This window comes from Lactonifactor longoviformis DSM 17459, assembly GCF_900129135.1.
In the GTDB taxonomy this organism is placed as follows: Bacteria; Bacillota; Clostridia; order Lachnospirales; family Lachnospiraceae; genus Lactonifactor; species Lactonifactor longoviformis.
Genome location: NZ_FQVI01000002.1, coordinates 1 through 230,686, shown reverse-complemented (window position 1 = coordinate 230,686; position 230,686 = coordinate 1). Strand labels below are relative to the sequence as shown.

At 45.2% G+C, this 230,686-nt stretch carries 204 protein-coding genes (1 of these 204 cut by a window edge); 167 read left to right on the top strand and 37 right to left on the bottom strand.

The window, feature by feature from the left end:
* The 3 genes in view from BUA56_RS03580 to BUA56_RS03570 are tightly spaced (at most 52 nt apart) and all read left to right on the top strand, a layout consistent with a single transcriptional unit that may run on beyond the window.
* On the top strand, positions 1-187 hold the final stretch of the coding sequence (locus BUA56_RS03580; RefSeq protein ID WP_072849059.1) for a PolC-type DNA polymerase III. 4,346 nt of this gene lie to the left of the window's left edge; only the last 187 of its 4,533 coding nucleotides appear in the window; the start codon falls outside the window, past its left edge; it ends in the stop codon at positions 185-187.
* A 52-nt stretch (positions 188-239) separates the two neighbouring features.
* Complete coding sequence (locus BUA56_RS03575) at positions 240-476, top strand: hypothetical protein (RefSeq protein WP_072849057.1); 237 nt, start codon at positions 240-242, stop codon at positions 474-476.
* 28 nt (positions 477-504) lie between these two features.
* On the top strand, positions 505-819 hold the full coding sequence (locus BUA56_RS03570) for a YbjQ family protein (RefSeq protein ID WP_072849055.1): 315 nt from the start codon (positions 505-507) through the stop codon (positions 817-819).
* A 65-nt stretch (positions 820-884) separates the two neighbouring features.
* On the opposite strand, the gene BUA56_RS03565 is transcribed toward BUA56_RS03570, so the two are convergent.
* Positions 885-1,985, bottom strand: a complete 1,101-nt coding sequence (locus BUA56_RS03565; RefSeq protein WP_072849053.1) for a pyridoxal phosphate-dependent aminotransferase — start codon at positions 1,983-1,985, stop codon at positions 885-887.
* A 157-nt stretch (positions 1,986-2,142) separates the two neighbouring features.
* On the opposite strand from BUA56_RS03565, the gene BUA56_RS03560 reads away from it, so the two are divergent.
* The 10 genes from BUA56_RS03560 to BUA56_RS03515 all read left to right on the top strand — a co-directional run bounded on the left by BUA56_RS03560 (position 2,143) and on the right by BUA56_RS03515 (position 15,499).
* Entirely contained in the window at positions 2,143-5,685 is a 3,543-nt protein-coding gene (locus tag BUA56_RS03560) for a DUF5717 family protein (RefSeq protein ID WP_242946719.1), read from the top strand.
* A gap of 16 nt (positions 5,686-5,701) precedes the next feature.
* Entirely contained in the window at positions 5,702-6,949 is a 1,248-nt protein-coding gene (locus BUA56_RS03555) for a DUF5716 family protein (protein ID WP_072849052.1), read from the top strand.
* Positions 6,950-6,961: 12 nt separating this feature from the next.
* Positions 6,962-7,744 carry a hypothetical protein gene (locus BUA56_RS03550; RefSeq protein WP_072849050.1) on the top strand — a complete coding sequence of 261 codons (783 nt, stop codon included), beginning with the start codon at positions 6,962-6,964 and terminating at the stop codon, positions 7,742-7,744.
* A gap of 123 nt (positions 7,745-7,867) precedes the next feature.
* Entirely contained in the window at positions 7,868-8,740 is an 873-nt protein-coding gene (locus tag BUA56_RS03545) for an amino acid ABC transporter substrate-binding protein (protein WP_072849048.1), read from the top strand.
* Between the two features lie 99 nt (positions 8,741-8,839).
* Positions 8,840-9,490 (top strand): amino acid ABC transporter permease, encoded by a 651-nt coding sequence (locus BUA56_RS03540; RefSeq protein ID WP_072849046.1) that lies wholly within the window; start codon positions 8,840-8,842, stop codon positions 9,488-9,490.
* Between the two features lie 11 nt (positions 9,491-9,501).
* On the top strand, positions 9,502-10,263 hold the full coding sequence (locus BUA56_RS03535; RefSeq protein ID WP_072849044.1) for an amino acid ABC transporter ATP-binding protein: 762 nt from the start codon (positions 9,502-9,504) through the stop codon (positions 10,261-10,263).
* A 231-nt stretch (positions 10,264-10,494) separates the two neighbouring features.
* Positions 10,495-11,199 (top strand): phosphoribosylaminoimidazolesuccinocarboxamide synthase, encoded by a 705-nt coding sequence (purC, locus tag BUA56_RS03530; RefSeq protein WP_072849042.1) that lies wholly within the window; start codon positions 10,495-10,497, stop codon positions 11,197-11,199.
* A 37-nt stretch (positions 11,200-11,236) separates the two neighbouring features.
* Entirely contained in the window at positions 11,237-12,673 is a 1,437-nt protein-coding gene (purF, locus tag BUA56_RS03525) for an amidophosphoribosyltransferase (RefSeq protein WP_242946718.1), read from the top strand.
* A 12-nt stretch (positions 12,674-12,685) separates the two neighbouring features.
* Positions 12,686-14,119, top strand: coding sequence for an adenylosuccinate lyase (gene purB / locus BUA56_RS03520; protein WP_072849038.1), 1,434 nt, complete (start codon positions 12,686-12,688; stop codon positions 14,117-14,119).
* Positions 14,120-14,218: 99 nt separating this feature from the next.
* Complete coding sequence (locus BUA56_RS03515; RefSeq protein WP_072849035.1) at positions 14,219-15,499, top strand: Na+/H+ antiporter NhaC family protein; 1,281 nt, start codon at positions 14,219-14,221, stop codon at positions 15,497-15,499.
* Here BUA56_RS03515 and BUA56_RS03510 read toward each other — a convergent pair.
* On the bottom strand, positions 15,477-16,370 hold the full coding sequence (locus BUA56_RS03510) for a LysR family transcriptional regulator (RefSeq protein WP_072849033.1): 894 nt from the start codon (positions 16,368-16,370) through the stop codon (positions 15,477-15,479). The genes BUA56_RS03515 and BUA56_RS03510 overlap by 23 nt on opposite strands.
* A 153-nt stretch (positions 16,371-16,523) precedes the next feature.
* Between BUA56_RS03510 and BUA56_RS03505 the strand changes: the two genes are divergently transcribed.
* Positions 16,524-17,798, top strand: coding sequence for an adenylosuccinate synthase (locus BUA56_RS03505; RefSeq protein WP_072849031.1), 1,275 nt, complete (start codon positions 16,524-16,526; stop codon positions 17,796-17,798).
* Positions 17,799-17,990: 192 nt separating this feature from the next.
* Positions 17,991-18,323: a CGGC domain-containing protein gene (locus BUA56_RS03500; RefSeq protein ID WP_072849028.1), complete on the top strand. Its 333-nt coding sequence runs from the start codon at positions 17,991-17,993 to the stop codon at positions 18,321-18,323.
* 60 nt (positions 18,324-18,383) lie between these two features.
* On the opposite strand, the gene BUA56_RS03495 is transcribed toward BUA56_RS03500, so the two are convergent.
* The gene (locus tag BUA56_RS03495) at positions 18,384-19,232 is read right to left on the bottom strand and encodes an HAD family hydrolase (RefSeq protein ID WP_072849026.1); all 849 of its coding nucleotides are present in this window, start codon (positions 19,230-19,232) and stop codon (positions 18,384-18,386) included.
* A 736-nt stretch (positions 19,233-19,968) separates the two neighbouring features.
* Here BUA56_RS03495 and BUA56_RS03485 point away from each other — a divergent pair.
* From BUA56_RS03485 to deoD, 13 genes are all read left to right on the top strand, one after another.
* A complete protein-coding gene (locus BUA56_RS03485) occupies positions 19,969-20,988 on the top strand; it encodes a LacI family DNA-binding transcriptional regulator (protein ID WP_072849023.1) in 1,020 nt (339 codons plus the stop codon).
* 491 nt (positions 20,989-21,479) lie between these two features.
* Complete coding sequence (locus tag BUA56_RS03480; protein WP_072849021.1) at positions 21,480-22,928, top strand: ABC transporter substrate-binding protein; 1,449 nt, start codon at positions 21,480-21,482, stop codon at positions 22,926-22,928.
* Between the two features lie 184 nt (positions 22,929-23,112).
* The gene (locus tag BUA56_RS03475) at positions 23,113-23,982 is read left to right on the top strand and encodes a carbohydrate ABC transporter permease (protein ID WP_072849019.1); all 870 of its coding nucleotides are present in this window, start codon (positions 23,113-23,115) and stop codon (positions 23,980-23,982) included.
* A 10-nt stretch (positions 23,983-23,992) separates the two neighbouring features.
* Complete coding sequence (locus BUA56_RS03470) at positions 23,993-24,835, top strand: carbohydrate ABC transporter permease (protein WP_072849017.1); 843 nt, start codon at positions 23,993-23,995, stop codon at positions 24,833-24,835.
* 31 nt (positions 24,836-24,866) lie between these two features.
* On the top strand, positions 24,867-26,999 hold the full coding sequence (locus BUA56_RS03465) for an ADP-ribosylglycohydrolase family protein (protein ID WP_072849015.1): 2,133 nt from the start codon (positions 24,867-24,869) through the stop codon (positions 26,997-26,999).
* A gap of 2 nt (positions 27,000-27,001) precedes the next feature.
* Entirely contained in the window at positions 27,002-29,098 is a 2,097-nt protein-coding gene (locus tag BUA56_RS03460) for an ADP-ribosylglycohydrolase family protein (protein WP_072849013.1), read from the top strand.
* 11 nt (positions 29,099-29,109) lie between these two features.
* Positions 29,110-30,018 carry a carbohydrate kinase family protein gene (locus BUA56_RS03455; protein WP_072849011.1) on the top strand — a complete coding sequence of 303 codons (909 nt, stop codon included), beginning with the start codon at positions 29,110-29,112 and terminating at the stop codon, positions 30,016-30,018.
* On the top strand, positions 30,012-30,926 hold the full coding sequence (locus BUA56_RS03450) for a phosphorylase family protein (RefSeq protein WP_072849009.1): 915 nt from the start codon (positions 30,012-30,014) through the stop codon (positions 30,924-30,926). Before BUA56_RS03455 ends, BUA56_RS03450 begins: the two co-directional genes overlap by 7 nt.
* A 48-nt stretch (positions 30,927-30,974) precedes the next feature.
* Positions 30,975-32,114, top strand: coding sequence for an SIS domain-containing protein (locus BUA56_RS03445; RefSeq protein ID WP_103710969.1), 1,140 nt, complete (start codon positions 30,975-30,977; stop codon positions 32,112-32,114).
* A gap of 11 nt (positions 32,115-32,125) precedes the next feature.
* Positions 32,126-32,533: a secondary thiamine-phosphate synthase enzyme YjbQ gene (locus BUA56_RS03440; protein WP_072849004.1), complete on the top strand. Its 408-nt coding sequence runs from the start codon at positions 32,126-32,128 to the stop codon at positions 32,531-32,533.
* 73 nt (positions 32,534-32,606) lie between these two features.
* Entirely contained in the window at positions 32,607-33,554 is a 948-nt protein-coding gene (locus BUA56_RS03435; protein WP_072849003.1) for a nucleoside hydrolase, read from the top strand.
* Between the two features lie 9 nt (positions 33,555-33,563).
* Positions 33,564-34,685, top strand: a complete 1,122-nt coding sequence (locus BUA56_RS03430) for a nucleoside 2-deoxyribosyltransferase (protein ID WP_242946717.1) — start codon at positions 33,564-33,566, stop codon at positions 34,683-34,685.
* Positions 34,682-35,386: a purine-nucleoside phosphorylase gene (gene deoD, locus BUA56_RS03425; RefSeq protein WP_072849001.1), complete on the top strand. Its 705-nt coding sequence runs from the start codon at positions 34,682-34,684 to the stop codon at positions 35,384-35,386. The genes BUA56_RS03430 and deoD overlap by 4 nt, the downstream gene beginning before the upstream one ends.
* Here deoD and BUA56_RS03420 read toward each other — a convergent pair.
* A complete protein-coding gene (locus BUA56_RS03420; RefSeq protein ID WP_072848999.1) occupies positions 35,379-36,482 on the bottom strand; it encodes a J domain-containing protein in 1,104 nt (367 codons plus the stop codon). The two genes, deoD and BUA56_RS03420, sit on opposite strands and share 8 nt — an antisense overlap.
* Positions 36,479-38,236 (bottom strand): Hsp70 family protein, encoded by a 1,758-nt coding sequence (locus BUA56_RS03415; protein ID WP_072848997.1) that lies wholly within the window; start codon positions 38,234-38,236, stop codon positions 36,479-36,481. The genes BUA56_RS03420 and BUA56_RS03415 overlap by 4 nt, the downstream gene beginning before the upstream one ends.
* Positions 38,237-38,394: 158 nt before the next feature.
* On the opposite strand from BUA56_RS03415, the gene BUA56_RS03410 reads away from it, so the two are divergent.
* From BUA56_RS03410 to idi, 3 genes are all read left to right on the top strand, one after another.
* Positions 38,395-39,429, top strand: coding sequence for a threonine aldolase family protein (locus tag BUA56_RS03410; RefSeq protein WP_072849353.1), 1,035 nt, complete (start codon positions 38,395-38,397; stop codon positions 39,427-39,429).
* Between the two features lie 70 nt (positions 39,430-39,499).
* A complete protein-coding gene (locus BUA56_RS03405; RefSeq protein WP_072848995.1) occupies positions 39,500-40,792 on the top strand; it encodes an FAD-dependent oxidoreductase in 1,293 nt (430 codons plus the stop codon).
* 45 nt (positions 40,793-40,837) lie between these two features.
* Entirely contained in the window at positions 40,838-41,347 is a 510-nt protein-coding gene (idi, locus tag BUA56_RS03400) for an isopentenyl-diphosphate Delta-isomerase (RefSeq protein ID WP_072848993.1), read from the top strand.
* A gap of 88 nt (positions 41,348-41,435) precedes the next feature.
* Here the strand turns inward: idi and BUA56_RS03395 are convergent, their stop codons facing one another.
* Entirely contained in the window at positions 41,436-42,383 is a 948-nt protein-coding gene (locus BUA56_RS03395; RefSeq protein ID WP_072848991.1) for a LysR family transcriptional regulator, read from the bottom strand.
* Between the two features lie 248 nt (positions 42,384-42,631).
* On the opposite strand from BUA56_RS03395, the gene BUA56_RS03390 reads away from it, so the two are divergent.
* The 12 genes from BUA56_RS03390 (at position 42,632) to BUA56_RS03335 (ending at position 55,634) form a co-directional block, all read left to right on the top strand.
* Positions 42,632-44,059, top strand: a complete 1,428-nt coding sequence (locus BUA56_RS03390) for a non-oxidative hydroxyarylic acid decarboxylases subunit C (protein ID WP_072848989.1) — start codon at positions 42,632-42,634, stop codon at positions 44,057-44,059.
* A 17-nt stretch (positions 44,060-44,076) separates the two neighbouring features.
* A complete protein-coding gene (locus tag BUA56_RS03385) occupies positions 44,077-44,283 on the top strand; it encodes a non-oxidative hydroxyarylic acid decarboxylases subunit D (RefSeq protein WP_072848987.1) in 207 nt (68 codons plus the stop codon).
* Positions 44,284-44,369: 86 nt separating this feature from the next.
* Positions 44,370-45,746 (top strand): SLC13 family permease, encoded by a 1,377-nt coding sequence (locus BUA56_RS03380; RefSeq protein ID WP_072848986.1) that lies wholly within the window; start codon positions 44,370-44,372, stop codon positions 45,744-45,746.
* A gap of 91 nt (positions 45,747-45,837) precedes the next feature.
* Positions 45,838-46,404, top strand: a complete 567-nt coding sequence (locus BUA56_RS03375; protein ID WP_072848985.1) for a UbiX family flavin prenyltransferase — start codon at positions 45,838-45,840, stop codon at positions 46,402-46,404.
* A complete protein-coding gene (lpdD, locus tag BUA56_RS03370) occupies positions 46,404-46,793 on the top strand; it encodes a prenylated flavin chaperone LpdD (protein WP_084067615.1) in 390 nt (129 codons plus the stop codon). The genes BUA56_RS03375 and lpdD overlap by 1 nt, the downstream gene beginning before the upstream one ends.
* Positions 46,794-46,806: 13 nt before the next feature.
* Complete coding sequence (locus BUA56_RS03365; protein ID WP_072848984.1) at positions 46,807-48,282, top strand: UbiD family decarboxylase; 1,476 nt, start codon at positions 46,807-46,809, stop codon at positions 48,280-48,282.
* A gap of 140 nt (positions 48,283-48,422) precedes the next feature.
* Entirely contained in the window at positions 48,423-50,255 is a 1,833-nt protein-coding gene (locus tag BUA56_RS03360) for a coiled-coil domain-containing protein (RefSeq protein ID WP_072848983.1), read from the top strand.
* A gap of 79 nt (positions 50,256-50,334) precedes the next feature.
* Complete coding sequence (locus BUA56_RS03355; protein ID WP_072848982.1) at positions 50,335-51,177, top strand: DUF2238 domain-containing protein; 843 nt, start codon at positions 50,335-50,337, stop codon at positions 51,175-51,177.
* Positions 51,178-51,343: 166 nt separating this feature from the next.
* Positions 51,344-52,891 (top strand): efflux RND transporter periplasmic adaptor subunit, encoded by a 1,548-nt coding sequence (locus BUA56_RS03350; protein WP_072848981.1) that lies wholly within the window; start codon positions 51,344-51,346, stop codon positions 52,889-52,891.
* The gene (locus BUA56_RS03345) at positions 52,888-54,267 is read left to right on the top strand and encodes an ABC transporter permease (protein WP_072848980.1); all 1,380 of its coding nucleotides are present in this window, start codon (positions 52,888-52,890) and stop codon (positions 54,265-54,267) included. The genes BUA56_RS03350 and BUA56_RS03345 overlap by 4 nt, the downstream gene beginning before the upstream one ends.
* A 4-nt stretch (positions 54,268-54,271) precedes the next feature.
* Positions 54,272-54,895, top strand: coding sequence for a hypothetical protein (locus tag BUA56_RS03340; protein ID WP_072848979.1), 624 nt, complete (start codon positions 54,272-54,274; stop codon positions 54,893-54,895).
* A 4-nt stretch (positions 54,896-54,899) separates the two neighbouring features.
* Positions 54,900-55,634: an ABC transporter ATP-binding protein gene (locus tag BUA56_RS03335; protein ID WP_341443344.1), complete on the top strand. Its 735-nt coding sequence runs from the start codon at positions 54,900-54,902 to the stop codon at positions 55,632-55,634.
* A 70-nt stretch (positions 55,635-55,704) separates the two neighbouring features.
* Here the strand turns inward: BUA56_RS03335 and BUA56_RS03330 are convergent, their stop codons facing one another.
* Complete coding sequence (locus tag BUA56_RS03330) at positions 55,705-57,147, bottom strand: trimethylamine methyltransferase family protein (protein WP_072848978.1); 1,443 nt, start codon at positions 57,145-57,147, stop codon at positions 55,705-55,707.
* An 18-nt stretch (positions 57,148-57,165) separates the two neighbouring features.
* A complete protein-coding gene (locus tag BUA56_RS03325) occupies positions 57,166-58,410 on the bottom strand; it encodes an MFS transporter (protein WP_084067614.1) in 1,245 nt (414 codons plus the stop codon).
* Between the two features lie 277 nt (positions 58,411-58,687).
* Between BUA56_RS03325 and BUA56_RS03320 the strand changes: the two genes are divergently transcribed.
* On the top strand, positions 58,688-59,071 hold the full coding sequence (locus tag BUA56_RS03320) for a GntR family transcriptional regulator (RefSeq protein ID WP_207650898.1): 384 nt from the start codon (positions 58,688-58,690) through the stop codon (positions 59,069-59,071).
* Between the two features lies 1 nt (position 59,072).
* Complete coding sequence (locus BUA56_RS03315; RefSeq protein ID WP_072848976.1) at positions 59,073-59,726, top strand: GntR family transcriptional regulator; 654 nt, start codon at positions 59,073-59,075, stop codon at positions 59,724-59,726.
* 47 nt (positions 59,727-59,773) lie between these two features.
* Here BUA56_RS03315 and BUA56_RS03310 read toward each other — a convergent pair whose 3' ends face one another.
* Complete coding sequence (locus BUA56_RS03310; RefSeq protein WP_072848975.1) at positions 59,774-60,958, bottom strand: metal-dependent hydrolase family protein; 1,185 nt, start codon at positions 60,956-60,958, stop codon at positions 59,774-59,776.
* Positions 60,959-61,080: 122 nt separating this feature from the next.
* Positions 61,081-62,196 carry an alanine dehydrogenase gene (ald, locus tag BUA56_RS03305; protein ID WP_072848974.1) on the bottom strand — a complete coding sequence of 372 codons (1,116 nt, stop codon included), beginning with the start codon at positions 62,194-62,196 and terminating at the stop codon, positions 61,081-61,083.
* A 371-nt stretch (positions 62,197-62,567) separates the two neighbouring features.
* On the opposite strand from ald, the gene BUA56_RS03300 reads away from it, so the two are divergent.
* Entirely contained in the window at positions 62,568-63,425 is an 858-nt protein-coding gene (locus BUA56_RS03300) for a MurR/RpiR family transcriptional regulator (RefSeq protein ID WP_072849345.1), read from the top strand.
* Between the two features lie 28 nt (positions 63,426-63,453).
* On the opposite strand, the gene BUA56_RS03295 is transcribed toward BUA56_RS03300, so the two are convergent.
* The 4 genes from BUA56_RS03295 to BUA56_RS03280 all read right to left on the bottom strand — a co-directional run bounded on the left by BUA56_RS03295 (position 63,454) and on the right by BUA56_RS03280 (position 67,659).
* Positions 63,454-64,110: a GTP pyrophosphokinase gene (locus BUA56_RS03295; RefSeq protein WP_158640971.1), complete on the bottom strand. Its 657-nt coding sequence runs from the start codon at positions 64,108-64,110 to the stop codon at positions 63,454-63,456.
* Between the two features lie 546 nt (positions 64,111-64,656).
* The gene (locus BUA56_RS03290) at positions 64,657-65,010 is read right to left on the bottom strand and encodes a rhodanese-like domain-containing protein (RefSeq protein ID WP_084067609.1); all 354 of its coding nucleotides are present in this window, start codon (positions 65,008-65,010) and stop codon (positions 64,657-64,659) included.
* A gap of 236 nt (positions 65,011-65,246) precedes the next feature.
* Entirely contained in the window at positions 65,247-66,515 is a 1,269-nt protein-coding gene (locus BUA56_RS03285) for an amidohydrolase family protein (RefSeq protein WP_072848972.1), read from the bottom strand.
* A 232-nt stretch (positions 66,516-66,747) separates the two neighbouring features.
* The gene (locus BUA56_RS03280) at positions 66,748-67,659 is read right to left on the bottom strand and encodes a putative ABC transporter permease (protein ID WP_072848971.1); all 912 of its coding nucleotides are present in this window, start codon (positions 67,657-67,659) and stop codon (positions 66,748-66,750) included.
* Between the two features lie 160 nt (positions 67,660-67,819).
* Between BUA56_RS03280 and BUA56_RS03275 the strand changes: the two genes are divergently transcribed.
* From BUA56_RS03275 to BUA56_RS03260, 4 genes are all read left to right on the top strand, one after another.
* Complete coding sequence (locus BUA56_RS03275; protein WP_072848969.1) at positions 67,820-68,320, top strand: SEC-C metal-binding domain-containing protein; 501 nt, start codon at positions 67,820-67,822, stop codon at positions 68,318-68,320.
* A 73-nt stretch (positions 68,321-68,393) separates the two neighbouring features.
* Positions 68,394-69,152 carry a YdcF family protein gene (locus BUA56_RS03270; protein ID WP_072849341.1) on the top strand — a complete coding sequence of 253 codons (759 nt, stop codon included), beginning with the start codon at positions 68,394-68,396 and terminating at the stop codon, positions 69,150-69,152.
* A 376-nt stretch (positions 69,153-69,528) separates the two neighbouring features.
* Positions 69,529-71,481: a threonine--tRNA ligase gene (thrS, locus tag BUA56_RS03265; protein WP_072848967.1), complete on the top strand. Its 1,953-nt coding sequence runs from the start codon at positions 69,529-69,531 to the stop codon at positions 71,479-71,481.
* A gap of 69 nt (positions 71,482-71,550) precedes the next feature.
* Positions 71,551-71,865: a DUF1540 domain-containing protein gene (locus BUA56_RS03260; RefSeq protein ID WP_072848966.1), complete on the top strand. Its 315-nt coding sequence runs from the start codon at positions 71,551-71,553 to the stop codon at positions 71,863-71,865.
* A gap of 44 nt (positions 71,866-71,909) precedes the next feature.
* Here BUA56_RS03260 and BUA56_RS03255 read toward each other — a convergent pair whose 3' ends face one another.
* A complete protein-coding gene (locus BUA56_RS03255; protein WP_072848964.1) occupies positions 71,910-73,265 on the bottom strand; it encodes a sodium-dependent transporter in 1,356 nt (451 codons plus the stop codon).
* A 383-nt stretch (positions 73,266-73,648) separates the two neighbouring features.
* Between BUA56_RS03255 and infC the strand changes: the two genes are divergently transcribed.
* From infC to BUA56_RS03225, 6 genes are all read left to right on the top strand, one after another.
* Positions 73,649-74,143 (top strand): translation initiation factor IF-3, encoded by a 495-nt coding sequence (infC, locus tag BUA56_RS03250; protein ID WP_072848962.1) that lies wholly within the window; start codon positions 73,649-73,651, stop codon positions 74,141-74,143.
* Between the two features lie 36 nt (positions 74,144-74,179).
* Complete coding sequence (gene rpmI / locus BUA56_RS03245; RefSeq protein ID WP_072848961.1) at positions 74,180-74,377, top strand: 50S ribosomal protein L35; 198 nt, start codon at positions 74,180-74,182, stop codon at positions 74,375-74,377.
* A 35-nt stretch (positions 74,378-74,412) separates the two neighbouring features.
* Positions 74,413-74,769, top strand: a complete 357-nt coding sequence (gene rplT, locus BUA56_RS03240) for a 50S ribosomal protein L20 (RefSeq protein WP_072848959.1) — start codon at positions 74,413-74,415, stop codon at positions 74,767-74,769.
* A gap of 112 nt (positions 74,770-74,881) precedes the next feature.
* Positions 74,882-75,568 (top strand): polysaccharide deacetylase family protein, encoded by a 687-nt coding sequence (locus tag BUA56_RS03235; RefSeq protein WP_242946716.1) that lies wholly within the window; start codon positions 74,882-74,884, stop codon positions 75,566-75,568.
* Between the two features lie 25 nt (positions 75,569-75,593).
* Positions 75,594-76,535, top strand: coding sequence for an AEC family transporter (locus tag BUA56_RS03230; protein ID WP_072848957.1), 942 nt, complete (start codon positions 75,594-75,596; stop codon positions 76,533-76,535).
* Between the two features lie 59 nt (positions 76,536-76,594).
* The gene (locus BUA56_RS03225) at positions 76,595-77,905 is read left to right on the top strand and encodes a replication-associated recombination protein A (protein WP_072849337.1); all 1,311 of its coding nucleotides are present in this window, start codon (positions 76,595-76,597) and stop codon (positions 77,903-77,905) included.
* Positions 77,906-78,002: 97 nt separating this feature from the next.
* Here BUA56_RS03225 and BUA56_RS03220 read toward each other — a convergent pair whose 3' ends face one another.
* From BUA56_RS03220 to BUA56_RS03210, 3 genes are read right to left on the bottom strand one after another with little or no spacing between them, the layout of a single operon-like run.
* Positions 78,003-78,515: a DUF4364 family protein gene (locus BUA56_RS03220; protein WP_072848955.1), complete on the bottom strand. Its 513-nt coding sequence runs from the start codon at positions 78,513-78,515 to the stop codon at positions 78,003-78,005.
* Between the two features lie 4 nt (positions 78,516-78,519).
* Positions 78,520-79,452: a tRNA modification radical SAM protein MnmL/YtqA gene (mnmL, locus tag BUA56_RS03215; RefSeq protein WP_072848954.1), complete on the bottom strand. Its 933-nt coding sequence runs from the start codon at positions 79,450-79,452 to the stop codon at positions 78,520-78,522.
* A 1-nt stretch (position 79,453) separates the two neighbouring features.
* Positions 79,454-80,602 carry an NAD(P)-dependent malic enzyme gene (locus tag BUA56_RS03210; protein ID WP_072848952.1) on the bottom strand — a complete coding sequence of 383 codons (1,149 nt, stop codon included), beginning with the start codon at positions 80,600-80,602 and terminating at the stop codon, positions 79,454-79,456.
* A gap of 732 nt (positions 80,603-81,334) precedes the next feature.
* On the opposite strand from BUA56_RS03210, the gene BUA56_RS03205 reads away from it, so the two are divergent.
* The 7 genes from BUA56_RS03205 (at position 81,335) to BUA56_RS03175 (ending at position 88,204) form a co-directional block, all read left to right on the top strand.
* A complete protein-coding gene (locus tag BUA56_RS03205) occupies positions 81,335-82,195 on the top strand; it encodes a tyrosine-type recombinase/integrase (protein ID WP_242946715.1) in 861 nt (286 codons plus the stop codon).
* A 308-nt stretch (positions 82,196-82,503) separates the two neighbouring features.
* The gene (locus tag BUA56_RS03200; protein WP_072848950.1) at positions 82,504-82,746 is read left to right on the top strand and encodes a hypothetical protein; all 243 of its coding nucleotides are present in this window, start codon (positions 82,504-82,506) and stop codon (positions 82,744-82,746) included.
* 68 nt (positions 82,747-82,814) lie between these two features.
* On the top strand, positions 82,815-83,372 hold the full coding sequence (locus BUA56_RS03195; RefSeq protein ID WP_072848948.1) for a transporter substrate-binding domain-containing protein: 558 nt from the start codon (positions 82,815-82,817) through the stop codon (positions 83,370-83,372).
* A gap of 243 nt (positions 83,373-83,615) precedes the next feature.
* The gene (locus tag BUA56_RS03190) at positions 83,616-84,233 is read left to right on the top strand and encodes a DUF4867 family protein (protein WP_072848946.1); all 618 of its coding nucleotides are present in this window, start codon (positions 83,616-83,618) and stop codon (positions 84,231-84,233) included.
* Between the two features lie 41 nt (positions 84,234-84,274).
* Positions 84,275-85,759: an L-fucose/L-arabinose isomerase family protein gene (locus BUA56_RS03185; RefSeq protein ID WP_072848944.1), complete on the top strand. Its 1,485-nt coding sequence runs from the start codon at positions 84,275-84,277 to the stop codon at positions 85,757-85,759.
* Between the two features lie 102 nt (positions 85,760-85,861).
* Positions 85,862-87,331: a xylulokinase gene (gene xylB, locus BUA56_RS03180; protein ID WP_072848942.1), complete on the top strand. Its 1,470-nt coding sequence runs from the start codon at positions 85,862-85,864 to the stop codon at positions 87,329-87,331.
* 144 nt (positions 87,332-87,475) lie between these two features.
* Positions 87,476-88,204 (top strand): phosphatase, encoded by a 729-nt coding sequence (locus BUA56_RS03175; RefSeq protein ID WP_072848940.1) that lies wholly within the window; start codon positions 87,476-87,478, stop codon positions 88,202-88,204.
* 94 nt (positions 88,205-88,298) lie between these two features.
* Here the strand turns inward: BUA56_RS03175 and BUA56_RS03170 are convergent, their stop codons facing one another.
* Positions 88,299-89,192, bottom strand: a complete 894-nt coding sequence (locus BUA56_RS03170; protein ID WP_072848938.1) for a LysR family transcriptional regulator — start codon at positions 89,190-89,192, stop codon at positions 88,299-88,301.
* Positions 89,193-89,606: 414 nt separating this feature from the next.
* Here BUA56_RS03170 and BUA56_RS03165 point away from each other — a divergent pair, with 414 nt between their 5' ends.
* From BUA56_RS03165 to BUA56_RS03145, 5 genes are all read left to right on the top strand, one after another.
* Entirely contained in the window at positions 89,607-90,869 is a 1,263-nt protein-coding gene (locus tag BUA56_RS03165) for a hypothetical protein (RefSeq protein WP_072848936.1), read from the top strand.
* Between the two features lie 37 nt (positions 90,870-90,906).
* On the top strand, positions 90,907-91,926 hold the full coding sequence (locus tag BUA56_RS03160; RefSeq protein WP_072848934.1) for a TAXI family TRAP transporter solute-binding subunit: 1,020 nt from the start codon (positions 90,907-90,909) through the stop codon (positions 91,924-91,926).
* A gap of 14 nt (positions 91,927-91,940) precedes the next feature.
* On the top strand, positions 91,941-93,827 hold the full coding sequence (locus BUA56_RS03155; RefSeq protein WP_072848933.1) for a TRAP transporter permease: 1,887 nt from the start codon (positions 91,941-91,943) through the stop codon (positions 93,825-93,827).
* Positions 93,828-93,848: 21 nt separating this feature from the next.
* Positions 93,849-95,096: a nickel-dependent malate racemase, LarAH6 family gene (gene larAH6, locus BUA56_RS03150; RefSeq protein WP_072848931.1), complete on the top strand. Its 1,248-nt coding sequence runs from the start codon at positions 93,849-93,851 to the stop codon at positions 95,094-95,096.
* A gap of 138 nt (positions 95,097-95,234) precedes the next feature.
* Positions 95,235-95,540 (top strand): YerC/YecD family TrpR-related protein, encoded by a 306-nt coding sequence (locus BUA56_RS03145; RefSeq protein ID WP_072848930.1) that lies wholly within the window; start codon positions 95,235-95,237, stop codon positions 95,538-95,540.
* A gap of 84 nt (positions 95,541-95,624) precedes the next feature.
* On the opposite strand, the gene BUA56_RS03140 is transcribed toward BUA56_RS03145, so the two are convergent.
* Genes BUA56_RS03140 through BUA56_RS03125 form a run of 4 tightly spaced genes read right to left on the bottom strand, consistent with a single transcriptional unit; the run spans position 95,625 to position 100,639 of the window.
* Complete coding sequence (locus BUA56_RS03140) at positions 95,625-96,893, bottom strand: nickel-dependent putative hexonate epimerase (protein ID WP_072848929.1); 1,269 nt, start codon at positions 96,891-96,893, stop codon at positions 95,625-95,627.
* A 10-nt stretch (positions 96,894-96,903) separates the two neighbouring features.
* Positions 96,904-98,517, bottom strand: coding sequence for a mannitol dehydrogenase family protein (locus BUA56_RS03135; RefSeq protein WP_072848927.1), 1,614 nt, complete (start codon positions 98,515-98,517; stop codon positions 96,904-96,906).
* A gap of 17 nt (positions 98,518-98,534) precedes the next feature.
* Positions 98,535-99,578 carry a mannonate dehydratase gene (uxuA, locus tag BUA56_RS03130; RefSeq protein WP_072848926.1) on the bottom strand — a complete coding sequence of 348 codons (1,044 nt, stop codon included), beginning with the start codon at positions 99,576-99,578 and terminating at the stop codon, positions 98,535-98,537.
* A 38-nt stretch (positions 99,579-99,616) separates the two neighbouring features.
* Positions 99,617-100,639, bottom strand: a complete 1,023-nt coding sequence (locus BUA56_RS03125; RefSeq protein ID WP_072848925.1) for a zinc-binding alcohol dehydrogenase family protein — start codon at positions 100,637-100,639, stop codon at positions 99,617-99,619.
* 430 nt (positions 100,640-101,069) lie between these two features.
* Here BUA56_RS03125 and BUA56_RS03120 point away from each other — a divergent pair, with 430 nt between their 5' ends.
* From BUA56_RS03120 to BUA56_RS03095, 6 genes are all read left to right on the top strand, one after another.
* Positions 101,070-101,768: a GntR family transcriptional regulator gene (locus BUA56_RS03120; RefSeq protein WP_072848923.1), complete on the top strand. Its 699-nt coding sequence runs from the start codon at positions 101,070-101,072 to the stop codon at positions 101,766-101,768.
* A 199-nt stretch (positions 101,769-101,967) separates the two neighbouring features.
* Entirely contained in the window at positions 101,968-103,356 is a 1,389-nt protein-coding gene (locus BUA56_RS03115) for a GntP family permease (RefSeq protein ID WP_084067601.1), read from the top strand.
* A 94-nt stretch (positions 103,357-103,450) separates the two neighbouring features.
* The gene (ilvD, locus tag BUA56_RS03110) at positions 103,451-105,175 is read left to right on the top strand and encodes a dihydroxy-acid dehydratase (protein ID WP_072848922.1); all 1,725 of its coding nucleotides are present in this window, start codon (positions 103,451-103,453) and stop codon (positions 105,173-105,175) included.
* Between the two features lie 173 nt (positions 105,176-105,348).
* Positions 105,349-106,041, top strand: a complete 693-nt coding sequence (locus BUA56_RS03105; RefSeq protein WP_072848920.1) for a FadR/GntR family transcriptional regulator — start codon at positions 105,349-105,351, stop codon at positions 106,039-106,041.
* 274 nt (positions 106,042-106,315) lie between these two features.
* Positions 106,316-108,031: a dihydroxy-acid dehydratase gene (gene ilvD / locus BUA56_RS03100; protein ID WP_341443362.1), complete on the top strand. Its 1,716-nt coding sequence runs from the start codon at positions 106,316-106,318 to the stop codon at positions 108,029-108,031.
* Between the two features lie 5 nt (positions 108,032-108,036).
* Positions 108,037-108,798 (top strand): SDR family oxidoreductase, encoded by a 762-nt coding sequence (locus BUA56_RS03095; protein WP_072848918.1) that lies wholly within the window; start codon positions 108,037-108,039, stop codon positions 108,796-108,798.
* A gap of 101 nt (positions 108,799-108,899) precedes the next feature.
* Here BUA56_RS03095 and BUA56_RS03090 read toward each other — a convergent pair whose 3' ends face one another.
* From BUA56_RS03090 to BUA56_RS03080, 3 genes are all read right to left on the bottom strand, one after another.
* On the bottom strand, positions 108,900-109,523 hold the full coding sequence (locus BUA56_RS03090; RefSeq protein WP_072848916.1) for a DUF47 domain-containing protein: 624 nt from the start codon (positions 109,521-109,523) through the stop codon (positions 108,900-108,902).
* A gap of 13 nt (positions 109,524-109,536) precedes the next feature.
* Entirely contained in the window at positions 109,537-110,589 is a 1,053-nt protein-coding gene (locus BUA56_RS03085; RefSeq protein WP_072848915.1) for an inorganic phosphate transporter, read from the bottom strand.
* 184 nt (positions 110,590-110,773) lie between these two features.
* Positions 110,774-111,733 (bottom strand): bifunctional 4-hydroxy-2-oxoglutarate aldolase/2-dehydro-3-deoxy-phosphogluconate aldolase, encoded by a 960-nt coding sequence (locus tag BUA56_RS03080; protein ID WP_072848913.1) that lies wholly within the window; start codon positions 111,731-111,733, stop codon positions 110,774-110,776.
* A gap of 199 nt (positions 111,734-111,932) precedes the next feature.
* Between BUA56_RS03080 and BUA56_RS03075 the strand changes: the two genes are divergently transcribed.
* From BUA56_RS03075 to BUA56_RS03065, 3 genes are read left to right on the top strand one after another with little or no spacing between them, the layout of a single operon-like run.
* Complete coding sequence (locus BUA56_RS03075) at positions 111,933-112,694, top strand: IclR family transcriptional regulator (RefSeq protein ID WP_072848912.1); 762 nt, start codon at positions 111,933-111,935, stop codon at positions 112,692-112,694.
* Positions 112,695-112,711: 17 nt separating this feature from the next.
* On the top strand, positions 112,712-113,290 hold the full coding sequence (locus tag BUA56_RS03070) for a CDP-alcohol phosphatidyltransferase family protein (protein ID WP_072848911.1): 579 nt from the start codon (positions 112,712-112,714) through the stop codon (positions 113,288-113,290).
* A complete protein-coding gene (locus tag BUA56_RS03065; protein WP_072848909.1) occupies positions 113,287-114,714 on the top strand; it encodes a phospholipase D-like domain-containing protein in 1,428 nt (475 codons plus the stop codon). The genes BUA56_RS03070 and BUA56_RS03065 overlap by 4 nt, the downstream gene beginning before the upstream one ends.
* Before the next feature lie 93 nt (positions 114,715-114,807).
* On the opposite strand, the gene BUA56_RS03060 is transcribed toward BUA56_RS03065, so the two are convergent.
* Both BUA56_RS03060 and BUA56_RS03055 read right to left on the bottom strand, forming a co-directional pair.
* Positions 114,808-116,064, bottom strand: coding sequence for a uroporphyrinogen decarboxylase family protein (locus tag BUA56_RS03060; RefSeq protein WP_072848908.1), 1,257 nt, complete (start codon positions 116,062-116,064; stop codon positions 114,808-114,810).
* Between the two features lie 279 nt (positions 116,065-116,343).
* Entirely contained in the window at positions 116,344-116,967 is a 624-nt protein-coding gene (locus BUA56_RS03055; protein ID WP_072848907.1) for a DUF1836 domain-containing protein, read from the bottom strand.
* Positions 116,968-117,076: 109 nt separating this feature from the next.
* Between BUA56_RS03055 and BUA56_RS03050 the strand changes: the two genes are divergently transcribed.
* From BUA56_RS03050 to BUA56_RS02945, 23 genes are all read left to right on the top strand, one after another.
* Positions 117,077-118,153 carry an aldose 1-epimerase family protein gene (locus BUA56_RS03050; RefSeq protein WP_242946714.1) on the top strand — a complete coding sequence of 359 codons (1,077 nt, stop codon included), beginning with the start codon at positions 117,077-117,079 and terminating at the stop codon, positions 118,151-118,153.
* Between the two features lie 187 nt (positions 118,154-118,340).
* Positions 118,341-119,471: a multiple monosaccharide ABC transporter substrate-binding protein gene (gene chvE, locus BUA56_RS03045; protein ID WP_072848903.1), complete on the top strand. Its 1,131-nt coding sequence runs from the start codon at positions 118,341-118,343 to the stop codon at positions 119,469-119,471.
* 65 nt (positions 119,472-119,536) lie between these two features.
* Positions 119,537-121,075: a multiple monosaccharide ABC transporter ATP-binding protein gene (mmsA, locus tag BUA56_RS03040; protein ID WP_072848902.1), complete on the top strand. Its 1,539-nt coding sequence runs from the start codon at positions 119,537-119,539 to the stop codon at positions 121,073-121,075.
* Position 121,076: 1 nt separating this feature from the next.
* On the top strand, positions 121,077-122,240 hold the full coding sequence (gene mmsB, locus BUA56_RS03035; RefSeq protein ID WP_072848900.1) for a multiple monosaccharide ABC transporter permease: 1,164 nt from the start codon (positions 121,077-121,079) through the stop codon (positions 122,238-122,240).
* Positions 122,241-122,407: 167 nt separating this feature from the next.
* Positions 122,408-124,606, top strand: coding sequence for an extracellular solute-binding protein (locus BUA56_RS03030; RefSeq protein WP_072848899.1), 2,199 nt, complete (start codon positions 122,408-122,410; stop codon positions 124,604-124,606).
* 166 nt (positions 124,607-124,772) lie between these two features.
* Positions 124,773-126,983, top strand: a complete 2,211-nt coding sequence (gene pcrA / locus BUA56_RS03025) for a DNA helicase PcrA (RefSeq protein ID WP_072848898.1) — start codon at positions 124,773-124,775, stop codon at positions 126,981-126,983.
* A gap of 76 nt (positions 126,984-127,059) precedes the next feature.
* Positions 127,060-127,287 (top strand): hypothetical protein, encoded by a 228-nt coding sequence (locus BUA56_RS03020; RefSeq protein ID WP_072848896.1) that lies wholly within the window; start codon positions 127,060-127,062, stop codon positions 127,285-127,287.
* Positions 127,288-127,378: 91 nt separating this feature from the next.
* Complete coding sequence (rlmD, locus tag BUA56_RS03015) at positions 127,379-128,773, top strand: 23S rRNA (uracil(1939)-C(5))-methyltransferase RlmD (RefSeq protein WP_072848895.1); 1,395 nt, start codon at positions 127,379-127,381, stop codon at positions 128,771-128,773.
* A gap of 70 nt (positions 128,774-128,843) precedes the next feature.
* The gene (locus tag BUA56_RS23270; protein ID WP_072848894.1) at positions 128,844-129,101 is read left to right on the top strand and encodes a hypothetical protein; all 258 of its coding nucleotides are present in this window, start codon (positions 128,844-128,846) and stop codon (positions 129,099-129,101) included.
* A 67-nt stretch (positions 129,102-129,168) separates the two neighbouring features.
* Positions 129,169-129,438 (top strand): recombinase family protein, encoded by a 270-nt coding sequence (locus tag BUA56_RS23565; protein ID WP_242946713.1) that lies wholly within the window; start codon positions 129,169-129,171, stop codon positions 129,436-129,438.
* A gap of 134 nt (positions 129,439-129,572) precedes the next feature.
* Positions 129,573-129,746: a hypothetical protein gene (locus BUA56_RS23560; protein WP_242946712.1), complete on the top strand. Its 174-nt coding sequence runs from the start codon at positions 129,573-129,575 to the stop codon at positions 129,744-129,746.
* A gap of 99 nt (positions 129,747-129,845) precedes the next feature.
* Entirely contained in the window at positions 129,846-130,091 is a 246-nt protein-coding gene (locus BUA56_RS23265; RefSeq protein ID WP_072848892.1) for a hypothetical protein, read from the top strand.
* A 278-nt stretch (positions 130,092-130,369) separates the two neighbouring features.
* Positions 130,370-131,242, top strand: coding sequence for a restriction endonuclease (locus BUA56_RS02995; RefSeq protein WP_072848891.1), 873 nt, complete (start codon positions 130,370-130,372; stop codon positions 131,240-131,242).
* Positions 131,243-132,029: 787 nt separating this feature from the next.
* Positions 132,030-132,938: a CRISPR system precrRNA processing endoribonuclease RAMP protein Cas6 gene (gene cas6 / locus BUA56_RS02990; RefSeq protein WP_072848890.1), complete on the top strand. Its 909-nt coding sequence runs from the start codon at positions 132,030-132,032 to the stop codon at positions 132,936-132,938.
* 26 nt (positions 132,939-132,964) lie between these two features.
* Entirely contained in the window at positions 132,965-133,912 is a 948-nt protein-coding gene (locus tag BUA56_RS02985; RefSeq protein ID WP_072848889.1) for a DUF6602 domain-containing protein, read from the top strand.
* A complete protein-coding gene (locus tag BUA56_RS02980) occupies positions 133,902-135,461 on the top strand; it encodes a Cas10/Cmr2 second palm domain-containing protein (RefSeq protein ID WP_072848888.1) in 1,560 nt (519 codons plus the stop codon). The genes BUA56_RS02985 and BUA56_RS02980 overlap by 11 nt, the downstream gene beginning before the upstream one ends.
* 9 nt (positions 135,462-135,470) lie before the next feature.
* On the top strand, positions 135,471-137,597 hold the full coding sequence (locus tag BUA56_RS02975) for an RAMP superfamily CRISPR-associated protein (RefSeq protein ID WP_072848887.1): 2,127 nt from the start codon (positions 135,471-135,473) through the stop codon (positions 137,595-137,597).
* Complete coding sequence (locus BUA56_RS02970) at positions 137,590-139,059, top strand: RAMP superfamily CRISPR-associated protein (RefSeq protein WP_072848886.1); 1,470 nt, start codon at positions 137,590-137,592, stop codon at positions 139,057-139,059. Before BUA56_RS02975 ends, BUA56_RS02970 begins: the two co-directional genes overlap by 8 nt.
* A gap of 7 nt (positions 139,060-139,066) precedes the next feature.
* Positions 139,067-139,636 (top strand): type III-D CRISPR-associated protein Csx19, encoded by a 570-nt coding sequence (csx19, locus tag BUA56_RS02965; RefSeq protein ID WP_072848885.1) that lies wholly within the window; start codon positions 139,067-139,069, stop codon positions 139,634-139,636.
* Between the two features lies 1 nt (position 139,637).
* Positions 139,638-141,122 (top strand): RAMP superfamily CRISPR-associated protein, encoded by a 1,485-nt coding sequence (locus tag BUA56_RS02960; RefSeq protein WP_072848884.1) that lies wholly within the window; start codon positions 139,638-139,640, stop codon positions 141,120-141,122.
* A gap of 98 nt (positions 141,123-141,220) precedes the next feature.
* A complete protein-coding gene (locus BUA56_RS02955; protein ID WP_072848883.1) occupies positions 141,221-142,612 on the top strand; it encodes an SAVED domain-containing protein in 1,392 nt (463 codons plus the stop codon).
* 569 nt (positions 142,613-143,181) lie between these two features.
* Positions 143,182-144,315: a hypothetical protein gene (locus tag BUA56_RS02950; protein WP_004844113.1), complete on the top strand. Its 1,134-nt coding sequence runs from the start codon at positions 143,182-143,184 to the stop codon at positions 144,313-144,315.
* Entirely contained in the window at positions 144,308-144,676 is a 369-nt protein-coding gene (locus BUA56_RS02945; protein ID WP_004844112.1) for a hypothetical protein, read from the top strand. Before BUA56_RS02950 ends, BUA56_RS02945 begins: the two co-directional genes overlap by 8 nt.
* A gap of 170 nt (positions 144,677-144,846) precedes the next feature.
* Here BUA56_RS02945 and BUA56_RS02940 read toward each other — a convergent pair whose 3' ends face one another.
* Positions 144,847-145,686, bottom strand: a complete 840-nt coding sequence (locus BUA56_RS02940) for a helix-turn-helix domain-containing protein (protein WP_004844111.1) — start codon at positions 145,684-145,686, stop codon at positions 144,847-144,849.
* A 282-nt stretch (positions 145,687-145,968) separates the two neighbouring features.
* On the opposite strand from BUA56_RS02940, the gene BUA56_RS02935 reads away from it, so the two are divergent.
* The 12 genes from BUA56_RS02935 (at position 145,969) to BUA56_RS23545 (ending at position 153,879) form a co-directional block, all read left to right on the top strand.
* Positions 145,969-146,301, top strand: coding sequence for a hypothetical protein (locus BUA56_RS02935; RefSeq protein ID WP_009244196.1), 333 nt, complete (start codon positions 145,969-145,971; stop codon positions 146,299-146,301).
* A 131-nt stretch (positions 146,302-146,432) separates the two neighbouring features.
* Positions 146,433-147,551 (top strand): replication initiation factor domain-containing protein, encoded by a 1,119-nt coding sequence (locus BUA56_RS02930; protein ID WP_242853877.1) that lies wholly within the window; start codon positions 146,433-146,435, stop codon positions 147,549-147,551.
* Positions 147,496-147,729 carry a helix-turn-helix domain-containing protein gene (locus BUA56_RS02925; protein ID WP_009244192.1) on the top strand — a complete coding sequence of 78 codons (234 nt, stop codon included), beginning with the start codon at positions 147,496-147,498 and terminating at the stop codon, positions 147,727-147,729. Before BUA56_RS02930 ends, BUA56_RS02925 begins: the two co-directional genes overlap by 56 nt.
* A 205-nt stretch (positions 147,730-147,934) precedes the next feature.
* A complete protein-coding gene (locus BUA56_RS02920; protein ID WP_242946711.1) occupies positions 147,935-149,002 on the top strand; it encodes a tyrosine-type recombinase/integrase in 1,068 nt (355 codons plus the stop codon).
* 195 nt (positions 149,003-149,197) lie between these two features.
* Positions 149,198-149,488 carry a topoisomerase DNA-binding C4 zinc finger domain-containing protein gene (locus tag BUA56_RS24055; RefSeq protein ID WP_072848882.1) on the top strand — a complete coding sequence of 97 codons (291 nt, stop codon included), beginning with the start codon at positions 149,198-149,200 and terminating at the stop codon, positions 149,486-149,488.
* Positions 149,489-149,648: 160 nt separating this feature from the next.
* Positions 149,649-149,780, top strand: coding sequence for a hypothetical protein (locus tag BUA56_RS23830; protein WP_278320841.1), 132 nt, complete (start codon positions 149,649-149,651; stop codon positions 149,778-149,780).
* A gap of 18 nt (positions 149,781-149,798) precedes the next feature.
* Positions 149,799-150,566, top strand: a complete 768-nt coding sequence (locus BUA56_RS22550; RefSeq protein ID WP_084067599.1) for a hypothetical protein — start codon at positions 149,799-149,801, stop codon at positions 150,564-150,566.
* Positions 150,559-150,972: a hypothetical protein gene (locus BUA56_RS22545; RefSeq protein ID WP_084067598.1), complete on the top strand. Its 414-nt coding sequence runs from the start codon at positions 150,559-150,561 to the stop codon at positions 150,970-150,972. The genes BUA56_RS22550 and BUA56_RS22545 overlap by 8 nt, the downstream gene beginning before the upstream one ends.
* A 375-nt stretch (positions 150,973-151,347) precedes the next feature.
* Positions 151,348-152,118, top strand: a complete 771-nt coding sequence (locus BUA56_RS02905) for an SRA domain-containing endonuclease (protein ID WP_072848881.1) — start codon at positions 151,348-151,350, stop codon at positions 152,116-152,118.
* Position 152,119: 1 nt separating this feature from the next.
* Complete coding sequence (locus BUA56_RS02900) at positions 152,120-152,527, top strand: (deoxy)nucleoside triphosphate pyrophosphohydrolase (RefSeq protein WP_423241191.1); 408 nt, start codon at positions 152,120-152,122, stop codon at positions 152,525-152,527.
* Between the two features lie 222 nt (positions 152,528-152,749).
* Complete coding sequence (locus BUA56_RS23550; protein WP_242946710.1) at positions 152,750-153,379, top strand: hypothetical protein; 630 nt, start codon at positions 152,750-152,752, stop codon at positions 153,377-153,379.
* The gene (locus BUA56_RS23545) at positions 153,322-153,879 is read left to right on the top strand and encodes a collagen-like protein (protein ID WP_242946709.1); all 558 of its coding nucleotides are present in this window, start codon (positions 153,322-153,324) and stop codon (positions 153,877-153,879) included. The genes BUA56_RS23550 and BUA56_RS23545 overlap by 58 nt, the downstream gene beginning before the upstream one ends.
* Before the next feature lie 454 nt (positions 153,880-154,333).
* Here the strand turns inward: BUA56_RS23545 and BUA56_RS02885 are convergent, their stop codons facing one another.
* Positions 154,334-154,903, bottom strand: coding sequence for a DUF5067 domain-containing protein (locus BUA56_RS02885; protein ID WP_072848880.1), 570 nt, complete (start codon positions 154,901-154,903; stop codon positions 154,334-154,336).
* Positions 154,904-155,062: 159 nt separating this feature from the next.
* Positions 155,063-155,374, bottom strand: a complete 312-nt coding sequence (locus BUA56_RS02880; protein WP_072848879.1) for a helix-turn-helix domain-containing protein — start codon at positions 155,372-155,374, stop codon at positions 155,063-155,065.
* Positions 155,375-155,682: 308 nt separating this feature from the next.
* Between BUA56_RS02880 and BUA56_RS02870 the strand changes: the two genes are divergently transcribed.
* The 7 genes from BUA56_RS02870 (at position 155,683) to mcrC (ending at position 162,902) form a co-directional block, all read left to right on the top strand.
* Positions 155,683-156,327 (top strand): DUF3786 domain-containing protein, encoded by a 645-nt coding sequence (locus tag BUA56_RS02870; RefSeq protein ID WP_072848877.1) that lies wholly within the window; start codon positions 155,683-155,685, stop codon positions 156,325-156,327.
* Positions 156,328-156,533: 206 nt separating this feature from the next.
* Positions 156,534-157,139, top strand: a complete 606-nt coding sequence (locus tag BUA56_RS02865; protein WP_072848876.1) for a class I SAM-dependent methyltransferase — start codon at positions 156,534-156,536, stop codon at positions 157,137-157,139.
* Between the two features lie 120 nt (positions 157,140-157,259).
* Positions 157,260-157,556 carry a DUF3795 domain-containing protein gene (locus BUA56_RS02860; RefSeq protein ID WP_072848875.1) on the top strand — a complete coding sequence of 99 codons (297 nt, stop codon included), beginning with the start codon at positions 157,260-157,262 and terminating at the stop codon, positions 157,554-157,556.
* 58 nt (positions 157,557-157,614) lie between these two features.
* Positions 157,615-158,091 (top strand): GNAT family N-acetyltransferase, encoded by a 477-nt coding sequence (locus BUA56_RS02855; protein ID WP_242946708.1) that lies wholly within the window; start codon positions 157,615-157,617, stop codon positions 158,089-158,091.
* A 91-nt stretch (positions 158,092-158,182) separates the two neighbouring features.
* On the top strand, positions 158,183-158,956 hold the full coding sequence (locus BUA56_RS02850; protein WP_072848874.1) for an NERD domain-containing protein: 774 nt from the start codon (positions 158,183-158,185) through the stop codon (positions 158,954-158,956).
* 41 nt (positions 158,957-158,997) lie between these two features.
* Positions 158,998-161,835 (top strand): AAA family ATPase, encoded by a 2,838-nt coding sequence (locus tag BUA56_RS02845; RefSeq protein WP_072848873.1) that lies wholly within the window; start codon positions 158,998-159,000, stop codon positions 161,833-161,835.
* Complete coding sequence (gene mcrC / locus BUA56_RS02840) at positions 161,832-162,902, top strand: 5-methylcytosine-specific restriction endonuclease system specificity protein McrC (RefSeq protein WP_072848871.1); 1,071 nt, start codon at positions 161,832-161,834, stop codon at positions 162,900-162,902. The genes BUA56_RS02845 and mcrC overlap by 4 nt, the downstream gene beginning before the upstream one ends.
* 125 nt (positions 162,903-163,027) lie before the next feature.
* On the opposite strand, the gene BUA56_RS02835 is transcribed toward mcrC, so the two are convergent.
* Positions 163,028-164,155 (bottom strand): zinc-dependent alcohol dehydrogenase, encoded by a 1,128-nt coding sequence (locus tag BUA56_RS02835; RefSeq protein ID WP_072848868.1) that lies wholly within the window; start codon positions 164,153-164,155, stop codon positions 163,028-163,030.
* Between the two features lie 278 nt (positions 164,156-164,433).
* On the opposite strand from BUA56_RS02835, the gene BUA56_RS02830 reads away from it, so the two are divergent.
* The 8 genes from BUA56_RS02830 to BUA56_RS02795 all read left to right on the top strand — a co-directional run bounded on the left by BUA56_RS02830 (position 164,434) and on the right by BUA56_RS02795 (position 171,374).
* Complete coding sequence (locus BUA56_RS02830) at positions 164,434-165,198, top strand: MerR family transcriptional regulator (protein WP_072849327.1); 765 nt, start codon at positions 164,434-164,436, stop codon at positions 165,196-165,198.
* Positions 165,199-165,259: 61 nt separating this feature from the next.
* Complete coding sequence (locus BUA56_RS02825; RefSeq protein WP_072848866.1) at positions 165,260-165,988, top strand: ABC transporter ATP-binding protein; 729 nt, start codon at positions 165,260-165,262, stop codon at positions 165,986-165,988.
* Positions 165,981-166,724: an ABC transporter permease gene (locus BUA56_RS02820; RefSeq protein ID WP_072848864.1), complete on the top strand. Its 744-nt coding sequence runs from the start codon at positions 165,981-165,983 to the stop codon at positions 166,722-166,724. Before BUA56_RS02825 ends, BUA56_RS02820 begins: the two co-directional genes overlap by 8 nt.
* A gap of 85 nt (positions 166,725-166,809) precedes the next feature.
* Positions 166,810-167,484: a response regulator transcription factor gene (locus tag BUA56_RS02815; protein ID WP_072848862.1), complete on the top strand. Its 675-nt coding sequence runs from the start codon at positions 166,810-166,812 to the stop codon at positions 167,482-167,484.
* Complete coding sequence (locus tag BUA56_RS02810; RefSeq protein WP_072848860.1) at positions 167,472-168,653, top strand: HAMP domain-containing sensor histidine kinase; 1,182 nt, start codon at positions 167,472-167,474, stop codon at positions 168,651-168,653. Before BUA56_RS02815 ends, BUA56_RS02810 begins: the two co-directional genes overlap by 13 nt.
* A 105-nt stretch (positions 168,654-168,758) precedes the next feature.
* Positions 168,759-169,841 carry an ABC transporter permease subunit gene (locus BUA56_RS02805; protein ID WP_072848858.1) on the top strand — a complete coding sequence of 361 codons (1,083 nt, stop codon included), beginning with the start codon at positions 168,759-168,761 and terminating at the stop codon, positions 169,839-169,841.
* The gene (locus tag BUA56_RS02800; RefSeq protein WP_072848856.1) at positions 169,838-170,491 is read left to right on the top strand and encodes a hypothetical protein; all 654 of its coding nucleotides are present in this window, start codon (positions 169,838-169,840) and stop codon (positions 170,489-170,491) included. Before BUA56_RS02805 ends, BUA56_RS02800 begins: the two co-directional genes overlap by 4 nt.
* 16 nt (positions 170,492-170,507) lie before the next feature.
* A complete protein-coding gene (locus BUA56_RS02795; RefSeq protein ID WP_479724294.1) occupies positions 170,508-171,374 on the top strand; it encodes an ABC transporter ATP-binding protein in 867 nt (288 codons plus the stop codon).
* A 103-nt stretch (positions 171,375-171,477) separates the two neighbouring features.
* On the opposite strand, the gene BUA56_RS02790 is transcribed toward BUA56_RS02795, so the two are convergent.
* Positions 171,478-172,479: a uroporphyrinogen decarboxylase family protein gene (locus tag BUA56_RS02790; RefSeq protein WP_072848852.1), complete on the bottom strand. Its 1,002-nt coding sequence runs from the start codon at positions 172,477-172,479 to the stop codon at positions 171,478-171,480.
* Between the two features lie 154 nt (positions 172,480-172,633).
* Here BUA56_RS02790 and BUA56_RS02785 point away from each other — a divergent pair, with 154 nt between their 5' ends.
* The 13 genes from BUA56_RS02785 (at position 172,634) to BUA56_RS02725 (ending at position 185,654) form a co-directional block, all read left to right on the top strand.
* Positions 172,634-174,166, top strand: coding sequence for a PucR family transcriptional regulator (locus BUA56_RS02785; protein ID WP_072848850.1), 1,533 nt, complete (start codon positions 172,634-172,636; stop codon positions 174,164-174,166).
* 81 nt (positions 174,167-174,247) lie between these two features.
* Positions 174,248-174,679: a chemotaxis protein CheW gene (locus BUA56_RS02780; protein WP_072848848.1), complete on the top strand. Its 432-nt coding sequence runs from the start codon at positions 174,248-174,250 to the stop codon at positions 174,677-174,679.
* Between the two features lie 13 nt (positions 174,680-174,692).
* Positions 174,693-175,010 (top strand): hypothetical protein, encoded by a 318-nt coding sequence (locus BUA56_RS02775; protein ID WP_072848846.1) that lies wholly within the window; start codon positions 174,693-174,695, stop codon positions 175,008-175,010.
* Positions 175,003-175,845: a CheR family methyltransferase gene (locus BUA56_RS02770; RefSeq protein ID WP_072848844.1), complete on the top strand. Its 843-nt coding sequence runs from the start codon at positions 175,003-175,005 to the stop codon at positions 175,843-175,845. Before BUA56_RS02775 ends, BUA56_RS02770 begins: the two co-directional genes overlap by 8 nt.
* Positions 175,820-176,185, top strand: coding sequence for a response regulator (locus BUA56_RS02765; RefSeq protein ID WP_072848842.1), 366 nt, complete (start codon positions 175,820-175,822; stop codon positions 176,183-176,185). The genes BUA56_RS02770 and BUA56_RS02765 overlap by 26 nt, the downstream gene beginning before the upstream one ends.
* Before the next feature lie 23 nt (positions 176,186-176,208).
* Positions 176,209-177,885: a methyl-accepting chemotaxis protein gene (locus BUA56_RS02760; RefSeq protein WP_072848840.1), complete on the top strand. Its 1,677-nt coding sequence runs from the start codon at positions 176,209-176,211 to the stop codon at positions 177,883-177,885.
* A gap of 16 nt (positions 177,886-177,901) precedes the next feature.
* Positions 177,902-178,513, top strand: a complete 612-nt coding sequence (locus tag BUA56_RS02755; protein WP_072848838.1) for a chemotaxis protein CheC — start codon at positions 177,902-177,904, stop codon at positions 178,511-178,513.
* 4 nt (positions 178,514-178,517) lie between these two features.
* Positions 178,518-178,994, top strand: coding sequence for a chemotaxis protein CheD (locus BUA56_RS02750; RefSeq protein ID WP_072848836.1), 477 nt, complete (start codon positions 178,518-178,520; stop codon positions 178,992-178,994).
* Positions 178,995-179,014: 20 nt separating this feature from the next.
* Positions 179,015-179,956, top strand: coding sequence for a diguanylate cyclase (locus BUA56_RS02745; protein WP_072848834.1), 942 nt, complete (start codon positions 179,015-179,017; stop codon positions 179,954-179,956).
* Between the two features lie 11 nt (positions 179,957-179,967).
* Positions 179,968-181,986, top strand: a complete 2,019-nt coding sequence (locus BUA56_RS02740) for a chemotaxis protein CheA (protein WP_072848832.1) — start codon at positions 179,968-179,970, stop codon at positions 181,984-181,986.
* Positions 181,987-182,009: 23 nt separating this feature from the next.
* On the top strand, positions 182,010-182,450 hold the full coding sequence (locus BUA56_RS02735) for a CheW domain-containing protein (protein WP_072848830.1): 441 nt from the start codon (positions 182,010-182,012) through the stop codon (positions 182,448-182,450).
* A gap of 26 nt (positions 182,451-182,476) precedes the next feature.
* Entirely contained in the window at positions 182,477-184,738 is a 2,262-nt protein-coding gene (locus tag BUA56_RS02730; protein ID WP_072848828.1) for a bifunctional diguanylate cyclase/phosphodiesterase, read from the top strand.
* A 61-nt stretch (positions 184,739-184,799) separates the two neighbouring features.
* Entirely contained in the window at positions 184,800-185,654 is an 855-nt protein-coding gene (locus tag BUA56_RS02725) for an AraC family transcriptional regulator (RefSeq protein WP_072848826.1), read from the top strand.
* Positions 185,655-185,699: 45 nt separating this feature from the next.
* Here BUA56_RS02725 and BUA56_RS02720 read toward each other — a convergent pair whose 3' ends face one another.
* Both BUA56_RS02720 and BUA56_RS02715 read right to left on the bottom strand, forming a co-directional pair.
* Positions 185,700-186,056, bottom strand: coding sequence for a PqqD family protein (locus tag BUA56_RS02720; protein ID WP_072848824.1), 357 nt, complete (start codon positions 186,054-186,056; stop codon positions 185,700-185,702).
* A 3-nt stretch (positions 186,057-186,059) separates the two neighbouring features.
* Positions 186,060-187,976 (bottom strand): OPT family oligopeptide transporter, encoded by a 1,917-nt coding sequence (locus BUA56_RS02715; protein WP_072848822.1) that lies wholly within the window; start codon positions 187,974-187,976, stop codon positions 186,060-186,062.
* 161 nt (positions 187,977-188,137) lie between these two features.
* On the opposite strand from BUA56_RS02715, the gene BUA56_RS02710 reads away from it, so the two are divergent.
* From BUA56_RS02710 to BUA56_RS02625, 18 genes are all read left to right on the top strand, one after another.
* The gene (locus tag BUA56_RS02710) at positions 188,138-188,557 is read left to right on the top strand and encodes a sigma factor-like helix-turn-helix DNA-binding protein (RefSeq protein WP_072848820.1); all 420 of its coding nucleotides are present in this window, start codon (positions 188,138-188,140) and stop codon (positions 188,555-188,557) included.
* A 550-nt stretch (positions 188,558-189,107) separates the two neighbouring features.
* Complete coding sequence (locus BUA56_RS02705; protein WP_072848818.1) at positions 189,108-189,503, top strand: hypothetical protein; 396 nt, start codon at positions 189,108-189,110, stop codon at positions 189,501-189,503.
* Between the two features lie 27 nt (positions 189,504-189,530).
* Positions 189,531-189,998: a phage tail tube protein gene (locus BUA56_RS02700; protein ID WP_072848816.1), complete on the top strand. Its 468-nt coding sequence runs from the start codon at positions 189,531-189,533 to the stop codon at positions 189,996-189,998.
* A gap of 137 nt (positions 189,999-190,135) precedes the next feature.
* On the top strand, positions 190,136-190,588 hold the full coding sequence (locus BUA56_RS02695) for a hypothetical protein (protein ID WP_072848815.1): 453 nt from the start codon (positions 190,136-190,138) through the stop codon (positions 190,586-190,588).
* On the top strand, positions 190,588-191,193 hold the full coding sequence (locus BUA56_RS02690; protein ID WP_072848813.1) for a Gp15 family bacteriophage protein: 606 nt from the start codon (positions 190,588-190,590) through the stop codon (positions 191,191-191,193). The genes BUA56_RS02695 and BUA56_RS02690 overlap by 1 nt, the downstream gene beginning before the upstream one ends.
* A 200-nt stretch (positions 191,194-191,393) precedes the next feature.
* A complete protein-coding gene (locus BUA56_RS02685) occupies positions 191,394-192,968 on the top strand; it encodes a hypothetical protein (protein ID WP_072848811.1) in 1,575 nt (524 codons plus the stop codon).
* Positions 192,968-193,678 carry a phage tail family protein gene (locus BUA56_RS02680; protein ID WP_072848809.1) on the top strand — a complete coding sequence of 237 codons (711 nt, stop codon included), beginning with the start codon at positions 192,968-192,970 and terminating at the stop codon, positions 193,676-193,678. Before BUA56_RS02685 ends, BUA56_RS02680 begins: the two co-directional genes overlap by 1 nt.
* Positions 193,678-196,713, top strand: coding sequence for a phage tail spike protein (locus BUA56_RS02675; RefSeq protein WP_072848807.1), 3,036 nt, complete (start codon positions 193,678-193,680; stop codon positions 196,711-196,713). The genes BUA56_RS02680 and BUA56_RS02675 overlap by 1 nt, the downstream gene beginning before the upstream one ends.
* Positions 196,706-196,942, top strand: a complete 237-nt coding sequence (locus tag BUA56_RS02670) for a hypothetical protein (protein WP_072848805.1) — start codon at positions 196,706-196,708, stop codon at positions 196,940-196,942. Before BUA56_RS02675 ends, BUA56_RS02670 begins: the two co-directional genes overlap by 8 nt.
* 52 nt (positions 196,943-196,994) lie before the next feature.
* Positions 196,995-198,272 carry a collagen-like protein gene (locus BUA56_RS23260; RefSeq protein ID WP_072848803.1) on the top strand — a complete coding sequence of 426 codons (1,278 nt, stop codon included), beginning with the start codon at positions 196,995-196,997 and terminating at the stop codon, positions 198,270-198,272.
* A 106-nt stretch (positions 198,273-198,378) separates the two neighbouring features.
* Positions 198,379-199,734: an MATE family efflux transporter gene (locus tag BUA56_RS02660; RefSeq protein WP_084067594.1), complete on the top strand. Its 1,356-nt coding sequence runs from the start codon at positions 198,379-198,381 to the stop codon at positions 199,732-199,734.
* Positions 199,735-199,839: 105 nt separating this feature from the next.
* The gene (locus BUA56_RS02655; protein ID WP_072848800.1) at positions 199,840-201,426 is read left to right on the top strand and encodes an N-acetylmuramoyl-L-alanine amidase family protein; all 1,587 of its coding nucleotides are present in this window, start codon (positions 199,840-199,842) and stop codon (positions 201,424-201,426) included.
* 247 nt (positions 201,427-201,673) lie between these two features.
* The gene (locus tag BUA56_RS02650; protein ID WP_072848799.1) at positions 201,674-202,273 is read left to right on the top strand and encodes a hypothetical protein; all 600 of its coding nucleotides are present in this window, start codon (positions 201,674-201,676) and stop codon (positions 202,271-202,273) included.
* 29 nt (positions 202,274-202,302) lie between these two features.
* Complete coding sequence (locus BUA56_RS02645; RefSeq protein ID WP_072848798.1) at positions 202,303-204,213, top strand: site-specific DNA-methyltransferase; 1,911 nt, start codon at positions 202,303-202,305, stop codon at positions 204,211-204,213.
* A 13-nt stretch (positions 204,214-204,226) separates the two neighbouring features.
* Positions 204,227-207,319: a restriction endonuclease gene (locus BUA56_RS02640; RefSeq protein WP_072848797.1), complete on the top strand. Its 3,093-nt coding sequence runs from the start codon at positions 204,227-204,229 to the stop codon at positions 207,317-207,319.
* A gap of 101 nt (positions 207,320-207,420) precedes the next feature.
* Positions 207,421-208,056, top strand: coding sequence for a winged helix-turn-helix domain-containing protein (locus tag BUA56_RS02635; protein ID WP_072848796.1), 636 nt, complete (start codon positions 207,421-207,423; stop codon positions 208,054-208,056).
* Between the two features lie 257 nt (positions 208,057-208,313).
* Complete coding sequence (locus BUA56_RS02630; protein WP_072848795.1) at positions 208,314-208,805, top strand: low molecular weight protein-tyrosine-phosphatase; 492 nt, start codon at positions 208,314-208,316, stop codon at positions 208,803-208,805.
* A gap of 80 nt (positions 208,806-208,885) precedes the next feature.
* Entirely contained in the window at positions 208,886-209,248 is a 363-nt protein-coding gene (locus BUA56_RS02625) for a molecular chaperone Hsp90 (RefSeq protein ID WP_072848794.1), read from the top strand.
* A 33-nt stretch (positions 209,249-209,281) separates the two neighbouring features.
* On the opposite strand, the gene BUA56_RS02620 is transcribed toward BUA56_RS02625, so the two are convergent.
* Positions 209,282-209,872 (bottom strand): TetR/AcrR family transcriptional regulator, encoded by a 591-nt coding sequence (locus tag BUA56_RS02620; RefSeq protein ID WP_072848793.1) that lies wholly within the window; start codon positions 209,870-209,872, stop codon positions 209,282-209,284.
* Positions 209,873-209,996: 124 nt separating this feature from the next.
* On the opposite strand from BUA56_RS02620, the gene BUA56_RS02615 reads away from it, so the two are divergent.
* Both BUA56_RS02615 and BUA56_RS02610 read left to right on the top strand, forming a co-directional pair.
* Positions 209,997-210,569, top strand: a complete 573-nt coding sequence (locus BUA56_RS02615; RefSeq protein WP_207650896.1) for a hypothetical protein — start codon at positions 209,997-209,999, stop codon at positions 210,567-210,569.
* Positions 210,570-210,624: 55 nt separating this feature from the next.
* Complete coding sequence (locus BUA56_RS02610) at positions 210,625-211,308, top strand: TIGR00266 family protein (protein ID WP_072848791.1); 684 nt, start codon at positions 210,625-210,627, stop codon at positions 211,306-211,308.
* 118 nt (positions 211,309-211,426) lie between these two features.
* On the opposite strand, the gene BUA56_RS02605 is transcribed toward BUA56_RS02610, so the two are convergent.
* Entirely contained in the window at positions 211,427-213,019 is a 1,593-nt protein-coding gene (locus tag BUA56_RS02605; RefSeq protein ID WP_072848790.1) for a spermidine synthase, read from the bottom strand.
* A 348-nt stretch (positions 213,020-213,367) separates the two neighbouring features.
* Between BUA56_RS02605 and BUA56_RS02600 the strand changes: the two genes are divergently transcribed.
* The 7 genes from BUA56_RS02600 to BUA56_RS02570 form a co-directional block, all read left to right on the top strand.
* Positions 213,368-214,465 carry a GntR family transcriptional regulator gene (locus BUA56_RS02600; RefSeq protein WP_072848789.1) on the top strand — a complete coding sequence of 366 codons (1,098 nt, stop codon included), beginning with the start codon at positions 213,368-213,370 and terminating at the stop codon, positions 214,463-214,465.
* A gap of 34 nt (positions 214,466-214,499) precedes the next feature.
* Positions 214,500-215,996 carry an L-arabinose isomerase gene (gene araA, locus BUA56_RS02595; protein ID WP_072848788.1) on the top strand — a complete coding sequence of 499 codons (1,497 nt, stop codon included), beginning with the start codon at positions 214,500-214,502 and terminating at the stop codon, positions 215,994-215,996.
* A gap of 41 nt (positions 215,997-216,037) precedes the next feature.
* Positions 216,038-217,639, top strand: a complete 1,602-nt coding sequence (locus BUA56_RS02590) for a xylulokinase (protein ID WP_072848787.1) — start codon at positions 216,038-216,040, stop codon at positions 217,637-217,639.
* Positions 217,640-217,753: 114 nt separating this feature from the next.
* Positions 217,754-218,446, top strand: a complete 693-nt coding sequence (gene araD / locus BUA56_RS02585; RefSeq protein ID WP_072848786.1) for an L-ribulose-5-phosphate 4-epimerase — start codon at positions 217,754-217,756, stop codon at positions 218,444-218,446.
* Between the two features lie 286 nt (positions 218,447-218,732).
* Positions 218,733-223,769 carry a family 43 glycosylhydrolase gene (locus BUA56_RS02580; protein ID WP_072848785.1) on the top strand — a complete coding sequence of 1,679 codons (5,037 nt, stop codon included), beginning with the start codon at positions 218,733-218,735 and terminating at the stop codon, positions 223,767-223,769.
* An 88-nt stretch (positions 223,770-223,857) separates the two neighbouring features.
* Positions 223,858-225,852, top strand: coding sequence for a DUF6805 domain-containing protein (locus BUA56_RS02575; RefSeq protein WP_072848783.1), 1,995 nt, complete (start codon positions 223,858-223,860; stop codon positions 225,850-225,852).
* 224 nt (positions 225,853-226,076) lie between these two features.
* Positions 226,077-230,686 (top strand): beta-L-arabinofuranosidase domain-containing protein (locus tag BUA56_RS02570; RefSeq protein ID WP_207650895.1); only part of this gene is annotated, 4,610 nt, incomplete at its 3' end.

Below are 230,686 nucleotides of genomic sequence, written 5' to 3'. Positions count from 1 at the left end.
CGAAGGACTTGGAGATCGTGCGGCTGATGCTGTGGTGGAGGCTGCCGCCTGCGGGGAATTTCTGTCAAAGGATGATTTCCGGATACGTACAAAGGTGAGTAAGACGGTCATTGACCTGATGAGCGATTTGAACCTGTTCGGGGATATTCCGGATTCCAACCAGATGTCTCTCTTTGATTTCCAGTAGAATTTTCACAGATGGTATAGTATAATAGATGTAAATGACGGGAGGCAGAAGGATGAAACGATTTCTGGAAAAAGGTGCACCAATACTGATCATTATTATCCTGTGTATCCTGGTCCTTGTTTGGGCTCTGGGAGGCTTTCTTGCAGGTACGTTTGCAGGGGGAAGCATTCTGATAGGAGGAGTCTTTTTTCTCATCGGTCTTGCCGTTATAGCTGCTCTGATTGTCACGCTGGTCAGGCGAATCAAAGAGATTGACGACGAGGATAAGGATGATTTGAGCAAATATTAACAGTACTCGCAGAGGGAGGTAATGAAATATGCTTATTATGACTGCGGATGCAATACCCGGCAGAAAATACGAAATGCTTGGGATTGCCAAGGGTTCTACTATCCAGACGGTTCACGCCGGCAAGGATATTATGAACAGTTTCAAAACACTGGTAGGAGGGGAATTGACCTCTTACAATGAGATGATGAATAAAGCGAGAGCGCTGGCCACCAAGAGACTGGAGGAGGACGCCCAGAGCATGGGAGCAGATGCCGTAGTGGCTATGAGGTATTCGTCCAGCTCAGTGATGCAGGGAGCATCTGAGATTATGGCCTATGGTACAGCAATACGCTTTACCGATTAGAGAAAAAGAGACTGTAATCAGCCGTGACACAGGCTTAGATTACAGTCTCTTTTTATGGTAATATATTACGGGCACAGCAGTTCCCGGAATGCATCCAGGAGCTTATCGTTTTGTTCATGGTTCATAATGCAGAACCGGACATAGCTCTCGTCTAAAAACGGGAATGTGGAGCAATTGCGAATCATAAGACCTTTTTTTATGCAGTGCTCAAAAAGCTCCTCTGCAGTTACCCCCTCTTTCTGTATCCTGACCAGTATAAAATTCCCTTTGGGCTCATAGATTTTAACACTGTCCCAGGTACGAAGCTCTCTGCAGATTCTGTCACGCTCAGAAAAGATGAGGTTTTTGGTCTCCTGTATATATTCTGTATCCCGGAACATAATCTGCCCTCCGATTTCAGCCAGGGAGTTGATGGTCCAGGGATTCTTTCTTGTATTGATCTGCTTCACCATATCCTGGTTGCCGGTGATGGCATACCCCAGGCGCAGGCCGGGTGCTGCAAAGAATTTTGAGATTCCGCGCAGGATGATTAGATTATTATAGTAATTCGTGAGGGGGACAGAAGTGATCTCCTGTTCCTGGGGAGCGAATTCTACGTAGGTTTCGTCCACCATAACAAAAATACCGTGCTCCAGGCAGGTATCCAGGATCTGACGCATCTGTGTACTGGTAATGGCTGTTGAGGTGGGGTTATTGGGGTTGCAGAGAACCAGAAGATCTACTCCCTCCGTGAGATGGGTGCAAAAATCATCGGTATCCATCTGAAAATCATTTTCTTCTTTCAGAGGATAATAAAGGGTGGTACCTCCGCCCAGAGTAATTTCCCTTTCGTATTCAGAATATGTGGGTCCCAGTATTAAGGCCTTTTTTGGGTGCTCTGTCTGAATAAACAGTGAAATCAATTCTGTGGATCCATTTCCTACAATGATATTCTCCAGCTGGGCACCTGTGTAGGCGGCGATACACTGGCGGAGCTTTTTATAATCCCGATCCGGATAACTGGTAACGGCATCAATATGATCTGACAATGTTTTCCTCAATTGGTAGGAAACTCCTAACGGGTTAACGTTAGCGCTGAAGCTTGTTATCTCTTCTTTCTTTATTCCGTAGATTTCCTCGATTTTTTCTAAATCACTGCCATGAAAATGGTCCTTGTGTTTTAACATGTGCTCTCCCTCTTTCTGGAATTAACCTGTGAATTAGCCCGGCGGAATACGGTGCGTGAGATTTTGGTTGGTTGCAACGTTGCCCCGGGTAGTGTATAATCCATTATAGCGAGATATGATAAATAGTTCAAGAGATAACGGGGTATAGGTGAATACTTTGAAGAGAAGAATAGAACAGCTAATTAACGGTAGATATGAATATGAAGTACCTAAGCTTTTGTTATCCCAGGATAGTATTGTACTGCAGACCAGGGCGGGGGAGAATTGCCGTGGAGAGCTGCATCTGGGAGCAGAAGATCAGAGAAAGATAAAAGGAATTGCAGCTTCTTCCCACAGAAGATTCCTCCTGGGAAAGGAGCGGTTTTCCGGAACCACGGCAGCTTTGCCCTATGTGGTAGACGTGAAGGGACTGAAGGCGGGGGATGTGTGTGAAGGGACACTAACCCTCAGCACAGATATAGGAGAGTATCAGGTTCCATTTACAGTAGCCGTACTGGGAAATCAGGTGCGCACTTCTGTGGGAGAGATCCGGACGCTTGATCAGTTTGTGACCCTGGCAAAGGCTGATTTCAGAGAAGCTTTTCATCTTTTTGTAGACGAGGCGTTTGCAGGGCTGCTCCGACATGAGGATGAGAAGCTTTGGCTGGCGTACCGGGGAATGTCTGTGAACCCAGTGACCTACCAGCATTTGGAAGAATTCCTCATCGGCATCGGAAAGAAAGAACCCATTAAACTTTCCCTGGGAAGAGAGTCGGTGGAGCTTTATGAGGTGGAAGGCTCTTTAAAGGATACGCTGATGCTCCACAGGAACGGCTGGGGCTATGTGAGGGCAGAAGTGTCAGTCCAGGGAGATTTTCTGGAGGTAGAAAAGAAAGTAATCACCACAGAGGATTTTATAGGCAGTGTCTATGGTCTGGAATATATAGTCCGCAGGGAGTACCTGGGCAGAGGGAAAAATTACGGCAGAATCATTGTAAAGACCGTGTATGAAACCCAGGTGTTTCAAGTAGTGGCTTCCAGGCATAATAAGATACAGGTGAATGTATCTGCCTATGAAAAGAAAAAGAAGTATGAGCTGGCCAGGCAGTATCTGGAGATGTCTGTGAACCGCATCCTCTTTAAGGAATGGTATGATAAAAGCCTTTCTCTTTTGGAGGAGCTGAAGGAAACTGGCTATGTGGATACCGGCTATGAGCTTCTGGAGGCGTATCTGTATTATCGCGCCGGACTCCTTGACAAGGCGGCCGAGGTGCTGGAAAAGCTGGAGAATTCAACGGCACTGGAGGAATTGCCGGAGATAGAAGGCTGCTATCTGTATCTGACTGCATGCACCGGGCGCCTGAATCTGGAGCGCAAAGAGTATCTGAAGCGTCTTCACACCTTATCTCAGATGCAGGAGGACAGCTTTATTCTGCTCTGGATTCTGCTGCAGGAGGACAGCGAGGCTTACCGCACTCCATCCAAAAAATTGTATGAACTGGAGACGCAGTACGAGATTGGGTGCCGCAGTCCCTTCCTGTATCTGGAAGCCCTTCGCCTGATAAAGGAGAATGTTCTGCTTTTCCGTAAAATCAATAGATTTTATATCCAGGTATTATTCTTCGCAAAGAAATACGGCCTGCTCACAGAGGAAATTGTTAGCAGAACGGCATACCTCTCAGGATACCTGAAATCTTTTCACCAGGTGATTTATGAACTTATGGCGGAGGCATATGAGCAGTACCCATCCAGAGAGCTTCTGGACGCAGTCTGCAAGCTTCTGATGAAGGGCAATCCGAGAAAAAAAGAGTATTTTCAGTGGTATGAACGGGCAGTGGAAGAGGAACTGCGCATTACACGTCTGTATGAATATTATATAGAAACCATGAGCCGCAATTACCAGGGGACGCTTCCCCAGGTGATCCGCATGTATTTTGCATACAATAACACACTCAGTGACAGCAAGAAGGCATTTGTGTACAGCAACGTTATCCGAAACAAAAGCACGGATAAGAATACCTATCTGAGTTATAAAAACGCTATGAAGGCATTTGCCTGGACCAAGCTTTCAGAAGGGCGGATGAATGAGGATTATGCGGTATTGTACCAGGAGTTCTGTATGCATCCGGGAGAAATAAAGGAAAGGGCTGCTCTGGCAAAGGTGCTTTTTATTCACCGGCTTTATCTGGAGGATGCAAAAATCCGAAAAGTAATCGTATGCCACGATGCTCTGAAAAAGGAAGAGGCGTACCCCTGTGTGGACGGCGTGGCGTATATCTCTGTATATACCCCGGATGCCAGGATCTTGTTCGAAGATGAAAAGCGCAGACGGTATATGGGGACAGTAGACTATAACCTCCAGAAGCTGCTGGATGAAAAAGAAGCAGTTTCTCTGCTTGCCGCTTCAGAAGTGAATCATTCCGGATTCCTGCTTCATGTGTGCGGGGAACTGGATCATTCCGAGAAGATTACCAAAGACAATGTGGGCTGTTTTCATAAAATTGTGGACGATCCCTCATTTCAAACAGAATACAGGCAGTGCATCCGTCAGCGCATCCTGGAATATTTCCAGGAGAATGTAGAGAATGACAATCTGAAGGATTATCTGCGGCAAATGGACTTTAAGGGATTTGCAAAAGTGAATAAGCCCCTTCTGGTTAAAATACTGGTGAATCAGGGCATGTATGTAGGCGCCTTTGATCTCCTCTGCGAATTTGGATATGAGGGTGTGGATACAGAGGTTCTGCTGAAACTCTGCAGCAGAATGATTCTGAATATGGAGTTTGAATACGAAGAGGAACTGGTTCTTCTGGGGTGGTATGTATACGGCCAGGGCAAATATGATGATATTATTCTGCATTACCTCTCTATGTTCTATGAGGGGCCTGCAGAGGAGATGGCACATTTGTGGCAGAGCACGCAGGGCTTCCAGATAGAAGCCTATGAGCTGGAGGAGAAGATACTCACCTACAGCATGTTTGCGAGAAGGTACCTTCCCCAGGGACCTAAAGTGCTGGAAAGCTACCTGAAGCAGGCCGGAAAAGAACAGGTGATACTGGCCTATCTGACCTTTGAAGCATTCGGCTATTTCCTGGGAGGAAAGGAAACAGATATCTTTATCTTCCAGTGCCTGGAGAAGATCACAGAAAAAGAGTGGGAATCTGACATGATCTGCAAGCTTGCCCTTTTGAAATGGCTCTCTGTGACACGGGACTGGAATCCGGAGGAAGAGAAGCTGGTGCGCAGGCTGCTCTGGGAATGCAGCAGAGCGGGGCTTCGGTTTGCCTTTTTCCAGGCGTTCCCGAAAGAATATCTCCGCTCCTACCAGCTGGAGGACAAGGTCTTTGCCGAGTACCGGGCAGGGCTTCACTCCAGGGTGACCCTCTACTACTGCCTGGAGGAAGAGGGAAAAGCAGGAGATTATAAAAGTGAGCCGCTTAAAGAGATGTACCAGGGGATCTACAGCAAAGAGTTTGTACTTTTCTACGGTGAAATGTTAACGTATTATTTCCAGGCGGAAAAAGACGGGGAGACTTATACCACGGAACCCAGAACCATTACTGTCACAGAGGTAGATGCCTCAGGTGATACAAAGTATCAGATGCTGAACCAGATGCTGGCAGTGAAAAAGCTTGGAAAAGAGGATGAGCTCAAAACTATATTAAAGAAATATCTGGAGAGAGAAGCGGTCATACAGCAATTATTCAGGATTACGGAATAGGGAGGCCTAAAAGAACATGAATGAGACAAAGAATATAATTGTGGGACTGGAACTAGGTTCTAAGACTTCCCAGCTTTGTTATTATGACAGAAAAGAGAAGGAACCCATCTCCCTGTCACCAAAGGTAGGGAGCAACCAGTATCCATTTCCCACCAGCCTCTCCAAAAAGCCGGGAGAAGATGTATGGCACCTGGGGCTGGAGGCCGAATATTTTGCCTCTCAGCAGGGGGAGATTATGATAGATGATTTCTTCGGGATACTGAATCAAGAGGAAGAGATTCTGGTGGACGGACAGCTGACGGAACCCTATAAGGTAGCAGGCGCATATCTGAAGGAGACAATGAAGCTCCTGGGAGTGTCAGATCTGGTGCGCCAGGTAAGCGCGCTGATGATAACCACGGAACATCTCACCCAGGCAATGGTGCATAATCTTCAGAGAGCCTGCGGGGAGATTGGATTTTCAAGGAAAAGGTGTTTTCTGCAGGATTTTGAGGAGAGCTTCTTCTGCTATGTACTGAATCAGAAGACCGAGTACTGGAGCAGAAAGGTAGCCTGGTTTACTTTTGACAGAGATCAGGTGTCTTTTGCGCAGCTGGTTATTGATCAGAAGACAAAGCCTATGATTGTGAGAATTTTGAGGGGGAAGACCATCCAACTGTCTGAGGATCCTGCGGAGCGGGACTTAGAATTCTATCAGCTGATACATGAGTCGTTCGGGACCGACAATTATTCCAGCATCTACATTGTGGGAGAAGGCTTTGACAAGGAATGGGCCGTCCGGTCAGTTCCCCTCCTCTGCAAAAACAGAAGACACGTGTTCTATGGAAATAACTTGTTTGTGAAGGGGGCCTGCTACGGCGCCAGGGAAAAGGTAGAGGAGAGAAATCTGAAAAACTACCTGTTCAGCGGCCAGGGACTCATAAAGAGCAATATAGGCATGGAGATGGCTGTGCAGGGCTCTCAGGCATATTATCCCATTATAGAGGCAGGGAATAACTGGTACGAATGTATCAGGGAATTTGAAATTATATTAGATAATACGGAGGAGCTTACCTTCCTTGTGAATCCCATGGAAGGGAAGATCCGTACCCGGTACAGCATGAAGCTTCCGGGGCTGCCTAAGCGGCCCAATAAAACCACAAGACTTCAGATCCGGGTAGAATATGAATCCGCATCTGTGTGTGTAATTACAGTAACGGACATGGGATTTGGGGAAATGTTCCCAGCCAGCGGTCAGGTATGGACCGAGAAGGTATCATGGTAGAGGAGGAAGCAGATGGGCGGTTACATATTATGCCAGGTAAGAAAGGCGCAGATGCCGTATTATATTGAGAGTATCAGCACAAATATTTATACCATAGAAGAATTATGTTATTATCTGTATCACAATATCTATTTGCTGGATGATACAATCATCAACGAGCAGCTGTGTGACTGGATACGGAAGGAATTGGGCTTGGAAAAGCTCTATCACAAGCTGTACCGGACACTGGAAAACAATGAGAGCATCGGGAACTTTATCCTCTCTGTCTTTAAGGAGATTAATTATCTGAACCATAGTGAATTCAAAGAGATGAACCAGCAGCTGGAAGTTCTGGAAGCACAGCCTCCGGCGATCCGGCAGAAGAAAAAAGGGGATTACCTGGTAGAGAACCATATGTATGTGAATGCTATCAAAGTGTATGAGGATGCCGTGACTCTGGTGGAGGATACCAATCTTGGGGAACAGTTTGTGGGTGAGATTCATCACAATATGGGATGCGCCTATCTGAACCTTTTTCAGCTGGAGGAAGCTGTACTCTGCTTTGCCAGGGCCTATGAAGAACTTCATACAAAGGCATCCCTGAAGCATTATCTAATCGCCTGCTATCTGTGCAGTTCACCCGGAGAGTGGGAGCAGGAATGCGCCAGGATGGGAGTGGACACCCAGACGAAAAAGGAATTGGTAAGAGAGATTGAAGAGGCTGCCAGCAGCATTGGACAGGCAGCTGCATCTAAGGATACAGACGGTATCTTGAAAAGTCTGACAAGGGACTATCATAGAAGCACCGGCTTTTGAGGAAACGGCGTATTTTCTTGACAAGAAGCAGTGCTTCGTGTTAGTATTTTCTTACGCTTTAGTATGGTAGAGTTGTCTCATGCTAAAAGAGTAATAGATAAAAATGTGGGAGGAAGTATTAAAATGAAAAAGAAATTACTTGGAACATTACTGGCTGCTGTTATGACTGCCGCTATGCTGGCAGGCTGCGGCAATACAGGGGACTCATCCGATTCCGCCGACGGGGAAAAAGATGCAAAAACAGAGGATACGGAAAAGAAGGCAGATGCCTCTGAGGATGCAAAAGACGAAGCCGCATCGGATGACAATACCTTTACCGTTGGATTCGACCAGGAATTCCCTCCGATGGGATTTGTGGATGAGAACGGAGAGTTCACAGGATTTGACCTGGAGCTTGCGGAGGAAGTGGCAAACCGTTTGGGAATGAAATTTGTTCCCCAGCCAATCTCCTGGGATGCCAAGGATATGGAGCTTGATTCCGGAACCATAGACTGTATCTGGAACGGCTTTACTATGACCGGAAGAGAAGATCAGTATACATGGTCAGAACCGTATCTTAAAAATGCACAGGTATTTGTTGTGGCAGATTCTTCTATTAAAACAAGAGAGGATCTTGCAGGGAAGATTGTAGAAGTTCAGGCAGATTCTTCTGCGGAGGCAGCTTTAAAGGAAGATCCGGATCTTACAGGCACCTTTGCACAGCTTCAGACGGTACCGGATTATAACACAGCTGTCATGGATCTGCAGCAGGGGGCAGTGGACGCCATAGCCATGGACAAGGTAGTCGCCGCTTACCAGATTGAGGGCAGAGGGGAAGAGCTTACCATTCTGGATGATGAACTGCAGGCTGAAGAATACGGAATTGGATTCAAATTAGGGAATACGGACTTGAGAGATAAGGTGCAGTCCACCCTGGAAGAGATGGCGTCAGACGGAAAACTGGCTGAAATTTCAACCAAATGGTTTGGAGAAGATATCACTACAGTGGGTAAATAAAGGTATAATAAAAGTGTGCGGCCTCTCACCAGCAGATGCCGCATACTGTATGTATCCGGCTGGATTGCAAACGATAAACAATTAGGAGGAAGCGCTGCTATGAATCTACTGGAGATTTTTGGTCAGCTGTCAGCGGGGATGCTGGCATCAATACAGATCTTTGTTCTTACTCTGATCTTTTCACTGCCCCTGGGGCTTTTGGTGGCATTCGGAAGAATGTCAAAGAATGTGATAGTCAGAACCGTCATCAAGGTTTATATATCTATAATGAGAGGAACACCGCTGATGCTCCAGTTGATGGTGCTGTACTTTGGACCGTATTTTCTGCTGGGAATAAGAGTTACAAATGAGTACCGGTTTTATGCGGTTATCATAGGGTTTGCACTGAATTATGCGGCATATTTTGCGGAAATATACCGGGGCGGCATTGAATCCATGGAACCGGGGCAGTACGAAGCCGCGCAGCTTCTGGGGTATAATAAAAGCCAGACGTTTTTTAAGATTATCATGCCCCAGGTTTTTAAGAGAATCCTTCCCTCTGTTACCAATGAGGTTATCACGCTTGTGAAGGATACTTCCCTGGCGTTTGCCATCGCTTATCTGGAGATGTTTACCATGGCAAAGGCGCTTGCATCTTCCCAGAAGAGCATGCTGCCTTTTGTGGCGGCAGCAATTTTCTACTATGTATTTAATCTGATTGTAGCATTGATAATGGAAAAACTGGAGAAGAAGATGGATTACTACCATTAGGAGGATGTGCGATGTATCTGTTGGAAATGAACCATATAGAAAAAGGTTTTGACGGGCTGGGCGTCTTAAAGGATATCTCCCTGTCTGTAAAGGAAGGAGAGATTCTTTCTATTATAGGTCCTTCCGGATCCGGTAAATCCACCCTGCTCCGCTGCGCCACGATGCTGGAAAAGATTGACGGAGGCGAGATCCTCTATCTGGGGGAACGGGCCGCATATATAGGGGAGAATCACAAGCCGGTATACAAGAAGGGGGAAGAGAGACGGAAGCTCCAGAGTTACTTTGGACTGGTATTCCAGAATTTCAACCTGTTTCCCCACTATTCTGTTATGAAAAATATTATAGACGCCCCCATACATATTCAAAAAAGGAACAGGGAAGAAGTATATCAGGAGGCCAGGAGCCTATTGAAAAAGATGGGGCTGGAGGAAAAAGAGAACGCATATCCCTGTCAGCTGTCGGGGGGGCAGTGCCAGCGGGTGGCCATTGCCAGAGCGCTTGCCCTGAATCCGAAGATTTTATTTTTCGATGAGCCGACATCGGCCCTGGATCCGGAGCTTACAGGGGAAGTGCTGAAAGTGATAAAATCTTTAGCAGATATGGATATCACTATGGTAATCGTTACCCATGAGATGAACTTTGCGAGAGATATCTCGGACAGAATTATCTTTATGGACCAGGGAGTCATAGCGGTAGAAGGAACGCCTGAGGAGGTGTTCTCTACGGAACATGCCAGAATGAAAGAGTTTCTTGGAAAGTTTCATCAGGCATAGCAGTATGAAGCAGCAGCGGACAAAGGAGGTCTTTTTGCCTCCCGGAACCCGGGCTGCTTTTCTCTTGGTAAAATTCTGGTAAAACAAAAATATATTTTTAAAGACGAAAAAATATTGGTGTCAGAAAGGCCCGGAAATTGCCGAAGTTAGGCTTGTTTTTTACATAGGTATGGTATATAATCCTTGTGTAAATTTAAACTATTATTATGGAAAAAGGATAGGTGTACGAAGGTGAAAAAATTAGAACAATTATATGAAGGCAAAGCTAAAAAAGTATTTGCAACAGAGGACAAAGATGTGGTAATTGTTGACTACAAGGATGACGCTACTGCATTTAACGGGGAGAAGAAGGGAACCATCGTGGGAAAGGGCGTTATCAACAACCGCATGTCCAACCGCGTGTTCCAATTGATTGAAAAAGCCGGAGTACCGACTCATTTTATAGAAGAATTAAGTGACAGGGAGACTGCTGTAAAGCATGTAGAGATTGTCCCCCTGGAGGTTATTGTGCGTAATGTGGCAGCGGGAAGTTTTTCCAAGAAGCTGGGCATTGAGGAAGGAAGAGAACTCCTCTGTCCTACCTTTGAGTTCAGTTACAAAAATGATGACCTTGGGGATCCCTTTATCAACGATTCCTATGCGCTTGCTCTGGGACTTGCCACACAGGAAGAAATTGACCAGATCAGAGAATACACAATGAAAATAAATGAAGTTTTAAAGGAGTATTTCTTACAGGCCGGTATTAAATTAATTGACTTTAAGATTGAATTCGGCCGTTATCACGGAGAGATTATTCTGGCAGACGAGATTTCCCCGGATACCTGCAGACTCTGGGATGTGAATACCAATGAGAAATTGGATAAGGACCGTTTCAGACGCGACATGGGTAATGTAGAGGAAGCGTACAACGAAGTATTCAGCCGTTTAGGACTTTAATTGACAGACTGGAAAGGTTGCGTCCATGAATAAAGATATGATACACGAACAAGGTGAAGTGACTGATAAATTAAGGGAAGAATGCGGTGTCTTTGGCATCTATGACCTGGATGGACAGGACGTGGCATCTACCATTTATTATGGACTGTTTGCCCTTCAGCACCGGGGACAGGAAAGCTGCGGTATAGCCGTAAGCGATACACATGGCCCCAAGGGGAAGGTCAGTTCCTTCAAGGGAATGGGGCTGGCCAATGAAGTATTTAATGAAAAAACACTGGAATCCCTTCATGGGGATATAGGAGTGGGACATGTCCGCTATTCAACCGCAGGGGCGAGTACAAGGGAAAATGCCCAGCCCTTAGTTCTGAATTATATTAAGGGTACTCTGGGACTTGCCCACAATGGGAATCTGATCAATGCCCTGGAGCTCAGAAAGGAGCTGGAGTACGGTGGAGCGATTTTTCAGACCACCATTGATTCCGAGGTAATTGCTTACCACATTGCCAGAGAGCGGGTAAAAACAAAATCTGTGGAGGAAGCGGTAAGGAATGCCATGAAGAAGATGGAGGGAGCTTATTCGCTGATTGTAATGTCCCCCAGAAAACTGATTGGGGCCAGAGATCCGTACGGATTTAAGCCTCTATGCATCGGCAGAAGAGACAATTCGTATATTCTGGCGTCTGAAACCTGCGCTTTGGATACCGTGGGTGCAGAATTTGTCAGGGATGTGGAACCCGGAGAGCTAGTGGTGATTACCAGAGAGGGCATAGTCTCTGATAAAAGTATGTGCCTGCCAAGAAAGAAACATGCGCGCTGTATCTTCGAGTATATTTATTTTGCCCGTCCGGACAGCCATATTGACGGTGTCAGTGTCTACGCGTCCAGAATCAAAGCGGGAAGAGCTCTGGCAAAGGATTCCCCGGTGGAAGCGGATCTGGTTGTGGGTGTACCCGAATCAGGAAATGCCGCAGCCCTGGGGTACTCTTTGGAATCGGGGATTCCCTATGGTACAGCCTTTGTGAAGAACAGCTATGTGGGCCGGACCTTTATCCGACCAAAACAGAGCAGCCGGATATCCAGTGTCCGTGTGAAATTAAATGCATTAAAAGAGGTAGTGGCCGGCAAGCGTATTATAATGATTGATGACTCGATTGTCCGGGGGACTACCAGCGGAAGAATTGTGAAGATGCTCAGGGATGCCGGAGCTGCAGAAGTGCATATGAGAGTCAGCTCTCCGCCGTTTTTATGGCCCTGTTACTTTGGAACAGATGTGCCTGCACGGGAGCAGCTGCTGGCCTATAACCGCACCGTAGAAGAAATATGTGAGAAAATCGGAGCTGACAGTCTGGGATATCTTGAGATTGACAGGCTGCAGGAACTCACAGACGGATTGGAAATCTGCAGGGGATGCTTTACGGGAACCTATCCCATGGAGCCCCCGAAGGAAGACATCCGCGGCGATTTTGAACTATAGAGGAGAGAATACATGAATACAGACAGATATCAAAGCCCTTTGTCACAGCGCTACGCCAGCAAAGAGATGCAGTATTTATTTTCCCCGGACAAGAAGTTCCGTACCTGGAGGAAGCTCTGGATCGCGCTGGCAGAGACGGAAAAGGAGCTGGGACTTAATATTACGCAGGAGCAGATCGATGAAATGAAAGCAAATGCGGAGGACATCAATTATTTTGTGGCCCAGGAGAGAGAAAAGCAGGTGCGCCACGATGTGATGTCACACGTGTATGCTTATGGGGTACAGTGCCCCAAGGCAAAGGGGATTATCCACCTGGGGGCAACCTCCTGCTATGTGGGTGACAATACAGATATCATTGTGATGACAGAAGCTTTAAAACTGGTAAAAAAGAAACTGGTTAATGTTATCGCGGAACTGGCAAAGTTCGCAGAGGAATACAGAGGGCTTCCCACCCTGGCATTCACACATTTTCAGCCTGCACAGCCTACAACGGTAGGAAAGAGGGCGACTCTGTGGATACAGGAGTTTACACTGGATCTGGAAGACGTGGACTATGTTTTAAGTAATATGAAGCTTCTGGGCTCTAAGGGAACTACAGGGACGCAGGCAAGCTTCCTGGAATTATTTGACGGGGATCAGGAAAAAATAGAGAAGATAGATCCTATGATAGCGGAAAAAATGGGATTTAAGGAGTGCTATCCGGTATCAGGACAGACCTATTCCCGTAAAATAGATACCAGAGTTTTAAATGTTCTGGCCGGGATCGCTGCCAGTGCACACAAATTCTCCAATGATATCCGACTGCTGCAGCACTTAAAAGAGGTAGAGGAACCCTTCGAAAAAAGTCAGATTGGATCCTCCGCTATGGCATATAAGAGGAATCCTATGAGAAGCGAGCGCATTGCTTCCCTTTCCAGATTTGTGATGGTAGACGCCATGAATCCGGCGATTACATCCGCAACCCAGTGGTTTGAGAGAACCCTGGACGACTCAGCTAACAAACGGCTGAGTGTACCGGAAGGTTTCCTGGCCATTGACGGGATTCTGGACCTGTGCCTGAACGTAGTAGACGGCCTGGTAGTGTATCCCAAGGTAATTGAAAAGCGCCTTATGGCGGAGCTGCCCTTTATGGCAACAGAAAACATCATGATGGATGCCGTCAAAGCCGGGGGTGACAGACAGGAGCTTCACGAACGCATTCGGGAGCTTTCCATGGAGGCCGGAAGGAATGTAAAAGCAGAGGGAAGAGATAATAATCTTTTGGAGCTTATTGCAGCAGACCCTGCCTTCAACCTTACACTGGAGGAACTCCAAAAGACAATGGATCCCTCTAAGTACACGGGACGGGCCAAAGAACAGGTAGATGCATTCCTGTCTAAGGTAATCCGTCCGATCCTGGAGGAGAATAAGGAATTATTGGGCATGACTGCCGAGATTACTGTATAGGACAGACAAAAAAGAGGGAAAAAGGGGACGTGTTCCTCCTGGAAGGAACACGTCCCCTTTTGCACCCCGGCCTGTCCCCGATTGAAAAGGAGAAGGAATATGAGTTGGAACAAAGAAAAAGGAAATCCGAGAGCACTTTTACCCATCGGTGTGTTTCTGGTTATCTTTCTGGGAGCAGGCTGCATTACTGGGGATTTTTACAGTATGCCTGCGATTGTAGGGTTTCTTATCGCACTTTTTGTGGCATTTATGCAAAATAAAGAACTGGACTTTTCTCAGAAAATCACTGCGATTTCTGCAGGGGTAGGGGAGGAGAATATTGTGACTATGAGCCTTATCTTTCTGTCTGCAGGTGCTTTTTCAGGTGCGGTGAAGGCAGCCGGCGGGGTAGAGAGTACGGTTAATCTGGGGCTTAGCATTATGCCCTCAAGCATTGCAGTGGTAGGCCTCTTTCTGATTGGATGCTTTATCTCTATCTCTATGGGAACTTCCATGGGTACCATTGCGGCTATGGCGCCTATCGGCGTGGGGATCAGCGAGAAGACAGGGGTTTCGCTTGCCATCTGTATCGGTGCTGTAGTCTGCGGCGCTATGTTTGGTGATAATCTGTCTATGATATCTGACACTACTATCGCTGCCGTTAGGACCCAGGGCTGCGAGATGAAAGACAAATTCAAAGAGAACTTTCTGATTGTACTGCCGGCAGCTGTTATCACAGCAGTGCTCTTTTTTGTTATCTCCGGAGCTGGTAAGGCTCAGAAGTTCACCAATCTGGATTATGATTTCATAAAAGTTGTCCCTTACCTGCTGGTTCTCATCGGCGCCCTGATTGGAATTAATGTCTTTTTAGTCCTCATAGGAGGTACTGTACTGTCCCTGATCGTGGGGGTAGCGGCAGGGACGATCCCTCTGGGACAGATTTTCCAGGTGGTGGGAGAGGGAATTACAGGAATGTATGACATTACGGTCATTTCTATTGTTGTAGCCTGCATTGTCTCTCTGGTAAAGGCTTACGGGGGCATACAGTATATTTTATACATTATTAAACGGAGAATCCGTGGGAAAAGAGGGGGAGAGCTTGGCATTGCCGTTTTAGCTCTTCTGGTGGATGCATGTACTGCCAATAATACGGTAGCCATCGTTATGGCCGGCCCCATTGCAAAAGAGATAAGCGGAGAATTCGAGATCGCTCCCCGAAGAAGCGCCTCCCTGCTGGATATTTTTGCCTCTGTGGGGCAGGGGCTCATTCCGTACGGAGCACAGCTGCTGTCCGCGGCATCTTTGAGCGGTCTGACGCCGTTTGGTATTATGCCGTATTTGTTTTATCCTATACTGATGGGAATCAGCGCCCTGCTCTTTATTGCGTTTCGGCGGCGGTGATCTCTAATAGCTTCTGTGCCGCTGTTGACAGCGGCGCTTTTTTTTCTGTTACAATACAGAAATGCCTTTTGGGCAGTTTTTCGTGAAAGGTCAGGGGAAAGAGTTCTCCGCTTGTTAATTGCGATTGGGCGAATTCTTTCATTACATAGCCGATGCCCAGATTACGGATGGCAAACTGTACGATCATATCACTGGTGGCCAGTTCGAACTCGGGCTGGAGTACTACGCTATGGGAGGCAAGTTCCTGATCAATAAAGGAACGTGTGCTTGTGCTTTTTTCCAGACAGATGATAGGCAGATCCTCCAATGCTTTAAAGTGAAGGGGGCGGCCTTTCAGATGGGAAAATCTTGGACCGGCCACAAAAAGGTCCTGAATTTCTTTGACGGCAGAGATTTGGATTTCTTTGGGAGCGGATAAAGGTGTGCTGACTACTCCGAAATCTATCTTGCCCTCACGGAGATAGCGAAGTGTCTCAGGGGTGGGAGCGTTTGTGACGCTTACCTTTATTTTGGGGAACCGTTCATGAAATTGTTCCAGATAGGGGAGAAGATAAAACTGCAGGGTCATATCACTGGCCCCAATGCGGATTTCTCCCATATTCATATTCAGCATCTGCCTTACTTTGTTTTCTCCGGCCAGGATAGATTCATATCCCCTGGAGACATAACTGTACAGAACCTCTCCTTCCGCGGTAAGCCGGACTCCTTTGGGAGTGCGGACAAAGAGACGTGTTCCTAAAATTGTCTCCAGCTGCCGGACTCCCTGACTCACAGCCGGCTGAGAGATGGACAGCTTCTGGGCGGCCAGAGTTATACTGCTGCATCGGGCAACATAGTAAAAGATCTTATAGTATTCCAAGCTGATATTCAAAGTCTCTGCTCTCCTTTCGGTAATGCAATCACATAATTTATAGTTATATAATCTATAATAAACATTGATTTTACTTATGTCAAATCTTATAGTATACTTGATTCGTAAAAAGGCAAAATAAGAGTACAATGGATTTTATCAGGAGGATCTGACATGGTAAAAGCAGTAGTGGGAGCAAACTGGGGAGACGAGGGAAAAGGAAAAATTACGGATATGCTGGCCAAGGAATCCGATATTATAGTAAGATTTCAGGGCGGGGCCAATGCAGGCCATACCATCGTTAATAATTATGGGAAATTTGCATTACACACACTGCCTTCCGGTGTATTTTACGATCATACAACAAGTGTAATCGGGAATGGGGTTGCGCTCAATATCCCCATTCTTTTTCATGAGATACAAGGGATTGTAGAACGGGGAGTGCCCGCTCCTAAAATTAAAGTTTCGGACCGTGCGCAGATGGTAATGTCTTACCACGTTAAGTTCGATGAGTATGAGGAGGAGCGTCTGGGGGGCAAGTCTTTTGGTTCTACAAAATCAGGAATTGCACCTTTCTACTCCGATAAATATGCAAAAATCGGGTTCCAGGTAAGCGAGCTGTTTGAGGAGTCTTCCCTGAGGGAAAAGGTATCCCGGGTTTGTGAGATGAAAAATGTTACTCTGGAACACCTTTATCATAAACCTCTGCTTAAGCCGGAAGAGGTATTCCAGGAACTAATGGAATATAAGAGTATGGTAGAACCCTATGTATGTGATGTTTCTCTGTATCTGTGGAATGCTATGAAAGAGGGCAAAGAAATTCTTCTGGAAGGCCAGCTGGGGTCGTTAAAGGATCCGGATCACGGGATTTATCCTATGGTAACCTCATCCTCTACTTTAGCAGCCTACGGTGCAATCGGTGCGGGACTTCCTCCTTACGAAATAAAGAAAATAATTACAGTGTGCAAAGCATACTCCAGCGCAGTGGGAGCCGGTGCGTTTGTGTCTGAGATTTTCGGGGAAGAGGCAGATGAACTCCGCAGACGGGGAGGCGACGGCGGCGAGTATGGTGCCACTACCGGACGTCCGAGACGTATGGGATGGTTCGATGTTGTTGCTTCCAAATATGGCTGCAGAATGCAGGGAACCACAGACGTGGCTTTTACAGTTTTGGATGTACTGGGATACCTGGAGGAAATACCTGTTTGTGTGGCATATGATATTGACGGCAGTATTACCACGGACTTTCCCACAACCTGTATGCTGGAAAAAGCCAAGCCTGTGATTGAGGTGCTGCCTGGGTGGAAGGCAGACATCCGTGGAATAAAAACATATGAAGAACTCCCGGAGAACTGCAGAAAGTATATTGAATTTGTGGAAGAGAAGATAGGTTTCCCCATCACCATGATATCCAATGGGCCGGGGCGTGATGATATTATTTACAGATAAACTCAGAAGCGCTGCATAGGAGAGAATTCTATGCAGCGCTTCATTTTAAATCCTCTTTGTGATATACTTTAACGAACAGTTGAAGCTGTGAACTTGCCAGATGACATGGAGAAAAGTGAACTGATTGTACTTTGGCCGTGAAGGGGCTTCCAGCCCCATGTGTCATGCGGAGCATAAAGGGAGGATTTGCTTATGAAAATTGGGATTATCAGATGTATGCAGACAGAGGACTACTGTCCTGGAACCGCAGATTTTCAGGTAGTGAGAGAGAGGGCGGGAGTATTTGAAGGGGTTACAGAGGAGATAGAAATTATCGGTTTTATTAACTGCGGCGGATGTCCTGCCAAAAAAGCAGTATTAAGAGCAAGGGAATTGATCAGGCGGGGCGCCGACACTATAGTTTTTGCCAGCTGTATTCAGAAAGGAACCCCTATTGGATATCCCTGTCCGTTTGCCAAAAGAATGAAAGAATTAATCGCAAAAGATGTGGGGGAAGGCATTAAATTTTTGGACTATACACATTGAGAAATTACATATTCATAGCCGCAGAGAGTTAATCTGCGGCTTTTACTATTAGATAAAACTTTATCGTACTCCAAATTCCCGAAGCTGAGCAACGGCTTCTCTTCTGGAGGTAAAATGAATGGCGTTAAGACCTTGGGCACGTGCTTCTGCAACATTTTCCAAAAGGTCGTCCAGAAATACCGCATGCTCAGGCACTATGCTAAAATCTTTTATAAGCCGCTGATAGATCGCAGGGTCTGGCTTCAGCAGCTTGATTTGATAAGACATATACCCCCCGTCGACCTTTGACAAAAAGGAAAGTTCATCTTTGGCTTGTTTATAAAGAGGCTCTGAAAAATTGGAAAGGATATAAACCCGGTAGCCCTTATTTTTTAAAGCGTCCAGCCATTTTTCCGTGTATGCGTAAGTATGTACTGTTTTTCCAAGGTTTTGAAAAGTTTCCCGGATTTGGGGCTCGTAGGCAGGATTGTTTTCAATAAAAGCCTGCAGCAGCTCCTCTTCACTTAAAACACCGCGATCCCCTTCTATCCAGTCCTCGTTCAGGAACACCGCCTGGGAAACCGCTTCTATGGTATCCTCGTCATATCCCAGATTCTGGAGAACATCCAGCCACCCGTAATTCACAAGTACTTTCCCAATGTCAAAGATAATGGTATCGATCTGGTATACTTCCTTATAAGATTCCTGGTTCTTCTTTTGGCAGGCAGTAGCCTCTTTGGGGTGCTGCCATTTGTATACCAGCATAAAAGCATATAATAGAACGGGAATAATGACAGTGGCATAGAGGGAGGCCATCAGCAACGAAGAAGCATCGGGACGGCCGGACAGGGCAAATAGCAGAGTCATGACATACATGCCGACCAGGAGAACTACTCCTGTAAGAGCGGCAATTCTTTTTATGTTTTTCACTTTTTTATCTCCTTATGTTAGCCTATGTTTGTATTATAAGGAGTTTGATGGTTACAGTCAACCAAATTCCCTTTTCGGGGAGGGGATTGTGATAATTGGAAATTGGCAGTGCAACTTGGACATCGGCTCAGGGGTATTCAAGACGGCGGGTGCAGATGGCGGGGGGACGGTGAGAGAAATCCTGCGGCGGCTGGCTTGGGCGGGAGGGAGGCCTGGGTCCGCGGACACCTTCGTTGCGAAGAGAGTCTAAGACAAAACCGGACCCCCCGCCGGAGCACCGTTCATATGGTCAAAGAATGCTTGATGTGCATTCTCTGCCCATGCTCACTTTTTTCGGCCTGGACTGCCGAAAAAATCTCCAGCGTGAATCCCGGTTTTGCCTAAGACTCTCTACTCACTCCTGCGGAATCGTCCGCGGATCCCAGGCCTCCCTCCCGCCCAAGCCAGCCAGCCGCCCCTGGCCTGGCCCTGTCTCCCCGGTGCTCCCTCCTATATCCGTCCGTCTGCGACACTCCGCTCGCCGACTATTTTACCCCTAACTTCATATACACAAAACTATCATATTCTGGTCTTTCTACTGATTTTCATCCGCCTGTTGGTAATCTGGTAAAAAAATATTGATAAAAATATTGACTATTTTATCAAAACCGTTATAATAATTCTAAAGAACTCTGTAATACTTCCGGCATGTATATGCATATCGGGAATAGGTACAGCAAGATTGTGGGAGAAGTTTATGAAAGTAACAGTAAAGGATGTTGCGAATAAGGCAGGGGTATCTGTGACCAGTGTATCTCTGGTTTTGAACAACAGGCCCTCAAGAATAACGCAGGAGACAAAAGAGAGAATTATAAAGGCAGCGGAGGAGTTGGGATACAGGCACACAGCCAAGGAGGCTGCCAATGAGCCGGCAACGAAGCTTTTAGGGGTGATTCATCCCAACTGCAGCAATCCATTCTTTAACCAGTGTGTCAAGGGGATTGAGAATCATGCTGCAGTGAACGGGTATAAGGTTATCCTGTGCAATATAGAGAATTCTATGGAGCGCTGCCTGGGGTATCTGGAAATGCTGGCTGATCTGCGGGTGGAAGGGATTATAGCAATGCCTCCCATAGATATGAATCTCAATGACAATAATATGAAAATGGGCAAGTTCTTTGAGCGCACTAAAATCAGGCTTCTGCTTCTGGATCGTGCCGTGGACCGTGTGTTCTGCGATTTCATAACAGGGGACAATAAGCAGGGGGCATATCTGGCAACTGAGCACTTGATTTTGTCAGGCCACAGAGATATTGGGATTGTCTCAGGGCCAAGAGAGGTCTATAACTGCAGAAAGCGGCTGGAAGGATACAAGGAAGCACTGGTGTACTACGGAATCTCCATTGCCAGGGAGAATATTTACTACGGGGATTTTTCCTCCCGCTCCGGGTATCGTGCGGCGGAATATTTTGAGGAACGGGATGTGACGGCGATTTTTGCCTGCAACGACCTGATGGCTCTCGGTGTTTACCAGTATGCGGCAGAGCACGGGCTTAAGATCGGGGAGGATCTTTCAGTGGTAGGATTTGACGATATCCCCTATTGTGATTTGCTGAATCCGCCTCTTACTACCATTCAGCAGCCGGCAGAGCTAATGGGGAAACGGGCTTGTGAGCTAATGATCAAAAGAATTTCCGGCGAGGAACAGGAGCCGGCCAGAGATACGTATTTTGCTCCGTCGCTGATTGAAAGAAAGTCTGTTAAGAATCTTTTGTGACAGAAGAATAGAAAGGGACCATGAGGGATACTATAAGGAAAGGCTGAAGAGTATTTGTGAAGCCTCTCCTTATGGTATTTTTCATGGCTTTTTTATATTGTTAGACTCTGGAGTATGGCTTTAAGCACATGTGAAAGTTTGCCGGTGGGGCAACGTTTGCCCGGGCAGTTTGGCGCTGAATATATGATTTGATAAAATGTCGGAAAAATGATAAATATTATGGTAAAAATAATTATTTTATCAATAGTTTATCAATGCAGCTGGGACGGTTTACCCAAAAGATATGGATATACCTCATTATAAATTAATAATTACCCATTATTACCCTTAAAATTTGTGAAATAATTACGAAAATAAAGGAAAATAAGATTCCATATTGACAAAAAGTGATAAACTGCTATAATGAAAATATAGTTAAATTTATCACTTTTTTACCAAACATTTACCAAAGTTTATGTTCCCCGCGGGAACGAAAAAAGGAGGAAGAAGTAATGAAGAGAAAAATGATTGCTATGTTACTGTCACTGGCAATGATTGGCAGCATGCTCACCGGATGCTCCGTATCCACAGGTTCATCTGACGATGACAAAAAGACAGAGGACGATGCAAAAGGAGAAGAGTCCGCTGACGCAGAAGACGGTACCGTAACAAAATCTGACCCGAATATGAAAGACAGAGAAGAAATTAACTTATGGTTCTGGGGCGCAGAGCCCTATGCACAGGAGGCAATGCAGAAGATTCTGGCTGATAAGTACAATGCTTCTCAGGACAAATACCAGCTGGTGATTGAGTTCAGGCCTTCTGTAGACACAGATATGTCCACAGCCCTTGCAGCAAATCAGGGGCCGGATATTGTATACGGCTCAGGCCCGTCCTTTGTCATGCCTTTGGTAGAAGCCGGCAAACTGGAAGCTATGGACGCTTACGCAGAGGAATACGGATGGAAAGACAGAATCCTTCAGCCATACTATGAATCAGGTACGGTGGACGGCAAGCTGTACAGCCTGGTAAACGGTGTCAGCACTATGGGTGTATTCTATAATAAGAAAGTATTGGAAGATAACGGATGGGAAGTACCTACCACCATCGAAGAGCTGGAAAGCGTTATGGATCAGGCTCTGGAAAAGGGGCTGTACGCATCTGTAACTGGAAACAAAGGCTGGAAGCCTGTTAACGAAAACTACGGTTCTCTGTTCCTGACACACATTGCGGGACCAGATACTGTTTACAAATGCTTAACAGGAGAGGAAAAGTGGAACAATCCTAATGTGCAGGCCGCTATTGAAAAATCAAAAGAATGGTGGGACAAAGGCTATCTGGCAGGAGAAGATTATGTAAACTTAAACTTCAGCGAATCCTTACAGTTATTAGCTGACGAAAAATCTCCGTTCTTCATTGGGCCATCTATCGCATTCCAGTGGGCAGCCTCTTTCTTTACAGATGACAAAGAAGAAAATATCGCATTCATTCCATTCCCGGCCACAGAGCAGGTTCCTGACGAGACATATACCTTAGGTGCCGCATGTACGCTGTCAATCAATGCAAATGTGAGCCAGGAACATAAAGATGAAGCTGCTAAAATTATTGATATGATGATGCAGCCGGAATTCATGCAGGAAATGACAGAAGCATGGCCAGGATACTGGGGAACTCCTCTGAAAGATTTAACAACTGTGGATACCAGCAACATGGGATACCTTTCCAAATCTTTCGTTGACGTAGTACAGAATATTTCCGGTGCCGTAAATGCAGGAAACTTTGGTTTCTACGACAACGTGTTCTTCCCAGCAGCAACTCAGCAGGCAATTGTCAATATCGAAGACGTATGGTATGACACAATATCAGTAACGGATTATCTTGACAACATGGATAAAGAGTTTGCAGCCGAATTCGAAAAAGGCCTGGTTCCCCCAATTCCGAAACCAGCAGGCATTCAGTAATTCCATCAGGAAACGATAACCGAGGCCGGTATGTTTGTGAACATACCGGCCCGATGTTTCTAAACGTTTCCAGGACAGCGCCCGGCGGACAGCCCAGGGTGTCCGGTGAGCGTTGTCCTGGAGAGAACAGGAAGGGCAGTACATAACTTTCAGAAGGAGCAAGAGAAAACAAGGAGGCTGAGTCATGAGCAGAAAAAAGTTTAACTGGAATTACTTATTAATAGCGCCTGCGCTGTTGATCAGTGTTTCCATTATCCTGGTGCCGGGTATTTTAACCATTATTTCTTCCTTTACGGATTGGAACGGCATCTCCCCTAATATCAATTTTATAGGATTTGAAAATTTTAAAGAGTTATTTCACGATAAAATCTTTTTCATATCCATCCGAAATAACGTTATATGGACCGTAATGTTTGTTACAATACCTGTCTGTATCGGTATGCTGGCTGCAATGCTGCTGCTGAGCCGCAAGAAAACCAGAAGTATTTATCAGGTAGCATTTCTGATTCCCTATGTGCTGGCGCCCGCGGTGAACGCAATGCTGTGGCTGAACATTATCTTCAGCCCTGTGGTTGGTCTGGTTGCCTATTTTAAAGGGCTTGGATTTGATATCAGTTCTCCTCTGGCCAGTATGAAATCAGCCATCTACGCCTGCGCCGGTGTAGACATCTGGCATTACTGGAGTTATCTCACGGTCATATATCTGGCAGCACTTCGCCAGACCCCCACGGATCAGGTGGAAGCCGCCAGGATCGACGGATGCAATGCCTGGCAGCTGTTCCGGTATATCTATATGCCGAATATTAAGGCAACCGTAAGCCTGATGTTTGTTATGATCGTGATCGGTTCCTTCCTGGCCTTTGACTATGTCAAGCTGTTAACCGGAGGAGGCCCGGCACATTCCACAGAAGTGTTGGGTACGTACGCATATTCCTATGCCTTCAGCTCTATGCAGGTAGGAAAGGCAGCAGCGGTAGGTTTGTTTATGAGCTTCTTCGGATTAATCGCATCAGGAATCTATGCCAGATTAAGCCGCAAGGAAGAAATGCAGTAGGAGGGATATTATGGCTGTTACATCTAAAAAGAAACGAGTTGCATCTAATTTTATCATACACGCAGTCCTGCTGATTCTCGTTTTTATCTGTCTGTTCCCTATCGCTCTGGTAGTGATCAACAGCTTTAAAGAGAATGCAGATATTGTAAGGAATCCCCTTGCCCTGTCCCAGGTCATCCACCTGGAGAACTATATACAGGCGTGGGAAACCGGAAAATTTGCCAAAGGTTTTATCAATAGTGTCAAGCTGTCCGGATGTACTATTTTAATCATCTTAGTGTGCTCTACACTGGCAGGTTATGTACTGTCAGGCAAGAGAATTAAAGGAAGCGGCGGAATTCTCATGTATTTTATGATGGCTATGACAGTGCCCATCCAGCTGTTCCTGTTTCCGCTGTACTATGTGTATGCAAGATTTAATTTAATAGGAAACATTCCGGCAACCAGTATGATACTTGCAGCAGTTTATATGCCGCTGTCCGTATTTCTGATGAGGACCTTCTTTCTGAATGTTCCAAGGGATCTGGAGGAGGCGGCCAGAATCGACGGGGCGAATACCGCCCAGGTAATCTGGCATGTAATGCGGCCTGTGGTATCCCCCGGACTGATCACAGTAGGGGTATTGGTAGGGCTGCAGTCCTGGAACGAGTATCTGATCTCTTCTACCTTCCTGCAGGGAGAGAAGAACTTTACAGCTACTCTGGGATTCCTGGCAATGAACGGAAGCTATGGTTCTAATATGTCCATTTTAATGGCGTCGGCGGTAATCTTAATCGCACCTATCGTTATCTTCTTCTTGTGTGCACAGAAGTACTTTGTAGACGGTATGGTAAGCGGAGCGGTAAAAGGATAATGATACTTACTTTATTGGGAGGAAAGACTATATGGAAATAAATAGAATCAAAGAGGACATCTACGCAGGTGTTTTGGGGAAGATGATCGGAGTCTATCTGGGACGTCCCGTGGAGGGATGGACTTATGAAAAGATCCAGAAGCACTTTGGGGAGATCTACTATTATAAGAATCATAAAACAGGAGCTCCCCTGATTGTTCCGGATGATGATATCTCAGGAACCTTTGCGTTCTTCAGAAGTCTGGAAGATAACGGCTATGATCCTGAGCTTACGGCGGAAGCCATCGGGGATACCTGGCTGAATTATATTATAGAGAACCAAACCATTCTCTGGTGGGGAGGGCTTGCCAGGAGTACGGAGCATACCGCATATCTCCGGCTGAAAAACGGAATAAAAGCTCCTAAAAGCGGTTCAGTGGAACTAAACGGGAGAAGTATGGCCGAACAGATCGGCTCAGAGATTTTTATTGACACCTGGGCTCTGGCCAATCCCGGAAATCCGGAGCGCACGGCAAGAATGGCTAAGGCCGCAGCCAGTGTAAGCCACGGGGGAGTTGCCATTGACGCAGCAGTTTATCTGGCAGTGATGGAGTCCATGGCGTTTGAGGAGAAGAACATAGATGCGCTGCTGGACGGCGCAATGGAGTATGTGGACAACCGGGAGTTCAAAGAGCTGGTACAGGAACTGCGCGCCCAGTGCGCCGGGACAGATGACTGGCATCAGGTGCGCCGGTGGATCGCAGAAAACCACGGATACGAAAAATATCCGGGGAATTGTCCCATGATTACCAATCATCTGGTTGTCTTAATGGCACTGCTTATGGGGGGTGATGACTTCCACAAATCCTGCATGATTGCCTGCAGCTCCGGATGGGATACGGACTGCAATTCCGGAAATGTAGGCTGTCTGAACGGGATCCGTCTGGGACTTAAGGGATTTCAGAAAGGTAACGATCTGAGAAAGGCAGTCGCAGATCGGATGTATATCGTAACCAGTGACGGCGGTTCCTGCATCTCCGATGCTGTTTTAGAAACACGTAAGATTGTAAAGGCAGCGGCTGCACTGAACGGAGAAGAGATTCGTCTGCCGAGGGAAAGAATGGCATTCGAATATCCGGGTTCCGTGCAGGGCATTATCCCTTATGACAAGGAAACGGAAGAACAGGTGCTCACCAGAATCGAGAACACCTTTGAGTCTGACGGAGAATACGGATGCAGACTCTCTTACGAGAGACTGGGTGCAGGGGTGCACGCCTCTGCCTGCGTGGATACTTTTGTGGATTTGAAACCAAAGGGGAAGGACGGCACCAGCTATTTTGATGTATTATGTTCCCCCACACTGTACAGCGGTCAGACTGTTTCGGCCTCTGTAAAGGCAGAGGATGCACAGAATCCTGACTTCCGGTTTTTTATAGAATATTTTAATGAAGAAGATGAACTGGAGGTGCTTAAGAGCGACGGGTTTGCACTGGAAAAGGGAGAGAATCTTCTGACCTGGGAAGTGCCGGATACAGAGGGACATGCCATCTACCGTCTGGGCATTACCCTGACCAGTCAGGAGTGTGTGAGCGGAAGCATTATCCTGAAAACTCTGGACTGGTCCAATGTTCCCGTACGCTATTGTATGGGGCGTTCTATGGAAATGACGCCGTCCCTGACGCCGTGGACAACCAAGACTTCCTGGCTGGCTACCTTTGTATCCTCTGCGGACTGCTATTGCCCGGATTACACAACCACCTTTTCTATCTCTCACAGCGGTCATAACGGAGTGGTCACCACGGGTACCCTGGACTGGGATAATTATTCTGTGAGCTCTGCACTGACTCTGGGCCAGCAGGATGCCGCAGGTCTTGTGGCAAGAGCAAAAGGCCACAGAAGATATTACGGTGCGGTGCTTACCAACGGACAGGCCGTAATCTATCGGCAGAAAGACGGGGAGAGGACTCCCGTTGCCAGTGAAAGCTTTGACTTTGAATCAGGCGTGGATCACATCTATAATATGAAGTTCACCGTGAATAACGATACCCTTACCCTGTATGTAGACGGGAAGGAGGCAGTGTCCGGGCGGGATAGTGCTTATACCTGCGGGGGCGCCGGATTTGTGGTGGATTACGGTGCGATTCTAGCAGACAGATTTGAGATAACAAGAGTAAAAGGAGAATAAAAATGGCTGTTACCCAATTCAGAAACCAGATCTACTCCGGTGTTCTGGGCAAGCTTATCGGTGTATACCTGGGGCGCCCGGTAGAAGGCTGGAGTTACGAAAAGATTCAGGATACCTTCGGGGATATCAAATATTATGTACACAAGGAAGTAGGCGTTCCCCTGATCGTAGCAGATGACGATATATCAGGAACCTTCGGATTTTTCCGGGCCCTGGAGGATAACGGATACGACAAGAATCTTCCGGCAAAGGCATTTGGAGATACCTGGCTGAACTATATTATTGAAAATAAAACCATTCTCTGGTGGGGAGGCCTTGGCCGCTCCACAGAGCATACGGCATATCTGAACCTGAAAAACGGCATGGAGGCTCCCCAGAGCGGTTCCATAGAGACAAACGGGAGAACGCTGGCAGAGCAGATCGGGGCACAAATATTTATTGATGCCATTGCTATGGCCTGCCCGGATAATCCGGATCTTGCGGTGGAACTGGTGAGAAAAGCCGCCAGTGTCAGCCATGACGGGATTGCGGTAGAGGCTGCCTGTCATCTGGCAGCTCTGGAAGCTATGGCATTTACGGAAAAGGATCTGAATGTTCTGCTGGATCGGGCAGAAACGTACCTGTCCAATGAACAGCTTATCGCAATCATCCGCGATGTGCGGGAGATCTGCAGCAGGGAATCCGACTGGAGAGCTGTGCGGGAGTATCTGAATCCCAAATATGGCTATGAGGTCTTCCCCGGCTGCTGCCATATGGTGCCTAATCATGCCATGGTGATTGCCTCTATCCTTCTGGGAGGAGACGATTTCCAGAAATCCATCAGCATTGCCTCCTCCGCGGCCTGGGATACCGACTGCAATGCGGGCAATGTAGGGGCATTTAACGGAATCCGTCTGGGTCTTGCCGGCATCAACGCGGGGGCTGATTTCAGAACACCGGTGGCTGATCTAATGTATGTAGTGACCTCCGACGGCGGCTCTGTGGTGACCGATGCAGTGATTGAAAGTAAGAGAATTCTGAAAGCAGCTGCTATGCTGGCAGGGGAGGAGGCTGAGATTTCTTCTGAGCGGTTTACCTTTGAATTCCCCGGATCCCTCCAGGGATTTGCACCCTGCACCTTTGCCCATGGGGCTATGGCACCGGTGGAGCTTTGCAATTACAATGAATTTTCTGAGGGCAGGAACGGACTGGTTATCGGCTGCAGACATGTGGCTGACGGGGTGACAGCGGATGTGTCCACCCAGACCTTTATTGACTTTTCAAAGCTGGCTGCCAACTTCTCTACGGTGGCCTCCCCCACCCTGTATTCCTCCCAGAAAGTGGTTACCTCTGTGAGCCTTATGGAAGAGGGTGAGGTAAGTCTCCGCCCTTATATATTATACTATGATATTGATAATGTGGAGCAGGTGATCTACGGGGATCCCGTAGTTGTCACAAAAGCAGTGAATACCTTCTCCTGGACAGTTCCTGATACCCAAGGGATGTCTATCTTTAAACTGGGATATGAGATTTCCAGCGAAAAGCGGTTTGACGGACATGTAATTCTTCACTCCATCGATTGGAAGGGCGCTCCGTCCAGGTTTGCCCAGCGGGGAATGCTTATGACTTCCATCTGGAATACGAATCCCCTGTGGCTGGCTGGGTTTGCAAGCTCTGCCGTACAGTTTGCCGCAGACTTTAAGTATACGTACTGTGTCTCAAACGTAGAGGACGACGGCCTGGTGACCATTGGAAGCCGGGAGTGGGAGGACTATACGGCAGCATCCACCCTCCATTTTGCCCTGCACCAGTCCGGCGGACTGGTAGTAAGAAGCGTTGGGCACCGCCGCTATTACGGGGCTGTGCTTCAGAACAAAAAGGAAGCGGTGATCTATATGCAGAAGGACGGCCAAAGAACGGTACTGGGCACCGCGCCCTATGCTTATGAAGAGGATCTGGGGTATGCGTTAAAATTCTCTGCTCATAAAAACCAGCTGTCTCTCAGTGTGAACAATGAGACGATCCTGACTGCTGAGGACGATACCTATACCTGCGGCGGGGCAGGCTTTGTGATATCCAGGGGAACCATGACCTGTGACAGCCTGATTATCTCAGAGTAGGGGGTGCAGACGTGGATTATATAGTTGCATCAACTGCAGTGACAGACGAGATTCGTTTTTCAGACGGAAAAACAGTGGAAAAGGTGGCCGGAGGTGCCGGAATCTATGCCCTGTGCGGCATGAAGCTGTGGAGTGACAGCGTTCTTCTGGCAACGGGGGTAGGCGCTGACTACCGGGAGATCTACGGAGAATGGTATGAAACAAACAAGATCTCCATGGAGGGGCTGCTTGTAAAAGATGAGAAAACCCCTCATACCGTCATTCAGTACTTTGAAGACGGAGAACGGACTGAGACTCCTCTGTACGGACCGGACCATTACAAAAAGATAGAAATTACACCGGAGGATTTGAAACCTTATTTTTCTGCCTCTAAAGGAATCTATATTTTTAAAAATGACAGCCCGGATTTCTGGGAGAAGATTTTGGTGATGAAGAAGGAATCTCCTGCGGCTGTAATGTGGGAAATCGCCAATGACGCCACCTGCCTGGAGAAAAAGGAGCATGTCAGGGAGATCGCATCCCGCCTGGATATTCTGTCAATTAATATGACAGAAGCCAGGGCGCTTCTCGGCCTGGAGAGGAAAGAAGATATAATACAGGAATTTCAGTCTTGGAATCTGAAGCTTGTATTTCTGCGCCAGGGAGCTAGGGGGGCTGTCATGATTACTCCAAAAGAGGCTGTGGAGGTACCTTCCTGCCAGGGGGTAAAGGTAATGGATCCTACAGGCGGAGGCAACAGCTCCTCGGGGGCTGTCTTATGTGGATACTGCCAGGGGTATTCCCCGGCAGAATGTGGAAGAATGGGCAGTATTTCTGCCGCTATGTGTATATCTCAGTACGGAGTGCCTAAAAGAATTCAAAAAGAGGAACAAGAGGAAGCACTCCGGCTATTAAAATCCATGGAGGAACTGACATGTTAAGTGACGATATTCGTAAAAAACCATCTATTCAGCGGATACATGAACAGTATGAGTACTATAAAAATGTACCGGAAAAGGGCCTGGTGATAAAGGGCCGTCCTGCGCTTACCCAGATTGATCATACAAAGGTAGGAGATTTCGTTTTAATTACCGTAAGGGATCCTCTGTGCGCCTATGACGAGGATCCGGCAAAGAAAATTGCAGACCGCCTGGAAAATGCGGAGCTAATCGGCAATTCCGGAATGTTTACTACATATTCCGGCACATACAAAGGCGCCCGTATAACTGTTGTAAGCGGCGGAAGCGGTTCTCCGGAGATGGAATTAATTCTCTATGATTTCATGGAATATACAGATGCCTCTACCTTTCTCAGAGTCGGAGGTTCCGGAGGCTTAGGAGACCAGGTACATCCCGGTGATGTGGTGATTGCCAGCGGTGTGGTGCGGGAAGAAGGTATGACTAAGGCATATATTCCCGCTGCATACCCGGCTGCCAGCCACTATGAGGTAATTAATGCCATGGCCGCTGCGGCGGAGGCGTTAAAAGCACCCTACCATGTGGGCGTAACCCTGTCTGTGGACAGTGATTTTGTGGGCGGCGGCCGTCCGGGTGTGGGAGGATACCTGCAGCCGTGGAATATAGAAACTGCGGGGATTTACAACCGTGCCGGGGTTCTGAACGGGGACAGAGAATCTGCTGCTATTGTTACCCTGTCGGCATTATTCGGCCGCAGAGGCGGTTCTGTTTGTTCCGTAGCAGATAACCTTTGTACGGGCGAAACCTTCTCTGAGGGAGCAGGGCACAATTATGCCATTGATATTGCTCTGGAAGGATGCGCAGTGCTCCGGCAGATGGATGAGAAAAAGAAAGCTGCCGGAAAGAAAAACTGGAATCCTACACTGTGGTAACAGGATACAAAGTAACTGACTGTTAGTGAAGAAATAAGGGAGAAATGTATGAGTAAATATGACAATCCAATGAGCCGTCAGGTATTCAGCCTGCCGGATCTGATTGAGACACAATATGACGATTTAGAAGAAAAAGCAAGGCTTGTTCTGAGCTTCCAGGAGATATTCAATATACAGAGAATTGTTCTTACAGGATGCGGGGACTCCTATGCAGCATCTCTGGCAGCAAAACCAATCTTTGAGATGCTCACAGGAATTCCCACAGAGGTGGTGACAGCCATTGATCTGAGCCGCTATTACTGTGAAAAGCATATGGGGGTTGACTGCAGAAATCCCCTGGTAATTGCGGTGAGCAATTCCGGAACAGGAGCCAGGGTGGCAGAGGCCGTACAGCGCGCCAGACTCCACGGCTGTTATGTTCTGGGTGTCACAGGAAATGAAGAATCCCCTCTGGGCATGCATTCCGACAAAATTTTAAAACTGAACATCCCGGAATTTGAGGGTGCGCCGGGAACCAGAAGCTATATGGTAAGTGTGATGTCACTTCTTCTTCTGGCCATCCGCTTTGGAGAGGTGAGGGGCAGGTATACTATGGATCAGGCTATGGACTACCGCTATGACATGAGGGCACAGGGGGAGGCTCTGAGAAAGCTGCTGCCTCAGATGGAAAGCACCTGTGAGAAGGCAGCTGAAGAGTGGAAGGACTTGCCCTATTATGATTTTGTGGGAGCCGGATTCGATTATGCAGCTGCGTGGTTTGGCTGGGCTAAGATGCTGGAAGCTACAGGAAAGGTGGCTATGCATATAAATTCTGAGGAATGGTTCCATCTCAATTTCTTTGCCAGGGATGCCAAGAATCTGGGAACCGTTGTAGTGGGCAATACGACGAATCCGGGACTCAGCAGAACCAAAGAGATGGTGCACTATGCCAATGTCCTGAAACGTCCGCTTCTTGTCGTTACGGATGGAACCAAGGAGGATTTCAACGGGGAAGAGGGAACTTATGTACAAGTGCCCGCCCCCAAATATCCCCTAAATATGCCTCTGACCCAGTTTGCGCCTGTCTGCCTGCTGGCCGGTTATATTTCAGAGATGATAGGCGAGAAGTACGGCCGGGGCTGCGAGGGAGACTGGTCCTTTGCAGAAGGAGGCGCAGGAGTGAAAAACAGCGAGATTATTGTGAGATAGGGGGATGGCATATGCTTAAGAATTATAAATTAGAGACAGTATACAACGGGGTTCATGATATTACAGAACAGTTAATTCAGGCGGTAGAAGAGAGCGGCGTGCAGGAGGGCACCTGTCTGGTATACAATCCTCATTCAACGGCAGGACTGGCTGTATTTTCTCCCTGGGATCCGGATGGCTTTGTGGATCTGGACGAGGAAATCCGCAGGCTGGTTCCCACCAGAATTGACTTTAAACACCAGCACGATACTCCTCAGGATGCTGCGGGACATATCAAGTCTGCTCTCTTGGGGGTATCCGACGGATTTATCATTCACGAAGGAAAACCGCTCATCGGCGGATCCCAGCATCTGTACTTTCTGGAATTCGACGGTCCCAGAAAGAGAGAGTTTTTTATAAAAATACAGCCAGATGTATAGAACTGGTTCAGGAAAGAGAAGATAACAGCCGCTTACGCGTCTGTAAAATGAATAAAAAAGAAAGAGGTGCGGTATGAAAAAGATTATATTAGACTGCGATCCAGGTATGGACGATTCCATGGCAATTGTAATGGCGGCAAAATCTCCGGATCTGCAGCTCATGGCGGTAACTACAGTTAACGGAAACTACCCGGTAGATGTCACCTGTGTCAATGCCAGAAAAACATTGGAACTGCTGGAGCGTACAGACATTCCTGTTGCAAGAGGACTGGCAAAGCCTATTATCAGAGACTGCCCGAAGGATCCTTTTACCCACGGAACTGACGGACAGGCGGAGAATCACCTCCCGGCGCCTGCCATGCCATTGAGTGAGCTTGATGCTGTGGATCTTATGATAAAGATCATAAAAGAGAATCCGAATGAAGTGTACATCATTTCCACTGCGCCTATGAGCAATATCGCCCTTGCTATGATAAAGGCTCCGGAAATCAAGGAGATGATACCGGCAATCTATGCAATCTCCGGCTCATTCGGACTGAACAAGTATGCATTCTTAAACGCTACGGGGGATACGCCCCAGAGCGAGTGGAATGTATACGTTGATCCCGAGGCCGCCGACCTGGTATATAATTCAGGCGTAAAATTAGTAGCCCTTGGACTGGATGTTGCTACCCATTTTGACGTGGACTTTAGCGATGATGACCTGAAAAAAATGGAAGAGAGTGATAAAAAAGAGGCAAAGTTCCTTCTCAATGCCATTCATTTTATCCGAAACAGAGGTTTTGACGCCTACTGTACAGTGATAGACTGTATGGCGGTTGCCTATGCGATTGATCCTACTCTCGTGGAAACCATGGAAGCGCATGTAGGAGTGGAGACAAAAGACGGGCTTACACTGGGAATGACGGTAATTGACAGACGCCACCATTTTGTATGGGAGCACCTGCCTTTGATCCAGGTAGGCTGTAAGGCAGACTGCGGAAGGTTCCTTAAGCTTTTGCTGGAACTGGTACTGAAATAGGAGGAGACCATGCATCAGTATGAAATGTTTAATGGGGAGGCAATCTACATTGCCGGACCTGAGTGCTTTTATGTAAATGGATACGATTCTCTTGGGGCGATGCGCAAGGAGTCTGAGTATTATGGATTTGAGGTTACCCTTCCCAACGATAATCCTTTGAATCTGGAACATGAGGACCTGAGAAAGAATGCAGACGAGATTTTTGAGAACTGCGCCAAAAGTATGAATGCGTCAACCGTGATAATAGCAGATCTGGAAACCTTTCGGGGGTGTGAACCGGACGGAGGCAGTATCTATGAGATCGGTATGGCCTATGCCAGAGGAATCCGCTGCTACGGATATACCAGAGATTTGAGAAATATGGTTCACAAATACCCCCTCGCGGTACTCAAAGACGGAGTGGTATATGACCACGACGGCAGAGTGCTCCCCTATCAGGATCTTCCCTTCTCCCCCTGTGTGATGGCTTCCTGCAGGGTGATTGAGGGCGATTACAGTGACTGCCTGAAGCAGCTGAGGCTGGATATACATGAGGAACAGAAGGACTCTGTGATCCGCGGCAGGAAAAAAGAGGCCTTTGTACCCGGCCCCACCTTGGAAAAGCAGGAAAAACCAGTGGTTTATCTTGCCGGACCGGAACGCTATGACAGTGATGCAGAGCTTCTGTACGAAAAAAGAAAAGCTCTCTGTGAGTCCTATGGATTGCAGGTGTTTACCCCTGCAGATGACGCTCCCGGCGTGGAGCGGATCATCAGCGGGGATCCTTATCTCCAGGCTTACAATGACTTTGACCGCTGGCAGCAGCATGTGCGCAACTGCGACATCATTCTGGCAAATCTGAATGATTTCCATGGCTGGGAACCTAACAGCGATACCTCTTTTGAGTGCGGTATGGCCTGGCAGCTGGGCAAGCGATGCTTCGGCTATATGGACAGTACAGAAATTATGAGAAAACGGATTCCTCACTATGGGGAAGATAAGAATAACAAAGATATCTATGGAAATGATGTAGAGAATTTTAACTATCCAATCAATCTGATGTTCTCCTCGTCCATGCCTATTCTGGAGGGAACTTTTGAACAGGCTTTGGAGCAGATGGCTGAGCAGCTGAAAAAGGAGGGAATCTTATGAGTACACCACATAACGCAGCCAACCCCGGAGATATTGCAGACAAGGTCCTTCTCCCGGGAGATCCTCTGAGAGCAAAATTTATTGCTGAGAATTTTCTGGAAAACCCTGTCTGCTACAATGAAGTGAGAGGTATGTATGGCTTTACCGGAACCTATAAGGGAAAAAGGGTTTCTGTGCAGGGCACAGGTATGGGAATGCCGTCCATGTCCATCTATGCCAATGAATTGATGGAATTTTACGGTGCAAAGCGTCTGATTCGTGTGGGAACCTGCGGAAGCATTCATCCGGATATTAAATTAAAAGACGTGGTAATTGCTTTGGGAGCCTGCACTGATTCTAATATGAATCATGACCGCTTCGGAACTATTTCCTTTGCGCCCACAGCCAGCTTTTCCCTTTTGGACGCTGCCTACCAGCTGGCAGCAAAAGAGGGGATGCCGGCGGTGGTCAGAAATGTATTCACCAGTGATAAGTTTTACGATGACAGGATTAAGGAAAAGACACAGCTGATGGCTAATTACGGTGTGGCGGCTGTGGATATGGAAACCTGCGAGCTGTATTCACTGGCGGCAAAGCATGGAGTGGAGGCGCTGACGCTTATGACAGTAAGCGACTCCCTGGTGACGGGGGAGGCCTGCACGCCGGAAGAGAGGCAGACAACGTTTCAGGATATGATGAAGATTGCGCTGGAGATTATCTAGAGGCTTTACCTCTGATCCATGTAATGAGGGAGCAAATCCCCGCTACAATCCCATATAAAAACCCAAAACACAGTATCCCGTAAGACACGTTGGCCAGTTCCTCATTTCTCATGACGCCCACTTCCACCTGATTTCCTGCGAGGCTGAAGATTCCAATCAGCAGCAGCAGCGCTGCAAAGAGGGCATGCTTATAAGCGGTTTTCAGCCGTTTGCGGACACTTACAAAAAAGATGGTGAAACCCGCGAGAAGGATTCCGCCGACGATGGGGATGGGGACTCCGCTTCCTGCTTCGGTGGCAGTACGGCCCAGGAAGATGCCGGCGGCCAGGACGAGGGAGATTGCGGTCAGAAGAAGGGAATTCTCCATAGCCCGAAACTTAACTCCCTGGTACCGGGAATCCAGTACCTGGTAAAGCTTTTCATGAGCACCACGAGGCGGTTTCTGGTACCGGGAGAGCTGGAAGGCTTTGTCATGGAGCTTCCAGATGGGACGTTTCATCTGACGGCACATCTCCAGAAAGTCTGCGTATGCATCTAAAAAGATGGGCTCTTCTCTCAGACGGACAAAGTCTCTGCCGGTGAGAAAAGCGGACCAGGCTTTCAGATTGTTTCGGGTTTTTCCGTCTTCCATAAGGGCACGGGCCTGGGAGAGAGCCTTTTCAGTCAGCTCAGCAATTTTCTGCTGCTGAATGAATTTTTCCTGCTCAAATAACCGCTGATAATCATAGGAATCCTCCGGGTTCTCCTCCGAGGGCTCTTCTTCCCCCTGCAGTTTGTGAAAATGGTAGGGCTGCCCGCCCTCCGTCTCTGGGGAGCCGGAGGACGCCGCATGTGAACGGGAAGAAAAATCCCTGCGGCTTCGGGACTGGGAGGAAGGAGCAGCATCCCAGGCGGCAGAGGAAAAGGAGGGAGTCCCTTCGGATGCCGTTCCCTCTTTGGCAATACGCAGAGCTTCTTCATAGGCCTCATGAAGCTCCTGGAATTCCTTGGGGAATTCCTCCGGGTGGTATATGGAAGCCAGTCTGGCATAAGCTTTTTTTATCTGACGGATGTCTGTGGTGGGCAGAATCTCCAGGATTTCAAAAGAATTTTTCACTCTTCTCCCTCCTCATATGCATCCTCATCTATTTCAAAGTCTTCCTCCTCCTCATAAAGATACAGGAAGGGATCTGCAGTTTCCAAAGCATCAAGAGTCTCTTTCAGCTGTAGTCTGGCATACCTTATCTGGCGTCTGGAGGCGTGTGCCAGGGTATACTGGAAAGACTCCAGAGAGCGGCGGAGGTATTCCCGCCGTTCATTGGTGCACTCTACAAAGAGCCGTTCCCCTCTGGCCAGAAGCATTTTATTTTCTGCCTGTTCTGCAGGATCTATTTTTAATCTATTCAGTTCTTTTCTCCGTTTCTCAATCTGTTCTTCACTCATATAGCTGTCTTTGTTGATGATCTCCTTCTGTACCAGTCTGTGGGTCATGGGCACATAAGCCTCCACCTGTAGGATTCCGTTGATATCGTAAGTAAAGCGAACCTCGATAGATATCTCACCTTGTTTTTTTAGGGGGACGGACAGCTTCAGTTCAGACAGCTTCCGGTTATCTTTGGCGTAGTAGGAATCGCCCTGGTAAATATTGAATCTGACAGAACCCTGGTAATCCCGGGCAGTATAAAATATCCTTTTTTTTGAGCAGGGCAGGGTGGAATTGCGTTCTATGACCGGTTGAAACAAGGGTTCCCGGGAATTCCGTTCGTTAATGATGTCTGTGCCTATGGAGAAGGGGCAGATATCGGTGAGCAGGAGCTCTTTGATATCTTCCCTGCGTTCCTTCATAGCCGCCGCCAGGGCACATCCTCTGGCAACAGTTTCGTCACAGTGTACATCTGTCAAAGGCTTACATCCGAATAAATGTTCCAAAAATCCCTGTACTACAGGCATTTTGCTGGAGCCGCCCACCATAATTACCTGACTGATATCATCGATGCCGCAGTTACTGTCCAATATGGCCCGTCTCAGGACTTCCTGGATTCTGATGAAAAGAGCGCCGCTGATATCCAGGAGCTTTTGGTTCGTGTAGGAGGAACGGTATTCCTGTCCGTCAACCGTCAGAACCATCTCAGCCTCATCCTGAACGGTGAGGGTGTGCTTGCACTGCAGGGCCTGCTTTCTCAGCAGAGCAGCTCTCTGATCTCCCAGTTTGTCCTGTACTAAATGATGTTCACTGCAGAAATCCTCCATAAGTATATCCTGGAAATCATCTCCTCCCAGATGGTTGTCCCCGGATACAGCCAGTATTTCGATGACATTCTCAAAGCTGTCCACCACGGAGACATCCAGAGTTCCCCCTCCGAAGTCAAAGACTAGAAAGACAGCGTCTTCAATTCCCTTTTCAATTCTGGCAGCCAGAGCGGCAGCACTGGGTTCGTTGATGATTCGCTCTGCTTTGACACCGGCCAGAGCTCCGGCTCGTTTTGTGGCCACCCGCTGTTCATCTGTAAAATAAGCGGGAACACTGATTACCACTTCTTCCACTGCCTCTCCAAGATAGGCTTCAGCATCCTTGAGAAGCTGTCGGATCACAAAGGCGCTTAGCTCCTCCGGAAGATATGTTTTTTCTCCCAGATGGCAGCTCTCCTTTTGTCCCATGAGACGTTTAAAACTGAAAGCAGTACGTTCCGGATGTGTAATGAGACGTTCCCTGGCAATCTGACCCACCAGAAGCTCTCCTTTTTCATCAAGAGATACTACGGAGGGGGTGAGTGTTTTGTGAAATTGATTAGGTATCAAGACACAATGACCGTCTTTGTATATGCTGATCAGGGAATTAGTGGTCCCAAGATCGATTCCTGCAATAGCCATAGAATAACCTCCCTAATTGTTATGGAATGATTCCATCATACCCTCATTCTACTACACTCTACTGGGGGATGCAATTACGTATGCTGATTGGATCTGCGGTGCAATTCTGTTATAATCATAGGAGCAGAAAAAAGAAAACTGTACGGGAGGCAAAAACGGTGATTTATTTTAACTGTGATTACAATGAAGGCGCGCATCCGTCTATTTTGCATATGCTGGAGGAAACCAACATGGAGCAGACAGTAGGGTATGGGTTGGATCCTTACTGTGAGAGGGCACGGGAGCTGATTTTAGAACAGTGTCATGCACCAGAAGCAGAAGTTCATTTTTTGGTAGGAGGTACTCAGACTAATACAACGGCAATTTCTTCTGTCCTGAGACCTCATCAGGGTGTGATCTGTCCTGACAGCGGGCACATTCAGGTACATGAGACTGGAGCAATCGAGGCCTGCGGGCACAGGGTGATCCCAGTCCCCTCAAAGGCGGGTAAGATATCTGGAGAGCAGATAGAAGAAGTGTGGAGAGGACACTGGGAGGACGAGGTACATGAACATATGGTTCAGCCCAAGATGGTATATATTTCTTATCCTACAGAATACGGGACGCTGTACTCCTTAAATGAACTAGAGGAGATCAGCAGCGTCTGCCGCAGATGCGGTCTGATTCTCTATCTGGACGGGGCCAGACTGGGATATGGCCTGTGTGCAAAAGGCAATACCTTAAGTCTCCCGGATCTTGCAAGACTGTGTGACATTTTTTATATCGGGGGCACCAAGCAGGGGGCACTTTTTGGGGAGGCACTGGTTATTGCTAATCCACTTCTTCGAGAGGATTTTCGCTATCTTATAAAACAAAAAGGCGGTATGCTGGCAAAAGGGCGCCTCTTGGGGATTCAATTTGTCGCACTGTTTCAGGACAGAGTCTATTTTGAGATCGCACGGCACGCCAATGAGATGGCAGACAAGATACGAGAGGCCTGTGTCAGGCTGGGATTTTCCTTTCTATTTGAGACAACAACAAACCAGATCTTTCCCATTTTCACAAAGGATCAGATAAAAAAACTGGAGAAAGAGTTTAATCTTTCTTTCTGGGAGAAAGTAGACGAGGAGAGAAGCGCTATGCGTATCTGCACAAGCTGGGCCAGTACAGAGGAAATGGTGGATATTCTAATCGAAGCCCTGGAACAGCTCTGATTTTCAGGGCAGGAGGGAATATCTTTTCTTATAACGGCGTACCATGATAAGTAACAGGAGGAGAAAAGATATGGATAGAGTAATCATCGCCGGGGGCGGATGGTCTGGATGCGCCGCGGCTGTTCAGGCCAAAAAAGAAGGAGCGGATGTAACTCTCCTGGAGCGGACAGACATGCTCCTGGGAACCGGTTTGGTAGGGGGAATCATGCGCAATAACGGAAGATTTACAGCGGCAGAGGAAATGATTGCCATGGGAGGGGGTGAACTTTTCCAGGTGATTGAAGAGAACCTGAAGCACAAGCATATCAGCTTTCCGGGGCATGAGCACGGGGACTTATATGATATCGGAAAGATATCGGGGGCAGTATTTCGTTTTTTAAAAGAGATGGGGATTCATATTTATACTAAAAGCAGGGTTCTCCATGCACAGATGAAGGACAGGCGGATGATAAACGTTACGGATGCGGAAGGGAATTGCTACAGCGGGGACGGATTTGTAGATGCAACAGGAACTGCCGGGCCAATGAACAATTGCAGCAAATACGGCAATGGATGCGCTATGTGCATTCTTCGCTGTCCAAGTTTTGGAGGGAGAGTATCCCTTACCAGTCTGGCCGGAGTACAGGAGAAGATGGGACGAAGGCCAGGAGGGGCTGTGGGCTCTATGAGCGGTTCCTGTAAGCTTTATAAAGAATCCCTTTCTTTGGAGATACAGGAGCGCCTTGGAAGAGATGGGGTCGCTGTTGTGCCCGTTCCCCCAGAACTGGTAGAGGATCATCTTGAGAAAAAATCTTGCCAGCAGTACGCGCTTCCGGAGTTTCGGGAAAATCTGGTACTATTGGATACAGGGCACGGAAAGCTGATGACGCCTTACTTTCCGCTGGAAAAGCTGCAGAAGATTCCGGGGTTTGAGAATGCCAGATATGAAGATCCTTATGCGGGGGGAAAAGGAAATTCAATGCGTTACTTTGCTATGGCTCCAAGGGACAATACACTGAACGTAGAGGGGGTTGATAATCTCTATTGTGCCGGAGAAAAATCAGGCCTTCTTGTTGGACATACAGAGGCCATCGTAACAGGCGTTCTGGCAGGGCATAACTGTGTAAGGAGAATACAGGGTAAGCAGCAGATTATACTGCCTGATACGCTGGCAATCGGCGATATCATTTCTTATGTAAAGCAAGAAATGGATACCCCGGAGGGGATGGAGAGAAAATATACATTTTCCGGATCCTTTTATTTCCAGAGGATGAAGGAGAAAGGGCTTTATACCACAGATACGGCTTTGATTCAAAAAAGGGTAGAGGAAGCCGGATTCTCCCGGTATTTTTCCCACAGCGGAAAAAAGGATTGTGTTTCCTGAAACCATATCATATAATCAAGAAAAAGATATGGGAGGAGAGACAGTATGGAACCGAAGGTAATAGTAGTAGATTATAAAGATAACCCCATTGGGGAGATGAACAAAAGCGAGGCCCACGCATCACCGAATCTTCACAGGGCGTTTTCCGTCTTCCTGCACAGAGACGGCAGAATCCTGCTGCAAAAAAGAGCAAAAGACAAATACCACTGCGGAGGACTCTGGACGAACACCTGCTGCTCCCATCCCCGTCCGGGAGAGGAAACCCTGGAAGCCGCCAGGCGAAGACTCTGGGAGGAAATGAAAATTACAGCAGGGGATTTGGAGGAGATCCATTCCTTTGTGTACTATTACAGTTTTCCTTACGGGGTGACAGAGTTTGAATACGATCATGTAATCATCGGTGAATACAGAGGAACCTTTGAGCTGAATCCCGAGGAGGCAGAAGAGGCAGCGTGGGTGGAGAAAGAAGAACTACTGCAGGATATGAGGGAGAATCCACAGAAATATACACCGTGGTTTCTGATCTGTGCTCCGGAAGTGGTAAAGAGAATATAAAAGGGGACAGGGCAGTTCCAATCTGGGACACCCCAAACCTATTTTGGGACGTGTTCTTTCTAGAAAGAACACGTCCCCTTTTTAGCGTTTAACCTCTGGTAGGTGTAAGTCCCGTATCGATGAAATAATGATACAGAAGATCTGCCTGATGTGAGATTTCCCCATGTTTCAGCTTCACGATCCCAATGGTTGTTGTCATCGCTTCCTCGAATGGTATACACTCCAGATTGGGAAAGAGTTCTGTATTCACCATATCTTTGGGAAGTATGGTAAATCCGAGCCCTGCGTCTACCATATTCAAAAGATAGAGGTGCCTTGAAGTGGTAAAGGCAATGTTAGGCTGAAACCCTGCCCTTGCGAACTGATCCAGGCAGAGGTGGTAAATATCGGACTCATGACTCAGAACAACAAATGGAGATTCTCTGAGTTCATTCAGCGTCAGGGGACGCCCTTTTAGCTTTTGTCCATTTTTTTTGGAGCAGACAAGGGTAAATTTGTCTTCCTGAATGGGACAGTACTGGTATTGATCCGAAACAAGATAATTCAGCCGCAGGATAGAAAGATCAATTTTTCCGTTATCAAGGAGTTTGAGAAGCTCGGATTGATTTGCCTCGGTAATGTTAATCTGTATGGTATGCATGGCGTCCTGAAAAGTAGCAAGCTGCTGGGCAATGTGATAATCCTGCATCAGCGGGAGAGTCCCGAAGTAGACGGTCTCTGAAGCCGCATCTTTCTGCAGATAGGACATTTTTGTCATCAATTCTGTGTAGGTACGGTTAAATTTCTGTGCGTATTTTAAATAGATTTCTCCCGCCGGTGTCAGAGAGACTTTATTGTTGGAGCGGACAAATAGCTCCAATCCCAGTTCTGTTTCCAAAGCCTTGATCTGTTTTGACAAAGATGACTGAGAAATATACATCTCATCAGCGGCGGCAGAGAATCCCCCAAATTCCAAAATCGCTAAAAAATTCTTAACCTGAGCAATTGTCATCTTCCATTCCCCCATTCTTTCTATATATGTAAAGGTAGTATACATATATCTTATCCTTTCTATTTTACAGCTTTCCCTGGAAATTTCCACTGCTTTTTGCTATTTTAAGTGATTATTTCTATTTATTGTCTAATTAGGCAATTCCGTTTTGGAATGGCCAGGTGATGAAAGTGAATTGTGCACAAAAACCTCTGGTGATATACTTAGAGTGTCGTCAAAAGAGTGAAAAAGTGCACAGCTAAAAAGTATAGAAATAAAAAGTGCACAAAAAATAGGTAAAAGGAGGAATTGAAGTGGCTAAAGTTTACAAGGATTTAAGGAGTTTTTTAGAGACTCTGGAAGAAGAAGGACAGTTAGTCCGTATCAAAGATGAGGTTATGCCGGAGCCGGATATCGCTTCTGCTGGCCGTGCAGCCGCTAACATCAAGAATGGTCCTGCAGTTTTATTTGAAAAGGTAAACGGTTACAAATATTCCGTAGTGACAAACGTTCATGGTTCCTGGGCGAATCATGCGTTAATGTTAGGCATGCCAAAGGATACCCCCACAAAGGAGCAGTTCTTTGAACTGAACCGCAGATGGGATAAGTTCCCGGTAGAGCCCAATATTGTTTCCAGAGAAGAAGCTCCCTGTAAAGAGAACGTAGTGGATAAGGACATCAACCTGTTCGAGATTCTTCCGCTCTACAGAATTAATGACCAGGACTCCGGATTTTTCCTTTCCAAAGCATCTGTTGTTACAGCAGATCCGGAAGAGCCAGGGAACTTTGACAAGATGAATGTAGGTACATACCGCATCCAGGTTAAAGATAAGGACCGTGTGGGAATCCAGGCACTGGCATTCCATGATATCGCAGTTCAGCTGGAAAAGGCTGAGAGGAAGAATGAAAAACTTCCAATCGCTATTACACTTGGAAACAGCCCATTAGTTACATTCATGGCCTCCACACCGATTGGATATACCCAGAATGAGTATGAATTTGTTGGCGCTCTGCAGGACGGCGTTCCTACGGATATTGTTAAGTCAGATTTATATGATCATCTGTACGTTCCTGCCGGCTCAGAGGTGGTTCTGGAAGGATACATTGAACCGCGTGTACGTGAGGTAGAAGGCCCCTTCGGAGAATTCCCGGGATCCTACTCCGGCTGCCGTCAGCAGTGTGTAGTGCGTATTGAGAGAGTTACCCACAGGACAAATCCTATTTTCGAAAACCTGTATCTGGGAATTCCGTGGACAGAGATTGATTACCTGATGGCTCTGAATACATCCGTACCTCTCTACAAACAGATTAAAGAAAGTATCCCTGAGGTTGTAGCTGTAAATGCTATGTATACCCACGGCATGGGGGTTATCATTTCCACAAAATGCCGTTACGGCGGATACGGAAAAGGCGTTGCTTTCCGTCTCTTGTCCACACCTCATGGAATGCCTTACTCCAAGGTTGTAATTGTAGTAGACGAATTTGTAGATCCATTTAATTTAGAGCAGGTAATGTGGGCATTGACCACTAGAGTAAAACCAGACAAAGATGTGGCTATTATTCCTAACTGCCCGGGTATGCCTCTGGATCCATCTTCTGTACCCGCAGGTATGCATACGAAGATGATTATAGATGCAACCACACCGGTAGCTCCGGAACCAAATCCAAGAGAAGTAGAATTGCTGGAGCCGCCTGCAAAGACAGAAGAATGGGAAAAAATTATCCGCAGCATGTTTAAATAATAAGGAGGTAATGGAACATGAAGTGTCCGCGTTGTGATAGTGATAAAGTAAGAAAAATGGTTGACTCTCCCGTAGGAAATGCCTGGGAAGTGTATTTATGTGATAAGTGCTACTATTCCTGGAGATCTACAGAGACACCGAACATTCATGATAAATTTAAACTGGACGATGAAAAGATCGCTCATATGCAGGTTATTCCACCTGTACCACCATTAGATAAATAAAACCTGAGCAAAAGAATCTCCGTGCCGGACCAGACTGCATGGTCCGCGTGGAGATTCATAATAAGAGCAAAGAGGGGTAACAGCGAATGAATAAGAAAAGAATAGGTTTTTTTCTAGGTATTGCAGTTGCGGTAATTATTTATTTCCTTCCCTTAAAGGGAATTGAACCGGCAGGTCAGACCTGCTTGGCCTTAACACTTATGACCGTTGTCTGGTGGGCAACCCAGGTTGCACAGTCCGGATATGTAGGCGGTATCTATTTAATGGCACTGGTAATATTTAAAGTAGCGGAGCCGGCTCTCGTATTCAAATCCTGGATCGGTCCTACTATGTTTTTGATTATCGGTGCATATCTGATTGCAGGTGCGGTAAAAGACTCCGGACTCGGAGAGAGAATCGCATACGCATTTATCAACAAATTTGTAAGATCCTATAAAGGTATTATTGTTTCTATCTTTGTACTTACCTTTATTATGAGTGTTTTGATTCCTCATCCATGGCCCAGAGCATTTCTGATTATGTCTGTAATGGCAGTAGTAATTCAGAGTGCCAAAATGCCAAAAGAGGATGCAGTAAAAATCGGATTTACCGTATTCGCGGCATCCGTACCGGTATCTCTGATCTTCCTGACCGGCGACAGTACCATCAACCCCCTGGCAGTAGCCAACTCCGGAGAATCTCTGGGATGGCTTGGCTGGTTTAAGGTAATGGGTGTTCCGGCCATTGTAGCGTCAATACTCACGTTGATTTTAATCCTTATTCTGTTTAAACCAACACAAGAGGTACATATAAATCTGGATGAAATCCATGAAAAACAAAAAGCCTTAGGCCCTCTCTCCGGACTGGAGAAGAGAACTGCCGTATGGCTTGTCATTGCCATCGTATTATGGGCAACCGACTCTATCCACGGCATTAATATCGGCTGGATTACGCTGGGTGTTGCCATGTGCATGAGTATGCCTGTTGTTGGAGAGGTTCTGACACCAAAATCCTGGGGACAGGTACCTGTGCATGTATTAATCTTCCTGACATCTGCCATGGCTATCGGCAGCGTGGGCGGGGAAACTGGTATGAATGCATGGCTGGCAGACACGATCCTGCCCTCCACCGTTCCCTCCAACTTATTTGTATTGGCAGCATTTATTGCAGTTATTTCTATTGTTATCCATATGTTCATGGGTTCTGTTATCGCTGTTATGGGTGTTGCGATACCCGCACTTATGGCATTTACATCGCCTATGGGCATCAGCCCGCTGGCAACCGCACTGTTTGTATACACAGCAGTAGCCAGCCACTATATCCTTCCGTTCCACCACCTGAATATGCTGGTAGGACAGGGAGAAGAGAATGGAAAGTATACACAGAAAGAATGTATTCGTCTGGGTATCCCATTAATCGCAGTTGTATTTATTGTAACCGTTTTGATAGAAGTTCCCTGGTGGAAGATTATCGGCCTGTTATAATAAGTAAGGAAGTATTCAAGTATATGTTTCGCAGGCCGGAGACGGTTTTACAGCCTCTGGTCTGCAAATAAAAGATAAAGGCGGTAAAAACATGAGAATAATCGTAGGCGTAACCGGCGCTTCCGGGGTTGAGATGAGTTATTACCTGGTAAGGGCTTTAAAAAACATCGAGGGCTGTGAGGTACACCTTATAATGACCGCTGGGGCAAAGAAGACCTGGGAGTTAGAATGCGATATTCCCCTGGAGGACCTGATTTCTCTGGCAGATGTAGTCCACGAGGATAAAAACCTTGCGGCTGCCATATCCAGCGGCTCATATGTGACAGATGGTATGATCATTATGCCCTGCAGCATGAAAACATTGGCCGGCATCACAGCAGGATATGCAGAGAATCTGATGGTTCGGGCCGCTGATGTTTGTATGAAGGAAGGGCGAAAAGTAGTGCTGGTTCCCAGAGAGATGCCTTTTAGCAGACTGCATCTCAGAAATCTGAAGGAGGCAGCTGAGCTGGGGTGTGTCATTGTCCCCCCCATGCTGACCTTTTACAATGGACCAAAAACACTGGAGGATCAGATCAACCACATTGTAGGGAAGGTACTGATGCAGTTTGGGATAACCCATGATAAATTTGTACCCTGGACAGGAGCGGATGAGTAATGAAGACATTTCATGTGATGGCGGCTGAGGGCAGCAGATATCAGACAGAAGCCTGGGCCGTATCCTGCGGAGAGGATCTCAGTGTCACTATATGCGGGGGCTCCCGGTACCATGTGGGAGCCACAGCCCTGGGATGTGCCCGGCCTCTGTATGAGGGAAAGCCCAGACGCTCCGCAACCGTCAGTGTCCTCTGCGCATTTGAACATAAAGATGATGAAGTGGCCAGATGGGCGGCCAGATACCTGGCTACAGAGCTGGACTGCAGGGTATCGGTGGCAGCCGGAGTACATATTGATGAGGCTGCGGCAGAGGAGCTTCAGATCCTGATGGATAACAGCCGGGAAGTTTGTGATAAAATAATTGCTGCAGTAAAAAAAGCGAACCGTTAAAGGAGGTTTTAAAATGGCAAAAATAGAAGATTTACGTTCCGCTTTGGAATATTTAAAAGAGATTGACGGACAGTTGGTAGAGACTGACGTAGAAGTAGATCCCCGTGCAGAACTCTCAGGAGTGTACCGCTATGTTGGAGCAGGCGGAACTGTTGCGAGACCTACACAGGAAGGTCCTGCCATGGTATTCAACAAGGTAAAAGGACACGAGGACGCAAAAGTAGCCATCGGACTATTGGCAAGCAGAAAAAGAGTTGGTTATCTGCTCAACGAAAAACCGGAGCGTCTGGGATTTCTGTTAAATGAGGCAGTTTCTGCACCCATAGCACCTGTAGTGGTTGACAATAAAGAGGCTAAATGCCAGGAAGTGGTTCATTATGCAGATGAACCGGGATTCGATATCCGCAAATTAATTCCTGCTCCCACCAATACGGAGGAAGACGCAGGACCCTATATTACCATGGGACTTTGCTATGCGTCAGACCCTGAGACAAAAGAGTCTGATATTACCATTCACCGTCTCTGTCTGCAGAGCAAAGATGAAATTTCCATGTATTTCGTGCCAGGTGCCCGTCATCTGGGAGTGTTTCGGGAAAAAGCAGAGGCAATGGGCAAACCGCTTCCTATCTCTATCAGCGTAGGGGTAGATCCGGCCATTGAAATTGCTGCCTGTTTCGAGCCTCCCACAACCCCTCTGGGATATAATGAATTAGGAGCAGCCGGGGCTATCCGCAAGGAAGCGGTAAAGTTAACCAACTGTCTGACCATCGATGAGAGATGCATTGCCAACGCAGAGTATGTCATCGAGGGAGAACTGCTCCCAGATGTACGGGTGAGAGAGGATGTCCAGTCGGATACCGGAAAAGCAATGCCTGAATTCCCAGGGTATACAGGTGCAGCTAATCCATCTGTTCCAATCATTAAGGTAAAAGCCGTAACCACAAGAAAGAACCCCATTATGCAGTCCTGCATTGGGCCAAGCGAGGAGCATGTAAGCATGGCTGGTATTCCTACAGAAGCCAGCATCATCTCCATGGTAGAACGCGCGATGCCCGGAAAACTTCAGAATGTATACTGTGCTTCCAGCGGCGGCGGAAAATATATGGCAGTGATGCAGTTTAAGAAAACCGTTCCCTCTGACGAAGGAAGACAGCGTCAGGCAGCGCTTTTAGCTTTCTCTGCATTCAGTGAATTAAAGCATGTATTCCTGGTAGACGAAGATGTAGATTGTTTCGATATCAAAGATGTTGTCTGGGCCATGAATACCCGTTTCCAGGCAGATGTTGACCTGATTCCGATTCCGGGAGTGCGCTGTCATCCTCTGGATCCCTCCAATGATCCTGCTATGTCACCATCCATCAGGGATCATGGAATTGCCTGCAAAGCCATATTTGACTGTACAGTGCCATTCTCAGAGAAAGACAGATTCCACCGCTCTAAATTCAAAGAACTGGATCCAGCACACTGGGTTCCTGAATTATTTAAATAAAAAGAAAAGCGTCCCGCTTCATTTGTTGAGGTGGGACGCTTTTTTTCCTCCCTGTTTAAGGCTAATTTCAGGAAGCTCCTGTATGATAAATACGACAATAAGGAAGTATTCCTGAATGACACATGTAAAAGGAGCAGGTAATGAGGACAAAGATAGCAGGTAAATGGAAGGAATTAAGTGTTCAAAAAAAGGTCGTCTGCATCACCAGTGTCACAGCGGTATGTATGGCGCTCATTGTAATCACAGGGATCTCTGTGTATAAAAAGCATGCGGGGACGGCCAAGACAACCGGCCGGCAGCGGACAGAGATGGAAATACCCCAGTCAGAGGCTGTGAGCGGCAGCGGATATGTAGCTTACGGCACAGCTGCACAGGAATTTACACTGACGCTGACAGATGGTGAGACCTCTGCCCCCCTGGTGGTGGAAGAGATCTGCGTGAGTGCACAGGATACAGTCACAGAGGGGGAGCAAATTTTAAAGGTAACGGAGGAAAGCCTGGAACAGGCGGAGAGATTCCTTGCGAAGGCAGTAAAAAGTGCAGAGAACGCTCTCACTACAGAAAAAATGGAATACACAAAGGCTAAGATGGAGGCAGAATATACTTATATAGCAGAAGCAGGCTTGAATGAGACTGCGAAGGCTGAATATGAGAGTCAGATCGCTGCTCTGGAAGAAAAAGTGAGCAGTGCCCAGTCTTCCCTGGAAGAGGCGTATCTCACGGTTAATGACAATCCAGTTTCCATTGCTGAAAAAGAGAATCAGATTGCTTCTCTCAACAGCCAGAGCAGCGAGGCAGAAGCCAAGCTGTCACAGGCTCAGGGAGAGTTGTCCTCAGTGAAGGAAGTGTACGAACAAGAAAAGTCCGGATATGAAACAGCACTGGAAGAACTTAGAGCAGTTGCGATTGTCTGTCGGTATCTGGGCTCTTACAGGGGAGAAGATACCCAGGAGTTGGATACCGTTCTGTCAGAGATATCCAAAGAGGCGGCAGAGTTAGCAGGCAGTTCCGAGGGCACTCAGGCTGCCCGGGCATTTTCTGTCAGTGCACCGGCGGCCGGACAGAGTGCCGCTTCCGACAGCCGTGAAGCAGAAGAAGCTGGCAGTGAAGCCGGGACAGCCAGTGAGATAGATACCCTGCTGGAAAGTCTGAAGGGACAGTACACCACGGCAAAAAGTACCTATGAGGCGCATAAGAACGCATACAAGGATATTAAAACAGAGAAAGAGGAACTGGATAAAGTAGTGGCAGAGTACCAGTCTGTTCTGTCATCAGCTGAGAAATCCGTCAGTTCCCTGAATCAGGAAATAAACCAGCTTTCCCAGGAGCTGGAGAAGGCAGACAGCCAGCTGCCTTCCCTGGAAGCTGCCTATGCGGAAGCTCTGAATAATCAGGTAACCGAAATGGTTTCAGTGAAAGAGACGTATCGCTCCGACATGCTTTCCTACGAGTATGCTAAGAATAATTACGATCTTACCATGGAAAGGCTGGATCAGGAGTTAGAGGCAGCAGAAGAGGCGGTGGCCGCAGCACAGGAAAATGCAGATCTTTTGGCAACCCAGTATCAGGATGGAATTGTAAGAGCTGCCCGTGACGGAAAGATACAGATGATAGGCTGTCAGGAGGGGGATGAATTGTCCGGCCAGAGTTCTCTTGTATTTTACGAAGATACTTCCTATAAGAATATCTCAATTTCGGTTAGTCAGGCAGATGTCACAAGTGTGGAGGTGGGAGATACAGCCATGATCTATATTGAGGAGACAGGACAGCTGGAGGGGACGGTAACAGCGGTAGCCGCATCTTCAGCTTCCCAGAGTGTCTCTAGTGTTTCTTATACAGTTACAGTGTCCATAGATGGTGAAGGGGAGGGGATAGAAAACGGCACATCAGCAGCCGTATACCTGAATATGGAAGAAATAATGGGAGGCCCTCAGGAAAATAATCTCCAAAATCCAGGAGAACAGAATCCCTGATGGAAGCTTATTGCAGTATCAGATTATAGTGTGTTATAATTCCCATATTATATGTTAGAAAGAATAAGTGGGAGAATAAATGATAAGAAAAATAAAACAAATGTGGAAGGCTGTACATATGGAGCTGCAGGAGCACAAAAGTTCCTTCCTGGTATATGTGATACTTCGGCTGGCAGTGCTTCTTATGATGGTACTGCAGTTGTTTAACGGCAATTATGAAAATGTATTTTTGTGCTTACTGACCCTGGTTCTTTTGATGGTACCCAGCTTTATCCAGGTAAATCTGAAGATTGAGCTGCCAACTACACTGGAAATCATTATTCTCCTGTTTATATTTGCAGCTGAGATATTGGGAGAGATACAGGCGTACTACATCAGATTCCCCGGATGGGATACACTTCTGCACACGGTCAACGGTTTCTTGGCTGCAGCCATCGGATTTTCGCTGGTTGATCTGCTGAACCGGAATGAAAAAGTAAAGTTTCAATTGTCACCTGCCTTTACGGCTATAGTAGCATTCTGTTTTTCCATGACCATCGGTGTCATCTGGGAGTTTTTTGAATGCGGTATGGACTTATTTCTGGGATTTGATATGCAGAAGGATACGGTGCTCCATTCCATTACTTCAGTCATGCTGGATCCCACAAAGGGTAATCACCCTGTCACCATCGATGGGATTAAGGATGTAGCTGTCAACGGGGAAAGCCTGGGATTGGGAGGATATCTGGATATCGGCCTTCTGGATACTATGAAGGATCTTTTTGTAAACTTTATCGGTGCGGTAGTCTTTTCTGTTATCGGATTTTTCTATGTGAAATCCAGAGGAAAAGGGAAGATGGCCAGACGTTTTATTCCCAGACGGAAGAAGAGAGAGGCGGACTTTCTGCGCATTATTCAGGAAGAAGAAAAAGAGGAAGAATAAAGCGGAAAAGGAAGCTAACCCGCGGGGGCACCAAAGAAAAGGTGTCCCCGCGGGTTTTTCTCTGTATGTCTGTGCTTTTTAAGGTTAATTTCAGGAATAACTAGTATGATTAGGTAGAATAAAAAAGGCTTACGAAATTCAGAATATACAGGCAAGGAGTAGAGAAATGAAAAAAAAGAGTATGATAGCCGTTGCCGTTACTGTCGTCGCTGCCGTATCCGCGGTATCCCTTATCTGCTATATCAGGGGAAATGAAAAAACAGAAGAGGTAGTCACCAAGGAGACAACTGTAGAGAGAGGCAATATTGTAACCGGAATCACAGAGAGCGGCAGTGTCAGTGTAGGAACCCAGACACAGGAGTACGATCTGGAAATTGTACAGGTAGATCTCACTTCAGCAAATACAGGAAGCAGCAGTACGGGGACATCAAATTCCTCAGTATCAAATTCTTCTGGTACCAGCAGTCAGAAGGAAACGGAGAGCAGCAGCAAAACAGAAGCCGGGGGAGCCAGTCAGGCACTCCCGGGCAATATGGGCACAGGAGGTACAGACAGTGTGTCCGGTTTCACTCAGACTTCAAGTGGAAGTATTGCTGTTCCGTCGGACAGTACAACAGGAACTTCCTCAGAGACAACTCTGGTTGTGGAGGAGGTCTACATAGCGCAGGGACAAAAGGTGAATGCCGGAGAACCGATTTTGAAGGTGACAGCGGACAGTGCGGACGCCTTTCGGGAGGAATTGGAACGTGCAGCTGCGAACGCCGAACTGGCTTTAAAGGCCGCCGAACTGGAAGACGAGGAGACAAAATTAAAGGCAGAGAGCGAATACGAGGCCTATCAGGCAGCCGGCAGCGTGGCAGAAGCGGTGTACGAGGCAGAGATTGCTTCTATTGACAATAATATTGCTTCCCTCCAGTCACAGCTGGACAGCACCAGTGACGATGCGCAGGCTGCCAGCCTTCAGTCACAGCTGGATCAGGCAAACCGTGAAGCCGAGACTAAAAAATTGGAGGCCAGGCAGAAGTATGAAGAGACTATGCTCAATTATGAAAATGCAAAAGAATTATATGAGGTTTCAATGAACAGTGTTGGTCAGGCAGCAGAGGAGGCGCAGGAAACTTTGGATACCGCCAATGAAAACCTGGCCGCCTTCCAGTCACTGGTGACAGACAATACCATTTACGCGGCCTGCAGCGGAACCGTGGTCACCTCTTCCTATGCAGCGGGCGACAGCTTGAATAGCGAGACACCTCTGGCAGAATATGCAGATGAAGGAGCAGTCACCATAGAAGTTTCCGTCATGCAGGATGATATTGAAAGTGTGACGATAGGAGATGAGGTGCAGATTTCATTTGCGGCTTTTGCAGATGAGGTGTATTCCGGTACAGTAACGGCCATAGATGCAGCGGATACCTCTTCCTCCACTGTCAGCTATCCGGTTACCATTACTCTTGATACCGTGCCGGAGAAGGTGCTGACAGGGATGACTGCCAATGTAACCTTTATTACAAAAGAAATCGAGGATGTACTTTATGTGTCCAACAAAGCAGTGGTGGCTGAGGATGCAAAATCTTATGTAAAAGTAAAAGATGAATCCGGCAATGTGCAGCAGGTGGAAGTGACCACAGGGTTTTCTGACGGGGTTCATGTAGAGATCCAAGAGGGACTCAAGGAGGGGGATACCGTTTTGATTGAAAGTAAGGTGGAATCATGAGATCGGGAGAACTGCTGCGTCTGGTATGGACGAATCTGACACAAAATAAATTCAAGGTGATTATGACATCTGTGGGGATTATAGTGGGAGCCGCAACCATCGTTATGGTAATAGCAATCGGCAGAGGCGGACAGATGGACGTTGCAGAGCAGTTTAAAAATCTAAATGCGGGAGCGATTGATATTTCTTACGAAGGAAACGGCAGTAATATAAGCCAGTTTGAGCAGAGAGGGGGGAAAAGCTCAGGGAATGATTTTGGCGGAGGAACCATGCCGTGGGGCGGTTCAGCTCCTCAGGGAACTCCGGGTTCCGATATGGGCGCTGACTTCTTCGGCGGTGGTATGCAGATGCCTGATATGGGAGCATTTGGGGGATTCGGGCAGTCCGACCGGATCAACCAGGAAGCGGTAACCTTGTCATTGGACGATGTGGACGATCTGGAAACTTTTGTCCCGGGTATCACCTCTGTGTCTATCTCCTATTCTACCAAGCAGGAGGTGGACGGAGGGGAATTGGAGGAGGCAGCCTCCTACACTGTGGCAGGTGTGCAGAGTGAGTTCAGGGATATCAGCAATCTTTCTATGGCTATCGGTGATTTTCTGACGGATGCCAACGATGAGACGATGGAAAAGGTGTGTGTGCTGGGGGCAGCAGCGGCAAAAGAGATTTTCGGAAGTGCCTACGATGCCTATGACAGTGAGATTTATATAGACAACAGGCCGTATGTGGTAAATGGAGTCCTGGAAGAAGTAGGAACCGTTTCCTCCGGGATCAGTCCTGACGAGGGTATTTTTATTCCTTATAATACAGGTGTCAAGTATATCACAGGCAGCAGCATCAGTCCTACGATTACCGTGATAGCCTCAGATGTGGAAGAGATCAGCACGGTGATCACAAATATAGAAACAGTTCTTGCCGAGAGTTATCCGAATACAGAATTTACCATCACCGATGCGGGCAGCAAGATGGAGGCCGCTGCTGAATCCAATAACATACTGACCATGCTTCTGATTGCCATGGCTGCCATTGTGTTTGTAGTGGGAGGAATCGGGATTATGAATGTTCTTTTTGTCACAGTAAAGGAGAGGACAAAGGAAATCGGGATTCTGAAATCCATGGGGTGTTCCAAGAAGGATATACTGCTGGAATTCTTGCTGGAATCCAGTGTAATTAGTATCATCGGAGGCTTTCTGGGCGTTGGATTCAGTTTCCTGGTAACACCCATTGTAGAGCATTTCAGCGTTAGGGTGGAGCTTTCTCTGTGGGGCGCTGTGCTGGCGGTTATCTTTGCCGTTATCACCGGCACTCTTTTTGGATTTTATCCGGCATTCAAAGCATCCCGTTTGATTCCTATAGAAGCATTGAGCGAGGAGTAGAGACATGAGAAAAATAATATGTTTGTGTATCACAGGGATTCTGCTGCTGCCGGGGTGCGGTAAAAGCGCCCAGGCCGGCACCGGTACAGCAGAGGAGACAGCGCTGAAGGATAATCAGGAAGTAGTCTATGGACAGATAGAAACCATTGTGGGCAATGATATGACTATTGCCCTGGCAGAGGCAGAAGAGACAGAAGTACAGGGAAAATCCCCTGCACAGATGACAGAGGAACCAACATCCGCTGACGGGGAGAGCCAGTTCCCTGGCCGGGACAGTATGCCTGATATGGGGGAGATGCCTTCTCAGGGGGAGATGCCTTCTCCGGGGGAGATGCCTGGGGAGGTTCAAAACGGCGGGACACTGAAAGATTCCCAGGGAAATGCCAATATTCAGAATGAGGAGGATGCGCGGAAAAATGAAGATACAGAGGAAACGAAACTGGTTACCACCTACACTCTGACCGGAGAGAAAAAAGACATGAGGATTCCTGTGGGCACCACAGTGACCACCAGTCTGGGTACTGCTACCACGTTTTCCCGGCTGGCAGCAGGGGATATGGTAAAGCTTGTGGTACAAAAAGAGGAAGACAGTAAGGAAGTAATTGTGGGGATATGGATTGTGGGGTGAAAATATGAAATTACACAAAGTCAAAGAAAAGAAGACAGGGGAGAAGCTAACAAATGAATTTCCGGATCAGAAGGTTATGATTCATATGGACAAAATTAATAAAAGCTACCAGATGGGAGAGGAAAAGCTCCATGTACTAAAAGATGTCAGTCTAACTGTGGAGAAGGGAGAATTTCTGGCCATCCTGGGACCATCCGGTTCCGGCAAATCCACTCTAATGAATATGATTGGATGTATGGATATACCTGACTCAGGAGCGTACTATCTGGACGGAGATGCCATACACGAAAAGAGAGACAAAGAACTGAACAAAGTGAGAAACCGGGAGATCGGTTTTATCTTCCAGAAATACCATCTCATCTCCACTTATACTGTGGTGCAGAACATTATCATGCCCCTTCTTATCCGGGGAATGAGCCATCGGCAGGCCCAGGATGCCTGCGCGGAGACAATCCATATGCTGGGGCTGTCCGATCGGCTGAATCACAAACCTTCGGAGCTCTCCGGCGGACAGCAGCAGAGAGTAGCCATCGCCAGAGCGCTGGTATCAGAGCCCGCTGTATTGCTTGCGGATGAACCCACCGGCGCACTGGACACCAGAAGCGGAGAAGAAGTGCTGAAGCTATTTGGAAAATTAAATAAAATGGGCCATACTATAGTGATGATTACCCACGATCTGGAGGTAGCCAAGGCGGCGCGGCGCACGGTAAAAATCGTGGATGGGATGGTCTTTGAGTAAACGAAAGGGGCTGTTGCACTAAGTAATTAATGTGACAGTCCCTTTGTATCTGTGAGCGGAAGTTAATACATTAGAGAGGGTTTCCGGTAAAATCTTGTTCTGCCGCTTCTACAAGCTGCTCCAGCTTTTTCAGGACGGCATCCGGCAGCGGTTTGGGTCTGTGGGTTTGCAGAAGTTCCAGCATTTTATCCTGAGCTCTATCCGTCATGGTTTTTGATCCCGCCTTTTGCCAGTCCCCGTAGGTATGGCGGTCCATGAGTGATGGATTCCAGATTTCTTCACGGAAGAATTCAAAGGTATGCTCTTCGGAGAGGAAATTTCCTCCGGGACCGACATCTTCAATGACCTCCCGGGCAAGATGATCCTCATCAACAGGGACACCTTCCATCATTCTTCTTGCCATACCGATCAGCTCATCGCACATAACCAGGTGGAGAGGAGAACCTGTCATTCCCAGATCCATAAAGCCTACATCATGGATTAGATTCCCTCCGGTTCCGAGAGCCCCTATAATTTGAAGCATTGCTTCAGCGGCAGACTGGGCATCCACGGTCTTGGAGTCACTGGCACCGGCGGCTGTAAATACCGGGATGTCCAGAGCATGGAAGACCTCTACGGAAGCACTGTGGAGCAACACCCATTCCGGGGCACCGTAAGAGTGCTGCATGGTTTTCATATCCATGGGGCCTCCGGGAGCTCCGCCGATAAAGGGAGCACCTTTTCGTACTGCCTGGCTGAGCACCAGACCCGTAAGGCATTCGCACAGTCCCACAGACAGAGCACCGGCTACGGTGACAGGGGCAGTTGCCCCCATAATCATACCAGGAGTGTAAACACAAGGGATATTATTTTCAGCCAGAAGCATCAGTTTTTCCAGCGCATCCTTGGAGTGCACAAAGGGAGTAGTAGGTTCACTGTATATAATGATAAAGGGCTTTTCTTGAAGTGTTTCAAGGCCTCCTGCTGCCACGGCACACATATCAATGATTATCTGCAGATTCCTGGCGTTAAATGCCCACCCTACCAAGGGTTTTGTGGTATTCCGCATCATGGCATCAATCTCATGAATGTCTGCTAATTCTTTTGTTTTATCACCTATCATACAGAGCGACATAGCAAAATCAATATTCGGCAGGGCATCTGTCAGGAGTGCCGTCAGGGAGGCATCATTTTTTACAGCTTTCCGCCGTTCCCCGGTATAGGCATCGAAGAAATTGGGGCAGGTAGGACCGGGACCAAAATATGTATTTTGTTTCCCAAGGTCCATTGCCTCTATTCCGTTTCGGTCATAGATCTTGATAACGCTGGGGGCAGATTCAATGGATGATTTGACCAGTTTTCGGGGTATTTTTACCCGGATGCCATCGGCGGTACAGCCAGCCTGAACCAAACATTTCAGGGCTTTAGGTGAATTCACATCTACCCCTTGTTCCTCCAGGAGCGAAAAGGACTGTTGAATAATCTTTTCCCGGGAATCCTGGGTTAACAGTTCAAAAATAGGTTTTGCAGTCATGGTAATTCCTCCTTTTATTTAAAATAGTTCTGCTTTCTGCTTTTTGATTTTACTAAGTAACAGGCAGGATGCAATCAGACCCACTACAGAAAAGAGCAGCATAATCACGAACAGGTAGCGGTAACCGACCGCTCCGGGGTATTTATCCAGAAGACTGCCGGCAATAGTATTCATATATATATCCGGCAGAAAACCGATAACAGAGATAATACCTACCGCGGTTCCTGTGACATTAAGTGGCACGTTCACCTCGTCAACAATAGCAAAATAAATGCCTCTCATGGCAAAAATCGCTGAGCACATTAGAATCATAAGCACTACCAGGAAAATCAGTATGCTGGCTTTGGAGGGAAGGAAGGCAATTCCGCCCAGTGTTATGACAATCATAACAAAACAGATAGTTACCACTTTTGTTGTAGATTTCATCTTTGTTGCCAAGAACCCTCCGCTTGGACCTCCCAGAAGCTGAAGCACATAATTACGGATGATAGCAATTAAGGCAGAGATGGAAGCAGTAGCCCCTAATACCTGTGTAAAATAGGGCGTCATATAAGTACTGCCGATATATACACTGTAGCAGGTAATAATAACAAAGGCTAAAAGCCATACTGCAGGCATACGCAGTACCTGGCCCACCATCTTTAGGTTGATTCTGGATTCATCTTCCTGGCCTTGATTGGAATCGTCAAAGACAAACCAAACCAGTATGCCGGCAATTATATTTATAATGGCAATGGCTACGATAATTCCGGTAAGTCCGCCGATGCTTTCTCCCAGCTTGCCGAATGCAAAAAGAGAGGCGGCGGAGAAGATTGTGGACATTAGTCCACGACCGCCTTCCAGAAGCCCGAAAAGCTTTCCCTGCTCTTCGCTGTCACCAAACTGTCTGGTAGCTTTTAGCATAGCTGCCCAGAAGATCAAAGTGGCAGCACATCCCCATACAAAATGGATTACGATCTGCATAAGGTAACCGGGATAGGTAGCAAAATAAAGGCCAAGGATTCCAGTAATGATAAAGGCGGCTGTGAGAAGCTTGCGGGGAGAGAATCTGTCAGCCATCCATCCTCCGGGAGCATAAAAAATCATGGAGGCAATACCGTATACACTCATAGTAATACCGAATTGCTTGTTTGTGATGCCAATGGCTTCCAGAAGGACATCGTAATAGGTCCATCTTAGATATGGAAGCAGATAAATAGCCGAAGCTCCCATACAGAGAACGAGTAACTTAATATAGCGATTTACACCTTTTCGTTCTTTCATGAATTAACCTCCTAACTCAATGTCATATAAAATATCGTATACTATATTTTATATGATAATAACAAATAAAATACTAAATGTCAATGAATTTTCAGAGAAAATAAATACAAAAATTAATTTCGTTATTCACTATTGAAAAAAAGTGAGATATAACTTAAAATAATAGGGAATACCTAAATTGATAAATGTTGTCAAAAGGAAAGGTTTGTTTTATAATGAGAAAAATATAAAAAGGGTGAAGTCTTTGATTACAAGTACTAATACTGCAAATGCAGTAATGGATTATCTAAAGGAACAGATTATAAATGGTGGGTATAAGCCGGGGGAAAAAATTAATATTGATGAATTGTCCAAGGAGATCCAGATTAGCAAGATCCCCATCCGAGAGGCGCTGATGCAGCTGCAGCCCATCGGTTTGGTGGATTATACGGCTAACGTAGGGATGAGAGTGGCTGCTATTGACAATGATGAGGCAGCGGATATTCTGGAAGTACTGTCTTTGCTCACCGGCAGGGAGTATACGTTGGGCAGATTAAAAGCAGATGGAGCTATGAGCGTATATCAAGAATTGATGGGATATGCGAATATATGCAGTAACAGTCATTTGAAAGAAGTGATTCAGATATACAGCAATCAATTATTACTCTGGAGAGAAGAATAAAATGATACTTAAGAAAAAGCAAACGTTAAATGATCAAATATACGAACATATAAAAACCAGTATCCTGAACGGCGAAATTCTGCAGGGAGAAAAGATAATACCGGATGAGCTGGCATTGAAATTAAACGTAAGCAAGACTCCCATCCGTGATGCCATTAACAGGCTACTGCAGGACAGGCTTCTGGAGAAGGATACCAACAGTATTTTTGTTCATATTATGTCAGATGAAGAGATATCTATGCTGGAGGAGGCTATCATCGCTCAGATTCTGGCCGGATACAGGCTCTGTGTTCTGAAAGGGAAAAGAATCTCTCTGATTCATATGCTGGAACAGCGGCTGAGAGAGCAGAGAGATGCCATAGAGATTGGAGATATGAAAAGTAATATTAAAAGTGCCATGGAATTTGATAAGTCCTTTGTACTGGAGACCGAAAATATCCATCTGATACAGAACATTGAAAGGTCTTTTGAACTTTTTCAGATAATGGTGGCAAATTATCAAAGTGATACAGATAACCAGCATATCAGCTATGAAGACCATGCAGATATTCTTCAGGCAGCTAAGAACCAGGAGATAGAGGTAATGGAAGGGCTGATTATGCAGCACCTCCACAGCAGTACCCAGAGAGTAAAGCAGGAGATAGGCAGAAAATAAGAGCGGCACGGTACCGCTCTTATTTTTCTGAATATTAAGTCTGTAATTTATTTTACTACAACACCTGATTTGATTACATTGACAAGATTGTATTTGAATGCGGAGATGTCCTCCAGCGGGTTCTTGTCCAGAGCGATGATATCGGCCACCTTGCCTTCCTTCAGTGTACCGTAATCCTGATCCTTGTATACAATTCGTGCACTGTCAATGGTAGCCTGTTTGATTATATCCATCTCATCCATATCCCAGAAATCTCTTCTCAGAGTGAATTCATCTGCATTTTCACCGTGTGTCAGAGGGGTGGCACCCTGGTCAGTACCAAATCCCATAGTGAGTCCCGCTTCATATGCTTTACGGATGCCCACTCTCAGAGATTCCAGTACACTCTGGGCTTTTGCCTTCATGAAAATAGAGGTTTCAGGAACACTGTCAGCCAGCCCGTGAAGAATATTCAGAGTAGGCACAATGTAAGTGGTATCATTATCCTTTAACATTTCAATAGCCTCGTCGTCAAGGATAGAGGCATGCTCAAGAGTACGGACGCCTGCGATAATAGAATTTTTAATGGCCTGGGTTCCATGACAGTGGGTTGCCACATAGGTATCTTTAAAACGTGCTGCTTCCACAACTGCCCGTAATTCATCCAGGGTATAAATCGGCTGTCCGGGAGCTCCGCCCGGATTCATAACCGCACCGGTTCCCATGATTTTAATAAAGTCAGCACCTGCTTTCATTTCCTCCCGCACAGATTTCCAGATGGCATCTCTGCCGTCAGCCTCATTATACAGGCCGGCAAAGAAATCATTTCCGCACTCTGTTGGGGTTACAATTTTTCCGGAGGCGATGATATTCGGTCCGGGGAAGTTGCCGGCATTGATTGCATTGCGCAGTTCAATGGCAACATTGTGGGAGGAACCTACATCTCTAACGGTTGTAAAACCTGCCATCAGTGTGTCGTTGGCAAATTTAACTGCGTCCAAGGCCTGCTGAACCGGAGATTTTGCATTGTCTACCAGCGTCTCTCCGCCGGAGAGTGTCAGATGAATATGTAAATCGAAAAGTCCGGGAAGTACGTATTTGCCCGCCATGTCAACCGTTTCCGCATCTTCCCAGTCTGTTCCGCAGGGAGCAATGCTCTTGATCCGGTCACCATCTATCAGTATATCACCGGTTGCATTTTCATAGCCTTCTACTAATTCCCCCAGAAAGTTACAGTTTTTTAAAACTAACATAATACCTCCTTCTGCCATCCCCATATGGCATATGTATTTAATATTATACCCTTATAGTATCATAGGGAAAATATTTTGTAAATTATAATTTAATGTATAAAATGCATGCTTTATTTATACAATTATTTGATTAATTCTTTGATGTTTTTGTAATCCATCCCGTAGCTGTCACTGACATTTTTACAGGTACTGAAACCGTCATAAGTATTAATGCCTGAGAAGATCACATCATTGTCTAGACAGGCTTTTTCAAGGCCTTTGCCGGCGATCTGGAGACCGTATTTCAAGGTGGCATTGGTAAGGGCAATGGTTGAGGTTCTGGGAACGGCTCCCGGCATGTTTCCGACACAGTAGTGAACTACACCGTCAACCTCAAAGGTGGGAGCGTCATGGTAGGTTACTCTTGTTGTCTCACAGCAGCCTCCCTGATCCACAGCTACGTCTACAATCAGACTGCCCGGCTTCATGTCCTTCAAATATTCTTTTTTAATGAGCTTGGGAGCCGCCTTTCCCGGAATCAGTACAGAGCCGATGACCAGATCTGCCTGAGCCAGCTGGCTTTGGATGTTGGAAGGCGTGCTGTATAAGGTCTGGATGCGGGCTCCAAAGATATCATCCAGGTAGGCCAGACGTTCCAGATTAATATCCATAATCGTTACGTCGGCGCCCATGCCCACTGCAATTTTGCAGGCGTTGGTACCTACACTGCCTGCCCCCAGGATAACAACTTTAGCCTTAGGGGTTCCCGGTACGCCTGAGAGCAGTACGCCAGATCCGCCAAATGGCTTCTCCAGATATTTTGCCCCTTCCTGGATACTCAGACGCCCTGCAATCTGGCTCATAGGGGAAAGAAGCGGAATACTGCCATTTCTCTCAATCAAAGTTTCGTAGGCCACTCCTCTAATACCAGAGGACAGCATAGCGTCTGTAAGAGGACGGTCTGCTGCCAGGTGAAGGTAGGTGTAAAGGATTAAATCTTTGCGGAAATACGAATACTCGGATTCCAGAGGCTCTTTTACTTTGATCATCATTTCGCAGGTGTCCCACACTTCTTTCGGTGTATCCAGTATGACAGCCCCTGCTTTTTCATATTCTTCTGTGGTGAAGCCGGAACCAATACCGGCGTCTCTTTCAATATATACGGTATGACCTGCATCTGCATAGGATTTGACATTGTCTGGTGTCATTCCCACACGGTATTCATTATTTTTAATTTCTTTTACACATCCTACTTTCATTCTGATTCTCCATTCTTCATTTTTTAAACTAACCACAGTACCACGCGCGCTTGGATAATAAGGAATATTATTCTTCAAAATAATAAAAAGATGAAAAATATTCTTTAATATAAATCTAGAATAGCATGAGTAGAATAAAAAAACAATTAGCATTATAGCACCAAATTTTTGAATAAAAATTATATATAATTACCAAAATTTAAAAGTTAGAAATGATATTTTTATAACAAACTTACAATGCCTAAGGAAAATTAAGTTGAAAAAACAGAAGGAATATGTTTAAATAGTATCTATAGAAAGTGAAATAATTCACAATTTGAAACTCAGTGAGGGGAACGGCTGTTACATTTACAGCGGAAAGTGAGAAAAGAGTGAACAGTATAAGGGCATTAATATTTAATTCCAATCTGACAAAGACAGAGCAGGTTATTGGGGATTTTGTTCTGGATAATCTGGGAGACGCCTGTTTTATGACCTCCACAGACATAGCAGTACATCTGGGGGTCAGTGAAGCCTCTGTCATACGGTTTGCAAAAAAACTTGGATATTCTGGTTTTATGGAATTTCAGAAAACAATTCGATCCTGCTATCAAAAGGAAAAAAACCAAATTTCCGCAAGCCTGGATATTCCTGCAGAGCGTCTGAAAAAAAGCAGACAGCAGGAGGATAAGAATTATATCAGTAACTATGCTGCGATAGTACAGAATAATCTTACCAGCGCGCTGGTAAATAATAAGTGGGAGACGTATGAAAAAGCCATTGATTTAATACTGGGCAGCCAGAACAAATATATTCTTGGCACCAGGGCTAATATGGGGCTGGCCGCAGACTGCTATGTACTGCTTAAGAGAATTATACCCGGGGTAATAATAACTAACACATCGGCTGCAAGTGTGATTGATAACCTGAGTGATATAAAAAAAGAGGACTGTCTTATTGCCTTTAGTTTTCCCCGATATTCAGAATTAGACCGTGTGGCCATGGAGATGGCCAAGGATGCAGGGGCGCGGATTATCCTTGTGACAGACAGACACAGTGCACCTTTGGCTTCCTATGCTGAAGTCATTTTTACAGTAGATATAGACAGCAATGATTATTTTAATTCCTTTGTTGCGGGATATTTTATTATTGAAATATTATGTGTGGGAATGAGCAGAAGGCTGGGGAATGTCCACGAAGAAAAATTAAAGCATATTGACCATTATCTGGATATGCTGAGAATCTATTAAAATGAGCGCCTGATATACCGTCAGGCGCTCATAATGAGTGTTCCGAATTTTTTTCTATAAAACGTCGTGTCTGGAGCATCTTTTTATCCATCTGTTCGCCGATTGCGGCACATTCATTCAGTTCATGATATATCTCTTTGATGCTCTGGGAATTATGTTTGTAACGGGTTTGGTGATCCAGACGTGCCCAAAAATCCATAATGACGGTGCGCAGCTGGACTTCAACTCTGACAGGTTCCAGTAGTTTATTTATAATCACAGGGACTTCGAAAATAAGATGCAGGCTCCGGTATCCGCTTTTTTTAGGGGTTTTGATAAAATCTTTCTCCTTCACCAGAACCAGATCCTCTTCTTCCAGGAGCCGTTTCCGGATGGCATAGATATCATCTGTATAATCGCATACAATTCTTACCCCGGCGATGTCGTTCAGCTTTTCAGAAGCTTTTTTGACACTAACAGGATATCCCTTTTTTGTTAGCTTCCTCACAATGCTGTCCGCGGTTTTAATCCTGGAACACTGAAATTCTACGATATCACGTCCACATTCACGGCTAAGCGGATCTGTTACCGCTGCTAAATAATTTTGAATTTCTTCCACTGCAAGCTCGTATTTATAGATAAATTTCCTCTCCTGCAGTTCCCTGTATACGGGCGGCATATTTTGTTTGTCTTTCTGATGCGCCAATTTCCTCCATCCTTTCTGTACGAAATAATACATACAAGAATAGTTTATGCCGACCAACGGAATTTGCTACCAGGAATTTGTAAACAGGAAGAAAAATTTTTGTAAAGCTGTATACTTTTTTTATTTTGGTTCATACTATAAGTAATCCACGGAGGGATGCCGCAAAGGCGCGGCGCTTTTCGTGGGGAATACAGAAGAAAAGAATAAGAATACTTATCCTCCCCCTTATAGTAACCCCGCAGCATTTTTGCTGCGGGGCTATTTTTTCTTAAATCCTCCCCTATAAAAATATTTAAAAAAATTTCTCCTGCGCTGTATAATTTGAAAAATAGAGGTCATACTATAAGTAATCCATCAGACAGTGCCAAGGCAACAAGGCACAGCTGTTGGTGTTAACAAAAGAAAAAGTAGAATACTTATCCTCCCCTTATTGCCCCTGCAATTATACGAACCCGCATAATTGCAGGGGCTTTGCATGTATGGCATTCTATGTACACAGATACCATATAGCAATAGCTGTATCTCCGATACAGGATTTTAGAACCCTCAGCAGCTGATGGGAGCTGTAGTGTCATAAGGCCAATCCTGATAACTCCCGGCATTGTACACCTGTGTATAACCGGCGCCGGACAGCAGTTCCACGGCCTCATTGCTGCAGTCTTGGGTACTGCAGTATACATAGATGGGGGCATCCTTGTCTGGAAGCTGTTCCTTAGACAGCATCTCTAAGCTGTTTAACGGAATATTGATAGCCCCCGGGATATGGCCCATGCCGTAGTCATTAAAAGAGCGTACATCCACAAGAACCATCTCCTGCTTTGCATCCAGCATGCTTTTTAATTCCTCCGGTGTGGTGCTGACATTCGTTTGAGTGACCTCTGAAGCTGTCTGCTCTTTCACCGGCTCTTTCTCTTTGCAGGCAGAGAGAAGTATGGAGAGGGCAAACAGTAAAACTAATAAAACACTGAGTCCTTTTTTTGAAATACGAAACACCTCCTTATGAAACGAACTGTAATCAAATTAGTTACATTTATAATTCTATCATAACAGCAGTGCAGAAGGCTGTCAAGTAAAAAGGCCTTATCCGGAACGTAATATTTTTCCGGATAAGGCTTTTTTCTTGAAGTCACACAGGCTTAAACATATTCTTCATCAATAATTTTGTTGTCAGTGGGATATACCTTTCCCTCTTTCATTACGAAGTCGCATTCACTGAGAGCGTCACAGTCTGTCAGCAGATCTCTGTGCCATGCGGATACATCAGCCAGCTTTCCTGGCTCAATGGTTCCAACGAGGTGATCCAGACGGAGTATGCCTGCATTTACGCTGGTGGCGGCTTTCAGAGTACGGAAAGGATCCATGCCGGAGCGCAGCCAGCTGCGGTACTCATACCAGCTTTCATAAGGCTGGTGTACGGCGCAGAAATCAGAGCCGTATCCCAGACGAATCTTGCTCTCACGAATGATCCTGCGGCTTTCCTTCAGCCTTGGAGCAAATTTTTTCAGTTTCATCTGGCTGTCGGCAGTATTTTTTGCGAACATATCATCGTTATCCTCAAGAGTATCCTGGAATGGTGAGAAGGTAGGCACAAGATACGTATCAGATTCTTCAAACATACGTGCCGTCTCTTCATCCATAAGAGCACCGTGTTCCATGCCGTCGATTCCGAACTGTAAAAGCTTTTTCATCATCCGTGGCGGATACACGTGTGCAGTTACCGGCTTGCCCAGGTCATGAGCTGTGCGGATGATGGTTTCCAATTCTTCGTCGTCCAGATAACTGATCTCAGGGCCTCCGTCCGGGCTCAGGAAACTTCCGGACAGGAAGATCTTGATAAAGTCAGTGCCGTATTTTACTTCTCTGCGGACCTGGGTGCGGAAAAAGTCCGGGCCGCTTCCGATGGTATCTATCTGCATAAAGTCAGATAGGGGCTGATTTTCATAGGCATACATACTCATATCCCCCGGCATGCCCGGTCCGCCCAGCATATGTGCTCCTACATTCATACGGGCAGCAGGGAAAAGTCCCCGATCTATCACGCGTTTTGCATCTACGATTCCATATCCCAGAGGCCCCATGCCGTTGCAGCGGATGGTGGTGAAACCTCTTTCCAGGCAGCGCTCTGCCGTATGTAAAAATGCCAGGGTACTGTAGCCTTCCGAGTGGAATAAGATATTGTCTACTTCCTGCCAGCGCATCAGGTTGCCGTGTACATGGGCATCGATCATCCCCGGGGTTACTGTAAGATGACTTAAGTCAATGATTTCAACATCTTTGGGTCGGCTGAGATTCTTCCCTACTTCTTTGATTTTTCTACCCTCTACAAGAATCTCCATGTTTTCCTGCAGTTCATCCTTGATTCCGTCAAAGAGCTTACCGCAGATAATTAAGCTTTGCTTTTCCATGATTCTACCTCTTTTCTTCATTTTTTAGTCCCAGAGGACGTAAGGCACAAAAAAATAAATTCATTCCAGTGAAAAAGTTTGGCAGACATTTTCATCAAATGTGACAAAAAATCTCAAAATTTCACTATTTATATAGATTATATGTCTAAAACAAAACAATGTCAAGCTAACTGAAAAAAAGATATACAAAAAATAAATATTGACAATATTCATAAAAATGAATGACAGGAAACTAATTTTTCTTTCCGGATTTTTTTTCTTCCGCAATGGTTTTCAGCTCTTCCAGAGCATCCTTGAAGGCTCTGGAGGTAGCGCTTGGATGGCCTTTGAGCATCTGTTTCTTGTAGAATCCCAGGCGGTTTCGAACAACTCCCTGGTGTTCCCGCTCAATAATAAATTTCTCTTTCAGGCGTTCAATCTCTTCCTGAAATTGTTCATAGGTAGTACGAAGGCCCTCACTCTGCGTCAGCTCATCCAGTTTTTCCCGGATATTCTGAAGGAGTTCACCGGCGGTTTCCTTCCCGCGTTCGGCAAAGGACGGGGTAGAGAAAGCGGCGATGGCGTCCAGACGTGTCTGTACCTTCTGAAGCTCTTCTTTAGCTCTAGTCATGCGCTCCATAATATCTCTGAGATCCAGGGCGGCCTTAAAGGACAGAGCCATATCTCCTGCTATGACAACAGTCAGTATAACCGCTATCACAGCAGCCAGTGTTACATTCAGCGCCAATACGAAATGCTCAATAGGCTCATGAATAAAATCCACCAGCACGATGGTGAGAAAGCCCCACGCCAGGGAAGTGCCCAGACAGATATGTCCCTGGAAGTTCAGGGGCTTATTGCTGTAATCCCAATATCGGACTTTAAAAAGGCTTTCCATACAGACTCCTGTGATATATTCCAGTATACTGGCAGCCACGGCTCCTGCTGCAAAGGTAAGAAGCAGACTGTTCCGTACAGGAATGGTCACATACAGCATAAGTACTGCTCCGCTGCCGTACAGCGGAAGAAAAGGCCCCCTCATAAACCCTCTGTTGACAAACTTTTTCTTATGTATGGATACATAAGTGGATTCAATGCACCAGCCGATAAAACAATAAATATAGAAGAAGAGCAGCCAGTCCACCGTTGTATAGTTATAATTCATAAACTCCCTCCCAGCTTTTGATACAGCTATTATACAATCCTTTCCTTAAAAATAGCAACCGGGCAGGGGAAAAATATTAGGATTGAAAAAATCCCCCCTATCGTATATACTATATCTGTTAGAATTAAATACGAATATTAAGCAAAAGGTGGTAAGATACATGGGATTATTACAAGAGTGGAGAGATGTAGCATATTCTCAGGAGGCTGACAAAAGCCAGCTGCAGAAATTCTGGACAAATTATTTTATGATTGAAAAGGGCATCTACGAAAAACTTCTGGTGAATCCTGAAGAGGTGGTAAAAGGTACCGTTAAGGAGTTAGCAGAAAAATATGAAATAGAAGTTATGACCATGGTTGGATTCCTGGATGGAATCAACGACAGCTTAAAGGTTCCCAATCCCATCGAGGAGATGGACGAAGATACAGTTGTGAATCTGGGATTTGACAAAGAACTGTTATATAAAAACATGGTTGACGCTAAGGCTGACTGGCTTTACAATCTGCCCATGTGGGATGATATCTTTTCAGAAGATAAGAAAAAGGAATTATATCTGGAGCAGAAGAAATCAGGCACTGTTGTAAAAGGACCGAAGATCGGACGCAACGATCCATGTCCGTGCGGCAGCGGCAAAAAGTATAAAAAGTGCTGCGGAAAATAATAGGCAGGCGAATAAGGGGCGGGGGAAGCTTTTCCTCCGCCCTTCTCAGGTAATGAAAGGGATGGGAAGCATCATGAAGTTTTTTTGGTGGGCACTGTGCATTATATCTCTGGGATATTATCTGGTAATTATCTCCTATGCCGGACTGCAGGCGACGTTTTCCAGGTTCTGGCTGCTTTTGGGCGGGATATTTCTGGTTTTGGGTCTTCTGTGCGGCTGGAGCCAGAGGCGGGGAATTGCCCTGCTCTCTCTGCTTCCGGTCTGGGCAAAGATAAGCGCGGGTTTAATTGTAGTTTTTTGCCTGCTTCTGTTTCTGGGAGCAGCAGGCTGCATTTTCTCCGGGATGCGCAGGCAGCCGCCGGAGAATCTGGATTATATTATTGTGCTGGGGGCGAAGGTAAAGGGGGAAATTCCCAGTAAGGCTCTGTATAAAAGGCTGTACGCCGCTGAAGACTATTTAAAAGAGAATCCGCGTACTACAGCAGTGCTGTCCGGCGGGCAGGGCCCCGGCGAAACTGTTACAGAGGCCAGGGCAATGGAACAATATCTGCTCAGTAAAGGGATTTCCAAACACAGGCTGAGGATAGAAGACAAATCCACAGACACAGTAGAAAATATGAAATTCAGCCAGGCTTTTCTTACGGATAAAAATGCTTCGGCGGGAGTTGTAACCAATGATTTCCATGTGTACAGGGGCGTAGCCATAGGAAAAAAGCTGGGATATACGCATATTTATGGAATACCCGCCTCCTCAGACATGATTCTGCAGGTGAATTATCTGGTCAGAGAATCCTTTGCAGTGATAAAAGATAAAGCCGCCGGGAACATCTAAAAGTGGTTGACAAACTTTTTTCCCGGGTTATAATGAAAAATAGCAGTAATAAGAGAACACGCTGAAGAGACAAGTAGAATGCGGAAGGCTCCAGAGAGAGATACAGCTGCTGGAAGTATCTTAGCCGGGAAACATTTGAAGACTACCTCTGAGTGGCCCTAATCCGGTCCGGTGACTCCGTTATCGTCCAATGAAGTGGCTGATGCTCCCGGCGGGGCAGGCAGCAAAAAGGGTGGAACCGCGAGCTGATAACAGAGGCTCGTCCCTTGTAATTCCGGTTAAGAATTACAGGGGGCGGGCTTTTTTTGTTATATTCGGAACGTTCTCCGATGAGCCGGCAGGGTGGTAAGTGAGATGAAAAGAAAGGGAGAATATCATGATAATTACATTGAAAGACGGAACAAAGAAAGAATACAGGGAAGCAAAATCTGTGTATGACATTGCGCTGGACATCAGCGAAGGACTGGCAAGGGCTGCCTGCGCCGGAGAGGTGGATGGGGAGACCGTTGATCTGAGAACTATAGTGGACAAAGACTGTGAATTAAATATTTTGACTGCGAATGATCCCAAAGGGCTTGCGGCGCTGCGTCATACAGCATCACATATCCTTGCTGAAGCTGTGAAGAACCTGTATCCGGAAGCAAAACTGGCCATAGGACCTTCTATTGATACTGGTTTTTACTATGACTTTGAGCATGAGTCCTTTACCAGAGAAGATCTGGATGCCATTGAGAAAGAAATGAAGAAAATAATCAAAAAAGGTGCCAGACTGGAAAAATACACCCTTCCCAGAGAGGAAGCGATTGCCTTTATGAAGGAGAAGGGAGAGCCCTATAAAGTAGAGCTCATAGAAGATCTGCCTGAAGGAGCGGAGATTTCCTTCTACTCACAGGGTGACTTTGTGGATCTTTGCGCAGGCCCCCACCTTATGAATACAAAGGGGGTGAAAGCATTTAAGCTGACTTCTTCTTCCGGTGCTTACTGGAGAGGCAATGAAAAGAATAAAATGCTCTCCAGAATCTATGGAACGGCATTCAGCAAAAAGGATGAGCTGAATGTATACCTGGAGCAGATGGAGGAAGCCAAGAAGAGGGATCACAACAAACTGGGAAGAGAGATGGAGCTTTTTACAACCGTGGACGTAATCGGCCAGGGACTTCCGCTTCTTATGCCAAAGGGAGAGATTATGATCCGGACGCTCCAGCGCTGGATAGAAGATGAGGAAGAAAAGCGGGGATATGTGAGAACGAAAACGCCTCTGATGGCAAAAAGTGATTTGTATAAAATCTCCGGGCACTGGGATCACTATAAAGAGGGAATGTTTGTACTGGGAGATGAAGAAACTGACAAAGAAGTATTTGCACTGCGCCCTATGACATGTCCTTTCCAGTATTATGTGTACAAGGCAGCACAGCACAGCTACCGGGATCTGCCGCTGCGGTACGGAGAGACTTCTACCTTATTCAGAAATGAAGACTCCGGGGAAATGCACGGCCTTACCCGGGTACGTCAGTTTACCATTTCCGAGGGACATCTGATCATGACGCCGGAACAGATCAACGACGAATTTAAGGGGTGTGTGGAGCTGGCACTCTACTGCCTCAGAACGCTGGGACTGGAGAAGGATGTGACCTTCCGCCTGTCTAAATGGGATCCCGCTAACACAGAAAAGTATATCGGGGACGCTGCATACTGGGAGGAATCTCAGGGTAAGATGCGTCAGCTGCTCACAGAGCTAAAGCTTGACTTTACAGAGGCTGACGGGGAAGCTGCTTTCTACGGTCCGAAGCTGGATATCCAGGCAAAAAATGTGTATGGAAAAGAAGATACTATGATTACCATCCAGCTGGACTTTGCCCTGGCAGAGCAGTTTGATATGTACTACATTGATGAAAACGGAGAAAAGAAGCGTCCGTTTATCATTCACAGAACCAGTATGGGATGCTATGAGAGAACACTGGCCTGGCTGATTGAAAAGTATGCGGGCAAATTCCCCACATGGCTGTGCCCGGAGCAGGTGAGAGTACTCCCTATATCAGAAAAATACCATGGGTATGCGGCTGAGGTAGAGGCTAGGCTGAAAGAGAATGGAATCCGCTGCAGCGTAGACGACAGGAGTGAAAAAATCGGATACAAGATACGGGAGAGCCGACTGGCAAAGGTGCCGTATATGCTCGTAGTTGGAGCAAAGGAAGAAGAGGAAGGTGTGGTATCTGTGAGAAGCCGTTATCTTGGAGATGAAGGCCAGAAGCCGCTGGATGCTTTTATAGAAGAAATTGCGAAAGAAATCCGAACAAAGGAAATCAGGAAAATAGAAGCGGAAAACTAGATCAGGGGTGCATAGATTCGGTAAAACGGCACATACTATCTCCGATTCTAATATAAGGAGGTAAATTATATGCCATTACTGAGCTGTACTGCTAAATCATGCATATATAACTGCGATGAATATTGTTCCAAAGGAGATATCTTAGTTTCCGGAGAGGATGCAAAACAACCGGACGAGACCTGCTGCTCAAGCTTCTGCGAGCGTACCGGGGAGTCTTCCTCAAACTCTGCAGGATGCGGATGCAAGACAATCAGCGTTGACTGTGAAGCCTGCCAATGCGTATATAATGATGATGAGAGATGCTCTGCAGACAAGATCACCATTAACGGGGCAAGTGCCTGTCACTGCGATGATACAAGATGCGGCAGCTTTGAGAAAGAATAAAGAGAATCGGGGACAGGAATTCACAGAATTCCTGTCCCCGTCTTTTATACGCTGATCATTCCCAGATTTTCCAGAATAGAAAAGATCAGGATGGCAAGCAGGCAGATAGGTGCAATGTACTTAATAATCACCTCGTAAAATTTCTTGGCCTTAAACTCACCGTTAATGGATACCTCATCCTCAATCACTTTAGGCTTTATGATATATCCGATAAAGATACAGGTCAGCAGAGCCACCACAGGCATCAGTATGCTGTTGCTCACAAAATCAAAGAAATCCAGCAGTTGGAATCCAAGCGGCCGCAGGGAGTCCAATACCCCGTATCCCAGGGAGACAAAGCTTCCGAGCGCCAGTATAAATACTGTAACTGCCAGGGTGGCGGAAGAACGCTTCCACCCGAACTTGTCCCTTAAGATTGAAACCGTTGTCTCCATCAGAGAGATGGAGGAAGTAAGGGCTGCAAACAGCACCAGGATAAAGAAAACAGTGCCCAGAACGCCTCCAAGAGTCATATCGTTGAAAACCTTGGGGAGTGTCATAAACATAAGCCCGGCTCCTTTGTTAAGCGCGGCTTCATCCCCGCCGGAAAAGACAAAGACAGAAGGGATTATCATCAGTCCCGCAAGAAAAGCGATCCCTGTGTCAAATATTTCGATCTGCCGTACCGATTTCTCCAGATGGTTGTCTTTTTTCATGTAGGAGCCGTATGTTATCATAATTCCCATGGCTAATGACATAGAATAGAACATCTGTCCCATCGCAGCCAGCACTGTGGTGATAGAGAAGCGGCTGAAATCGGGCAGCAGATAATATTTTACCCCCTCCATGGCCCCTGGACGTGTGATACAGAACAGAGTGATGCCAATGGAGAGTACAATAAGTACGGGCATCAGGATTTTACTGGCCTTTTCAATTCCTTTTTGAACACCGGCAAGTACAACCACAGCATTTAAAATAACGTATAAGGCAAACCAAAGAAGAGGGCCGCCTGTCTGTGAAATATAACCGGTGAAGAAGGTATCACCCGCAGCCTCTGCCACTCTGCCGGACGCAAACTCAAAAAGATATTTTGCCACCCAGCCCCCGATAACACAGTAGTAAGGGGTGATGATAAAAGGGACGATACATCCCAGATATCCGATAAAACTAAAACGCTTGTCCAGGGCTTTGAATGCACCAACCGCGCTGAGTCCTGTTCTGCGCCCGATGGCGATTTCAGTGGTCATAAGTGCAAAACCGAAGGTCACAGCCAGAATGAGATAAACGAGCAGAAAGATTCCTCCCCCGTATTTGGCTGCCAGATACGGAAAGCGCCACAGATTGCCAAGTCCCACTGCAGATCCTGCAGCTGCCAGGACAAACCCAATCTTACTTGAAAAATTTCCTCTTTTTTTGTCCATAAGTTTCTCCTTTTTCCAGTTCAAGTATTCCGATCTATTATGACATTCTTTTACATAAAAAACAAGGATTTATAAAGAAAATATTAAAATGCTTGACTTACCATTTGGTTTATGATAAAGTATTAAAGGTCTGAGTAAGACATTTGATAAAACAAAGCAGAGTATCCACTCTCACCTTGGCACATTGACGTGACCCTGGTTAATATTAGCTGTAATTCTGCGGTCTCAGACTGCAAAATTATAATGGTATGAAGTGGATAGTGCGGCTATTCGCTTTTTTTGTATGCATGGCAGATACAGCATGGTGCGTACGGGTGGAGGTAACAGGTTTTAACATTTCAACTATTCAATTATTATGGAGGTGCACTACTATTAGCGATTTAATGATTAACGAACAGATCAGAGACAGGGAAGTACGTCTGATTGGTGTGGATGGAGAACAATTAGGTATCGTATCAACGAGGGATGCAATGGCCAAAGCGCAGGAGGCTGGGCTGGATCTGGTCAAGATTGCTCCTACCGCAAAGCCACCGGTTTGTAAAATTATTGATTATGGGAAATACAAATATGAACTGGCAAGAAAAGAAAAAGAAGCCAGGAAAAAGCAGAAGACCATCGATGTAAAAGAAGTGCGTCTCTCACCCAACATTGATTCCAACGATTTGAACACCAAAACAAATGCTGCCAGAAAATTCATATCCAAGGGCGATAAAGTGAAGGTTACTCTTCGGTTCCGCGGAAGAGAGATGGCGCATATGTATGCCAGCAAGCATATTTTGGATGAATTTGCTGAAAAGCTTTCGGATATTGCTGTGATAGAAAAAGCTCCTAAGGTAGAAGGCAGAAGCATGACCATGTTTTTAACTGAAAAACGTTAAAAAATAGAAAAGACAAGTATTAAGGAGGAATATACAATGCCAAAAATTAAAACAAGCAGAGCTGCTGCAAAGCGTTTCAAAAAAACAGGTACAGGAAAATTAGTTAGAAATAAAGCTTATAAAAGCCATATCTTAACCAAAAAATCTCAGAAGAGAAAAAGAAATCTGAGAAAACCTACTGTTACAGATGCTACAAATGTAAAGAATATGAAGAAAATCTTACCTTATTTATAAGAGAGAAGTTAAGTTAGTATAGGAGGAAATTAAGAATGGCAAGAATTAAAGGCGGTTTAAACGCTAAGAAAAGACATAATAGAACATTAAAGCTGGCAAAAGGTTACAGAGGAGCCAGATCCAAACAGTACAGAGTGGCAAAGCAGTCCGTGATGAGAGCGCTGGCAAGCTCCTACGCAGGAAGAAAGCAGAAGAAACGCCAGTTCAGACAGTTATGGATTGCACGTATCAACGCAGCAGCCAGAATGAACGGTTTATCTTACAGCAAATTTATGTATGGCTTAAAATTAGCCGGTATTGAGATGAACAGAAAGATGCTGGCAGACATGGCTATCAATGATGCGGAAGGATTTGCTACATTAGCAGAGCTTGCAAAAACTAAAATTGCCTAATTTTATTTGGGACGTTGCCTCGTAAGAGAGACAACGTCCCAAATGTATTTTGCGCATAGTACATGATCTCCGGTACATATAGTGAACTAAAAGGCCTTTTGGAGTAAGTATAGTGAAAAAATGTGGATATTTACTCTATTTCTTTACGGCCGTTTTTCTGCTGCTGCTGGGTGTTCACCTATTGCGGGAGAGGGGAGTTGGGGATCAGATGATTCAGGCGGACGCACCCGCGGAACCAGGGGAGGCTCCGGTTGTGGCTTTGACCTTCGATGACGGGCCGGACCCCATATATACCCCCAGGCTGCTGGACGGATTAAAGGAAAGAGATGTAAAAGCCAGTTTTTTCCTCATAGGAAAGATGCTGGAGGGAAACGAAGACATTGTGGAACGGATGTATAAAGAGGGGCATTTGATTGGCAATCATACCTTTGACCATGTGCAGCTGAATAAATTATCAGATGCCAAGGCCTGCGAGCAGGTTACCAAGACCAGCAACAAAATTTTTGAGATAACCGGAATGTATACCGCATTCATCCGTCCTCCCTTCGGAGAGTGGAAAAAAAATCTGGACTGTAACGTTACCATGATTCCTGTACTGTGGAATGTGGATTCCCTGGACTGGACAACAAAGGACACAGATGCTATTGTTAATAGAGTACTGAAAGATGTGGAGGACGGGGATATCATCCTTATGCACGACAATTATGATTCCAGTGTAAAGGCAGCGCTGCGGATCATAGATGCCCTCCAGGGAAAGGGATACCGTTTTGTAACTGTTGATGAACTTTTAATGGATTAGCAGAGATGAGGGACAAAGGAGTAAGATGCAGAATCTAATACTGTCATTCTCAGTGGTATTTCCACTGTTTGCGTATATGCTGCTGGGGTTTGGAATCAGGAAGATGAAACTTTTGGACGCCCGCATATTTAAACCTCTCAACGGAATGATTTTTCAGGTGTTTATTCCGATTATGCTGTTTGTGGATGTCTATGAGTCAGATTTCAAGTCTTCTGTGAATAAGGGGCTTTTTTTGTATGCGGCTGTCATGGTGATACTGCTGTTTTTGCTGCTCTGCGCCGCAGTGCCCAGATTTGTCAGGGAGAAGAAAGACGCCTCTGTTATGATTCAGGGAATCTACCGGAGCAATTATGTGCTGTTCGGGGTGAGCATCGGTGCCAATTTGTATAAAGACGGGGATATCGGCGTAATCGCCGCAATGGCGGCACTGATAGTACCTCTCTTTAATATACTGGCAGTGATTCTTTTTGAAATGTTTCGGGGCGGCAGGGCAAAACCCGGCGCAGTGGTGAAGGGCGTGCTCAAGAACCCCCTGGTGGGGGCAGGGATTCTGGGGATACTTTTTGCTGTGCTGAATATCCGGCTTCCCGCACTGGCAGTTGACACCCTGGATAACATTGGGAGTATGGCATCCCCCATGGCGCTGATCTGCCTGGGCGGTATGTTGTCATTTGAAAGCGTAAGAAAGCACAGAAAAAAGCTGGGAGCTGTACTTTTGGGACGCCTGATACTGGTGCCTGCGGCAGCGGTTGCTGTGGCAGCGGCGTTGGGATACCGGGAGGTGGAATTAGTAGGGATACTGGCAGTATTTGGTTCCCCCACTGCGGTAGCTTCAGCACCTATGGCCCAGTCTATGGGCGGGAATGGAGAGCTGGCGGGAGAGATTGTTGCTGCCAGTTCTGCGGCCTGCGTGGTAACCATGTTTTTATTTATCTGGGCGCTTAAGACTTTGGGATGGGTTTCCTGAGCAAGGATTCGGATATACAATTGCTTCAGCGGACAGAAGCAGGGAAAGGCGGAGGAAAAATGGATTTATTTGATTATATGAAAGAGGTAACCCTGGAAAATGAGTCCCCGTTGGCTTCCAGGATGCGTCCTACTTCTCTGGAGGAAGTAGTTGGACAGGAACATATTATTGGAAAGGACAAGCTGCTGTATCGGGCGATTAAGGCTGATAAGCTCAGCTCCATTATATTTTACGGCCCTCCCGGGACCGGAAAAACCACACTTGCTAAAGTAATCGCCAATACGACCAGTTCCCGGTTTACCCAGATGAATGCCACGGTGGCGGGGAAAAAGGATATGGAGGCTGTGATTAAAGAAGCTCAGAGCCAATTGGGGATGTATGGGACAAAAACCATATTGTTTATAGATGAGATTCACCGTTTTAACAAAGGCCAGCAGGATTACCTTCTCCCCTTTGTGGAGGACGGGACTATTATACTGATCGGGGCCACCACAGAAAATCCATATTTCGAGGTAAACAGCGCTCTGATCTCCCGATCCATTATATTTGAACTGCATGCACTGGAAAAGAAAGATATCGAAAAATTGCTGGAGCGTGCCGTATCGGACAAAGAAAAGGGTATGGGGAGCTACCAGGCAGTGCTGGACGAGGATGCGAAGGAATTTCTCGCAGATATTGCCGGGGGCGATGCCAGAGCTGCTCTGAATGCCATAGAATTAGGGATTCTTACCACAGACCGAGCCGGGGACGGCAAGATCCACATTGATCTTCAAACCGCCTCCCAGTGTATACAGAAAAGAGTCGTAAGATACGATAAGACAGGAGACAACCACTATGATACCATCTCAGCCTTTATTAAAAGCATGCGGGGATCCGATCCCGATGCCGCCGTATATTATTTGGCGAAGATGCTGTATGCCGGGGAAGACATTAAATTCATAGCGAGAAGGATTATGATATGCGCAGCGGAAGATGTTGGAAATGCAGACCCCAATGCACTCAACGTGGCAGTATCTGCCGCCCTGGGGGTAGAACGTATCGGAATGCCAGAGGCCCGCATACTTCTCTCCCAGGCAGTCACATATATTGCCTGTGCCCCGAAAAGCAATGCCTCCTATATGGCCATCAACGAGGCTATGGAGTCTGTAAAAAACAAGAAAACCACAGTGCCGCCCCATCTCCAGGACGCACATTACGGGGGCGCATCCAATATGGGGCACGGGATCGGGTATCGCTATGCACATGATTATCCCAATCACTATGTGGAGCAGCAGTACCTTCCGGATGAGATCAAAGGAAGCAGATTCTACCGGCCGGAAGACATTGGCTATGAGAAGGAGATACGAAAATACTTTGCTTCCATCAAATAAAAGGGTGAAAAAGGGGACGTGTACTTTCTAAAAAGAACACGTCCCAAATTCGATCAGGCCTGTCCCAAAATCAGATTGACCTGTCCCTTTTTTACTTTTAAAGTAGTTCCCCCATAATATGTGCATAAATCTCCTGACTTTTTTCCTGCCAGCGGCTGCATATGGTTGTGGCGGCCTCTTTCGTCGGCACCGTCAGGGTCATATCAATGAGATAGGACTGCCGTTCTATCACCTGACAGCGTACCTCATACTCATCTGCATTTTTTTTGTAATAGTCGGCAATGGTAGAGACCTCATTGCGCAGTTCATAGGCATGGGAATTGAAAAACTCTATAATCTCTTCCTGAATCTCAGGTGAGATTTCATTTTGAAAATAATGAATGGTTTCTTCGCCTTTTGGTGTGATTCGATACCGTGAGGAATTCCTAACGGTGCTCATCTCCAGCAATTCGGAATCAATCAGTTGATTGATCGCTTCCTGAATGTGAAAGTATGTCGTATATCCCTTATCCAGAATAAACTCTGATATTTGAGAATTAGTCAGAGGGAAATTTACCTTATCTAACATGTATAAAATGATTAATTTGTATAATGTCAATGGTTCTGCCATAATTCTAATTCTCCTTTCCAGTATACAGCCTTCCCTGCCAGGTCTGCCGGACCTTACATTCATGATGAAGAGTGTTTAATACTGTTTTTTTGGCGCTGCTCCAACGAGGCGCAATTAACAAATCCCTTGGGCCATCCCCTGTGAGCCGGTGAATGACGATATCCGGTGACAAATGTTCCAGGCAGGATATTACGAGATCCAGATATTCCTCCATAGTATAGACCTGAAACGCTCCGCTTAAGTATTCCTCTGCCAAATCAGTACCCTTTAGTATATGGAGAAGCTGAAGCTTAATACCCTGAATATCTCTGTGGTTCAGATAGGATATGGTTTGGAGAATATCCTCCCGGCTTTCTCCGGGCAGACCCAGAATAGTGTGAACGATAACTTCCAGACTGCGCTTTCGGAGTTCTTTGACAGCCTCTTCAAAACAGGAAAGTCTGTAGCCTCGCCGAATATATGCGGCAGTTTTATCATGGATGGTCTGCAGTCCTAATTCAACCCATACGGGCTTTTGGCGGTTCAAAGCATCCAGCAGATCCAACACCTCATCACCCAGGCAGTCAGGCCGGGTGCCGATGGAGAGGGCAGCTACTTCAGGATCTGCCAGAGCTTCAGTAAAAACAGAGGTCAGATGGGAAATGCTTCCATATGTGTTAGTATAGGCCTGGAAATAGGCAATAAATGTTTCCGCTTTTCTCTTCTGACGGATTCTGTCTTTTTGTTCTTTGATCTGTTCCGTAATTGTGAGAGACTTATCAGCCGCAAAATCTCCGGAACCGCCGGCACTGCAGAAGATACAGCCCCGGTTCCCCAGTGTCCCGTCCCGATTCGGGCAGGTCATCCCACCGTTAAGGGCTACTTTATATACCTTTGTGCCAAAACGCTCCTTCAGCATATAGTCTAAGGAATGATAAGGCTTACCGTTCCATTCCATTTTAGTGAATATGCTTCTTTACTGCCTCTGCAACAGCATCGGCAACCCGGGGATCAAAGGCTTCCGGGATAATATTTTCTTCATTTAAGTCTTCTTCTGAGATTAATTCTGCCAAAGCGGCAGCAGCCGCCATTTTCATTTCCTCTGTGATCTGTCTGGCTCGTCCTTCCAGAGCACCTTTGAAGATACCTGGGAAAGCCACTACGTTATTGATCTGATTTGGGAAATCAGAGCGTCCGGTACCGATAATTCTGGCGCCCGCAGCCTTAGCCACGTCAGGCATAATCTCCGGTACGGGGTTTGCCATAGCAAAGATAAAGGGATCTGAATTCATAGATCTAACCATTTCCTCTGTAACACTGTTGGGAGCGGAGACTCCGATAAAGATATCAGCCCCTTGCAGCGCATCGGCCAGGCTGCCGGATTTTCCTTCCTGGTTTGTAATCTCCGCCATCTCCTTTTTAGCGGGATTGTTGGCATTCTTCTTGTTGACGATACCTTTGCTGTCACAGAGATACATATGGCGGAATCCATAATTGAGCAGAAGCTTGCCGATGGCGATACCGGCAGCACCGGAACCATTGATGACAACTGCACAGTCTTCCTTTTTCTTGCCCGTAAGGCGGAGACTGTTAATAATAGCTGCCAGGACTACTACGGCAGTACCATGCTGGTCATCATGGAAAACAGGAATATCCAGAAGTTCTTTTAAGCGGGATTCTATTTCGAAACAGCGGGGAGCGGAGATATCCTCAAGATTAATACCCCCGAAAGAGGGTGCGATGTTAACAACGGCCTTTATAATTTCTTCGGTATCCTGGGTATCAAGACAAATAGGAACAGCGTTTACACCCCCGAATTCTTTAAATAAAACAGCCTTTCCTTCCATAACCGGCATAGCCGCCAGAGGTCCGATATTACCCAGGCCTAGAACAGCGCTTCCGTCGGAAACTACAGCAATTGTATTGGCCTTCTGTGTATATTTGTAAGCAGCTTCCGGGTTTTCTGCAATTACCTTACAAGGCTCAGCAACACCTGGAGTATATGCCAGTGAAAGATCTTCCCTTGTTTTTACAGGAGCTTTGGAAACGGTTTCTAACTTTCCATTCCATTCTTCGTGGAGTAAAAGGGCTTTTTCGTTTGTTGTCATAGTTACAGTACCCTACCTTTCTTATTATATGTAGTTTGTTCGGAACTTTCTTTATCATAACATTATGGAAAAATAAGTGCAAGATGGAAGTGAAAATTGGGATTTAACTTCCTAAGCTTGAGACTTTTTCAGTCGGAAGGTATAGGGTGGCAGGGGGACGGTGAGAGGAATCCCGCGGCGGCGGGCTGACCGGGTTCGGGCGGGAGGGAGGTTTTTGGCAGTTTATCCAAAACATCAAGCGGACAATAGTGCGAAAGAAGAGGACAAGTATACCACTTTCGACCTTCCCCGCCCGTTTTCCGTGAATGTGAAGTGAGTCTATGCCAGGATATAGGAGGGATCACCGGGGGGACAGGGCCAGTCCAGGGGCCGGGGTATAGGGACCAGTCAGGGAGGTTAAGCGGAGTGAGCCGAAGATCCAGTCCACCAGCTGATTAACGGGGAAGGCTTTCCTGACGAGTTTAGCAGCTGGTAGGACTTAGCTTAGGGGAACGGAGCCTCGAGCTGACTGGTCCCTATACCCCGGCCCCTGGACTGGCTCTGTCTCCCCGGCGCTCCCTCCTATATCCGTCCGTCTGCGATGCGCTCGCCGACTACATAACCCCGAACTTCACATACACAAAACTATAATTTCCATATTTATCCAGATGACACCCCCTCCCCCCAATGCTATACTGGAAAAAACATACAAATGATAGACTGGCCTGAAATTGCGGCAGATGGGAGAGTAAGATGAGGGATAGAGATAAAATGGAACTCTATATTCAGAAAGAGGATATACAGGACTTCCAGGAGTTTCTCTATGAAAGAGAATATTCTACAGCGACAATCAGTAAATACCTTACGGATGTACATACATTCCTGAAGTTTGCAAAAGGAAATGAAGTGATCGAAAAGTCACTTTTGCTGAGATATAAAGAGTGGCTGATGCAGAATTATGCAGTTTCCAGTGTGAATTCTATGCTCGTTTCTCTGAATCAGCTCCTGGAATATCTGGGCGGAGGTTTTTTGAAGCTAAAAAGGGTGAAGGTGCAAAAGCAGAACTTTGCAGACGAAGATAAAGAAATGTCAAAGGAAGAATACATAAGGCTGAAAAAGGCAGCAGCCGACAAGGGAAAGGCTCAGCTGGCACTTATTATTGAAACGATATGTTCCACGGGAATACGAATCAGTGAATTATCTTATTTTACAGTAGAAAGAGTCAGGAAGGGATACGTTGAGGTTCACAATAAGGGAAAGTCAAGGACCATCCTGCTGCCCGAGAAATTAAGGAGAAAGCTGATTTATTACGTGAAAAAACATAACATCCTGTCAGGGTGTATTTTTGTGACCAGAAATGGAAAACCCAAAGACAGAAGTAATCTGTGGGCGGAAATGAAAGCCCTTTATAAAAAGGCAGAGGTATCTCCAGAGAAAATTTTTCCCCACAATCTGCGCCATTTGTTTGCCAGGGTATATTATAGTTTAACTAAAGATCTTGCGGGACTTGCAGACATTCTGGGACACAGCAGCATGGAGGTAACGCGGATTTATACGGCGCATTCAGGGAATGTTTATCAGAAAAGAATTGACAGTTTAGGACTGGTCAATTGAAACATATAAATACCACATAATAATAGTTATGTGGTATTTTAATAACGGGATTTGTTAATTTTATATAGATTTATCTTATAATAATTGGAATAAATTGTCAATGCGCTTGGGAAAATCTGCGTAACAATATATTTTATTTCAAATATAAATATTTTTTAGTAATATTATGGTAAAGAGGTAACATGAAATTTATAATTTCTTTGTGTATGTTTCTAGTTTACTACATAACTATTATTAGGTTGTAATAAAGAATCGCTACATAATCTATGGCTGACTGCAGAATGTGCCAGATAAGAGAAGGAAAAAGCATGAAGAGGGAAGAACTTTTAGAGCGCTTGGCGGAGGAACTGGGGTACGACTATATATCGGATCTCCATATAATGAATAAGTATGATGACATGCTGAAGATCCTGGGGGATATCTCTCCGGATGAGTATAGCCTGGGAGAATGGAATTCCGCTGTACAGTATTTACTGCGGGAGGAGATTGTGTTGGAGTCATCCCGGAAAGCAAGAGAATATCTGATGGAAATCTTAAGAAATAGGCATTGAATTATATTTGACAAAAAGGAAACAGAGTGATATCGTGCTGTTAGATGGAAAGCATAGAGGAGTACGATATGAAGAAAATAGTTGCAATAGTAATCTCAGTTGTCACTTTGCTGACTATGGTTGGATGTGAGAAAAAACTGGAGGCAGATGGAACGCCGGTAAATGATTTACTTTTAGAGTCTGGTATATTGAGGGTGGGAATGGAGTTAAAGGTGCCTCCTATGGAATCTCTGGACGAAGAAATGAAACCGATGGGTTTTGATGTAGATTTGATCTATGCAGTTGCAGAGAAGCTGGGGGTAAAAGCTGAGATAGTGGATACCACTGAAAAGAATCTTCTGCCGTCTCTGGGAGCGAAGGTCTATGACTGTGCCATATCAACCATCCGGATCACAGAGGAAAACCAAAAAGAATATTATGTGACCAGACCGTATGCCGACGTTACTTCGGTCAGAGATCAGATTAGTAATAAAGAGACAGAAGGGCAGTTGGGGATTTTTGTAAGCAGGAAAAATGGTCAGCTGATGCTGAGAATAGATAAGGCCCTGGAGGAATTACTCAGCGAAGGGAAAGTGGCAGAACTGTCTCAGCAGTATTTTGGAACAGATATCACAGGGGGGCTCTAGACAAAGCAGGAGATACTGCTGGAATTTACAGCCGCAGCATACAAGCAAAGGAAAGAAAATACAAGAATGTAAACTTTCCTATTGCTTGTTTTTTTATGTACACCCCCCTTCGTCAGGGGGGATATTCGTCTCGTATAAAAAATTTGCATACTTTTGCAAGAAGGGATTGATTTTTTTGGTTGAAAATGGTACTATGTGCATATAGTTCAACGGGTGAACAAAGTGTTAAGGGAGGTAATTTTCATGAACATATTAAAGGTAACGGATCCGGAGTTCTGCAGGTATGGAAAGATAATTACAGGGATCGACTGCAGTGACATGGCAGAGGCCATGGAAGCCACACCTCTTCCTGAAGATGTGGTTTATGTGGCGTCGGAGGCTTCATTGGAGGAATGTCCCAGTGCCGGGAAAATTGCATATAGCCTGTACGGGGGAATGCCCATTCAGGTGGGATACTGCAATGGCAGCAATTATCTGCTGAATGCTGCAGAATACCACAGAGACTCAGAAATTAATATCGCAGTTACGGATATGATTCTGATTCTGGGATGTGAGCAGGATATTGAAAAAGACGGTACATATGACACTTCCCGGATGGAAGCGTTTATGGTTCCTAAAGGAACGGTAATTGAGGTCTACGGGACAACACTTCACTATGCCCCCTGCAATGTGGCGGAAAGCGGGTTTAAGTGTGTAGTGGTACTTCCCAGAGGGACGAATACTGAGATTGAAAAGGAAGGACCCTATACGGAGGAAGATAATATGCTCTTTGCCAGAAATAAATGGCTGATTGCCCATCCGGATGCCAGGATAGAGGGAGCATTTAACGGTCTGAAGGGAGAAAACCTCTCAGTAAAGTAGGTTTTTATAAAAAGAAATATATCATTTATGGAGGAAGAACAATGAACAATATGCCAAAAGTAAAGTTAGGAATTGTAGCTGTCAGCAGAGACTGCTTTCCGGAATCCCTATCTGTAAACAGAAGAAAGGCACTGGCAGAGGCTTATGCTAAAAAGTATGATGCGGAGGATATCTATGAATGTCCAATCTGTATCGTGGAAAGTGAAATACATATGGTACAGGCTCTGGAAGATATCAAGAAAGCAGGATGCAACGCTTTGGCCGTATACCTGGGGAACTTTGGACCTGAAATTGCCGAGACACTCCTTGCAAAACATTTTGACGGCCCGAAGATGTTTATAGCAGCTGCAGAAGAATCCGGTGACAATCTGATCCAGGGCAGAGGGGATGCATACTGCGGTATGCTCAATGCCAGCTATAATCTGAAGCTCCGCAATATAAGGGCCTATATTCCGGAATATCCTGTGGGAACAGCAGAAGAATGTGCGGACATGATCCATGAGTTCCTGCCCATTGCAAGAGCCATTATCGGACTCTCAGAGCTTAAAATTATCAGCTTCGGCCCCCGTCCGCTGAACTTCCTGGCATGCAATGCGCCGATTAAGCAGCTTTATAATCTGGGGGTAGAGATTGAAGAAAATTCAGAGTTAGACTTATTTGAAGCATTCAATAAGCATGCGGGGGATCCCAGGATCGAAGATGTAGTGAAAGATATGGAAGCGGAGCTTGGAGAGGGAAATATGAAGCCAGAGATTCTGCCAAAGCTTGCGCAGTATGAGCTTACTCTCCTGGATTGGGTTGAAGAGCACAGAGGCTACAGAAAATATGTGGCAATTGCAGGTAAATGCTGGCCCGCTTTCCAGACACAGTTTGGCTTTGTGCCTTGTTACGTAAACAGCCGCCTCACAGGTATGGGAATTCCGGTATCCTGTGAAGTAGATATCTACGGAGCGCTGAGTGAATTTATCGGAACATGTGTAAGCGAAGATGCAGTTACCCTTTTGGACATCAACAACACTGTTCCTGCAGATATGTATGAAGCTGATATCAAAGGAAAATTTGATTATACACACAAGGATACCTTTATGGGCTTCCACTGCGGAAATACCACCACCAAAAAGCTCTCCTTCTGTGCTATGAAATACCAGATGATTATGGCCAGAAGCCTGCCTGAGGAGGTTACACAGGGAACGCTTGAAGGAGATATTGTGCCGGGCAGCATTACCTTCTACCGTCTGCAGAGCACCGCGGATAATAAGCTTCGTGCTTATATCGCCCAGGGAGAGGTGCTGCCGGTTGCAACCAGATCCTTTGGATCTATAGGTGTATTTGCAATCCCGGAGATGGGAAGATTCTACCGCCATGTACTGATTGAGGGGAATTACCCGCATCACGGAGCAGTAGCCTTCGGCAGTTATGGAAAAGCATTGTTTGAGGTATTCAAATATATTGGCGTGGATGTGGACGAGATAGGATATAATCAGCCTAAAGGTGTCCGTTACCCGACCGAAAATCCATTTGCATAAGAGCTAGATTGTAAAAAGGGACAGGGCAGGGGCAATCGGGGACGTGTTCCTTTTAAAAAGAACACGTCCCCGATTGCCGATTCAGATAAAGGAGAAAATGATATGTTATATATTGGTGTTGACTTAGGAACCTCAGCGGTCAAGCTGCTTTTGATGAGCCAAGACGGCAGGATTCAAAAGATTGTATCAAAGGAGTATCCCATTTCTTTCCCAAAGCCGGGCTGGTCAGAACAAAAGCCGGAAGACTGGTGGGAGAAGACGGTAGAAGGAATTAAGGAGCTGACGGAGGAATGCGACAAATCCCAGGTGGCAGGCATCAGCTTTGGCGGACAGATGCATGGACTGGTAATTCTGGACAGTGAAGATCAGGTGATACGCCCGGCGATTCTGTGGAACGACGGAAGAACCAGCAAAGAGACGAACTATCTTAATGAGGTAATTGGAAAGGAAAAACTGTCGGAATATACTGCTAACATTGCCTTTGCGGGATTTACGGCTCCCAAAATCCTGTGGGTTAAGGAAAATGAACCGGAGAACTTTGCCAGAATCAGTAAGATTATGCTTCCCAAGGATTATCTTGCCTATAAACTGAGCGGCGTGCACTGTTCTGATTACTCAGATGCCTCGGGGATGCTTCTGATGGATGTTAAGAATAAATGCTGGTCCGGAGAGATGCTGAATATCTGTGGAATTCGGGAGGAGCAGATGCCCAGGCTGTATGAGAGCTATGAGACTGTGGGAACCCTGAAGCGGGAAGTGGCAGAGGAACTGGGGCTGCCGGAGAACTGCAAAATAGCAGCCGGCGCCGGGGATAATGCGGCAGCTGCAGTGGGAACAGGAACCGTGGGTGACGGAATGTGCAATATTTCTCTGGGCACCAGCGGCACTATCTTTATCTCCAGCAAAGAATTCGGAGTAGATAAATACAATGCACTTCATGCCTTTGCCCATGCAGACGGCCATTACCATCTCATGGGTTGCATGCTGAGTGCTGCCTCCTGCAACAAGTGGTGGATGGATGAGATTATCGGAACTGCAGATTACGCCGGAGAGCAGGGAAAGATCGGAGATCTGGGAGAGAATCACGTGTATTTTCTTCCCTACCTTATGGGAGAGCGCTCCCCGCACAACAATCCAGATGCAAGGGGCACGTTTATCGGTCTGACTATGGACAGCACCAGGGCGGATATGACCCAGGCAGTTCTGGAGGGGGTCGCCTTTGCCATCAGAGATTCCTTTGAGGTCGCCAAGTCTCTGGGAATAAAGATTGAACGGACTAAAATCTGCGGGGGAGGCGCCAAAAGCCCTCTGTGGAAGAAGATGATTGCCAACATTCTGAATATTAAGGTGGATGTAATTGCATCCGAAGAAGGACCTGCCATGGGTGGTGCCATGCTGGCGGCAGTGGCAAATGGAGAATACGCTTCCGTGGAGGAGGCTGCCGGTGCTATAGTAAAAGTGGTTGACACCGTGGAGCCGGAACCTGAGCTTGCCGGGAGGTACGAAGAACGGTACAGAAAGTTTGCCAAGATTTATCCTGCAGTGAAAAACCTATTCAGCGAAATTCTGTAACTATACGGAAACAGGGCGTGGATTCTCATGAAAATGCCTCCGGGTACCTTTACCTTTGCTGTTTTGCAAAGATTTTGCTTGATTTTAAAAATCAGGGTTCGTATAATGCAAGGTAGGTCCACACTGACCTGAGGAGGCGAAAGTATGAAATATGTTTTAGACGTGCATACCCACACGCTGGCCAGCGGGCATGCCTACAATACAATGGCAGAGATGGCTTGTGCCGCAGGCAGGAAAGGGCTTCAGCTGCTGGGAATCACAGAACATGCGGTTGAAATGCCGGGAACCTGCTGCACTTTCTATTTTGAAAATCTGAAAATGGTTGACCGGGACAAATATAAGGACTGCTATGGGGTGGAGCTGCTTTTGGGCACAGAGCTGAATATTCTTGATTACCAGGGAACCATTGATATGGAAGAGAGAACCTTAAAAAAGATGGATGTAACTATTGCAAGCATCCATCCCCCATGCTATAAGAGCGGTACAGAAGAGGAGAATACCAATGCTTATCTGTGTGCCATAAAAAACCCTTATATTAACATCATCGGTCATCCTGATGACGGGAGGTTTAAGCCGGATTACCGCGCCGTTGTACAGGCTGCAAAAGAGTACAAGGTGCTGCTGGAGCTGAATAATAATTCCCTGGATCCCAGATGTTTCCGGCAAAATGGCAGAGAAAATATGCTGGAATTGCTGAAATACTGTAAGGAATACCAGGCTCCTGTTATCATTGGAAGCGATGCGCATGTGGATGATTTGGTTGGAGCCCATGAGTTTGTGGAAGCGCTGTTAAAAGAAACGGAATTTCCTGAGGAATTGGTTGTGAACCGTTCTGTGGAAGAGCTGAAGAAGTATGTAAACAGATACAGGTAGCAAAGAGAGAAATACGCGGTTATCAGGCCGGGAATCTTAAAAACAGATTCCCGGCCTTTTCCTGCTCCTGCAGGTATAAGAGAATATCCTGAAATTAGGATATCCTGCAGGGGGGGAACTGCCGTTTGGTATAGTTGATAAAGGCGGTAGAGTCGCTGTACAAGGGACGTTCTTTATTCCACAGGATACCGATAAATACCGGATCCAGCTGAGGTTCAATAGGAATCCCTACAATATCCTCGTTGTGCAGAATGGTCTCCTCAAAAAGCAGTCCCCCTACCGAGTAATCTGACCGGAGAAGCTGCTTTATGGTATCCAGCTGATTGGAGCGGAATATAATGTTGGGCTTAAGGGAAGCCTTTTCAAAGGCAGTGCTGATGATCTTATTGCTGAAGGAACCGATTCGGTTGACCACGAGTGGGATCTGTGCCACCTCACGGAGTGTAATGCTTTTGAGACTGGCCATGGGACTTTCCCTGTGAACGGCCAGGTTCAGCCGTGTCGTCAGCAGGGTGATAATACGCACGGCATTCAGATTGGCATAATTGGTTATGGTAATTGCAAAATCAACCTGTCCTTTTTCCACCACTTCATAGCACTCCAGCGCCCCCAGCTCCAGAACATCAATGGTAACATGGGGATGGAGTTTTTTAAATCCAATAACCACTTCAGAGAACAGAAAGGTTTCCACTGTGGGTGAGATTGCAAGCTTAATCTGGTTTCTGGAGCGGCTCAAATCTTTCATTTTCTGGGTCAGGTCATTCACATCCTGAAGGACATGGGTTGCCTCTACATAGAACAGTTCCCCTTCAAAGGTCAGTGTAAGCTTCTTTTTCTCACGCTTAAACAGCAGAAGGTTAAACTCTTCTTCCAAGGCCTTGATGGAATTGGTGATGGAGGGCTGGGAAACGTGAAGCTTTTTTGCTGCCGCAGTAATTCCTCCCCACTGGCAGACCTGCTGAAAATACTGTAATTGCCGAATTGTCACATCATCACCTCCTGTATTTTTTATCTTATTCTTATTTTGTCTTCTGGTCAAGAAATTCTGGGCTATCGATAGTTTTAAACTATATATCCAAAAGAAAGATGTAATTTACACTTCAGGTTAACAGATATACAATAAAGAAAACACAGAGATAATGGAACAAATACCAGAAAAATACATATAAAATATTTAATTATCTGATATAACTGTGTGAACCCGGGTATCAATTTATATTTCTATTCATAGTTCTGCTTTCAGGCAGTTCTGGGAATAGAAGCATGCTTTGCGACGTACAGATGCATTGCGTCCTGCGCCATATGGCAGTTTACGGCATCTATCAACTGAGCACCCGGGAAGCCAAAAGGGGCCCTTCTACAGATTCCGTCCCCTGTGCCGGCCGGGAGAAAGGGAAGGATTATGTTATCAGACAGAGAAAAAGAAAGACTTCGGTCTTTGGGGAGGCAGATACGGGAAATTGCCGAGCTGGATATTCAGAAAGAAAATAAAAAGCTATGGACAGCAGTGAATGACGGACAGATGATACGTCCGGTGGTAATAGCCAGAGATTATCCGGTTTTGCTTCTTATGGAAGGTCCGGATGCCATCCGGCCGACGATTGAAGATCCGTATTTCAGGCAAAGGGAGATGGAAATGCTTTTAACCATCTACGAATGGAACCATCTGCGGGGAGATCGGGTAGTGGAACCGTATCTTAATGTCCCGGTCATTGCAGAGGATACAAATGTGGGACTGCGTATGTCCAGTTATCCGGCCCAGTGGACCATGGATCCGGAGGAACTTCACCGGGCGTATGCCTTTGAGAGAGTACTCTGGAATGAAGAGGATGTCTCCGCAAAAATTAAATGGCCCAAGGTTGTCTACCGCAGAGAGGAGACCATGGAGCGGTATGAACAGATGTGCGAGATTATGGAAGGGATTATCGAGATTAAATTATTCGGGATCCAGAACTTCCGGTTTGCCATGTTCGACGACATCTTTGCATGGACAACCATTGATCAGGGAATGACAGACCTGGTCATGAACCCCGAATATCTGCATCTGGCAGCGGAGAGATATGCCGAATGCTTTATACACAGAGCAAAGCAGTATGAAGAGCTTGGCCTTATCTCCTCTAATAATTCTAACACATTTATTGGAAATGGAGGCTATGGATACTGTTCAGCTCTTCCAAAGCCCACTGAAACCGGGATTGGAGGAAGTCTGAAGGATAATTGGGGGGTGGCACAAGATCAGATTTTCACATCGGTATCCCCGGAGATGACCAAAGAATTTGCATTTGACCATGAAAGGGCCTGGACCGATCTGTATCCGCGCATCTATTATGGATGCTGTGAACGGCTGGATCACAAAATAGAGGAACTGGGAACCTTTCCCAACCTGAAAAAGATATCCGTATCCCCGTTCAGCGATTGTGAAGCTGCAATGGAAAAGATGGGAAAACGCTATATTGTATCATTTAAAGCACATAATACTTTTATCAATCTAAATCCCTGCGGATACGATCTCCTCACTGAGGAACTGAAAAAGGTCTGCCGTCTGGCAAAAAGGTATGGAAGCAGCGTGGAGATTATTATGAAATCAATTATTGACTTGAACCATGAACCTCAGAGGCTCTGGGAGTGGTGCAGGCTGGCAAGTGAGATCGTTAAGAGCTACTGATGAGTAAGGGAAAAGATCACAGGAAGGAGAGATTACATTGAAGAAAAAGATAATGGCTTTGGTACTTGCAGGAATTATGATTTTGGGAGGATGCTCAGGAAACACGGATTCTGCTTCTGAGGATACGGAGAAGGACAGCACCCAAAAAAGCAGCCAGGAGGTAAAAGAAGTAACGATTCTCACCGGTCCGTCAGGTGGGACCATGGAGATCGTGGGGGCAGCTACCATAGAACTATTTAAGGCTGCCATGCCGGGAACAGAGTTTTCTTCCGTTCCCAGCACCGGGAGCGCGGTAAATGTAAAACTGATGGACAACAAAGAGGCAGATATGGCGATTATTACAGCAGATACCCTGGCAGCAGCCATTAACGGAGAGGAGCCTTTTGAGGAGACTTATCCGGATCTCATGTCCATGTGCGCTCTGTATCCCAACACCATGCAGCTTTGGGCGCTGCCATCCTCCGGGATCCAGGATTTCGCGGACTTGAAAAGCAAAAAATTCACCTGCGGACAGTTCGGGGGAGGACCTTACCAGCCCTGCATGAATATGATGAAGACCTATGGATTTACCCTGGACGACATAGAGGCAAGCGGTGGAGAAATGACACCTCTGGCATGGGGAGAGGCTACTAATTCCCTTCAGGATGGAAATATTGACGCAGTTTTTTGGACAACCTCGTTCCCCGCAGCAGGAATTGTGAATGCGGCCGTGGGAAAGGAATTCAGCCTGGTGCAGATCAATGAAGAAAAATTGAAAGAATATACGGAAACCTATGAGGGATGGGTAGACATTACCATTCCCGCAGGCACCTATGAATTTCAAAAAGAAGATGTGAAAACAATAGGGACACCCAATCTTTACGTAGTCTCCAGGGATATGCCGGAGGATGTGGTGTATGAGATGACAAAGGCAATCTGTGAAAACTATGATGTGCTGGGGACCTCACATGCTCTCCTGAAGTCCTTATCGGACGAAACCATTACCCAGGGAGTGGTGGGGGAGATCCATCCGGGAGCACTCCGTTACTATAAAGAAAAAGGAATTAATGTCTCATAAGGGAGAGGATTTCAATGGAAAAAACAAAAGGCGGGGATCGATACGACAGGATTTGCAAAGTCAGCATCCAGATATTGGGCGCTGCAATGGCATTTTTCCACTTATATACAGCTCTTATGGGTACGCTAACAGGAACCTGCCAGACAGCGGTGCACCTGCTGTTTATTGGTCTCATTTATTATTTGGGGTATCAGTCTAAGAATGAGAGATGGAAAACGGTAACCAGGATTTTCAACCTTGTATTTGCGGCTGGGATGGCGGCAAGTCTTGGATACAACATACTTGCCAATAAAAAGCTGATGATGCGTATGATGCAGGTAGATAAGGTAACTACACTGCAGGTAATTCTGGGAATTATTTTAATTGTGTCTGTGCTGGAGCTGACACGCCGTTGTCTCGGAATGGCAATGCCCATCATAGCTCTAATCTTTATCCTGTATGCATTCACCGCCAAGTATATGTCCGGAGTATTATACTTTAAAGGGATTGGGCTGGACCGTTTTGTGGAACAGATGTACCTGACCTTTCAGGGGGTGTTCGGGGAAGCGCTGAATTCCTCTGCTACCTTTGTAGTAATGTTCTGCCTCTTCGGCAGCTTTCTCCAGGTCTCCGGAGGCGGACAGTTCTTCCTTGATATTTCAAAGAGTGCGGTAGGACGTTTTCGGGGAGGCCCCGGTATGATGACCGTAATCTCCTGCGCACTGATGGGGACAATCTCCGGGAGTGCCATTGCTAATGTAGCTGCAACCGGTGTGTTTACGATCCCCTTTATGAAAAAGGGAGGATATGAAAAGAATTTTGCAGGTGCCGTTGCATCTGTGGCTTCCACAGGAGGGATGATTCTTCCCCCGGTTATGGGTGCCGGTGCATTTATTATGTCCGAATACCTGGGGATCTCCTATGCCAGGATATGTCTTTATGCATTGGTCCCCGCACTATTATATTTTTTTGCAGTGTTTCTCCAGGTATATCTGGAGGCGCGGCGTTTGAACCTTTCGGGGGTTCCCAGGGAAGAAATTGAACCAGCCCTTTCTGTTATGAAGCGGGCAGGATACTTGCTGATACCGCTCCTTGTGATTATCTATTTTCTCTGCGCAGGATATTCTGCCATGAGGGCAGCCTTTTACGGGATTATATCCATTATTATCGTAAGCTTTTTCCGCAGGGAAACCCGGATGACACCAAAAAAATGTCTGGAGGCAATGGTACTGGGATCAAAATCCTGCATCTCTGTGGCAACAGCCTGTGCAAGCGCCGGGATTATTATTGGCGTGCTCAGATTTACAGGCCTTGGTTTAAAGTTCACAAGTGCAGTTGTCAGTATTTCCGGAGGCAATCTTATGGTAGCCCTGATACTGACTATGATAGCCTCCATTATATTAGGGATGGGGATTCCTCCTACGGCTGCCTATGTTATGCAGGCTGCGCTTACAGCTCCTGCACTGGTTCAGATGGGACTGGAACCCATTCAGGCACATTTGTTTATCTTTTATTTCTCCTGTATGGCAGGAATTACGCCTCCTGTAGCCATCTGTGCGTACACGGCGGCTCCCATAGCAGAAGGAAATCCCGGAAAGGTGGGATTTCAGGCATTTCGCCTGGCCCTGTCGTCTTTCATCGTGCCCTATGTATTTGCATACGGTACAGGAATACTTCTGGTAGGGAATATAGTGGATATTATTCTTGCCGTCTGTACCACACTCATAGGGATTGCTATATTGTCTGTGGCGGTTTCCGGCTGGTTGAAGTATCCAATAAAAGCTTATCTGCGGGTTCCTCTGTTCGGCGCTGCGGTACTGATGATGGTGCAGGGAGTAACAACCGATCTTGTGGGAATCCTCGTAGCCAGTGTAATCTGTGGGATTCATCTGCGAAGGCAGGCAATAGTACCGGTAAAATAGTGAAGAAGGGGGAGAATCGGCATGAAGGTAACGCTGGGCTATGGGAACGGACAGCAGGAGGTAAGCATACCGAACAGGAATCTTCAGGCGGTCTTACTGCCCCAAGAGACAGCAAAACAGGAGGATGAGGAGACACTTCTGCGAAAGGCATTGCTCCATCCTGTAGGAACCTCCAAACTGAGAGCCATAATAAGGCCGGGTGAAAAAATCGCGGTAGTTGCCAGTGATATGACAAGGCCCCTGCCCACGGGCCGTATTATGCCGGTGCTGTTGGAGGAGATGATTGCCGGGGGCGCACGCCCGGAGGATATCACACTGATCTTTGGATTAGGGATTCACAGGCACCATACAGAGGCAGAAAAAAGAAAGCTGGCTGGAGAGGCAGTGTATGAGAGGATACGCTGTGTGGATTCAGAACCGGAAGACTGCATTCTCCTGGGATATACATCCAGGGGAACCCCGGTGGAGATAACCAGGGAGGTTGCCTCTGCGGACCGGATAGTCTGTCTGGGAAACATTGAGTATCACTATTTCGCCGGTTTCAGCGGAGGTGCCAAGGCTATTCTTCCGGGAGCTGCCTCAAGGGCTGCCATACAAAAGAACCACAGCCATATGATGGAGCCCGGGGCAGAGAGCGGATGCCTGGAGGGAAATCCTGTGCGGGAAGATATAGAAGAGGCTGGGGCATTGTGCAACATAGATTTTATTCTAAATGTAGTACTGGATGCAGAAAAAAGAATACTCTGGGCTGCTGCCGGGGATCCGGTGCAGGTTCACCGGGCAGGGTGCGGATATGTGGACAGCTGCTGCAGAAGAAAGCTTCAGAAAGCCGCAGATATTGTAATCGTGTCCCAGGGAGGGGCGCCCAAGGATCTTAATCTTTACCAGATGCAGAAGGCTTTGAATCACGCTGCCTACGCAGTCAGAGACGGGGGCATCATCATTATGGCAGGATATCTTGGGGAGGGCATGGGAGAGCCCGTTTTTGAACAGTGGATGCGGGAGGCAGAGAATCCGGAAGAGCTGGTGAGAAAGATAGGCAGGGAATTTTGTCTCGGAGGCCATAAGGCGGCAGCCATAGGTGCTGTCTTAAGAAAAGCTGATATTTTTCTGGTATCCAGTCTGCCGGACTCCCAGGTGAAGGAAATATTTATGCACCCTTTCGGCAGTGTTCAGGAAGCTCTGCAGACAGCCTTTCAGAAGATAGGGGAGGAAGCCTCTGTAGTGGTTATGCCTGTGGGTGGCAGCATACTTCCGGACTTAAAATGAAAGTTACGGTTTCCTCCGCTCTCAGTAACAAATAAAACATTCGAACTCATTGACTTCACAATTTTAACGTGATAAAATGAAGAAAAGTTGACGTATTATTTCGTTAATGCTTAAAAATATGTGTTGAGGAGAATGACAATGAGTAAGAAGATTCACACAGAGGCAGTAGACTATCTGTTTGAGGCCATTTTAAGTCTGAAGAATAAAGAAGAATGCTATACATTTTTTGAGGATGTGTGTACAGTGAATGAGATTCTTTCTCTGTCCCAGCGCTTTGAAGTTGCCAAGATGCTAAGAGAAAAGAAAACATATCTGGAGATCTCAGAAAAGACAGGAGCTTCCACTGCAACCATCAGCCGTGTAAACCGTTCCCTGAACTATGGGAATGATGGGTATGAGATGGTGTTTGAGCGGATTAATAAAAAGGAGCCTGAAGAAGTATAATATATAAGAACAGGACCCGAAGAGCCGGCATTGGCACGCCGCTCTTCGGGTCCTGTTTCTAGGATTACTGAAAGTCAGAAAGTATCAGTCTACTTTCCATAATCCCAGGGCGGGAGTTTTAACAAAGTAAATTTCCTCTCCATTTTCCAGGATGTTCCATCCTTCTTTCAAGGTGTGAGGATTATAAAGGGCGGCAGCCTCTTCATAGTCTATCCACTCATAGCCCACAGTATTAATATCTTCCTTGGACAGGTTTTCAGGGCGTGTACAGTAGGTGATAGTAAAACGTCCGTCGGAGGAACCCTGAATCAGATGGGCAGCAGCCATGATCCTGTTTTCAAATGCCCCTTCATTGAAAAGCTTCAGGACGTAGTCGCGGCCCTTATATCCATAAGTTCTGGTCATGCGATCCATTTCTTCATTTTCACCAAAAGCTTTTACTCCGGGCGCCAGAATAATGAGTTCCCCTCCGTCGGCAACAGCCATACGGGTACGGTATACGCCCTTATTTCCCACCCAGGTAGTCTTCAGCTCGTAAGGATCCAGATAAGTCACAAGTTTTTTTGCCCGGCGCTCCACATGGCAGATATTCAGCTGTTCGGAGAGCGCTACCGCATGCTCAAAGGGCTTCCGGGAGGGGCCTGCGTAAAGGCCGTTTAAGGTTACCTTATCGTCTTTTAGAGTGGTTACTGTCTGAATGTAAACAAGAGGCAGTTTTCCGTCCAGAAAATGCTGCTGTGCATAGTCAAATACTTTCCGGGCCGGGGAGTCGGCTACGCCCAAAGCTTTTTCCATCCCGCAGATAGCGCTTAACATATGGGATTTATTGATCATCTGGCGTCCGCCCACACCTACAAAGATATTTTTGCTGTAGTTGGCCATCCCGACAACTTCATGGGGCACTACCTGTCCGATGGACAGTATCAGGTCATACCCTCCGTTAATTAATTTTTCGTTGACCTCTACTTCAATATCCGTAGAATACAGACCCTCTGAGATCTCCTCAATCACTTCCCGCGGAACCTGGCCGATGGAGATGGTATCTGTCTGCCAGTGATGTACCAGAAATGCTTCTTCAGGCACTACACCCCCGAACATCTTTTCTTTTTCCTCCGCATCCATGGCCATATGAGTCCCCAGTGCCGGCATAACGTGTACGGTGGCTGCTGGGGACAGCTTTTTATAGAGAACCTGGGTGATCTCCCCGGCATAAGAATAGCAGCGGGTAAAGTCAGGGGGAATAATCAGGACTTTTTTTAAGTCCGGATATTGTTCCAGCAATTGTTCCATGCATTGTTCAACCTCTGACATGGATATGCCGGACGCTTCGTTGGTCATATAAATCTCGTTCATGATATCCTCCTTAGGCGGTATATTTCTTGAGTGTTGCTCTTACGGCACCCGGACCTGCAGCTAATTCAGCAAATAACGCTTCCACGGTTTCTCCAAGGCCGGCCTGATATAAGTCTACGCCAAAGATGGCAGCATTGGAGAGGATGGGCTGGAGTGCTTCATGGAAATCGCCCTTTTCGCCCAGCTTAATATCTTTTACGCATGCCATAGAGCTTTCCAGCAGAGGATCAGAGCTGGGGGCAAATGCATTCCCGTTATCGTCTACAGCAAGCAGATAGCGGCACCAGCCAGCCAGAACCAGAGGAATAAGCTTGAGATCTTTCACATCCAGAGTATCACTGGCCGCATAAGCTTTGATGGTTTCGCCGAAACGAATGCCGAGTTTCTGAGAAGTATCCGTGGCAATCCGCTGAGGGGTATCCGGCATAAAAGGATTCGGTATGCGGACCTGAAGCACTTCGTCGATAAACTCTCTGGGGTTGATGATACCGGGATCGACTACAACCGGAAGTCCTTCCTGATAACCGATGATCTCCACTAATTTCTTCAGTTCTGGATCTTTCATTTCATCTGCGATTAATGTATAGTCCAGGAGACAGCCGTATACGGCCAGTGCAGTGTGAAGAGGATTCAGACAAGTGCAGACTTTCATCTTCTCTACCTTATCTACGGTTTCCTTGTCTGCAAATATAACGCCTGCTTCGTCCAGATTCGGACGGCCGTTGGGGAATGCATTCTCGATCACCAGGTACTGGGGTTCTTCAGAGTTGACAAAAGCTGCAACATAGGTGTTTTTGCTGGTAACAATTGCCTCCACATCATCAAATCCGTCCTTTTTCAGCATTTCTTTTACGCTGTCGTCGGGGCGGGGTGTGATCTTATCAATCATGGACCATGGAAAAGAGATGCATGCGGGATCCTCTGCATAGGCCAGAAACTCCTTGGGAACAAGTCCGTGTTCAGACCAGGCTTTCGCATATGCAATTACCGCATCGTGAAGTCTGGTGCCGTTGTGTGAGCAATTATCCATACTAACCAGGGCAAGGGGAAGTCTGCCGGCAAGATAGCGTTCATAGACCAGCGCAGTCAGTTTTCCGATATAGCTCACAGGCGCCTTGGGACCATTTTCAAAGTCAGCCTTTACCGGGGGGAAGTAGCTTCCGTCAGCGGCAAAAAGATTGTAACCTTTTTCCGTGATTGTAAAGCTTACCATCTGAAGTGTGGGAGCAGTAAAAATTTCTTTTAAACGTGCCCATTCTGCAGCATTAGAAGAATCCACGATGACGGATTCCACGATACTGCCCACGACGGTTTTTTCAATGGTTCCATCCGACTTTAAGGTAACCAGTACGCTTAGATTGTCATTGGGGCGGTACATTTTTTCAATAATCTCATAGTCAAAACCTTCAGCTACAATAATACCGGTATCGGCTTTTCCTGCATTTAACAGGGTCTGCTGAAGGTTAGCAGTAAATGCCCGGAAGATATTGCCGGCGCCGAAGTGAATCCAGGCCGGAGCTTCCTTTGTTTTTGCGGCAACAGCCTCTCTGTCATACTGGGGAAGGGCAAAGCCTGCCTCTTCCCACATATTTTTATTGTTCAATGCTTCCTGTGATAATTTCATGGAATACAAGTCCTTTCTTATTTCCCTAATTTATCAAGAGTTTCCCAGATACCGTTTAGGTAGGTTGCCCCCAGGGCTCTGTCGTATAAGCCGTAGCCCGGTCTGCCGGTTTCTCCCCAGATCATTCTTCCATGATCCGGACGGATATAGCCGTCAAAGCCGTTTTTATGCAGAGAAGCCATAATTCCTACCATATCCAGACTGCCGCAGGCTGAGAAGTGAGCTGCCTCCTCAAAGCCCCCGTCCAGAATTTTTACATTTCTCAGATGCACAAAGTGAACTCTTCCCATTGCGGAATACTTATCTGCCAGATGTACCAGATCATTGGACGGAGATACTCCGAGAGAACCTGTACACAGGGTGAGCCCGTTATATTTGCTGTCCACTAAGGATAACATCCGATCCAGATTCTTCTCACAGGTAATGATTCTGGGCAGACCAAAGATGCTCCAGGGCGGATCATCCTGATGAATGGCCATTTTAACGTCACACTCTTTGGCGGTGGGAATTACAGCCTGTAAGAAGTACTCCAGATTGCTCCACAAATCTTCTTCCGTAATCTTACTATAGTCGTCAAATACTTCCTTCAGGGTCTCTTTTGTATAGCTGGAGTCCCATCCGGGAAGGGATAATTCTCCGGTGAGAGGATCCATCTTTTCAATCTGTTCCGGATAATAGACAAGGGCATTGGAACCATCGGGCAGTTCTCTGTCCAGCTGTGTTCTGGTCCAGTCAAATACGGGCATAAAGTTATAGCAGATAACCTTGATGCCGGCTTTGCCAAGACGGCGGATATTTTCCTTATAATTTGCGATGTACTGATCTCTGGAGGGTTTGCCTAACTTAATATCTTCGTGTACAGGTACACTTTCGATCACTTCAAAGTTCAGGCCGGCAGCCTCTACCTTTGCTTTTAAATCCTGTATACTTTCCTCGCTCCAGACTTCTCCTACGGGGACGTCGTAGATTGCGGTTACGATTGTGCTCATATTAGGGATCTGACGAATCTTTTCTAAAGTTACGGCATCGTCGTCGCCATACCAGCGAAATGACATTTTCATATGCTGATTTCTCCTTTCATAATAGGGGTAGTATGTGATTAATCTTCGAATTTTAATACGATTTTCAGTACATCCTGGGGATGCTCTTTGATCATGGTCAAAGCGTCCATGATATCTTTGTAGTTATATGCCTTAGTCATTAAGTCTTCCGGATGCAGAGAGCCGTCTTCAAAGCCTGCGATGACTTCGTCGAAGCAGTTGTTGTTGAGACGGGAACCTACAATGGTAAGCTCCTTTTTTGTAATATCAGCCATAGTAATCTGAGACGGAGCATCCTTCAGACCGATACATACAATCCGTCCTGCCGGGCAGGCCAGCTGTACGCTCTGTTCAAATGAAGACGGAATGCACACGGTGTCTACAACAACTGGAATTCCTTCGCCGTCTGTGAATTTCAATAACCGGTCCTCCAGATTTTCCTCAGAGACCAGAACTACCTCGTCTGCTCCCATGGACAGGGCTTTGTCCAGGCGCTCCTTAACCAGATCGGTCATGATAACCTCAGCGCCGTTTCGTTTGGCAACCTGCATGGCCGCAATACCGATTGGGCCGGAACCCATGATAAGTACCTTATCACCTTTTGTGACCTGTGCACGGTTGTTAATTTCCACTCCTATAGTGAATGGTTCTACCAGGCCTAAGTAGGATTCATCAAAATCCTTATGGAATTTGTGGACGTTCTGCGCGGGAGCCGAGACGAATTCAGAGAATCCTCCGTCTCTGTGCACACCCATGACTTCCAAGTCACGGCAGACATTATGGCGTCCTATTCTGCAGGCATAGCAGTGTCCGCAGCTTACTACCGGATCCACAGCAACCTTATCGCCTACCTTTACATTCGTAACATCTGCTCCGATTTCTGTGACAATGCCTCCAAATTCGTGGCCGATGAGGCGTGGATAAGTGGCCAGAGAGTTTGTACCGTTATAGATTCCGATATCAGATCCACAGATGCCGCCGGATGTGATGCGTACAATAACATCGTCCGGATTCTGAATCGTTGGCTTTGGTACATCTACAATTTCAACTTTAAATGGCTCAATTACTTTAATTGCTTTCATTTTAAGATCTCCTTGTGAATGAAATAAGGTTTATGTACTGATGATCTCCCTGGCAGTTCCAGGACAGTCAGCACTTTGAATTTAGAAAGGAAACTAATATATTAATTCAAAAGCCTTATTTCGGGATGTTGTGCGAACAAAATTGAAATAAGGTGAAAATGGAATGGAAATGGTGTTTGAAGTAATATATTAGTTTGCCATACTGACACTATAGCAAATATCAAATCAAAGATCAATATTAAAAACTACTAACATATGAATGGCAAAAATGTATATATTTCACAAAGAGGTATGACGTCGTATAATATTCTTTCTTATCCCATAAGTATGGGACCTGATTTGTACTTCTTATTTGTATTGACGGAGCCTCAGGCATATGATACGCTTCCTATCAGAATAAACAACACGGAGACCGGAAAGGAGTGCGGCTATGCCAATTAAAATCGTAGAGAAAAGAGAGAAAGAGAATAACAGAGAATATGCATACCGTTTGCTGCGGCACAATATTATGACACTTCAGCTGCTGCCGGGGACTACACTGAATGAAGGAGAACTGACGGATCTGCTTAGCATTAGCAGAACCCCTATACATGAAGCCATCCTTATGCTGAAAGAGGAATCGCTGGTGGATGTATATCCCCAGAGCGGTTCCAGGGTATCTCTGATCCATATTGATATATTAAAGGAGGGGTATTTTCTGCGTTCCGTGATTGAACCTGAGATTATCCGTCAGCTTGCGGGAAATGTCCCGGGAGAGAAGATGGAGAGCCTGAAGTATAATCTGGACCGGCAAAAGGAGGCTCTTCGCGCAGAGGACAAGATAGATTCTTTTTTTAAACTGGATGATAAGTTCCACCATTTGATCTATTCAGCTGCGGGAAAGGATATCACCTGGTACGCGGTGAAGAAGGTAAGTTCTCATTATGACAGGGTGCGGTATCTGGACGCGATTATGAACCAGACGGATTTGGAAGGCATATTGATGGAACACAAAGATATCGCACATATTCTTCTGCTGGGGATGACTGCTGACTTTGATCTGAAGCATTTTTATGACAGGCATTTGGGAACCTACCGAAAACATTTTCAGGAGATTTTGGAAGAATATCCGGGGTATTTTCACATGTAAAAACTTACCAATGAAATAGTGCACAAAAATTTAATTGAAAATTTATAATATTTCAACATAATTAATGTTCCCTCTTGACGTATGACGTCTGATTTGATATAGTCGGGTTATGGAATGGATGAGATGTCATACGTGTTACCACCTGCCGGAGGGCTTTAGGTGATGACCAAAAGAAAAGGAGAAAAGGGGGAAAACATTTATGTTTTCAGGAGAAATGGTTACAGGGCCTTTGCTGATTGGAATCTTCATTCTTGCAATTGCCGTATTACTCGTATTAATTATTAAGTTTAAGCTGAATGCTTTTGTTGCCTTGCTGGTGACTGCTTTCGGTACCGGTGTATTAGTAAATATGCCATTGGCAGATGTGGCACAGACTGTTACGGATGGATTCGGGGGAACCCTGGGCGGCATCGGTATGGTTACCGGTCTTGGTGTTATGCTGGGTAAATTCATGTTTGAATCCGGCGGTATTGAGTCTATCTCTAACAAGATTTTGGGTGCATTCGGAGAGAAGAAATCTCCTATCGCAGTTGCATTATCCGGATTTATCACAGGTATTCCGGTATTCGGCGATGTTGTTTATATTATGTTTGCTCCTATGCTGCGTGTACTTTCTAAAAAGACAAAGATTTCAATGGTAAACTTTGCCTGTGCAATCTCTGTTGCAACTACCTGTACCTTTGCGCTTGTACTGCCAACAGCACCTCCTCTTGCGGTTGCTGAGGAGTTGGGAATTGAAATCGGTATCTTTTTCTTTTATGCTCTTATCTCAGCGTTTGTCGGTATGCTGGTGGGCGGAATTGTATACGGCTCTTTCCTGAACAAGCAGGATCATAAGAACAACCATTTTTATACTTTTGAGGATCTGGACCAGGAAGAGGCACAGATGGCAAAAGGTGACAGCAAAGATAAAATGGGAGCAGGGAAAGCATTGTCAATTCTGTTAGTTCCTATTGTCCTGATTCTGTTGGGAAGCTTTGTTCCCCTGGCAGTTGGCAAGGAAGCAGCAATTGTTCCATTTGTTACATTTATCGGCAATAAAAACTTTGCTATGATGGTAGGTGTTATCTACGCAGCAGTTATTTCCAGAAAATACATTAAGAAAACTGCAACTGATATTATGACGGAGGCTGCTGACCAGGTAGGGTTAATTCTGCTAATCACCGGTGCCGGCGGAGCTTTCGGCAAGGTCCTTCAGGCAACAGGTATTGCAGATTATGTGGCAGGAACTTTATCCAGCTTCAGTATTCCAATCTTAATCCTTTGCTTCCTGATTGCACAGATCATCCGTTGCGCACAGGGTTCCACAACTGTTGCACTTATGACAACTGCTGCAATTATGTCCAGCACAATTGCAACAAGCGGGGTGTCTCCGATTCTCTGTGCAATTGCAATCTGCGCAGGCGGAATTGGTCTTTCTCTGCCGAACGATTCCGGATTCTGGGCTATCAGCCGTTTCTTCCGTATATCGGTTACGGATACCATCCGCGGATGGAGTATCGGTGGATTTGTAGCGGGCGTGGCCATACTGATCTTCGTATCAATTCTTTCCTTATTCCAGGGATTCCTGCCTGGATTGATGATATAATAGAACAAGGCGATCGCATAGGAAATGCAAGAGGCTGTCATTCCATTATCCGGAGGCAGCCTCTGTTTGCATATAGAAAAAGGAGGTTTTACCAATGAGCAACATACAGCAAAAGAGTGCGCCCCAGCGTCTCTACTGGGCGCAGCTGGATGCCCTGAATATGGGATCCGGATGGGATGAGGAGGATATCACAAAACCCCAGATTCTCCTGGAAGATGTATATGGGGACAGCCATCCGGGGAGTACACATTTATCACAGCTGATGGAACAGGCAAAGTACGGTGTCTTTGAAAGGGGGGGATTTCCCGCGCAGTATCACACCACGGATATCTGTGACGGCTGCGCCCAGGGCCATGATGGAATGAATTATGTACTGGCATCCAGGGAAGCTATCTGTGATATGGTAGAGGTTCATGGATCTGTGTATCCCTGGGATGGAATGATCCTGGCGTCTTCCTGTGACAAGTCCATTCCCGCCCATTTGAAAGCGGCAGCCAGGCTGAATATTCCTACTATATTTATACCGGGAGGCAGTATGAGGCCGGGGCCGAATATGACAACTTCACTGGTGGCGGGGGATATTTCACTTCGCCAGAAACGGGAGGGGGAGATCTCCGATCAGGAAGTAAGGGACTACAAGCTTACGGGGTGTCCTTCCTGCGGAGCCTGTACATTTTTGGGCACCGCAAGTACTATGCAGTGTATGGCGGAGGCCCTTGGCATGGCATTGCCAGGATCTGCAGTGATGCCGGCTACTATGCGGGATATCCAGTCCTATGCCAGAAAGGCCGGCCGGGCGATTATGGGTCTGGTGGAAAAGGATATAAAGCCCGGAGATATTATGACAGAGGCAGCCTTTCGGAATGCAGTCATTATCCACAGTGCTATCGGAGGCTCCACTAACGCAACCCTTCATCTTCCGTCCATTGCACGTGAGATGAGTCTGGAACTCTCTCCGGACCTCTTTGACGAGATCAACCACAGGGTACCCCATCTGGGGAATATTACCCCCTCAGGGCAGCATCTCACTGAAGCTTTCTGGTTCGCCGGCGGCATACCAATGGTGCAGTGGTACCTGAAGGATATGCTGGATCTGGATGTTATGACCGTCACCGGAAAACCCCTGGGAGAGAATCTGGAAATGTTGGCGAAGGAAAATTTCTTTGAGAGAAACCTGGGTTATCTGTCTAATTACGGCCTCACCAGAGATGAGGTGATCTTTCCGGTGGAGAAGGCCGAGGAAAAAGGGTCTATCGCGATTTTAAAAGGTAATCTTGCGCCGGAGGGCTCTGTGGTCAAATATTCAGCCTGTGTAAAGGAACTGCGGATCCACAAGGGGACAGCCCGGGTTTACAACAGAGAAGAGGATGCTTACCAGGCTGTGGTTGACGGGAAAATCAATCCCGGGGATGTTGTAGTCATCCGATATGAAGGACCAAGAGGCACCGGGATGCCGGAGATGCTGATGACCACAGAGGCCATTGTATGCGACGAGCGGCTAAACGGAACGGTATCACTGGTGACCGACGGAAGATTTTCAGGGGCCACCAGGGGCGCCGCCATTGGCCATGTATCTCCGGAAGCTGCCTGCGGAGGCCCTTTGGCTTTCATCGAGACCGGAGACATCATCTCTTACAATATTCCGGAGCGAACCATTGATGTGGTGGGGATTAACGGAGAAGAGATGTCACCTGCAGAGGTAGGAAAAATATTAGATGAGCGCAGCAAGAGGGGAATTATTCCCAGCCCACGGCGCAGCGGACTGTTTGGCAGATATACAAGCTCGGCTCTTTCTGCTATGAAAGGTGCCGGCTACTAAAGGACCAACAGGAAGAATATTGCAGAAAAATGCCGGATTGCTGTGGATTTCAGAGGAATAACGTGTTAAAATAATCCAATGTACGACAGAGGCCGTACGTCGGACCGGAGTGCATACATATAGAAGTGCCTCTGGGCAGTAATGAAAATGGAATGGTAAATGAGGTATAAGGCATGTTAGAGTCACTGAACAATAACAAAAAGCTGCTGCCTGAACAGGTGTCAGAGCAGATTATCCGGCTGATCACCGACCGGCAGCTAAAAGCAGGCGATAAGCTTCCCAATGAATTCGATATGGCCCAGCAGCTGAGCGTTGGCAGAGGTACTATACGTGAGGCGATTAAAATCCTGGTATCGCGCAATATTGTAGAGATACGAAGAGGATGCGGTACCTTTGTATGTGATCATCCCGGTATGATAGACGATCCGCTGGGCTTCCGATTTATGAAAGATAAGGGAAAACTGGCTCTGGATCTATGCGAGGTACGCATGATCATTGAGCCTGAGATTGCTGCTCTGGCTGCAGAACGGGCAACGGAGGAAGAGATCGAGGAATTAGAAAAAGTAGCAAAAGAAGTAGAAGTATTATGTGAGCAGGAGCTGCAGCATATGGAAAAAGATATAGAATTTCACGGCCTAATTGCCAAGTGCAGCAAAAATACTGTGATGCCTAATATCATACCTGTGATACAGTCAGGAATTTCTATTTTTATCAATATTACAGAGTATTCTCTTACCCAGGAAACCATACGCACACACAGAATGATACTCAACGCAATTAAAAATCATGATCCTCAAGAGGCGAGAGCGGCCATGATTGAACATCTGGAGAGCAACCGGGAAAAGATAAAAACGATAATAGCATAAAAGGGGGACGTGTTCTTTCTAAAAAGAACACGTCCCATTTTCGATCCAAGGTGTCCCAAAATGGAATTGACCTGTCCCCTTTAGTAATATTAAACAAAAAAGAACAGTAAAAACCGACAAAAGAGATAAAATGGAAGAACTTCTTGACCCCCAAGTATAGAAGTGCTACTATAAAAACAGATACGACGTATGACGTCTGTAAAACCCAATTCCAAATCCATTGCAACCGAAAAGTGTAATATAGTTTGTCTGTAAAAGGAGAGTTAAAATGAAAATGAGAAGTCAGGAATTAAGGAAAGCAGCACCGGAGCTAGATCCTCTGCGTCTGGGAACCGGATGGAAATTGGAGGATTTATCAAAGCCTCAGATTATGATTGAGAGTACTTTTGGTGACAGTCACCCGGGAAGCGGTCATCTTCTGGAGTTAGTTGAAGAGGCGAGAGAAGGAGTGGCCGAAGCCGGAGGTTTCGGTGCCAGATATTTTACAACAGATATATGTGACGGTGAGGCTCAGGGGCACGACGGGATTAACTACTCCCTGGCTTCCCGCGATATGATTGCTAACATGATCGAAATCCATGCCAACGCCACTCCCTTTGACGGCGGCGTTTTCATTGCGAGCTGTGATAAAGGGATGCCGGCTCATCTGATGGGAGTGGGAAGAGTCAATATTCCATCTATTGTGGTGACCGGTGGGGTTATGGATGCAGGCCCTGATCTTCTGACACTGGAGCAGATTGGAAAATATAATGCAATGTGCGAGCGCGGTGAGATAACAGAAGAAAAACTTACCTATTATAAGCACCATGCCTGCCCTTCCTGCGGAGCCTGTTCCTTTATGGGGACTGCTTCCACCATGCAGATTATGGCAGAGGCTCTGGGACTTATGCTGCCCGGAAGCGCTCTCATGCCTGCGACAAGCCGGGATCTCAGAACAATGGCCAGGGAAGCAGGCAGACAGGCAGTCTGGCTGGCAGAGCATGATCTGACTCCAGATAAAATTGTTACTATGAAATCCTTTGAAAATGCAATCATGGTACATGCTGCTATCTCGGGTTCCACAAACTCTCTTCTTCATCTTCCAGCCATCGCAAGGGAGTTCGGAATCGAAATTGACGGTGACACCTTTGACCGACTGCACAGAGGTGCACATTATTTATTAAATATCCGCCCTGCAGGAGAATGGCCTGCCCAGTACTTCTATTACGCTGGCGGTGTTCCTACCATTATGGAAGAGATTAAGGATATGCTCCACCTGGATGTTATGACTGTCACAGGCAAAACACTGGGTGAAAATCTGGAAGATCTTAAAAAGAACGGATTCTATGATAAATGCGATGAGTATCTGGCGGCAGCAGGACTGAAACGGGAGGATGTGATCCGTCCCTTTGATAAGCCTTTCGGAACAGACGGAAGTATTGCGATTCTCTACGGAAATCTCTGTCCCGACGGTGCTGTTGTAAAGCACACCGTAGTTCCAAAGGAAATGTTCCGTGCCACTTTAAACGCCCGTCCCTTTGACTGTGAAGAAGACGCCATCCACGCGGTACTTACACATGACATTAAACCAGGGGATGCTGTATTTATCCGCTATGAGGGACCAAAAGGGAGCGGGATGCCGGAAATGTTCTATACCACTGAGGCCATTGCATCGGACGCAGAGTTGGGGGCCTCTATTGCACTGCTCACAGACGGAAGATTTTCAGGCGCATCCAAGGGACCTGCCATCGGTCATATTTCACCGGAAGCGGCAGATGGAGGCCCTATCGCTCTGGTAGAAGAGGGGGATATCATTGAAGTAAATATTCCGGAACGTATCCTTCAGATCGTAGGGATTGCAGGGGAGAGAAAAACACCGGAGGAGATCGATGCTGCGTTAAAAGAGCGAAAAAGTAAGTGGTCTCCCAAACCTTCCAAGTATAAAAAGGGCGTATTAAAAATCTTTTCAGAAAGGGCCGTTTCTCCAATGAAGGGCGGATATATGGAGTAGATACTATGAACGTATTCGATATCAGCGGAAAAAAAGCCATTGTTACCGGAGGTACCAGAGGCCTCGGATACAAAATGGCTGAAGGTTATCTTGAGGCTGGCTGTGAAGTGGCAATTGTGGGAACCTCAGACAGCGTTTATAACACTGCACAGGAATTCAGGGACAGAGGATTCTTATGCCACGGAGTAAAAGGAAATCTGGGCGAACGCCGGGAGGTATACAGAGTGTTTCAGGAATGCGTTGAGCTTCTTGGGGGAGATCTGGATATTCTTCTGACAGCACACGGCATTCAGAGGCGCCACAGCGCGGAAGAATTTCCTGTGGAAGAATGGGATGAAGTGATAAGTGTAAATCTCACATCCATCTTTATCCTTTGCCAGGAGGCAGGCAGGATAATGCTGAAAAAGGGTTATGGAAAAATTATAACTATTGCTTCAATGAACTCCTATTTCGGCGGACAGACGATTCCGGCTTACGCAGCTGCAAAAGGGGGAATCGCACAGCTTACGAAGGCACTTACCAATGACTGGGTGGGCAGAGGGGTAAATGTCAATGCCATTGCTCCGGGTTATATGGCTACAGAGATGAATAAAGCCCTTCTTGATCCGGCGAATCCAAGATATGCTTCCATTTCAGAGAGAATCCCGGCACATAGGTGGGGAACTGGGGAGGACATGAAGGGTACTGCTATTTTCCTGGCTTCTCATGCCAGTGATTATGTGAGCGGGGCGATTATACCTGTGGATGGAGGGTATTTGGGGAAATAGAGATTGCAGAGTGGCAGGGATGGGATTGCTTTTGCCTTTATATGGGAAAGTACAATCCTACCCACCATCCGTTTCCCATATATCTGAACTTTAGATATAAATTAACTATTCTTCAATATCACCCTCTCCACCACAGCTGCCACTCGTTCACACCTGTCGCAGCATTTTTCGAGGCAGTCATACAGGGAAGTCCATGTGAAGGTTTCTGTGGAAGAGGAGGGGCTGACGTATAACCTGTGCATGGCTTCCATATACAGCCGGTCGCCGTTTTCTTCCAGGCGGTTGATTTCGATTATTTTACTTCCTATAACTTTTGATTTGTGAAATACAGAGAATTCTTCCATCATATCCAGCAGAGCTTCACAGCAACTGCATATAAGATCCGCAAACGAAGCGGCATCTTCTCTTAGTCCAGTGATATGGAACATATACAGGCGGAGCATTACATCCTCAATGCAGTCGGTGACATCGTCTATGGTCTCGGACAGTTCCATGATATCCTCTCTGTCAATGGGGGGCAGAAATTCCCGGTGGAGATGCTTCATCATAGTGTGCTTGGCCAAATCGGCGGTATGTTCGATTTGATGCATGGCTTCCATCTGCCGTGGTAAATGTTCCGGATTAAAATTGTCAAAGCATTTCTGAAGCAGAGCAGCAGCTTTGCAGGCATATGTAACATTCTCTATAAACATATTATAATAATTGTTTTCTTTTCTCGACGGCATGGTCATTTCTCCTTTAAAAAATATACATGAATATTTTAGCAATGATAAATCCAATCAGTCCGTAGCCCGGAAAGGTGAGGATCCAGGTCAATATCATCTCTTTTACTATATTCCAGTTCACTGCAGACAGTCGTTTGGCTGCCCCTACCCCCATGATAGCAGTGGTTTTTGTGTGGGTAGTGGATACGGGGATGCCGGTAAGTGAGGAGAGCAGAAGACAGGCAGCACCTGCCAAATCTGCGGCAAATCCCTGATAGGTTTCCAACCGGACCATATCCATCCCTACAGCCTTTATAATACGGTATCCCCCGATGGAAGTGCCTATAGCCATCACCAGGCTGCACAGAATCATGAGCCACAGAGGAATCTGAAAAGCGGTTACAGTATCCTGTCCCTTTGCAAGGAAAATCCCCAGCATGAATACGCCCATAAACTTCTGTCCGTCCTGGGCACCGTGCATAAAGGCCATTGCTGCACCTCCTGCAATCTGGGCCTTACGGAAGAAGGGGGTGGTGCGTTCCCTGTCCTGATTCCTGCAGACTGCCGCTACCATCCTTGCGCTGATCCATCCGGAAAGAAACCCCAGCAATGTAGAAAGCAAAAGTCCGTATAAAACCTTTACCCATTCTGCAGGGTTAATTCCCTGCAGCCCACCGTGGAGTGCGATGGCAGAGCCTGACAGGCCGGCAATGAGGGCATGGCTCTCACTGGTGGGAATCCCGAACCTCCAGGCGGCCGTGGCCCAGGTGACAATGGCAACCAGAGCAGCGCAAAGGGCTGTAAGGGCCTCCTGTGTATTTCCGCCGAAATCTGTCATATGATAGATGGTGGATGCCACACTTGCGTTCACTGCAGTCATGGCAAATACACCCAGAAAGTTACATACGGCTGCCATAAGAATAGCATTTTTGGGGCCCATGGATCTGGTGGATACACAGGTGGCTATGGCATTGGGGGCATCGGTCCATCCGTTTACTAAAACAACAGCAAGTGTAAGCAGAACAGTAATGACCAGCGCGGGACTTTCTGCAAGAAAGCTAAAAAACTCACTCAGTGATATAGTCACAAATATTCCTCCCTTGATCTTGTTCTTTTGTGGTACGTTTTTTAACATATCATAAATTTTTAATTCTGCTTAGTCTTATTTCGGTATTTTAACAGCATCTTAATGGGGAGGAAGCAAGAAAAAGAGATTGCGCCTCAGACAAAAGTCATAGGTGCAATCTCTCCAGGATAGACAGGGACAGCGGCTATTTCTGTACCAGATGAACGGCAAATCCGCCGATTTCCCCGTTCAGGTATATGGCAGTCATGCGGTCCCTCTTATATTTGGCGGAATCCATATTAAAAGTAAATCCCTGGGACTCCAGATAATGCATAGCACGAGCTACAGAATTGGTCCCAATGGCAATGTGGCCGTTAGCGCCCAGATAAGGGCTTTTCATAGCCTCCACAGCGCTGCCCGCGAAAACAGAACTGTTGCCTGTCTTTTTGGCAAAACCAAATAACTTTTCAAAAGAAGATGCCGTGTGATCAGCCTCTTCCTCATTCTGACAGTTGATGCCTACATGCTTTAATTCAAAGCCCAGCATAGTTTCTACCGCTTCCCGGGTCAGACGGCGGATAGCGTCAAAGTCTCCGGCGTCAATGAGATCCCCTTTTACCATCCAGCTTCCGCCGCATGCCAGAATTTTGGGAAAGGCCAGATAGCTGTTCAGATTCTGTGCGCTGATGCCGCCCGTTGGCATGAACATCATATTTGTGTAAGGAGCAGACATAGCTTTAATCATACTTAATCCGCCGCATGCCTCAGCGGGGAAGAATTTTACTACATCAAGGCCAAGGGAGAGGGCCTGTTCCACGTCGCTGGGGGAGGAAGTACCTGGGGTGATGGGAACCCCTTTCTCCTTACAGTGTCTGACAATATCGGGATTCAGGCCGGGGCTTACAATAAAACGGGCGCCTGCAGCTACTGCACGGTCCACCTGCTCAGCAGTCAGTACGGTGCCTGCGCCGATCAGCATATCCGGGAAAGCCTTCGACATAATCCGTATAGACTCTTCGGCAGCATCGGTGCGGAAGGTAACTTCGGCACAGGGAAGGCCTCCTTCGCAGAGGGCTTTTGCCAGAGGAAGGGCGTCTTTTGCGTCTTTCAGAACCACTACAGGAACAATACCAATTTTTTGAATTTGTTCTAATACTTTGTGCATTTTCTTACTCTCCTTTGTTTCATAATATAAAACTAAGTTCCACGATATAATATTTATAGTAGAATTATACTACACAAGGGAGGAATGTCAAGCGGGTGGGAGAAATATTTACTTTCTAATCATAACGTGTTACAATATGTTTCAATCTAAGGAAATACACAAAGCAGCATAGATAAACTGCAAAATCAGGAGATAACATATGGCAGAAGAAAAGAACCCCATCCAGGTAGCGGACCGGCTGTTTCTGGTGATGGAGACATTGGCAGAGACAGGGCCGGCTGGGCTGATTGACTTAAGCAACAGGCTGAACCTTCATAAAAGTACGGTTCACAGGCTCTTAAACTCACTGATCTATATGGGATACGCACGGCAGGATCAGGAGACGGGAAAATACAGTCTTACCTTTAAGATTCTGGAAATATCCAATAAAGTTCTGAACAAGGTAGATGTGCTGGAAATAGCCCGCCCACATCTTAAGAGGCTGATGCAGCAGACCGGTGAGACCGTACATTTTGTCCAGATAGACGGGACAGAGGCGGTGTACATTGATAAAGTAGAATCTCACCAGAATTCTGTGCGGATGGTGTCAAAGGTGGGCAGCCGTATCCCTCTCTACTGTTCCGGCGTAGGGAAGGCTTTGCTGGCAACCATGAAGCCGGAGGCTGTAAAAAAGTTGTGGGAAGCCAGTGATATTCACAGGCTCACTCCTCATACCATTATAGATTACAGCAGATTTCTGAAGGATCTGGAAGAGATAAGAAAAAAGGGCTATGCCCTGGATAATGAGGAAAATGAGGAAGGAGTGCGCTGCATTGCTGCCTGTCTTACTGATTTTAAAGGTAAGGCAAAGTATGCTTTTAGTATCTCTGCCCCGGTGAACCGTATGACCGATGAGAGAATTACAGAGCTTTCCGGTTATGTGCTGGAGATGAAACAGCAGATGACTCAGGAAATGTCATAGAGAAAGAGGGCGTTAGTATGACAGAAGAACTGCCGCTGAAAAAACAAATTGTTTCTATACCGAATCTGATGGGGTATTTCAGGATACTGCTTATCCCTGTCATTGTCTGGAGATATCTGACTGCAGATTCTATAGAAGATTACCGCATAGCCGCGGTGATTATAGGAATCTCAGGAATTACTGACTTTTTAGATGGATTTGTGGCAAGAAAGTTTCATATGGTAACCAAATTGGGAAAGGCAGTGGATCCCATTGCGGACAAGTTAACACAGGGAGCCATTGTTCTTTCTCTGTCCTTCCGGTTTCCCCTGATGGCGGCACTTGCAGTCCTCTTTGTAATAAAAGAGGGATTTATGGGGATTATGGGAATTCTGATGTTAAGAAAAGGCAGGATGCTTAACGGGGCTATGTGGTTCGGAAAGGTTTGCACAGCCGTGCTGTATCTGGTTATGTTTCTGCTGATACTGATCCCCAATATTCCGATGACCGGGGCAAATATCCTTATCGGAATCAGCGGTGCGCTGATGCTGCTGTCGTTTCTTCTTTATATTCCCGTATTTAGTAAGATGAACAGGGAAGGCGGGAGTCAGAAGTGAGAAAGAAATTAAAAATACTGCTGCTCCTTTTGCTGGCTGTACTGCTGTATGAGATTGTAGGAGCTTGTATTCCATTTATACATACAAAAAAAGTAAAGAAGACGTATTCGGAAAAATTGAATACAGAGTCCTTTGGGCAGAGATCCGCAGGCAGTGACTGGGCGCAGATTGCGGAGACAAATGAAGAGGCCCTGGATGTGCGCCTGGCTATGTTTGAAGAGGCAAAAGAAAGCATTGTGATCTCTACCTTTGATATCCGTCCGGGAAAAAGCACATCGGATATCTTTGCTTCTCTGTTGGCGGCGGCGGATCGGGGGGTAAGAGTGCAGGTCATTGTGGACGGTCTGTACGGAATGCTTCATATGGATGGACAGGGTATTTTTCAGGCTGCAGGGAGCCACCCAAATCTGGAGATCAGGTACTATAATAAGCCTAATCTTTTGAAACCGTGGACAATCAATGGAAGAATGCATGACAAATATGTGCTGATTGACAACAAGCTGCTCCTTATGGGCGGCAGAAATATGTTCGATTATTTTATAGGAAATTATCCTCAAAAGAACAAGGGATATGACAGAGAAGTTCTTTTGTATCACCAGGAGGAAGAGGGGGAGACCTCCTCAGAAAACGTAATTCTGGAAGTGAGAGAGTATTTTCAGAAGATTTGGAATCAGGAATGCACAAGACCGGTATTTGAGGGGAAGTCCCGGGAAGATCGGAAGACAGCTGAAGAATTAGAAAAGCTTTCTCTTCGATATGAAAAACTGTCTGGTACACGGGGGACCGGGACAGATATTGACTGGACAAAAGAACTTGTGCCTGTGAAAAAAGCTACGTTTGTGGCAAACCCAACCAATATAGGGCCAAAGGAACCATGGGTATGGTATACCATGCAGCAGCTGATGCTGGAAGCTGACAGCAGGGTAGTTATTCAGACGCCTTATGCAGTATTTTCTCAGGATATGTATGAGGGAATGGAACAGCTTGCAAAAACTGTGGGAAATGCAGACATGCTCATCAATTCCACCGCAGTCGGCGATAATTTTATGGCCTCTTCGGACTATACTCATAACAAGGGAAAGGTCCTGGAAACGGGGGTAAGGGTGCATGAGTATTTTGGGGAGCACTCATGCCACGGCAAATCCATACTTATAGACGGCGATCTTTCTGTGGTAGGATCCTATAACTTTGATATGAGAAGTACTTATGTAGATACCGAGACCATGCTGGTGATCTGCGGAGAAGAGTTCAATTCTCTGCTGGAGGAAAAGATGGATAAGCTGCAGGCGGAGTCACTGGAGGTTACCGGACCGGACACATATGCTGAGAAAGACGGTGTCAGCCAAAAAGAACTCTCCCCGGGAAAGGCCCGTTTGTTCTGGATTACTTCCAAGCTGATTCAGCTGGTGCGCTATCTGGCCTGAGAAAATATGAAGATAACAGACAAAATGCTGTCCGCAGCCGATTCACTGGCTTGGACAGCATTTTTTATTACTCAGGAATAGGGATATACTTTCTTATCCCTGATTGTACTTTTTCACTGCATCAGCCAGAGCCACTACGTTTTCAGGGGGAACCCCGGGAACAATATTGTGGATGGTGTTAAATACAAATCCGCCCCCTTTTCCAAAGATTCGGCAGCACTCAAGGGCTTCGTCAAACACCTGCTGATAGGTGCCCATGGGGAGGGTTTTCTGCGTGTTGATGCCTCCGCCCCAGTATACGATTCGGTCTCCGTAGAGTTTTTTAATTTCTTTCCGGTCCATGTTCTCAGCGGTCCACTGCACAGGGTTCAGACAGTCAAAGCCTGCGTCGATGAGCTCTGGGATCAGATCCTTAATGCTTCCGCAGCAGTGCTTAAAGGTCTTCCAGGAAGTATGTTCGTGGATCCAGCAGTTGATCTTTTGATAATAGGGCTTATACATGTCATTAAAGGTTTTATTGCTGCAGAAAGGCCCCTTCTGAGTACCGAAGTCAGTGCCGCAGATATAGGCAACCTGGATGGTTTCTCCCAGAGCTTCATGCATTTTTTCCAGATTTTCAATCGCGCAGCGTGCCTGATACTCAAAGATTTCATGCAGAACCTCTGGTCTAGATGCAATGGATACGTACCACTCTGTAATGTCCCGGATTCCTTTTGGTTCCCTGAGCATAGGTCCAGGGACCAGGGCAATATCACCGAAAGCAGTGCCCCCAAGATTGCCCATAATTACGTCGGAAGAGGCTTCGTATCTGGAACGCTGGAGGGCCAGCCAGTCCAGATCCTCCTGTAAAACGGGACCGAATTCTTCCAGATTGTCTTCCAGACGGTAATCGTCCTCATCAAACGCAGGGGTACGCTCTGTATTGTCAAAGAAAACTCCTGTTCTGGGCATACGCCCGGCTGCTTCGTAACGGGTATCCCCCCAGGCATATATGAGGGTATCTCCTTTTGTATCCGTAGTCGTGACAAAATCCTTGGGTACAAGGACATCCTGTCCCCAGGGGGTTCTCCACTCCTTATAGTCGTCCTTTACCGGGAATCCCAGCATACTGCCGGCCCCCCAGCATGGCTGTGTCTGAATTCCCAGGGCTTCTCTGATATCCTCGTCCAGAATTCCCAGCATCTGCACCGGCTCCAGTATCTTAATGGGGCGTTTCTCCAGTCCGAGATACGCCCGGACCTGCTCCAGAACAATACAGTGAATCCCAGTGGTAGGCATTCCGCCGATATCAAGGAGGAGCGGGCCTTCCTCGTGGTTTACTGCCAGCTTTAATTTTTCCTTTCCCGTCATAGTACTTGCCTCTCTCTTTCATTCATTTTTATCTGTGTTTTAGTGAAAACACAATGCTATGTATTTCATGAATCGTTTCATAAAGCCATGATAGTATACCCCTCTTGTTTTGTCAAGCATTTTTTCCAGGGAGATTCGTGCATCTTGTGATCATACTTGAAGCTTTCGAGGGCATCTTATCTGTGGGGGGCATTTTCCGGAAAAGCAAAAGAAAGAGAGGACAGGGCAGATTCCTTGGAAATCTTTCCTGTCCTCTCTTTCTGAGGCCGTATCACATCTCTATTCTTTTGGTTCTTTTCCTCTGCCTTTGCTATTTTCTCTGGGCAGTTCATCAATTAATTTTTCAATCAACTGCTTTTTCACGTAGACATCAAAGCTGAGAAGACTGATAAAGGAAAACAGCTGAAGAAATGGCTGCTCATCCTCAGGGCACTGAGAAAAGGATTCCTTAGCCAGGTTAAACCTGCGGGTAATATCCTTCTTCAGGGGCACAATCTGATCCATCTCCAGTTTTACGATCTCATTGTAGATGGCAGTCAGGTCAAAGTCTTCGTCTGTATCAAAATATTTGCCGGTAATAGGCTGGAGCAGTGTCTGAATATCGTTGATCGAGAGAATATTTTTAAAGTAATAGATAAAAATCAAAAGAAACATGTGCTCCTTGGAGTACTTTTTCTTTACCGGGGGAGGAAGCAGGTTATTTTTGGCATAATTATTAATCATAGTCTTGGTAAGAATCTTATCCTCAGGATAGCGCTTGGAGGATTGGAGATTCTTTTCCATGAATGTAGTTACCTGATCCATATATAGATCAATGCCGGGGATATCTTCCGGTTTAATATAGTCAATCCGGGAGATACTGGCCAGTATGCTGTTTAACATATCTTCTGTATTAATTGTCATTTCTTCACCTCTGCTCTCTATTATATAGTTTTCAATACTATTTGTAAATAATTGATTTGTTTAAATTTATGCAGTTGAAATTCAAAATGATAAATGGTAGTATCAGTGCATGAAGCGATATATGGAGGTAGATAAGATGAAGGAGCAGTATGAATTCCTAAAAAAAGTGGGGAATATCCAACAGACAGCGGCAGTGCGAAAGATAGAATTTCAGGAGGGCAGAGCCAGAGGAATGCAGGGATATGACATTAAGAACGGCCCCCTCCGATTTCAGGTAATGGGAGATAAGTGCCTGGATATCAGCGAATTATCCTATAAGGGGATGAACCTTTCGTTCCTTGCAAAACAGGGTCTTATAGGAAGAATGGACTACGATACCCACGGGGAAGAGGGAACATCAAATATTATGGGAGGCCTTTTGTTTACCTGCGGGCTGGAGAATACCTGTCTTGCCTGCAGAGAGGGGGAGGCCTATTATCCCATGCACGGAAGAGTCCGCTCAGCCCCCGGAGAACAGCTGTGCGCAAGCGCCGGGTGGGAAGAGGGAAAGTACCGCATAGCCGTAAGCGGACAGATGCGGGAAGGAAAGCTCTTCGGCAATCATATGTGTCTCAGCCGGAGAATTGAAACCGTATATGGAGAGAGAAAGATTTTGCTTACCGACGAGATTGAGAATCTTGCATATCGGGAGGAACCTATGATGGTTTTGTATCACTTTAACATGGGCTATCCGCTTCTGGATGAGGGGGCCAGAGTGATACTGCCCACGAAAAAGGTAATCCCAAGAGATGAGGCTGCCATGAAAAACCGGGAACTCTGGGATCAGATGGAGGCCCCTGCAGATAATGAGCCGGAGCGGGTGTATCTGCACGAATTAGCCGGGGACAGGGAGGGCAATACCTTTGCTTGTCTTATAAATGAAAGGCTGCAGCTGGGCTTAAGGATCCGGTTTTCGAAGAAGTATCTTCCCCATTTTGTACAGTGGAAATCCCTTGCTTCAGGGGACTATGTGATGGGACTGGAACCAACCAATTCCGGGGTATATGGAAGGTCCCGGGAGGAAGAGAACCTACATACCATGCAGCCCTTTGAAAAAGAGAAGATTCAGTTTTCCATAGAGATACTTGAGGGGGAGGAAGAACTGAAAGCCGCTTCGGATGAAGCACAATTGCTTCTTCAGAGGTAAGCCAAATACAGAGGAAACAGGGCAGTTATTGTGCAGATTTGCCAATAACTGCCCTTTGTTTTTGAAATAAACAAACAAAGTTGTAAAAATAGCTTGTCAGATAAAATAATCAGTGCTATATTTATAATTAATCATGAAACGTTTCATGAAAAACAAATTATGATTGCATAGGGAAAGGAGAAACAACATGAAAAAGTTAGCAGCAGTTTTAGCAGCATCTGTGCTGTGCCTGTCTATGTTTGCAGGATGCGGGGATACCAAAGAGGAGGCAAGTACATCGGCCTCAGACGCGAAGGAGGCGGACAGCGAATCCTCAGGGGAGAAAAGTGAAGGGGGGATGGTTGGCGTATCCATGCCTACGCAGTCTCTGCAGCGTTGGAACCAGGATGGAGAGAATCTGAACAAATTTCTAACGGAAATGGGATATGAGGTAGATCTTCAGTATGCGGACAACGAAGTACAGCAGCAGGTTTCCCAGATTGAGAATATGATTACAAAAGGTGCGAAGGTGCTCATAATTGCGCCGGTAGACGGCAGCGCTCTCTCGGCAGTATTGGCAGAGGCACATGATGCGGGCATTAAAGTAATTGCCCATGACCGTTTTATTACAGAGACAGAAGATGTGGACTGCGTGGGAACTTTTGACAACAATAAGGTCGGCGCTCTTCAGGGACAGTACATCGCAGACGCCTTGGATTTGGAGCATGCAGATGGCCCGTTTAATCTGGAAATTGTTGCAGGTTCTCTGGATGACGACAATGCCTCCTACTTTTTGGGCGGAGCTATGGAGATTCTTCAGCCATACATCGACAGAGGCAAGCTGGTTGTAAGATCCGGGCAGACCACGAGAGAACAGTGCGCAACGGACGCATGGCAGACCGATGTAGCCCAGGCCAGAATGGATAATATTCTGACTGCATATTACACAACAGAGAAACTAGATGCGGTGCTCTGTTCCAATGACTCTACTGCACTGGGTGCTGAATCTGCATTAAAATCGGCCGGATATGGCTCAGGGGATCTTCCATTCCCTGTGATTACCGGACAGGATTGTGACACAGCAAATGTGAAGGCTATCATTGCCGGAGAACAGTCTATGTCTGTTTTCAAGGATACAAGAGCACTGGCCAAGCAGGTAGCGTCTATGGCCCAGGCGTTTATGAACGGGGAAGAGCCTGAGTACAACGATACTACTACCTATAATAACGGGGCAAAAGTAGTTCCTGCCTATGCCCTGGAGCCGATTGTAGTAACAAAGGATAATTATCAGGAAAAACTGGTCGATTCCGGTTATTATACAGAAGCTGAATTAAAGTAAGCATAGAGAAGGGCGGTGCAGAGAAGTACCGCCCTTCCATATACAGGAGAACACGGGAGGCAGGCATGACAAAGGTATTATTGGAAATTCAGAATATAGTAAAGGAATTTCCGGGTGTCCGTGCGCTTGATAATGTAAATATCAAAGTCCGGGAAAAAACCATCCATGCACTTGTGGGCGAGAACGGGGCAGGAAAATCCACACTTATGAAGGTTCTGAGCGGTGTACATCCCCACGGCACATATGAGGGAAAGATTATATGGGACGGGGGTGAATGCCGGTTCAGAGACATCCGGGAAAGCGAAAAAAAGGGGATTGTAATTATCCATCAGGAGCTGGCACTGATTCCACAGCTTTCCATTATGGAAAACCTTTTTCTGGGAAATGAACAGCAGAAAAAAGGGGTGATTGACTGGGAAAAATGCCGCTTTGAGGCTATACGTCTGATGGAATTGGTGGGGCTGAAGGAAAAACCGGAGACCCTGATCAATCAGATTGGTGTGGGGAAACAGCAGCTGGTAGAGATCGCCAAGGCTCTGGCGAAAAAAGTTCGGCTGCTCATACTGGATGAGCCTACCGCAGCCCTTAACGAGGAAGAAAGTGAACGTCTGCTGAATCTTATCCTCCGCCTGAGAGACGATCACGGCATGACCGGCATTATTATTTCTCATAAGCTGGCGGAGGTGACAAAGGTTGCAGATGATATTACCGTGCTCAGAGACGGGAGCACCGTGGAAACGCTCTTTGCGGCTTCGGACCTCATCACGGAAGAGAGGATTATTCAGGGAATGGTGGGACGGGAGCTGACGAACCTGTATCCGTCAAGAGACTCCGAAATTGGAGAAGTTCGGTTTGAGATTAGGGATTGGGTGGTATACTCCGAGGAATATAAAGACAAGATCATGATTGACCATATAAATATGAAGATAAAACGGGGCGAGGTGGTGGGCATCGCTGGTCTTATGGGCGCCGGCAGGACAGAATTCGCCATGAGCGTGTTCGGCAGAAGCTTTGGCTCCAGAGTACAGGGAATCGTAGTAAAGGATGGAACAGAAATTAATGTAAGCACAGTCTCTTCTGCCATAGAGAATGGGATTGCCTACCTGACAGAAGACAGAAAGGCTCTGGGTCTGCTGCTTCAGGAGAGCATCAAGGGGAATATATCCCTGCCAAGCCTGCACAAGCTGGCCCGCAAAGGGGTGGTAAATCAAAATGAAGAAATCAAGGTGGCTGAAGAATATATAGAAAGACTGGGAATCAAGGCACCCGGGATCTTCCAGACAACCAATAACCTCTCCGGAGGAAACCAGCAGAAGGTACTTTTGGCCAGATGGATTTACGCAGATCCGGATCTTTTGATTCTGGACGAACCGACCAGAGGCATCGATGTGGGGGCAAAATACGAGATCTATCACATTATAAATGAGCTTGCGGCACAGGGAAAGTGTATTCTGGTCATTTCCTCAGAGCTGCCGGAAGTTCTGGGAACCAGCGACAGAATCTATGTTATGAATGAGGGCAGGATAGCCGGTGAATTTACCAGGGAAGAGGCAACCCAGGAAAAGATTATGAAATCAATTTTACAGAGCAACAGGAGGAACTGAGATGAATCAGGGAAGAAAATTTCATTTGGATTTTAAAAAATATGGGATGGTGATTGCCCTGGTAGTAATTACCGCACTGTTTCAATGGCTGACAGAAGGGGTGCTTCTGGCACCTATGAATATATCAAAATTACTTATGCAGAATGGATACATATTAATCCTGGCAATTGGCATGCTGCCCATTATTCTTACCGGAGACATTGATCTGTCTGTGGGATCTGTGGTTGCCCTGGTAGGGGCTGTGACCAGCAAGCTCCTGGTGGGAGAGGCAAGGATGCCGGTGGCTTTGGGAATTGCCATCGGACTTTTAGTGGGAATTCTTATCGGGATATGGCATGGATTCTGGATCGCCTATGTAAAGGTACCTGCTTTTATCGCCACGCTGGCAGGCATGCTGTTTTTCAGAGGTCTTACCCTGGTAATCACACAGGGAAAAACTATTGGTCCCTATCCCGACGCATATCAGTACATTGCACAGGCTTATCTTCCCGATGTGGGAGGCGCTTCGCAGATACACCTGACTACCATTCTGATCGGGGCTGCACTGATTGTTGTTTTCCTGATCACGCAGCTGCAGAAGAGAAGGCGGGAGATATCCTATGGATTTGCGGTATCAGGCAGCGGGGTATATACCCTGAAGCTTGTAGTTATGGCAGGATTGATTGCCTTTGCCACCTATTGGTTTACCAGATTCAAGGGTGCACCTGTGATTCTGCTGATTCTTGGGCTACTTACTTTTGTCTATTCTTTTGTAACAGAGAAGACCGTTCTGGGGCGGCATATCTATGCCCTGGGAGGAAATGAGAGGGCCACAGCCCTGTCCGGAATCAAAACAAAACGGGTGAAATTTATGACCTTTGTAAATATGGGACTTCTTGCAGCCTTTGCAGGCATTGTATACTCTGCCAGAATCAACTGTGCCAATCCCACCGCCGGCGACGGATTTGAGCTGGATGCCATTGCTGCCTGCTATATCGGCGGCGCTTCCGCTTCCGGAGGGGTGGGGAGAATCAGCGGCGCTATTGTGGGCGGTCTGGTTATGGGTGTCCTGAATAACGGAATGTCCATCATCGGTGTGGGGACAGATTGGCAGAAGTCCATCAAGGGGCTGGTTCTCTTGGCAGCCGTGGTCTTTGATATTGTAAATCAGACCAAGAAAAAATAGCAAACCTTGCAGGCGGTGAACCTGATGTGATAAGATGTAACTGTTCACAGTACGGTCTGAAAGGCATGCTGTGAACGGCACATTTCATCACCCAATCAGGATGATACAGTGTTTATAATCACTGTGTTTAGAAATAAAAGCAGCAAAAAAGAGTAAGGAGTACAGATATGGCCACGATTAAGGAAGTTGCAAAGCTTGCAAATGTATCTTTGGGGACGGTATCCAATGTATTGAATGGAAAGACCCAGAACGAAGAGCTGATTCAGAGGGTGGAAGCAGCAATGGAACAGCTTTCCTACCGTCCGGATGCCAATGCCAGAAGCTTGAAAAATACACGGAGCGGTGTCATAGGAGTGATCTTGCCGGATATTCTGCAAGCGGATCTGGCAGACTTTTTACTCGAGCTGGAACGCCTTCTGAGAGAAAAAGGATATCACATCCTGGTAAAGTTCAGCAGAAATAACCGTCTGATTGAGAAGCAGTGCATTGAGGCTTTTCTGGAACAATGTGTGGACGGGATTATCCTGTACTCTGTGCAGCGCAGAAAGCCGGTAACTCTTCTTGAAAAGTCAAAGGTACCCGCAGTGATTATCAGCCGAAGCGAGACGGAACAGTTTGCCGGGGATAAGATAATCATTGATTACAGCCGGGCGTTTACACAGGCTATGGAAGAGTGTGCGGCCAGCCATTGGAAGCGGGTAGGTCTGATCCTGGAAAAGGATCTTCTCCAGGAAGAGGATCTGTCGGGAATTTACCACCGCTTTTATCCGGAAAACGACTTCATCAAAGTCGTAGATGGGAGCCAGGAGCGGGGGTTCCAGGCATTTTTCCAATTGTATACCGCAGATCCGCATCTGGACTGCATAATCGCCGGAAGCGCTACCATAGCAAACGGCGTAAAGCGGGCCATAGATATACTGGAGGTACCCGGGATTCCTGTGATTGTAATGAAAGAGAGCAGCTGGATGGAAGATGCCGGTTACTTTGCCGCCCAGCTTACGGTATCTCCAAAAGTTATGGCACAGAAGACGGCGGAGCGTCTTCTGGAGGCTGTGAGAAGGCCTCATCTGCATGAGAATATGACTACATTTCTCCATGCAGACTATGATAAGATAGAGCCTGCTACCGCAGGAATCAAAAAGGCAGAGCATGATCTGAGATTTGCTATGTATGACTGCTCCTCCTCCAGAAGTCTGCAGATGCTGTCCAGGATTTACGAGAAAGAGAGCGGCAGAAAAATTATCTTTGATCTCTATTCCTACGGGGAGTTAGAGGAGCTCCTCTATCAGAAGTCCGGGGAAAAGGACAGCTATTACGACGGGTTTATGATGGATATTACCTGGCTGGAAGGTCTCATAGAGAGCGGAGGCGTAAAAAATCTGGATGCGCTCTGGAAAGACCACAGAGGCTATTTCGAGGGGGTTATCGATGGGGTGGTAAAGGAGTACGGTATGTATGTGGAATCTCTCTATGCAATTCCATTCATGTCCGGCGCCCTCCTGTTGTTTTACCAGAAGGATTTGTTTGAAAACCGTGCCCTGCAGATGCGGTTTAAAAGAAAATATAAGGAAGATCTTCTTCCTCCGCAGACCTGGGCCCAGTTTAATCTGATTGCGGAGTTTTTTACCAAAGAATACAATCCCCAGTCACCGGTGATGTACGGCGCCTCTCTTCCCAGAGGGGAGAATGTCTATACTGCCCTAAGCTTCCTCTGCCATCTGTGGTCTTACGGAAGCCGGGTATTTGATGAAAACGGAGATGTGAGCATCAACGACAGCAATGCGGCCGCGGCTCTTAGGAATCTGGTTCTTTCCTATAAATATACTTCCGGGAAGCAGCTTTGCTCCTGGAATGAGGTGGCAGATGAATTTGCCCGGGGGAACAGCGCCATGGTACTCCTCTATGACTCTGATGCCGGGGATATTAATAATTATACGAAATCAAAAGTAGCCGGGAACCTGGGGTATTCCCAGATCCCAGGGGGAGCTCCTGTTCTGGGGGGCTGGAGTCTGGGGTTGAACCGTTATGGCACCCATCAGGAGGATGCCCAGAATTTTCTTCTGTGGGCCTGCGGCAGCCAGAATGGGATTCCTCTCTCTCTTCTTGGCGGCTCAACCCTGAGGAAAGAATATTACAGAAGGGCAGATCTGGAGAATCTCGAGCCCTGGAAATGCCTGATCCTAAAGTGCTACGAACAGAGCAAAAAGCGTTTTATGCCTGAGATTCTGGACGAAAGCCGGTGGAAGAATAATATCTATACCTCTCTGATTCCCAAAGAGATTGAACGGGTTCTGAAGGGAGAGATCAGTGAGCAGGAAGCTCTCCGGAATATGGAGACAAACATCCGCAGGCTTCTTGAGCGGTAAGAAAAGCGGCAGGACATAAGGCCTGGAGAATCCAAAGGGTTCTCCGGGCTTTTTATACAGCGGCAATAGGGATTCCCCGGAACTTCTGGATCTCAGGCAGGGGCTGTGCTATAATGAAAATTGCCTGTTTAGCAGGATGGATGATTAGGATAGATGGAGAATGCATATGAGTATATACGATACATTGAACAGCCAGCAGCAGGAGGCGGTTTTTCGGACAGAGGGGCCGGTGCTGATCCTGGCGGGAGCAGGTTCCGGCAAGACCAGAGTGCTGACGCACCGGATTGCGTACCTGATAGAAGAAAAGGGAGTTAACCCATGGAATATCATGGCGATTACCTTCACCAATAAGGCAGCGGAGGAGATGCGGGACCGTGTGGATAAGCTGGTGGGCTTCGGCGCCGAGAGCGTCTGGGTGAGCACCTTTCATTCCAGTTGTGTGAGAATCCTGAGACGCTACATTGACCGCCTGGGATACAGCAATAATTTTACAATCTATGATACCGATGACCAGAAGACCTTGATGAAGGATATCTGCAAGCGGCTGAATATTGATACGAAAGTATACAAAGAGCGGGCGATTATGAGTGCTGTCTCATCTGCCAAGGATGAGCTCATAAGCCCCGAGGCATATGAACTCAGCACTATGGGGGATTTTGGAAAGAAAAAGATAGCCCTTGCCTACAAGGAATACCAAAAGCAGCTGAAAAAGAACAATGCTCTGGACTTTGATGATCTCATTGTAAAGACCGTAGAACTCTTCCAGGCCTGCCCCGACGTACTTGAGTCTTACCAGGAACGGTTCCGGTATCTGATGGTGGATGAATATCAGGATACCAATACGGCGCAGTTTAAGTTTGTCAGCCTTCTGGCCTCCAAATATCAGAACCTGTGCGTGGTGGGCGACGACGATCAGTCCATCTACAAGTTCCGGGGAGCCAATATAGGAAATATTCTGGGCTATGAAAAGGTATTTCCCAATGCCAAGGTGATCAAATTGGAGCAAAATTACCGTTCCACCCAGAATATCCTGAATTCTGCCAATGAGGTAATTCGTAACAATCTGGGACGAAAGAGCAAGACACTCTGGACAGACAACGAGGAAGGAGCGCTTCTGCATTTCAGGCAGTTTATGAACGGCTTTGAAGAGGCAGAATATATCACAGGTGATATCAGCCAAAAGGTCCGCGAGGGGGAATGCAGCTACAAAGATTGTGCTATTTTGTACCGGACCAATGCCCAGTCTCGTTTGTTCGAAGAAAAATTTCTTATGTCCAATATCCCTTATAAAATGGTGGGAGGAGTAAACTTCTATGCCAGAAAGGAAATCAAGGATCTCCTGGCATATCTGAAAACCGTTGACAATGCCAGAGACGATATTGCCGTCAGAAGGATTATCAATGTGCCGAAACGCGGTATCGGCCTGACAACAATCACCCGGGTCCAGGACTACGCGGATGCCAATGGCATTAGTTTTTACGATGCGCTGCGAACTGCGGATGAGATTCCTTCTCTGGGAAGAGGTGCCGCTAAAATTCGTCCGTTCGTCACCTTTATCCAAAGTCTCAGAAGCAAGGCAGAGTATCTCTCCGTCACAGAACTGTTGGATGATATTATAGAAGAAACCGGCTATGTAGCAGATCTTAAAGCCGAAGACACCGACGAGGCCAATGCCAGAATTGAGAATATCGATGAATTGATTACTAAGGTGGTTACCTATGAGGAGGGAACTGATACGCCCAGCCTTGGGGAATTCCTGGAAGAGGTTGCGCTGATTGCGGATATTGACACTGTGGATTCAAACAGTGACAGGGTTTTGATGATGACCTTACATAGCGCAAAAGGACTGGAATTTCCTTATGTCTATATGGCGGGCATGGAAGACGGCATCTTCCCCAGCTATATGACAATCGTGGCAGACGATCCCACGGAAATCGAAGAGGAGCGCCGTCTGTGCTACGTGGGAATTACCCGGGCGATGAAGGATCTTACCCTGACTTGTGCCCAGCAGCGTATGATTCGGGGCGAAACGCAGTATAATAAAGTATCACGGTTTATCCGTGAGATTCCAAGAGAACTGGTGGATATGGGACAGAGCTTCCAGGAAAGGAAGGTAAAAGATATCCCGCTGCCCTCCGGATTCCAGCAGATGCGCCAGGCCTTCAAAAGTCAGGCCTTCCAGCCCCGGCAGTTTGAAGTGAAAAAATCAGAGGGACTGAGCTACGGCGTAGGAGACACGGTAAAACACATTAAATTCGGCGTGGGGATCGTGGAAAATATCGCAGAAGGCGGAAAGGATTACGAGGTTACCGTCAATTTTGATAAGGCAGGAGTGAAAAAAATGTTTGCTTCCTTCGCCAAACTCAAGAAAATCTAAAATTTTCAGAAATGATGGTAAAATCCCACATATGGTGGTATAATAACTCTAACGACAAGAGAGGATGGTGTATATAATGAATAAAGTGGAAGATTTTCTTGCAGCATTACAGAAAAAAGAAGAAGAAAAAAATAAAAATACGGTTCTCTGGATATTGGCAATTATAGGTGCTGTAGCAGCAGTTGCGGGAATCGCATATGCAGTATATCGTTTCTTTACACCTGATTATTTGGAAGATTTCGAAGAGGATTTTGATGATGACTTTGATGATTATTTCGAAGATGAGGATGACGAAGAAGAGTAAGATATGATAATAATAGCTCCGGTGCAGACCTGTGCCGGGGCTATCGTTCTGTCAGGAGATAATAAGATAACGAGAAGTAAGGAGAGAGCCTGTGAGAAAAGGTGATATTTGTGAAGGAATCATTGAAAAAGTAGAGTTTCCCAACAAGGGAAAAGTGGTAATCGACGGTCAGACCATAACTGTCAAGAATGGAATACCGGGCCAGAGGATCCGGTTTGCGATAAATAAAAAGCGAAAGAATAAAATGGAAGGGCGTCTCCTGGAAGTGCTGGAGAAATCCCCCCTGGAAACCAGGGAGCCTGTGTGCAGTATCTTTCCTGCCTGCGGAGGCTGTATGTACCAGACCATGTCCTATGAAAAACAGCTGGAGATGAAAGAAAGACAGGTAAAAGATCTTTTGGACGAGGCCATCCAAAAAGGGGGACAAACCGATGAAAATGGCTGCCCGGACTATGTATTTGAGGGCGTCAAAGGCAGTCCTCAGGAATTCGGCTACCGGAATAAGATGGAATTCTCCTTCGGAGATGAATACAAAGACGGTCCTCTGTCACTCGGTCTACATAAGAAGGGGAGCACCTATGATGTTCTGACAGCTTCAGACTGTAAGCTGGTGCACGAGGACTACACCAGAATTCTAATGTGTATCCTGGCTTATTTTCAGGAGCGAACTGTGGGGTATTACAAAAAAATGCAGCATGTGGGCTATCTGCGCCACCTGCTCCTCCGCAGGGCTCAGACAACCGGTGAGATCCTGGTGAATCTGGTAACCACCAGCCAGGAAGAACACGATTTGACGGAACTTGTGGAACAAGTCCTCGGGCTTCCACTGGAGGGCAGGATCGTGGGATTTCTGCACATTATCAATGACTCTCTGTCTGATGTGGTCCAGAGCGATGAGACCAGGATTCTGTATGGAAAGGACTATTTTTACGAAGAGATTATGGGGCTTAAGTTCAAGGTGACACCATTTTCCTTTTTCCAGCCCAATTCCTTTGGGGCCGAAGTACTCTACCGTACAGCACGTGAGTTTATAGGAGATACCAAGGATATGACCGTGTTTGACCTGTACAGCGGAACGGGAACAATTTCACAGATCCTTTCCCCGGTGGCCAAGGAAGTGATTGGAGTGGAGATTGTAGAAGAAGCGGTGGAGGCGGCGAAAGAAAATGCGGCGCTGAACGGCATTGCCAATTGCCGGTTTATTGCCGGGGATGTGCTGGAGGTGTTGGATGAGATTGAGGAGAAGCCGGACATCATCGTACTAGACCCGCCCAGGGACGGAGTGCATCCGAAGGCCCTGAAGAAGATCATAGAGTACGGGGTGGACAGACTTGTGTATATTTCCTGTAAACCCAGCAGTTTGGCGAGGGATTTGGAAGTGTTTTTGGAGAATGGGTATCGGGTGGAGAGATGTGGAGGGGTGGATCAATTTTGTCAGACGGTGCATACGGAAAGCATTGTCCTGTTGCAAAAGAGTGTTAAATGATGACTAGGTGAGATCGGATAGTTGTCGTGTGGAGAGGCGTGAAGGCTTTTAGCTTTTGCGCCTTTTCCTTATGGATGAGATGAGGTTGGGTATTTTCAGGGGTGTTCTGGGATTGTGGAAGAAATGGGTTAAGGAAGTAGAAGCGGCGATAACCTTATCAGGAGCAATGGGGCAAGAAGAAAGCAGAAACTTGAGTGAGAATATACAGTGGAGCATTAAAAGAATATTTGAGGAAGGGTTATTTAGCAGCTACAAACATTTTATGAGGTATCGGTGTGTGGAAGGGGAATTTGTAATTGTCCCGGAGCAGGCTAAAATAGTCCGTTAAATTTTTGAATTATATTTAAAAGATATTTGGAGGAAAGTGTTATAGAAACAGTAAGAGGTAATACGGTATGGACTCAAATGTAATCCAGCAAATGCTGAAGCATGAAAAGCATAAGGGAGATATGATGCTTCAAAAAATATTTACCGAGGATTATCTGAATGGTGTACGAAAGAAAAAGGTAGGACAGAGTACCAGAAATTATGTGAAAGGAAGCCATCCGGTCATTATTTCTCCGGAGATATTTGATAAGATGCAGGAGGAAATGCTTAATAAAGCCAGACTGCTCAGAACAGCTGATGGCAACCAGATTAGCGGTGGAAACCGATATAGCAGCTAATATTTGCTTAGCAATTTATTAGTATGTAGGGATTGTGGAGAGGATTCAGGCGTAGAACGGAGCGTGGGAAGATTATATGGAGATGTGGGAGAAGGAGGGAAAAAGGAAAGGCTGAGTGCTAAAATTCACCTACATTGAACGATCAATATGTAAGAGATATGCTGAGAAAAGCTGAGTGTAATGGGGAATATGATGAAAATGTCCTAAAAGATAGAGTAAAGAGAATAGATGTTTATGAGAAGAGGTTAATAATTTGCTATACGGAAATAGGGAGCTTTCAGATGGCAATGGCGGGGGGAATATGTTAAAATGAAATAATAAGAGGTGAAGCATCAAAAAATTCTGGAAATTGGATAAACTTTTGAGGAAAGTTATTTTGGGGAGATTCTGGTGCATATGTTGGAAGAGTGTTATTAGATGCATTATATGGTCTGGCTAACCGAGAAGATGTGCTTGAAATACGTAAAAGTTTTTCAAGGTCAAACTTGTGGGAAAAACGTCAAATAATTAGATTAATTGACAGTACATTTGATGAGGAAGAGAAAAGGCCTTGGCTTAAGAATATACGTCAAATAGAATCTAACGAATTATTTCTGTTGGAAACTGCAGAGCCAATAAAACTGACCAAAAAGAAAAAAAGAAGGAAATATTAAAAATATCTTCGAGAAGGATTGAGGAAGAGGCAGTTATGTCAAAGGGAGTATTGCAGCTTGGTGAAATTATTATTTTCTACTCAATACATGTGGAGTCGGTAATAATAATGCGGAATTATGGTTTGAAAGGGAAAGAGAAGATAAAACTTCAAGAGATAGAGTAGACAAGTGGGATTCTATTATTTTATGAATTTCAATTGTAATGTGATAGAAAATAGTAAGATTTGTTTTTCAAAGCGTTTCCATAATTTTTTATGGAAGAATAGGAGATAAAAGATATGGCGAAAGACAAGATGAATATACCTGCTTATAATGATATGATGCAAGAACTTTTTCAAGCTATTAAAGAGTTAGGTGGTTCGGGAACAATAAAGGAAATTGACGATAAAACGATTGAAATACTAGGATTGTCTCCAGATATATTAGCTGTTATGCATGGCGATAGCAGTAAATCGGAAGTGGAATATAGATTAGCTTGGACAAGAACGTATATGAAAAAAGTGGGTATTTTAGAGAATTCTACACGTGGGGTATGGGCGTTAACTACATCAGGACGTGAGTTGCAGGCAATAAAGTCAGAAGAAATAGTAAAAAAAGTTCGCGAAATGACGTCTTTAAAAGTAAAGGACACTGAAAAATTTTGTCTGGAGGATCAAAATCTGGAGAATGATGGCGTTGATATGCCGGATGAAATTCAAACATGGCGTGAAAAACTAAAAAATGTATTAAAGAATCTGAAACCGGATGCATTTGAACGTTTAACTCAAAGATTGCTAAGGGAATCTGGGTTTACCCAAGTAAAAGTTACAGGAAGAACCGGAGATGGTGGTATAGACGGAATGGGAACTATAAAATTAAATGGAATAATTAGTTTTCATATGCTTTTTCAATGCAAGAGATATGTTGGGACCGTATCGGCCAGTGAAATAAGAGATTTTAGAGGAGCTATGCAAGGTAGAACTGATAAGGGATTATTTATAACAACCGGTAAATTTTCATCTTCTGCAATAGAAGAAGCGAACAGACCGGGAACAACTCCAATTGATCTAATTGATGGGGATGAGTTGGTAGAAAAATTGCGTGAGTTGCAATTAGGAGTTGCTCCGGTTAATGATTATATAATTGACGATGCCTGGTTTTTATCAATTTAGAGTAATCAGATATTATATTACTTACATATAAAATTTATTTGTGTAGGTTACAATTAAGCAGTTAAAGAATCAGTAGGTTATCGTGTTAATTTTCTGAGATCCACACAGTTTCGTCAGTGGGCTATAAAGGAAATAAGAACCTAAACGATTCATGGGTATGTTCTGGATAAGAGTCGTTTGGAGAATGGACAGATTTTTTGACGAAGAGCATTTTGAATATTTATTAAATGAGATTCGTGCCTGTAAGCGGAAATTCTATCAAAAGATTACTGATATTTATAGATACCGAAAGCTGTCTGTAAGGTACATACAGCGGTGGAAATTGCTATAGAAAGAGCAGACCATAAAAAAGAGCATATGGGATTGTAGACATGGAGCAATGCACCGAATGAAATATTATAAAAACAGATATATCTTGATTTTGCAGAGAGATAAGCGGAACGGAAAATCCCTATGATGATGGTGGACTGGGCCAAGCATCCTGATGGTATTTGAAACTGAATTTGAGGAAAAATATACATCTAAGATTGAATGAAGCAAAAAGTTCGGTAAAAACGGTTGAGTTATTTCTAAATCATTAAAACGTACAGATATTAAGAATTTGGAAGAGTTATTATATGAAGGGAAAGCAAAGATAGCGGAATTTATGTTTGGAGAAAAGTGAAAAAGATACGAATACCAGAAGATTATTTGAGGATGAGACGCTTATTCTGGGATTGTAAATTATCATATCGGGATGAAAATACGGATTAATTTTGAAGGTGGATAGCAGGAGGATCCTATTGCTATGTTTGAGTTTATGAAAATATTAACGTTACATGTGAGTTATGAATGTTTAAGAGGCGGGATACTTCCAGCCTACTTGGGCTCAACGATACGTGGGATCATGGGGCATTGCATTCATGAATTCTATTGTCATCACAGAAATGTAAAGTGCTTTTTGTGTGATGATAGAGGGACTTGCCAGTATGTTCAATGCTTCAGCAATACTGGCGGCGAAGCGGGGGCAGTGAATCCATATACTATTTATGTATACGGTCAAGGCAAGGAAAAATGGGAGGTCGGAGATTATTGTGTCTTTGATATTACCTTATTTGGCAGTGGAACAGAGCATGCGGGAGTCTATTTAGACGCATTGATTGCGGCGGAACAGAAAGGCTGGGGCGCGGAAAGAATACCGTTTCGGCTCGTGCATGTTACGGATCAGGATTCCGGAAGATTGATTTACGCCAGCGGAAATAGCTGGATTCGCAATCTAATGCCCAGAGCAGTCTCTATAAAAGAACGGAACGCCGCATATGCCTGCCTTGTTTTTGACACACCTTTAAGGGTTGTCTCTGGCAATAAATTGTTTCAAAAATTGCCTTTTGACATGGTAATACAGTTTTTGATCCGGAGAATCTCTCTTATGACAGCGAAGTATACGGATTTTAAACTGGAGTGGGATATAGAAGAGATGATGTGTCAGGCTGCGAAAATTAGGGTGGCAGGGGAATCCTGGCGGGAGATCCCTTTCTCCAGATATTCCATGAACCAGCAGGATGGGAAATTGAAACTCGCGTCTAAAATGGGTTGGATTTTGTATGAAGGGGACTTATCCCCGTTTGTGCCCGTTCTGGAGATGGGGAGCTATCTTCGGCTGGGAAAAGGTGCAACGATTGGATTTGGTCACTATGATATCTATTATGATAAATAAATGCAACGATAGAGAGAGGGATGAAGATGGCTGGGGTTACTACTTACGATGAGGTATTACTGACAATTGCTAAAAATTATAAAGATATTGAGACATCTATAGTAAATCAGCTTTTGCTGGAGGTTCCGAACCATTATCCTACAGGTGGTTCCTACAGAGAAACAGTGTGGGAATCACTGTTTAGAATGGTAGTTCCAAGAAAATACTGCATTGAGCAGGGGGTATTTATTATTGATGCGTTTGGACATAAGTCAAAGGAAGTCGATCTGGCGGTTTTTGATGAACTTTATACGCCGTACATATTCAATTACGGAAAAATAAAATTCATACCGATTGAAGCCGTGGCGGCTGTTGTGCAGTGTAAAAGTAAATCTATGGTTAAGAAAGAAATTGATGATTGGGAAAAATCCATCGGTAGTTTAATCACGTCAATGGACTCTGTAGCCAGGACAGCAAACTTCATGGTGGACAATCAGGATAATTCACAGGAACGGAAAAAAAACTTGACGCAAACCGCAACCCGTCCGGTGAAGATATTGTGTACTCTCGCTGGAAAGAACGCGCTAAACGGATACAAGGACAGTTTTGATATTATCCTGTCGGTAGATAAGAAAAAAAAGAAATTGTATAAAAGTATACCAAGAGAAGCACAGAGTTTAGAAGAATGGAATGATTCCCTGAATCATGCGATAGGCGGAATCGAAGATTTACGGGACAAAGAATACAGAGAAAGTAGGAAAATGGATTTAAAAACGGCAAGAGGGAGTCTTCTCCAGGAACTTAGAGTTTCGCAGACAGCTGAACGTGATGAGGCGGAAGAAAATGTAATCCTTTCTTTAATCTTTCAGCTTAACCAGCTCCTTATGGTAATCAACAATCCCATGTTGTTCCCGCATCATGCCTACGCGAAACGATTCAGCGATATTTTAAAGAGGTCCGAGCAAAATAAAGGAGAAAATGGGGATGGGAAATAAAAAAAGTGATTATATTTTAGCAAAATTTGACGTCGGAGGCATCCAGGATTACATCTTTGCAACGAACCGCTTGCGGGAAAATGCCGGCGCCTCTTATCAGGTGACAAGAATCATGGAAGAATTTCTGCTTGAGTCATTTCAGGAAGCTGCAGATGAGGAAAACATGGAGGTTCTCCTGGACTGGAAGCTGGCAGATCGACTGCGCCTGCTGCAAGACAAGAGGATGATGGCTGAAGTCATTTATATAGGCGGCGGGAACGCAGTGGCATTGTTTCGGAATCTGGAATTTTTTTGCAAGGTAGGAGAAAAGCTGGGGATTAAGACCGCGGTAAAATGTCAGGGAGTCTATGTAGCGGCAGCATACATTGAGACTGATCTGTCTGATTTTGCAGCAGACAGAAGAAGGCTGGATCGGGAAATGAATGAAAAGAAGAATCATATGATCCGTCAGCCAGTATACTCTCCGTTTCCGGTTGTGGAACAGGAGGATGGAAGCCATCAGCCGATCACCGCTCAGATTCATTATGAAACAGAATCGGAAAATGTAACACGGGTTCAGTTCCAGAAGAGAAACGCCTATAAGGATATTGTTCATTATAAACGTCTGTTTCCGGTATTGAACAATGGAGTCAGCTATGGATATCCGGAAGAAATGGACCAACTTTCCAGAGAGTATGGGGAGGACAGCATGGTTGCGGTCGTCCACATTGACGGCAACGGGATGGGAGACAGAATGAATGGACTTCTGGGTGAGTATATGGGGTATCTGGAGGGAGTTCCTATCATACGCAGGGAATCCCAGAAAATAGCGGGACTTTTTGAGAATACGTATCACGAGATACTCCAGGAGTTATGGGATTGTCAGGTCTTAATCGGAGGGAACGGGACAGAAGAGGAAAACGGGATTTTTCCTTTGCGTCCTATCCTTATGGACGGGGATGATTTTACATTTATATGCAGGGCAGAGCTGGCTGTTCCGATTGCGGCGGGATTCATGAAGAAACTTTTGCAGATACAAGACAGTGAGGAAAAGAAAATAACAGCCTGCGGCGGCATTGCCTTTGTTCACAGCCATTTCCCGTTTCGTGTGGCCTATTCAATCGCCGAAAAGTCCTGCGGACAGGCCAAGAATGCGTGGTATGAGGAAAAAAGACAAAAGGAAAGCGCTATGGCAGTATGTTTCCTGGATTTCCAAGTGATAAAAGACAGTGAGGTAGGGTTTTCACTTAAGAATACAAACTATCAAAAGCGTCCGTATTCCCTGGGGATTGACGAAAATAGAACAAGGGACAATTCTTTAGAGGCATTATATGATGTATTAGTTAAGATGGAGGAGGACTGGCCATCGGGGCGGCTACATAAAATGTACCGCGCGTTTTTAGAAGGAGGCCATGCGATGGAATTTTTAAAGAAGGAGTTTGTTTCACGCGGATATAAAATCGACAATCTGGTGTCAGGGAGATGGGAGGATTCGCCATTATATGACGCGTTAGAGCTGCAGGGGATGTGCCGGTTGGATTTGGTGAAAAATTTTTTAAATATACAGTGAGGTCAGCATATGAAAGAATGGAATCTGCGAATTGAATTAAAAAGTGATTTCTGCACTGCTACAGGGGAGAATGCCCCCGGTATGATAAGTAGCAAAACTGCGCTGGAATACGGAATCCCAAAGATTCCGGCAAAGCGTATCAAAGGCTGCCTACTGGAGTCGGGGAGGGAGCTGGCCGATAACGGAATGATAGCGGAGGGGCTGCTGCCCCGCATATTTGGTTGTCCAGGGAGTTTAGGCGGAGAGGGGATCCGTGTGGGAGACGGGCATTTGGGAGTTGTACCTGAATATCTTTTTAATCAGGAAAAAAAGGAAGACTTTGTGATCCGCGATTATGAGCAATTTCTAAAGAACGTTAAAGATTGTCCTGATATAGAGGAGTACCTTCTGGAAGATATTTTTACAAGAAAAAGGACAAGGACGGCTCTGGAAAGAACGGGAACCGCGAGTGCTCATTCCCTTCGCACGGTGCAGGTGGTTCCCGTTGGCCTTGTTTTTTGCAGCCGGATTGAGGGGAGTTTGAGTCAGGAGGAGGAGCAGGCGCTGCTTTTGTGCGCAAAAGGTCTGCGCCATATGGGAATCGGTATCACCAGAGGGATGGGAGAAGTTCGCTGTATATTAGAAGGAGCAGTGCTTAAAGAGACAGAGACTAGGAAAATGAATACCGCGCTGTTCCAGACAATCCATCCGGAGCAAGAGGTTAGCCTGCCCTACGAAATCAAGTTAAAACTGCCGCTAATTCTGGAAGGAAATGCCGGTGAGGTGGCGGATCAGATTCAGGGAAGCGCTATATTAGGCGCGTTTGCGGGAATGTACATAATAAGGCATTCACTGGGAGCAAATGCGCATAAAGATGCGGATTTCTGCAGAATTTTTTTGCGCGACGGAGTTCAGTTTGGCAATGCATTTCTCAAAAAAGACGGAAAAGAGTATGTACCCTGTCCCAAAGCGTTTGCCGTTCTGAAAGACGATAGGACGGTGTGGTTTAATACAATGAAAGATGAGGAAAACAGAAGAAGAAAAAATATTTCCGAACATATCTGCCTGAAAGACGGCTGCTTATATAAGGTTGCTCCGGACAAAGAGATTCATTTTCATCATGCCAGGCCGGCTGACAGGGCGATCGGACATGCACAAAATGACCGGGCGGAGGATAAAAAAGCCGCTGCCGGGCAGTTCTTTCAGTATATGGCCTTGTCGGCAGAGCAGATATTTACGGGTACTTTAAGGGGAAAGGCGAGCGATATTCAGAGGCTTGTTGAGTGTCTGGAGGAAAACGGATATTGCCTGATGCTGGGCAAATCCAGAACCGCGGAATATGGTGGCTGTGAACTTCATATTTCAAAACACCCTGCTGTGGAACAGAAATATGAAAACGCTGCCTGTGGAAAAGACTGGCTGGTCTGGCTTATAAGTCCGTTTGTCTCCATGTGTCAGGAAAGCGGTCTGTTTGAAATAGAGGCAGGTCCTCTGATGGAAGAGATGAGCAAAGAATTGAATTGCTCGATAGAGTTAGAGCACTCCATTTGCAGCTGCACCGTTCTCCAGGGTTATAACAGCAGATGGAGACTGCCTTCGGCGCCTGGTCCGGCCCTCGCTCCCGGAAGTGCATTCCATATTAAAACGGAGAGGGACGTGGAGGCTTGGGAAATCGAGGAGAAGCGCTGGGGAATGATGACCGGAAAAGGCTGCGGACAGGTGAAAGCCATGCCCTGGAAGGATTGCCAGGAGGGAAGAATCGTGGAAGAAGAAAACTCAAATCCGGATCAAACCTGGAGAGATGACGGAGCGGATGGAGAAGATGATGGATTATTTGCAGCAATTCTCGAATATCAGGGACGGCGCTTTAGGTGGGAAGCAGATGCCGGGAAAGTCCTGAACACTATAAACAAGCAAGAGAGGGAACTGCCATCCTCGTCGGATATTACTCTCTTGATTCAGCTGCTGAAGGGACGGGATGGAAAACCGGGAACTTATAAAAAATTAAAAGAAGAGGTTGAGCGGATCCGTGGGGAGGAAAAAAAGCAGCGTATTTTGACCTTTATAAAACCGTGTGAGGGCGAGTCTGTGGAGTTTATGGAGCGATATTTAGAGGCGGCCAAGTGGAAGGCGAGGAGGGAAGAAAATCATGAGTGATGGCGTAATTAGCTTTAACAAGATATGCGGCCGTCTCTGTGTGGAGATGACGGGGTACTTAGCTTCTCCGCTGTCTATTGGATCCGGAGAAGAGGAATATTCGGACTCGGACGTTGTCTTTCGGGCGTCCGGGGAACCCTACATACCGGGCAGCTCTCTGGCAGGGGCGCTGCTTGAATATTCGGCGGCCATAAAGGGGGAAGAAGAGACAAAAAAACTGTTCGGAATGCCAAGAGGAGGAGTGCCCGGCAGCAGGGATGACAGGCAGAGCAGAATTTTTGTCTATGATGCTCAGATAGGGCAGGCAGAAATGGGAATTCGTGACGGAGTTAAGTTAAATGAGGATAAAACGGCCAGCCATATGGGCAAATATGAGCTGCAGTTTGTTGAGACGAATGCCCCGATAAAGATTCGGGTTGAGATGATAGAGCGGGAGGATTGTTTTGAAAAAGTAAAATCCGAAATTACGGGGAGGGAGAGGACAGAGGAAATTGAGCAGGTCTGGGACAGAGAACGCCAGTGGATTTATCTATGGCTGAAAGGATTTGAGAGCGAAGAACTGCGGTTGGGGGCCAGAAGCCGCAGAGGATTTGGGAAAATAGCGATTGATCACGCCCGGATTAAGGCATTTGATATGAGGAAAAGTGATTCTTATAAGGAATGGCTGGACTGGGACTGGGAGCAGGCGGATGCCTTTGAAGGAGCAGGGAGTGAGACGATCCGGATGGAAGACTTGGAACAAGCAGGCGGAGCCGGGAGGGAACATTGTCTGGAGGTTTTGCTCCGTATTTCCGGTACGCTGTTGGTCCGCACTTATGCCGTGGCTTTTACAAGGACGGAGAATATTCCAGATTATGGGCAGATGACGGTTGGCGGTCATGGGAAACAGGCGGTGATACCCGGCAGCAGTTGGGCCGGGGCTTTCCGGAGCCATCTGGCGAAGACTGTGCAGGAGCTTTTGCGGCAGCCGGACTGGAAGGAAGCGCAGAAGATATTAAATCCATTGTTCGGGACATGGAGTGATACAGAAAATAGAAATCAGGAGCTTCACGCCTCGGGACTGATATTTGAGGAAACGGTAATTGACGGTGGTCATGGCTTACCTGCCGCAAGAATCGCAGTGGATCGGTTTACTGGCGGGACGGTGCAGGGAGCGCTGTATGAGGAAATCCCATGGACAGGAGGAGAACTCAGCCTGCCGATACGATGGAGAAAGAATGGGCTGAATCTGACAGACGAAGAAATCTGCGGTATTCTGCTCTGGGCGGTCAAGGATTTGCAGGCAGGAATTCTGACCGTGGGAGGGGAGACCTCGGTGGGCAGAGGGATTTTTGAACCGGTAAATGGGAAAGACAATCTCTTTTTAGATGGAGCTGTTTTGACGGATGCAGGGCAGAAACGTTGTATGCAGGCTGCGGTTTTGTGGGTAAAAGGGAATCGGAAGAAAGAGAATACGAGGTGATGGAGCAATGGAGAGGTATGAACCGTTTGGAGTGATAACCGAACAGAGAGCAAAAGAGAAGATTGCCGAATGTTTTCCCAATACAGCAACCTTGTATGCAGTTTTGGATTATGCCGTGTGCTTTGGCACTTATAATCAAGGTGACTTTTTCCTGGGCATAGAGGCGCAGACCGAGCCGGCGGCACTGGATTGGACTTATCTGCGGGAACTCCGTGTTTTCGACGAGGAGCAGGAATTGCTTCTGGTTCCGTCAGGCGGTAACTGGACCGGGAGAATGAGACGGGAGATAGGACAATATGAGGTAACGCTGGCGGATGGAGAATATGTCATTGATGAACGACAGAAACTCTGGGGAAAGACGAAAAAGTCGTATAAAGTAGGGGACACGGTCTGGAGCCTTCTGGTTTCAGGACGCGGAACTAGAATACAGATACCGATGGAGTTGAATGAGCGGGAGGAGGCGGCAATCCGTGTACGCCGCTATATGCGCATTCCTGACCTGAAAAAGGATGGAGCGCTGGTGTTTCAGAACGATATCCGCATGATAGGGCTGTGTCCGTGGGAAGGAGATGAGTGAGATGGCGGAAAAATTTGCAGAGAATTATAAAAAACGATTTGTCAATCCATACAATTTTATTCCTCTGATGGAAGCGTGCAGCCGCTCGGCCCCGACTGCTGAATTCGAAGATTGCTACACGGGATACTTTGACTGCACAATAAAACTTCTGACTCCGCTGTTTATACCAAATACATCATCATCTTCAAGACTGCTGAGCGAGGAAGAAAAGAGAAATGAAAAGTGCAAGGGCGAAAAGTGGAAAGGGTATGATTTCTATTCTTATGATGACTGGTCATCGGAGGAATGGGAAGGAAAGGGGCTGCCTTTGCCGCCGCAAAATCCTGCGATTCCGGGAAGTGAGATTAGAGGGGCTCTGAGAAACGTTTTTGAAGCGGCATTTAACGGGTGTATGTCTTCTGTATCTGTGGATAGGGTGCTTTCGGAAAGAACGAATAAATCAAAGAAGCATCCGGCTTGCTTAGGGAGGGAAGTATTTACAAAGACAATTGGAGATTTATTAAAAGAAAACGGCGGTTACGATCCATGTGCGGATGAGAAACTATGCCCTGCGTGCCAGGTATTTGGAATGGTGAGGAAATCCGGGAAGGGCAAGACCTATGCACGTGGATCAAAAATCAGAGTGACGGATGCTGTGCTGATTGATCCGGCAAGAGACGGCCAGGGATTGTTTGAGGAACCGGTGGTTCTTCCGGAATTGGGGGAGCCAAAGCCGGGTACGGTGGAGTTTTATACGGAACCTCCCTACGGGCAATCAGAGAAGTGGAAAAAGGGACAGGGATTCTGGACGTATGATTATAAATATAAAGCTCAGAATAATAAGAACCCCAATAATATACGGATCTTAAGCGCCAGGGAGCCAAAACTGCGGGGAAGAAAATATTACTGGCACAGTCAAGTGGATTTGGAACAATATAGGGGGAACCAGCTCTCTGCGATGAAGCAGAGAATCCGTCCCATGAGTGCGAGAGGACGGGACGAGGAGCCATTGTTTCATTTTCGCGTGTATTTTGAACGTCTTAACAGAACGCAGTTAAATCATCTGAAATGGGCGATTGACTTTGGAAATCCTGCCTGTGCCCATAAGATCGGCAGAGCGAAGCCGCTGGGATTCGGCAGTGTCCGGATGAACATCGACAACTTATATCTGCGCGAAATTGACAAAGATACGGGAATCTGGGAAATGAAAAGGGAAACGAACATGGAAAACTTTTTTTCTCATCCGGTTGGGACGAGCGAGGCCCTTAGGATAGTACAGAAGATGGCTAACTGGGAAGAACGGCCTCGGAATGTCCAATATCCATCCGTGGAGCGGGGAGCCCCTGGAACCCCGTCTAAGATAAACGAGACCGCATCCCATCAGTGGTTTAAAAATAATAAAAAGGGTGGTTATTTTATGAAAGTGCTCCCGAAGGCGGATGAAGATGCAAGGAAAAACTTGGAGAGCGAAAAAGCATTATATACTTATACAAAGAACAAAAATTAACCTCCTGTACGGTAAAAAGCCTTCAGACCGGTTTAGGAAATGAGGGAGACGGCGTAGAGGAAGCAGCAGAATCATACAGGATTGAGAGGGATGATGTTATGGGAGGAAAAGAGGCATTACGGGGTTTTTTATATCAAGGGTTTGCTTCCGTTCTTGAGGCTTTATGCAACGAAGGCTGGGATAGGATTTATATTGAGTTAGATTCTAAAAATGATAAAGTCGACATTGCGTTAGAGGCAAATCACGTAATCCTTAAAAGCATTCAAGTTAAGTCAACAATCAATGTCTTTAAGAAGAATGCAGTAAAAGAATGGTTAAATGATCTGATTCATGATAACGTAGGGGCATCGAGTTTTGAACTTTATTTAATTGGTCAATGCGATGAGGCGGCACGAACCTTTATTAATTCTCTAGACAAGCTTCAGCATGGACAGTTAGACACAAAGGCGCGAGATTCTTTGGAGGGATTTGATGTCAATATAGTGAGAGGAAGAGAAATCATATTTTCACATCTACCATGTGATACCGAGGCACTGCAAAAAATTGTGATAGCCTCGTTGTTTAAGTATATTTCACGTAGACATTATGCAAGTTCATATGAACAGGTTCGCTTCATTGCATTAGCAATGGAGAGTGACCAATTGATTTCCTCCACGCATAGGAACGGTGTTTCAAGGAAAAAATTTGATGAAGAATTGGATAAGCGTGTCACTCTTCTTGCCGATCAATATTCCCCGGAAAGAATAACGATTGGGATTGAAAGTTTTTCTCCCAGCGAAATAAAATTGGAGGAGGAGGCGGAAATCTGTTTATCATTGACGGATAATTTTAAAGACCGTAAGCTTAAAGAAAACCTTGATTGGAATAGAGATATTTATGAAAAATTGGAATCGTTTTTACGGACCAATACGGATAAGAAACGTGCCTATCAATTACTTTGGAGTACACATTGCAGCATTGCTTTTGCTGCCGGCAGAATCTTGAACAGTAAGGTGGGGATTAATATTTTCCCAGTACAAAAAACATTTGCTCATGGAACGGAATTGTGGGATGTGAAGCTCTCACCGGGAAGGGAGTATCCGAAGTGGAAAGTTTCAGATTCAGGTCCAGTTGAAAATAGGTATGATACAGCGCTAATATTAAATGTTACTCGAAACATACACAATGACGTGATAAATTATGTCGAGGAGAGTCACATACCTGTTGGGCGTTTGATTGACTGCACGCTGGAGGAAAATGGCGCCACCAATTTTTCGGTACAGGATGGCACACATGCCTCCCTCCTGGCTAATTCGATTTATGATGCGATTGGAGGAAGGAATCTGGCAGAGTGTCGGGCAGTTTTGCATATATTTGCGGCTGCACCAAATGCATTGATGTTTTTCTTGGGTCAAAATTCGATGGGATTTGGAAAATGTATTTTATACGAATATGATTTTGAGAAGAGAAATAGCTGTACTTATTCGCCATCATTCGACTTTACAAATTAATAGACACAATGATATCACGATACATGGAAAACAGTGTGGTTTACGGGCATCAGAGAACAATCTCTTCCGTGTGTAATTTTGTTTTAAGTGGGAGGTTTTCGCCAAGAGGTAGAGCATCAAGTGGATAAAAATGACGCTTAAATATCAGAGGGATTTTCTTAAACTGGTGTATGCGTGCCATCCGGATACTAAATATAGACATTTGGGGGATATTGACGCTGGCGGTTTTTTGGATTCATCTGGTACTAGGTGGATTAAAGGTGAGTTTTGCGGACTGATTGTATAAGAAAGTGAGGGATTATCGAACTGGTTTATATTGTGTTACAAAGTGTTGTAAAGCCCGGAATTACAGGCTTTTTTAAAATTGACTTACATATAAAGTGTTATATTTATTTATCCTGATTTGACCGAAATTTGCCCCGAGATTCTTTGTTTGGATTTGTTTGAAAATAGTTTGATAAAAATAAAATAGAATGAAATATTTGAAATAAACATAAAAAAATATAGACAAAATAGGGAATAAGATATAATATTAAAGTAAATATATAATCTAAGGAGGAAGGATATTTATGAGAAAAATTTTTAAACGATTTGCTTCACTTTTGACAATCTTTATATTGACTATTATGTCAATAGTTCCTGTCCATGCCTCGGAGAATACTTCTGTTGTAAATGTTACGGATGATTTGGCGATACAGATGGCAGAACGTTTTGCAAAGGGAATAGGAGAAAATAGCAATATTGTTGCTAATAATCCGAGAAAATTTTATGATACAACAGGTCAAGCTATTGGATATATTGTAAATTACAATTTAGAAAACAAACCATATGGATATGTAGTTTTTGATACTACGTGTGAATCTTTGATATCAGAATACTCATTTGGTAATAATTCAGCAAATCCATATGAGGTGATTTATCAAAGTGAAGCAAATGTATTTAGTGAAAAAGCAAATACCTCTGAAATATATAAAATAGCTCCGTTTGAATATGGTATTGTTGATAATTTGGGAAAGATTAGAACGAATTATGGTGAAACATTAGAAAAAACAGTACTGTCCTTGAATGAGAGTAGGGGAAAAGACCCAGCTACTTGGGATGAGGTTTTGCTAGATATTGATGAAGTTTATGAAAACTACACGCTTGTTTCAACAAATCATCTTCAAGAATTTATTTCCTTTAATGAGCCGTATATAGAAAGTGTAACAGGACATTATGCATGTGCAGTTAGTGCATTATTAGCATGTGGTGCATATTATAATGCTGTTGATTATACAGATATTGCAGGTGATTATATGGATATTTGGGATTCAACAGGAACGACAGTTTCATCGGAGAGTGGAGGAATAACATATGGTTCAACAACTATTGGCAATATTGGACCTGGATTTGTGGACTTTTGTGCTGGAAAGAATGTTTCTGTAACACAAAATACTGACTATAGTCCCAATTATAATTTTTTCACTAATTGCATTGATAGAGGAGATATAGCAGTTGTCCATTGTGGTATAATTAGCAGTGATACTGGAGAACGTGCGGGGCATTCAATGGCAGCAGAGGGATATGCAACTTTGCGAGCATATAATTCTGGAAATACAGTACATACATTGATGGTATTTGATGGATGGGGGGATACAGTACGTTATTTGAATTTTGATTTTGATAGTTGGACAGACATATCGGGGACTACATTTAATGGATAAGAAACGATTGATTTTGTTAATCATACTTTTGCTTGCAATAGTATTAATTGTGCTTGGCGTAAAAGGAAATGTTTTTAAGGAGAATCGTCAAAATATGGAGTTGCGTTCTAGTGGAGATGATAATTCTCATTGGTTTCATTTGAGTGGGGTTGTTGTAGAGAAAACTTTTGATACACTTTTAATAGAACTAAATGAGAAGGAAGAAAGTAGTCTATTTTTTGATACGACAAAAGTTAGTTTAGATTGTACTAAGTGTAAAGGTGATCTAGAACAAGTATCAGAAGGAAATGTTATTAAATTTTATTTTTTTAAGTATAATATTGATGGTGAAACGGTAAAAATTGAAAGAATAGTAAGATAAAAGTATAAGTAAGAGTTCTGCTATCAGAACATTATTATTAGTGAGGTAAAGGAACAAGGCGAAGCCGAGACGCCGTAGGGCAGTCCTTTACGGAACGGACACAGCCAATACCATCATGATACATAAGAGGACTTGAAAGGTCACAAACCTTGCAAGTCCTCTTGTTTATCTTATGGGTTACTTCTGTCGGATTGCATTTTCCAATAGACCGCTTCTTTCGTGGCTTCTCGGAAAAAGCTATCCTGTCTGGTATATGACAGATGTTCATTCTGGATATAAGCGTCTGATTCGCAATCATATTCGTAAGGGATTACCTGTGCTGTTCCCTGTTTTTCATCAATTCCATAGATAATTACTTTGGAATCTCTCAATGCCAGTCCGAGTGTCAGAAAGCCGGAAGTGAAATAATTGTTGTTGTGTGGAGCGGTTATGCTTTTCAGTGCATGAAAGAAGTCTGCTACTTCCTCAGTCTGTCCATTCTCAAAAGCCGGAATGATATGTAAGGTGTTGTTTGCCTTATCTGCATATGCCCGGCAGACCAGAACGGAAGAATCCGCTTTTTGTATGATACCGTCAAAATAATCGCCGGAGTATGCAGTTGGCTGATAGAAAATGGCGGTTTCTTTTGTTGTAAGGTTATGATAAGTCAGAAAGCCGTTTACAAGCCGGACAATCTCGATATCATCCCCGTAGGTAAATCCGTTCTGCTCTAAAAGAGAATAGAAAGTTCTGGTAAATTCTTCCGGCAGTTCAATCCCCAGTTTTTCTGTGATAAGCATATCTACATATTCTTTAAATGAACCATACAGAAGTTCATTCAGCGTCATATTGCCCAACGTGGCAATCTGCTTCAAGCGTTTCTCATTGGGAAGATTCACACCCTTTTCCCAACTGTTTACAGAGCCTTTCGGGGCATTATCTATGATTTCCCCAAACTTCTGCATACTGTAACCGTATTTCTTGCGTATCTGTAAAATTCGTTTTCCTACTGCTTCTTTATTCACAAACATATGCACACCTCGTTTCTGTTTTCATCATAACACAAGATAAGGATAAATGTAAGGGTAAAATTATAATAAGTTATAAAAAGATATAGTTAAGCGTTTGAAATACAAAAATAAAAAGTAAGGGAAAAAGTAAAATAATTGTTGACAAGAAGAAAAAACAGGTCTATGATGAGGTTAAGAGGTAAGGAGAAAAGTAATGAAATAAATATAGACGTGGATATGAAAAGGACTTGTCACACTTACAGACACTCATTCACCATGATTTCAAAAAAGGAGAAATGTAGCATGCAGATTACATTGACAAAAGAACAGGTCAGAGAAGCGTTCGGGGAACTCCGTTACATGGGAGCAGACTACTGCTACAAGTATGATAAGGAAACCCGGAAGAAAACCGAGGAAGTGGAAGCATTGAAACTTCACCTCGGAAGCATGAAACTTGGAAACAGCGTAGATATCCGTCTGGAAGCAACAGAACTTCCAAAGGTAGAGCCTTACACAGTGGTAGAACTAGAAGAAGCGGTATATGCCCCTTATGTGCAGAGAGGAAACTTCCCGGTATTGGTGGACAGAATCTCCTGCAAGGGTATCCGTGTTGTTACCGGAAAAGGAAACGTGTAGAGACTGTTCCCGGAAATTCTCTGCGGACTGCTCCGTACAGCGTGAAAGGAGCAAAGGGAGTAGAGAAGTTCCGGGAACGTGGCGAAAGCCACGGCATACTACGAAAGGCAGGGATGATGATAACAGAGGTAATGAAAATTTCAGAACCCCCCTATACTAACAGGGGGGTAACTCGTCAGAAAGAAGATTTGACAGCACTGATTGACTGGTGTCAGATTACTGTCAAAGGTGTAGACGTGTTCATAATCATAGAAGATATCTTGCGGATTCCACTGAGTTTTATGGAACTGCATGGTAAGGAAAAAGGAATTGCTGGACACGAACTGATAGCAAGATTTGACAATATCAAGATTCTGAAACCGACAGGAAATGCACAGTATGAGGGATTTCAGATTCTTATGAGTGGTTCGGGGTGCAGGAATTATGAAAATTTCCTTATGATGAATAAGGAAACATGGTTTGATTTTCTGGAAAGAGTTTGCAGATACCCGGTGAATTTTCCGAGGATAGACTTGGCAATCGACGATACAAAGCCTTATCTGTCTATCCCGGAATTGATTCGTCTGAAAAACGAGGGGCTGATATCTAGTCAGTTGCGTGATACAGCAGAGAATCGTTCTGATAGACTGAAAGAGGATGAAATAGAAGCGCAGGGAAAAACACTATATCTCGGCAGTAAACACAGTGATTTTCGGATTACATTCTATGAAAAGGGATATGAACAGGCAGAAAAGTTCGGAAAAGAACTCAACCCGGACTGGAACAGATATGAACTTCGATTCCGGCACAAAAAAGCGGTCAGATTAGTAGAAGAACTTCTGAAAGACAGGGATGTGGCACGGATTGCGTTGTCTGTATTAAACGAGAAAGTGCGGTTTTTACAGAAGCCGGAAAACAGCACGGTTACAAGAAAACGGCTTTATCCTACTTATCCCCCGTGGGAAGAACTCATGCAGGATGTAGGGAAGATAAAGTTGACCATGAATCCAGAGAAAAAGACACTGGAACGAACATGGCAGTGGCTGAACGTAGCAGTTTCGCCCTCTTTAAAGCTAATGGATAAAATCGGAAAACTGGATAACAGAGATTATATCCGCCAGCTAATAGAACGGGGGCAGATGAACGAAGAACAACAACGCATATATGAGGACTATAAAAAATCTTTCCTTTTGAGGGAAGAAGAAAGGAGAATCTTTGACAGAACATACACAGAAAACGATACAGACAAAGAAAGCCCTTACAGTGAATGAAGCGTCAGAGTATACGGGAATTGGAAGAAATAATCTGCGAAAGCTGATTACATGGCAGAAGATTCCGGTCATAAGGATTGGAAATAAGATTCTTATACGCTCTGAGGTTTTAGACCAGTTTTTGAAGAAAAACGAAGGGCATAATCTGAAAAATAAATATGAAGTAATTGCAGTATAAACACAAATAAGCATATAATACTGTCAGACCAGTTCTGATAGTCCTTGCACGGAAAGGAGCGTGCAGATTGGGCAAGGACTTAAAAGGAAATCCATTACCGCCGGGAATTATGCAGAGAAAAAGCGGAATTTACAGAGGGCGGTTTTATTACAAAGGAGAAACGTATACAAAAGATAATGCGGACTTAAAAAAGTTAGTTCAAGAAATGGAAGATTTACGCTATGAAGTCAAGCATGGGTTGAAAGGAAAGGGCGATAATATCACTCTGGATACATGGTTTGATATCTGGCTGAATACCCATAAGAAGCGGACTATCAAGGAGAGTACACAAGTACGTTATGATGATTTTTACAGACGTTACATAAAGAAGCAGATAGGAAAACAACGTGTGGCAGATTTTAATCCGATTATTTTGGAACGTCTGCTTCAGAATATGGCAGATGATGATTACAGCACAAAGACTATACGGGATGTGTATAATATTCTCAATGCTATGTTCAAATATGCAGTGCATAACAGGATTCTTACATTCAACCCATGTGCAGGAGTGGAAGTTCCCAAAACAAAGACAAAACAGATACGGGTACTGACTGTGAAAGAACAACGGGAAGTATTGGAACACGCAAAGGAGAGAATACACGAGAATCTCATACAGGTAGCACTCGGAACGGGAATGCGTGGCGGAGAACTGCTTGGGCTTACATGGGATGATGTAGATTTTCGGAAACGGGAAATTTCTGTAAATAAAACGTTGGTGTATATCAAAGATAAGGAAACAAAGAAGTATGTATTCAAGTACCAGACACCAAAGACAAAGAACAGTATACGGACGATTCCCATGCAGGACAGTGTGTATAAGGCTTTAAAACGTCAGTGGATTCAGTTGAAAGAAATGCAGTTGTCAGCTAGTGAATGGCAACCATTAGAGGGATTTGAAAATCTTGTGTTTGTTGGAAAGAACGGAAAACCGATTACAGAACACACCTTTCAAGTGACGTTAGACTGGATAGAAAAATCTATCAATAAGGAACGAAAAAAGCAGGCAGAGAAAAACAAGACAGTGTTTATACCGATTCCGCATTTTTATCCACATGCACTTCGTCATACTTTTGCAACGCGTTGTTTTGAAGCCGGGATTGACGCAAAGGTAGTACAAGGATTCCTCGGACATTATTCCATAGCAATCACACTGGATTTGTATACGCACGTCACAGATGATAAAGCAAAATCGGAAATGGATAAATTACAGAATTTGTATAAGGAAATCATATAATCAGAACAAGAATAAGAAAGAGAATAGAAAAGGTGCAACATTTCTTTAGAAAATTATTTGACCGAGATTTGACCGAAGCGGATTTTGCAACAAGTACAGAACAGCGAAAACCCGCTAACCACAAGGGCTAACGGGCTTCGTTGTTTTATAGTTATCTAAAGGAATGAGCTCTTATTATATGGCGGTGAAAATCATATGAATTCGGATATATGTAAAAATTGTTTATATAAAGCGGAAGAAAATGGAAATACCATGATGAAGCATCGGGGAGACAAAAGTAAACAAAAGCGTATCAGATACGACGCTTCAGTTTGTACGCAGTGTGGTGGAAAGCTAAGCGAAAAAAGTGGACAGTACGGAAATTTTTTGGGCTGCAGTAATTATCCGAAGTGCTGGTCCACAAAAAAATTAAATTACGTGAGGCATCGAAAGATTTTCCCATATAGTGCAGGACCTGCCGGCTGCTATATATTCTCTTTCTGTTAGGAGGCGATTGTGCAGTTGATCTTGTGAGTGTAAGGAAGATAATTTTGATGTTAAAATTGATGAATTGCTCTGCGGAAATTGAGAAGTCTGCCTTGCTGTCAGGAAAAGTAAAAGAATACGGATAATGCTGATAATTTAGAAAAGACGAAAGGGAACAACGATGAGTTTTTTAGATAAAATAGAAAAACAATTAACTCAAATGTCGGAAGCGGAGAAGGATGCATGGATTTTATCTCAGGCAAAGCTGCTTTCTGAAAGTCAGCGGGAAGGAATCTGGCTGTCGCTTTCTTGAGAAAAGAAAATTATTGGTATGCCAAGGTATGATGAGATTAATAAATTTTGTGAAAGTGTTGAGAATGGTGAGATATATTTTGAGTATGAGACACATTATTATGAGTTTGACAATGATGGCAGATATATGGATGACTGGGAAAGCTGGCATAACGATGTGTTTGGTGTGATACCATTTCTGAACAGAGTTTTTGCAGGATGCCATGACCTGCTGTGTCTGGAGGAGTATGAGCATGTGGTTAGGCTCTTAGACAGGGTTTGTGAGCTGAAATTTTCAGTTGAAAAAGCTGAAGATTCTGAGGATGAGCCAGAGGAGGAAACATTTTCCTTGTCTGATGCGGATAAAGAGGGCATGTTTTCCAGAAAACTCTGTGATGTGGGAGAGGATTGGATCAGAGCGGTCACGCAATTGACAAACGGACAGGAACAGAGTAGTCAGATTCTAAAATTACTTAGAATGTTTGAACACCCAGTGTGCAAAAAGGTCAAGCCCAGAATCCTTCTGGAAGAGGGAATTTCTAAGGAGATGTTCATTGATATGGCAATGTTCTTGGAGGGTGAAATTGTTAAGCTGGAAGCGCTGGAGGAAGAACTAACGCGGAAAGGTAATTGCTATCGTGAAAGATATGAGGTTCGCTCCCAAATCGATAGAAAGACGGAAATGTTGCTGGATATCCGTATAAAATGCCTGAATACAATATCAGGTGACAGCGGACAAAAAGAATTGAAGCTGGCTGCTTGTTGGAAGTCAGGAAGGGATCAAATGGTTAAGTTACAAAATGATTGACGACCAACCGGAGATTGATACAATCCAGAACATCTGCGAAGCACTTATCAGGAATGGAAAGCTGGAACAGGAAGACTGGGGGATAAGAAAGAAGGTTCTGGAGGATATAATCCGAAATAAATATTACGTTTATTATAACTGTGGCGATGTGATGGAGGAACTGACAGAAAAGCTGTGTGCCAATCGAGAAGAGTATCTGGCATGTGCGGATATTATGGACGCATCGGGTACATACAAAGAGAGGGCCGCATACTTGTATTACGAACACGGGAAAGAAGATAAATATTTATCCTATCTGGAAGAACATCTGGAGAGCAGCAGCAAAGAATATTCTGCCTTGATTACATATTATCAGGAGCATGGACAGCAGGAGGATGCATGCCGGGTTGCAGAACTGGGGCTTTAACGATGCAAGGAAGACTTGACGGTCTGTTTTATCTGTCTTATGTTGGAGGCACAGAAAACCGGCGACCAGAAACAGTTTCGAAAGCTGTATGCTAGCGCAAAGCGGAGAAAACATGTGGAGGTTGAAAAAATTAAAAAGGCATTGGAGGAATCAGATTAGGCGTATTACAAGACTGCCGTTTCTACAAAACGCTTTTACGCAACGGCGCAGAATAACTACTATTATGGACGGTTCACGTAAATGTAGTAAACTGCTCATAGAAAAAATGGGAAGTTACGGAAATGACCACAGTGGAAATTCGATATCTTACACCTAACGATGACAGAATGGCAACAGAAGCACTAGAAATTTATAAGGCATAGGTGGATTATTATAGTGAGAATTGCAGATATATTAAATATAAAAGTAAAACATAAGGTTTTTGGGATAGGTATAATAACTGAGGTTTCAGACAATCATTTGACAATCAATTTTGCAGCTAAAGAATCAAAGTTTATATACCCAGATGCTTTTGAACAGTTTATAGAGGCCGAAGATTCATCGGTGCAAGCTGAAATTATGAAAGAAGTCAATAACAAAAAATTGGCTGCAAAAATGCAGCAACAAGCAGCAGAGGAAGCACGTAAGACGGAAGAAGAACGTCACATAACAGATGGACAAACTGTTCTTGTGAAAAGAAATAGAAAAGGAATTGAGGATGGATTTGGCCCTGATTATAATGTAAGGCATTTAGCAAGACAGCCTGTTCTCACCTATCAACAAGTAGAAGAACAATTTGGAATTAAGATTGCTGGCTTTGGCCGGGGAATTAATAGAACATCGTCAACAGTAGTTCTCATTTCTTCGGTAGATAAAAAGAAGGCTGGTTTTGTATATCATGACCATTGGACTTCCGATGGGGATTATATGTATTCTGGCGAAGGAAAAACTGGCCACCAGCAGATGACTATTGGTAACAGAGCAATTGTAGATGCAGAGCGTGACGGAAAAATAATACATTTGTTTGTTAAATTCTCACCACAGGAATATTATTATCAAGGTGTATTTTCTTTGGTGAATTATACATATGAAGATGACAAAGATGAATCCGGGAATGTTCGCAAAGAGTATAAGTTCAGATTAAGAAAACAGCATTTAGAGGAATAATGTGGTGAAAACAACAAAAGTAGTAGCGGCAGTTATTTGTGATTCTTTCGAAAGTACAACTAAGATTTTTGCCACTGCCAGAGGATATGGTGAATTCAAGGGACAATGGGAATTTCCCGGAGGAAAAATTGAAGACGGTGAAACACCTCAGCAGGCTCTGATAAGAGAAATGCAAGAAGAACTTGATGTAAAAGTCGAAGTCGGTGCATTGATTGATACCGTTGAGTATGATTACCCTACTTTCCATTTAAGTATGGATTGCTTCTGGTGTGTTGTGGCAGATAGGAAAATTATGCTCAAAGAAGCGGAAGAAGGAAGATGGCTTAACAAAGATGAATTATATACTGTAGATTGGTTGCCAGCTGATATAGCGTTGATTAAAAAAATGCAGAATAGCCTATTTAGATGAGACAGTAGATTTGTCCCCATGAAAGCCCTTTTTCAGCGACTTTCCTTTTCTATCTTCCAGCTTCAGCAGCCCTGTTATGGATAGAGCAGAACCAAATATTTGCAGTTACAGAAATATAAACTATTTTTACCTCCAGCATAGACTTATAGTATACAGTTCTTATGCATGTGGTTTCCTGTATGCATAAAAAAAGAAAGGATATGTATATGAATAATAGCAAGGATGGAAATTATCATAAAAATAGTTGCAATTGCTGCAATTGCGGATGCTGCCGTGGCCCGCAGGGCGAACCAGGTCCGAAGGGAGAACAGGGTCCCCAGGGCGAACCAGGTCCGAAGGGAGAACAGGGTCCCCAGGGGCAACCAGGTCCGAAGGGAGAACAGGGTCCCCAGGGCGAACCAGGTCCGAAGGGAGAACAGGGTCCCCAGGGTCAACCAGGTCCGAAGGGAGAACAGGGTCCCCAGGGTCAACCAGGTCCCCAAGGCGAACGAGGCCCTCAGGGAGAACGAGGGCTGCAAGGCGAACCAGGTCCTCAAGGGGAACAAGGTCTGCAAGGTGATGCCGGCCCGCAGGGCGAACAGGGTCCCCAAGGCGAACCAGGCCCCCGGGGAGAACGAGGGCTGCAAGGCGAATCAGGCCCGCAGGGAGAACGGGGTCTGCAAGGCGAACCAGGTCCGCAGGGGGAACGGGGTCTGCAAGGCGAACCAGGTCCTCAAGGCGAACAAGGCCCGCAGGGTGAATCTGGTCCTCAGGGAGAACAAGGCCCTGAGGGCACCTTTCATCCAGGAGATGTTTTGTTTTATATCAATGGTAATGGTGGTCCAATACCCATCCGATTTGGAGAGGAGTTAAACTTTATATCTCCTAATCTTAACATTAATATATTTGACAATCCAGCGACTGTAGAAATAGACGGAAAAGCAAGGGAAACTGCATTCGGCGGTATTTATTCCAACATGATGCAAACGTTTGCTTTTACTGCCATTGACCAGATTGAACAGGTGCAGCTTAACAATTTTATGCCTTCTTTTGATGTTGGGACAGTTACAAACGGACTGCAGATTTATTTTCCAGGCGAATATGAAATCAATTACATGATCCGTATCGCCCCAGTTGATGTGCCGGACCAGACAATTTCTGCGGGAGTACGGCAGAATGACACTTTTATCGATTCTACAATGCAATATAGCACATTATCTACAACGGAAGACACAATATTGCAGGGAAGCATCATTGAATACCTGAGCGGTCAGGTTGACTTGGCATTTTTGTCGACTGATGCTGCAAGGTTCAATTTGTCCCAGCTTACAAACGCTGCGCTTACGGTGAAACGAATTTCACCATTTCTATAATAAGACGGTATAATAGTTTCCTCCCATTATAACAAATTGCAACACCATTGAGCATCATGATATTTTAGACTAAAGCAGGATACGGGTGAATACTGTAAAAATTAATATCACATCTGATTACCCGGGCAAAATATAAAGTTGTGTAATTACCGTGTATCGAAAGACCGCTAACTTCCAGTTATCCTTGAAAGTTAGCGGTTATGGAAATAAGTTTAGAAACTCAGCAGTAATTGCTTTTCTGTTCTGTGCCGTTTCTTCACGCCATGGTTGGTTACGTTAACATTATTGTCTGCAATAATCTGTCATAATTGTTCTTTTGCAATAGTTATAAAAAGCTCCTTCCTGAAAAAGAATTAGTTTCTCATACTTTTCAAGAAAGAGCTGTTTGTTTTAAAAGACGCAAACTATGTTACGCATCCGGTCCCTGTTGGAGCAGGGGCCGGCTTTTATGAAATTATTTGTTAAATACGAATGTAATATCTTTGCTTGACCAAAAGTCTGGAGAGACTTTAATTTCCATGGTACTCCATTCGGCAGGTACCTGATATGCAATTATTCCATTCATCTTCTTCCCGGCAGCAACAGAACCGTCAAGCTGATTTTTTCCTTCAGCTTCTGATACCTGTAAACCTAAAATATCTTGGTTTATTGAGTAATCATCGCAGTATGCTTCAAAACTGGCTATTGAACTGATAGCAATATCTTTTTCTGAATTATTCGTAATCTCGAACTCGCACAATAAAAATACATTACCCTCATCAGGTGTCGTAAACTCATTACCACTTGATTCAGTAGTGGATAACAGAGTGATCTGAATCCCTTTTTGTTCAGCTGTTTCTCCTATGGCAAATTCCGTTTTTTCCTTAGTTTCTTCGGATTTTGCGTCTCCTTTTCCAGCGGTCGCGTCTTTAACCTTGTCATCTTTTTTACCCAAAGCAGTTCCAATTACTCCTAGAATGGCAAGTACAACGATAACGATCAATGCGGTTTTAAGACAACTTCCCTTTTTCTTTTCTCTACTCACTTAAAACTCCTCCTCTTATTGAATAATATTTTTATTAAACGCCAAAGCGATTAATTCATTAAAAACGGATAGCAGTTACGTTATAGAGCAGCCCCGGATGAATCGACTCTTATTTAAATAACTTATGTATCTCCTTCTTTCACAAAGGATTCTCCCGATTTATTTTGTTTCGGACAAAAGTTGTATTAAATGCAATTTCTGTTCCTTAGACATGTTTTTCCCAGTTTTGATTATAAGCGTTTCAACATCGTCATAGGTTGGTTCATTTTTATTAATGACAGAATCATCGAAATCATTAAGAGTCAGGCCAAGTATTCCAGCAATGGATTTAAGGGTCTCTAACTTAGGATCTTTGGTAGCGCCACTGAGTATTTTATTTATAGTGCCAAGAGGTACACCAGATCTTTCTGCAAGTTCTGCATTTGTTAATCCCAATTTCTTTTTAAATTCAGCGATTTTTTCAAGACCCATTTTTTTGCCTCCTATGGTAATATTTTACCGTATAATATGAGAGGAGTCAATCAATAGTTATACTTAATGGTAAAAACGCACCTGTATTGACCGTTAAGTATAATATTGTTGTACATCTGCCAGTCGTTACCGGTTAAAATGGTATCCGGAATCTCGACAGCCGGCCTCCCCGCGGGAAATCCCAGAAGATCGATACCGCCTCTCATCAAAGGTTTACAAATAAAAAAGGGAATGTTAATATTTAGATAGTACTTCAAAAGCAGATGAAGATGCCAGGAAAGATCAGAAGTAAAAGATAAAGGAAGCATATGAAAATAGAACAGGGTATTTCCAATTATGAAAAAATGAAAAACAATATGGCAGATGTATTCCTGCAATACGATCAGGAAGAGATGATCCGGAAGTTTGGACTGACGCAGGATAAAAACTATCTGTATATTTGCTGTCTGAACCGGCAATATCGTATCAGCCGTCTGAACGGGCAGGTAAGCTGGTCAGAGGATGCTTTTCAAACGGAAGGAGAGGCTGACTACAACGAAGCCATGACCTTATATGATGTGCTCTGCTGTTCCAAAGAGAACTGCCATCTTGCCTGTGAGTGGGTAAATGTGGGAAGCCTTTCTGCAGTACAGGGCGGCACATTGGCAAAAGGAAGCGATTTTTTTCAGGATGCCGGGAAGTATTTCGACGGGAAAAAGGATGCCTTGGCCCTTGCATGTGAAAGGCTTAAGGGAAGAAAGGTGGAAAAGGGGGATGTTGCCTATGAGCTCGACTTGTTTCCTTTTCTTCCGGTAGTTTTGAGGTTTTGGGAATCCGATGAAGAATTTCCCGCAAGTCTGCAAATTCTGGTGGATAGAAATATTCTTGATTATATGCATTATGAGACTCTTATGTTTGCTATTTCACATATGTTGAACCGATTACGAGATGAGATAAATAAAGTTTTGCCCTAAAGGATACAGAGATAAGACCGAATCGTTTAAAAAGAGGGATTTGCCGGACAAAGAACAAAGAATACCATCCGGCAAATCCCTTTATTTTGTTTGGCAAAACAAGTGCCAGACATTTTTTTCATATCCGGCTAACTGCTTTTATGGACGCTTCATCTCAAATGTAGTAAACTGAATTCAGCAGGAAATAGAATTTTGGAGGAATCGATTTGGGAAAAAAGACGGAACAGTCTCAAAAGGTATACAATGCCATGGCGTGGGAATATGACTCTGCGCCAGAAGGCAGTTACACAAGACCCCACAAAGAAGAGATAATTAAAAACGCTGTGCTCAGGGAAGGAGATACTATTCTGGACGTTGCCTGCGGCAATGGGCATTTGCTTGGGGAACTCTCCAAAAAGGAGAGAGTGCATGCTTTTGGAGTGGACATTTCAGAAAATATGATTGCGGCTGCCAGGGAAAGATACCCGGCCTGCACATTTGCAGTGGGGCCTTGTGCTCCTCTTGGTTTTGAAAACGAGAGCGTGGACGTCATTACAGTGTCCTGCGCATTCCATCATTTTGAGACGCCCCAGGTCTTTGTCAAGGAATGTGTGCGTGTATTGAAGAAGAACGGGAAAGTCTTTATTGCCGAACCATTTTTCCTTCCGGCAGTAAGGTGGATTGCCAATGCGGTGGTATTTCCATTTACCAAAACCGGAGACGTAAAGGTGTATAGCCAAAAAGAGCTGCATTTATTTTTGGAGTCGGCTGGTTTTTCTGATATTGAATCTTACATAACAGGTACAGTATTATTTCTTTCCGCAAGAAAATAAATCTGTAGTAAAAACTATAATGTTCGCGCCCGTGCCGATCTGAAGGAGGCGTGCCAGGTGGCGTGGACGCAGGCGGGCGGCATTGAGTGACTGTATAAAATGTGAATGGAGAATATGTATATGGAAAAGAAGATGAGCTGCTGCGGTACGATATGTTCCGATTGTGAGTATTACCCGGCGGATTGCCCGGGATGCCGGGAGATCAAAGGCAAGGTATTCTGGCTGGAATATACGGGAGACTCCTGCTGTGATATTTATGAATGCTGTATCAACAAAAGGAAATACGAGCATTGTGGGAAATGTGGGGATTTGCCGTGCCGCCGCTATGAACGTGATGACCCAACAAAAACGAAGGAAGAGAATGAAGCCGATCACTTTATGCAGATAGAGAATTTAAAAAAATATAAGGAAGAATAGAGGAAAGATGGAGGCTGTTAAAGGGGCAGGTGACGCCCCTGTTTACCGATTATAAAAAATGATTGAAGGTATAGAGAACGTTAAATGGAGAGAAGGTGCAAGATTGATAAGATATGTAACAAAGAGTGATGAAAGACAAATAGTGTCGATGATGGAACTGGTAAAAGATGATTTTGCCGGTTATAAAGAAAAGGAATTTTTACAGGCAGTGCACAATGCTGTTAGTAATGAGGAAGCTATTATGGAAGAGGAAGACGGGAGAATAGCAGGGCTGCTTATATGCGCAAAAGAAACAAAAGAACTGTCCTTCCTTGCTGTGCATCCAGAGTATCGTAAAAAGGGTGTGGCTAAAAGATTGATTATGAAAATGGCTGAATGGTTTACTTTCGGAGATATCATTTCTGTAGTTACCTTCCGGGAGGGGGACCCGAAAGGCATACCTGCCAGAGCATGTTATCATGCCTGCGGATTTGTGGATGATGAAAAATTGATAGTATTTGATTATCCCTGTCAGAGACTAGTCCTGCGGTTATAAGAGGAAAAAGAAAGATATGAGATGGAACTATAAACATACACAAGAGTACTTAGATATATTTTAGAATGTACCATAGATGCGGGGGGATATTATGTCAAAGGGACTTTTAGACGTACTGTTAGACAGTATATTTGATGCAGACTGGGTGGGACGGCGTGGAGAGAAATTGACAGAGAGGGAGCTTAACTTAGTGAGGCTGCTAGGCCGAAAGGGTCAGGTACTTCGCAATATATATGTACCGAAGGATAATGGCGAGACATCGGAGATCGATGTAGTCTTTATTACGCAAAAGGGAATCTTCGTCATAGAGAGTAAAAATTATTCAGGCTGGATTTTTGGGGATGAGAAAGATACTTATTGGACAGCCATGCTGCCGAATCGGGAAAAAAACCGATTTTATAATCCTATTAAGCAGAATCGAACGCATATCAAGTGGCTTGGACAATACCTTGGGGAGGATATTCCACTATTTTCTATTGTAGTATTTTCGGAGCGATGCGAACTAAAAAAGGTTACGGTAGAGAGTTCGGATATCCGTGTTATCAAAAGGGATCGGCTATATGCAGCGGTGAGGGATATTTGGGATCATGCAAATGACGCAGCAGACGAGACTAAGGTGGAAGCTTTGTATGATATGCTGGAAGAATTGACCCATGCGGATCAGGCGGTTAAGGCGGCTCATATAGAGCGCATTCACAAAAAGTATAACAGGACAGAGCAGCAGGACACTTCTCTCATCTGCCCCCGCTGCGGAAGTGCCCTTGTTTTTCGTCAGGCAAAAAAGGGCGTGAATGCCGGTCGTGGATTCTATGGCTGCTCCAAGTATCCGAAATGCAGGTACATACGGAACATCGAAGAGACATAAGGACGTGATATCATTAAAACAAAGGATAAAGAGGAGAAATTATGTTTAACAAGATTCTGTTGAAAAAGGCGCTTGCCGGGTACAAGAAGGAATTTGTGCAGAAGCAGTGGCCGGAGGAAAAATATAAATGGGAAGCGGTTAAGTGTTTTCAGATGAATTGGGATGTCAATGCAGATGATTTTGCACAGATGCTCAGGAAGGCTCTGTCACAAACAGGAAATCTTCTTGCCTCAGCGAAAAATTTCCCGGCCAGGATGATTACGAAGTTTGCTGAACTTGCCCCTGAAGAAGTTCGCTCCATGTTTATTGAGCTCTTTGACGAGAGCAGGGATACATACGAGCGTGTTGCGAACTTTAAGGAGAAGTCTGATTTTCTGTTGGAGAGAGACGGGAATGGTGCAGCACAGCACTATCAGCATGAGAACGCAATTTCTGTCTATATGTGGCTGCGGTATCCTGACAAGTATTACATTTATAAGCTGGGTGAGATTAGTGCAGCAGCAGAACTGCTGGAAAGTGATTATCATTTTAAAAGGGGAGCGTTTGCAGAGAATATCCGTAATTTCCTTGCCTTCTATGATGAAATCTGTGAGGAATTGAAGCAGGACAGTGAGCTAAAGGCTCTCCTGAATTCCCAATTGAGCGGGACCTGTTATTCAGACCCAGAGCTTCACACCCTTACCATCGATGTTGGGTTTTACATAAGCAGACATTTTGGAAAACAGGATTCCAAGCCGGAAGCGGATGAATGGTGGCCATTGGATTATACGCCGGCGCTTTCTGCCGATGAATGGGAAGCACTTCTTGAAGATGACGAGGTTTTTACACCCAGCAGTCTGGAGATAATGAAGAGAATGCTTGCTTATGGCGGGAAGGCCACGTGTACACAGTTATCCATCAAATATGGAGAGAGCAAGAACTTTTATAATGCAGGCTCATCTGCATTGGCTAAGCGGATAGTGCAAAAAACAGGATGCCCGGTTATGCAGAGGGAGGATGAAAATTCACGCTGGTGGCCGGTGCTTTATGTTGGAAAAAATGCCAAAAAGGACGAGGAAGGCTCTTATGTGTGGAAGCTACGTGAGGAATTGGCAGAGGCATTAAAAAGAATTGATTTGTCCGAGGTGGATTTGTATGCGAACCTTTCGCCTGCAATCTGGAAAATCAGCCATGGCCTGGACTGTATTACCGATGAAGAAGCAGCCGCTTTTCTAAAAAAACACGTGGTTGTGGTACATAAGGACACAGCGGCAAAGGCAAGGAGCAAAACTGCCCAGGGGGAAAGCTTTATGGCCAACATGAAAAAGGGTGACTATTTTTACCTGTGCCGCGGCAACAGCATCCGCCTGCTCGGAAGAATTGATTCTGATGAAGCAGAACTGAACCCTGAGAAACAGAATGGATGGTATCAGCGCTCCTATACGGCTATAGCTGAGTCTTGTGATACCAAACCTTATACGGGAAAGCAAAAATGGTGGACACCGAATGATAACTCCACCTGTATAGAGGTGGGGGATGCAGATAAGCACTTGTTTGAAGAAGTGATTTTGAAGCCGTATTTCGATATAACCGTTGGCCAGCTGCTTACGAATGATACTTCGGGCCGGCATTACTGGTTTTTAAATGCCAATCCTAAAATCTGGAGTATCTCAGGCATGCCTGTGGGCGGGGTACAGGATTATACGCTTTACAATGATAACGGGAATAAACGAAGGATCTTTCAGAACTTTTTGGATGCGAAGGCCGGTGATATGGTGATTGGGTATGAGTCTACGCCGGTGAAGCAGATTGTAGCAATTGCCAGAGTTACCGCAGAGCAGGATGGAGAGAAGATATACTTCGAAAAAATAGAAGGCTTATCATCACCGATTGATTACGCAGCGCTTAAAGCCTGCCAGGAGCTGGAACGCATGGAGTATTTTTCTATGCAGCAGGGCAGCCTGTTTAAGCTGACAAAGGGCGAATATGAATTTATCCTGGATATGATTCGTGACGAGAATCCGGCGCCTGTTCCGGCAGATACCTTACCTAAATATTCCAGGGAGAAATTTCTTGACCAAGTATATATGACAGAGAAGCAGTACGAGCGTTTGATTTCTGTCCTTGGCAGGAAAAAGAATATTATTCTGCAGGGAGCTCCGGGTGTGGGAAAGACATATGCAGCGAAGCGCCTGGCTTACGCAATGATGGGTGAGAAGGACGATGACCGCATTGCGTTCGTGCAGTTCCATCAGAATTACTCGTACGAAGATTTTATGATGGGGTACAAACCTGTCGACGACGGCTTTGAACTGAGATATGGAATTTTTTATGGCTTCTGTAAAAAAGCCGCAAATCATCCGGATAAAGATTATTACTTTATTATAGATGAGATCAACCGCGGCAATATGAGTAAGATATTCGGTGAACTGCTTATGCTGATTGAGTGCGGTTATCGCGGAACAAGCGTCACTTTAGCTTATAACGGACTGAGTTTTTCAGTGCCCAAACGTCTCCATATCATTGGCTTGATGAATACGGCGGATAGAAGCCTGGCAATGATTGATTACGCGCTGCGTCGCCGGTTTAGCTTTTTCGATATGGAGCCGGGATTCACGTCTAAGGGGTTCATCAAGTATCAGAAAAGCCTTGCGAATGATACCTTTGATGCACTCATCGAAAAAATCAAAATGCTAAATGATGAAATTAGTGCAGATACCTCACTGGGGAAGGGATTCTGCATAGGGCACAGTTATTTTTGCAATATTTCGGAATGTACGGATGAATGGCTGAAGGACATTGTTGATTTTGATATTCTGCCAATGCTGAGCGAATATTGGTTCGACGATAAGACCACATATCAGCGCTGGGAAAATATTCTGCAGGGAGTATTTCAATGAGGAAGGATAAAGGCATAGTAATAAAAAATATATACTATATGCTGTCCTATGCATTTAAAATACTGAACCAGTCTGTTTATGAAGAGGTGGCGGCGGAGGAGTTTGAAGACATGTATAATCTCTTTTCGGCAATATTGTCAAAGGGGATTGGCCTGCAGCTTAAGCAGGGACTGTATCGGGAATATAAGAACTGTCAGGATGAACTGCCGGTCATGCGCGGAAAAATTAATATGCCGGGCACGATTCGAAACCGGCTGGGGCATGAAAGGGTGTTGTCTTGTGAATTTGATGAGCTGTCAGAGAACAATACTCTCAACCAGATTATAAAAACAACGGTCATGCTTTTACTTAGAAACCGCGATGTGAAATCAAATTACAAAGATGACCTGAAGAAAAAAATGCTGTTTTTTTCCGGGGTGGATACCCTTGAGCCGTCAGCCATACAGTGGACATCAATACGTTTTCAGAGAAATAATCAGACATACAGAGTGCTGACAGGTATCTGCCGGCTGATCCTGGAAGGAATGTTAATCACCACCGAGAAGGGTAAGTATAAACTTGCGTCATTTATTGATGAACAGAGAATGTGCCGCTTGTATGAAAAATTTATATTAGCATATTATTCTCAGCATTTTCCCTCATTGTCAGTAAACGCATCTCAAATTGCGTGGGCGGTGGATGATGACATCAGAACGATGCTGCCCCAAATGCGGAGTGATATACATCTTCAAAAGGGCAATACTGTGCTCATCATCGATGCCAAGTACTATGCCCGCACAACGCAGGAACAGTATAATAAGCATACACTGCATTCAAACAACCTGTATCAGATTTTTACCTATGTAAAAAACCGGCATTATGCATTTGGGGATGAGCCCAATGAGGTATCAGGTATGCTGCTGTATGCAAAAACAGAGGAAGAGATTCAGCCCAATAATGTCTATCGGATGCATGGAAATAAAGTCAGTGTAAAAACACTGGATTTGAATTTGCCGTTTACAGATCTTTCAGCGCAGCTGGATGCAATCGTCAGGGAACATTTTGGTGATACACTTGTCCGCAGATAGAGAGCTGTACTCTGGTATGTAAATATAAAAGCAGGGGTTTTGCCGGGTGGTGATAAGCCCCAGGACAAAACCCCGATTAGTTGGCAAACGGTATGCGTTAAAGCAAAGGGTTCATTTATGGGATATTATGGCTTTAAGATTACTTTAATACAGCCATCCTCTTTTTTATCAAAAATGCTGTATGCGTGGCTGCCTTCTTCTAAGGAAAGCTTATGGGTGATGATATCTGTCGCGTCAAATTCACCTTTTTGAATCTTTTGCAGTATCAAATCTACATATCTGGTGGCAGGGCACTGGCCCATTTTCAAGGAGATATTCTTGGAGAAAAAGTTTCCAAGAGGGAAATTATTATATTTATTGCCATAGACGCCTACCAGGGCTACGGTTCCCGTTTTTCTGATACACTGGGAAGCTGTTTCTATGGCTGACTTTGATCCGCCCTGCAGTTTTAGCGCAGTTTCGATTTTTTCCACAACAGAAGTTTTGCCATCCAGTCCGACACAGTCAATGACGGAGTGAGCTCCTCCGTGAGTGATTTCTTTTATATATTCTCCTACTTGTTCATATTCTTCAAAATTTATTGCTTCCACGCCATAGCTTCTTGCATGGTTCAGGCGATATCCCACACTATCCACTGCAATGATCCTGCCGGCTCCTTTTTGAATACACCATTTGATCGTCATCAGTCCTATAGGACCGCAGCCTAGTACAACTACGGTATCTCCGGCTTTCACATTTGCTATTTCAGTACCCCAATAAGAAGTCGGCAGGACGTCTGTTACAAATAAAACCTGCTCATCTGTCAATTCTTCCGGAACTTTTTTAGGACCTACATTGGCATATGGTACCCTGATATATTCTGCTTGTCCGCCGGCGTAATTCCCATGATATTTACTATAACCAAATAATCCGCCCGATTCAGCGTAATCATTTGAATTATCGCACTGGCTGTACTCTCCTTTATTACAGAATTCACAATGTCCGCAGGCAACCGGAAAAGGGATTACCACCCTGTCGCCTTTCTTCAGATTTTTAACTTCCTTTCCGGCTTCTTCTACGATACCCATTGTCTCATGGCCTAACACGTATCCGTCATACATTCCTTTTACTAAGCCGTGCACTAAATGTAAATCCGATCCGCAGATAGCCGTAGAAGTAACTTTTACGATGACATCATCCTCTTTTTCTAATTTGGGATCCTCCACGGACCTGTATTCCACTTTCTGCAGCCCGTCATATACGATAGCTTTCATTGCAATACCTCCCTGTTATGATTTAAAAATATTATCTGTAGATGAAAAAAATCTATACCGGTTATTTACATATGTGACTTTTTTCAATATGGCGTTGATAATGTTAAGTGAGTGTTATCTTTCATAGGAAAACGTAGGATATAAGTTGACGGCATCCTATAGGATGAAGTATGGTAAAAGGAGTGTCTACTGGACCGGCAGAGTTAAGCCTGTGAAAATCAGCGATCGTGCCAAGTATATAAGGATACAGGATAGGAAGTAAAAAGGAGGTGCCAACCATAACCGTATACAAAACCAACGACATTGCCCGTATTATAGGCATCCATGTGAACACCGTCCGTCTGTATGAAGCCTGCGGACTGATCCCCAGGCCTGAACGCCGATCTAACGGCTACCGTGTATTCACGGATCTTCACATTGAGCAATTCAGGCTGGCCCGTGCTGCCCTGAAAGTAGAAGTTCTTCAAAACGGTCTCCGCAAAAAAGCTGTGGATATCATTAAAACCTCCGCTGCCGGCGAGTACGAAGCTGCTGCAGAAAAGACAGCACAGTATATCAGACAAGTTGACAGAGAAATAAAGAATGCGGAAGAAGCAATAAGGATTACACAGCATATTCTCTCCGGGAACAGCGAATGTGCTCCTGATCCCTCTCTGTCCTTTACAAGAAAGGAGGCAGCGGAGTGTCTTCACGTAACGATAGATACGCTCCGCAACTGGGAACTAAATGGACTGTTTACTGCAAAACGCAGAAAAAACGGATACCGGATTTATACGGGCCAGGATATGGAGCGCCTGAAGCTCATCCGTTCTCTTCGATGTGCAAATTATTCTCTTTCCTCTATTCTGCGAATGCTTCATGTATTGTCCGCGAATCCTGCGGCTGATATCAGAGAGGCTATTGATACACCGGGAACAGATGACGATATTATCACTGCCTGTGACAAACTTCTCACCTCTCTGCATGAAGCGAAGGAAAATGCATATTTTGTGGCCGGTCAGATCGAAAAAATGAAAAATATGACCGCGGAAACCCTACAGTAAAACACCATACTTTCGGAAGATGATACTCTTGATACACTTCAAATAAAGGAGGTAAAAAGAGATGGATGAAACAATCCGGATTTCCGGCCTGAGCAAATCTTATGCCGGAAATAAAGTACTTACAGACATCAGTTTATCTGTAGCGGCAGGGGAGGTATACGGTCTGCTGGGGGCAAACGGAGCGGGCAAAAGCACTATGATTGAGTGCATTCTGGGTACCCGCAGGGCGGATTCCGGGTCTGTCCGCATTATGGGATTAGATCCGTGGAAAAACAGAAAGCAGCTGTTTGAAGAGGTAGGAGTACAGTTCCAGGAGACACATTACCCGGAAAAGATGAAAGTGAGGGAGCTGTGCGAAGAAACCGCCTGTCTCTATGAGAAGGCGGCAGACTGGGAAATGCTGCTGGAGCAGTTTGCGCTTGGAGATAAGAAGCATGCGTTTATCCAGGAATTGTCTGGAGGGCAGAAACAGCGGCTTTTTATAATTCTGGCTCTGATTCCGGAGCCTAAGGTAGTGTTTCTGGATGAACTTACCACTGGTCTGGACACGAAGGCCCGGCGCAGCGTATGGAAAAGTCTGCTGAGGCTGAAGGAACAGGGGCTGACAATTTTTCTCTCCTCTCATTTTATGGATGAAGTAGAGGTACTATGTGACAGAATCGGCATTTTAAAAGACGGTGGATTCATATTCACCGGTACGGCGGAGGAGGCCATGGCCCAGAGCGGCTGCGGCCGGTTGGAGGATGCCTATCTTTGGTTTACCGGAGAGGAGGGGACAGAGGATGCATAAGTTTATTACTATGCTTAAAACGGAGTTTACGCTATCCATCCGGGGGATGGATATGGTTATTTTCGCTCTCTGCATGCCGGTGGCGGTGACTGTAATTCTGGGATGCATGTATGGGAGTAAGCCTGCCTTTGAAGGGGCGGAATATACCTTTTTGGAACAGTCCTTTGGGGCAATATCTACCATTGCGGTCTGCGCAGGAGGTGTGATGGGGCTGCCGCTGGTCATCTCAGATTACCGGCAGAAGAAGATCCTGAAGCGTTACCAGGTAACTCCCACAAGCCCAGTGCTTCTTCTGGCGGTGCAGGCGGCCGTCTATGGAGTATATTCTCTGCTGTCCCTTATTTTGGTTTTTCTCGTCTCTGCTTTGTTTTTTGGAATGCACTTGCCGGGATCCTGGGGAATGTTTCTGGCGGCTTATCTCTTGGTCATGATGTCTATGTTCAGCATCGGTGTGATGGTGGGCGGGGTTTCCAGGGATATGAAAACAGCCAGCATTGCGGCCAGCATTCTCTATTTCCCAATGTTGATTTTTTCAGGGGCAACCCTTCCCTATGAAGTAATGCCTGAGGCCCTCCAGAGGGCAGTGAACCTTCTGCCTTTAACCCAGGGGATTAAGCTGCTGAAAGCGGCATCCCTTGGTCTTCCAATAAAATCTGCGGGAATTCCGGTGATTATTATGTGCGCGTGTGCAGTGATCTGCGGAGGGATTGCTGTCCGGTTCTTTCGCTGGGAGTAGAAACTGCATCCAGACGATACGCAGTTCCGGCTGTTGTTTTTTTATTGCTTTTTCCGGTGTATACTAGATCAGAGGTGATGATATCATGGAGTACAAAATTTTGATGGTAGATGACGATAAAGAGCTGCTGAAAATGCTGAGGAATTATTTTGAAATAAAAGGCTATTCCGTAATTACCGCTGAGAACGGCTGGGAGGCAGTGGAGAGAATACGGCTGCAGCCGGATATTCTGCTGCTGGATGTAAACATGCCGAAGATGGACGGACTGGAAGTGTGCCGGCAGATCCGGGACAAAATCTCCTGTCCGATCATCTTTCTTACGGCTAAGGCAGAAGAGCAGGATCGGGTAAATGGACTGCTGTCCGGGGGCGATGACTATATCCTGAAGCCCTTCAGCTTAAGAGAACTGGAAGCCAGAATTACAGCTCATCTTAAGCGTGAAGAAAGGCATAAGGCAAAACCAGATTACCGGTTCAGAGATGGCCTGCTGATTGACTACACGGCCAAGAGGGTGCAGATCGGAGAAACGTATCTGGAGCTTACAAAGCTGGAGTACGATATTATGGAATTCCTTTCCATGAATCCGGGGCAGGTATTTGACAAGGAGCGGATCTATGAAAAGGTCTGCGGATATGACGGCGAGGGGGACAGCCGGGTGGTTACAGAACTGGTGCGGCGTATCCGGAAGAAGACCGGGCAGTATACAGAGACAGAATATATAGAAACAGTCTGGGGGATGGGCTACCGATGGAAACAATAAGAAACTTATCTATAAGGAAAACGATTGTACTGTACCTGACGGTAAGCCTAATCCTGGGATTTCTCGCCGGAGCAGCTGTTATGGGGATTGCAGAACAAGCCCAGCGGCAGATATGGATAAAGTATATTGATGAAGATGCATATGTGAAGGCCATACAAAAAGAGGAAGGAAATTTTACCGTTGATGTGGCCAGAGTCAGCAGAGACAGAATGACAAAAACAGACGGATTTTACTCCGAGCTGTGTGACTTTCTGGAAACCTACAGTATCCTGGCAGCCTGCTTTTTTAGTATGATTGGAGCTGTCATACTGTTTTACAGGGATAAGATAAAGGTACCCCTGGGAGAACTGACAGACGCATCAGAGCTGATAGGAAAGAACGAACTGGATTTTCGGATCACCTATGCCAGCAGGGATGAACTGGGGAGGCTGTGCCTGGAGTTTGAAAAAATGCGTGCGTCCCTGGCAGAAAACAACAGGAATATGTGGAATATGGTGGAGGAGGAGAAGGCGCTCCGTGCTGCCATTGCTCATGATATCCGTTCTCCCCTGACTGTTCTCAGAGGATATCAGGAAATGATGCTGGAATTCATTCCCGAGGGTATTCTCGAACAGAAGAAAATTTTGGAGATGCTGCAGGGGGGAATGGAACAGATCGAGCGCATGGATAAGTTTATCGGAACCATGCAGAAGCTGTCCAGACTTGAGGCGCGCAGGATAGAATGCAGGGAGTTCGCGCTCTCCTCCCTTACAGATGAAATTCTCAGAATTGCACAGATACTTCAAAAGGAGGCAGGCAGGGAGAGCCATATCATACAAACGTCAGCAGACAAAAAAATAACAGCTGATCGGGAAGTGATACTGGAGGTGACAGATAATCTTTTATCCAATGCATTCCGATATGCTGAGAGATTGGTCCAGGTGGAAATCCGGGCAGAGGGGAGAGAACTGGTAATTTCTGTATCAGATGACGGAAGTGGATTTACAGAGAGCCAGGAGCAGGTCACAAAGGCATACTATCACTCCAATCCACAGGACGATCTCCAGCACTTCGGCATGGGAATGTATATCAGCCGGGTGTACTGTGAGAAGCATGGGGGAAGGCTTTTGACAGGGAATCAGAGAGACGGAGGTGCAGTGGTAAAAGCTGTTTTCAGAACAGGAGAGTAGAGCGGAATGTTGTGTGCAGGAGAATCAGAAGAGATTTTCCTGCATTGTTTTTTTGTTGGGAAATTCCCGTTATTCTATAAGTAACAAAAGGAAAGGCGGGGAAATATGAAAGCAATAATCAAACGAGAACTGAAAAATTATTTTAAAAATCCTGTTTTATGGATTGGCCTGGCATTTATTATCTTTCAACTGTATCAGATACTGAATCCATATTTGGGAATCCATTATTACCAAACGGAAAAAGACATTGAGGCACAGAAACCGGAAAACATTGGAGACGCTGATATCACAGATGGCTATGTGCTTTCGTCCAAAGAAGAGCAGATGGCACTGGCCTGCGAAAAGATAAAAAAAGATTTGGCGGAGACAAAAGGCATTACGGAACAGGAGGCTGACGGTATTCTGGAGGATATGAGACAAAGAGGATTGTCCATAGAGGAGATGGAGGCAGAACTGTCAGAAAAGTATGAGTTTTACGGAAAATACGGAGTGAAATATTATTATGAGACCTCAGAATACCACAAAGCTGGATATGAGGAGGCCAATGCATATATAGCCTCCAACCTGGAGGAACATTCCTTCTCCTATTATTTTTCACGAAAGTTTGCAGATTTCTGCGGGCTGTTTATGGGCTTTTTTTCCTCTGTGCTTTTAGCGTTCTTATTTATCCGTGATTCAAAGAAGGATACCTATGAACTGCTCCACACAAAGCCAATTAGTCCTGCGGCTTATGTGTGTGGAAAAATCGGAGGAGGATTCCTCACTATGCTTGCTGTATGGGGGATTCTCACAATACTTTTTGGGGGACTCTGTGAATTCTTCGGGAGAAGGGCGGGCTTCCCGGTAAGCATGGCAGATTTTATAAAAACAGCGTCTGTTTACATTCTGCCCAATATGCTGATGATTGCCAGCATTTATGGGGCAGCTGCCCTAATCTTTAAAAACCCGCTTCCGGCAGTCCCTCTTTTGTTTCTGTATTTGATTTATTCCAATATGGGCAGCATAGGGCCGGACGGAGAATATGGGTATTATGGAAGACCTCTGGCCATTATGGTACGTTTTCCGGGAAAGTTTTTTGAGACAGCGCCGCCGCCTATGGCACTTTTAAATCAGACTTTTTTAGTTGCTGCCGCTGTACTCCTTATCGTACTGGGGGCAGAGATATGGAGAAGGAGGCGGTTCTATTGAAACAGGAGATCAAAATATGTATACCTCCCTATAAAATCGTGTATTCGATTATGTTTTTTGTGATTTTAAGCTTAATCAGGGGGATTACCCTGGTGGATGAAATCGGCGGGGCCCTGGATGCCAATGCAGCGCTTCTGGGAGTTGTATTCTGTGCCGAGACTTATGTAATGGAGCGCGGCTCCGGACGGGGGGAGATCTTTGTCCTGTTTCCCCAAAGAAACAGGACAAAGGCAGTCATGAGAAGGCTGCTGATACAGAACGTATACCTCTGTATGCTTTCCTATATTGGCTTTTTCTTCTTTTTCTGGCAGAAGCCCATGCTTTTGCCAGATAATTCCCTGTTCTTCCAGTATGGGATGTATATGCTTGCCGTAACCGGCACAATTTTGTTCTGGAGTACCCTGTCCATGACAATATCCAATCTGACGGGCAGCCAATGGGGAGGAATCGGTATCTGTCTTGCGGTGTGGATGATGCTCAACTCCACCTTTGGAGATAAAACTCTGGGGGTATTCAATATTTTTGCCTATGGCTTCCGGGAAACAGAGGAGCTCCTGGATCTGGGCTGGCTATGGGGAAAGGCACTGGGAATACTACTGGCAGCAGTAATGATTGGAATGACACCATATATCATAAAGAAAAGAGGCTGAGGAAATGAGTATAAAAATGAAAGATGTAACAGTCACATTCAAAAACGGAGTCACGGCAGTAAACCATGCAAGTCTGGAGATTCCCAGAGGAATTTACGGTCTCCTGGGAGAAAACGGAGCCGGAAAAACCACCTTGATGCGTGTTTTGGTCACGGTCTTGAAGCCCTCAGAGGGCAGAATAACTATGAATGGGATCCTGTATGGGGAACAAAATTACAGAAAAATACAGGAGAAAATCGGTTATCTTCCCCAGGAACTAAACCTGTATCCGAACCTGACGGTGAGGGAATGCCTGGAGTATATGGGGGAATTATCCGGAATTGATAAGAAAGAATGCAGGAAACGGATAGACTACTATTTAGAAAAAACAAGCTTAACGGAGCACCAGAAAAAGAAAAACCGCCAGCTGTCCGGTGGAATGAAACGCCGTGTGGGGCTTATCCAGGCCTTATTAAATGAACCGGAGTTTTTGATTGTTGATGAACCTACCACAGGATTGGACCCGGAGGAAAGGATCCGCATCCGCAATCTTCTTGTGGATTTCTCCCTGGACAGAACGGTCTTGTTTTCCACCCATGTAGTGGAGGATCTGGCCGCTACCTGCAGTGAGCTGGCAGTGATGAAGAAAGGAACCTTTCTTTACAGCGGAACGGTGCAGGAACTGGTGAACAGTGCCAGAGGGCATGTCTGGAACTGCCGGGTAAAAGATGGAGTCCAGGCAGCAGAAATAGAGAAAAAGTACCATGTTTCTGCAAAACAGTATGTGAATGACGGGCTGCAGATGAAGATACTTGCAAAAGAAAAACCGGAGACAGAGTGTACACCGGCTGAGACAACACTGGAGGACGCGTACCTTTATATGGGAGCTTCCCGGAAGGATTGAGTCCTGAACGGATAGAGGAGTATGGGGTTCCCCCCCCCTGCGGCTGAGAACCTACTCCGCAGGATTGCCCTGCCGCAGGGGGGATTCCGGGCACAATGCAGCATTATGTGAGAGAGAATCTTTTCTTATTATATTTCTCAATCTCTTCACATACTGCGTCATAGACGCCAGGATAAGAGCAGTCTGGTCCTCCCATGCTGGTACACGGCAGGAAATATTTAGGAGGGATTTCGTCGCAGACCTTTTTGATCTGAGCCGCAATACTTTCATGGGTCCAGTCTTCTCTGTCAACGATACTATTATCAATACCGCCCATGAAGGAGATCTGTCCTCCGTAGGTTTTAACCAGTTCCGGAAGGTTATTGGTATGGATGGTTCCCTGGTGAATATCAATACCCATTTCTATCATGGAAGGAATCAGATTTGCCACATAACTGTCTGAATGGTGTACAATGAGACATCCCTGTTCTTTGAAGTAGCCGTAAACTTTTTTATAAACCGGAACGAAAAATTCCTGGAACATCTCAGGGGAGAAGAAAGAGGAGTACTGTGTTCCGAAGTCATCATGGTGGAAGACAAGGTCCGGTTTTATATATTTCATCAATTCTTTGGCATATGCCAGTTCCCAATCAGCCATAAAATCAAATAATTCATGCATAGCCTCCGGCTCTTCGTAAAAAGCGACCATTGCCGGTTCCATTCCCATTAAATAATTTATTTTTTCAAAGATCCCCGGAGCCATAAAAGCGGCCACGAACTGCTCTTTACGATCAACTGCGTCTGCCTGCGCCTTGGCTGTTGCCCATACTTCTGGGGGATAGACAATCCTGGGAGCTCTGACGGTTTCTCTCCACTTGGTAATATCCTTTAGCGCTGCCAGTCCATTGCTGTGTATAGGGAGGGGGCCGGCACATCCCTTTGGAAAGGTTACGGTGACGCCCCACTGGTTCATAACGGTTTCCCCCGGCTTCATGGTATAGGCAAAGCCGCCTATGTGTGTAAGGATGGGGTCAATAATAAAAGCAAAGGCTTCGTGGCAGTTTACATAGCGGTCGGGATGCCCTCCCTGAATGGTTTCCAGCAGATTTTGTCGTTTTGTTAGCATAAGCAAATCCTCCTTTAATAAATTTCGTACATTTTTTATCTGGCCCCATTATAAGGGGAAAGCGGAAGAAAAGTAAATTCTACAAAGAAATTGACTTTACTGTGAAAAGTTCCTATACTTTATACAGAACATATATTCGCGGGGAGGCGGGGCAATGAGAATAAGTATGGAAATTATATATGAGAATCTGGCAGAGTTCAGACCGTCTGGAAGAAGAGGGAGGGGATGGAACGAAATGAGATATCTGGGGTTTACACCCATGGGAAAAAAGATGGGAACTCTGGCTGAGGAATTTGTGATTCTTGGGCGGGCAGCGGAGCTGGAAGCGGCTGCTCTGCCTGAAAGAAGCGGTATTATATGCCTGGGTACTCCCCAGGGAACTTTGGATAAAGCGCAAAGATGGATCCTTCTTCCGGAGACAGCCCAGTGGGAGGAAGTATGCTGTGCTCTCTTAATGGCCTTCCGCAAGTACCAGCTGTGGGAAGAAGCGCTGACGGAGGCACTGCGGAGGAACGAAGGAATTGAGAGCTACTGTCAGGCCAGTGTGGATATTTTTGAGAACCCGATTTTTGTGCATGACGGTGACTTTGAGATTATAGCCAGTGTAAATGAGATGCCTGAGCAGGTGAAGTGGAATTATGAATCCCAGACAGGGAAGAAAACCGTTCAGATGGAAACTATGAATGAGTTTAAGGTCTCCAGAGAGTATCAGGACAGCCTGAAAACACGGGGAGCCCAGATTTTCCCGAGGCAGCAGTTTGGATACCGGGGACTGTATGTGAATTTTTGGATGGAGGAAACCTTTCTGGGAAGGATATGCGTAAATGAACTCGGAAGAGAGTTCAGAGAGAGCGATTATCCTCTGTTGGAATATCTGGCAGGGCATGTGCAGACAGCCCTGGAGAGGGGCTGCCTTCTGCAGTCAGACGATCCCAGGGACCTGGAACAATCTTTCTATGAACTGCTCCAGCACGGACACACGGAGGAGAATGCCCTGAAGAGGCGTCTGGAATATCAGAAGTGGAAGCCAGGTGACCGTTTCCTGTGTATCCGCCTGCTGGTAAGCAGCAGGGATTTTTCCACACATGCGGTTTATTTTACCTGCCGGAGATTGGAAAATATGTTTGCCGGTATCTATGCATTTCACTATCATGAGGGTATTTTTATCGTCTTAAACATTGAAAAAACAAATGGCGATATAACTGAATTTTTTCAGCGGTTTGCGGTATTTATGAGGGAAGGCCTATTTAAGGCAGGAATCAGCTGCCTGGGGAATGACTTTATGGAGCTGCGGTTCTACTATCAGCAATGTCTGGCGGCACTGGAGATGGGAGAAAAGGAAAACCCTATGTTTTGGATGTACAAGTTTGAAGATTATGTACTTTCCTACTTGTTTTATCAGGGCAGCAGGAAACTTCTTCCCCAGATGTACTGTGAGCCCGGACTGCTGAAACTGAAATTGTATGATGAAGAGCACAGTACAGAGTTCTTTAAAACCCTTTATAGTTACCTTGTTAATGACAGGAATATCGCTCATACTTCGGGCAGCTTGTATATTCACAGAAGTACGTTACTATACCGTCTGGAAAAGATTAGGAAGATATTGGGACTGAACTTGGATGAGCACAAAGTCCGTTTCCGCCTTCTTCTTTCCTACGAGATATTAGAATGGATGCAGAATGAATAAGTTCCGCAGGTTTACTTGAGTTTTTTCCTATAATAACGTATTATTAGTATAATAGGCAAAGAGCGGAAAGGCGGATTTCAAATGGATTACATAGGGGAGTGCTGCCTGGCATTTACGGCAAACAATATTAATTTTCTTATCCCGGTTTCCGGCGTAAAGCGGGTATGTGATGCAAGACAGGGGACAGCGGCAGAAGAGGATATGCGGGTTCTTAATTTTCCTGTTATAGCAGGCAGAACGGAAGAAAGACAATGGGATTATATACTGATTCTTGAGACGGGGCGGACAGTGTTCGGACTTTTAGCAGAAGAGATCCTGGGGCTCCGTGTACTAAAAGAGGAGGAACTGCTCTCGTTACATCCCCCGGTGCTAAACGAAAGAAATCAATATCTGCAGGCCGTGGCAAAGCTGCGGGGGGATGACGGAATAGCTGTGCTGGGATATCTGCTGAACCCCGAACAGCTGTATCAAAGGATTATAAATTACAGCGGCAGTCCGCCGGGCGGGGCGTAGAAAAGGATGGGGTATGGACTATATAACGGTAAATACAGGTACAAGGATTTTCTATATTGAAAAGAAAATGACGGAAGCAATTGTCAGAGATCCTGAAATTCTTACAGTTCCGGAAGGAGAGGAGAATCTTCTGGGACTTTCCGTATATCATGGCCGTCTGGTAGTCTACCATCAGTTGGGAGACAAAAAGTCTTACTCTTGCGGGATTATCATAAAGGCAGGGGGAGAAATGCTGCCTGGAATACCAGCAGATACAGTTGGAGAGGAAGAGGCAGATCCCTCGTGTTTAACTATGCTGATGGAGGGAGTCTGGGGAAAGAAAAGTGATTAGGCTAAATGAAAAAGAATTTACAGAGATTGTTGCATATATGCGGGAATTCTATGGAATAAATCTGAATAAAAAAAAGACTCTGATTGAGTGCCGTCTGACAAAGGAACTGCAGAGACGCGGGCTTTCTTCCTTCGGAGAGTATCTGGAACTGCTGAAAGGAGACCGGACGGGAAAGACGGCAGAGGGGATCGTGAATCAGCTGACCACTAATTATACATATTTTATGCGGGAACCGGTACATTTTACTATCCTAAAAGAGAAAATCTTTCCGGAGCTGTTCCGGGAGATTCAGCATGGAATCTGTAATATATGGTGTGCGGGGTGCTCCACAGGAGAGGAATGCTATACACTGGCCATGCTGCTTCAGGACTATAAGGAAGAGGCAGGGCAGATTCCAAGCGTAAGGATGCAGGCAACAGACATTTCCAGAGAAGTGCTGGAAAAGGCACAGAAGGGAGTGTATCCCTTGAGAGAGCTGGAGCGTCTCCCGGCTGTGTGGCAGAAAAAGTACTGCAGAGTTGCAGATAAGAAGGTCTTTCAGGTAAATGAGTCACTGAAATATAATATTATGTTCCGGTATCAGAATCTGATGCAGACATTTCCGGCATCTGAAAAATATCATGTGATATTGTGCAGAAATGTTATGATCTATTTTGATAAGGATGCCAGAAAGGCACTCATAGAAAAATTGGAAAACAGCCTCCATCCAGGGGGATACCTGCTGATTGGTCATGCTGAATTATTAAGCAGAGATGAGACACGGCTGGAGCAGACGGCTCCTGCGGTTTACAGAAAGCAAAGGAGAGGAAATGGGGAAAAAAATATTAATTGTTGACGACGCAATGTTTATGAGAAAGGTTATCCGCAGGTATCTGGAGCATGGAGGCTATACGGATATTCTGGAGGCAGAGGATGGCGAGCAGGGCCATGAGCTTTACAGGAAGCATAAACCTGACTTAGTGCTTCTGGACATTACGATGCCCGGGAAATCGGGAATAGAGGTGCTGGAGGATATTTTAGAGGAAGATCCCCAGGGAAAAATTGTCATGTGTTCAGCTGTGGGTCAGGAAATGATGATTCAGAAAGCACTGGTCAGCGGAGCGGCTGATTTTATAGTAAAGCCCTTTAAAGAGGAAGAGTTTATCAGGGTAGTCAATGCAAGTCTGCAGAATTAAGAAACGGCGAAGAGGAAAAGAACATGAAGGAAAAATTCAGAAATCTTAAAATAGGAAAAAAATTGCTTCTGGCTTTCGGGGCAATCATTATTATGTATGTTTTGACGGTGGTCATTGCTTTATTTAACATAAGAACCCTGGCAGAACGGATGGATCGGTTATACAATGAGCCCTTTGCCAATGTGCAGACATCACAGAATGCCATGGCAAATCTGCAGAAGGTGTCCAAGAATCTGTCGCTGCTGGCAGGCACAGAGAATCTGGTGGATAAGGATACCTATCTTCAGGATACCAAGGAAACAGTGAAAGAGGTAGAAGCAGGCATGGAGGCGCTGGCTACCGGGTATGTAAGCGGTCCTGAAAAGGTGGAGGAACTCAAGGGCCTGTTTTCCCAGCTGAAATCCCCCAGGGATGCTATGCTCGCAGCGATTGAAGAGAACAGAAGAGAGGATGCCCTGAACATATATACCGGTGAGTATGCGCCTCAGGTCGCAAAGGTAATGACGTGTCTGGGAGAGGTTGTGGAGCTGTCAGCAGAAGATGCACACAAAAGCCTCTTAGAGGCAAAAAGGATAAGCAGACAGATTCTGACGCTCCTTATAATCATGGCAGCTGTTATTTTGCTTATCACAGTCGTTCTCTGGCTTACGATTACAAAGAGTATTCAAAGGCCCGTCAACGAGATAAAAAAAGCGGCAAACACCATTGCCAACGGGCAGCTGAAAACAGAGCTGACATATCAGTCGAAGGATGAACTTGGCCAGCTGGCAGATGATATCAGAGATACTGCCTCTGCTTTAAACTTATATGTATCGGAGATAAGAAAGGGATTAGTGGAACTGGGCAGCGGACGTCTGAACTACCGGCCGCCTATCAGCTTTAAGGGTGATTTTATAGCCATAAGCGAAGGGATGAATGAGATCGGAGAACTGCTGCGGGAGTCTATCGTGCAGATTGGAAATAGTGCAGAGCAGGTATTTGGGGGTGCGGAACAGATCGCCAACGGGGCACAGGTGCTGGCCCAGGGGGCATCAGAGCAGGCCAGCTCCATTGAAGAACTTGCGGTCAGCATCAACGATATCGCAGACGGGGTGAGGGATAATGCAGACGGCGCGGTCAAATCCAGCGAACTGGCCGACTCTGTGGGGAATTACCTTATGGAGAGCAATGAACAGATGATGAATCTGATGGAGTATAACCGTCAGATTAAAAAGAATTCTGTTGAGATCACAGGAATTGTAAAGGAAATCGAAGATATAGCATTCCAGACGAATATTTTGGCGCTCAACGCTGCTGTGGAAGCGGCAAGGGCAGGAGAGGCAGGAAAGGGATTTTCTGTGGTGGCAGGGGAAGTGAGAAGACTGGCATCTAAGACATCCAGTGCTTCCAGGCTTACCTCAGAGCTGAGCGAGAAGAATAAAGAGGCGGTGGATGCAGGGATGGAGGCAGCCAACGACACAGCCAAAACGCTGAAAAAGTCAGTGGACGGAGCACAGGAGGTAAATAGGATGGTCAGTAAAATCTCCCAGGCATCCGTGCAGCAGGCGGAGGCAATCTCTCAGATCCGGAAAACAGTGGAGCTTATTTCAGATATTGTGCAGGGCAACTCCGCTACCTCTGAGGAGAGTGCGGCAGCAAGTGAGGAGCTCTCTGCCCAGGCTCAGATTCTAAAAGAGCTGGTGGAAAGGTTTGAGGTATAGCATATGAGGGGCATAGATGAATAATTACAGAGAACTGGATGAATACGACAAAGACATTTTAAGGGAACTGGGAAATATAGGAACCGGCAATGCGGTTACCTCCCTGTCCCAGATGATGAATCATTCCCTGGAGATAGATACCCCCAGCATTAAGATTATAAAGTACCAGGAGATAGCCGGTATTCTTCAGAGAGAAGAGGAGATACAGACAGGAATACTGGTAGAAGTGCACGGAGAACTGCAGGGCATCTTTTTGTTTCTTCTGGATGAGGACTTCACCTTTTCAATATTGAATACTATTCTGGGGGAGAAGGCAAGGCAATTGATGAACCTTGATGAGATAGAGCGCTCCCTTATCTGTGAATTGGGGAATATTATGTGCGGTTCTTACATAAGAGCACTGTCACAGCTTTTGAACCTGAAGATTGATGTAGATGTGCCTAATCTGTGCATCGATATGGGCGGAGCAATTCTGAATATTCCCCTGTCGCATTTCCTTGTATTCAGCGACGAGCTGCTTATGATTGAAAATATATTTCATATGGGCAGCTGCTCTTTTAAGGGGCATATCTTATTTCTTCCGGAGATGGAATCTCTGAGAGCAATCATTGGAACACTCAGGGAGTGAAGCTATGGATAAAATTATCGTAGGAATTGGTGAGGGAAAGCTTGCCCAGGGGGAACAGATTCTTGTGTCCTATGCACTTGGATCTTGTGTGGGGATATGTTTATACGACAGAGCAAGGCGGCTTGCCGGTATGGCACACGTTGTTCTTCCCTGCAAAAAGGACTCTCTGAATCAGGACAATGCGTATAAATTTGCAGATGAAGGGGTAAGGGCGCTGATTCGTCTTATGACCTCACACGGGGCAGACAAGAGGCGGCTTACGGCAAAGCTTGCCGGGGGTGCCAAAATGTTTGAGACAAAAAACAGCAAGTGGGAGATCGGCAGCCGGAATACAGAAACGGTAAAGCGGGTTCTCAAGGAAGAAGGAATCCGAGTGGCCGGCGAGGATATCGGTAAAAACTACGGGAGAACAATTACATTTTATGCAGAAAACGGACAGCTGAGGGTGCGAACGGTACGCCATAAAGAGATTCTGCTGTAGATAACAATGGAGGTTTTAAAATGGAGAAAGAAAGCAGAGAGATAGTGCTGGTTGTGGACGATAGCCTGCTAATCTGCAAACAGATTGAAATAGCGTTAAAAGAGGAGCCTGTTTTCCTCTGTGAGGCCCACAGCGGACAGGAGGCGCTGGAAATGGCGGCACAGTATCAGCCGGATCTGATTCTTTTGGATGTGGTGCTTCCGGATACAGATGGTTATGAGTTATTTGAGCAGTTAAAGGAAACCGACAATAATGATGCGGCCATACTATTTCTGACGTCTAAGGATAAGGATGAGGATGTGGTAAAAGGCTTTGCCATGGGAGCCTGTGACTATATTAAAAAACCATTTGTCCAGGGAGAGCTTTTGTCCAGAGTACGCACGCATCTGCAGCTCAAACGGCAGAAGGATGAGCTCAACAGACAGAATATGGAACTGCGCTCAAGTATGGAAAAGCTGAATTATATGGCATTTAGAGACGGACTTACCGGCTTATATAACCGAAGATATGTCGTAGGAGACCTTATGGAAGATATGAGGTGCTGCCAGTTGGGAGAACGCCATAATGTGATGATTCTGGCAGATATTGACGACTTTAAGGTGATTAACGATACCTATGGGCATGATGCCGGGGATATGGCCTTGGTGTGCATTGCAAATATCCTGGAGGGAATCTGCGGCCGGCACAGGGTGGTGCGCTGGGGAGGAGAGGAGTTCCTGGTCGTTCTATTTGAAGTCACAGAAGACGAGGCATATGGGATCAGTGAACAGATCCGCACAGAGGTAGAAAAATTTAAAATCTTTCATGAAGAAGGGGAATTTTCCTGTACTTTGACCCTTGGACTCCATGCGTACCATGAGAGTGAAGGCATTGAGGAAAGCATCAACTGTGCGGACAGAGCGCTCTATGAAGGAAAGCGAAACGGGAAGAACCGCAGTGTCTGGTATGAGAGAAAAGAATAAGTGGTGAATATATGGGATATTTTGATGACGACACCAAAGAAATGCTTGAGGTATATCTGGCAGAGGCCGGACAGCTGGCAAAGCAGCTGAGCGGGGTACTGTTTTCCGCTGAGGATAAGAATGAATTTTCCGGGGAGGACATTCATGCCGTATTTCGTATCATGCATACCATTAAAGGTTCCTCGGCTATGATGGGACTGAACAGTTTATCCTCATTGGCTCACACTCTGGAGGATCTTTTTGGATACTACCGGGAGGTGTACGGAAAGATAGAAGAGGCAGAACCGGAACTGTACGATTTGCTGTTTGCTGTTTCTGACTATATAGAAGGAGAGCTCTCCAGAATGCAGGAAGATGACTATGCACCCGGGAGCACGGATGAGCTGCAAAATTGGGCGGAGACATATCTGCGAAGAGTGTCCGCCGGGGAGGAAGTACCTGAAGCAGCTTGTGAAACCGTCAGTGAGGTATCTGTTCCCGGAGAGCTGAAGCAAAAGGCTGGTACGGTAGTACGCATTCTGTTCGAATCAGGGTGCAGAATGGAAAATGTACGGGCCTTTATGCTGGTGAGACAGATAAAGGGGCTTTGCTCCGATCTGGAAACGTATCCTGCTGATCTGGAGACATCGAAGGACAGTGCGGGGTATATCGGGGATAACGGAGTATTTATCCGTTTCCAGAGCAGCAGGAAGGATGAAGTAATTCAGGTCCTCAGCAAAGGATTGTTTGTCGCTGAATGCCGGGTGATGTGGGAATGCTCCCGGGAGGAAGCGGCAAAGGGGACAGCAAAAGCCGGCGTAAAAAAGGAAGGGGAGGCGAAAGAGCCGGATTTCCTTAATGTAAAGACAGACCGTTTAGACAAACTTCAGAATTTATCCGGAGAATTATTAATCCAGATGCAGGCGCTGGATAGTTACCTGGGAGAAAAAGGGCTGGATGAACTCAGAGAGGGAACGGCCCATCAAATCAACCGGCTGATCAGCGAAGTGGAACATACGGTCATGCAGATGCGGATGGTGCCTGTGGCCAGAATTGTGCCCAGCTTACGTAAGATTCTTCGGGATATATGCAAAGACACACAAAAAGAGGCAGAACTTATCATCAACTGCGGGGATATCGAGGCGGATAAAAGTGTAGTGGACTATATAGCTGAGGCACTCCTCCATTTAATCCGCAATGCTGTGGACCATGGGATTGAATCACCGGAAGAGCGCACAGAAGCCGGGAAAAGCAGAAAAGGAAAGATTATTTTTACAGTTGGGAATACGGTAGGAGAACTGCGTATTTCCGTCAGTGATGACGGCAGGGGTCTGGATGAAGAGAAGATAAAGGCGAGAGCCAGGGAGAGAGGCCTCTTTCATAGGCCCGAGGAAGAATACTCGGCGCAGGAGATTCAGAGCTTTATCCTTCACCCCGGATTTACCACGAATGCTCAGGTTACAGAATATTCAGGCAGAGGTGTGGGCCTGGATGTGGTGAAAAAGATTATGGAGGACGCCGGAGGTCACCTGTATATAAACAGCGAAGCCGGGAAGGGGTGTACATTTACCATCACAGTGCCTTTGACACTTGCGACAATGGAATGCACCAGGTTCCGGGTGGGCGATTACCGTTTTTCTCTGCCGGCCCGCCACGTATTTCACTTTTTGGATTACGGGGACAGCAAAAAGAATATTCAGAAGGCAAATGGTCTGGAATATATTTTATTTCAGGACAGAATGCTTCCTTTTCTGGACCTGCACAAGGTTTACGACATTGCAGGAGAGACCCCTGCCACGGGGATTATTATTTATGTCAGAGGCACGGAGAGAGAGGGATGCATTCTCGTAGATTCCATGTATCAGCAGAAGCGTATTGTGATAAAGCAGCTGCCTCAGCTGTTCGGGAGCGGGTTCCGTCAGCATACGGGAATCAATGGGTGCAGTATTATGGGAAACGGAAAGATCTGTACAGCCCTTGACACAGAGATCCTGATCGGCAACTATATACATGCGGGAACCGTGAAAACCGAAGAAAAGAAGACGCTTTAATAAAAACAGGAAGGAGACTGTGTATGGAATCCGGACACAGCGATGAGATACTTTGTATCCCGGGAGACAGGAGGAATTATGGGATAGAGCTTTTCCAGGTAGTAGAGATATGTTCTTCCCTGCAGATTTCCAAGGTTCCGTGTTTACCTGATTATTATGCAGGAGTGTGCAATTATAAGGGGACAATTATCCCGGTAGTCAGACTTTGGGAAGAGGGAGAAGCAGAATCCGGGGACAGGGATATGATGATAATCGTTAGAGAACAGAATTTTCAGATGGGAATCCCTATAGGAAGGTCTCCCTTTATCATAAAGGCAGCCCAGTCAGAGCGGATAGAGAATGTCCGTACATTTATTGAGTCAGAGGTGTGGGCTGTGAAGGAAATCTATAAAAAGGACGGAGAACTCTATCTGACAATTGATATGGAGCGTACCATGGAAAATCTGGTTATTTATCCTGTATAATCCAGAGGGAATGTGAGGGCAGAAGATTGAATCAACAAAATTTCAAGAAGCAGATTGTGATTCCCGGTATTCTGGTTGCCTTGATAAGCGTGATCCTGATTGGTATCAGCATATTTATTTATTCCAGTATTCAGGAGACCCAAAAGCAGGAAATAAAGCAGAACCTGAAAGAGATTGTCTCACAGTACAGTAATATTATAACTACTAAAATTGACGGAGACTTCCAGACGCTGGAGGCAGTCTCTATATTTGTAGGAGAAACGGATATTTCAGATCTGGATCAGGTAATGGGATATCTGGAGGCTGAAAGCAGGAGGAACAGCTTTCTGAGGATGGGATACGTAACTCCTGACGGAATTGGTTATTTTGTAGATACAGATGGAACGAAGCATTACAGCCAATATGTGGGAGACGAAGAATTTGTCCGGGAGGCGTTTACAGGCAGCAAGGCAGTGTCCGATACAATGAAGGACAGATTCTCAGATAACTCTATTAACTGCTACGGAGTTCCGGTTTATCACAACGGGGAGATAACGGGCGTCCTGACGGCTACGAGTCTCTCTTCTAAATTTTCCGAAATAATTGAACAGAAGATATTTGAGGGAATTGCATATGTGCATGTCATTGATGAGGATGGGAACTTCATTATCCGTTCTCATCATGTGGTGATCCAGGAGGAGATATCTAATATTTTTGAAAAAGGGGAATTTCCCGGGGATATCAAAAAAGAGATGCTGGCAGATATGCGGGCGGGGAAAGAGGCTTTTGGCAATATTGGATATGGGGGAACAGACTATTGGATGGCGGTAGTGCCTGTAGGAATTAAGGACTGGCAGATCTACTGCGTGGTACCTCAAAAGTTCTTGAATAGTAACTTTAACACCCTGCTATGGGTATTCCTCAGCGTTATGCTCTGTATGGTTCTGCTGTTTGCCGTACTGTTTTTCTATATTTACCGTTTGATACGAAGAAGCAGAGAAACGATGGAACAGCTGGCATATACCGATACTCTGACTGGTGCAGAAAACCGGAACCGGTTTACTGCCGATCTGCCGGGGCTGCTGAGAGGGTCTGCAGACTATGCCCTGGTCCTGTTTAATATCAGTGGATTTAAATTCATCAACGAATTCTTTGGCTACGAGACAGGTGACAGGCTGCTGAAGCATATTGCCGATGTTTTGAAATCCAGCATGAAGGAGGGGGAGCGGTATTACAGAGACAGTGCGGACCGCTTTGGGATCTTTATGTATTATAAAGGCAGAGAGGAAGCTGTAAAACGTCTGGAGCAGATTCAGAAGCAGATTAGTGATTTCAGTCTGAGCCAGAACCAGAGTTATCACATTATCTGCAACTTTGGAGTGAAAGTCATTGAGGAAAAGGACTGCGGGAGGAACGCAGATATTGATACCATAATGAACCGTGCTATGCTGGCTCTTAACAGCGTAAAGGGAAATGACTATAACGCCATCGCTTTTTATGATGAGGTGCTTCACCAAAAAGCAAGAAAGAAAAGTGAAGTTGAGAATAAAATGTATACTGCTCTGGAGAACAGGGAATTCTGCATGGTGCTGCAGCCCAAATATGCTCTGGGCACCGGTAAGGTACACAGCGCAGAGGCCCTGGTGCGGTGGTATGCTAAGGACGGAACGGTATACTATCCGGATGAATTTATACCAATATTCGAAGAGAATGGGTTTATTACAAAACTGGATATGTATATGCTGGAGGAAGCGTGCAGATACCTCAGCAGCTGGCTTGAAAAGGGCTATCCTGCAGTGCCCGTATCAGTCAACCAGTCCAGGCTGTTTTTCTATGATTCTGAATACATGGATAAATTCCATGAGATTGTAGATAAATATCATCTGGACCCCTCTCTGATTATCCTTGAGGTAACGGAGAGTGTTACCATGAATCATCTGGAACAGATTAAAGAGGCAATGGAACGGCTTCACACCATGGGATTTCGTGTATCTATGGACGATTTTGGCAGCGGGTATTCATCCCTGAATATTCTAAATGAGCTGTACATTGACGAGCTTAAGCTGGATAAGGAATTCCTGTCGAATCAGGAGGACAGCTGCCGGGGCGAGGTGATTATGAAGAATATTATGAAGCTGGCACGGGATCTGTCCATCACTACAGTGGTAGAGGGGGTAGAGACCGAACAGCAGGTAGAATTCCTGAAATCCATATCCTGTGATATTGCTCAGGGGTATTATTTCGCTAAACCGATGCCTGCGGAAGAGTTTGAGGAAAGGTATCTGAAAAGCAGAGGCTCTCAAAACTGAACAGAAAAAGAGAGGACGCGTAATTTATAAATCTGTATACTAACGGTAAGGAGTTGAGCTTATGGAGTGGATCGAGAGATGGAACGGGGCAATGAAATATATAGAAGAACATCTGGCGGGCGAGATTGATTATGAAGAAGCTGCGAAGGCAGCCTGCTGTTCGGTCTATCATTTTCAGAGGATGTTTGGGTATATGGCAGATGTATCTCTTGGAGAATACATCCGGCGCAGACGTATGTCCCTGGCGGCAGTGGATCTGAGGAACAGAGAAGAGAAGATTATAGATGTGGCTCTGAAATACGGCTACAGTTCGCCGACGGCCTTCAACCGTGCGTTTCAGAGTATACACGGGATTCCCCCTTCTATGGCCAAAGAAGACGGCGTCTCTCTAAAATCCTACCCTCCGCTCAGCTTCAAAATCACAGTAAAAGGAGCAGATGAGATGAATTACAGAATTGAGCAGAAAGAGGCATTTCGTGTAGTGGGGGTATCACAGCCCATGTACAAAGAGATTGAGAAGAACTTTGCGTCTATTCCCAGGATGTGGAATCAGGCTGCTGAGGATGGTACTATCCCCAGACTGGTGGGGCTTATGAACACTTCTCTGAAAGGTGTGCTGGGAATCAGTGCCTGCTGCACAGAGGATAACTGGAGATACTATATCGGAGTGCCAAGTACCGCTCCGGTTCCGGAGGGAATGGAAGAGTATACGGTAGAGGCCTTTACCTGGGCAGTATTCCCCGGGACAGGAGATATGCCCCAGTCCATCCAGAGGCTGGAGCAGAGAATTGCCACAGAATGGCTTCCCACCTCCGGGTATGAGTACGCCAACGGGCCGGATATAGAGTTTTATATCAGCCCGGATCCCCAGAATGCCAGCTATGAGGTATGGGTACCAGTGGTGAAAAAGGATTAACAGGAAAAAGAGGATGTGCCTTGACTGCAGCACATCCTCTTTTATTCAGGGTTTTTGGAAACTTATAAAGTGATAGCTTTCTAATATCTGAAAATATTTGGCCAGCCGCTCATAGAGAGGGGCGGCCTCATGTCCGAATTCTTCATCTACCTTCTCTCCCAGTCTTATAATATCGGTTTCTCCGTCGATAAGAGGCCATACAAAGCTTCCCAGCTTATCCAGGTGAATCTGCGTTACCTTTGGTTTGGCCAGGAGCTTTTGTGCCGCACGGTTAAAAAAACCAGTGTTTTCTACCAATAAGGTGATCGTGCCTTTCGAATCCTCTTCCCATTGAATAGCGTTGTTTTTCACAGGAATATATTCCAGATAATTCTGATTTATCACTTTTTCTTTCTTTTTCATAATCTATTTTCTCTCTTTACGTTTTCTCCACAGCGAGAACTTCAGTACACTTAGAATTACCAGCGCAAATACAAGAAGGCTGCCGATATTGGCTGCAGCAGGGGGCAGGCCAAGCTTACCGGAGAGATCGATGACAGCATCCAGGTTGAAGACTGCCAGTATCGCGAGAATGATGCCTACCAGTCCTTCTCCGGCAATCATGCCGGAGCAGTACAGAATACCGTCGCTGATAACTGAAGCTTTCTTTTTCTCATCCTGCTCTTTCTTTTTATCCAGACCCAGACGGATTAATCCGCCCACCATAATACATGCATTTAACTGTACCGGCAGGTAGACTCCAATAGCAAAGGGAAGTACGGGAATTCCCAGTATCTCCACGGCAACAGCCAAAAACACTCCGATAAATACCAGGGTCCATGGGAGGTTATTTTCCATAACGCCTTCCACAATCATTTTCATTAACATAGCCTGGGGAGCACCCAGCTGATCAGAGCCAAAGCCCCACGCGGCGTTCAGAAGATACAGAACTCCCCCGATGGCAAGGGCTGCGGCAATCACCCCGATCAACTCACCAATCTGCTGCTTTTTCGGAGTGGCTCCAAGCAGATAACCCGTTTTCAGGTCCTGAGAGGTGTCCCCTGCAATCGCGGCTACGATACAGATAATGGAGCCGATGGCAATTGCCCCCTGCATCCCGTGAATGCCGCCGTCCCCTGTAAACTTCAGAATAATGGTAGCGATAAGAAGCGTAGCAATCGCCATACCGGATACCGGGTTATTGCTGCTTCCCACCAGACCTACCATACGGGAAGAAACGGTAGCAAAGAAGAAGCCAAATACTACTACAATCACAGCACCCAGAAGACTGACAGGAATAGGAGGTGCCAGCCAGATGGCCAGGGTAATCAGCGCTACGCCGCCCAGGATAATTCCAAAATTCAGATCCCTACCTGTACGGGTGGTATCCATGTTCTGACTTCCTTTCATCCCTTTGATGGCATCACGGAAGGTTCTTATAATCAGAGGAAGTGATTTGGCAAGGCTTATGATGCCTCCTGCAGCCAGGGCGCCTGCGCCGATGTATCGGATATAGCTTCCCCAGATACCGCTGGCACCCTTGGCAGCAAAGATTTCTTTGATGGGTTCCGTTCCAGGGTATAAGGTGAGGTCAGCCCCGAAGAGTACAATGGCAGGTATCAGCACCAGCCAGCTGACCAGACCGCCGGCAAACATGTAAGAAGAAATTCTGGGACCGCAGATATAGCCTACACTCATTACGGCAGGATAGATCTGAGTTCCGATCTCCCCTGCGAAACCTTTAACTTTTAAAGATACTTCGCTTGGGACGATTTTAAGGCCGTCAATAATAAACTTGAAAGCTGCTGCAATCCCCATACCTGCAAATACAGTGGAGGCGTTAGCGCCGCCTTCTTCCCCGGCCAGAAGTACTTCCGCACATGCAGTTCCTTCCGGGTAGGGTAAGATGCCGTGTTCCCTGACGATCAGCGCATTCCGCAGAGGTACCATAAACAGAACCCCCAAAAGTCCCCCTAAGAGAGCAATCAGAGTGATTTCTATAATACTGGGAGTCTCCATCTTACCCTCTGCGGCCCAGAGAAACAGAGCCGGCAGTGTGAAGATGGCTCCAGCGGCCAGAGACTCTCCCGCCGAACCAATGGTCTGCACAATGTTACTCTCCAAGATGGAATTTTTGCGCATAATTACGCGGATAACACCCATGGCCAAAACAGCGGCCGGAATGGACGCGGAGACAGTCATACCCACCCGCAGTCCGAGATATGCGTTGGCTGCACCAAAAACTACAGCCAGTATCACCCCCATAATAATCGAGGTGACAGTGAACTCCGGCGTGATGCGATCAGCCGGAATGTAAGGTTTAAAGTCTTTTTGTTTGTTCATATCTTTCTCTCCCTTTTTAGTCATACTGGACTATTATAGCGAAAGGTGTAGAAAACTGCAAGGAGAAATAGAAGAAATAGACTATTGACAATTCTTGGATATCGCAATATTATAAAATTAGAACATATGTTCGATAAAGAAGCAATAAGGGGGATGAAATCATGGAGGATGAAAAAACGATCAGTGATAAGAAGAAAATGTATTTAAATTCTTATAAGCAGGCAGTGATAGCAGCAAAATTAATTGAGGAGGAGATTGAGGAGATACAGACTCATAAGATGAATCCAAGTTATGCTATGGTATCGATGCCCCATGGGAATCTAAAAAAGGATCTATCGGATTATGTTGTTCTGATAGAGTGCAAAACGAAAGAACTGATACAGGCCAGATACCGCAGAATCAAGTTGTATTCAGATATCATTGACAAGATAGAGCATATGGAAGATGAGACGGAACGGAATCTTCTTAGACTAAAGTATGTGCATAATAAGACATGGGAGGAGGTTGGTGAAGTGTTAGGCTACTCTTACCGTCAGGTACATAATATCCATAATCGTGCATTGCAGGATTTTAAAATATAAACAGTGCATAGAATTGCACACAATATCTGTGATAGTATTAGGATGTAGAAATTTGAGAGATAAGAATTTCAGATTTCTGCTGTTTTTATCAATAAGACGCCCTGGCCTGCGTCTTATTTTTGTGCACAGAAATTGATGAAAATACTAGACGCTGTCTAAATATCATTTGTATTGGTGAAAAGGAGTTATTGTGACAGCAGAAGAAAAAAGGCTTAGATAAGTCGGAAGAGTAAAGCAGGTAATGCCTGGAGCGATTGTTTCAGCATTCAGAAGTGTCATACCAGCAAGCCGGTATTAAAATTGGAGGATATACATAAGCTCAGATAAAATCGGGGATCTGAGTGTTTGAGGAGAATTCTCATCCTAAGCTCAATTCTAATGGGCAGACAGTGAAAACGTATAAAAAAGATATAAATACAGGATCATCCGATTTAAGCAGTTTTTCATAAGAAAGATAATGAATACCCCGATTTCTATATAGTTAATAGGCTTATTTAAATGATACAAGAGATAAGTCTTAGCTTTAATTACTAAAGGAGGTTAGTGAGAAATGGAACCGCAGGTTGAAATAATAAATTTGGTAAAAAGTACCGTAGAGAGTGGCTGTGACCTTCCAACAGTAATCTCTTTAGAGGGATTATCAGCAGACGGCGGATTATATGTACAATTTGGGGAGGGATATCAGGAAGATATTTATTACGATAAAAGCAGAATTATAGTACTTCCAATTATATTTCTCTGTAAAGACACCAGCCAGATTATATGTATTGAGCAGCTTAGTAAGATATGTAATTTTCTGCAGAATATGTCTGAATACCCGGAAATGGAAAGTGCTGTCTGGCTGGATGCCCAAACAGTAAAAGAACCTAACAAACTTGATATAAAGGAAGAACCTTTATGTGTGTACTCATGTACAGTCAATATTAGAATCTTTAATAAAAAATAAAGTACTCAGAAAGAATAGGTGGATAATATGGCAGAAGTAAAATTACCAGAAAACAAAGTAGCACCGGAAATTAATTATGAGACAGAGGCATTTATTAATGTAAAACCGGGACAGGAAACTGCTGACTGGGCGTCTATGGCAGCTTTGACAAAAAATATGGCTCAGACGCTAAACGAAGTTCTTTATCAGGCAAATTATTATGCGGATAAGGGGTGGGGCAGCACTGAAGTAACTGGTGCGCAGATGACATTAACCGTGACTGGGGATGTAAAAACCGGAGATAAAGCAGTTGAATATCTGCTTTCTGAAGAGGTAATGTTTGGATTTGGAGAAAAAAGAAAAACTCATCTGAAACTGCAGAAGGGGAACAAAGTTATTATTTGGCCGGTTACATTAGCAAACATTACTCCGGCTTATGGGGACAGCAATCAGCCTAATGCGTTGACTGTAACTATTCATGGAAATGGTGCTCCATCTGTATCTACAGCAGTATAAAACTTAAGTCCCGAGCCGCAGTACTTGTATAAGTACTGCGGTACTTTAAATAAAAATAGAGGTACTCTAAAAAGGATGCTAAATACACAGATGTATTGCATTTATTATAGGACAGAGAATATAAGGAGAAACGAGATATGGCATATCAGGCAAAAAGAAGTAAAAAGTTTACTGAAGATTTTGAACTCGTAAACGAAGAGGGAAGGGTAGAAAAAACAATTCATGTAGAGCTGGATGCTGATGATGTAGTTAGACGCATTAATGAAAAATATATAGAATTGATGAACACAAGAAATGAAATTGTTGATATCAAAACGGATATTGAATCTAATAAGGCGATGGAAGACGCTTTTGAAAAATTAGGAAGAGCCACAGTTAATCTTTTCGAGGCAGTGTTTGGCACTGAAGATACAGGGATTATTGTAGATTTTTATGAAAACAGGTATCTGGAAATGACAAAAGAAGTCACTCCATTTATTACAAAAGTGGTAATTCCAAGACTCCGCGAGATTGCGGCTGAGAATAAGCGGGCGGTTTTGGAGTCTTATAATCGAAAAGAATCTAAGGGGCTTTCAGGCCGGAAGAAATAATGGGTTTTTTAACGGAGTATTTTACAAACGAAATTGAAGCCGCAAACCGTAGGATAAAAATAAATGCGTCTTTTGATACTGTCCTTGAAATTCAGAATTTATTTCAGGAAGAATCTTTGACAGAAGTGGATAAAATAAAGCAGGCTCTTAAAATGTTAGTAGTGAATGAATATCAGCTTATAGGTTTATCTCTTTCTCAACAGGCGGATCTGCTTACTAAAATATTTAAGGAGTGTATAAATATAAAAAATAGAGGCAGTAGTAAAAAAGACACAGTTCCAATCTTTGATTTCGAAAAAGACGGTGAATACATATATTCTTCCTTTATGAGTGACTATGGAATTGATTTGTTGAGTGAGAGAGGCAAATTACACTGGAAAAAATTTATTGCTTTATTTTCTGGTTTATCGGAACACACAAAAATCATGGAAGTTATTAAGATAAGAACTATGAAAGTACCTAGATATAATGGTCATAATCAGGATGAGATACAGGCCATTTTAGATCTTAAATCCTGTTATGCCTTAGATGTAAAAGGACATGGAGGCCAAGAGGGTCTTGATACTCTGTTTATGACTCTGGAAAGAATGGCGGTGACGGATTGACGGAAAAAGGGAAAAAAGTCATGTGTCCATATTGCGGGTACAGAATGCCTATCACATGGAAGCCGGAAGCTGAATGCAAAGGTGTTTATGTGACATGCAAAGCCAGACATTGTAAAAAAATATTTGAAATACGTATAAATCAAGACAAGTAGAGCCAATATGCGCCGATGTCTTTTTAAGAAAGAAGGCAGGTGGAAAAAATGGCTAAAAAGGAAAATGATATATTAGATTTTAAAATTGATGTGGAGCAAGTTAAGGCAGATGCGGAAGAGGTATATGCATTAGCAGTAGAAACAAAACAAAAAACAAATAAAAAGTTAGAAGTTATAGATGGTGAATATAGAGAACTCTCATCTAAAAACTTAGAAAAGGATAGGAAAACAGCAGAAGAAGAGAATGAAAAAAAGGTAGAGTCTGAGAAAAAAAATTCAGAGAGAAAGCTAGAAAATCTGAAAAAAATAGGAAAGGCAATGGCTAAAACTTCCGAGGAACTGGGAAAGAGTATCTGGGAATCTCTCAGCAAAGCAAACGATGGAGAAATTGACAATCTATTTAAAGGATTAAAATCGAGTGTAGACGAAATGATAGCACCTTTAGGGGAACAGCTTATGCCTTTACTTTCACAGCTGGTAGAAGAGATAACCCCTATGCTGCAGGAAGCGATTCCCCCACTAATTGATTCTATAGGTGAAGTGGCTCAGCAAATAATGCCTATGATAGAAGAAATGCTTCCTCTGATTATGGATGCAATTAGTCAGATAACGCCTCTTCTAATGGATGTTGTGGAGGCGGTTTTGCCGCCGCTTCTTGATTTTATTACAGAGCTTACTCCTGTGTTTTCGGATATTGTAGAGGCTATATTGCCGGTATTTGTGGAGCTGCTAGAGACTATGCTCCCTCCGTTTATAGAAATGATTGAGAATATCCTCCCTTATTTTTTGGAAGCAATAGAAGCATTAATGCCGTTGTTTCAGGGGATTATGGAACTTTTATCTCCTATTATTGAGCTGTTTTTTGCTTTGGCAGAACCTATACTGGAATTGATTAGTGCCGCACTAGAACCACTGATGGAAGGCGTTATGAAAGTTGTGGGAGTTATTAAGGAAAATCTGGGGCCAGTGCTGGAAGGATTACCAGAAACATTTTCAATGATTATGGATAAAATACTTCCCGTAGCCAGTGAATTCATTGGAGGATTGGTTGATACTTTTTTAGATCTCATTGTATTTATAAAGGACATTTTTTCCGGAAATTTGGAAGGCGCTCTGGAAGGACTAAAAGGTATTATTGTAAGAATTGTATCTGGATTTGTGAATCTTTTCCGAGATCCCCTGAATGGACTAATTGATCTGGTAAATAAGTTTATACGGGGATTAAACAAAATGCAGATACCAAGCTGGGTACCTGCTGTTGGTGGGTTTGGAATACATATTCCTGAAATACCAAGGCTGAAGGTTGGTCTCGATTACGTTCCACGTGATTTTTTTCCGGCTTATTTAGATGAAGGGGAAGCGGTTCTGACCAGAGAAGAAAATGCTATTTTGAGAAAGGCGGGAGGGCTTGCAGGACTTTATGCAATGATGAGTGTACAGCCGCTGTATCAATTGTCAGGAAACACTGAAAATGCAATAACCTTCGATTATGAACGTATGGGGCGGGAGACAGCTAACGCACTTCGTGGAATGCAGGTTTCAATAGATGGGAAACCTGCAGGCAGAGTAATGGCTCCTTATATTGACAGAGAATTAGGAAGAATAAATGGAAGGAGAACATAATGGAAAAAGGAGTAACATTTGACGATAAACACTCAACAGATTTTGGACTAAAATTGATTAATATCTACATACCTATGCCTTCACCCAAGACGAACCTGCTCCCTATTCCGGGGGCAGACGGAAGTCTTGACCTTACGGAAATTTCGGGAAGACCGATGTATGAAAACAGAGAGGGACTGGAAATGACATTCATACTTCTAAATAATGATTATTATGATTGGTTTCAGGCTTATTCAGAAATCGGAGAATATATCCATGGACGGAGGGTAAAAGTAATCCTTGATGATGATCCCAATTATTATTACATATGCAGGCTTAGTGTTGACGGTAAAAAGAGCAATCCTGCGTTAGGCGAAATTATAATCAGTGGTTCTGCTGAACCCTATAAATATGATGTAATTTCCAGCATGGACGACTGGCTGTGGGATCCATTTGATTTTTCTTCAGGAATTATAAGAACAATAAAAAATGTTAAGATAACTCAGAGTTATCATACTATCCGTATACCTGAGGCAGGAGCAAGTGCAGTACCTATTTTTATAGTCACCGAAATGAAATCCCCTATGACTGTAAGTGATGGGCAAAATATATATGAACTATCAGAAGGTAAGAACCGATTTCCGGAAGTAAGACTGGGAAAGAAAGAAGTGATTCTTACATTTTCCGGAGAAGGAACCATTACGATTGATTATCGGGGGAGGTATCTGTGATGTATAAAGCTTATATAAATGGAAGACCATTATATATTCCGGGAGATGAGTTAGCAATTATTCGGGAACCAGTGATAAAGCAGGCATTGAATGATGCGGGGAGCTTTGAATTTATAGTTCCGGATGTAAATCCTGAATATGAAAACCTTGAAGTCAGGACCTCTGTAGTCCAGGTCATAAAAGATAATAAAGAAATATTCTATGGCGAAATAAATGAAATAGAGAAAAAAATTGATAAAGAGAAACAGGTCTGTGCGATTGGAGAGATGGCTTTTTTATTTGACACTATTCAGCCGCAGGCAGTATATCAAGACAAAACACCCAGGCAGCTGTTGGATAGCTGGATTATGATTCATAACAGCAAAGTAGATGATAAAAAAAAGTTTTATACAGGAATTGTATCTGTATCAGGCAGTAATGAGAATATTTCGGTAAATACAAATAATGAAACCACTCTTGACTGTATACGGGAGATACTATGTGATAGGACGCATGGCTATCTCAGAATACGCAAGAACAATGGAAAAAGATATCTGGATCTAGTGGATTTAAAGAACTATGGAAAGATATGTGAACAGCCGGTTCGATTTGGGAATAATCTGTTAGACTATCTGGAGAACGTATCAGGAAGCGATATTGCCACGGCGTGCATTCCACGGGGAGGCCGTTTGGAGGAAAGAGCCATAGAAGGTATGGACGCCTATACGGATATAACTAGTGTGAATGAAGGAAAAAATTATATTCTTCTTTCTGAGGCTGTGGAACAATATGGATGGATATGCAAAGTGATAGACTTTGAGGATATTTTTATACCTTCTATTCTTAAAAGTAAAGGTGAAGAATGGCTGGCCAGTGTGCAATATGAGAACATTGCTCTAGAGGTCACGGCAATAGACTTGTCTTTGTTAAATAGTTCTCTGGATTCATGGGAATTGGGAGATTCAGTTAGAGCAGTTGCAGAACCCTTTGGATTGGACAGGTATTTCCCCGTGAATGAAAAAGAAATACATCTGCAGAATCCTGAGGCAGACAGTATGAAGCTTGGAACAACTATAAAAAGAGGATATGTGGGGCAGACCCAGGAAAATAAGGAATACATAAAAAATGAGCTGAACAAGGTACATCAGACGAGTTCATTTTTACAATCCGCAATAGATAATGCTTCGCAGATGCTGACAGGGGATAAAGGCGGTTATAAAATAACGGAATATGACGGAAACAACAGATTCCTGAGAGAACTGTATATGGATGCCATGAACAAAGAGGATGCTGTCAATGTTATGCAAATAGGGCCGAAGGGAATAGGACTGAGTACACAGGGGGTTAATGGACCTTATGATGATGCCTGGATACTCGGCCTGGGATTAAATGCAAAATATATTATTGCTGGAACCATTAAAACCGAAGCGCTTTCCACAGAGTATAGGCAAACTGTCACAAAAGAGATAGAAGAAGCAGAAAAAAACGCAAAAAAATATGCAGAATCAACCACGGAAACGTCTATAAATGCAATGGAAGATAGAATTTCACTTAAAGTAAGCGAAGAAATTTCATATGTCATGCATGATTACTGTCTTAATGGAAAATTTGATGAAGATTTATCCAATTGGTATGTATCCAACAGTACATATGTAAAAATCCATTATAGTAATCTGGGAACTTGTGCACGTTTTACAGGTGGATCTATAAATGCATACCTTAGTCAGAACTGGAACCTAAAGAAAGGGAAATATAAGGTACGATTTAAAGCAACCTCTGAGTCTGGATACCAGACAACGGCAATCGTAAGGTGTGAATTTAATAATGAAATAAATCGTACTCCAGAAGGGAAATTGGAATCAGGGGTATGGAATCAATTTGAATACGAGTTTTATGTACCACAAGATGGAGTAAAATATTTATTCTTTTATAATGATTCACCAGGATCTCCAATTTGGATTACAGATGTTCAGGTGCTGGGGGGATATGAGGAGTACAATGAAGCTCAAATAAAAGTGCTGGGTGACAGCATATCAAGTATGGTTTCAAAAGACGATGTGGGGAGCTACGTAGGGCAATATTACGATAGAGTTATTACGGCCTTTAATGATGATAGCAGGTATATACAAATCACAGCTGGTGAAATAGCTGTATATGATGATGGAGCCGAATTGAGCAATAAAAGGGCATCTTTTGATGAATCGGGAATTAACTTTTGGCGTGACGGATATAATCTGGGTTACATTGGTGCAAGCAGTTTGCGTATTAATAATTATTATAAAGGTCTTGTGTTTAACTTGGAAACATGGGGTAAATTTATGGCTTGGGGATATTTGGAAAATCCCTCTGATAATTATTATAATATGATGTTATATTTTTTTACCAAAGCTAATATCTCTGACAACCCATATCCAGGCATTTATCTGGGACATGATATGTATGCAAATGGATATACTATTTCTTTGGATAGTGAAGGAAGGACCTGGACTGTAGGCTATAGTAATGGTGCAGGTATATGTACCCGAGATACCTTTTGGATCCAGAGCGGAAATGAAGATACTATTGCACAATTTGATAATTCAGAAATAATATTGGTACGGGATACCTATGCTAATGTTGTAGGGACACCCTCAGATGAGCGTTTGAAAGAAAATATATTTGATAGTAAAATAAATGCATTACAAATATTATCCGAATTAGAATTTAGAGAATTTGACTGGATAGAATCCAAAGAACATGAGCAACTAGGGTTAGTAGCACAGGAGGTGGAACAGATCGAGCCTGAGCTAGTAAAGGAAAATTCTGAAGGAATAAAATACATTAATCCTACACGGCTTTTGTGGTATTGTGCCAAGTCAATCCAACAGTTATCTCATATGATGACTCCTAATGAGGCAGAAAAACCTGTAAAAAAATATTATAAAGGCAAAAAATTCACAGTGGATGAAAAAAAGGAATGGATAGCTGAGAGAAAAGAAAATAACAGACCAATAAAAGGAAAAACTCATAAACTTAAAGTCCCTGTTGAGCATAAAGGAGGTATGAAATATGAATAGTAGCAGTACACAACTGCCGTTGGCAGTTTTATTAAACAAGGCTGAGGAAGAAATTGGAGTGGCTGTAATGAATACAGGAAAAAAATACAGTTTATCAGCTACCTTTCTGGATACTGCGTTGACAAGTGTCGGGGCCAAAATAAAGGATATGAAAGTTGCAGAGCTTTCTGAACAGCTTTCTGCAATACTGAAAGACAAGGAAGATGATACCCAGGAAATTAAAACTTAATAAGAATCTGTTTAGTGTTTATACATTGAAAAAAGGAAGACAGGAGGATTATATGGCAGATATTAGTAATGAAATATATGATTTTCAGGCAGCTAGAAAGGGTGAAGATGTTAGAGAAAGCTTAATATCTCTTGCGGAGAAAGTGAATAATGAATCATCAGAGGCATCAAAGAGCTCTGCTGAGTCAGCTCTGGCAGCTCAGGAAGCGGTTGCATTGACTTCAGCCGCTGCTACAAATGCAAACAGTAAGGCTCAATTAGCAAATGAAGCTGCTAAGCTGGCTGAAACTGTGGCAAAATCAATACAAAACAAACTGGAGAATGGAGAATTTATAGGTCCACGAGGGCCTATAGGAGAGCCATTTTATATAGCCAAGGTTTACCATAGTATAAGTGAAATGAATGCCGGCTATGCATCGGATGGTGTCAAGAATGGAAGTTATGTAATGCTCAGTACTGGAAACGTGGAAGATGAGGATAATGCAAAGGTTTATATAAAAGGCAGCGCAGCATATGAATTTATTGTGGATTTATCGGGGGCAAAAGGCTCCCAGGGGGATAAAGGTGATCGGGGTGAGAAAGGGGATAAAGGCGACCAAGGTGAGAAGGGAGATACCCCTTCCAGTATTCCTGGAAATGCAGGGAGCGCCACAAAACTTCAGAATGCAAGGAAAATCGGTGGTGTGGCATTTGACGGGGGCAGCGATATACATCATTATGCAGAATGCGCTACTTCTGCCGGAACCAGTAGTAAAAGTGTCAGCCTTAATGGATTTAATCTTCTGAAAGGGGCAGGGGCAGTAGTTAAATTTATAAATGGAAATACTGCATCAAATCCAACACTAAATATTAATAATACTGGAGCAAGAAGTATTTACTACAAAGGACAAGGGGTACCGGCAAATTATATCACTGAGAACGTTTTTATTGAGATGGTATATGACGGTGAACGATATAATATAGTTGGAGATTTAGCACAAGCACAGATTAATACGTTACAGACATTAGCAGGGGAAACTGCAGGCCGAGGTGTTGTGAATGCTGCATTTAATTTATTAAACGAAGAAATATATAAAAAGGGGGACTGTGTCTTTGTAAGCGTAAAATTGTCAAATAAGAATGCTTTATCAACGGGAGCAATGAATATTTGTTATACACTTCCAGCCGGGTTTAGACCGACAAAGGAAGCTAATATTATGATTGGAGTGAATGTAAATCAATGTGCCGTAGGATGGATAAGACCTAATGGTGAAGTTGTGATCGTGACTAATTTTGCAGCAGTAGTTGGAATAGAAATTAGGATTATGTCTCATTTTAGAATGAGTTCGTAATTTTTTAGAACAAAAAGAAGGCGCATATCAAATAGAAAGTATGGCAGATCTACTAGTATTCCCTTATACATTTATGCTAGAATAAATACATAAAGGGGGAAATATTGTGAAAAAGGAAATAAGAGCCAACAGTCTGGATCTGACTCAGGGCAGTATTATACGAGGCATTCTTCTGTTTTCGGGTCCATTGATTGTAGGCAATATCTTTCAGCAGCTTTATAATACGGTAGATTCTGTCATAGCAGGCAATTATATCGGAAAACCTGCGCTGGCAGCCATAGGTTCCAGCAATTCACTGATAAATCTTATCATAGGGCTTTTTATGGGGATTGCAACCGGAGCTGGTGTGGTAATAGCCCAATATTATGGGGCAAAGAATGAAGAAAAAATGCAGTGGGCCGTACATACCTCCATTGTTCTCAGTATCATAGGGGGAATTATACTCACTGTGGTAGGAGTTACCTTGACCCCGCAAATACTACGCTGGATGGGGACACCTGACAGCGTTATGAAAGAGGCTGTTGTATATCTTAGGATTTTTTTCCTGGGATCTGTGTTTAATATTGTTTACAATATGGGGGCAGGTATCCTGCGGGGGGTAGGGGATTCCAGAAGACCCCTTTACTATCTGTGCGCTACGTCAGTTGCAAATATTATACTGGACCTTATCTTTGTCATCAGTTTTCAGATGGGGGTAGCAGGAGCAGCGATAGCCACAATTATATCCCAGGGGATATCATCTGTTTTGGTAATAGTGACTTTAATGAAAGACAGGGATATCTATACTCTTCGTATTCACAAACTAGGGTTAGACAAAAGGATGACCAGGCGTATCCTTGTTATGGGAGTTCCTACAGGGATTCAGTCTGCGGTAATCTCGCTTTCCAATGTAATTGTGCAGGCTTATATTAACAGCTTTGGACAGGATGCTATTGCCGGTTCCAGTTCATACATGAAGATCGACGGATTTATTGTACTTCCGATTATGAGCTTTGGTATGGCAGCCATGACCTTTACAGGCCAGAATATAGGAGCAGGGAAATTGGACAGAGTAAAACAGGGGGCGGTAAAAACGCTGCTGATAGGCTGCGGATACTGTGTGATCATGTCAGCGGTACTTCTGATTTTCGGCAGGGATGCGCTGAGCATCTTCTCACGGGATACGGCAGTTATAGAATATGGATATCTCATGTGCAAGATACTGGCCCCATTCTATGTTGGCATCACAATAGCACAGGTAATGGGAGGCGTATTCCGGGGAGCTGGTAAATCGATGTCTACTATGTTAATTATGATAGGAAGTATGGTGGGGGTCCGGATTCTGTGGATTCAGATTATGACGAAAGTATATTTTACTTTGGATACCGTACTTTGGGGATACCCTGTTTCCTGGTTCTTTGCAACCATGGGAATGGCCATTTATGCCTGGAAAGGGAAATGGTTGGTGAAGCAGGACCGATAGTAACCATTTAGAAAAAAGAGGGGTGGATACCCTGAGAGCAGACAGTATAAAATTGTCTGCTCTCAGGGTTTTTTTATGCCCATTAATAGAATTGGAGGAAGAAAAATGTTAAATAGAATTATAAAAAATATAGGTTTACTTATGTGCTGCAGTGTAATGCTTATTACACCTGCAGTTACTGCAAATGCAGCTGTAGAGGAGAAAACTGTCGGCGGAACGCCATCCGTTAAGGTTCATTTTTTAACATTGCGCGGAGCTGATACAGATGCGATCGTACTGGAAGCCACCGACGCAGATGGAACCAAACACTTCGGTATGGTAGATGCTGCAGATGATACGAATGTTCCTCCCGGGGGAGCGCCGACTCCAGGATATGAGGATGAAGTAAATGAGTATTTGACTAAATTAAACGTCAATCATGATAACTTTGAATTTTTCATTGGGACACATGCACACAGTGACCATATAGGGGGGGCTGATGAAGTTATAAGAGCTTTTGGTCCCCAGAGAGTATATATCAAACCCTATTCAGATAATAATGTACTATCAGCTGATAGGAAATGGGATAATGCATATGTGTATGCAGATACAATAAAAGCAGCGCAGGATACAAACGCAAAGCTTATTACCAAATCGACACCTGTAGATAAAGAGGAGTTTAAGCTGGGGGAGAGTGCTGATATAGAATTGTTTAATTTTGAGTATGATCCGAATGAGAAATTTTACGATATCAACAGTGCATCTATTATCACCAAAATGTCTGTATTTGGCCGCAAGGTTCTATTGACAGGCGACATGAATACCTATACGACATCTAACGTAGAGGATGATGTATACGGACTGGAGAGTGCTTTGATCAGAATGAAACTGGTAAAAGATATTGATATCTACAAATTGGCGCACCATGGGATTGCAGGTTCTAATTCTAAAGCAATGCTAGATGAAGCCAATCCTAAATATATTGTACAGACTGGGTATTTAGGCAATATACCAAATGCTACTATGGCGCAAATCAACCAAAAAGTGGGCTCAAAGTTCTATTCTACCAGTTCCTATTATAATTTACTTTCTGCCATTGTATTTACTATAAATACGGATGGGAGTATTGAAACGAATATACCTAAATTCACACCCGGTTTTGTCACAACACCGAGAGGAACACAGTATGCGGATAACAACGGAGCATTAATTTTTAACCAGTGGATTCTTACTGGGAATAAGTGGTACTATTTTGGGCCCAATGGACTGATGCAGCGCGGATGGGTATATTTTGAAAACCGGTGGTATTATCTGAACTCTGACGGCACAATGAAAACAGGCTGGTTATTAGACAGCGGCAGATGGTATTATCTGAATGAAGACGGGAACACAGATCGCGCTCCGGTAGGATCTATGAAAACCGGATGGTTACTGAACGGCAACCGGTGGTATTATCTGAATGAGGAGGGCAACACTGATGGATCGCCTGTGGGATCTATGAAAACAAGCTGGCTGCTGTGGAAAGGCAAATGGTACTACCTGAATCCTGAGGGGAATGCGGATGGGGCTCCTGTGGGTTCCATGAAAACGGGGTGGCTGTCTTACTATGGAAATTGGTACTATTTATTGTCAAATGGTGAAATGGTAACTGGAACCGTTACCATTGATGGAAAGCGGTACACTTTTAATTCAGATGGAAAATTAATTTCTTAAAATTATAACAATACGAGTAAAAGATTGGGCTGATAGGGTTAAAAACTATATCAGCCCGTTTTTTGCGCTTATTCTAAGAAGGAGCATTTGCCAAACGCTGTAACAGATATCCCGATAGAGTTGATATTGTTCCGATAATTAGGTATACTCGGTGGTAAAGCGAGGTGCAGATTTTAAGCTTATTGACATTCAGACAGAGACTGAAACAGTAGATGGTTTAGAATATTATGATAATGGAGGAACAAGTATGGCGGTTACAAGAGATACAATTGTTAAAATACAATTATCAGAAGCAGATATGCATATTTGTACAGAGAATGCTCAAATTCTTTGTGAGACTATGACAGACCGCAGGGATTTGCATGCAAGAGGGTATATGGAGAGATTTATAGATATACTGATGGGAGAAGCAGCGGAAGCGGCTGTCATTAAATGGCTGCTCCAGAATAGGAAATATGCGGTCTCAGCAGTAAATAAAAGATCCGGAAATCCTGATTTGGGACATGACATTATCTTAAAAGATATACGGGGAACCGAAATAAAATGTTCGGTAAAATCTTCCTTGTCGGTGTATAAAAGCACAATTGATGATATATTAGATACTTTTACGGTGGCAACCAAGGCGAGCGAACTGCGGAAGGTAAATATTCAGGTATATTATTGGCTGAAGCTGAAAGGAGAACCTAGAATTACTGTACCGACAGAAAGGAATATGGCAATAATAGGCTGGATTGGGGAGAATGATGTGAAGGAATTTGGCACATACAGCACAGAGAATCGCCAGGCACCAAAGATGAAACTAAGGGATACACGTCCGATGCATAGTCTGCTGGAGTACCTGGTTTAGCGCTGTGAGAGAAGGAGCAGAGATTGAAGATGAAAACAAAACAAGTTGACAGGAATATAAATCATTTTCAAAAGGATAACCTTATAAAATTGGCGCAGATCTTTCCTTCCGCTGTCAAAGACGGTGAAGTAGACTTCCTTGCTTTAAGAGAAGAGCTGGGTCTTTTTACAGAGGTCAAAGAAGAAAAGTACGAATTCACATGGGCAGGTAAGCAGAACGCTAAAAAAGCGGCACAGGAGGATGTTTTTGGAAAGACATTAAAACTGGTTTTGCCTGAGAGCAAAGAGGCGGATAAAACCGAGAATATTTATATTGAAGGCGATAATCTGGAAGCGTTAAAGCTGCTTCGTCAGAACTATTACAATGCAGTAAAGATGATTTATATTGATCCCCCATATAATACGGGAAATGACTTTATTTATAATGATAATTATAAAATACCGTCGGCAGACAGCCTGAAAGCAGAAGGCGATATGAGTGATTTGGGTGAGAGATATACAGTAAATACGAAATCTAATAACAGGTATCATGCAAATTGGCTGAACATGATGTATCCGCGGCTGCTGGTAGCAAAGGATTTATTGACAGATGACGGAGCTATTTTTATCAGCATCGATGATAACGAGCTGGAAAATGTAAAGAATCTCTGCAATATGGTTTTTGGTGAGAGTAATTATGTTGCAATATTTCCATGGAGAAAGAGAACCGCCAAATCAGACGTTCCATTTGGAATCTCTCAGGATTATGAGTGGATTGTATGCTATGCAAAGTCTTCCTTGTTCAAAGGAAGTATAGCAGGAAAAGAAAGAAAATACTATGAGAGTGATGATTACCCAAATCGTCCTTGGAGAATACATGATTTGACAAAGCAGACAACCGCAAGTGAGAGACCTAACAGTTACTTTACAATAATCAATCCTAAGACCGGCGCGGAATACCCTGCCAATCCCAACAGAACATGGGCAATTACGCAGGATACCTTTAAAAAATATTATGATGAGGGCAGAATTGTCTTCCCTGGGGATTATTCTTTTCTAAATATTAGCAAGCCGGCGCTGAGATATTGGAAGGAAGATGATATGGAGAAGGCCGGGGAGGACTTTGGACGGATCGCAGTAAGTACAAAACTCGGAGATGATATTGGAATGTCCCAGGATGGAACAAAAGAAATAACGAACTTGTTTGGGAGCAAAATATTTCCATTTCCCAAGCCCTCATCTTTAATTTGCTTTTTGTGTAAGATACACACCAGTGGACATGATATCATACTTGACTTTTTTTCAGGATCAGCAACCACTGCACATGCAGTCATGAAGCTGAACAGTGAGGATAAGGGCAAAAGAAGGTTTATCATGGTCCAGATTCCTGAAGTCTTAGAGGCGTCAAGTGAGGCATATAAGGCAGGCTTTTCTACGATATGTGAAATTGGCAGGGAGCGTATCCGTCGTGCCGGCGAGAGCATTGTGAGAGAGAATCCGGACTGTGAAGTGGATACGGGATTTAAAGTGTTCCGTATCGCGCCCACCAATATAAAATGGAACTCACTTATGGATGCAGGGCAGCTTGATTTCTCACAGATCGAAAGTGCTCCGGATCTTGCGGACTTTATGCCCGGGGCGAATGACGCAGATATTGTGTACGAATTAATGCTCAGACAGCGCAACGTAGCTTTATCCGAGTCTCTGGAACAGCTGTCTGACATTGGAAGACGCACATATCTCTATGGGGGCAGCTATCTGGTATGTCTGGAAACAGAGATAACCGTAGAATTGATAAATAAACTGGCAGAGCTTGTACCGCTGCCGATCAAGTTTATTTTCAGAGATTCTGCGTTCAGGGACGATATTGCATTGAAAGATGAGACATTTCGAAGATTGAAGGCACTTATCTCGAAGAATGCCGGAACTGATAAACCTGTATATACCGTAGAATTTATTTAAGGGGAAATGAATCATGGCAAGACGAGTAACATTTCAGTTCGATGACAGCCTTGACTATCAGCTGCAGGCGGTGAATTCTGCGGTAAAGTTGTTTCAGGGATTGCCCAGACGAGTGGATGGCATCTATGGCTCACAGCGTATTCGTAAGATTGGTGAAGGAGATCCCGTAAGAAATCATGATATTCCAGTAGAGTCCAGATTATTAGAGAATCTAAGAAGTGTACAGCTGCAGAATAATCTCTTTGCTGATTCTGCCTTGACAGAGGGCAACAACTTTACAATAGAGATGGAGACGGGTACAGGCAAAACTTACGTGTACCTTCGTACGATTCTGGAGTTATATAGAGAATATGGCTTTAAAAAGTTCATGGTAGTAGTACCTTCCATTGCAATCCGTAAAGGAGTTGAAAAGTCGATGGAACAGCTGCAGGAGCATTTTAAAAGATTGTATAATGTGGATATAGCTAGGCACAGCTTTGTCTATGACAGCAGCAATCCCAAGCAGGTCAGTTCTAAGCTGGTGGAGAGCAGTGATTTAAGCATTTGCGTAATGAACATACAGGCGTTCAATAAGAATACGAATAAGATTAGAACAGAAGATGAGTACGGGCAGATACTTTGGGAAGATATCAAATATATTAAGCCAATTATCATTATCGACGAGCCCCAGAAGCTGGAAGGCACAAAGAGGAATAAATCCCAGTCTCTGAAAGCCATAGAAGAGCTGCAGCCATTATTTACATTAAGATATTCTGCAACTCACAAACAGCTGTATAACCAAATCTACAAGCTGGATTCTTATGCCGCATATCAGAAGGAGCTGGTAAAGAGAATTGCAGTAAAAACTGTACACGGGGTGATTCCTAAAGATTATCCATACATCCGATATGTATCCTTTACCTCTGATTTGAAGGCAAGAATAGAGATATTCTCACAGGAGCAGGGCAGCACAATCAGATTTAGGAGCTGTAATGCCCGGGGAGGTACTTCTATTGAAGAATTGTCAGGCGGTCTTTTGCAGTACAAAGACATGCGTGTTGCCGGGGAACCCCACAAACTTAAGCCCCTGGTAATAGCAACAAAAGAGAAAACGATTGTATTGGAACAAGGACACAGTACCTATGAAACTGAAAAAAATGAAGCTGTGCGTATTCAGATAAGGCTTGCGATTCAGAACCATTTTGAAAAACAGATAACAATTTTAAATACCGGAAAAAAAATTAAGGCACTGACGCTGTTCTTTATTGATTCTGTGGATAAAGTCAGGGACAATGCTGTGCCGGACGGCAGGGGAGAGTACTTAAGGATTTTTGACGAAGAGTATAAGCGGTATGTCTCTCAAAATAGGGCTGTGATTGAAAAATACCAAGCGTTCTTTCCGGGATATACGAATGTACAGTCGGTCAGAGAAGGCTACTTTGCCCTGGACGCAAAAAAAAATGCAGTAGAAATAGAGGGATGGGATTCAGGGGCTGACGAGGATACTATGAAAATCAAAGCAAAGTCCCGGGAAGACATCGACCGCGGCATCAGCCTGATTCTGGAGAAAAAGGACGAGTTAATATCCTTTGAAGAGCCTCTTGCATTCATTTTCTCTCATTCTGCCCTTCGTGAGGGCTGGGACAACCCGAATGTATTTACCTTGTGTACATTAAAGTCCGGGGGTTCGGAGACAGCGAAAAAGCAGGAGATTGGCAGAGGCTTAAGACTGCCGGTAGATATATTTGGCAACCGCTGCCTGGATCATACAATCAATGAACTTACAGTTATCGCAAATGATTACTATGATCACTTCGCAGCAGCATTACAAAAAGATTTTAATGATACTATGAATTATAATAAGAATGAAGTTACCGCTGAGATTCTTATTTCCACTCTAAAAGCCGCCGGGATACCACAGAGAAAAATCACGCCCGAATTGGCAGACACATTGAGACAGGAACTGATTTCCGCCGGTGTGATGAATCGGGACAACTTGTTACAGGGCACAACAGTTCAAGTTACGAAACTGATTGATACCATGACTTTTGCAGAGGACACGCTCTGCGAACACATGGAGAAGATCAAGAAGGAGTTTAAAGAGCTGATGGCACAGAAAGGCACGAAGAAGATTGCGATTCGCAATGGGGATAATGAGACTTGTGAAAATAAGGTAAGATCTTTTGTCACACAGGGGGAGTTTAAACAGATTTACTTTGCCCTAAGGGAAAAACTGGTAAAGCGGACGATATACAAATTCAGGATTGATAAAGATAAATTTATTCAAGACTGTGCATTTGAAATCAATCATTACCTTAGGTTTATAAAAGCAAGGAATGTGTACAAAATAGAGGCTGGCACGGCCGGATTTAATGAATCTGCAATGTTCGTTATGGAAGAGGTGTCCTGCAAAGCAAAGGAACTGGAGCGGGAAGCGGCTTTTGGGCCAAAGAGTGACTTTGAGATTGTAACTTATATCATGTATCATACGATGCTTCCAAGACTTGCCATATTCAAGATTATTCAGTCTGTTGAGAAAAGGGAGCTATTGAATAATCAGGATATTCTGGATACAGTGACACAGATGATTCTGAAGCGTTTAAACCATACGAAAGCTGCTAATCTGACTTCTTATGAAGTGATAAAGGGGTATGAACTGGATAGTAAGAATATCTTTGAGCTTGATACCATCAGCGAAGAGGACTTTAAGGTAGAATGGAGAGTTTTTCAGGCAAATGCCGCTCATAGTTCTGCAGTGAATGAATATTACAAAATGGACAGCAAAGGAGAGAAGGAGTTTGCGGAAAAGCTGGAAAACAATCAGAATGTATTGCTGTTTACAAAACTGAAAAAGGGAGGCTTTGTCATTGATACTCCTTATGGCAATTATACCCCTGACTGGGCTGTTGTGTGCAGGAAAAACAGTCTGCAGGCTCCGGATTTGGGGATCTACTTCATTGTTGAAACCAAGGCAGGCAGGCAGGATATCAATTTACAGGAAGTGGAGCAAAACAAGATTCAGTGCGGCAAACTGCATTTTCAGGCAGTAAGTGATCAGATACGGTTTGACTGGGTGAGCAGTTATGAGGACTTTCGAGATAAATTTGGGGTTGCAGAGAGTGAATAATCAGAAATTACCGCGTATCGCAATGGGAGCATGGCTTAAATCTTTGGGATACTGCCGCTGTTTATGTAATGAGCGCTTCGGAGGAAATACTTGGATTGTACATGGAAGGCAGCCGTCTGACCCATGATCAGACCAGATATATTTTTGAAACCAATACTATTGGCGTGGAAAGTGAAGTTCTCAATGTGGACGAAGTGATTGAAACAGCAAATGATTTCCGTTGCATTGATATGATCATTGATCATGCAAAATCCGCTTTAACTGAGAAGTTTAGGCATAAATACATGAAAACTTTTGGATTCAAGGTGAATAACGATGCCTTTGTAAAGAACTCTTGGTACTTTCGCAATGCATTAGTAAGGGCAAACTATAACGACCTGCAAAATGGAGTCTACTCAACAACAAAGTTTTTGGAAATGTTCTTTAGCAATCTGATTTTAAGAACGGGCTATGAGCTGAAAAATAGATATATGCATGTGGCTTATGTTCCGGAGCAAAGTAATAATATCAGGCAAAGTGCAATAGGAAAAGGTTCAAAGGGCAAAATTTGCACTTTGAATTGCCCTTTGGATGAGTTGGCTATCCTACAGCTAATTATGGAAAACCCGAATATTACTCAGAAAGAAATGGCAGATAGAATTGGAAAATCAGAACGAACCGTTAAGAATAAAATCGCTTCACTGAAAGAAAAAGGATATATCCAAAGATTAAATGGTAAGCGAAGTGGGAAGTTTTAATAAATTAAGATTCGTATGAATGTCTGAATAATAAAGGTGAGGAGAGGTTATTTGAGAAGGTTACAATTGTAAGGGAAAATGTGTTGTGACCGATAAAAAGTAAAGGAGAAGTGATACCACTTACTACACCATTTGCCAGTGAATTTGCGTAGATTTATAAGGGATTGTGTAGATTCAGGGCAAAACACATAACATGAGAAAAGTGCCAAAAGCCCGAAATATCAAGGCTTGAAGGCTTATGAAGGGATATAAGAGATATGATAAAAATACTATTTATTTGCCATGGCAATATCTGCCGCTCCCCCATGGCCGAATTCATCTTAAAAGATATGGTTAAGAAAAGAGGAATCAGCGGTGATTTCATCATTGCTTCCTGTGCTACCAGCCGGGAGGAAATAGGCAATCCGGTGCACCATGGGGCCAGAAAGAAGCTGATGGAACATGGTATATCTGTGGATGGAAAGCGGGCAGTTCAGCTTACCAAAGAAGATTATAACAGGTATGATTATCTATTGGCCATGGACAGCAGGAACATATCGAATATGATGCGGATGCTGGGCAAAGATCCCGGGAAGAAGATATACCGCCTTCTGGACTTTACAGCCCGTCCGGGAGATATTGCAGATCCCTGGTACACCGGGGATTTTGATGAAACCTACAGGGATATCTGTGAAGGCTGCGAAGGATTTCTGGAACAGGTACTCTCTGTTCACGGCGACACGCCCGGGGGTGCGAACAAAATGCAGTAAGCTGCGTACCTGGGAATTGCAATAGCCGGATAATGGTGGTAAAATATGGGTAATCAAATTAGGAAAGAAGGGTGTTAATTATGGGCAGAGAGGCAGTAGATTACGTAGTTGAGAAAACACGTGAATTAATGAATGCAGCCACATGCAGCAGCGAGGCAAAGGAAGCAGCGCAGGCCTGGCTGGATGCTGTTGGAACTGAAAGGGAGGCCGCTGAGACAAAGAAATACATAGAAGAGCTGGAAGCGGATATTATGCCGATTGATAACTTAATCGGGTTTGCGGAATCTGAGGCTGGAGCCCAGGTTTTTGGGGCCGATAAAGCAAAAAGTGTTGCAGAGCATGCTAAGGAAATCAAGGCTGCCGGAGCAAAATACTGTGACTGTCCCGCCTGCGCCGCAGTAGAAGCGATTCTGGAAAAGAAGGACAGTCTTTTAGAGCAGTAAAAGGAGCTGCCCCTTGAGATACAGGGCAGGGCATCAGTCAGAAATGATTGGTGCCTTTTCTTTTACTCCTGTTTTCTCAGTACCGGTATCCCCATTTCCATATATTTTGCAGATGACAGAGGCCATGGATTCTGCAGGATCCGCTGTACTCCTGAGGATCCAGGCAATGTAAAGATTAAATAGGGAACCGGCAAAGGCATGAAGGGTATAATAGAAGGCAGTATCTTCTCTGTCTTCCCAATAAGTCTCCAGCACATAGTCGGTTAAAGCCTGCAGGAGGAGATTGCCCATGCCGCTTCTTAACAGGCACTTGATAAATTCCTTGTGTTTGTAAAAGTATTGGAAGCAGTGGAGCATATTGTTATAGCTGTTATAATTTCCTTTGTCTTCCCAGGAAGCTACATCCTTTCGGTAGGAGTCTACAATATCATCCAGGTAGGTAATAAAAATCTCATCTTTTGAGCGGTAGTTTCTGTAATATGTCATCCGGGAGACTCCCGCTTTTTTAGTGAGCTCTGTGACAGAAACGGACGATAATGGCTTTTCTTCCAAGAGCAGCATGAGAGCAGATACCATGCATTCTCTGGCAAAGACATTAGACGTATTTTTTTCTCCTTTTTTCATAAACAAAACCTTCCTTTTTGTAACAGTTAATCCGCCATATCTTGCCTGCGGTCCAAAGGTAATGTTACAATATGTAACACATAAATAGTATAACAGAGAAATGGGTGATTGCAAGATGAACAGGTTGGCAAAAGCAATAAGAAGCGTTACTCTGGCCCCGGTGATGGCCGGTATTATGCTGACGCTTGTCTATGTTACAAAGCCTCAGGTTATGGGAAGGGTGAACAGTTTCTGGTGGGGAATCTTTTTTCTGACGGTACTTCCTATCCTGGCATATCCTCTGCAGCCGTATATCCCCGGCTATAGAGAAAAAGGAAGAGAAGGGCAGAGAGGTCTGGCTATGGTATTTGCAGTAGCTGGCTATCTTATGGGTGTGATTGCGAATTTCGTATTAAAGGCGCCCAGAGGAATGTGGATGATCTATCTGGAGTACCTGCTGTCCGGCCTTTTGATTTTACTTTTCAACAAATGTCTGGGGCTGCGGGCCAGCGGCCATGCCTGCGGAGCTGCAGGACCTGCAGCACTGCTGGTATATTTTAGAATTCCTGCCCTTATTCCCGGTCTGATAATCCTTGCGCTTACCTGGTGGGCCAGCCTGAGAATGAAACGACATACAGCCGGCCAGCTGCTGGGGGGGACGGCAATCCCGGTGGCTGTCATTCTAGTGTTAACTCTTCTGGAGAAAATAACTCTGTAATACAGGGTGCCTTTATGATAGAATAGGGGTATCCAATGTACAGGAGGTTAGTTTAATGAGATATCGAATCGTAGGAAGTATCATGCCGGCGGTGGAGATGCAGCTGCAGGCCGGAGAATCTATCTACACCCAAACCGGGGGAATGTCCTGGATGAGCGACGGGATCCTTATGAATACCAATGCCAGAGGAGGATTTATGAAAGGCCTGGGAAGAATGTTTACCGGTGAATCCTTTTTTATGACAACGTATACCTCTCAGAGGGAGAAGGCTGAGATCGCATTTTCTTCCACGGTACCCGGGGAGATACTCCCATTAGATCTGCGGAAGTATGGAAGCATGATATGTCAGAAGGGGGCATTTCTTTGTGCCCAGGAGCAGGTGACCGCAGATGCAGTATTTACGAAAAAATTGTCTTCCGGACTTTTCGGGGGTGAGGGATTTATACTTCAGGAGTTGCGGGGAAATGGCATGGCGTTTCTGGAAATCGACGGGAATAAGGTAGAAAAGGATCTGGCTCCCGGAGAGGTGATAAAAGTGGACACAGGGAATGTGGCAGCCTTTGAAACCAGCGTGAGCTATGATATAGAGATGGTTAAGGGAGGTATGAACATGTTTCTGGGAGGCGAAGGCCTGTTTATGACAAAACTGACAGGTCCGGGACATGTCATTCTCCAGACACAGAATTTTTCCGAGTTTGTGGGGAGAATTAAGCAGTACATACCGACGAGAAATGATTAGAAAACATAGTGTATCGGTACTCTGACATGCAGCTTTTCCGTATGTCATTGCGGCTTCATAAAAAATACACGGAGATGAAACTCCGTGTATTTTTTATGGAAACAGTATGAAGTATTTACTAAAAATCCAGTCCCTCCAATCCCTCTTCTTTTATAATATTCTTATAATAGTGAAGTTCATCTCCGATAATCTCGTCAATCACCTGCATCCCCAAGACTTCCACAGGTGCCTTATCATCCGTGAGAATCAAAGAACCCTGGCGGACGGGCTGAAGGGATTCTTCTACCTTCTCCATCATTTGCTTCAAATCGGGTGTTCCAATGGCAGAGAGCTGCTCAGAAAATACAGTAAGCATATCCCCGTTTTGGGATGCAAACAGCTCCATATTTGTGCCGGACCCTACCTTGGCAGTATAGGCATAGGGAAATACTGAGGCAATGGTATCACAGAGATAATCATTGATGGATCCTTCTTTGCTGGAATGCATATTCATATTAACGACCATTACCCCGTCTTCCTTTAAATGATCCTTTACCATAGTAAAAAATTCAACGGTAGACATCTGAAAGGGAATGGTAATGTCCTGATAGGCATCTACCATAATGACATCATATTTCTCAGAGTTCGAGAGAAAAATCCGTCCGTCTTCCACATGCACATTTACAGATTCCGGAAGATCAAAGTACTGACTGGACAGGCGGGCTATTTTTTCGTCAATTTCTACCCCGTCTATGTTTGGGGAGTCCAGATAAGAAGTGCACATGGAGGCAAATGTGCCTGTACCCAGTCCAAGAATAAGAATGTCACTGCCGGCCTGCTGTCCCGCACCGGCCATATAGGGGGCGGCCAGGGCATAGTCGTAATACATGCCCGTAAATTCTTTATGTTTCATTTTAATGGACTGTACCCCTGCCAGCACATTGGTGGAGAGGATTACGCTCTCATCATTTTCTTTTACCTGCAGATAGTTGTAAATGGATTCTCCCTCATATACAAGATCGTTTTCCCAGAAAGCAAAGCTGTACTTTACAGAGGATATACTGAAGAGACCAATCAGCAGAAAGGAAACAGCACAGGCGGCAGCTTTTTTCCGGACTGATATAAAATACAGAAGGCTCAGCAGCGCCAGCAGGACAGAGAATATGATAAATGTTGCCGCAGTCCCCACAGTTGGAATGGTTACAAATGTGGGAAGGAAAGTACCCAGGATGCTTCCGATGGTATTCAGTGCGCCAAGTCTGCCTACGATCTCTCCGTTGTTTTCTAAGTCTTCCACGGTATATTTAACAAGAGAAGGGGTCACCGTTCCCAGGAGCATCAGCGGAAAGACGAAGATAATCAGACAGCTGAGAAAGGAGGCAATTACCAGGAAGTTCTTTTCCGTTAGCAAAGCCACGCCCAGGGAGATTGCCGCGATCAGGTATTTGCCCAGAAACGGAATGGCGGCGATCCATACGGCGGCAAGAAGCAGGCGTTTGTACAGGCGTGCTGGATCCGGGTTCTTGTCAGCTACCCTTCCTCCCCAGATATTTCCCAGAGCCATGGCAATCATGATTGTGCCTATGATAATCGTCCAGATTACCTGGGAAGAACTGAAATAAGGGGCCAGAAGGCGGCTTGCCCCCAATTCTACAGCCATTACCGACATACCGGAAAAGAATTCGGTGGCATAGAGAAAGTACTTATTCTTTAATAGATTAATATGTGTCATAGTCTTCCTTTCTTTCAGCAAACAGCTGATCGTAGTATTTAATGGTATTATACAGGAGCGGGAAATATGGCGCAAGGAGGGATGGAGTTTTGCAGATATGTTTTTTAGAATACAACTTGTCAACACATCCATACAAGTTATATAATATGTCTTGTAAGAAATGCCATTTGAATAACAATACCTTTACAAGTGAGCTTGTAGAAGTTGCACATTTAACATTGAGATGATTTTACCATCTGCCTGGATAAAATCAGCACATTCTACCACCATTGTAACGATACGTTTTGATTCACTTACTACAAGCTTACTTGCAAGGATATTGGCCATAGGGGTAATGGAGGGTTTGATATGGCAGGAGAAAGCGGTAAAACAAAGTATTATCTGTTAATGGAACAGCTGAAGGATGACATTTTGTCCGGCAGAGTAAAGCCCGGAGAAAAGCTGCCTTCTGAGAATGAATTGTCGTCTACATACCAGATCAGCAGGCATACAGTGCGCAAAGCCCTGGCGATTCTGGAAAATGAGGGATTTGTGGTTGCAGAGCATGGGCGGGGTACCTTTTGCTCTGAAAGGATGCGCCACAGAAAGAATTCCAGAAATATTGCAGTGATTACGACGTACATATCGGATTATATCTTTCCCCGTCTGATCCAGGGGATTGACCGGGTGCTTACCTCCAACGGGTACAGCATTATTCTGAAAAATACAGGCAACAGCAGAACCAATGAGGCCAGGGCCCTGGAGGATATTCTGACCAAGGATATTGATGGACTGATCATAGAGCCCAGCAAGAGCCAGATTCTGTGCAATAATATGAACTTGTATGCAATGCTGGATGAATATGAGATTCCTTATATCTTCATCCAGGGGACTTATGCCCAGATGAAGCATAAGCCTCACATACTTATGGATGACAGTCAGGGGGGTTATCTTCTCACAAAGCATCTTCTGGATACCGGGCGGGAAAAAATCGCCGGGGTATTCAAGGCAGATGACAGCCAGGGCAGAGAGCGCCACAAAGGGTATGTAAGAGCTCTTCAGGAAGCTGGAAAGTTGTACGATCCTGATATGGTTGTATGGTTCCATACGGAAGACCGAAAGAAAAAACCGGCACTTGCGATCCGTCAGATGATGGAATATGGCATGGATATGGATTCTGTAGTATGCTACAACGATCAGATTGCCCTGGAGGTGATGAAAACACTGCAGAAATGCGGCAGAAGAATACCGGAAGATATTGCTGTGGCAGGGTACGACAATTCTCTGATTGCTGAAAATGGGATTGTACCTCTAACTACTATCGCCCACCCCCAGGAAAAGCTGGGAGAGATGGCAGCGGAGCTGCTGTTGGAGCAGATCCAGAAGATACCCGAGGAAAAAAGCAAGGTGGAACGGCTGATTCAGCCGGAATTAATTGTCAGGGCATCAACGAAACCCCAAATATAAAAGTATATAAATTTATTTTAAGGAGGATTTTTCAATGAAAGCAGCAAAGAAGTATCAGTTTTGGTTCGCAACAGGTTCACAGGATTTATACGGAGACGAATGTCTGGCAAAAGTGGCGGAGCATTCTAAAATTATCGTAGAGTCTTTAAATAAGTCTGGCATGCTCCCCTATGAGGTTGTGTGGAAACCAACGTTAATCACAAATGAATTGATCCGTAAGACATTTAATGAGGCCAACTCTGATGAGAACTGCGCCGGTGTGATAACCTGGATGCATACATTTTCACCTGCTAAGTCTTGGATCTTAGGGCTTCAGGAATACAGAAAGCCATTGATGCATTTACATACACAGTTTAACCAGGAGATTCCATACGACAGCATTGACATGGATTTCATGAATGAAAATCAGTCTGCGCACGGTGACAGAGAATACGGTCATATTGTATCCAGGATGGGAATCGAGAGAAAGGTCATCGTTGGATTCTGGGATGATAAAGAAGTACAGAAGAGAATCGCCCAGTGGATGCGCACAGCTGTGGGAATCATGGAAAGCAGCCATATCCGTGTGTGCCGTGTGGCTGACAATATGAGAAATGTTGCAGTGACTGAGGGAGATAAAGTAGAAGCACAGATTAAATTCGGCTGGGAAATTGACGCATATCCGGTAAATGAGATCGCCGAGTATGTAGAGCAGGTATCCCAGGGTGATATCGATACACTGGTAGAAGAATACTATGATAAATATGAAATCTTACTGGAGGGCAGAGATCCGGAAGAATTCAAAAGACATGTGGCAGTACAGGCCGGAATCGAAATCGGATTTGAGAAATTCCTGGAGGAAAAGGACTATCAGGCAATCGTAACCCATTTCGGAGATCTGGGATCCTTAAAACAGCTTCCGGGTCTGGCAATCCAGAGATTAATGGAAAAAGGCTATGGATTCGGCGGAGAAGGTGACTGGAAGACAGCGGCTATGGTACGCCTGATGAAGATTATGACTCAGGGGATCGAGAACGCAAAAGGAACCTCTTTCATGGAAGATTACACTTATAACCTTGTGCCTGGAAAAGAGGGAATTCTGCAGGCTCATATGCTGGAAGTCTGCCCGACCATTTGTGACGGACCTATCAGCATTAAAGTGAATCCATTGTCCATGGGTGACAGAGAGGATCCTGCCCGCCTTGTATTTACGGCAAAGGAAGGACACGGCATCGCAACATCCTTAATCGATCTGGGCAACCGCTTCCGACTGATTATCAATGATGTAGACTGCAAGAAGACAGAAAAGGCAATGCCGAAGCTTCCCGTAGCAACCGCATTCTGGACACCGGAGCCGAACCTGGCAACCGGAGCCGAAGCATGGATTTACGCTGGTGGAGCACATCATACGGCATTCTCTTATGACCTTACCACAGAGCAGATGTGTGACTGGGCTGCAGCTATGGGAATTGAGAGTGTTGTGATTGATAAGGATACAAAGATCCGCAGTTTCAGAAATGAGTTAATGTGGAATTCTGTCCTTTTTAAATAAAATATGATATAATCAGGCAAAATACACGGGAGGTTTTTAGCATGGATGTGAATAGTATTAAAAATGCTGTAGAGAGCGGAAAAACAGCACTTGGAATCGAGTTCGGCTCTACCAGGATCAAAGCGGTTCTGGTGGGAGAGGATAATGCCCCCATTGCTTCTGGAAGTTATGAGTGGGAAAACAGCTACTTAGACGGTATCTGGACGTATTCCCTGGAGGATATCTGGAAAGGCCTACAGGCAAGTTATGCCCAGATGGCTGCAGACGTGAAAGAAACATACGGTACAGTTCTAACAAAGATCGGGGCCATTGGCTTCAGCGGTATGATGCACGGCTATATGGCGTTCGACAAAGAAGATAATCTTTTGGTTCCTTTTCGTACCTGGAGAAACAATATTACCGGAGAGGCTTCAGAAAAACTGACAGAGCTGTTTCATTACCATATTCCCCAGAGATGGAGCATCGCTCACCTGTATCAGGCAATTCTCAATGGAGAAGAGCATGTCTCACAGATCCGCTTTCTCACAACCCTTGCAGGTTATGTGCACTGGAAACTGACCGGCCGGAAAGTTCTGGGAGTGGGGGAAGCTTCCGGGGCCTTTCCCATTGATGTGGAGACAAAGGACTTTCATGCAGATATGATGCGGCAGTTTAATGAGCTGGTTGCAGATAAGAATTACGGCTGGAAGCTGGAGGAAATCCTTCCAAAGGTATTAGTCGCCGGCGAAAAAGCCGGTGAACTGACAGAAGAAGGGGCAAAGCTATTGGACGTATCCGGAAACCTGCAGCCTGGAATCCCATTCTGTCCTCCGGAAGGAGATGCGGGGACCGGTATGGCCGCTACGAACAGTGTGGCAAAGAGAACCGGAAATGTATCCGCCGGAACCTCAGTGTTTGCCATGATTGTTCTTGAAAAGGAACTCTCGAAAGCATATCCGGAGATCGACCTGGTAACCACTCCCACTGGTAATCTGGTAGCCATGGTTCATTCCAATAACTGCACATCGGATCTGAACGCGTGGGTAGGAATCTTCAGGGAATTCGCAGAATCCTTTGGAATGAAGGTAGATATGAATCAGCTGTTTGGCACTTTATATCATAAAGCGCTGGAGGGCGACCCAGACTGCGGGGGCTTGTTATCCTACTGCTACTTCTCAGGAGAACATATTACAAACTTTGAAGAGGGACGCCCGTTGTTTGTCCGTACACCGGAGAGCCGGTTTAATCTGGCAAACTTTATGAGAACACATCTGTATACCGCACTGGGAGCGCTGAAAGTAGGACTTGACATTCTGTTAAAAGAAGAAGACGTCCAGATCGATAAGATTCTGGGGCACGGAGGACTCTTCAAGACAAAAGGCGTAGGACAGAAGGTAATGGCAGCTGCCATGAATTCTCCGGTATCTGTGATGGAGACCGCAGGAGAGGGCGGCGCATGGGGAATTGCGCTTCTTGCCTCCTATATGATAAACAAAGACGCCGGGGAAAGCCTTGACGAATACCTGGCTCAAAAAGTATTTGCAGGTGACGAGGGAGAGCGGATGGAGCCGGATCCTGCAGATGTGGCAGGATTTGAAGTATTTATTGAAAGGTATAAAAAAGGACTGCCTATTGAACGGGCGGCTGTGGATAACTTGAAGTGATGAAGAAAAGGGGACGTGTTCCTTCGCAGAAGAACACGTCCCAAAATGACAAAATGAGTTTGCCCTGTCCCAAAATGGGTATGGGGTGTCCCTTTTTACAGTATGGAGGTTGTTATGTTAGAAGAACTGAAAAAAGAAATATATGAGGCCAATATGCTGCTTCCCAAGTATGGACTGGTTACTTTTACATGGGGAAATGTAAGCGGCATTGACAGGGAAAAAGGGTTGTTTGTCATAAAACCCAGCGGTGTGGACTATGATAAGCTTACGCCGGAGGACATGGTGGTCATGGATCTGGACGGGAACCGTGTGGAGGGGGAATATAATCCTTCTTCTGATACGCCTACCCACCTGGAGCTGTATAAGGCATTTCCTAAGATTGGGGGGATTGTTCATACCCATTCTGCATGGGCTACCAGCTGGGCGCAGGCGGGAAGGGGCATCCCCTGCTATGGGACCACACATGCGGACTATATGTATGGGGAGATTCCCTGTGCCCGCTGTCTGAATGCAGAGGAGATTAACGGAGCTTATGAAAAAAATACGGGGCTTTTGATTGCTGAACTGTTTACAGACAGGGATTACGAGGCGGTTCCAGCTGTTTTATGTAAGAACCACGGCCCATTTACCTGGGGAAAGGATGGCCATGAGGCTGTGCACAATGCTGTAGTGCTGGAGGAAGTGGCCAAGATGGCTGCCCGCTGTGAGATGCTGAATCCACAGGTAGAACCGGCGCCCCAGTCACTTCAGGATAAACATTATTACAGAAAACACGGTGCAAATGCTTATTACGGACAAAGTAAATAATTTTTGATGATAACAGCGGTTATTTCCAGGGAAAGGAAGTAATCCGCTGTTTTTTGTTGGATTTCTTTTGGTTGTATGTAAATGGTTCAACATGTCTGTAAAAAAACAAACATGTTTCCAATAAAAACGTACCAAATAATTTTCCATGTAAAATATTCCACTTTTTCCAAATGGTTGTTCGTAGAGGAAAACCTGTACAGATGCTATGATTTTGGCAGTGAATTTGTCAAGTATGACCGCAGAAGGTCTATACAAGCAAACATTAATTATGAATGGAGGAGAATTCATGAAAGAAAGAATGAGAAGACTGGCTGTGCTTTTCCTTACGGGAACAGTGGTGATTACATCCACTCCTACGTCGGCAATGGCTTCCGCTCTGCAGAATGACAGTGCAGCAGAACTAAGCACAGAGGATCAGCAGCAGGATGAGGACACAGACGAGCCAGCCGTGGAAAACGGGGAGACGCAGGAAGAAAGTGAGACGGAAGAGAACGACCTGAGTGCTGCTCCCGCTGCAGTAAGTCTGGAAGACGAGGCGCAGCCTGCTGCTGCGGAAGAGGAGGATCAGGAGATTGTACATTACAGCATGGAGGTTCAGGACGGCCTGCTGAAGAACAATGCCCAGGAAGGCATGGACGGAACTCTTGAAAATCTTTCTGAAAAGAATGTAAATACATATAATGGAGTAAGCACTCTGAAACTGGACGGCAACGGATATGTAAAGCTTCCGGCAGGTATTCTCACAGACAATACTATGACGGTGTCGGTAACAGTTGCGAACACCAGAGCAGCCGATCAGATGCTGTGGGCCTTGGGAAAAGACAGCTGGAATTATACTTTCTTTACTCCGGCAAACGGCAGTAAAAAGATGAAGCTGTCTGTTGCACAGCAGGAACCGTATAACTCTACAGGTGCCTGGGCAAAAGAAAATAATATTATTCCTGACACAGGGGCTTTCCTTGACGGAAGTTATCAGACGTATACGATTGTCTACGATGGAGAGACAACAGCTATGTATTTGAACGGAGAAAAAGTAGGAACCGGCAACAATCCTTTTGACCTCTCTACCTTTGTGGACGCAGACGGCTCCAGCGGTTATATTGGAAAATCCGTATACAGCGCGGACGGTTTGTTCCAGGGACAGATCGCCGATTTTGCTATTGCTAATTATGCTATGTCAGAAGAAGAGGTAAAGGCAAATGCTGTCACAGACTTTAGTGATTACATAAAAGCGGATATACACAGTGCTATGCTGAATGGGAATGCGGGCGCAGATGCTATTTCTACCAAGCTGGCATTTCCCGCTAAAGTAGACGGAGTGGAATTGTCATGGGGCACTCCGTCCAATACCGATGTAATTGCAGCTGACGGTACTGTAAAACCTCCCACAGATGAAGACGCTGTGGTAGAGATTCCGGTATCCTTTGTAACAAATGGCGAGACTGTGAATGAAACCTTTCAGGTGACTGTGACTGCGGTAAATCCTTCCGAGAGACTGCAGGAAGCAGCTGATGCCCTGGAGCTTCCCTATGAGGAAGTGTACGGCAACATAACACTGCCTACCGCTTCTACCTATGATACAACAGTAACATGGGAAACTGATCATGAAGAAATTGTAGATGTAAAGGAACATGAAAATGAGGGCTATGACCCTACACCTGCAGGACAGGTGACACGTCCCGCAGAGGATACAGAAGTTACCATGACAGCTATTATCAGTGATGGTACACTAAGTATAGAGAAAGACTTTACGTTTACAGTAAAGGCTGCACCGGAAGAAATTAAAGAGTCAGATTATACAGACTATTTCTTTACTTACTTTGCCGGTGAAAAATATTCTAATGGCGAGCAGGTGTATTTTGCTGCCAGCCAGGACGGATTAAACTGGACTGACTTAAACAATAACGATCCTGTACTCACATCAAAGTTAGGGGAGCAGGGCGTGAGAGATCCTTATATCCTCCGCTCTCCGGAAGGCGATAAGTTCTATATGATCGCCACAGATTTAAAAATTTATGGAAATAACGACTGGAACCGTGCACAGAGAGCAGGAAGCAAATCCTTAATGGTATGGGAATCCACGGACCTGGTAAACTGGTCTGAGCAGCGTATGGTTGAGGTTGCAAGGGATGACGCAGGCTGTACCTGGGCCCCGGAGGCGACCTACGATGAGAAGACAGGTGAATACATTGTATACTGGGCGTCCAGAGTTGCTGAGGATGGCTACGGAAAACAGAGGGTATATTATGCAAAAACAAGAGATTTCTATACCTTTACTGAGCCGGAAGTAATGATTGAGAAGAGCAATGATGTCATTGACACCACGATTCTCAAGGAAAACGGCAGCTATTACAGATACTCCAAAGATGAATCCAAGAAATGCATTAAAGCCGATAAAGTAGATACACTGCTCCATGCAAACCCGGTTGATTTGAACACCCCGGTGCTGAACAATCAGGGCGGTGTGGAAGGCCCGACCATCTTTAAATTAAATGAGGATGATAACAGTAAATGGAAATACTGTCTGTTGGTGGATAACTACGGGGGAATAGGTTACTATCCTCTGGTATCCAATGATTTGGACGGCGACTTCACGAAATTAACCGAAGGCTTCCGTATGCCTTCCAGAGCAAGACACGGAACACCTATGAGAATCACTGCTGAGGAATATAAGAATGTAGTGGAGGCTTACGGCGTACCGGCAAAAGAAGAGGAAGAATCTAAGGAACCTGTGCTGGAATACAACTTTGAATCCGATGCCGGAAACAGCATTGCGGATACCGGCAAAGGTGACAATCACGCGGACGACGGTACCGCATACGGCAATGCGAAATTTGCAGTGGACGGGGAAACCGGAAGCCGGGTTCTGCAGCTTGACGGAAGCAGCAATACCTATGCAGCCTTCCCGCAAGGCTTTATGGACGGAAGAAATGTAATGACAATTTCCATGGATGTGAAATCTCAGATGAGCAGCGGAAACTTCTTTACATTCACATACGGGTTAAACAGCAACAAATACAACTTTCTGAAGGTCAGCGGGAAAAATGTCCGCTATGCGATTACTCAGGACAGTTACTCAAAAGAAAATGAAGTAAAGACTGCAGACGGGGCAGACCTCGGCAAATGGCAGAACGTAACTCTTGTTGTAGATGGAACGAAGCTGGATATGTATCTGGACGGTGTATTGGTTGACTCAAACGAAAATGCAAAGGTTCTGACTTCAGACCTTGGGAAAAATCTGAGCGCTTACCTGGGCAAATCCTTCTACAGCGGGGATGGCTACTTTAAAGGAAGCTTTGACAATGTTAAAGTATATAACAGGGCGCTGACTGCCGATGAGATTAATGATGAAATTTCTGAGGCAGCAATTGTAAAGGTTGCGGCAGATGGATATACCATCAGCAATCAGTCCATTGACAAAAACACAAAGAAAATTCATCTGGATATCAGCAGGAATAACAGCGAAAAGGCTGATCTTACAAAGGTTCCGCTGGATATTACCGTATCTCCAAATGCGGTTTTGGAACAGGAGAATAAAAAGGAATTAAATCTGACAAAACCTGCAGAGATTAAGGTGACAGTAAACGGCCGGGAAGAAGTATGGACCGTGGAAGCAGCTTTGGCTAATAATACAGTACTTCCAGGAGAATATGCGGATCCTGATATTGATGTCTTAGACGGAAAGTTTTATATCTATCCCACCACGGACGGCTTCAGCGGATGGTCAGGAACTCAGTTCCATGCATTTTCATCTGAGGATATGATTAACTGGGTAGATGAAGGCGTTATCGTAGATGTGGCAAGCAATGATGCAGTAGCCGGAACCAACGAAAACGGCGTTGATATTGCAGGAGTTCCCTGGGCAGTGGGCAGTGCATGGGCACCTACCATTGAAGAGAAAAACGGAAGCTATTACTTCTATTTCTGTGCAAAAGAGAGCAACGGGAAATCAGCAATCGGTGTGGCAGTATCCGACAGCCCCAACGGTCCATTCGTAGCAGAGGAAACTCCGCTGGTAACGATGGATCTCTGCAGCCAGAATGGTGTGAGCATGGGACAGACCATTGATCCATCCATTTTCACGGATCCGGACACTGGAAAATCCTATATGCTGTTCGGAAACGGCAGTGCGGCAATCGTAGAGCTGGGTGAAGATATGATAAGTCTGGTGCCGGATACGATGCAGAATCTGGAGGGTGCGAAAGACTTCAGAGAAGCGATTACAGTGACTAAGAGAGACGGAATATACCATTTTACCTGGTCCTGCGACGATACAGGCAGTGCAAATTACCATGTGAATTACGGTACCTCGGATTCCCTGTACGGACCAATTGCATTCCAGAAAACCATTTTATCCAAAGATGCATCTGAAAGTATTCTGGGAACTGGACATCACTCAATCCTCCAGATACCCGGCAAAGATGAGTACTATATTGCATACCACAGATTCGCAACACCTCTGGGACAGTATGATTCCGGGTTGGGATATCACAGAGAAACCTGTATTGACAAACTGGAATTTGACGCTGAGACCGGTCTTATGAAAGAAGTAACACCTACACAGGAGGGGATCACAGAGCCAGTTTCTCTGACTGTAGAAGGCTGGGAGCAGGATGGTGACAGATGGAGCTATGTAAATCCTGACGGTTCCTATGTGGTAAATGACTGGAAGCTGATTGACGGCAAATGGTATCATTTTGATAAGAGCGGGTATATGCAGACTGGATGGCTGCAGTTAGGAAACACCTGGTATTACCTGAATGCTGACGGGGCAATGGCGACGGGTTGGGTATTAGACGGGAAGACCTGGTATTACCTGAAATCCAGCGGGGCAATGGCAACCGGGTGGCTGCAGTTAGGAAGTACCTGGTACTATCTGAAATCCAGCGGGGCAATGGCAACCGGATGGCTGCAGTTAGGAAGCACCTGGTACTATCTGAAGTCCAGCGGGGCAATGGCAACCGGGTGGCTGCAGTTAGGAAGCACCTGGTACTATCTGAAATCCAGCGGAGCAATGGCAACCGGATGGCTGTTAGACGGAAAGACTTGGTACTATCTGAAATCCAGCGGAGCAATGGCAACTGGATGGCTGTTAGACGGAAAGACCTGGTACTATCTGAAATCCAATGGGGCAATGGTAACCGGGTGGTTATTAGACGGAAAGACCTGGTACTATCTGAAGTCCAACGGAGCAATGGCTACCGGCTGGGTAAAGGTAAGCGGCAAATGGTACTACCTGTACAACAGCGGAGCTATGGCATCCAATACATGGGTGGGAAGATATTATGTAAATGCTTCCGGAGTATGGACAAAAACAAGATAAAAGTGCATAATTAAATAAAGCAAAGGAAATAGGGAATATGTGAAGCAGGCATATTCCCTATTTGCCATACTGGGAGGAGGAATTTCGGATGAGAAGAAAAGGGTTTTGGAAAAAGGGGTTGGTTATGATACTCGCAGCGGCGGTCTGGGCCGGCAGCTTAGGACCTGGAGTATCTGTTTATGCCAAAGGAGATGCAAACCCGCCCCGGGGGCCGGAAGAGGGCGGTGGAGAGGGCGACTTTGAACCTGAGGTTGGAGAGATGCAGATCCTGGAAATGAAACAGGTTTTAAGAATGAATGAAGTCAGTCATGTCAGGCTTACAGAATTCGGCAGTCCGGAGAAAGAGACCTTCTATAATCTTCAGTCAGAACGCTCGGAAGCTGAACTGGCCATAGAGGGCAGGCCCGGCCGCAAAGCCTGGGAGGATGGATGGTTCAGCTATACTCTTCCGGTAAAGGCGGTTGATAAAAACTATCTGACCACTGTATATTATGGGGAGGAGAACCAAGAGCCCTATAACATACTGATTAATGGTGACATAGAAGCTTTAGAGGAGACGATGTCTGACGCGGAACGCACCGTTTACTCGGACGGCTTTTATTCGGTGAGGTGTGAGATCCCTCAAAAGTATCTGTCAGCGTCGTCTATTACAGTGAAGTTCGTACCCAAAGATAATTCCGGCAGCGCCCTGTATGGGCTTTATCTGGGAATCGGCTATGACAAATCCCCGGAGCTGCAGGACTTATCGTTTGACATTGGTGAGGTGGATCCGGTATTCCAGGCAGAAAACAGTGTATATACAGTAAGAGTTCCCCGAAATACGGATAAGATATATATGACAGCAGTACCTCATAAACAGGACGGCCTTGTAAAGCTATATGATACCGGCCTAGAACGGTATGCGCTGGTGGACGATGAGAAGGCCGTCTCTCTCCCTTTAACCGGCGAGAAAACAGAGTTCCGGCTGAAGGGAAGTGCGGAAGACCACAGTACCGAGAGGCTTTATACGGTCACTGTAGTAAAAACAGGGGATAAGTCACAGCTGGAAGGTCTGGTTCAGACAGCAGAACGCAAGGTGGAAAAGGAATATACCAAAGAAACCTGGTCAGCGATGGCTGGCGAATTAAAAGCAGCGAGATCCCTCCTAAGTAATAAAAATGCAACGCAGACAGAGATAAACAGCCAGGCAGAAAAACTGAGGAGAACCATAGAAAATCTGAAAAAGGCTCCAGCGGCAGATACCGGCAGGTGGATTACTGACAGCAAGGGAAGCTGGTATCGTTATCCTGACGGGACATATCCGAAAAAAGCCTGGAAGGTAATAGAGGGCAAATGGTATTATTTTGATGATAGTGGGTATGTGAAAACTGGATGGTTCCAGCAGGGAAAGATCTGGTATTACAGCAACTCAAAGGGGGTCATGCAAACCAATTGGCAGAAAGTCGGAGGAACCTGGTATTACTTCAATGGAAGCGGAGCCATGGTAACTGGCTGGCAGCTGATTGGAGGAACCTGGTATTACTTTAATGGAAGCGGGGCTATGCTGACAAACTGGCAGAAGATAGGCGGTATCTGGTACTATTTCAATGGAAGCGGAGCTATGGCAGCCGGGTGGCAGAAGATAGGCGGAACCTGGTATTATTTCAATGAGAGCGGAGCCATGAAAACCGGGTGGCAATGGATAGGCGGCCGATGGTATTATATGAATGGAAGCGGAGCCATGCTGACCGGGTGGCAGAAGCTGGGAGGCATCTGGTATTATTTCAGCGGAAGCGGCAGTATGGAAACTGGCTGGCAGAAAATCGGGAATGTCTGGTATTATTTTAACGGAAGCGGGGCTATGCTGACCGGGTGGCAGAAGCTGGGAGGAAGCTGGTATTATATGAATGGAAGCGGAGCTATGCTGACCGGGTGGCAGAAACTGGGAGGCAAATGGTACTTTTTCAATGCTTCCGGGGCTATGCAGACTGGATGGATCTATCTTGGAGGGGCCTGGTATTATTTGTATGAAAGTGGTCAGATGGCGGTCAATACCTGGATTGGCAATTCCTATGTCAATGCCTCTGGTGTATGGATAAAATAGAATAGCAGAAAAAGGGAAGGATCCCATACAGCTGTATTAAAAAATCGGGCTGTACGGGATTTTTTGTTTCTTTTCTAACTTTATTTGTAAAAAAACGAACCAATATCATAAGAAAATGTAAAGTGAATATCATATCCCACTTAATTCCAATCGTCCTCTGTGGAAGTGTAAATTCTATTTTTATACAATGAAATCACTGAAAAATGAGAAAAGGAGCGTGCATTATGAGAAAAAAGAAAAGGATTGCGACACAATCTACTGCATTTGTTCTCACAGGGGTAATGTTGGCCGGAAGTATTCTTCCATCGCTGCCGGTCTATGCGGAAACGGACAGTCTGGCCTTGCTGAATGAGAGTAAGACTCTGGAGATGTCCTTTGACGGAACCCTGGAGGATAAGGTGCTTACGGACAGAAGTGTCCTGGCCAGAGGCCGGGACGGCGGCGAGAAGGAAGCTGTCTACACAGAAGGGGTGAGCGGAGAAGCCTTGCAGCTGGACGGCGCCACCTACATCGATCTGGGAACGGAACAGGATATACAGCCTGAGAATCTGACTGCCTCTGTATGGGTAAAGGCAAATGCAGCGTTGTCAGGGGAACAGCTGATTACCTGGAACAAGGGGGCATATAATGAAGACGGCTGGTATCTGAACACTACAGACAATAATCCGCTGTTTTTATCTGTGGGAACGGCAGTCAGCGGCAGCCAGCCACAGGAGTATTATGTGGAAGGCAAACGCTCCGAGTTTTTCCCAGCTGGTGAGTGGGTACATGTGGCAGTGACTTATAACGCAGAAACCCAGGAAGCAGCTATGTACAGAAACGGAGAAAAACTGACGGTAAAGGCAAAATACAATTCCAGCAGCGGAATTCATGGATCTGACTGTACGAAAACCCTGGGCAACAATGGCACGGTTCACAACGGCGGCTGTTCCAATATCAGTCTGGATGAGTATGCGGTATACAGTAGAGTGGCTGACGATGCTCAGGTACAGGAGCTTTATAAGCTGTATGCAGACCCATCAGGGGGAGGAGAAGATCCAGATCCTTCCTTTACAGAGGAAAGGGTTCTGAACTTGGCCTTTGACGGAGATACCACAGATACGTCTGAGAAAAATCACCCCGTTACGATTGTTGGGGAGAACTATGGGTATATCCAGGGCGCTGCCGAGGGAACCCAGGCGCTGGAGCTGAAAGGAAAGACTTATGTTGATTTGGGAACCGACGCTTCTTTAAATCCGTCCAGCCTTACCTTCTCTTTCTGGGTAAATCCAACCCAGGATATGGGAGGCGGGGAGCATCTTTTTGTGTGGAATAAAGAAGCCTACTATTCAGACGGCTGGTATCTGTCTTCTGAAAACAAAGATAAACCGCTGAGTATATCCATTGGATCTTCCAATGATTGGAAACAGCCATATAAGGTTGGGGTAGAGGCAGACAGAAGCGAGTTTTTCCCGGTGGGAGAGTGGACGCACATAGCTGTCAGCTTTGACGATACGACCAAGGAAGTTACCATGTACCGGAATGGAATCCGGCAGAAGGTAACCGTATTTAGCCCTATTGGAACAGACGGGGCGGACGGAACCATTGATCAGGGAAATGAGATGAAAAAAGCGTTGGGATACAATGGTCCCGTGCATAACAGCACTTATGGCATCTTTGCCATGGATAATGTGGCTCTTTTGAACTGTGCATCTACCCAGGACGAGGTATTGGAGCTGTTTGAGGAAACACAGGCATTTGACAGGCAGACGCTGGTCGACGCGGACGCAGAGGCGTTATCTCTTCCGGCATATACCAGAAAGGATCTGGATCTGCCCGATAAAGGGACAAACGGCAGCACCATTACCTGGGAATCTAACCGCAAAGACATTATCACAGATGACGGAAAGGTAACACTTCCGGAGGATGCGGATGCGGAGGTTATTATGACAGCCCATCTTGCCTACGGCAAGGACTATACGGCTGTAAAAGAGTGCAAAGTAGTGGTATCTGCCGCTAATTGGAATCTTACCAACAACGGGATGGATAAGGTGACTCTGTCGGACAGCTACCTTGTGAATGCACAGCAGAAAGAGTATGACTATCTGCTTTCCATGTCCTCCAACAAGTTCTTATATGAATTCTACAAGGTAGCCGGCCTGGAGCCGCTGACGGACAGCGGCTATGGCGGATGGGAGAGAAGCAATGCTACAAACTTCCGTGGACATACCTTCGGACATTACATGTCGGCACTGTCTCAGGCTTACCTTGGCTGTAAAGATGAGGCTACGAAGACTGCCCTTTTGGAGCAGATGTCTGACGCGGTAGCCGGTTTAAAAGAGTGCCAGGACAGCTATGGCAGTACACATCCGGACAGCAAGGGGTATATATCCGCGTTCAGAGAGAGCGCCCTGGATGCTGTGCAGGGAAGCGGCGGCACAGATGAGAATGTACTGGTGCCCTGGTATAACCTGCATAAGGTGCTGGCCGGTCTGATTGACATTGCGAAGAATGTGGACGGACAGGTTGGAGAAGACGCTTTGGAAGTCGCTATGGGCTTTGGAGATTATATCTATACATCCAGAACCAGCACATGGACGGACGCCCAGAAGAAAAAAATGCTGACGATTGAATACGGCGGTATGAACGAGGCGCTGTACGAGCTGTATAATATTACCGGAAACCCGGACTACAAGTCAGCGGCAGAATGCTTTGACGAGACAGAGTTGTTTGTACAGCTGAGTCAGGGAAAGGATGTGTTAAACGGCAAGCATGCCAACACTACCATACCGAAGTTTATCGGCGCCTTAAAACGCTATACCGTACTGACACAGGATCGCTACTATGGAGAACTGACACAGGACGAAAAAGATAATCTGGAAATGTATCTGACAGCTGCAGAGAACTTCTGGGATATTGTTGTAAAAGACCACACCTATATTACAGGAGGCAACAGTGAATCCGAACATTTTCACGCCGCAGGCAGTTTGGGACAGTACGCAAATAACAGAACCTGTGAAACCTGCAATACGTATAACATGCTGAAATTATCCAGGGCCCTCTTCCAGGTAACTGGGGATGTGAAGTATATGGATTATTATGAAAATACATATATTAACGCAATCTTATCCTCCCAGAATCCTGAGACCGGAATGAGTATGTATTTCCAGCCTATGGCTCCGGGGTATTACAAACTCTACAGTTCTCCCTATGACAGCTTCTGGTGCTGTACGGGAACCGGCATGGAGAACTTTACCAAACTGGGAGATACCATCTATCTGAAAAATGGGAATCAGCTTTTTGTGAATATGTTCTTCCGTTCTGCGTATGCAGACAGCGAATTCCAGGTTTCCCAGGAAGCCAATATACCGAACAGTGACAAAGTGAGCTTTACCGTTGGCGCCGTACCGGAGGGCGGATCTGTAATGGTGAGAAAGCCTGACTGGCTGGCAGGCAAGGCAGCTATAACCATTAACGGGACAGCTTCCGAATGCAAAGTGACGGATAATTATTACCAGCTGGACGGCCTGAAAGCGGGAGATAAGGTTGAGATTACCCTGCCCATGGAAGTACAGGTATATGAAATGCCTGATGACAGCTCCATGGTGGCTTTCCGATATGGTCCCGTTGCTTTGAGCACAGGTCTTGGCACCAATAATATGGATCAAAGAGAGGGGGCAGGCATCATTGTATATGCGCCTGTTCTGGATAAATCAGCCACTGACACCATCACCATGACAGATGAGAAGGTGGAGGACTGGAAGGCAGGCATCAAGGATAATCTGATCCGCATCGAAGATACAGAGGACGGACAGGTGCAGTTTGCGCTGAGAGGAACGGATCAGGATGATAAGCTGTTCTACACGCCTCATTATCTGCGGCATAACGAAAGATATGGATTATATATGAATCTCTCAGAGCCTGATTCCGGGGAATACCAGCAAAAGCTGCTGGAAAGCAAAGAGACATTGAGAGAAAAGGAAAGCAGCTCTGCCTACCTGACAAACTTTGACAATAATAACTCCGAGTTCTCCCTTGGATTGAAACATTCTGATAATTCTGAGGTGGGTACCTATGGAGGAAGACAGTACCGGCATGCAGAAAAGGGCGGCTGGTTCAGCTATGAATTGCCTGTGAATAAAGAGGCTGAGAAGAATTACCTGTTTACTACCTATTATGGCGGAGATAAGGGAAGAAGCTTTGATATCTATATAAACGGAGAAAAATTTGTCACAGAAACATTATCCAATACGGAATATCCTTTGACATCGGATGGATTCTATACCGTGAAAAGAGAAATACCTGAGAAATATCTGACGGGAGACAGTATTACAGTGAAGTTCCAGTCTACGGGAGGTCTTGTGGGAGGTCTGTATGGCATCAGTGTGGGAACAGATTATGATACTAACGCTGAATTACAGCAGCTTTCCTTCGATATAGGTGAACTTTCACCTGAATTTAAGGGGGATGTCAAAGAATACACTTTAACCGTTCCCAAAGACACAGAGGCTGTAAGGATGACGGCTGTTCCCATGAAGGCCAGCGGTTTGGTATACGATGGAGATGTGCTGTTTGATGATACAAAAGCACGTCTGGTAAAACTGGATGGAGACGCAACAGAAATCCTCCTTACAAGCAAAGCACAGGATCACAAGAGCTCAATCCAGTATACGATCCATGTGGTGGAAGGAGATATAGAAGAAAAGAAAGAAGGATGGCAGCAGGACGGCGACAGATGGCTGTACATGATGGAAGACGGCACTTATGTGGAAGACGACTGGAAATTGATCGACGGCAAGTGGTATCATTTTGATGAGAGCGGTTATATGCAGACAGGCTGGCTGCAGCTTGGAAG

Excerpts from the sequence above, each read along its gene's own strand:
- BUA56_RS02645 (WP_072848798.1), top strand. The coding sequence starts at position 202,303 with ATGAAAACAAAACAAGTTGACAGGAATATAAATCATTTTCAAAAGGAT.
- BUA56_RS03345 (WP_072848980.1), top strand. The coding sequence starts at position 52,888 with ATGAGATCGGGAGAACTGCTGCGTCTGGTATGGACGAATCTGACACAA.
- deoD (WP_072849001.1), top strand. The coding sequence starts at position 34,682 with ATGAGTACACCACATAACGCAGCCAACCCCGGAGATATTGCAGACAAG.
- BUA56_RS03185 (WP_072848944.1), top strand. The coding sequence starts at position 84,275 with ATGAACAATATGCCAAAAGTAAAGTTAGGAATTGTAGCTGTCAGCAGA.
- BUA56_RS03470 (WP_072849017.1), top strand. The coding sequence starts at position 23,993 with ATGGCTGTTACATCTAAAAAGAAACGAGTTGCATCTAATTTTATCATA.
- BUA56_RS03080 (WP_072848913.1), bottom strand. The coding sequence starts at position 111,733 with ATGCACAAAGTATTAGAACAAATTCAAAAAATTGGTATTGTTCCTGTA.
- csx19 (WP_072848885.1), top strand. The coding sequence starts at position 139,067 with ATGGAGAGGTATGAACCGTTTGGAGTGATAACCGAACAGAGAGCAAAA.
- BUA56_RS02820 (WP_072848864.1), top strand. The coding sequence starts at position 165,981 with ATGCATAAGTTTATTACTATGCTTAAAACGGAGTTTACGCTATCCATC.
- BUA56_RS02825 (WP_072848866.1), top strand. The coding sequence starts at position 165,260 with ATGGATGAAACAATCCGGATTTCCGGCCTGAGCAAATCTTATGCCGGA.
- BUA56_RS02855 (WP_242946708.1), top strand. The coding sequence starts at position 157,615 with ATGATTGAAGGTATAGAGAACGTTAAATGGAGAGAAGGTGCAAGATTG.
- BUA56_RS03460 (WP_072849013.1), top strand. The coding sequence starts at position 27,002 with ATGGCTGTTACCCAATTCAGAAACCAGATCTACTCCGGTGTTCTGGGC.
- BUA56_RS03030 (WP_072848899.1), top strand. The coding sequence starts at position 122,408 with ATGGCCACGATTAAGGAAGTTGCAAAGCTTGCAAATGTATCTTTGGGG.
- BUA56_RS02715 (WP_072848822.1), bottom strand. The coding sequence starts at position 187,976 with ATGAACAAACAAAAAGACTTTAAACCTTACATTCCGGCTGATCGCATC.
- BUA56_RS03155 (WP_072848933.1), top strand. The coding sequence starts at position 91,941 with ATGGAAAAAACAAAAGGCGGGGATCGATACGACAGGATTTGCAAAGTC.
- BUA56_RS03380 (WP_072848986.1), top strand. The coding sequence starts at position 44,370 with ATGAATAAGAAAAGAATAGGTTTTTTTCTAGGTATTGCAGTTGCGGTA.
- BUA56_RS03055 (WP_072848907.1), bottom strand. The coding sequence starts at position 116,967 with ATGACAATTAATACAGAAGATATGTTAAACAGCATACTGGCCAGTATC.
- BUA56_RS03285 (WP_072848972.1), bottom strand. The coding sequence starts at position 66,515 with ATGGAAAAGCAAAGCTTAATTATCTGCGGTAAGCTCTTTGACGGAATC.
- BUA56_RS02835 (WP_072848868.1), bottom strand. The coding sequence starts at position 164,155 with ATGAAAGCTATCGTATATGACGGGCTGCAGAAAGTGGAATACAGGTCC.
- BUA56_RS03385 (WP_072848987.1), top strand. The coding sequence starts at position 44,077 with ATGAAGTGTCCGCGTTGTGATAGTGATAAAGTAAGAAAAATGGTTGAC.
- BUA56_RS02650 (WP_072848799.1), top strand. The coding sequence starts at position 201,674 with ATGGCGGTTACAAGAGATACAATTGTTAAAATACAATTATCAGAAGCA.
- BUA56_RS03435 (WP_072849003.1), top strand. The coding sequence starts at position 32,607 with ATGAAAAAGATTATATTAGACTGCGATCCAGGTATGGACGATTCCATG.
- BUA56_RS03535 (WP_072849044.1), top strand. The coding sequence starts at position 9,502 with ATGTATCTGTTGGAAATGAACCATATAGAAAAAGGTTTTGACGGGCTG.
- BUA56_RS02785 (WP_072848850.1), top strand. The coding sequence starts at position 172,634 with ATGAGAATAAGTATGGAAATTATATATGAGAATCTGGCAGAGTTCAGA.
- BUA56_RS03115 (WP_084067601.1), top strand. The coding sequence starts at position 101,968 with ATGTTTTCAGGAGAAATGGTTACAGGGCCTTTGCTGATTGGAATCTTC.
- BUA56_RS03340 (WP_072848979.1), top strand. The coding sequence starts at position 54,272 with ATGAGAAAAATAATATGTTTGTGTATCACAGGGATTCTGCTGCTGCCG.
- BUA56_RS02775 (WP_072848846.1), top strand. The coding sequence starts at position 174,693 with ATGGACTATATAACGGTAAATACAGGTACAAGGATTTTCTATATTGAA.
- BUA56_RS03195 (WP_072848948.1), top strand. The coding sequence starts at position 82,815 with ATGAAGAAAATAGTTGCAATAGTAATCTCAGTTGTCACTTTGCTGACT.
- BUA56_RS03465 (WP_072849015.1), top strand. The coding sequence starts at position 24,867 with ATGGAAATAAATAGAATCAAAGAGGACATCTACGCAGGTGTTTTGGGG.
- BUA56_RS02945 (WP_004844112.1), top strand. The coding sequence starts at position 144,308 with ATGGATAAGAAACGATTGATTTTGTTAATCATACTTTTGCTTGCAATA.
- BUA56_RS02960 (WP_072848884.1), top strand. The coding sequence starts at position 139,638 with ATGGCGGAAAAATTTGCAGAGAATTATAAAAAACGATTTGTCAATCCA.
- BUA56_RS03430 (WP_242946717.1), top strand. The coding sequence starts at position 33,564 with ATGCATCAGTATGAAATGTTTAATGGGGAGGCAATCTACATTGCCGGA.
- BUA56_RS02955 (WP_072848883.1), top strand. The coding sequence starts at position 141,221 with ATGGGAGGAAAAGAGGCATTACGGGGTTTTTTATATCAAGGGTTTGCT.
- BUA56_RS02710 (WP_072848820.1), top strand. The coding sequence starts at position 188,138 with ATGGAGGATGAAAAAACGATCAGTGATAAGAAGAAAATGTATTTAAAT.
- BUA56_RS03270 (WP_072849341.1), top strand. The coding sequence starts at position 68,394 with ATGAAGTTTTTTTGGTGGGCACTGTGCATTATATCTCTGGGATATTAT.
- BUA56_RS03475 (WP_072849019.1), top strand. The coding sequence starts at position 23,113 with ATGAGCAGAAAAAAGTTTAACTGGAATTACTTATTAATAGCGCCTGCG.
- BUA56_RS03140 (WP_072848929.1), bottom strand. The coding sequence starts at position 96,893 with ATGAACGAGATTTATATGACCAACGAAGCGTCCGGCATATCCATGTCA.
- BUA56_RS03220 (WP_072848955.1), bottom strand. The coding sequence starts at position 78,515 with ATGGCAGAACCATTGACATTATACAAATTAATCATTTTATACATGTTA.
- BUA56_RS02720 (WP_072848824.1), bottom strand. The coding sequence starts at position 186,056 with ATGAAAAAGAAAGAAAAAGTGATAAATCAGAATTATCTGGAATATATT.
- BUA56_RS02980 (WP_072848888.1), top strand. The coding sequence starts at position 133,902 with ATGGGAAATAAAAAAAGTGATTATATTTTAGCAAAATTTGACGTCGGA.
- BUA56_RS03415 (WP_072848997.1), bottom strand. The coding sequence starts at position 38,236 with ATGGCTATTGCAGGAATCGATCTTGGGACCACTAATTCCCTGATCAGC.
- BUA56_RS02575 (WP_072848783.1), top strand. The coding sequence starts at position 223,858 with ATGAGAAGAAAAGGGTTTTGGAAAAAGGGGTTGGTTATGATACTCGCA.
- BUA56_RS03230 (WP_072848957.1), top strand. The coding sequence starts at position 75,594 with ATGCAGAATCTAATACTGTCATTCTCAGTGGTATTTCCACTGTTTGCG.
- BUA56_RS02975 (WP_072848887.1), top strand. The coding sequence starts at position 135,471 with ATGAAAGAATGGAATCTGCGAATTGAATTAAAAAGTGATTTCTGCACT.
- BUA56_RS22545 (WP_084067598.1), top strand. The coding sequence starts at position 150,559 with ATGATTGACGACCAACCGGAGATTGATACAATCCAGAACATCTGCGAA.
- BUA56_RS03095 (WP_072848918.1), top strand. The coding sequence starts at position 108,037 with ATGAACGTATTCGATATCAGCGGAAAAAAAGCCATTGTTACCGGAGGT.
- mmsB (WP_072848900.1), top strand. The coding sequence starts at position 121,077 with ATGAATCAGGGAAGAAAATTTCATTTGGATTTTAAAAAATATGGGATG.
- BUA56_RS03570 (WP_072849055.1), top strand. The coding sequence starts at position 505 with ATGCTTATTATGACTGCGGATGCAATACCCGGCAGAAAATACGAAATG.
- BUA56_RS02625 (WP_072848794.1), top strand. The coding sequence starts at position 208,886 with ATGGGCAGAGAGGCAGTAGATTACGTAGTTGAGAAAACACGTGAATTA.
- BUA56_RS03355 (WP_072848982.1), top strand. The coding sequence starts at position 50,335 with ATGATAAGAAAAATAAAACAAATGTGGAAGGCTGTACATATGGAGCTG.
- BUA56_RS02610 (WP_072848791.1), top strand. The coding sequence starts at position 210,625 with ATGAGATATCGAATCGTAGGAAGTATCATGCCGGCGGTGGAGATGCAG.
- BUA56_RS02815 (WP_072848862.1), top strand. The coding sequence starts at position 166,810 with ATGGAGTACAAAATTTTGATGGTAGATGACGATAAAGAGCTGCTGAAA.
- araA (WP_072848788.1), top strand. The coding sequence starts at position 214,500 with ATGAAAGCAGCAAAGAAGTATCAGTTTTGGTTCGCAACAGGTTCACAG.
- BUA56_RS02880 (WP_072848879.1), bottom strand. The coding sequence starts at position 155,374 with ATGGGTCTTGAAAAAATCGCTGAATTTAAAAAGAAATTGGGATTAACA.
- BUA56_RS03165 (WP_072848936.1), top strand. The coding sequence starts at position 89,607 with ATGTTATCAGACAGAGAAAAAGAAAGACTTCGGTCTTTGGGGAGGCAG.
- BUA56_RS03280 (WP_072848971.1), bottom strand. The coding sequence starts at position 67,659 with ATGAATTATAACTATACAACGGTGGACTGGCTGCTCTTCTTCTATATT.
- BUA56_RS03090 (WP_072848916.1), bottom strand. The coding sequence starts at position 109,523 with ATGCCGTCGAGAAAAGAAAACAATTATTATAATATGTTTATAGAGAAT.
- uxuA (WP_072848926.1), bottom strand. The coding sequence starts at position 99,578 with ATGAAAATGTCATTTCGCTGGTATGGCGACGACGATGCCGTAACTTTA.
- BUA56_RS02740 (WP_072848832.1), top strand. The coding sequence starts at position 179,968 with ATGGGATATTTTGATGACGACACCAAAGAAATGCTTGAGGTATATCTG.
- BUA56_RS03325 (WP_084067614.1), bottom strand. The coding sequence starts at position 58,410 with ATGAAAGAACGAAAAGGTGTAAATCGCTATATTAAGTTACTCGTTCTC.
- BUA56_RS02760 (WP_072848840.1), top strand. The coding sequence starts at position 176,209 with ATGAAGGAAAAATTCAGAAATCTTAAAATAGGAAAAAAATTGCTTCTG.
- BUA56_RS02700 (WP_072848816.1), top strand. The coding sequence starts at position 189,531 with ATGGCAGAAGTAAAATTACCAGAAAACAAAGTAGCACCGGAAATTAAT.
- BUA56_RS03445 (WP_103710969.1), top strand. The coding sequence starts at position 30,975 with ATGAGTAAATATGACAATCCAATGAGCCGTCAGGTATTCAGCCTGCCG.
- BUA56_RS02580 (WP_072848785.1), top strand. The coding sequence starts at position 218,733 with ATGAAAGAAAGAATGAGAAGACTGGCTGTGCTTTTCCTTACGGGAACA.
- BUA56_RS03365 (WP_072848984.1), top strand. The coding sequence starts at position 46,807 with ATGGCAAAAATAGAAGATTTACGTTCCGCTTTGGAATATTTAAAAGAG.
- xylB (WP_072848942.1), top strand. The coding sequence starts at position 85,862 with ATGTTATATATTGGTGTTGACTTAGGAACCTCAGCGGTCAAGCTGCTT.
- mmsA (WP_072848902.1), top strand. The coding sequence starts at position 119,537 with ATGACAAAGGTATTATTGGAAATTCAGAATATAGTAAAGGAATTTCCG.
- mcrC (WP_072848871.1), top strand. The coding sequence starts at position 161,832 with ATGAGGAAGGATAAAGGCATAGTAATAAAAAATATATACTATATGCTG.
- BUA56_RS02790 (WP_072848852.1), bottom strand. The coding sequence starts at position 172,479 with ATGCTAACAAAACGACAAAATCTGCTGGAAACCATTCAGGGAGGGCAT.
- BUA56_RS03500 (WP_072849028.1), top strand. The coding sequence starts at position 17,991 with ATGAAAATTGGGATTATCAGATGTATGCAGACAGAGGACTACTGTCCT.
- BUA56_RS02705 (WP_072848818.1), top strand. The coding sequence starts at position 189,108 with ATGGAACCGCAGGTTGAAATAATAAATTTGGTAAAAAGTACCGTAGAG.
- BUA56_RS02810 (WP_072848860.1), top strand. The coding sequence starts at position 167,472 with ATGGAAACAATAAGAAACTTATCTATAAGGAAAACGATTGTACTGTAC.
- BUA56_RS02680 (WP_072848809.1), top strand. The coding sequence starts at position 192,968 with ATGGAAAAAGGAGTAACATTTGACGATAAACACTCAACAGATTTTGGA.
- BUA56_RS03070 (WP_072848911.1), top strand. The coding sequence starts at position 112,712 with ATGACAGAAGAACTGCCGCTGAAAAAACAAATTGTTTCTATACCGAAT.
- BUA56_RS03105 (WP_072848920.1), top strand. The coding sequence starts at position 105,349 with ATGTTAGAGTCACTGAACAATAACAAAAAGCTGCTGCCTGAACAGGTG.
- BUA56_RS03260 (WP_072848966.1), top strand. The coding sequence starts at position 71,551 with ATGCCATTACTGAGCTGTACTGCTAAATCATGCATATATAACTGCGAT.
- BUA56_RS02600 (WP_072848789.1), top strand. The coding sequence starts at position 213,368 with ATGGCAGGAGAAAGCGGTAAAACAAAGTATTATCTGTTAATGGAACAG.
- BUA56_RS02620 (WP_072848793.1), bottom strand. The coding sequence starts at position 209,872 with ATGAAAAAAGGAGAAAAAAATACGTCTAATGTCTTTGCCAGAGAATGC.
- BUA56_RS02995 (WP_072848891.1), top strand. The coding sequence starts at position 130,370 with ATGGCGAAAGACAAGATGAATATACCTGCTTATAATGATATGATGCAA.
- BUA56_RS03360 (WP_072848983.1), top strand. The coding sequence starts at position 48,423 with ATGAGGACAAAGATAGCAGGTAAATGGAAGGAATTAAGTGTTCAAAAA.
- BUA56_RS03485 (WP_072849023.1), top strand. The coding sequence starts at position 19,969 with ATGAAAGTAACAGTAAAGGATGTTGCGAATAAGGCAGGGGTATCTGTG.
- BUA56_RS03135 (WP_072848927.1), bottom strand. The coding sequence starts at position 98,517 with ATGAAATTATCACAGGAAGCATTGAACAATAAAAATATGTGGGAAGAG.
- BUA56_RS02590 (WP_072848787.1), top strand. The coding sequence starts at position 216,038 with ATGGATGTGAATAGTATTAAAAATGCTGTAGAGAGCGGAAAAACAGCA.
- BUA56_RS02930 (WP_242853877.1), top strand. The coding sequence starts at position 146,433 with ATGAAAATTTCAGAACCCCCCTATACTAACAGGGGGGTAACTCGTCAG.
- BUA56_RS02670 (WP_072848805.1), top strand. The coding sequence starts at position 196,706 with ATGAATAGTAGCAGTACACAACTGCCGTTGGCAGTTTTATTAAACAAG.
- BUA56_RS03205 (WP_242946715.1), top strand. The coding sequence starts at position 81,335 with ATGAGGGATAGAGATAAAATGGAACTCTATATTCAGAAAGAGGATATA.
- BUA56_RS03225 (WP_072849337.1), top strand. The coding sequence starts at position 76,595 with ATGGATTTATTTGATTATATGAAAGAGGTAACCCTGGAAAATGAGTCC.
- lpdD (WP_084067615.1), top strand. The coding sequence starts at position 46,404 with ATGAAGACATTTCATGTGATGGCGGCTGAGGGCAGCAGATATCAGACA.
- BUA56_RS03335 (WP_341443344.1), top strand. The coding sequence starts at position 54,900 with ATGAAATTACACAAAGTCAAAGAAAAGAAGACAGGGGAGAAGCTAACA.
- BUA56_RS02860 (WP_072848875.1), top strand. The coding sequence starts at position 157,260 with ATGGAAAAGAAGATGAGCTGCTGCGGTACGATATGTTCCGATTGTGAG.
- BUA56_RS02640 (WP_072848797.1), top strand. The coding sequence starts at position 204,227 with ATGGCAAGACGAGTAACATTTCAGTTCGATGACAGCCTTGACTATCAG.
- BUA56_RS02630 (WP_072848795.1), top strand. The coding sequence starts at position 208,314 with ATGATAAAAATACTATTTATTTGCCATGGCAATATCTGCCGCTCCCCC.
- BUA56_RS02745 (WP_072848834.1), top strand. The coding sequence starts at position 179,015 with ATGGAGAAAGAAAGCAGAGAGATAGTGCTGGTTGTGGACGATAGCCTG.
- idi (WP_072848993.1), top strand. The coding sequence starts at position 40,838 with ATGGAACCGAAGGTAATAGTAGTAGATTATAAAGATAACCCCATTGGG.
- BUA56_RS23830 (WP_278320841.1), top strand. The coding sequence starts at position 149,649 with ATGAGTTTTTTAGATAAAATAGAAAAACAATTAACTCAAATGTCGGAA.
- BUA56_RS02735 (WP_072848830.1), top strand. The coding sequence starts at position 182,010 with ATGGAATCCGGACACAGCGATGAGATACTTTGTATCCCGGGAGACAGG.
- BUA56_RS03310 (WP_072848975.1), bottom strand. The coding sequence starts at position 60,958 with ATGTTAGTTTTAAAAAACTGTAACTTTCTGGGGGAATTAGTAGAAGGC.
- BUA56_RS03075 (WP_072848912.1), top strand. The coding sequence starts at position 111,933 with ATGGCAGAAGAAAAGAACCCCATCCAGGTAGCGGACCGGCTGTTTCTG.
- BUA56_RS02605 (WP_072848790.1), bottom strand. The coding sequence starts at position 213,019 with ATGACACATATTAATCTATTAAAGAATAAGTACTTTCTCTATGCCACC.
- BUA56_RS03565 (WP_072849053.1), bottom strand. The coding sequence starts at position 1,985 with ATGTTAAAACACAAGGACCATTTTCATGGCAGTGATTTAGAAAAAATC.
- BUA56_RS03545 (WP_072849048.1), top strand. The coding sequence starts at position 7,868 with ATGAAAAAGAAATTACTTGGAACATTACTGGCTGCTGTTATGACTGCC.
- BUA56_RS03175 (WP_072848940.1), top strand. The coding sequence starts at position 87,476 with ATGAAATATGTTTTAGACGTGCATACCCACACGCTGGCCAGCGGGCAT.
- BUA56_RS23550 (WP_242946710.1), top strand. The coding sequence starts at position 152,750 with ATGGAAATTATCATAAAAATAGTTGCAATTGCTGCAATTGCGGATGCT.
- BUA56_RS02685 (WP_072848811.1), top strand. The coding sequence starts at position 191,394 with ATGGCTAAAAAGGAAAATGATATATTAGATTTTAAAATTGATGTGGAG.
- BUA56_RS03200 (WP_072848950.1), top strand. The coding sequence starts at position 82,504 with ATGAAGAGGGAAGAACTTTTAGAGCGCTTGGCGGAGGAACTGGGGTAC.
- BUA56_RS03405 (WP_072848995.1), top strand. The coding sequence starts at position 39,500 with ATGGATAGAGTAATCATCGCCGGGGGCGGATGGTCTGGATGCGCCGCG.
- BUA56_RS03550 (WP_072849050.1), top strand. The coding sequence starts at position 6,962 with ATGGGCGGTTACATATTATGCCAGGTAAGAAAGGCGCAGATGCCGTAT.
- BUA56_RS22550 (WP_084067599.1), top strand. The coding sequence starts at position 149,799 with ATGCCAAGGTATGATGAGATTAATAAATTTTGTGAAAGTGTTGAGAAT.
- BUA56_RS02675 (WP_072848807.1), top strand. The coding sequence starts at position 193,678 with ATGTATAAAGCTTATATAAATGGAAGACCATTATATATTCCGGGAGAT.
- BUA56_RS03320 (WP_207650898.1), top strand. The coding sequence starts at position 58,688 with ATGGATTATCTAAAGGAACAGATTATAAATGGTGGGTATAAGCCGGGG.
- BUA56_RS23270 (WP_072848894.1), top strand. The coding sequence starts at position 128,844 with ATGGATGAGATGAGGTTGGGTATTTTCAGGGGTGTTCTGGGATTGTGG.
- BUA56_RS03120 (WP_072848923.1), top strand. The coding sequence starts at position 101,070 with ATGCCAATTAAAATCGTAGAGAAAAGAGAGAAAGAGAATAACAGAGAA.
- BUA56_RS02805 (WP_072848858.1), top strand. The coding sequence starts at position 168,759 with ATGAAAGCAATAATCAAACGAGAACTGAAAAATTATTTTAAAAATCCT.
- BUA56_RS03145 (WP_072848930.1), top strand. The coding sequence starts at position 95,235 with ATGAGTAAGAAGATTCACACAGAGGCAGTAGACTATCTGTTTGAGGCC.
- BUA56_RS02780 (WP_072848848.1), top strand. The coding sequence starts at position 174,248 with ATGGATTACATAGGGGAGTGCTGCCTGGCATTTACGGCAAACAATATT.
- BUA56_RS02940 (WP_004844111.1), bottom strand. The coding sequence starts at position 145,686 with ATGTTTGTGAATAAAGAAGCAGTAGGAAAACGAATTTTACAGATACGC.
- BUA56_RS03575 (WP_072849057.1), top strand. The coding sequence starts at position 240 with ATGAAACGATTTCTGGAAAAAGGTGCACCAATACTGATCATTATTATC.
- BUA56_RS23565 (WP_242946713.1), top strand. The coding sequence starts at position 129,169 with ATGGACTCAAATGTAATCCAGCAAATGCTGAAGCATGAAAAGCATAAG.
- BUA56_RS02870 (WP_072848877.1), top strand. The coding sequence starts at position 155,683 with ATGAAAATAGAACAGGGTATTTCCAATTATGAAAAAATGAAAAACAAT.
- BUA56_RS02750 (WP_072848836.1), top strand. The coding sequence starts at position 178,518 with ATGGATAAAATTATCGTAGGAATTGGTGAGGGAAAGCTTGCCCAGGGG.
- BUA56_RS24055 (WP_072848882.1), top strand. The coding sequence starts at position 149,198 with ATGAATTCGGATATATGTAAAAATTGTTTATATAAAGCGGAAGAAAAT.
- BUA56_RS03020 (WP_072848896.1), top strand. The coding sequence starts at position 127,060 with ATGAATAAAGTGGAAGATTTTCTTGCAGCATTACAGAAAAAAGAAGAA.
- BUA56_RS03125 (WP_072848925.1), bottom strand. The coding sequence starts at position 100,639 with ATGAAAGCAATTAAAGTAATTGAGCCATTTAAAGTTGAAATTGTAGAT.
- ilvD (WP_072848922.1), top strand. The coding sequence starts at position 103,451 with ATGAGCAACATACAGCAAAAGAGTGCGCCCCAGCGTCTCTACTGGGCG.
- mnmL (WP_072848954.1), bottom strand. The coding sequence starts at position 79,452 with ATGGAATGGAACGGTAAGCCTTATCATTCCTTAGACTATATGCTGAAG.
- cas6 (WP_072848890.1), top strand. The coding sequence starts at position 132,030 with ATGTTTGAGTTTATGAAAATATTAACGTTACATGTGAGTTATGAATGT.
- BUA56_RS03440 (WP_072849004.1), top strand. The coding sequence starts at position 32,126 with ATGCTTAAGAATTATAAATTAGAGACAGTATACAACGGGGTTCATGAT.
- BUA56_RS03555 (WP_072849052.1), top strand. The coding sequence starts at position 5,702 with ATGAATGAGACAAAGAATATAATTGTGGGACTGGAACTAGGTTCTAAG.
- BUA56_RS02695 (WP_072848815.1), top strand. The coding sequence starts at position 190,136 with ATGGCATATCAGGCAAAAAGAAGTAAAAAGTTTACTGAAGATTTTGAA.
- BUA56_RS02755 (WP_072848838.1), top strand. The coding sequence starts at position 177,902 with ATGAATAATTACAGAGAACTGGATGAATACGACAAAGACATTTTAAGG.
- BUA56_RS03395 (WP_072848991.1), bottom strand. The coding sequence starts at position 42,383 with ATGTATACTACCTTTACATATATAGAAAGAATGGGGGAATGGAAGATG.
- araD (WP_072848786.1), top strand. The coding sequence starts at position 217,754 with ATGTTAGAAGAACTGAAAAAAGAAATATATGAGGCCAATATGCTGCTT.
- BUA56_RS02845 (WP_072848873.1), top strand. The coding sequence starts at position 158,998 with ATGTTTAACAAGATTCTGTTGAAAAAGGCGCTTGCCGGGTACAAGAAG.
- BUA56_RS03315 (WP_072848976.1), top strand. The coding sequence starts at position 59,073 with ATGATACTTAAGAAAAAGCAAACGTTAAATGATCAAATATACGAACAT.
- thrS (WP_072848967.1), top strand. The coding sequence starts at position 69,529 with ATGATAATTACATTGAAAGACGGAACAAAGAAAGAATACAGGGAAGCA.
- BUA56_RS03210 (WP_072848952.1), bottom strand. The coding sequence starts at position 80,602 with ATGACAACAAACGAAAAAGCCCTTTTACTCCACGAAGAATGGAATGGA.
- larAH6 (WP_072848931.1), top strand. The coding sequence starts at position 93,849 with ATGAAGGTAACGCTGGGCTATGGGAACGGACAGCAGGAGGTAAGCATA.
- BUA56_RS03540 (WP_072849046.1), top strand. The coding sequence starts at position 8,840 with ATGAATCTACTGGAGATTTTTGGTCAGCTGTCAGCGGGGATGCTGGCA.
- BUA56_RS02935 (WP_009244196.1), top strand. The coding sequence starts at position 145,969 with ATGCAGATTACATTGACAAAAGAACAGGTCAGAGAAGCGTTCGGGGAA.
- BUA56_RS03060 (WP_072848908.1), bottom strand. The coding sequence starts at position 116,064 with ATGACGGGAAAGGAAAAATTAAAGCTGGCAGTAAACCACGAGGAAGGC.
- BUA56_RS03505 (WP_072849031.1), top strand. The coding sequence starts at position 16,524 with ATGGTAAAAGCAGTAGTGGGAGCAAACTGGGGAGACGAGGGAAAAGGA.
- BUA56_RS03275 (WP_072848969.1), top strand. The coding sequence starts at position 67,820 with ATGGGATTATTACAAGAGTGGAGAGATGTAGCATATTCTCAGGAGGCT.
- ilvD (WP_341443362.1), top strand. The coding sequence starts at position 106,316 with ATGAGAAGTCAGGAATTAAGGAAAGCAGCACCGGAGCTAGATCCTCTG.
- pcrA (WP_072848898.1), top strand. The coding sequence starts at position 124,773 with ATGAGTATATACGATACATTGAACAGCCAGCAGCAGGAGGCGGTTTTT.
- BUA56_RS02690 (WP_072848813.1), top strand. The coding sequence starts at position 190,588 with ATGGGTTTTTTAACGGAGTATTTTACAAACGAAATTGAAGCCGCAAAC.
- rplT (WP_072848959.1), top strand. The coding sequence starts at position 74,413 with ATGGCAAGAATTAAAGGCGGTTTAAACGCTAAGAAAAGACATAATAGA.
- BUA56_RS03480 (WP_072849021.1), top strand. The coding sequence starts at position 21,480 with ATGAAGAGAAAAATGATTGCTATGTTACTGTCACTGGCAATGATTGGC.
- BUA56_RS03255 (WP_072848964.1), bottom strand. The coding sequence starts at position 73,265 with ATGGACAAAAAAAGAGGAAATTTTTCAAGTAAGATTGGGTTTGTCCTG.
- BUA56_RS03050 (WP_242946714.1), top strand. The coding sequence starts at position 117,077 with ATGAAGCGATATATGGAGGTAGATAAGATGAAGGAGCAGTATGAATTC.
- BUA56_RS02920 (WP_242946711.1), top strand. The coding sequence starts at position 147,935 with ATGGAAGATTTACGCTATGAAGTCAAGCATGGGTTGAAAGGAAAGGGC.
- infC (WP_072848962.1), top strand. The coding sequence starts at position 73,649 with ATGATTAACGAACAGATCAGAGACAGGGAAGTACGTCTGATTGGTGTG.
- purB (WP_072849038.1), top strand. The coding sequence starts at position 12,686 with ATGAATACAGACAGATATCAAAGCCCTTTGTCACAGCGCTACGCCAGC.
- BUA56_RS03350 (WP_072848981.1), top strand. The coding sequence starts at position 51,344 with ATGAAAAAAAAGAGTATGATAGCCGTTGCCGTTACTGTCGTCGCTGCC.
- BUA56_RS02950 (WP_004844113.1), top strand. The coding sequence starts at position 143,182 with ATGAGAAAAATTTTTAAACGATTTGCTTCACTTTTGACAATCTTTATA.
- BUA56_RS03515 (WP_072849035.1), top strand. The coding sequence starts at position 14,219 with ATGAGTTGGAACAAAGAAAAAGGAAATCCGAGAGCACTTTTACCCATC.
- chvE (WP_072848903.1), top strand. The coding sequence starts at position 118,341 with ATGAAAAAGTTAGCAGCAGTTTTAGCAGCATCTGTGCTGTGCCTGTCT.
- ald (WP_072848974.1), bottom strand. The coding sequence starts at position 62,196 with ATGAAAGTAGGATGTGTAAAAGAAATTAAAAATAATGAATACCGTGTG.
- BUA56_RS02655 (WP_072848800.1), top strand. The coding sequence starts at position 199,840 with ATGTTAAATAGAATTATAAAAAATATAGGTTTACTTATGTGCTGCAGT.
- BUA56_RS02635 (WP_072848796.1), top strand. The coding sequence starts at position 207,421 with ATGGAAGGCAGCCGTCTGACCCATGATCAGACCAGATATATTTTTGAA.
- BUA56_RS02765 (WP_072848842.1), top strand. The coding sequence starts at position 175,820 with ATGGGGAAAAAAATATTAATTGTTGACGACGCAATGTTTATGAGAAAG.
- BUA56_RS02985 (WP_072848889.1), top strand. The coding sequence starts at position 132,965 with ATGGCTGGGGTTACTACTTACGATGAGGTATTACTGACAATTGCTAAA.
- BUA56_RS03375 (WP_072848985.1), top strand. The coding sequence starts at position 45,838 with ATGAGAATAATCGTAGGCGTAACCGGCGCTTCCGGGGTTGAGATGAGT.
- BUA56_RS03190 (WP_072848946.1), top strand. The coding sequence starts at position 83,616 with ATGAACATATTAAAGGTAACGGATCCGGAGTTCTGCAGGTATGGAAAG.
- BUA56_RS02795 (WP_479724294.1), top strand. The coding sequence starts at position 170,508 with ATGAAAGATGTAACAGTCACATTCAAAAACGGAGTCACGGCAGTAAAC.
- BUA56_RS02970 (WP_072848886.1), top strand. The coding sequence starts at position 137,590 with ATGAGTGATGGCGTAATTAGCTTTAACAAGATATGCGGCCGTCTCTGT.
- BUA56_RS03450 (WP_072849009.1), top strand. The coding sequence starts at position 30,012 with ATGTTAAGTGACGATATTCGTAAAAAACCATCTATTCAGCGGATACAT.
- purF (WP_242946718.1), top strand. The coding sequence starts at position 11,237 with ATGATACACGAACAAGGTGAAGTGACTGATAAATTAAGGGAAGAATGC.
- rpmI (WP_072848961.1), top strand. The coding sequence starts at position 74,180 with ATGCCAAAAATTAAAACAAGCAGAGCTGCTGCAAAGCGTTTCAAAAAA.
- BUA56_RS03330 (WP_072848978.1), bottom strand. The coding sequence starts at position 57,147 with ATGACTGCAAAACCTATTTTTGAACTGTTAACCCAGGATTCCCGGGAA.
- BUA56_RS02725 (WP_072848826.1), top strand. The coding sequence starts at position 184,800 with ATGGAGTGGATCGAGAGATGGAACGGGGCAATGAAATATATAGAAGAA.
- BUA56_RS02850 (WP_072848874.1), top strand. The coding sequence starts at position 158,183 with ATGTCAAAGGGACTTTTAGACGTACTGTTAGACAGTATATTTGATGCA.
- BUA56_RS23260 (WP_072848803.1), top strand. The coding sequence starts at position 196,995 with ATGGCAGATATTAGTAATGAAATATATGATTTTCAGGCAGCTAGAAAG.